Below are 230686 nucleotides of genomic sequence, written 5' to 3' on the forward strand. Positions count from 1 at the left end.
AAGGATCATTTGTAAAATCAATTCCCGGCACCACATGTCCCGGATGAAAAGCAACCTGCTCGGTTTCTGCAAAGAAATTATCCGGATTTTTGTTCAGCACCATTCTTCCTACGATTGTTACCGGAACAAGTTCTTCAGGAACTAATTTTGTTGGATCAAGCAAATCAAATTCATATTTATGTTCGTCTTCCTCAGGTATGATTTGTACGCCCAATTCCCATTCAGGGAAATTTCCCATTTCAATGGCTTCCCATAAATCCTGTCTGTGGAAATCCGGATTATTACCGGAAATTTTCAAGGCTTCATCCCAAACTACGGCATGTGTTCCTAATTTAGGTTTCCAATGGAATTTCACAAAAGTGGATTCATTTTCCTCATTAATTAATCTGAAAGTATGTACCCCAAAACCTTCCATCATTCTATAACTTCTTGGAATGGCACGATCAGACATTGCCCACATAATCATATGCATAGATTCTGGCATTAAGGAAATAAAATCCCAAAATGTATCATGTGCAGATGCAGCCTGAGGAATTTCATTGTGCGGTTCAGGTTTTACAGCGTGAATAAGATCCGGAAATTTGGAAGCATCCTGAATAAAGAACACCGGAATATTATTTGCAACCAAATCATAAATACCTTCCTGAGTGTAAAATTTAACGGCAAATCCTCTTACATCTCTTGCAAGATCTGTAGAACCTCTAAATCCTGCAACAGTCGAGAATCTGGCAAAAACAGGCGTTTTTAATCCTGCTTCTTTAAGGAAACCGGCTTTTGTTAATTCCGGGATTGGATTTGTGACTTCAAAAAATCCATGTGCTCCGGAACCACGTGCATGAACAATTCTTTCAGGAATTCTTTCGTGGTCAAAATGTGTGATTTTTTCTCTTAGGATAAAATCTTCCAATAAAGAAGGTCCTCGCTCTCCGGCTTTTAGGGAATTGTTGTCATCATTGATGCGAACACCCTGATCTGTAGTCAAAAACTTATTAGTCCCATCTGATTTGTTTTGCAGCAAATCACGCTGTTTTTCGTCTTGAAAATTTTTCATATACTATAATTTTGGAATTAAATTTTTGTTTAGACGATTTACTATCAAGACCTTATGTTTGATTAAATCTCCAATTTCAAATTTAATTTATGTGTTTGCTAAGATTTTATATGATTATTATTTAAGATTTCAGAATTACCATTGTATGTAAAGTCTTTCAAAGTCATTATTTATTTTGATTAATTGAAAAATTATAATTTTCAATTTAAATAATGTAAGCTATTGACTGTAAATGAATTGATATTTGTGTAAACAGATAATAGAGTATGATAACAAAAAATTGAAATATGCAGACAATTTCACCATGGACGGCAACCGTTCACGCAGATTTGGAAAACAGTACAGCAATTTGGGAAAGGAAATTTCAAACTTATATTTTTCAGGCTTTCAATACCGGCGATTCATTATGGATTGTTGCAACTTGGCCAGACCACGGAAAGATGGCTTTTCGTGCTGCCTTTGGTATGAACAGTTTTTTTGAAGTGTCTAATTTATTAGATGACGGCGAACTTCTTGTTATTAATTTAGAAACAAGACTTGGCAAGTATGAAGTTTGTGTAAACTTTCCTGATAGTGGTAAACCGTTATTACATTATAAAACATCATTTAAGGCAAATTTTCCGTTGCTTATCCCGTTCTGGCCAAGAGATATTATTCCTTTAACACAAAAGGGAAGTGTAGAAAACACGAATGGAAAGATACATGTAAACCAACTGGGTTCAAGGTCAGGAATATTATTTGCAAGTTTGACAAAACCAAAAACCGGTTCTGTTTTTTACTTTCAGAACCTGGGTTCTCTTAGTGAATATTGTGAAGCCACCAAAACTTCAGTAGATAATACCGTTGGCGGAAGCTGGCCTGAAATAGGTTTTGAGCTGCCTGTAACAAAGCAAGACCCTTTGCCTTCGGATAAAGCGTATGTGTTATCGGATGCTTATGTTTTATTTTCTACTGATACTATTGAAGATGAAATAGCGGAAACGCAGCAATTTCTAAACAATTTGGCCGACGTTTACTCCTCGTTGCCCCATCCTGAAATTGTTTATCATAATTGGCTGGAGATTACACAAAATTGTCTTGATGATTTGTATAAAAGTAAAGGCTGCTGGACACAAACGAAAGGAATTTCATATCTAAATGCGTACTTATGCGATTATGCTACGCCGGCAGAAGTTATGGTTCAGATTGCTGTATTGATGCCATTGAATGAGCTAAAAGACTGGTACGGAGAAAAACATCCTGTTTATGATGATTTGCTTTGCGGAATTGATTCTTTTTATGATCCTAAGATAAAAACGATTAACCGCTGGCTTCCGCAGCTTAGTGAGGAACTGGACAAATCAGAAGAGCAAAAAAAAGAAATGGTTATGGATTCGTGGTATCTGCATCATCCGCTTATGAATCTGGCCAGACTTGCTTTAAAAGGCGAAAAAAAAGCAGAAGATCTTGTTTTAAAATCTGTTGAATTTGCTATTAAAGTTGCACATCATTTTGATTATCAATGGCCTGTATTTTATAAAATGGATACACTTGAGGTTATAAAAAAGGAAACCGAACCCGGAAAAGGAGGCGAAAAAGATGTTCCCGGATCTTATGCACATTTAATGCTGCTGCTGTTTCGAATGACTAATGATACCCGTTATTTGAATGAAGCTGAAAAAGCGGTGAAAAAATTTGCTGGCTGTGGTTTTGATATTCTGTATCAGGCCAATAACACGGCTTTTTCTGCCGGAGCTCTTTTAGAATTGTATAAAATTACCAACAAACAACAATACCTGGATTTGAGTTATGCCTGTATTGCCTGTCTTTTTAAGAACATGCAAATATGGGATTGCCAATACGGATTTGGTAAAAACTACCCTAATTATTTTTCTGTTTTTCCGCTTAATGATGCGCCGTATACTGCTGCTTATGAGGAAATGGAAGTTTATGCAGGATTATCCGAATATTTAATACAGGCTAAATCCATAAATTTACTTCCTTCTGTAAAGATTTTAATTTCGGAATTTCTAAAATATGCTTTAAGCAGATTTCCTTATTATTATCCGACAAAACTTCCTGAAGACATGATCTCTGATGAGGTTAAAACAGGTGAAGTCGAAAAAGAACTATGGATTCCGCTTGAAGATCTTTATAACGGATGGGAAAAAAGCGGACAAGTCGGGCAGGAGGTTTATGGTGCCGGAGTAGGTTTTGGCGTTTTAACACGACAATATCATAAGGTTAAGGATGAAGACTTTATATTGTTTTCAGATTATCCGTTGACCGGAATTAGGAAATCAAAGCAAACGATTACTTTTTCTGTTTTGGGAAGCGCTTCTTTTGAATGTAATTTTAAAATTTTACTTCCAAAAAAAATAAAAATTAAAATTGAGGTCTCCATTCAAAAAAATAATATTCTGCCTGTTGCCAAAACTGTTGATTTGCTTGAATACAGAATTCCCGGTGATAGTTCGGTTAAAATAACATGGCAATAATAAATGCTTCCTATGAATTTTGAATACAAATAATAAAAGGATTATTTTGAAATAATTACTTTTTATTGGCAATGTCCTAAAATGTAGTTTTCAGCATAATACTACAGTTTATAAACAGAAGTAAAAGCGGTTGTAAAGGCAGCCGCTTTTTTTTGTTTAAAGAATTTTGAAAAACCTTACACATCTCAGAAATTCATTATTGTTTGTGGATTCTTACTTTTTTAAGAATTTTTTTAATAATGTTCTTTTTTTGCGATAAAATATGGGAAAAAATGCAGAAAGAAGACTTTCGTATACCCAAAAACGGATTTTATTACCCCTGTTTAGACCCATTATTAATCAATTTTGCAACACAAATCACTAATTCGATTTTTTAAACCTGCGTTGCAGTGATTATCAAAAACTAACTATTTAATAACCAAAATCACAAACCAAAAATGACAAATTTTATTAGGATTAAAAAAAGTCCTGATTGTGTATCCGGATTTAATCTGAAAAAGAAAATGATGATATTCTGTGTATTGTTTTCTTTAACTCAAGTTCACGGTTACGCTATTAGCTCTAATGGGACAACAGACCCAAAGAATGTAAACCAGCAAAAAAGCATTAATGGACAAGTCAATGATGAAAACGGTATGCCGCTGCCGGGAGTAACTATTTTGGAAAAAGGCACCAGAAATAGTGCTTTAACAGATTTTGACGGAAAATTTACTTTAAAAGTAGATAACGAAAATGCAGTATTAGTTTTTACTTATTTAGGGTATACCACTAAAGAAGTTACTTTAAAAGGTCAAACTATCGTTAATGTAAAACTGCAAAAGGCTACAACTTCACTAGATGAGGTAGTTGTAGTAGGTTATGGTAAAATGAAGAAAAAGGATTTAACGGGAGCAATTGTTCAGATAACGCCTGACAAGCTGGCCAACCAAAATCCGCAAACCGTTCAGGATATCTTAAGAGGTACTCCTGGTGTAAGTGTAGGTTATGATCCTTCGGCAAAAGGAGGAGGAAGATTGCAGATTCGTGGACAAAGTTCTGTTTATAATCCTAATAATGATGGTGTGCATAATTCACCGCTTATTATTTTAGACGGAATGCAGTTCTATGGCGAGCTTTCAGAAATTAATCCTGATGATATCGGCTCTATCGATATTTTAAAAGATGCATCGGCTGCATCTGTTTATGGGGCGAAAGCAGCTGCAGGGGTTATTATTATTTCTACCAAAAGAGGTAAGGCAGGTAAGCCTGTCATTAGTTTTACTACAAACACGACGGTTAGCAATAAAAGTGCTTATCGCGGTGTGTATTCTCCAGAAGGGTATTTAAAATACCGTGAAGACTGGGAGACTGCCCAAACTTATGGTGCTAATACCACAACTGGACAATACGAAGCATTTATAGCTGGTACAGTTGCCGCTGGTAAACCAGGTTATTTTTCAAGTCCGAATGATTTAGCCAAATGGGGTATTACAGAAGCGCAATGGTTAGCATATCAGCCAGCTGCGCAAACAGCAGGAAAAAGTACGAAAGAAGTATGGGGAACACGTTTAGGTTTGAATTTCGATCCTTCGCTTATGGCTAATTTCCTGGCAGATAAAACCCACGATTGGAGCGATAGTTCTTTTAGAACAGGGTTTAACCGTGACAATAATTTAAGTATTTCAGGAGCAGGGGACAAGATAAATTATTATATGTCTTTTGGTTATTTGACTTCACAAGGTGCTATTGTGGGTAATGATTATAAATCAGCTCGTTCTAACATGAAAATTGATGCTAAAATCACGGATTGGCTTGACTTTGGAGCAAACGTGAATTTTCAGGATCGATCAGATGGAGATATTACTCCTTCTTTAGGTACAAATTCCGGAGATAACAATATGATGAGAACCAGTCCGTTTGGAACCTTTATAGATGCAAATGGCAACTATGAGAGACAACCGATGGGTAAAAATGTTTCAGGACAAAATTATAACTATTACTACGAGCGTCAATTTATTGATAAGGAGACAGGATATACTACATTGAATACTGTTTTTAATACAAAGATAACTTTGCCTGCAGGTATCACGTATTCCTTCAATATTGCTCCTCGTTATCAGTTTTTCCACGATCGTTATTTCCAATCCACGCAAAATCCAAACTGGGCTGCTGCTACTCATGGAGCAACCAGAAATAATTCTTCAAGTTTTGATTATAACCTGAATAATACATTAGCGTGGGATTACACATTTACTGAAAAGCACCACATTATATTAACGTTAGTTCAGGAAGCTGAAGAACGCCGTTATTGGTCAGACGGAATGGATGCTTATAATATTCAGCCTTCGGATGCTTTAGGATTTCACAATGTTTCTACTGCAACAATGGCAAATAGTGCGATTAGATCAAACGACACACATCAAACAGCAGATGGTTTGATGGCAAGACTTTTCTATTCGTTTGATAATCGTTATATGCTAACAGCGACTGTTCGTCGTGATGGATATTCAGCATTTGGAGCTTCAAATCCTTATGCAACTTTCCCTTCTTTTGGGGTTGCATGGAACTTTAAAAATGAAAACTGGTTTAATTGGGATGCGATGTCTACAGGTAAATTACGTTTATCGTGGGGTGAAAATGGAAACAGATCGCTTAATGATCCGTACATTTCTTTGGCTAACTTAGTCAATACCGGAACAATGGGATATTTAGATGCTGGAGGAAAAGCGTTAGAGCTGAAATATTTAGCACTTGATCGTCTGGCAAATCCAAATTTGGAATGGGAAAAAACAAGATCGACAAATATTGGTCTTGACTTAGGTTTCTTACAAGATCGTTTTACTGCTACAGTTGATGTTTACAGAAAGACTACACATGATATGATTATGAGTCAGGCCCTACCTGGTTTCACGGGTTTCTCATCTATTGCAACTAATCTTGGAGCGGTTCAGAATCAAGGTGTTGAGCTTAGTCTTAACACGCTTAATATGAAAAGACCAAACTTTGAATGGCGTACTACATTTGGAATATCTTATAACGAAAATAAGATTTTGTCATTGTATGGTAACAGAGTAGATATTAAAGATGCTGACGGTAATGTTATTGGAAACAAAGAAGGTGATGATTCAGCTAACGGATGGTTTATAGGCAAACCAATCTCTCAAATTTGGGATTACAGAGTAACTGGAATCTGGCAAAAAGATGAGTGGAAAGAAGCTCAGAAATACGGACAGCGTCCCGGAGATCCAAAAGTTGCAAACAGCTATACGGGAGATGATGTAGATGCAGTAGGAGCAGACGGTGTTCCTTATAAAAAAGCAGTTTATAATGAAAAAGACAAGCAGTTTTTAGGAAATTCAGTTGCTCCTGTACAGTGGTCACTGCGCAATGATTTTAAGATTTATAAAAGTTGGGATTTGGCGATTAGCATGTATTCCTACATGGGGAACAAATCACTTAATTCAAGTTATATGAATACTTTCAACGACAGCAGTTTGTATAAATTCAACTTTAATCCGTATGAAAATCCATATTGGACACTTGACAACCCAACCAATGATTGGGCACGTCTTGATGCTAAAGGACCTGCAGGAACTCCGGTTGCACCAGGAAAATTGTATGATCGCAGTTTTATTCGTCTGGACAACATTTCGTTAGCTTATTCGATTCCTAAAGATCTTTTAGATCGCATACATGTTAAAAATCTAAAAATTTATACGTCGGTTCAAAATGTAGCAACATGGTCAGCTTCCAGAGAATGGAAATATTTTGGAGACCCGGAAACAGGAGGATTGGCTACAAGACAGTTTAATTTAGGTTTAAACATACAACTTTAAAAAATTACTCAACAATGAAAAGATATATAAAAAATAAAGTTTTAAGACTGGTGCCATTTATAGTATTGGCGACGCTGTCTACTTCTTGTTCAAAAGATTTTCTGGATTCAGATCCGCTTTCGTTTTACGAACCGGAAGCTACATTTTCTACCGAAGCCGGATTACAGGCAACTTTAGCACTGTGTGATAAACAGCTGCGTAATAATTATATTCACTATGGTTATTCTGGTGTAAATGTGCCAATTGGTACAGAGTATCTTTTTTCTGATATGGCACAATACGGGAAAACAGATACAGGCAGTAATATTGCTGATTATGCTGCGACTGTAGTTCCTACCGGTGACTTTAGAAGAGATCCGGGTGGAGAATCGCTTTATCTGGGATTTTTATGGACTGAAGCTTATACAGGTATTAAGAATGCCAATACCGTATTAACGTATATTGGTAATGTAACCACTTTAACTGAGGAAGTTAAAAATAAATATATCGGACAAGCTTATTTTCACAGAGCTTACCGTTATCTGAATCTGGTTTATGAATTTGGAGATATTCCATTGATTACCAGAATTTTGTCAGTTCCAAAGCAAAGTTATTATTCTACTAAAAAGGAAGCTATCATAGAAATGATTACAGCAGATATGGAGAAAGCTGTACAATATGTTCCGGAGCAGTCAAAAATAGGATACGTAGGTATGGTGAGCAAAGGAGCATGCCGTCAGTTATTGATAAAATGTTATTTGGCATCCGGAAGATTTGCTGATGCTGAAGCGCAGGCAAATATTTTGATTAGCCAATCAGGTTACTCTTTAGTTCAAAATACTTTAGGAATTTTTGATCCGGGAGGAAATCCAACAGCATGGCCTATTACAAGAAATGTGATCTGGGATTTACACAGACCTGAAAACAAAGTAATTTCTGCTAATACTGAAGCGATATTAGTTGCACCAAATGGAGGAGCACAATCATTTTTAGCATTTTCTTCAATGAGGATTTTTGGACCTAACTGGAACGATGCTAACTTAATTACTCCTGATGGAAAAACAGCAGCACCGCGTTTTCCATTGACTGATAAAACGAATTATAATGCAAAATATGATTATCAAAGAGCAATAGGACGTGGTATTGGTACTATTAGTGGTTCTTATTATTCACAACATCCTATGTGGGTTGTAAACCATATCGAGGATAAGCAGGATCTTAGACATAACAGCACAGTTGGAAACTGGGTGAATATGGAAGACCTTAAATATGCTCCCGGAGCAGGTGGTAGCGCCACATGGGCCGGACAAAACTTTAGAATGAGAGAAGCTGGCAAACTGTTGGCACAAGATTCTATTCGTGACTGGTTTGATTTCCCACATTATAAAATCTATTATCATGATGTTGTAGCCGAAGCTAACCCTGCAGCAAATGATTTTCAGGGCGCTACAGCCGGAGCGAGTGCACATATGTACATCTATCGTTTAGCTGAAACTTATTTATTACGTGCAGAAGCGCGTTTCTACCAAGGTAATGCTTCCGGAGCTGCTCAGGATGTAAATGTGGTAAGAGCAAGAGCAAAAGCTGCGCAAATGTATACTACTGTAACTATTGGTGATATTTGTGCAGAAAGAGGAAGAGAACTTTATCTTGAAGAATGGAGAAATGTGGAGTTAAAACGTATTTCGCACTGTCTTGCCATGAGTGGAAAACCAGATGAATGGGGACAAACGTACAGCAAAGATAATTGGGATAAACAATCCGGAACAGATGCAACCGGAGGAAGTTACTGGTACCAACGTATTGTACATTATACCCTTTACAACAAATATCCGGCTGGTATTTCTCTTAAACCAGGTGTAAAGTTTTATACTATGGACAAACGCAACAATTACTGGCCAATTCCGTACAGACTTGCTATCGAGCCTAATATCAAAGGTCAGTTAAGTCAAAACTATGGTTATGATGGATATAATCCGGCTGTTAAAGTTTGGGATAAATGGCAGGATGCTGTCGATGATGAAAGTAAAATTTAAATCTTTATTTGCCCTGAATTGAGATTCTAAAAACAAAAAGCCTCTGCTAAGCAGAGGCTTTTTTAGTATAATTTTAAATCGTTATTTTTTTAATACCGTAATTGATTTTTTCATTCCCGGATACGTAATAAAATAGATTCCGACTTTTAAATCATTTAAATCTAAAGTGTTTACATCTTTGGTAACAGAATGAATTTCTTTTACTAATAAACCATTTTGGCTGTAAATTGAAATACTCTCAGGTGCAAGATCATAAAAATTGATATGAAGCATTGCTGTAAAAGGATTTGGATATGCAATTACCTCCGATGCTGTAATTAGAGTTTCAGGTTCTTCTTCAACAAAAGCTTTTTTAGCTGTTGCTTGTGTATTAACAGCAATTGTTGAGGTTAAGAATTTACGGTGATTGGGTTCGACAACTTCTTTGTTTTCTAAACCATCATTATACGGAATATCAGAACCCAAATCTGAAACTAAATCTAATGTAAATGATCCGGAAATATCAGCAGGAACTTCAACAATACCTTCCGGTTTCAGGTTGGCAAGATTGGCATTAAGTAAAACTGGCGCCGTTGCAGCCTGACCATTCCACGAGTATAATTCAAAAGTTCCGGTAGCGGCATAACTTCCTGCTGCAATAATATAATTGTTTGAAGCATTTTTAGCCAAACTTCTAATTCCGTGATTGTTTAGATTCAATTCTATCGGAGAACCAAAAACCGGATTTGCAGACGGACTTCCGTTTCCAAACCAGGATTCAAAATTCTGCAAAGGACAAATTAATGCTTTATTAGTTCCGCTGCCAACATATGGAGCTCTGAAACCAATGTATAAAGTCGTTCCGTCAGGCCCCATTTCCAGTCCTTCAATATTAAAACCGTCAATACGTTTAGGCTCGATTCCTGTTGCTGCTTTAGACGTAAAATCATATCCGTTATTATTTCCCCAGGTAATCAGTTTGCTTCTTAAATTGCTATAATATCCAACAAAAACAAGCGTAGCATTCGCGCCTGTACCCACAATATCTGTAGCAAAAATTCTGTTTCTGTCCGGTCTTGCTTCCCCGGATTTAGAGTTGCTTAATGAACCTATCCAATAAATACGATTTGGTTTAGTAGTACTTCTAAAAGATCCTTCGATATCCACTTCGGTTCCGCTAAGATTTAAATATGAATTTACATCAAATTGATAAAGAGCAAGTCCCGAATTGTTTCGGCTGAATAATTTAATAACATTAGTTTCATCATCAGCTGCAAACATATAATTTTCATCAATTGGGATTGCAGTAGATCCATCTGCAACGCCAGCATGATAAATATCTTTAAGAGAAGCAGTTGCCAATGCCTGAGAAACAGCCACGTTTACGGTAATAGATTTGTTTCCGCCCTGAGCATCAGTAACTTTTAAAGTTAAAGTAGCATATCCTACACCAGTTGGGTTAATTTTGAATTTACGTGCGTTTCCAGTACCTGTAATCGTGAAATTAGCATTTGGTACAACACTTGTTTTAGAACTAGTCATAGAAAATGTTAGTCCGCTCAAGTTATCGTCAGTTACTGTAATATCAAGCCCTGATACAATAAAAGGATCCGTATTGTTATTCATGACACAACCCACTTTTGCAGAAGTAGCGGATAAGCTAACAAATTTTGAAGCCGTTGTGTTAAACAACAATGTTGGAGCCACATTTACAGCACTATTTACAGTAACTGTTTTTACAGAAGTAGTAGTTGAAGCACCGCCATTATCAGTTGCCTTTGCAGTAACTGAATATGAACCAGCCGCAACATTTGTCCAGGAATAGGTATAAGGTACAGCAGTTACAGAAGCTAATAAAGCCGAACCGTTGAAGAATTCTACTTTAGAAATTGTTCCGTCAGAATCTGTTGCAGTTGCAGACAAACTTACAGTTGCAGGAGCATTTCCGGAAACTGTTGGAGTTGCAAGAGTAACTGTTGGTGCAGCATTTGAAGAACCGCCATTACTAACAGTTACAGTTTGTACAGATGAGGTTGAAGCTGCTCCGCCATTATCGGTTGCTTTTGCAGTAACAGAATATGAACCAGCCGCAACATTTGTCCAGGAATAGGTATAAGGTGCAGCAGTTACAGAAGCCAATAAAGTCGAACCGTTAAAGAATTCTACTTTAGAAATTGTTCCGTCAGAATCTGTTGCAGTTGCAGACAAACTAACCGTTGCAGGGGCATTTCCTGAAACGGTTGGAGTTGCTAAAGTTATTGTTGGAGTATTATTTCCAGCCGGAGTTCCCGCTATTGTTATAGAAGTTGTATTATAACTTGCCGTACTGGTTGTTGACCAGCTGCGGGCAGTAGTAAACGCATTTGTAGCAGTATTATAAACACCAGCTGTCGCTTTTACTAATTGGTCGCTTCCAGGATCTGGTGCTAAATAAGATGAGGTTTGTAATTTTCCGCCATTGTATTTATCATTAACAGGCAATTGATATCCTGATCCTGAACTTTTATAGGCACTTCCTACAGCGTCACCAAAAAAGATAGCATCAACCGGAACAGTAGAAGAGGAGATAGCAGACGCTGCAACATTAAATACAGCTACACCATCGGCATTGTTACCGCCGTTTCCTAAAACACCATCCGTATTTTTTGAACCAAAAGAATCACCGGCGGTTGTTCCGGTATTTTTAGTTTTTAATACAATAGCGCCCTGAGATAATGGCAGCATAGACGAACCACCCACGTAAACAACCTGCCCGGCAGTAACAGAACCACTGTTAATTAAAAAGGCATACGTTATTGAACTTCCGGCTTTCCATCCGTTTGAGGTTGCTGTTCCATTGTCTGTAAAAACAACCGTATAAGGCGTTGAAGCAAAATTAATAGTTGTCGTAGCAACCAGTTCGACATATTCTAAAGGGGAGTCATCACCATTTGGATTGGTCAGGATTTCTGAAATAATTAATCCTTTTTGTGAAAAGGCATTCGTACATACTAAAGTAATTACGATAAGTAATTGTAGTTTTTTCTTCATAAAGTCTTTTTGATTAGTTAAGCTGCGAAGGTAAAATCGCAATATTATCTTAAAGACACGAAGTTGTTATTGTTGTGTAAGTATAATGTTAAATTATAAGATATTTTTTAATAAATTAAATAAAGTATTGGCTTTATTATGGTTTTTTGGTAAACCCTTTTCGGGTCATTTCGCCCCAGCCTTTGGTTCCCGTAATTTTTTCTTTATAGCCTATTAATGAAGCATATACTGTCATAGGATGAAAATAAATAGGTTCAATAAAAGCAGCCAGCAAAAGTTTAAAAAAATCGGCTTGTTTGGGATATTTGTGGTACGTACGCTCTTCACTGTAAAGTGCAATGACTGAAAACAATACAGCAAAAAAATACACAAACAACAAAAGTAAAAGAAAGAAATGCCAGTTTAAAAGACCAAATATCAGGAATATAACTGTTAAGACAAGACCAATAAATTCTATTGCAGGAGCGAGAAACTCAAACAATGTCCAATACGGCACGCTCACCATTCCGAGTAATTTGTATTTTGGGTTAAGAAACATTTTTTTGTGAAAACTAAGCGTTTCAATCGTTCCTCTCATCCACCGGCTGCGTTGTTTTTTGAATATTTTAAAATCTTCAGGGGCTTCAGTCCAGCAAAGCGGGTCCGGAATATAACGAACGGTATAAGGAATCTTGTTTTCAAGCATATAACGCCGCATTCTTACTACGAGTTCCATATCTTCGCCAACAGTTTTTGTACTGTAACCTCCGGCAAGTAAAGCTATTTCTTTGTCAAAAGCACCAAATGCACCGCTAATAAGCAATAGTCCGTCAAGTTTTCCCCAAGCCATTCTGCCTAAAAGAAACGCTCTTAAATATTCTAAAACCTGTATTCTTGGCAGTAAGGCGTCCGGAATGTTTACTTCTACCAAACGGCCGTTTTTAATCACACATTGGTTTGCAATTCTGACAACGCCACCTGTAGCAATAACACGTTTTCCGTATGATTCCAGAAAAGGTTTCGCCAGTTTTAGCAGTGAATCTTTATCCAGAATACAATCAACATCTATACAGACTACATACCGGTTTTGTGCAATATTAAGACCAACATTAAGCGCATCAGCTTTTCCGCCATTTTCTTTGTCAACCACTATTAATTTTTTGTAAGCGGCATTTCTGGAAGTATACAGCCCTTTAATATTTTTGGTTTCAATTTTTGAATGTACTTCAATATTCGTCAAAACAAGATCATATTTTTTGGTAAGGATTTCCATAGAATTATCCTTACTTCCATCGTTGACCACAATCACTTCATAATTACTATAATTTAAAGAAAGTAACGATTTTACATTTTCTTCAATGGTAAATCCTTCATTATAAGCAGGCGCAATTAGTGAAAGACTTGGCGCAAATTCACTTGTGAGTAATACGTCATAGTCGATAAAACTATTTTTTTTGAGGTATTTTTTAAGTTCTGTGGTAGAAAGATGCGCTAACATTAGATAGGATGACATAATCAGTATTGCATAGGCAAGTATCAGAAACAGATAGATATGAGCGAACAATGTCAGTTCATTATTTAAGTACGTCATCTTGATTTATTTTTAAAGCATTAATTCCTGTAATACGCTTTGTGCTTCATATTGTATCAGCGGATTAGAAGCATTATTTGTCAATTTTACCAGATAAGGAATTTTTTGTGAAAGTTTAAGTTCTTTAATAATCTTGAGTCCAAGTGTAACAACAGTTGCATTTTGTGATTCCAGTAAAAGTTCTACACCTTTTGTATCTCCGATATCATATTTTTTAAAAGCACTGATAATATTAATCTGGGTCCAGTCATCAATAGGATAGGGATGTTGTGTGAGATGCACTATTCCATCTGTACCTGAAAGTCTGATACAGGCATTGATTGCTGTGATTTTTAGCGTTTTATTTCGGGAATTAGAGATTTTTATTATTTTGTTAAGAGCGTTCTTAACGTTCATTTCGGCAAGTTCAGTAATTCCTTTGCATTTAATTTCCCATTTTCTGCTTTTCAGTTTTTTTAGGGAATCTTCTATTAATCGTGATTCAGAATAAAATTTTTCAAGGTTTTGAGCATGAATTCCCTGATAATTTTTATGGAGATTTATAATAGATTCCATTGTAACTTCTCTGAAAAAAGCGGTTTTAGAAAGCCTGACATAATCTGTTTCTTGAGTTATGGCTGCAAACGGAATATCCTGAAAAACGATCAAGAACATTATTTTTTCAATGACAATACCATATTCTAAACGGAGTTTTTCTTTTTTATATTCCTGTTCCGGCTTCGGATAATGAGGATGTACAGCATAAAAGACACCACTATAAACAAGCCAATGCACAGTATTAGAAAAGGTTTTACCCATAAGCCGCTTTTGTAAAATTCCAAAATTTCTGTCATATCAGAAGCGTTTAGTGATAATTAGCTGAGCATTAAATCTATTTCTATATTCATCAGGTAAATATTCTTCATACTCGTAAAGAAAAACAGGTCTTACAAAAAAAGAACTGCCCAAACGCTGTTGATATTGTATACCAATTCTATACGATTTTAAAGGATTAACAGCATTATTGTAAAGATACAGATACGGAACATTTCCGTATTGTAATTCTAATCTCAGTAGGTTTTCTTTTTCCTCATTTATAGTCTGTATGCTTAAAACGTGAGAAAATAATTCGTTTGTGGTATCGTAAAATGGTCTGTAGGCAAGAGTGTAAGTACCCATACGATACGCTAACTGACCTGTAAGCAAGGTTACATCTTCTGTTTCAAAATGCATATATTTTGCTCCAAGCGAAAAGTCAAATTTTTTGTATGGAGTAAAATAATATTCTGCGCCGGCTTTTGCAACAGGAAATATGGTTTGACCGGTTGAAACTCCTCCATTAACGTATAAATAATTTTTCTTTGAGAAGGTTTGATAATAATCTGCTTCAAAAAGCATTTGTGTTTCATTATTTGCATTCCCTACATTTGCGCGTCCTACAAGTGCCGATTTGCTGAATTTATGTGAATATTCAACATAGCCATAATGCTGTGGTGATTGTCCCGGATTAGAGGTAGAAATGTTTAAATACGAAACTGCGACTGCATTTTTAGTCTTACGGCCAATAAGAGTTCGCAGACCCGTAATGGCCTGAGTAGTATTTTCTGTCAGGGGCAATTCTTCTATAATTTCTAATGCTTCTTTGTCACGATTCAGTCTTTCAAGAGATTTTACCTTAATTAATTTTACATCACTCGAGTTAGGATCAAGAGCCAGATATCGGTCACAATAATAAATGCACTGATCAAATTGTTCCGACCAAAAGTATACGTTTATTATTGCCAATAATGCATCTGCAACAGGAGGAGTTTTGTCTGCCATGGGAGACAAAATCTTTATTGCAGTTTTATAATCTTTTTTCCAGCTGTATATTCGGCCTTTATAAATTTTTATTTCGTCATTCTCAGGAAATTTCACACTCAAAGGTTCAAGAATTGAAAGTGCTTTATCGTAATCGCCTTTTTCGACTTCACGCTTTGCATCAGACATTACGGCATCAACATTAATTTCCTGTCCAATAACACTATTAGAAAGCAGCAATAAAAAGATGGAATAGTATATAAACTTCATTACAGGCGTGTTTTTAGTAATTTATTAATTCGCACTAAAAGCACGGCAGGGCTGACCGGTTTGGCCATAAATTCATTTGCACCAATACTAAAAGAATCCAGTTCGGTTTGTTCCATACCAGATGAGGTAAATATAATTATGGGAACATCAGAACCAAGATCCTGGCGTACATATTCTGTAATTTCCATTCCGCTTGCGCCGGGCATATTTATATCTGTAAGGATCAGATCATAACTATTTGCTTTAATAGCATCAAGTGCATCTTTTCCATCAGAAAACTGATCAACTGTAAATCCTTTCGACTCTAAGAAAAAAGATAGTGATTTGCGTAGGATGTCATTATCTTCAGATAAGATTATTCTCATGGTTTAATATTTGTCTTGGAGTAAATTTATTTTTAAGACATTAAGAAAATGCCGCAAAAGTAAGGATCCTCCCGTTTATCATACTTCCTTTAAAATTTTAACGACTTCAGAAATTTCACAATTTAAAATATTTATTTTATCTACAGTTTCGGTAGTAAATTGTCCCACTTTTGCTTCTTCTTCAATAATAGATAAACAATTGTTTAGATCTTTTAGCATAAAAATGTCAACGCTGGATTTTATATTGTGCGAAAGATTTTTTACTGTTTCATGATCGTTTTTATGAAACGCATTTTCCATCTGAGTTATTTCACCCGGAATTTTTTCTATAAAAAGACGGATCATTTCTTTTTTGAAATTGGGGTCACCGCACGCCATTTCCTCTAAAAAAGAAAAATCAATTTCCCTTTTCTGAATAGACTTATTGTCTTTGTTCATTACGGTTTTGATGGCGTCTAAAAGGGCTTCTTGTTTAAAAGGTTTAGGAACATAAGCGTTCATTCCCATATTATAACAGCGTTCCTGCTCGCCAACCAAAGAGTGTGCCGTCATGGCAATAATCGGAATGGGTAATTTCAATTCGTTGCGAATATACTGTGTGGTCTGATAGCCATCTTTTACAGGCATTTCAAGATCCATAAGAATCAGATCATATTGGTTTTTGGATAAAAAATCGATTCCGGCTTCACCATTTTCGGCAATATCCAATTCAAAACCAAAGTTTGAAATCACGCTTTTTACCAGTTTCTGATTTAAGGCATTGTCCTCGCAAAGCAGTATTTTAAGTTTCCCCAGATTATTTCCTGATAAAGACTGACTTGGTTTTTCAATTTGATTTGCTTTTTTATAAGCAAGCGTAAAGAAAAATTCAGAACCGTGTCCCATCTTGCTTTTTACATGAATTTTGGCATTGTGCAATTCTACAAGCTGTTTTACAATGCTAAGACCAAGTCCCGTACCGCCAAATCTTCGGGTAGTACTTTCTTCTGCCTGTGTAAAACGCTCAAAAATATTTTGAACCTTATCTTCCTGAATGCCAATACCAGTATCTTTTACAGAGAATCTAAGGAAATAATGATCCTCAGTTTCATCTACTTTTTTTACCGAAACCGTTACTTCGCCTTCCTGAGTAAATTTAAGGGCATTACCGGCAAGATTCACTAATATTTGGTTTAATCTTCCCTGATCGCCAATTACGATTTCTGGCATTTTAGCATCCAGAAAAAGATTGAATTCAACAGATTCAGGCGTATTTACCTTTAATAAATCATAAACATGTGTAAGCGTATGTTTTAAATTAAAGGGCTGTGTTTCAATAGTCAGATTGCCTGATTCTATTTTGGAAAGGTCCAGAATGTCATTCACAATCAAAAGCAGGTTTTCTTCTGCAATTTGAACACTATCAATATAATCACGCTGAACAGAATTCAATTTCGTTTGAGCCAAAAGGTCCGTAAAACCAATTATCGCATTCAAAGGCGTTCTGATTTCATGGCTCATATTGGCCAAAAAACTATCTTTTGCCAATACGGCACGCTGTGCAATTTTTTTCTGAGCTGCCAGTTCGATATTTTTTGTACTTAATTCTAATTGGTTTATAACGTGTTTTGCAACAATCGAAAGTGCATTTCGCTGGTTGTCATTAAGTTCTTTAGCTACATGGTCTACAGCACAAAGCGTTCCTATGTTATAACCATCGGGCGTTGTAAGCGGAACTCCGGCGTAGAATCTCACGTTGAATCCGCCAACTACATTGGGATCATCTTTAAAGCGTTCGTTTAAATGAGTGTCACCTATTTCGACCATTTTCGATTCTAAAATAGTATATCTGCAAAAACTAATTTCGCGCGGCACCTCTGATACTCCAACTCCAATTTCAGATTTAAACCACTGCCTATTTTCATCAATAAATGAAATATGTGCAATAGGAACACCACATATATAAGAAACGAGCTGCGTTGCATCATCAAAAGCAGTATCAGGAAGCGTATCAAGAATATTGTAGCGTTTTAAGGCTGCAAGACGCTGCAATTCGTTATGCGGTATAGGATTTTCTGGATTATTCATGCTATCGGAGGATAATGGTATAAATAGGGTATTTTTAGAAATCATTAAAAATGCCGGCCAATAATTAAGACAAAATGTATGAGTTCAGTAAGAAAGTTACGTCAAAATAATCGATAAAACTAATTTTTATAACTTTAAGTATTGAAAAAGGCATAAAAAAAAGTGCTAATCACAAGGATTAACACTTTTAAAATTAATTTTTACTAGCTTTTTATTACGCTTTTTGAAGAAATTGTCTTAAAACATATTGCAATATTCCGTCATTTCTATAGTATTCAATTTCAATTTTGGAATCAAGTCTGGCGATGACATTAAAATTTAATATTTCGCCATTTTCTTTTACAGCTGTAACCAATAGCTCTTTTAAAGGTTTAATATCCTGAGCGATTCCGGAAATCGTAAAAATTTCTTTACCAGTCAGGCCAAGGCTTAAAGCATTTTCTCCGTCTTTATATTGTAAAGGCAATACACCCATACCGACTAAATTGCTTCTGTGAATTCGTTCATAACTTTCGGCAAGTACGGCTTTTACACCCAAAAGAAAAGTTCCTTTTGCAGCCCAGTCCCTCGATGAGCCGCTGCCATATTCTTTTCCGGCAAGAATAACCAAAGGCGTATTGGCTGCTTTATATTGTACAGAGGCATCATAAACACTCATTTCTTCTCCGGTTGGCAAAAATTTGGTATAACCGCCTTCTTTATCTGCTAAGGCATTTTTAATACGAACATTGGCAAAAGTTCCTCTTATCATCACTTCATCATGACCACGACGGGATCCGTACGAATTAAAATCAGCTTTTTCTACACCACGGCTTATTAGATATTTTCCGGCTGCAGAATTCTCATTAAAAGAACCGGCAGGCGAAATATGGTCTGTAGTAATACTGTCTCCCAGCATTAATAAAGTACGGGCATTTTCTATATCCTGCAAAGGTTTTGGATTTTCAGGAAGATCCTGAAAGAATGGTGCTTCTTTAATATAAGTCGAATTATCATCCCAGGCATATATTTTTTGTTCCGGTATTTTCAATTTTTGCCAGGTTTCATTTCCGTCAAAAATAGTTTCATAACTTTTAGCAAACTGTTTAGGAGATAATACATTGCTTAAAACTTCATTAATTTCATCATTTGTAGGCCAGATATCTTTTAAATAAACAGGCAATTGATTCGAATCATAACTAATAGGCTCATTTAGCAAATCTATATCGACACGCCCGGCAAGTGCAAAAACAACGACAAGCATAGGCGACATTAAAAAATTCATTTTAATCTGTGGATGAATTCTTGCCTCAAAATTTCTGTTGCCTGATAAAACAGATGCCAAAACAAGATCATGATCCTCAACAGCTTTGGCAATATGCGCAGGAAGCGGACCAGAATTTCCTATACAGGATGTACAGCCGTAACCTACAACATGAAATTTTAATGCTTCGAGATCGCCCAGCAAATCTGCTTTTGACAGATAATCAGTAACTACTTTTGAGCCTGGTGCAAGTGAAGTTTTAACCCAGGGTTTTACATTCAGTCCGCGTTCTCTCGCTTTTTTGGCAACAAGTCCGGCACCAATCATCACAAAAGGATTCGAGGTGTTCGTACATGATGTAATAGCGGCTATGGCAACGGCACCGTCTGAAAGCATAAATTGTTCATTGCCCAATGTTACGGCAACGGTTTTAATGCCATTTTCTATTTTTTCTTCAATTTTTGCATTGTCAGGAACTACGGCTTCACCTTGTATAGGCTGTGAGCCTCCTTCGCCTGCCCAGCGTACAATTTGTTTTGGAGGTAAATTTTTTCGGCCAAAACTTTTATCAAGCAAATCGATAAGTTTGGGTTGAAGATTTTTAAGAAGTATTTTATCCTGAGGTCTTTTTGGCCCTGCAATAGTAGGTTCTATAGTAGACAAATCAAGCTCAAGAATATCAGTATAGGTAATCGTTTCATCGCCTGTTCGCCACAATAAATTGGTTTTGCAATATTCTTCAACCAGATCAATCTGTTCTTCAGATCGGTTGCTGAGACGCATATATTCCAAGGTTTTTGCATCAATAGGGAAGTAGGTAACCGTGCAGCCAAATTCAGGTGACATATTGCCAATAGTGGCGCGGTCAGGAACGCTAAGACTGTCTAGTCCCGGACCAAATACTTCTACAAATTTGCCAACAACGCCATATTTTCGAAGCAATTCGGCAATAGTAAGCACCATATCTGTGGCAGTTGATCCAAGCGGAATTTCTCCGGATAATTTAAGTCCTATAACTTCTGGCATTATAAAATAAATAGGCTGTCCTAAAATGGCAGCTTCGGCCTCGATACCGCCTACACCCCATGCGATAACGCCAATTCCGTTCACCATTGGCGTATGACTGTCAGTTCCAACAAGCGTGTCAGGAAAAATCTCGCCATTTCTTTCAATTACACCTTTTGATAAATATTCTAAATTAACCTGATGGCAGATTCCCATTCCCGGAGGAACGACGCTGAAATTACTGAAAGACTGCTGGGCCCATTTTAAAAACTCGTAGCGTTCTGTATTTCGTTTATATTCTTCTTCCATATTACGCAAATAGGAATATTCTGTTCCAAAATAATCAACCTGAACGGAATGATCGATAACTAAATCTACAGGAATCAAGGGATTAATCATATCGGGATTTTTGCCTTTTTTTGCAGCTTGAGCTCGCAGAGATGCAATATCTACAACAGCGGGAACTCCGGTAAAATCCTGCATTAGTACGCGGGCAGGTTTAAACGGAATATCCTTGTCAGATGCTTCAGGTTTCCAGTTTAGGATGGTTTCAATGTTTTCTTTTGTAATAGCGAAATCATCATAGTTTCGCAATACATTTTCTAATAATATCCGAATTGAGAAGGGCATTTTTTTGATATTAAAACCCTGAATTTCCATCTCTGCCAGACTGTAATAGGAGAAAGTTCTGTTTTTTGTGGTTAATAACCTTTTAATTTGATAGATGTCGTTTTGCATAATTAAAAATATTTAATTCAGATGTCGTTTAACAATTTTAGAAGCAGTTCGGTTTTAAAAGTAATTTCATTTACAAAAAACCTGCCTTTTGTGTAAATTAATGATTATCAATAAATTATTGTATTTACTATATTATAATACTTTTGATATATCGTTAATTTATGACGAAGGCTGCTAAAAATTGTAAAAAACGAGAATCGCAGTTTGTATTTTTTGAAATTATTTTTTTAATTTAATAATATTCAGAAGGCAAATCTTTATTGATTATAACCCACTTATAGTAAAGTTACATAAAATATACCAGAATTTGTATGGTTTAGGTTATCGTATGTTTATTTAAAAAGCAAACAAATAAGGTATTATATTTGATGTAGAATAAATAAATTTATGAACTGATAAGAGCATAAACAGAAAATTATAAAAAAATATAAAATCATGGAAAACTTAAAAAAAGCATATATAGCCGGCGGTTGTTTTTGGGGTATGGAAGATTTATTTCGTGTTCGTCCCGGTGTAAAAGACACAGAAGTTGGTTACATTGGCGGTCAAAATGATAATCCAACCTATCAAAACCATCCCGGACATGCCGAAGGAATAGAAATTACGTACGATGCCAACGAAACATCTTATAAAGAATTATTAGATTATTTTTTTAGAATGCATGATCCTTCAACTGTAGACAGACAAGGAAATGACAGAGGTTCAAGTTACAGATCGGCGATATTTATACAAAATGAAGAGGAAAAACAAATTGCTGATGAAATCGTTAAAATTGTTGACGATTCCGGCAGATGGCCCGGTAAAGTGGTAACTACATTTGAGCCATTTACAAAGTTCTGGCCCGCCGAAGAAAGTCATCAGGATTACCTTATCAAACATCCAAATGGTTATACCTGCCATTTTGAGAGATTTGGCACTTTCTTATAAATTGTAATTTTCTGAATTTAATTCTTAACAGAATCAAATTCAGAAAATCCATTAAATTCATTTAATTCCGTACTCAAAAAGTGTAAAGATTCAAGAAACATCTTTACACTTTTTTTTACTTCCTTATTTTCTGCCGCATATAATATTCGTGTGCGGTCAGAATTAATTCTTGTTGAATTATCTGCAGAAAATATTTTGACAATATGTGCCGTGGGCAGTAAAGAAGCAATAGTTTGTGTAGCCGTTTTTTTTGTTGGCGATGTAAGCGTAGCTTCTGATGTAAAGAGATAATTATTAGTATGAAGTATTATTTTTTCGGTCATATCCGGCAGCGCTTCAAGCGTTATCTGAAGATTTTCCCAAGGAAGAAAAAGAATAATAATTTCGGCTTCTGCAGTTTTTTCTATACAGGCCATTTTTGCATTATTGCCCAAATTATTTATTACTTCTTTATAATGATCATTGCCACGAGGATTGTTTACTAAAACTTCGTATCCTGCTTGGGCTGCTCTTGCCCCGAAATCTAATGTTGTGGACCCAATTCCAATAATTCCTATTTTCATAATCCAGCTATTTTCTAAGAATATTATCCTTAAATAGTATTGCTCCCATTAAAAAGAATAAGTTTCTAATTGTGAGATGAATATATAAAAACCTGATAATATTGAGACACGTATAAATACCTGTTTTAAAGAACAAATTGTTTTATGGATAACTAAATATTGGTTATAAATTATTTTAGAAAAATTGCTTTTAAGATGTTTGTTTATTTTAAAAGTGAATAGATCAGAAAAGTAAATAAATAAAAGTTTGACTTAAAAACTTTATAATTTCAATTTAAAACTGCCTGTATTTCTTTACAGGCAGTTTTTTTTATGGTTTATTGAAGAGATTCATAAAAATCAAATAAAAAAAGACAGTTTTAAATTACATATCGATTGATTTCTTAGCTTTGTATACGCCACTAAAATATTTTTAATCATGCCAGTAATTGAACAATCAGAATATAATTTCCCTCCGATTATTCATCGCAACAGGCATGTTTCGACTATTTATGCCGCTTTGTTTAAAAAGTTCGAAGCTCCGGGCTACACAAGGGAAAAACATGAGTTGAATGATGGAGATTTTATCAACATCGATTTTATTCTAAATGATCCTAAAAAAGCAGTGATTTTATGTCATGGTTTAGAAGGAGATTCCCGCAGAACATATAACAATAGCTGCGCGGCCTATTTTCAGCAGAAAGATTTTTCAGTTTTCGCATGGAATAACCGCACTTGTGGAGGAGAAATGAACCGTTTGCCGAGGCTGTATCATCACGGTGCAGTTGATGATCTGGATGAGGTAGTTCAGTTTGTTTTGAAAAAAGGATTTGAAGAAGTGTACCTGATTGGATATTCGATGGGAGGCGTACAGCTTCTGAATTATTTTGGATGGACAAAAATTGATGAACGCATCAAGGCAGGAGTTACCATATCTGTGCCAACTCATATTGCAACAAGTGCTGAAGTACTCAAACAGGGATTTAACAGAGTGTATTTAAAGAATTTTACAATTGATATTAAAAGAAAACTGAAACACAAAGCGGCACAATTTCCTGATTTTATAAACCGTGACCAAATTGACGGCATTACTTCTTTTGATGAAGTAGATCATTATTTTACAGCACCGCTGCATGGATTTGCCAGCAGAGATGATTATTATCAGCGTGTTTCTCCGGAATTTTCCCTTCAAAATATAACCACTCCGGTCTTGATTATTAATTCTCTCGATGATCCATTTTTAGGCGAAAGATGTTACCCAAGAACGATAGCGAAAGACAGTGCATATGTTTATCTTGAAACGCCAAAATATGGCGGACACTGCGCTTTTCCACTTCGTAATTCAATCTATTCATATGCAGAAAAAAGAGCTTATGATTTTTTTGAATCCTATAAATAAGCAATTCCTGTATTATTTTTACTGTTGTAAAGACTGATAAAAGCTTTTAATGCAGGAGAAGGCGGAATGTCTTTTCTAAATACCAAAAGCGTTTTCATTAAACCAATTTCCTTTGGAAGCGGAAATGTTTTAATGTTTCTGTTGCCATAAAATGTACTTACAATTTCAGCAGGCAAAAAGCTAAATCCAATTCCTGATTCAATAAAATTAACAACGCCTTCAATAGAGTTCATTACCGTTTTGTGACATTGCGAAATACCTTTGGTAACCAGCCAGGCTTCTAATCTTGCTCTAAAAACGCATCCCTGGTCAAAAACAATAGCTTTTAGCGGAATTTTGTTTAAAACATCATCTAAACTTTCACAATTTGCGGGAGCAACAACAACTATTTTTTCATTTCCTATTTCGATATATTCCAATTCCGGAATATGTAGCGGTGCAGGAACAAAAGCTGCATCAAGCCTGAAATTTACAACGTCGCTGATAAGATTGTCGCGCATTGCAGATCTAAATTCTAAGTCAACAAAAGGAAATTTATGTGCCAGTTCCTCCACAAGTCCAGGTCCTTTCATCGTCATCATAGTTTCAAGAAAACCAATCCTGATTTGTCCTTTTACAATATCGGTTTTGCCAATACAACTTTTTGCTTCATTAATTAAATGATTAATTTGTTTGCTGTATTGTATTAAAATTTCTCCCGCGGGAGTTAACGCCACTTTTCGGGATGATCTGAAAAAAAGAGGCGCTCCAAATTCTTCTTCCAAATTTTTTATGCGCGCAGTTACATTAGATTGTACCGTAAACATGGCTTCGGCAGCCTTGGTAAAATTACCATGATGGGCAACTGCTTCAAATAAACTAAGATCATTCGTATTCATAAATCACTTTTTAAGATAGTTTAAATCGTTATAAATCGTTTTTAACGATCAAAAGTAATGCATACTTTTGACAAATAATAAGGAAAATGAAAAAAAATAAAAAAATGGAAAAAATTAAATCAGCCGTTATAATTCTAATGGCAAGTTTATTATCAAATTCAATCGTTATGGCACAGTCAGACACAACCTCAAAAAAGGCAGCTGATAATTCAGTTTCCCGTATTCATTACCGTCAGGTAAATGCAAATGGGCAAAATATTTTTTACAGGGAAGCCGGCCCCGCAGGAGCGCCAACTTTATTATTACTGCACGGTTATCCAACTTCATCGCACATGTTTCGAAATCTAATACCCATTTTAATGACTAAATATCATGTTATTGCGCCTGATCTTCCTGGTTTTGGATATTCGGATGCGCCAGATCGAACAAAGTTTGAATATACTTTTGATAATATGGCAAAAACAATGCAGTCCTTTATTGATCAATTAGACCTTAAAAGATTTGCAATTTATGTATTTGATTATGGTGCGCCAACAGGATTTCGTCTTGCAATGGCAAATCCTGAAAAAATTACAGGGATAATTTCGCAAAATGGGAATGCTTATAAAGAAGGTTTAAGTACAGCATGGAACCCAATACAAAAATATTGGGAAAATGATACTCCCGAAAACAGAAATGCATTAAAAGCATTTTTAACTTTAGACGGTACAAAATTTCAGTATTTAACAGGTGTTTCTGATGTTTCATTAGTCGCTCCCGAAGCGTATATCCTCGATCAGCACTTTCTGGACCGACCGGAATCTACGGAGATACAACTCGATCTTTTAAAAGATTATAAAAGCAATGTAGTATTATATCCAAAGTTTCAGGAATATTTCAGAACTCATAAACCAAAGTTTTTGGCAGTTTGGGGTAATAAAGATCCTTTCTTTCTTCCTGCCGGAGCAGAGGCATATAAAAAAGATATACCAGATGCAACAATCAAATTTTATAACACCGGACATTTTGCTTTAGAAACGAATGTAAATGAGATTGGCAATGACATTTTGAAATTTATGGCAACGTTGCCGAAATAAATCCTTCAAACAACTTTCTATTGCATATTAAAAAACTCCATTATTATAATGGAGTTTTTAGTTTTTTATGAATATAAGAAAAAAACTATTTTTTTTGAATCTTATATCTATTATGAATCATTTTTATATTAATTTTGTTTAGACTAATTCTAAATAGTAAAAATGAAAAATTTCCTTATAGCCGATTCTGAAAATCTTCACATAATTGGATTGAGGCATACATTAAAAAAGTTCATCAAAACACCGAATTTAAAAGTTGTAAATTCAAAGGATGAATTATTTAAAGGTTTAAAAAAGAATGATATCGAATGTCTGATTATTGATCCCAATAATATTTTTTTGTTTTATGATGATGACATGAAAAACTTAAAAATGAATTATCCCAGCTGTAAAATCATCATTTTATCCTATTTTAAAAATAACCAAAGCCTCAATAGTTTTCTAAATGACAACATAAACGGATTTATATCTAAAGATTGCGAAGAACAGACTATTTATGACGCCTTATATAAAATTCAAAACGGAGAACGCTATTTATGTCCAAAAACATTAAATATACTTTTGAACGAGTTAGTAGTTCCAAATGTAGAAAGTGAGGAGAAACTTACGTTGAGAGAATTCGAAATATTGAAACAAATCGCACAGGGAAATAATGGCAAAAACATCGCTTCACAACTTTTTATCAGCATTCATACCTTTCGTACCCACCGCAAAAATATAATGAAAAAGACAGGCAGACATACCACTTCAGAGTTAATTTTATATGCTTTAGAGAAAAAAATAACCTAATATTCGTATAACATAATTAAAATATATAATTTATTTCCTACTATATTTGAGGTATTTTTTCTACCACGTTTATAGAAACAATTTTCACTTTTTTATGGTATTGACTTAGTTTTTCCTGCCGTCTACATTTGTCAAAAAAATTCTTTAGAATCAATCTAAATAAATACCACAAATGGAAGCACAGGAAAAAATAAAACCCAGGCAGCAAGAAATTGTAAGCGACAATAAATATTACAAGCATATTTTTTCTAACAATTATAAATCAATTTCGATTTATAGAAAAAGTATGAAAAAAGCCATCAAAACCATTGGCAATCATTTAAAACAAAGAGATACACCTTTTACAGGAACGGGTATTGCAATAATTAAGAAAAAAATCGACACCATTTCTCTCGAAGAAAACAAGGAAGGAAAAAGCCTTGAATATGTTCTCGAAGAATTAAAGGACATTTATTTAAACGATTGCATTCATTTTCACGATCCCAAATACATTGCGCATCTTAACTGCCCAATTTTAACGCCAACACTTGTTGCCGAAGCTTTTATTTCTTCCCTCAATTCTTCAATGGATACGTACGATCAAAGTACCGGAGCTACTTTTATTGAATTAAAATTGGTCGAATGGACCATCGAAAAATTAGGTTATCCAAACCATGCCGACGGAATTTTTACCAGTGGAGGAACACAATCCAATATGATGGGATTACTTTTGGCAAGGGATCATTATATCAAAAAACATTACGGAATTGACCCAAAAATGGACGGATTACCTGCTGAAGCTTCAAAATTCAGGGTATTGTGTTCAGAAGTCAGCCATTTTAGTTTAAAGAAAAACCTGAGCTTATTAGGTTTAGGTCAAAATGCCGTGATTCCCGTAGCTGTTGACGCTGATTTTAAAATGAATACTCATGCCTTAAAAAAAGTAATTCAGCAGCAAAAAGATTTAGGAAACATTCCAATTGCAATTGTAGGAACTGCCGGAACAACTGATTTTGGCTCAATAGATCCGTTAACCAAAATTGCTGCGATTGCCAGCGAAAACGATCTGTGGTTTCACGTTGATGCCGCTTATGGCGGTGGATTATTAATTAGTACTGTTCATAAAGACAAACTCGAAGGCATCGAATTATCAGATTCCGTTACCATCGATTATCATAAAACATTTTACCAGCCCGTAAGTTCAAGTGGTTTTTTTATGAGAAACAAATCATTTGTAGATTATATAAAATACCACGCAGATTATCTCAATTCAAAAGAGCAGGAAGATGAGGGAATTCCAAACATGGTAAAAAAATCCATTCAGACCACACGCCGTTTTGATGCCTTAAAATTGTGGTTTACACTTCGTATGATAGGCACGCAGGGTTTGAGTACTTATATGGAAAAAGCGATGGATAATGCATTATTTACTGCCGATTTGCTTAGAAACAGGGACGATTTTGAAATCATTCACCAACCCGAAATCAGCACTATTGTTTTTCGTTATACACCATACAAAGAAGATGGAGTTTCGTATTGTGCCTTAAATAGTTACATCCGTAAAGCTATTTTTAATGAAGGAAAAGCAATTATCACCAGCACAAAAGTTTACAGCGAAGTATTCCTCAAATTCACCTTATTAAATCCGCTCACAACACCTCAGGATATTGAAGAAGTTATCGCATTAATTGTATATCACGGACAGGAATATTCATTAAAAAATTAAAAATACTAAAAATGCAAAATAAAATATACGATTTCATAGCCGTAGGAGTAGGTCCCTTTAATCTGGGTTTAGCGTGTCTTACAGCGCCAATTGAAAATCTCGACGGTTTGTTTTTTGATAAAAATGAATCTTTCAACTGGCATCCCGGAATGTTGCTGCAGGATACGACATTACAAATTCCGTTTCTGGCTGATTTAGTGACTTTGGCTGATCCTACAAGTCCTTTTAGTTTTTTAAAGTATATAAAAGAACAAGGTAAAATGTACTCGTTTTACATTCGTGAAAACTTTTTATTATTACGAAACGAATACAATCAATATTGCCAATGGGCGATTAAAAAGCTGCCGAATATCTTTTTTAATACCGAAGTAACTGCTATCGAATATGATGAAAATCAGGAAGTTTATATTGTAAAAACACTTTGTACAAAAACAAATACTGAGACAATTTACAAAACAAAAAAGATTGTTTTAGGAACCGGAACCACGCCTCATATTCCAAAATCATGTCAGTCCTTAAAAGGAAAAGCGGTTCATTCTTCAGCCTATCTTCAGAATAAAGCAGCATTACAAAAACAGAAATCAATCACCGTTTTAGGAAGCGGACAAAGTGCTGCCGAAGTTTTTAATGATTTATTGCAGGAAATTGATGTTTATGGATATCAGTTAAACTGGATTACAAGATCGTCCCGTTTCTTTCCGATGGATTACAGCAAATTAACGCTCGAAATGACGTCTCCGGAATATGTGGATTATTTTTACAGTCTTCCTTCAGAGAAAAGAGATTATTTACTTAAAGATCAAAAATTACTGTACAAAGGAATCAACAAAGATTTAATTGAAACCATTTTTGACACGATTTACAGCAAAAAAGTAAGTACCGAAATTGATGTCAATTTAAGAACAAATGCTGCTTGTACAAAAGCTTCTTTTGATGAAAATAAGCAGTCTTTTGAACTGGAATTACATCAGGCTGAACAAGATCGAAAATACCGTCATAAAACAGATGCACTGGTTCTTGCAACTGGTTATGGTTATAAATTACCACATTTTTTGGAGGGAATTACCAACCGGATTCAGTGGGATGAAAAAGGACGTTTTGCCACCAACAGAAACTATTCAATTGATATAAATTCAAACGAAGTTTTTGTTCAGAATGCCGAATTGCACACACACGGTTTTGTAACGCCTGATTTAGGAATGGCTTGTTACAGAAACTCTTATATTATTAAAGAAATCACCGGAATCGAATATTATACCGTAGAAACCAAAATTGCTTTTCAGGAATTTGGCGTACCTGCGGCAGAAAGGATTGAATCTCCGGTATTTGAAACAATTGCATAAGTATGGAAACAGTACAACCACAAAAAAAGAGAGTTTTGGCTATTGATATTGCCAGAGGAATAAGCGTCATTTTGATGATGATGATTCACACCATGTTAATTTACGGGACAATTGCCACGCAGACTAAAACTGTTTTAGGGGAAATTATTTTATGGCTGGGCCGAGGAACCACGATGTTTCTGGTCAGTATGGGAATTTCTTTTGTGTTATCCAGAAGACAAAGTTTTCTCGCCGTCTGCAAAAGGGCATTATACATTCTGGCAGTTGGTTACGGAATGAACTTTTTAAAATTTCTGGTTCCCGAATTTATTTTTGGCGGACTTCCGGAAGCTTTCGTTTCGGCTTATGGTTTAAAATCAGGAACGCTGCAAACTGGTTTATTCTTTTTGCTTTTAGGTGATATTTTGCAATTGGCCGGAATTACTTTACTCATTATGGGACTAATCAATCATTTTAGCAAAAGCAAATATGTACCGCTGATTGTCGCTTTATTCATTATTTCTGTTTCAAAAGAACTAAGCGGATATAGAATTGGAATTACCGGATTAGATTATATCTGTGATTTATTTTTCAGCAATCAGTTTAATGTTTATTTTCCTGTTTTTCCCTGGAGCGCTTTTATTTTAATCGGAATGTTTTTAGGAAGATGGTACAAAGAATTAAACGAAAATCAGGAAGAATTTTTTAAGAAAATGTTATTTGTTGGTCTGGCTTTTATTCTTGTTGGAGGGATTTTAAACTTCTCAAACCCGGAATATCATTTTGGGGATTATTACCATTTAGGTCCTGGCGGAAGCATTTTATTATTAGGAACCAATCTCGTTTTATACTGGCTGATCAATGTCCTTGTTCATTTGGTTAAAGAAGATAACGGTGTATTTAATGTACTGAAATTTTGCAGCAGACACGTCACCAGTTTATATGTCATTCAATGGGTTTTAATTAATTGGGGAATGTATGTAATTGGTTTCTGGAACCAAAATCAGTTAACGGTTTTAGGATTATTTCCAGTTGTAATTGCAACAAGTATCAGTATTCAGTTGGTTTATAATGAGATCAAAGCACAATTACGTTCCAAACGAAAGAATCGTAGCGAAGTGCTTGTAAATAGTTAGAACCATTTTATTAATATGTAAAAGGTTTTATAGTAGAGGCGCACAGCAATGCGTCTACGCAAAGTATTTCTACCACGAATTTCACCAATTACCACAAATCATTATGCTTAATTAATTAGTAAAATTAGAGTAATTCGTGGCAAACTTCATTTAAGGATGAAGTAAATATTAATTTAAATAGTTATAAAAATGAGTACATATAATCCTGTTTATTCCACCACAATTCCGGATTTTGGAGTAATAGATTTTCGTCCGCTGCAACTGGAAAACGATGCCAGAATAATCCATGATTGGGTCAATCGTGATTACGCCCAATACTGGGGCATGCAGGGGAAAAATTTGGAAGAAGTTCGTTTAGAATACGAAAAAATTACCAAAGAATCAGATGTTTTTATCGGACTTGTAAATGGCGAAGTTTCCTTTTTATTAGAACGTTACAATCCAAAACTGGATATAATTGGCAACTATTACACCGTTGCTGATTATGATTGCGGTATGCACATAATTGTAGCTCCGTCAATAAAACCGGTTCATCAGTTTACGTGGCATATTTTTTCGAGCATTATGAAATTTATTTTCAGAGATCTTACCATTCAACGCATTGTAGTTGAGCCGGATATCAGAAATAAAAAAATGTTTGACATCTGTCACCGCGTAGGTTTTGAAGATGCCGATGTCATTAATTTGCCGCATAAAACCGCCTTGATTGCCTTTTGTACAAGAGAACAATTCATTAAAAAAATAGATTCATTTAACCTCAATTATACCGAAATGAATAACGAAAATCAATTAGAATTTCCGGAAAAAGCGATTACACATATTCAACCCGAAGTCTGGGAAAAAGCCAATCGATTGTTGGTAAAAAAAGCCATTTGCGAGTTTTCTCACGAGCTTTTAATAAGCCCTGTTTTAGAAGCTGACACTCAAAAATATGTTTTATTTTCTGATGATAATACGATTAAATATTCCTTTAAAGGTCAGTTACTTGCAATGAATCACTTAAATATTGAAGTGAACACAATTTCAAAGTATAAAAACGACCAATTAATTGCTTTGGATGCCGTAGATTTTATTCAGGAATTCAAAAACAGTTTAGGAATTTCGGCACAATTATTACCGTCATATATCGAAGAAATTATCAGCACACTTTACGGAAGCTGTTATAAATTATTAAAAGAAAATTCGACTTCAAAATCACTCGCCAATTCTGATTTTCAAACGATCGAACAAGCCATGATGGAAGGTCATCCGGGATTTGTGGCCAACAACGGAAGAATTGGGTACAATAGTATGGATTACAAAGCATATGCACCGGAAGCCGGAAATCCGTTTAAGATTTTATGGCTCGCCGGACATCGTGACAGAACCGTTTACGCCGGAACCAAAAAACTGGATTACGATACTTTAATCCAACAGGAATTAGGCGAAGAAACAATTGCAAAATTCAATGCAGCAATCCAAAAAAAAGGACAAAATCCGGCTGATTATTTCTTTATTCCCGTACATCCATGGCAATGGTTTAATAAACTCGCCAATTTATTTTCGCCGGAAATTGCAAAAGGAAAATTAATTTGTGTGGGTTACGGACCGGATTTATATCAGGCGCAGCAATCCATCAGAACCTTATTTAATTTAAGCAATCCTAAAAAGTTTTATACCAAAACATCACTTTCAATTTTGAATATGGGTTTTATGCGTGGTTTGCCGGTTTTTTATTTAGGAACAGCGCCGGAAATGGCAGAATGGCTGGATCAGTTGTTAAGCGGTGACGAATATTTGCAAAAAGTGGGCTTCGGAATGTTGGGAGAAGTAGCTTCTGTAAGTTACATAAATCCATATTTTGAAAGCTTCGGAAAACACAATCCGTACAACAAAATGATCGCTTCTTTATGGAGAGAAAGTCCCGTGGCAAAACTCAAAAATGACGAACAATTAATGACAATGGCTGCGTTTTTACATCTCGATAAAGACGGAAAATCATTGTTGTCTGAAATTATTAAAGCATCACATTTGTCTATAGATGATTGGCTTACAGAATATTTCAAGGTTTATTTGAGCCCTTTATTGCATTGTTTTTATCAATACGACCTGGTTTTTATGCCACATGGCGAAAACCTGATTTTAGGATTAGAAAATCACATTCCGGTACGTTCTTTCATGAAAGATATTACCGAAGAAGCCGTTATTCTAAATCCTAATGTTGAGGTTCCGAAAAATATTGACCGAATTTATGCGGAAGTTCCGGAAGACGTAAAATTACTTTCGATTTTTATTGATGTTTTTGATGGATTTTTCCGTTTTATGTCTGCAATTTTAGTTTCCAGTGATGGTTTTTCACAAGAACGTTACTGGGAATTAGTGGCAGAATGCATCTCTGATTATCAGGAACAAAACCCGCACTTGGAAGCAAAATTTGAGAAATATGATTTGTTTGCCAATGAATTTCAATTGTCCTGCCTGAATCGTTTACAACTGAATAATAACAAAACCATGATCGATTTGGATGATCCGGTAGCATTATTGCAATTTCAGGGAAAATTACAAAACCCAATCGCGCCTTATAAAAAAATAATAGCCTAAACAGATGATGAATAGTATAATAATTCCTCCGGAAAATGATGTCACTTCTGATGTTGTTTTTGTAAAAACGATTCCTGGTTTAGGTGTTTTTGAACTGCGTCCCATTAATATGGAAACAGACATTAAACTCTTGCATAACTGGGTAAATCGAGAATATGCAGTGTATTGGGAAATGAACGGATTTTCGTTGGAAGAAGTAAAAGAAGCCTATTGTAAAATTCAGGAAAAAGCACAGGTATATATAGGACTTTTCAATCATAAAACTGCTTTTTTATTAGAATGTTACGATCCTGAAAATGATGTCGTAGGAAACTATTATCAAGCTGAAAAAGGCGATAAAGGCATGCATATTTTAGTCGCGCCTTTAGAGAAATCAATTCCAAATTTTACCTGGACAATTTTTACCGTCATACTTGATTTTATTTTTTCAGATTCAAAAAACCAGCGTATTGTGGTAGAACCCGATGCAAGAAATCATAAAATTCATTTGCTGAATAAAAAAGCCGGATTTGTTTTTCAGCGTGTACTCGATCTGCCGCATAAAAAAGCACATTTAGAATTTTGCACCCGAAACGATTATTACAAAGCATTACAGTCGGTTTAATTTTATAAAAATGAAAATACCAACCCAAAACATAAAGCACTTAACAAAAGAGAACTGGAACAAGGCCAATGTTATTTTGCTCAGGAAAACGTTAAGCGAATTTGCGCACGAATTATTGATCGAGCCCATTTCTAAAGGGAATAATTGCTATAGTATTTCTTCACCCGATAAAAAGGCAGAATATACTTTTCAGGCTTCAATATTGGCTCTAAACCATTGGTTAATTGCTGTAGATTCCATAAAAAAGACAATTGATGGCAAAGATTCGCCTTTACATTTATTAGAATTTATAATAGAATTCAAAGACATTTTAGGCATCAGCGAAAATTTATTGTCCACTTATCTTGAAGAGATTACCAGTACTTTATACAGTACAGCGTATAAAATAGCGAACGAAAAATATACGTCAAAAGATTTGCTTGCACTGGATTATCAAATTATCGAGCACGCCATGACCGAAGGACATCCTTGTTTTGTGGCGAATAGCGGAAAAAATGGTTTTAACATTGATGATTTTGCTAATTTTTCTCCGGAAGCCAACGCGCCAATACAATTATTGTGGATTGCCGGACACAGGAGCAAAGCCACTTTTACAGCGATTGAAGAATTAAGCTATGAAAAAGTATTGCAGCAGGAATTGGATGTCAAAACGATTTTAGCTTTCGAAAACGTCCTGAAAAATCAGGGATTAAATACTAAAGATTATTATTTTTTTCCCGTCCATCCGTGGCAATGGTTCAATAAATTAGCACTCATTTTTGCGCCTGATATTGCCGAAGGACATTTAATCTGTCTGGGATATGGCGAAGATTATTATTCTGCACAACAATCGATTCGGACTTTTTTTAATACTACTTCGCCGGATAAATTTTATGCTAAAACAGCACTTTCGGTTATCAATATGGGATTTATGCGCGGACTTTCTCCGTATTATATGGAAAGTACGCCGGCAATTACAAAATGGGTTGCTGACCTGGTAGAAAATGATGCTTATTTACAGCAAAAAGGTTTTACATTATTGGGAGAAGTTGCGACGATTGGCTACCGAAATTTCTTGTATGAACCTTTAGGAAGAAGTATTCCGCACAATAAAATGCTCGCTGTTTTATGGCGCGAAAGCCCAATCCCAAAATTATCCCAAAACCAAAATATTATGACGATGGCGGCTTTATTGCATGTCGATCAGTCTGGAAATGCATTTGTATCTGAGTTAATTAAAAAGTCGGGTATTTCGGCGAAAGCCTGGATTGGGCGTTATTTAGATGCCTATTTTTCGCCTTTATTGCATTGTTTTTATCAGCATGAAATGGTCTTCATGCCACACGGCGAAAACTTGATTCTGGTGCTCGAAAATCATATTCCCGTAAAAGCGATCATGAAAGATATTACCGAAGAAGTCATACTTTTTAATGCCGAAATTCCGCTTCCCGAAAAAGTAAAACGCATTCATATTGATATGAAAGAACCGTTAAAAATCCTATGTATTTTTAATGATGTATTCCAGTTTTATTTCCGTTTTCTTTCTGCCATATTATCAGAAAAACAAACATTTTCAGAAGAAGATTTTTGGTCCGAAGTTGCTAATTGTATTCAACAATATCAGGAAGAACATCCTCATTTACAGGAACAATTCAAAAAATACAATTTGTTTGTTCCCGAATTTGATTCTTGTTGCCTGAACCGTTTGCAATTACGAAATAATAAGCAAATGCTGGATTTAGCAGATCCAATTGAAAGTCTTCAGTTTGTTGGAAAATTAAAAAATCCTGTTGCAGTTTTTAGTAAAGAACTAAAAGCTATTTCTGTATAACAAGATGGTACGAAAAAAACTTTGCATCTCTGCGTCTTAGTGGCAAAAAAAACTATGTTTTCAAAATAAAGTAGATGTTTTGTTTGATTAGGAATTTAAAACTTCACTCAATAACATCAGAAAATCATTAAACAATACGATTATCAATTGCAAAAAGAACCACGCACAAATCATGCTCATGCCTGTTAATTCAAAAAAATAAAGCATGTTGATTGTCCAGGTTTTAGAATAAAAAATTGTACTGCCGGAATTGAATTGTATTCTGATAATTATGCAAAAGACTGCTAACAGAATAAGCAAATACATAAATATTTCAGTTTCTAAGTTCATAAATTTTTTTAATTTATTTGATTAAAAAACAATTCGTGTATTAGGCTTGTAACGATATTCAATTTCAATTTGCAGAATTCACAGAGATACAGATAATTTTTCAAAATGACCAAAAACAATAAATGTCAAATTTAAGCAAAACTTATAAATTTTCAATTTCATATCCGGAAGCATTCTCTAAGTCGGACTGATTATTTTCAACAGGTTCATCCCAGTGTCCCCAATCGCCTTTATATGAAGTTCGGTATACTATATCACAATTATTTTCGCCATATACCAAAACCTGATATGGACATTTTTCAAATTTTTCAGTGGTTTGATTATTTACATTTTTCATGATGCGGATATTTAATTTTTAATGATAAAAATATCTCAACCTGAATGTTTTACGTTACATTATAATACTGATTTGTTATGGAATTTTCATGTTTCTGAAACTCATAGAGTTCGATGTTTTAGTAACATTCATATTTCCGGAACAGGAACAAATATTAAAGAATGTTTTTTTATCGAAATAGAAAATCGTTATTAATGATTTCGTTTTTAATATCTAATATTAATTTATAGACTGAAAGTGAGGGACTTTCAGTCTATTTTATTTTGAAAATATAATCAATAAATTTTTGATTTTAGAAATCAAAAAAAAGCAGCTTTGTGGCTTTTCAGCTTATTTTAAATTTTTTAATACCGGAATGAGTAATTCTGTCTTTAGGCGGTGCTTGTAATCTGGAGAAACATATTCAAAAAGTATATTGCTTTCGCGATTTACAATAAATACGGATGGAACTGGTAAGAAATTAGTATTCACACCATTAGATTGTATGTAAATTACACTTTTTCGGTTTTCCGGAGCTTCAAAAGCAATTCCCATAGCTTTTATTAATTCTCCTTTTGAGTCAGAAACCAAGGTGTATTTTAATTTATCTTCGTCTTCTGTCGCTTTTAAATTTTCGGGAGAATCGGGACTTACCGCAATAATTTGATATCCCAAATCCAAAATTTGTTTTTCGGCTTCAGCCAATGCCTGTAAGTGGATATTACAATATGGGCACCAGCCCCCACGATAAAAAACAAGAACTGTCTTTTTCTTTTGCAGCAGGTCTGAAATGTTCACATCTGTATTATCTGATAATTTTAAACTAAGGTTTGGAATCTTTTTTCCTATTATCAAGGGCGCGATATCACTCGCAGATTTAGCAATTACGTTCTGCGCATTAGCAAACGAAGTTAAGGTTACTAAAAAAATAAAAACTAATTTTTTCATATTGTATGGTTTACATCTTTTTGATGATGTAAAATTATTGTACTATGAAAAAGTAAAATGTCAGCTAAGTTACACTTAGCTCAAAATAATTATAATTTGGCAATATTGTAATGATAATTTCTTTTCTGCCGCGATTTAAAGCTGATTATTGATGCGAGGATCAGTTTAATAATTTTCAAAGAATAGAAAATAAAATTAGATTTGGGAAGAAGTTGTGTTTATATGTTATAGTTATAAAACGTTAAATTTTTCAATTAGTTGAATTTCATATTTACTTCTTCAAAGTCAGTTTAATACACTTATTTACGTCTTTAAGCATTTTAGTTTCTATCGCTTTGGTGAAGTTTTTTCTTAAAATAATAAGAAATCTTTTTAAAAAAAATCTCATTATTTATTTTTATTCTTTTATGTTTTTTTAATAAAAATCAAATAAACCCATATTTTTTACTAAAATCAAGGTTGAATAAATTTGATAAAAAGTAAATATTTTAATAATTTATTTACACAGACTGTTTTTTATTATCCTTTTTTTTGCCTATTTCAGAAATTATATTCGAGCAACCGGTTGTGTGTTTCAAAATGTTTTTTATATTTGTAATAAATACACTTATTAACTATTTTGGATTTAATTAAATTTTTATAACCTGACATTTCAAAGAGATGTTATAATACAAGGAACAATTAAAATGAAGCAGCGACAACTATTTTTACTATTATCATTATTATTTCTTTTCTCTTTTAATGCAATAAAAGTTAAGGACACTTTTGTAAAAGTGCAGTCTGCAAAACCTCCTGTTTTTTCTAATGTTGTTTACACAGGCGATGATCTTATTTATAAAAATAATCCATTGAAACCAGATGAGTTTTATTCGCCGGTTTTGCAAGGATGTTATCCGGATCCGGCAATTACAAGAAAAGGAGATGATTATTATATGGTTTGTTCTTCATTTGCGATGTTTCCCGGAGTTCCGATTTTTCATTCTAAAGATTTAGTGAACTGGACAGATCTTGGAGGCGTATTAAATAAGGTTTCAGAATTTAATCCTCATGATACCGGAATTAGTCAGGGCGTTTACGCACCAGGAATCACGTATAATCCTCACAATGATACTTTTTATATGATTGTAACAGCGTTTACGGGCAATATGGGGAATATTATAGTTAAAACAAAAGATCCCATGAAAGGGTGGGGAAGTCCGATAAAACTGGATTTTAACGGAATCGACCCTTGTATTTTCTTTGATGATAATGGCAAAGGTTATATCGTTCATAATGATGCTCCGGATAAAGGAAAAGAACTGTACGAAGGTCATCGTGTCATTAAGGTTTGGGAATATGATGTTGCTAATGATAAAGTAATTCCGGGAACGGATAAAATTATAGTAGACGGAGGTGTAGATCTTTCTAAAAAACCAATTTGGATTGAAGCGCCGCATTTGTATAAAAAAGATAATCGTTATTATTTAATGTGTGCCGAAGGAGGTACGGGCGATAATCATAGCGAAGTTATTTTTGTTAGTGATAGTCCAAAAGGTCCTTTTAAACCTGCGTCAAATAACCCGATTCTTACACAAAGGTATTTTCCACAAGACAGACCTGAAAAAGTGGACTGGGCTGGACATGCAGATATCGTTTTAGGTCCTGATAATAAATATTATGGCGTATTTCTGGGTATTCGTCCAAACGATAAAAACTGTGTAAATACGGGACGAGAAACTTTTATGCTTCCAGTAGACTGGTCGGGCGTTTTTCCTGTTTTTGAAAATGGATTAGTACCACTGGAGCCAAAAATAAAAATGCCTAAAGGCGTTACTGAAAACAGAACTGGTAAAGATGGATTTTTTCCTAATGGAAATTTTACGTTTACTGAAAATTTTACTTCCGAAAGATTAGATTACAGATGGATTGGATTGAGAGGACCCCGTGAAAGTTTTATTTCCATTACCAAAAAAGGATTGGAAATTAAGCCTTTTGAAGTAAATATTAAAGAAGTAAAACCAACATCTACACTTTTTTACAGACAACAGCACAATACTTTTTCTTTTGCAACGACAATAGACTTTAAACCAGCATCTGAAAAAGACCTTGCCGGAATTGTTTGTCTTCAGAACGAGCGTTTTAATTATGTTTTTGGAATAACAAAAAAAGGAAAAGACACATATATCTTGTTGGAAAGAACCGAAAAAGGAGCGTCAAAAATTATTGCAAGTGCTAAAATCGAAATCAAAAAAAATATCCGTCTGCAGGTAAAAGCAACGGGAGACAGTTACGAATTTAGTTATGCCTTAAATGGTACTGATTTTGAAAATTTAGGCGGAAGCGTTTCAGGTGATATCCTTTCTACAAATATGGCGGGAGGTTTTACAGGAGCATTAGTAGGCTTATATGCTACGGCTTCAAATGATGCACAAGTAAAATAATAGTGATATTAAATATATACAATGAAATCAATAACTAGATTTTTCGCATTTGCTGTTCTTTTTTTAATAATACAAAAAGGATATTCTCAAGATCAGGATTTTCACGTTTATTTGAGTTTTGGACAATCAAATATGGAAGGATATGCCAAAATAGAACCTCAAGATCTTGTGGGTATTGATGATCGTTTTCAGGTTTTGCAAGTTGTAAATTGTCCTGATACCAAACGAATAAAGGGAAATTGGTATACCGCCATTCCGCCGTTATGCCGTTGTAACACCGGATTAACACCTGTCGATTATTTTGGAAGAAACATGGTTGCTAATTTGCCTAAAAATGTAAAAGTCGGCGTTATAAATGTAGCCGTTGGCGGATGTAAAATTGAACTTTTTGATAAAGATAAGGAAGCAGATTATGTTGCAACTGCACCTGACTGGATGAAAGGAATACTTAAGGAATACAATAACAGTCCGTATTCGCGACTTGTTGAAATGGCAAAAATAGCTCAGAAAAAAGGAGTTATAAAAGGTATTTTACTGCATCAGGGAGAATCGAATACCGGAGATACACTTTGGACAAAAAAGGTAAAAATCGTGTACGACAATTTGATGAAAGATTTAAATCTGGATCCAAAAAAAGTGCCGTTGCTTTCGGGAGAAACAGTAAATGAAGATCAGAATGGCAAATGTGGAAGCATGAACAAAATTATTGCGACACTGCCAAAGACACTGCCAAATTCGTATGTAATTTCATCTAAAGGATGCACCGCTGAGCCTGATTTTTTGCATTTTAATGCTGCGGGCTACAGAGATTTAGGGAGACGTTATGCGGATAAAATGCTTTACTTATTGGGCTATAAATTCTCAGAAGGCAAAACGCCTTTAAGAGTTCAGGCGCCAATTGGTTTTGATGAATTAAATTCTAATATTCCATCCGGAAAAATAGAAAGTATCAGTTATGAATCTAAAACAGTAGAATCGGTAAGAAAAGCTACGGTTTATACGCCTCCGGGATTCAATAAAAAGAAAAAATATCCTGTTTTATATCTTTTACACGGAATAGGCGGAGATGAAAAAGAATGGCTCAACGGAGGAAATCCGCAGGTTATATTAGACAATCTTTATGCTGAAGGAAAACTGGAACCCATGATTGTTGTAATGCCAAACGGCAGGGCAATGAAAGACGATAGTGCCACCGGAAATATAATGGCTCCGGATAAAGTGCAGGCATTTACAGTTTTTGAAAAAGATTTACTAAACGATTTAATTCCGTTTATCGAAAAAAAATATCCTGTTTACAAAGACAGCCAACACCGTGCGATTGCCGGTTTGTCTATGGGTGGCGGGCAATCACTAAATTTTGGATTAGGCAATCTGGATAAATTTGCCTGGATAGGTGCTTTCTCAGCGGCGCCAAATACTAAAAAGCCGGAAGAATTACTTCCGAATCCCGAAGAAGCAAAAAAGAAATTAAAATTGCTCTGGATTTCCTGTGGAGATAATGACTGGCTTATCGAAAATAGCAGACGAACCCATGATTATTTATATAAAAATAATGTGCCGCATATTTATTACATCGAGCCCGGAGTTCATGATTTTAAAGTTTGGAAAAATGGTTTGTATATGTTTTCGCAGTTTTTGTTTAAGCCTGTCGATCCGTCTGTTTTTCCATCTTATACTATTTTAGGAGAGCCGGCACAGACCAATATCCGAAATGCAAAATATCCACAAATATTATCGGACAATCGGGTAGTTTTTAAAGTTAATGCGCCCGAAGCTTCAAAAGTACAAATTGATTTGGGCAGAAAGTACGATATGGCAAGAGATTCTGAAGGATTATGGACTGTTACAACTGATGTAATCAATAAAGGATTTAATTATTATTCTTTGCTTATTGATGGTGTGGCTGTAGCCGATCCGTCAAGCGAAACGTTTTATGGAATGGGACGTATGGCCAGCGGTATTGAAATTCCGAATAAAGAAGGAGATTTTTATGCTCTAAAAGCGGTGCCTCATGGTGATATCCGAATTAAGAAATACTTTTCGAAAGCAACAAATTCATGGCGCGAAATGTATGTTTATACACCGCCTGGTTATGAAAATTCCACAGAAAAATATCCTGTTTTATATCTCTTGCACGGAGGAGGCGAAGACCAAACCGGATGGGCTACACAAGGCAAAGCCAATTTGATTTTAGACAATTTAATAGCCGAAAACAAAGCTAAACCAATGGTAATCGCCATGCTTGACGGCAATATGGGAAATACCGGAGGAGTTGCAGATTTTAATGAAAATGCCTTGAAAGCTTTTGAAAACGAATTAAAAACAGGTGCAATTCCTTTTGTAGAAAGTAATTTTAAAGTAGCAACAGATGCTAAAAACAGAGCTTTGGCCGGATTATCAATGGGCGGATTACAGACACTTTATGCGGGTGTTAAAAATTCAGATTTATTTTCGAGTATAGGTGTTTTTAGTTCGGGATGGTGGGCCAATAATACAACATTATCAGAACCACAATATGAGTTTATGAAAAATAATGCTGCAGCTATAAATTCAAATATTAAAAACTTTTGGATTTCAATGGGAGGCAAGGAAGATATTGCTTTTGAAAATTGCAAAATTATGATGAGCAAATTTGATCAAATGGGCATTAAATATCAATATAGTGAATATCCGGGCGGTCATACCTGGCCAGTATGGAGACATGATTTATTTATGTTTGCCCCGTTGTTATTTAATTAATTATTGCAAATACCTAGAATTCAAAAGACAAAAAATTATGAAAATGTATTTGATTGGCATAGTGCTGTTTTTTGGAATTTCATTGGCTGCACAACAGACAGATGATTTAAAGCTTTGGTATAAAAATCCTGCCGGTGCCGTTTGGGAGAATGCTTTGCCGTTAGGGAATGGTTTTCAGGGCGCTATGGTTTATGGCAATATGGAGAAAGAAATTTTTCAATTAAATGAAGCAACAGTATGGAGCGGAAGTCCAAACCGGAATGATAATCCCGATGCAAAACAAGCTTTGGGAGAAATACGAAAACTTATTTTTGAGGGAGAATATAAAAAAGCTGAAAAACTGATAAATGAAAATATAATTACCAAGAAATCCCACGGACAAATGTTTCAGCCTGTGGGAAATTTAGAATTGAGTTTTTCAGATCAGCAGAATTTTACTAATTATTACCGGGAACTTGATATTGAAAAAGCGGTTGCAAAAACAGTTTATAAAGTAAATGACGTGACTTACACCCGCGAAGCATTTATGTCTTTTCCGGATCGTGTTTTAGTAATTAAACTTTCTGCTGATAAACCCGGAAAATTGTCATTTACAGCAGCTTTTACCTCGGAACATAAAAAACAGGAAATATCCGTTAACGGCAATAATGAACTTTTGCTTTCCGGAACGACAAGCGATCATGAAGGAATAGAAGGAAAGGTAAAATTTAATGCACTTGCAAGATTTAAAGTGAAGGGCGGGAGTATAAAAACGACTGGCAGTTCAATTAAAATTGAAGGTTCAGATTCAGTTCTGATTTATGTTTCTATTGCGACTAATTTTATTAATTATAATGATATCAGCGGCAACGAAAAGGAAGTTGCAAAGTCTTTTTTGGATAAAGCATTTGATAAGAATTATGATAAAATGAAGCAAACTCACATTGCATATTATCAAAAATATTTTAAAAGGGTTAAACTTGATTTGGGCACAACATCAGCATCAAAATTACCAACAGATGAACGATTGGCGAATTTCAGAACTGTTTCAGATCCTTCTTTTGTTGCTTTGTATTATCAATACGGACGGTATTTATTGATTTCGTCTTCACAGCCCGGCGGTCAGCCGGCGAATCTTCAGGGGATCTGGAATAAAAGTATGACACCGCCGTGGGACAGCAAATACACGATCAATATTAATACAGAAATGAATTATTGGCCGGCAGAGAAAACAAACTTATCTGAAATGCATGAACCTCTGCTAAAAATGATTAAGGAATTAGCCCAAACCGGAAAAGAAACGGCAAACGTAATGTACGGTTCACGTGGCTGGATGGCGCATCATAATACAGACATCTGGAGAATTAACGGAGCAGTTGACGGTGCCACGTGGGGAGTCTGGAACGCAGGCGGAGGCTGGCTAAGTCAGCATTTATGGGAACATTATCTGTATACGGGCGATAAGGTTTATCTTGAATCTGTCTATGAAATGCTTAAGGGCGCAGCCGATTTTTATGCTGATTTTTTAGTAATAGATCCGGTAAACGGATGGCTGGTCGCAGTGCCTGGAAATTCACCAGAAAATGCTCCGGCAGCACATCAGGGTTCAGCAGTAACGGCGGGTTCAACGATGGACAATCAAATTGTATTTGATGTTTTTAGTTCGGTTATAAAAGCAGCAGAAGTATTAGGAAAAAACAAACAATATGCAGATAGTTTAAGGACATTAAGAAATAGGCTTCCTCCTATGCAAATTGGCAAATACAATCAATTGCAGGAGTGGCTGGATGATGTGGATGATCCCAAAGATAACCACCGTCATATTTCGCATTTATATGGTTTATATCCTTCTAATCAGATTTCTGCATACCGAACTCCGGAACTTTTTGCAGCGGCAAAAAACACTTTATTACAAAGAGGCGATATATCTACCGGATGGAGTATGGGCTGGAAAGTAAACTGGTGGGCAAAAATGCAGGACGGCAATCACGCCTACAGTTTAATTCAAAATCAATTAACGCCTCTTGGTGTAAATACAGGTGGCGGCGGGACTTATAATAATCTTTTTGATGCGCATCCGCCTTTTCAAATTGATGGAAATTTTGGCTGTACATCAGGAATTACCGAGATGTTAATGCAAAGTTCAGATGATGCCATTCATTTGCTTCCCGCACTGCCGGATGCCTTAAAAGAATACGGAGAAATAACCGGTCTAAAAGCACACGGAGGTTTTGAAATTAAGGATTTGAAGTGGAAAAACGGTACATTAATTTCTGTAAGCATTCAGTCAAATCTTGGTGGAAATCTTCGATTAAGAACTCCAAATGCCATTTTTTTAAAAGGAAATAAAAATTTTAAAACAGCTTCTGGAATTAATTCAAATGTTTTTTATCAGACAGATGAGGTTAAAAAACCTGTTATAGCTGCAGCATCGACTATAAAACCTCTGGATATTGTCCCAACTTTTCTCTATGATATTGAGACTGAAAAGGGGAGGATTTACAATTTTTCAATTAAATAAAACAACCAAATCATAAAACATATATTAATTTCAATACCAAAACCATGAAAATTAATTATCTATATTTTGTAAGTTTACTCTGCATTTTTAATGTAAATGCACAACAATATCGCTTTAGAGATCCATCTTTGAGTTCAAAAGAACGTGCAGAAGATTTAATTTCAAGATTAACCCTTGAAGAAAAAGCTGCGTTAATGTGTGACCAAAGTGATGCAATACCAAGACTTGGAATTAAAAAATTCAATTGGTGGAGTGAAGCCCTTCATGGTTACGCCAACAATGATAATGTTACAGTTTTTCCAGAGCCTATTGGCATGGCTGCGTCATTTGACGATCAGTTTGTGTACCGTGTTTTTAATGCAGTTTCTGATGAAGCGCGCGCGAAATACAATCAATGGATTAAAAATGGGAATGAAAACAAACGCTTTTTGAGTTTGTCAGTATGGACTCCGAATGTAAATATCTTTAGGGATCCGCGTTGGGGACGAGGTCAGGAAACGTATGGAGAAGATCCTTACCTGACTTCAAGAATGGGAATTTCAGTTGTTAAAGGGTTACAAGGTCCGGCTGATGCTAAATACCGTAAACTTTTGGCCTGTGCCAAACATTTTGCCGTTCATTCAGGACCGGAATGGAGCAGACATGAACTGAATTTAAATAATGTAAATCCCCGTGAATTATACGAAACTTATCTTCCTGCCTTTAAAGCATTAGTTCAGGAGGCTGATGTACGTCAGGTTATGTGTGCTTATCAGCGTTTGGATGACGAACCTTGCTGCAGTAATACGCGTTTGTTACAGCGTATTTTGCGTGATGATTGGGGGTATAAATATATGGTGGTTTCAGATTGTGGGGCGGTTACTGATTTTTATACCACACATAAAGTTTCGTCAGATGCCACACATGCAGCATCAAAAGCCGTTCTTGCAGGAACTGATGTAGAATGTGTCTGGGAAAAATATCCTTTTAAAAATTTACCGGAAGCGGTTGAAAAAGATTTGATAAAAGAAACGGATATTAATAAAAGCCTGCTTCGTGTTTTAACGGGGCGTTTTGATCTGGGCGAAATGGATGACGATGCAATTGTTCCCTGGGCCCAAATTCCGGCATCTGTGCTTAATAGCAAGGAACATCAGCAATTAGCGCTTGAAATGGCTCAAAAGACAATGACACTTTTGCAAAATAAAAACAATATTTTACCTTTAAATAAAACCATAAACAAAGTTGCAGTTATAGGTCCAAATGCGGATAATGAACCCATGTTATGGGGAAATTATAATGGAACGCCAGTGAAAACTATTACTATTAAAAGCGGAATAGAATCTAAAGTTAGCGCAAATAAAATGGTTTATGATAAAGCCTGCGATTTAGTAGAAGACAAAGTAAACGAAACTTATTTTGACCAAATTTCCTTTGAAGGAAAAAAAGGAATGAAAGCGACTTATTGGAATAATCCAAACAGAGAAGGAAATAGTGTTGTATCGCAGCAAATTATAAATCCGATAAAAATGACGACTGCCGGACAGCATGAATTTGCTTCGGGAGTTAAATTAGAAGGGTTTTCGGCAAAATATGAAACAGAATTTATAGCGAAAGAAAATGATAGCCTTGTTTTTAAAACCGGCGCAACCGGCGCTTTTGAAATATTGGTTAACGGAAAATCCCTTGCAAAATATAACAATTGGCGTACGGTTCCGGGAAAAATTACTTTTGCAGTCGAAGCGGGTAAAAAATACAAAATCGAAATTTTGTATGCACAATCAAACAATTGGCAGGCGAATCTTGAATTCGATTTCGGAAAAGAACATGATATAGATTTCGGGGCATTGATTCAAAAATTAAAAGGCATCGATACGGTAATTTTCGTTGGCGGACTTTCTACACTTCTTGAAGGAGAAGAAATGCCGGTTTCGCTTCCTGGTTTTAAAGGCGGTGACCGTACCAATATTGAACTTCCTGCCGTTCAGAGAAAATGCCTGCAGGAACTTAAAGCTGCCGGTAAAAAAGTGATTTTTGTAAACTGCTCCGGTTCTGCGATTGCCTTAACGCCGGAAACAGCAAGCTGTGACGCGATTTTGCAAGCGTGGTATCCTGGAGAATCCGGAGGTCAGGCTGTTGCCGATGTTCTTTTTGGAGATTATAATCCAGCCGGAAAATTGCCGGTTTCGTTTTATAAAAATTCGGACATTTTAGGAAACTTTGAAGATTATTCGATGAAAGGGCGTACCTATAGATATACAACTAATGTTTTATTTCCGTTTGGTTTTGGCTTAAGCTATTCTAAATTCGAGATTGGAAAAGGAAATCTGAGCAAGACTAGGATAAATACTAATGAAAATACACAACTTAATTTTTCAATAAAAAACAGCAGCAAACGAGAAGGAACAGAAATTGTTCAGGTTTATGTTCGAAAAATAAAGGATACAGATGGTCCTTTAAAAACATTAAAAGCTTTTAAACGAATTGACTTAAAAGCCGGCGAAAAGCAAAATGTTACTATTGATTTACCTGCTTCTTCATTTGAATTTTATGATGAAAGTAAAAGAGGAATCAATGTAACTTCGGGTGAATATGAAGTTTTTTATGGCACGAGTTCAGATGCAAAAGATTTACAAAAAATTAAAGTATCAATTCAATAAATTAGCTTTCTGTTTAAAAACCAAAAATAATTAATCTTAAGTGCGTTATGAGTTTTAAATATATGATATGTTTAGGTCTGTTTGTTTTTTTTAAGTTAAATGCACAATCAGTTATAAAAAGTCCTGACGGAAAACTTAAAGTTTCTGTTTCAATTTCGGGCGGAATGCCTTTTTACAGTATTTCATACAATGACAAAACGTTCTTAGAAAATTCTCCACTGGGTTTAAAAACTAGTGTTGGTGACTTTACAACAGGATTAATTTTAAAATCAGATCCAAATCAAAATAAAATCGATGAAACCTATAAACTTCCTAATATAAAACAGAGCAATGTACATTATGAAGCAAACGAAGCCGTATTTTCTTTCACTAAAGAAAACAAAGCTGCTGTTGATATAATATTTAAAATAAGCAATAATAATGTCGCTTTTAAATATAAAATATATCCGCAAAATAATGTCCTCGCATGTGTGGTGCAGGAAGAAGCTTCTGGGTTTATGCTGCCTGTAGGAACAACAACATTTCTTTGTCCGCAAAGTAAACCAATGACCGGCTATGCCAGAAGTGCGCCAAGTTATGAAACCTCTTATACCTTAGATGCTCCAATGGGAAAAAACGGTTTGGGTGAAGGTTATACATTTCCGTGTTTGTTTAAAGTAAAAAATAACGGCTGGATTTTAATATCAGAGACAGGCGTAGATGGCAATTATTGTGGCAGCAGGTTAATTGGGCACGATAAAGGATTGTACACGATTGGATTTCCGATGGAAGGAGAAAATAACGGAAACGGAACCACAGCACCGGGAATATCACTTATTGGCGAAACTCCCTGGCGAACCATTACTGTTGGCGAAACCCTTGCTCCAATTGTAGCAACTACGATTCCGTTTGATTTGGTTCAACCAAAATACGAAGCTTCAACAGAATATAAATATACCAAAGGTTCCTGGAGCTGGATCATGAAAATGGATGATAACACTACTTTTCCGGTCCAAAAACAATACATCGATTTTAGTGCTGCAATGGGATATGAAACCATCCTGATCGATGCACTCTGGGATACTCAGATAGGAAAAGATAAAATTGCAGAATTAGCAAAATATGGTGCCGGAAAAGGCGTTGGCTTGTATTTATGGTACAACTCGAATGGGTATTGGAATGATGCACCGCAAAGTCCAAGAGGAAAAATGGATAATGCAACAATTCGCCGTCAGGAAATGGCCTGGATGAAAAGTATTGGCGTAAAAGGAATTAAAGTCGATTTTTTTGGCGGTGACAAACAAGTCACCATGAAATTATACGAAGATATCCTGACAGCTGCCAATGATTTTGGATTAATGGTTATTTTCCACGGCTGTACATTGCCAAGAGGCTGGGAGCGCATGTACCCTAATTATGCGGCGAGTGAAGCTGTTTTGGCAAGCGAAAATCTGCATTTCGGACAAGCGAGTTGTGACAATGAAGCGACGAATGCCGCAACACATACTTTTATTCGAAACACGGTAGGAAGTATGGATTTTGGCGGAAGTGCCTTAAATAAATTTTACAACAGTGATAACATTCCCAATAAAGGTTCAAAACGAATGACTTCGGATGTGTTTGCTTTAGCGGCAGCAGTACTTTTTCAAAGCGGCGTTCAGCATTTTGCACTGGCACCAAATAATTTAACCGATGCTCCTGCGTGGGCAATCGATTTTATGAAAGAAGTGCCAACGACCTGGGATGAGGTTCGTTTTTTAGAAGGATATCCCGGTAAATACGCAATTTTTGCCCGTAGAAAAGGAACAAATTGGTATATAGCAGGAATTAATGCTCAAAAGGAAACACTAAAAATTAAAGTAAAATTGCCAATGATTGTTTCAGGAACAGCATTAAAATATTATGCTGATAATGAAAAATTAAATGGCAAAGTCGAAACAATAAAGCTTAAAAGTAATCAGGAAGTTGAAATTAAAATCCCTTGTAACGGCGGAATAGTTTTATTGAATTAATGGCAGCTTTTTACGATCAGAAAATAGAAACCTGAAGAAAATTTTTAGATTTTTTCTTTTTAATTGTGAGAGAATAAAAACAAAATTTTAAGCTTAAAAATAATCTTTATTGCATTTAATTGAAAAACAGATAATTGATTTTCGATTAAATAGTATATATTTAATTTAAATTACTAATCATTTTATAATGTCCAAAGAAACTTGTTTTAGAGTCATTGTCATTTTATTTTTTCTGGTAAATAACTTGTTTTCTCAAAATACATTCGAAAACTACCAATTTCGTTTGGTAAATAAAGAGTCTTCAAAAAGTGGTATTTATACGATTGCGCAAGATCAGTTTGGGATCATGTGGATTGGGACAAATGGTGCAGGTTTATATAAATTCGACGGAGTTAATTATGTTTCTTATGAGCAAAACTCCAACGTTACTAATTCTATCAATAGCAACCTGATTTATGCAACTTACGTAGATGTTCGCAACCGGTTGTGGGTTGGGACTGACGAAGGATTATGTCTTTATAATCGAGATTTAAATAGTTTTGAAAGTATCGATATCCAAAATAAACAAAATAAAGAAACGGTAATTTCTGTGAAAAGCATTATCGAAGACAATGATGGTAATCTTTTTTTAGGAACTTTTAATGGCGGTTTACTAAAACTAAATGTAAAGACAAGAAAAATTACGTCGGTTAAACTAGATGTTCCTAATCCAGAAAATTACCTTATTAACAGTTTGGTAAAAGATAAAAACGGAACGATTTATCTGGGTACTAATTTTGGTTTAAAAGTAGTAGATAAGTTAAAAAATGAGGTTAAAAAAGTAACTGCCACCAACGATAATCAAATTTTATCCGGAAATATAGTCTCTATGTTTATGGACAGCAGCCAAAACTTATGGATTGGAAACGGATATAAAGGACTGGTTAAACTAAATTTAAATGCTAAACGGGCTGTTTCATATCCTATTACTAAAAAAAGGATTATGTCAATATTGGCAACAAATCCTAAAACAATTCTTTGTGCAACAGAAAACGATGGGCTTATCATTGTAAACGATCAGGGTATTATTCAGGAAAAATATGTAAACAGCAAATTCAATGTCCGCAGTTTAAGCTCAAATTCCGTTTGGTCCTTATTTCTGGATAATGAACGTAGAATCTGGCTGGGTTACTATAACAAAGGCTTGGGCGTTTTTGACAAAATAAACAGCAAGGTAAATATTATCGAAAGTTTGCCCGGAAATTCGCAATCCTTACAGACCAATTGTGTTACCGGTATTGCAAAAGATCACGAAGGCCAGTTGTGGATTTCTATGGAAGGCGGTGGAGTTGATGTCTACAATCTTGCGACTAAAAAGTTTAAACATATTACCAAATCTGATGCCAGCTCATATTCCGGTTTGACAAATGATAATGTCACAAAAGTATTTATCGATAAAAAGCAGAATATCTGGTTATCCAGCTGGAACGAAGGAATTTTTCTTTTAAAGAAAGGAAGCAGGAACTTCATAAATTATAATACAAAAAATACGCCTAATCTGGCCTCGGATAATATTATGAGTATTACAGAAGATTCAAGAGGTGTAATTTGGATAGGAACTTTTGCAAAAGGTTTGCATTATTATACGCCGTCAGACGGGCAATTTCATCATTGTAATTCCAAACCCTTTTATAATGTAATGAATTTAGACATCAGAAACGTGATGGTAGATTCTGATGATGCGGTTTGGGTAGGTTCAACAACGGGTTTGTACAAGGTTACGACAAAGGATTTTGTAACTTTTTCAGTAGTTTCTTTTCGCGATAAAATGTCTGAAAAACTCAAAAATCATAAAAGCACACATACGATTAATACTTTATATGAGGCTAAAAACAAAGAAATCTGGATTGGTACAGATGGTGCAGGTTTATTCAGTTACAATAAAAAAACGGATAGTCTAAAATGGTATATCAATTTCAAAGGGCTTCACGAAAAGTCAATTTCATCTATAGTAGAATCTAATGATGGCGGTATTTGGCTCAGCGGTAAAAAAGGAATTACAAGACTGGATTTAAAAAACAAAACGACCTTTAATTATTCTATATATGACGGTTTGCTGGGAAATGATTTTAATAACAATTCGGTTCTCAAAGATGAAAACGGCGTACTGTATTTTGGAAGTTACGAAGGTCTGAATTATTTTAATCCTACCAATTTGGTTAAAAGTAAAAAACAGCTTCCGATTTACTTTACAGATTTAAAACTTTTTAATAAATCAGTTGGGCCGCTTGAAAAAAATTCACCTTTAATAAAAGTAATATCCCAAACAAAAAAAATAATACTAAGACACGATCAGTCTGTATTTACCATTGATTTTATTGCCGTTAATTATTCTTTTCCGGCCAGAAATGAATTTGCTTATTATTTAGAAGGTTTTGAAGATTCATGGAATTATGTTGGCAATAAACGCTCGGCAACGTATACGAACCTGGCACCTGGAAATTATATTTTTAAAGTTAAAGCAGCAGAAAAAAACGGAGTCTGGAGTCAAAAACCATTAGAATTAAGAATTGAAATTTTACCACCGTGGTGGAAAACATCTTTTGCCTATTTATTTTATACATTATTATTATTAGCAGCTATTTATTTTGCGAATCAATATTATCAGAATCGTTTTAAACAAAAACAAATGATAGAATTTGAAAAGACAAAAGCGGTTCAGATTGAAAAATTAAATAATAAAAAACTACAATTTTTCACCAATATTTCGCATGAGTTTAGAACACCGCTGACTTTAATTTTAAATCCATTAGGAGATATTATCAGAAATTACAGTTCTGATTTACCGGATACTGTTTTGAAAAAATTGCAGACCATTCAAAAAAGTTCTGACAGGCTTTCAAGATTAATCAATGAGTTGATGGATTTTAACCAACTGCAGTTTAATAAAATGACATTGCAGTTGCAACTGATTGAAGTAGTAGGTTTTACAAGAGAAATAGTCAGTTATTTTGACGAAGAAGCCTTAAGTCGTGGCATCAGGCTTGAATTTGAATCTAATAAAACAGCTTTAAAAGATTGGATAGATCCAAAAATGTTCGAAAAAATTATTTTCAATGTCATTTCAAATGCTTTTAAAGTTACGCCGGATAATGGCAGAATAACGGTAAAAATATTGGTTAACAGCGAATTGATTCATTTTCCTTTGATAGATTCTGATCTTTCTTATCCTTCATTTGAAGTTATTGTTGAAGATACTGGTTCAGGATTAGATAAAAAGGATATAAAGAAAATTTTTGACCGCTTTTATCAGGTAAATAATTTAAATAAAGCCTATTACGGAAGCACAGGAATAGGTTTGGAAGTGGTACGGGGATTTGTAGAATTGCATAAAGGAATTATCGAAGTAGAAAGTGAATTGGGAGTTGGTACGATTTTTAAATTATTATTTCCTGTTGGAAAAGAGTTCTTTAATGAAAGCGAAATATTGCTTGAGGAATATAAAAAGGAGAAAAAAATGAGTTTCACGCCAATCGTAGAAAAAGATGAAGCCCAATCAGATGAAAATGAAGAAAAACAAGATCGAATTTACACTATTCTGATTGTTGAAGATAATGTGGAACTGCGAAATTATTTGAAAAATGAACTCAAAAAAGAATATAAGGTTTTAGTAGCTGAGAATGGTCAGGTTGGTTTGGAATTAGCCATGCAGAAATTGCCTGATTTAATTTTGACAGATGTAATTATGCCTGTTATGAATGGATTAGAATTATGTAAAAGCATTAAAGCCGATTTAAAAACCAGTCATATTCCGTTAATGATGTTGTCTGCAAAAGCATTAATCAAAGATCGTTTAGAAGGAATTGATTCTGGTGCAGATATGTATTTAAGCAAACCTTTTGATATGGATATTTTAAGATCCAGTCTCGTACAATTGATTAACAGCAGGCAAATTATGTTTAATAAATTCTATAACGGAATTACGCCAAAAGCCAAAGAAAAAACAACCACTTTAGATAATGATTTTATCAAAAATGTATTGGGTTATATCAATGAAAACATTAGTGAAGTTGAATTAAGTGTTGAAGATCTGGCTTCAAAAGTATTTTTGAGCAGAAGCCAATTGTACCGAAAAATTAAAACATTGACAGGCGTATCTGTAAATGAGTTTATTCGGAACGTTCGTTTAGAAAAAGCCAAAGAATTGATAGAATTAGGGAATGACAATATAACAGAAATTAGTTATAAGGTTGGTTTTAGTTCTCCTTCTTATTTTACAAAATGTTATAAAGACAAATACGGTTTTCTGCCTACACACAATAAAAAATAGCATCTTTTTTAGCGTTTATATAAGACGGCTTTTATGCCGTTTTTTTTTGTTTCAGAAGCGATAAAACGGAAAATATTCAAGTGCTGTAAAATTATAAAAAGGCTGTTGAATCATAAAAAGCCAATTAGTCAGGAACTATTCTGTTTTTTGGTAATTATTAAATAAATATAAATAGTCTTTTAATTTCTTAATACCTGAATTATAATGCTTCATTATTATTAATATCGAAATTTTATTTTGTGTAGTAAATAAATCTAAAATGCTGATTTTACTCGTTTTTTTAACTCTTGTGCTACAAATTTGATAGTTTTTGCATCATATTTAGTATGTGAAATTTATGTTAACACTCTATTTTTGAATCAACTAATATCAAATAACCACGAAAACATTATTAACAATTTTAAACCAATTTAGAACATGAAATGAAACCAAAATTTGTGTATTAAACAGCACTTTTTTTTCGCAGTCAAAATTTAAAACCAATATTTTATGATTAGGGAAAATAGAAAATTAGAAGAATATCACATTCGTAATTTTCGAAAATTTGAAAATACAGATAATTAGTAAAAGCTACATTATCTCAATACATAAATAGCAAAAAACTTTACAACCAACAATTATTTAAACTAAACAAAAAACCAAAGTAATATGATGTTAAAATTAAAATTTGCAATAATCGCATTGCTAATGATAAGCTATCAGAATGTGATGGCACAATCAAAGACCATACAGGGTGTGGTTACCGATCCCTCAGGAATTCCTTTGCCAGGTGCCACTGTTATTGTACAAGGTTCAAAAAATAGTGCCTCGACAGATTTTGATGGTAAATATTCTTTAAAAGGAGTAAATTCTTCAGACAAAATAATATATTCTTATGTTGGCTTAACTTCACAAACAATTTCTGTTGGTGAACGTACTACAATCGATGTTAAGTTAGCAGAATCGGCACAAGCCTTAAATGAAGTTGTTGTCGCTTACGGTACTCAAAAGAGAACTAAAGTAACCGGTGCAATTTCTACAGTAAGTTCTAAGGACATTACGGCAGTGCCAATTACTAACGCAGAGTCAGCTTTACAAGGCAGAGCGGCAGGGGTTACTGTAGTAAACGGTGCGCCGGGTTCAAACCCTGTGGTTAGTATTCGTGGTTTGGCAACAATGAACAATAGTAATCCTTTATATGTCGTTGATGGAGTTTTGGTAGGAAACTTATCAGGACTAAACCCTAGTGATATTGAATCCATGTCGGTTTTAAAAGATGCATCGACAACGGCTTTATACGGTTCAAGAGCTTTTAACGGGGTAATTATGGTAACTACAAAAAAAGGGAGAAAAGGCCCGGGCCAATTAAGCTTTAGTACTTATGCAGGTTATCAAACAGTTACAAAAAGATTTGATGTTTTAAATACACAACAATATCTTCAGTATGCAAAAGACCTTGGAAGTGATTTAACATCAAGAGCTGCTCAATTTGGTAATATAAATACCAATTGGCAAGACCAGATTTTTCAGGATGGTTTAATGCAGGATTATAATTTGAGTTTCTCAAACGGTACAGAAAATTCTACAAGCCGTTATTCTGCAGGATATTTAAAACAAGAAGGCGCACTTATTAATACCGGTTTTGAGCGTTACTCTTTTAGAGCTAATAATACACAAACTATTGGTAAGTTAAGTGTAGGCAGTAATATTGGTGTATCTTTTAGTACTACTAATCCGGAGCGTGCTTCAGGAGGAAGAACATTATTAGAACATGCTATTAAAATGGCACCTTACTTACCGGTTTACAATGCAGATAATAATGGTGGATATCAGGGACCAACTGCTGGTTTAGACGGACAGGATGCTGAAAACCCTGTGCGTGTAGCAAGTTTGGGATATCAGAAAGTTAAAGGATTATCTTTGATAGGAAATATTTATGCCGAATTACAACTTTATAAAGGCTTAAAATTCAGATCACAGGTTTCCTTAGATTATTACACAACAAAAGATCATACATTTATTCCGAGTTATGCTGATGGTGGTGCTCACGTACAGCAATTTGCTTCAATTGCAGAAACGAATTCTGTGGGTCAAAGCATCGTTTTTGATAATAGTTTATCTTATAAAACAACTATTGCGGACAAACATAATATTGAAGTATTAGGCGTTATTACTAAAATTGAAAATAAATTTCAAAATATAATAGCAGGAAGCCGAAACAGCATTACAGACGAAGTAGATCAGTTAAGCAATAACCTTTCAAATTTGTCTTCTACTAGTTCAGAGACGAATAATTTAGGGTATATCGCCCGTATCAATTATGATTATGCCGATAAATATTTATTTGCTGTTTCAGGCCGTAGAGACGGAGGTTCTCGTTTTGGATCTAATTTCCGTTATGGTAATTACTACTCTGTTGCTTTAGGATGGAATATTGCAAAAGAAAGTTTTATGGCAGAATCTGTTTTTAGCACATTAAAACTTAGAGCAAGTATAGGAACAACGGGTAATGATGCATTAGACAATTACCAATACAGCCCAACTTTGTCATCAAATTATATATACCCAATTGACGGCGAACCAGAAATTGGTGTTACTCCAGGAGGTGCTGCTAATCCAAATTTAAAATGGGAATCTAAAAAAGACAGAAACATAGGTTTGGATTTTGGATTATTTGATGAAAAATTCACAGGTTCTATCGAATATTTTAACAACATAAGCAGCGATATCCTTTTTAGAGTGCCTCTTGCTGCTTCTGTAGGTGTACCGGGTGGAACTCAATTTCAAAACGTTGCCGATATGAAGGTAAGCGGATTTGAATTATCATTAGGCTACAATGACAGAAAAGGTGATTTTACCTGGTCTGCAACCGCTAATTTAGGTACAAGCAAAAACGAAGTAACAGGTTTAGCGCCGGGTCTTACAAGTGTATTAGGCGGACCTTCAGGAAGAGCCGGTTTAGAAAGCTTTTCAAGATTAGAAGTAGGTCAGCCATTATTCTACTTTTGGGGATATGAAACGAATGGAATTTATCAAAATCAGGCAGAAGTAGATGCTGTTCTGGCTCCGGGTCAGACAACATTTGGACCTGGTGATATTAGATTTGTTGACCGAAATGGAGATAAAGTAATCAACTCAGAAGATAAAACAAATATCGGAAATCCATATCCTGATTTTACATATGGTTTAAACCTTACGGCAGCATATAAAAAATTCGATTTTACCGCTTTTATAACAGGAGTTTCAGGAAATAAAGTTTTTAATGCAAATAAATTCGATTTAGAAGCTATGCCGCGTTTGTTTAATGCAAGTACAGCTGTTTTAGACCGATCAATTGTTGTAAATGGAGTTGTTACCAACCCTTCGGCAACATTGCCAAGAGCTCAGGGCGCGAGTCAAAACTATGGAAATGCCAGTCAGCGATATGTTGAAGACGGTTCTTATACCAGATTGAAAAATGTTACTATTGGTTATACTTTTTCAGAAGATTCATTTGCCAAATACTTTTCACGCTTACGATTCTATGTAAGTGGTCAAAATCTTGTCACGATTACCAAATATTCTGGTTTAGATCCTGAAATTGCACGTGTAGACACAAATGCAAATTCTGCTGGAATTGATATCGGAAGATATCCACAGCCAAAATCAATAATTTTTGGACTTGAAGTTACATTTTAATACATAAAAAATGATGAGAAAATTAAAATATATAGTTGTAGTATTGTTAGGGATTTTTGCAATAAATTCTTGTAACGATAGTGATTTAGAATTAACTAACCCAAATGAATTGTCGCCTGAGACTTATTTTAAAAATGAAGTTCAGGTACAATCAAGTGTAAATGCAGCTTATGCAAACTTGCAGACAAGAGGACTTTATGCAAGACATATTTTCTTTGCATTAGATAATATGGCTCAGGAAAATAAAGGAAACCCACAATTGGAAGGGAATAAAGTACCTTTTCTAAATTTTTCTTTTGATGCCAGCAGTGATATTATTCAGTTTTATTGGGAAGCCTGTTATTTAGGAATAGCAAAAGCTAATTTCGTAATAGATAATGCAGATAAAATCAATGCATTAACAAATTTAAGTCAGGAAAGAAAAAATAAATTTTTAGGAGAAGCTCATTTTTTAAGAGCCTACTATTATTTTCTTTTAGTGCCGCGTTTTGGTGATTTGCCAATTTACACTTCAATGACTACTACTGGTGCGCCAAGAAGTCCTAAAGAAGATGTTTATAAACTAATTGTAGAAGATTTTGATTTTGCTTCTAAAAATCTATTAAGCAAAAATGTAGAGCAAAAAGGAAGAGCTACCAAAGAAGCTGCTTATGCGTATTTAGGAAAAGCATTATTGTATCAAAAAAAATACGATGAAGCCTTAGTAGCCTTTAATAATGTTACCGGATTCAGTTTAGAATCTAATTTCTATAACAATTTCATGGACGAAACTGAACATGGTCCGGAATCAATTTTTGAAATAGAATACGATGAAAATTTAGGAGTAGCAGACAAATGGGGTAGTGATACTTCTGGAGAAGGTGTTGCCGAATCTACTCTTAGAGGACAGGAATATGGTAATTTGGGCTGGTATAATGTGTATCCGTCAGATGATATATTAGACGAATACGAGCCAGGCGACAAACGTTTTGGAGATACTTTTTATGTTCCGGGTTCAAAATACAATAACGGGGCAAATACAATGACAGCCGCTAATTTTTCGTCATCTGCAGGTCTTCGCAGAGCAGGCTGGAAAAAATATCAAAACTATTACAAACGTACTGATGAAAATCTGGATTCAAGTATCAATTTCAAAGTTATGCGTTATTCTGATGTATTGCTTATGAAAGCAGAATGCGAAAATCAAAGAACAGGCGGTTCACAAGCAGCGGCTATTGCCTACATCAAAGAAGTTAGGGACCGTGCAGGTTTAACAACTGCAATTGCTCCAACAAAAGATGCAGTTTTCGCAGCAATTGTTCACGAACGTAAAGTAGAATTAGCAGGAGAACAAGTTCGTTTTGATGATATTATAAGATGGGGTATTGCCGGTACTGAACTGGCAGGAACTGGTTTCACAGCTGGTAAAAGTGAGTTATGGCCAATACCGAATAGAGAAACATCTTCAAATCCTAATATAAAACCTAGTGATAACAATCCTGGATACTAGGCAAAAGTGATTGAAGTTTGTTAGTTTGAGTTAGTTAAGTTAGTATTTTGACAAACAGCGCATTTTAATATGCGCTGTTTATCAATACTATATGTTTTATGAAGTATGTTATAATATACTTCAATCTTTCTGTGAACACAAAGTCTTTACAAATCTTGTAAAACAAGATACTATTCTAAAGGCGTTAGATTTTCAATATTTAAATAATTTTTAAGGCAGGCTCAATTTTATTCAATATGAAAAGAATTGCTTCACTTTTTCTAATTGTAACAATGTTTTACAATGTTTTAGGATTTTATATCATGTTTGCTGAACAAAAAGAGCAAGTGTGGGTGAATGCTATGGAGAAAACTGACAATTCAGATTTTGAAGTAATTGAAGTTAAAATTACCCCTTATGCCTATGTTGTAGATTCTGGTTTTGAAGATGCCAACGAAGATTTTGCCATCAACAATAAAACCTATCACGTATTTAAGAAAAGAATCGTAAATAACGTTTTAAAATTATATTGCTTAAAAAATTCGAACAATCAGGTTTTAAGTAAAGAATTAAAAAAAATCGTCGATAATCAGTTATTTGATACAGGTTCAAATAAAGAAAATCCAAGCAAAAAATTAATGAAATCCTTTATTCAGGATTACATTTCAAATGATACAGCATATTTAGTAATCACAACTAAATTTGCTTTTCCAGTTACCTTATATACTTCATACGATCCCAAAAGAGATCTTCTTTCCGGATATTTCACCACAAATGATCCTCCTCCTGATATGGTTTAGTTTCCTGTCATGTTAAATATAAATAAGACTTGATTGCATAATCATAGTCAGATATAATCTTTAGTTTTTATTAAGGATTAAATTTTCCTATTTACAATTTAACAACATTCAATTATCTCAATTGAAAATAAACTATTCAAAAACCATATAAACCAACCAAAATGAAAATTTATAAACTTTTGTTTAAAGTAGTATTATTTACTGCTTTAAGCACAAATATGTTTGCACAGGTTAAAGAGAACAAAAATCAAACAGAACCAATCGGAAAAAATAATATTGCCTATAAATGGGGAGAAATGGCCGTTCAGGCAACAGCAAATGATACAGATCGTTTTAGGCCAAGACCCACTGTAACATCCCGTTTTTTAGGTTTAACTTTTGTAGCAGTTTTTGATGCGTGGAGCCGCTACGATGAAAAAGCAATTCCCGTATATCTAAAAGATATTAAAAGAAGACCACATAAAGAACAAAATTTAAAAAACAAAGAAATTGCCATAAGTTATGCGGCTTACGGAGCGCTTTGTGAGTATTATTATAGCGACAAAGCGTTATTTGCTTCTTTTATGAAAGAACTGGGATATGACCCCACAAATACGTCATTAGACCCAAAAACTCCTGAAGGAATTGGTAATTTGGCCGCCAAAGCCGTAATTGCCGCCAGAAGAGGAGACGGTTCAAACCAATACGCCGAAGAAGAAGGCTCTAACGGAAAAGCTTTTTTTGATTATACCAAATATGTACCCGTAAATACAGTAGATAAACTAAATGATATTAACCACTGGCAGCCTAAATATTTTTCTGATGGAAAAGGCGGAAAATTTGCGCCTGCCTGTTTAACTCCGTTTTGGAACAAAGTAAAACCAGTAGGATTAAAATCCGGCGATCAATTTCGATCTGGACCACCGCCATTATTTGGTTCAGAAAAACTCAAACAAGAAGTGGATGAGGTAATCGCATTACAAGCAAATTTAACAGATGAAAACAAAGCATTGGTTGAGTTTATGAGAGACGGACCAAAATCTGTTCAGCAAGCCGGTCACTGGTTAAAATTTGCTCAGGATATTTCCAGAAGAGACAATCATACCTTAGATCAGGATGTTAAAATGTATTTTTTAAATCAGATAACAGCAATGGACTGTTTTATTGCCTGCTGGGATACCAAAATGTTTTATGATTCATCCAGACCAAATGCCTTGGTACATTACTATTATGGCGATAAAACCATTACAGGCTGGGGCGGTCCGGGCAAAGGAATGATCACCATGCAGGGACAGGATTGGAGACCCTTTTCTCCAGATACATTTTTATGTCCGCCATTTCCAAGTTATGTTTCAGGTCACAGTACAATAAGCGGCGGTTGTGCCGAAGCTTTACGATTATGGACAGGCAGCGACGAGTTTGGTCAATCTGCAGAACTGGTATGCGGCGCTATGACCGAACCTGATAATTTAGGAAAAAAGGTAGTCCTGAAATTTGATACTTTGACCGAAACAGCAAATATGGCCGGAATCTCAAGGGTAATGGGAGGTTATCATATTCAGTCTGACAATGTTGAAGGTTTAAAATTGGGAAGAAACGTAGCCCATCAGGAATGGAAATTTTACAATCTTCATATCGGAAATAAAACTTCTGATACTGTAGCAGAAAATTGAATAAGTGCCATAATTTCAAAGCGACGAGCCTTAATCTAAAAATGCTTTAAGATGAAAATAAAACAGTTAATATTCCTATTTATAGTATTTATTTTAATGCAGTCCTGCGATTATTTTTCGAATCCAAATGACAAAATGATTGCCATTTTGGAAGCCAGAAATAAGATGTATAATGTAAAAGACAATGCATTTGCAACAAACGCAGAAATAGCCTATTACGACTCTATAATTAAAGGTTCTGATGAAGGTTTTTTTAAATTATTTAATGAAGTAAATAAAGGAAACGCATTTTTAAAACTCGGAAAAGAAGCAGAGTCTGTAGCTATTTTAGAAAGTGCCATCAACAGAAAGAAAAAAATAGATGGAAAAGATGATCCGCAAGCGCTTAAATCTTTGGCAATTGCTTATATGAGACTGGGCGAGAAACAAAATTGCGTCAATTATCACAACCCGGAATCGTGTATTATGCCCATACAAAAAAACGGGATTCACACGATCCGACAAGGTTCTCAAAAAGCAATTGAAATTTATAAGAAATTATTAGATATAAATCCTGTTGATTATGAATCGAGATGGCTGCTTAATATCGCCTATATGACGCTTGGTGAATATCCGCTAGAGGTTCCAAAACAATGGCTTATTCCTAATTTAAACAAAGATACTTCGGGATACAATATAAAACCTTTTTTGGATGTTGCGGCAAACGTAGGCATAATGGGCAGAAATATGTCCGGAGGCGTAATTGTGGATGATTTCAATAATGATAACTATCTGGATATTGTAACTTCTGACTGGAGTCTGGAAGGCGTGATGCACTATTATCAAAACGATAAAAAAGGAAAATATCTCGACTATTCTAAAGTTTCAGGACTTGGCTTTTTCAAAGGAGGATTAAATATGATTCAGGCTGATTATGACAATGATGGCGATATCGATATTTTTGTTTTAAGAGGTGCCTGGATGCGTAAATACGGCAGACAGCCCAACTCATTATTGCGTAACAATGGCGACGGCACTTTTACGGACGTAACCATTAAAAGCGGATTATATTCTGAATTTCCTACGCAGGCAGGAACGTGGAATGATTTTAATAATGACGGTTATCTGGATTTATTTATTGGTAACGAATCATCTGATAATGAATCGTATCCTTCAGAATTGTATCTGAACAATCAGGACGGGACATTTACAAATGTTGCTCATGCTGCAAAATGTGATGTTGTTGCTTATATAAAAGGCGTAACCGCAGCTGATTATGATAATGATGGCGACATCGATTTGTTTCTCTCCGGAATGAACAAAAGAAAAACATTATTAAAAAATACAGGGCTCAAAAATGGCATTCCGCAATTTACAGATGTTACAGACCAGTCAGGTTTGGCAGGCATTAATGTAATGACTTTCCCGACCTGGTTTTGGGATTATGATAACGATGGCTGGCAGGATATTTTTGTTTGTGGTTATCAATTTAATGGTTCTGTAGCGGGCGAAATTGCAATGGAAGCCATGAATATTCCAAATCAAAGCAGCAAAATGTATTTGTACCATAACAATCATGACGGAACTTTCTCAGATGTTTCGAAAGCCGCAGGATTAAATAAAACCGTATTTGCAATGGGTTCTAATTTTGGAGATATTGATAATGATGGTTTTTTGGATATGTACCTCGGAACTGGAAATCCCGATTATAAATCATTAGCACCTAATAAATTATTTAAAAATACAGGCAACGGAAAATTTGCTGATGTTACAGTTTCCGGCAGAGTAGGAAATTTGCAAAAAGGCCATGGTGTCGCTATTAACGATCTCGATAATGATGGAGACAACGATATTTTTATAGAAGTTGGCGGCGCTTATTTTGGAGATTCTTTTAGCAATTCTTTATACCTGAATCCGGGCCAAAACAACAATCACTGGATAAAACTGCAATTAGAAGGAACAGAAAGCAATCGCTCGGCTATTGGAACAAAAGTAAAAGTTTCCTTTAAAGAAAATGGCGTTTCAAGATCGGTGTACAGGATATTAAACTCAGGCGGCAGCTTTGGAGCGTCGGCTTTAAGAATGGAAATCGGAATTGGACAAGCAAAAATAATTGACCAAATCGAAATAATTTGGCCTAAAAGCCAAAAGAAACAGGTGTTTAAAAACATACAGCCCAATCAGTTCCTTAAAATAATTGAAGGAAAAAATGACTTTTCGAAAATAAATATTAAAAAAACATTTTTTTCAACCGCCGGAGCAAAATCTCCTATTTGTATTTGAAAAATTAAATTTATTTAGCATCATACATATGAAAAATATAAAAATAAAAGCAGTTTATTTTAGCCTTTTGAGCTCGTTATTGCTTGTTAGCTGTTCTACCAAAGAATCAGATGAGAAGATTTTTACGACTTTGGACCGCTCTGACACAGGAATTGATTTCAGCAATAATCTGAAAGAGAATGATTCTCTTAATTACTTCACCTATAATTATATTTATTTGGGTGGAGGAGTTGCAACAGGCGACATTAACAATGATGGACTTGTTGATATTTTCTTTACAGGAAATCAGGTTTCCAATAAATTATATTTAAATAAAGGAAATCTAAAATTTGAAGATATTACAAAAAAAGCCGGTGTTACAGGAGATTCCCGTTGGTACACCGGAGTTACAATGGCCGATGTAAACGGTGATGGTTTTTTGGATATATATTGCAGCGTAGGAGGAAAATTTGGACCTAAAAACAATGAATTATATATCAACAATCATAACGGAACTTTTACGGAAAAAGCTAAAGAATATGGCATTGATGATATAGGAAACAGCGTTCAGGGAACTTTTTTTGATTATGATAAAGATGGCGATTTAGATTTATTTGTAGCCAATTATCCGCCCACAAGATTCAATTCTGCAACGGGAGATTATGTCCAAATGATGCACCATGTCAAAGACAACGAATCCGGACATTTGTATCGAAATGATGGCAATCATTTTACGAATGTTACCGAACAAGCCGGTGTAAAAAACTACGGTTTATCGTTGAGTGCCACAATTGGGGATTTAAACAACGACACTTGGCCGGATATTTATGTTTCTAACGATTTCAATTCACCTGATTTTATGTACATCAACAATCAGGATGGTACTTTTAAAGAAGTCGTAAAAGAAGCAATGGCACATAATTCTTTTTACGGAATGGGTGTTGATATTTCTGATTTTAACAACGACGGAAATTTAGATGTTTTTCAGGTTGATATGGATGCCAAAGACAATCGCCGTAAAAAAGCAAACATGTCCAGTATGAATCCAAAATTATTTTGGGATGTAGTCGATGCCGGTTTCAATTATCAATACATGCACAATTGCATGCAGTTAAACACAGGAGTAAATGAAAACGGGATTCCGCATTTTGGCAATGTATCCCGAATTACCGGAACTTCATCTACAGATTGGAGTTGGGGACCTTTATTTGCTGATTTTGATAATGATGGAAACAAAGATTTGTTTATAACAAATGGAACCCGAAGAGAAATTAACAACAATGATTTCTTTCACAGTTTAGAAACGCTCAACCTTCAGCCAAAAGATTTGTTGAAGAAATCACAGGAAATTCCTTCGGAGAAAATTGACAATTTCATGTATCAGAACAAAGGAAATTTAGATTTTGAACAAGCCAATAAAAAATGGGGAATTGAATTTAAAGGGTTTTCAAATGGAGTAGCTTATGTCGATTTAGATAATGATGGCGATTTAGATTTAGTCGTAAATAATATCGACGATTATGCTTCTGTTTTTGAGAATTCAAGTTCTAAACTCAATAATTACATCAAAGTAAATTTTAAAGGAAATACAAAAAATACTTTTGGTTTAGGCAATCGTGTTTATATAAAAACAAAACAAGGAACCCAAATGCAAGAGCTTACTTTAACAAGAGGATTTCAGTCATCAGTGGCTCCTGAATTGCATTTTGGTGTGGGTAAAAACAAAACCATCGATGAGGTAAAAGTAGTCTGGACAAACGGAAAAGTGCAAAAATTATCGAATGTAAAAGTAAACCAGACTTTAAGCTTCAAAGAGCAGGATGCCAAAGAAGAAACTGCAGTAAAAACAACTCCTAAAACCCATTTGTTTGCTACTGAAAACGCGGTTTTTCCGGTTTATAAACACGAAGAAAATAAATACGATGACTTTAAAGATCAGGTTTTATTACCTCATAAAATGTCGACTTTTGGTCCTGCAATTGCGGTAGGAGATTTAAATAAAGATGGTTTGGATGATTATTTTATTGGAGGTTCTGCCACCTATTCCGGAAAAATATTTATGCAGACAAAAAATGGTTTTGCAGAAAAAAATATCCAGGCACTCGAAGATGATAAAGCCAGCGAAGATACAGGAGCATTAATTTTTGATGCTGATAATGACGGCGATAATGACTTGTATGTCGTAAGCGGAGGTTATGAATTTTTGGTAAATGACCCAAAATTACAAGACAGATTATACCTCAATAACGGAAAAGGTGAATTTACAAAAGCCCCAAAAGGAGTTTTACCAACGATGTTAACGAGTGGCTCAAAAGTATATCCTATTGATTTTGATAAAGACGGAAAACAAGATCTTCTGGTATTAGGAAGACAGGTTCCGGGACAATATCCATCGCCGGCAACAACTTATTTACTGCACAATATAAGTACAACAACGCAGCCAAAATTTGAAGTTTCTAAAAAATCCCCTAAAGAATTTACCAATTTAGGTATGGCAACAAGCGCAGTAATTACCGATATTAATAATGATAAATTAGCTGATATTATTGTCGTGGGCGAATGGATGCCAATCCGTATTTTTCAAAATACTACAGCTGGATTTAAAGAAGTTACCAAAAACATGGGACTTAATGATGATACAACCGGTTGGTGGTGGAGCATTCAGCAAGGTGATTTTGACCATGATGGCGACATGGATTATATTGTTGGAAACAATGGTTTGAATTACAAATACAAAGCTACTCCAAACGAAACCTTTGATATATATGTAAAAGATTTTGACAATAATAAACACAAAGATATTGTGCTAAGTTATTACAATGATGGCAAGCAATATCCGGTTCGTGGCCGTGGCTGTTCGTCTCAGCAAATTCCAAATATCAAGAAAAAATTCAAAGATTACGAAAGTTTTTCAGAAGCTACTTTGGTTGATGTTTACACAGAAAAATCACTTAAAGAAGCCTTGCATTATAAAGTAAAATCATTTGCCAGTATTTATTTAGAGAATAAAAATGGAAAATTCATCATTCATGAACTTCCTGTTGAAGCACAGCTTACCTGCATCAATCAAATCATGGTAGATGATTATGATAAAGACGGCAAACTTGATGTTTTAATAACCGGAAACATGTACAACTCCGAAGTAGAAACTCCCCGAAACGATGCCGGTCACGGATTATTTTTAAAAGGCGACGGCAAAGGAAAATTCAAATCAATTTCAGCAGTTGACAGCGGATTTTTTACTCCCGGCGATGTTAAAAACATGGAAAAAATTAATGTAAAAGGGAAAAATTATCTCTTGGTTACCAAGAACAATTCGTTTTTACAAAGTGTAAGGATTAATTAATTGAAGTTAATCTCTGGCAAAGAGTAAAATCGCAAAGATTTTGGCATTTCGACAGAGGAGAAATCGCACAAGTAATTCGACAAAGATTGTGGATTTTAAGTACCGGAGTTCGAGTGCGATTTCTCCTTGCGTCGAAATGACAATATTGGGGTTACTTTGGGTCTCAAGGGATTAAAATCCCTTGCTGCAAAATAGATCATTCCTACGGAATTTTATAAAGAGTTTTTGAGACGGACTATATTCTAGGGATTGATTTTAATCCATCATTTACATTTAGAGGCGGATTTGTCATTCTGAGCGGAGTCGAAGAAACGCAAGAAGCTTAACAAAAATTGAATTCACATTGCGGGGTTACTTATAGAGATTTCTCCTTGCGTCGAAATGAAAATATTGTGTTTAAACCTTGCGTCTGATAATTTGAATTAAATGGTCAAACCATTATTTCATTAAACAAAAATTATGAAAAAAATATCATCATATACTGTATTTATAGCATTCCTTTTTATTGCTTTTCATACACAAAAAAGCAGCGCTCAGGGTTGTGTCGCTGTTCGTCAAATGGGCGGACTTTATATGAATTCTGCCAGTTCTTATAATTTAGGCAAAGGCGAATTTCAGGTCGGTACAAACTACCGTTATTTTCATTCCTGGAGGCATTTTGTTGGAAAAGAAGAACAATTAGAACGTCAAACCACAGGAGGCGGACACGATGCCAATGGCGTAGATCAGGGTAATGCCGTAAATATTTATTCGCATGCACTGGATTTTAATTTTTCGTACGGAATCACCAACAGAATCCAGATTAATGCCACATTGCCTTATGTTCACAACGAACGTTCTCAGGTGTTAAGACAAACAACGCCAGTAAAAGATACGCTTAGATACAGCGTTTATGCACAAGGTTTTGCAGATGCCAGAGTCAGCGTGAATTATTGGTTTTTTGATCCAAAAACGGCTCATAAAGGCAATTTAATGCTGGGATTGGGATTGAAATTAAATACAGGAAGCCATTCTAAAATGGATGACGCACCTCAAGCTGACGGAACAACTAAAAGCGTAGTAATGGATCAGGCGATTCAGCCCGGCGATGGCGGAATTGGTATCGCTGCAGAATTACAAGTATTCAGACAATTGACCGGACGTCTTTACGGATTTGCAAACGGATATTATTTATTCAATCCAAAAGAATCAAACGGCACTTTTAAATCTCCCCCAAAAGAAGGTTTGGAAGGCTATGAAATTTATGCGTGTCCGGACCAGTATTTTGCAAGAGCGGGTTTGTCTGCAGCCGTAGATAAAAAAGAAAATTTCACCGTTTCGCTTGCCGGAAGAATTGAAGGAATTCCTGCTTACGATGCTTTTGGAGGACAAGTTGCTTATCGTCGTCCCGGATATGTGATTGCAATAGAATATGGTTTTGCGTACCATATTGGGAAACATAATTTCAGTTTATTCATTCCTTACAATATCGTAAAAAACCGTATTCAGAGCGCTGCTGATATTGCCAGTCAGAATCTGCAAAATTCTACTATTACAGATCCGTCCAAATATGTCCACGTGCAGGGCGATGCCGCTTTTGCCGATTATTCGATCAATTTAGGATATTCGTACCGATTTAGTTTAGGCAAAAAAATGAAACTGACAATGCCTTAATTTCAAAAACATAGAAGCATAGATTTTTTTTAAATTAAAAATTGAGAATTAAAAATTAAAAATCTTTGAAACGCTAATTTTCATAATAGCTGTGCTATTTATTTTAAGTGAAACACCTTTTTTAAGCGCACAGTTTCTATGTTTCTATATGTTTAAATTTTCAAGCAGATTTGGCAGATTGAGCAGATTTTTAATCTCTTATTTTATTTTCCTTATATAGAATATAGATTTTTATTTAAAAAGGATGTAAAAAAGAAAACATGTATTTTTTGTATAGCGTATTGAAATACTTGATGCAGAATTAAATCCTTAAAAATATTAAAAAAGAAAATCTGCTCAATCTGCCAAATCTGCGTGAAAATAAATACATCATTTGGAATTAACACAATCTATGTGAACATCCATTAAAGCCAGCCATGTTAAATATAATTGAAGTAATTTTCTATTGAACCTTAAGAATTCATGGTTTTTTATTCAGATCTGCTTCATTTATTATATAAAATGCTCCATTTGTAGGATTCCTGTATTTTGTATTCGGCTATTTTTGAAAGCTTGTTAATTAAGATATTTTTCTATTTAACATTCAAAATCTAATTATTTAATTTAACCAAAAAGGTTCTCTAAAACACATAAAATGAGATTACGATTTATAGCTGCGGCTTTGTTTTCCGTATTTTTTCAAAGTTCTTTTTCGCAGACAAATACTTCCACAGAAAAAAGAATTCAACAGTTAATTAAAAAAATGACTTTGAAGGAAAAAGTCGGTATGTTGCATGGGAATTCTAAATTTTATACTGAAGAAGTAAAGCATCTCGGAATTCCGGAATGGGCTTTGTCAGATGGTCCGCACGGAGTAAGGGCAGAAATGAATCGTCATAATTGGCAATATGCAGGACAAACAGATGATGCGTCTACCTGTTTTCCTCCGGGAACCGCTATGGCCGCAAGCTGGAATCTGGAACTGGCAAAACAACGCGGAATCGTTTTGGGCGAAGAAGCACGTTTTCGTAAAAAAGACGTTTTGCTCGGACCGGGAATTAACATTATTCGTTCTCCGCTTTGCGGGCGAAATTTTGAATATTTGAGCGAAGATCCGTTTCTTATTTCACAGCTTTCCTTCAATTATATAAAAGCTTTGCAAACTCAGGATGTGGCAGCTTGTGTAAAGCATTTCGTAGCCAATAATCAGGAACAAAATCGTTTTGTTGTTGATGTTACAATGAGCGAACGTGCTTTACGCGAAATTTATTTGCCGGGTTTCAAAGCTTCTGTCGTTGATGCCGGAGTTCTGGGCGTTATGGGCGCTTATAATAAATTCAGAGGTTCTTATTGTACCGAAAATAATTACTTGGGAAGAACACTTTTGCGGGATGAATTCAAATTTAAAGGCGTTTATATGTCGGATTGGGATGCTGTTCACAGTACCGAAAAAGCGGCTTTGGCTGGTTTAGATTTAGAAATGGGAACCGAAAAAGAAAATTACAACGACTGGTATTTTGCAGATCCTTTGATAAAGGCAGTACAAGAAGGGCGAATAAAAGAAAGTATAGTCGATGAAAAAGTGGCCAATATTTTAAGAGTCATGATTAAAACGAAAGTTTTAGATCCTAAAACGCGAATAACAGGTTCTATAAACACAAAAGAACATCAGCAGGCAGCGTATCGTTCTGCTGTAGAAGCCGTTGTTTTACTGAAAAACGAAAAGCAAATTTTGCCGTTGAATATGAATGCCATGAAATCTGTAGCAGTTATTGGTGATAATGCCACACGTACACATTGCGGCGGGGGATTTAGTTCAGAAATTAAAGCTTTGTATGAGATAACACCACTTCAGGCTTTGACCAATAAATATGGAAAATCGTTGCAGATAAACTTTGCACAAGGCTATGAAAAACAATCTCATGTTGTAGAAAGAAGCAGCGACGGTCAATTAAACACCGATAAAGTAGATTGGAAATTAATTGAAGAAGCAGTGGCTCAGGCCAAAAAATCAGATGTAGCGATTGTTTTTGCAGGTTTAAACCATGATTTCGATTCAGAATCATTTGACAGGCTGCACATGCGATTGCCTTACGGACAAGAGACTTTAATTCAGGAAGTGGCAAAGGCAAATCCTAAAACAATTGTGGTAATTATTGCAGGTTCTCCGCTTGAACTGGCGGGTATTGAATCTCGTGTCCCTGCTTTGGTTTGGGGTTGGTACGGCGGAATGGAAGCGGGTAATGCTGTTGTAGATGTTTTGAGCGGCAAAGAATTTCCTTCGGGAAAACTGCCTTTTACGATTCCCGTTACTTTAAGCCAGTCTCCGGCACATGCTTTAGGAGCTTATCCGGGGCACGATTTGAAAGTAAATTATGAAGAAGATATTTTGGTAGGATATCGCTGGTTTGACACCAAAGAAATTGAACCTCAATATCCTTTTGGCTACGGACTTTCTTATACTTCTTTTAAAATTTCTAATATTACTGCAGACAAAAAAGTCTATGGCGTAAACGATGAGATAACCGTAAAGTTCAACATCAAAAATACAGGAAAAACAAATGGGGCAGAAGTGGTCCAATTGTATACAGGACAAACAAAATCATCTGTTTTAAGACCTAAAAAAGAATTAAAAGCATTTGATAAAATATTCCTAAAACCAGGAGAAGAAAAAACAGTTGACTTAAAAGTAAAAGTAAAAGATCTGGCTTTTTATGATGAAAAAACGTCTGACTGGAAAGTTGAACCAGGAGAATTTGTACTTTATACGGCTACATCAGCCAAAAATATTGTAAATAGTCTGGCTATTACGGTACAATAATTTTAATAAAAGGTTAATTCCTAAAAAGCAGTAATGTAGTTCGTGATGAATTATAGTACTGCTTTTTTAGTTTTTAATTGTAATAAAATGATATTTTTCCGAGGTAATGCAATCAATTCTGAACACGAATTTCACGAATTTGCACAAATTTTAAACTCTAATTAATTAGAGGCAATTAGTGCAATTTGTGTTGTTTCTGCAAATTAATTTGCTCTTCTTTCCTTTAAGTCTTTTTCAATCCCAATTTCCATATTTCTGTCTATTACATAAAAGCACAACAGAACGGCGCTGATAATAAATATAAAGCCAGGATAAATACTTACGCACAATTTAATTCCTTCAACTGCTGCCGGAACCTGATTGACTTCTTCGGCTACATAGCCATATTTGGATAAAAAAGCTGCACCCAAAGCACCGCCAATACTTATTCCTATTTTTAATCCGAAAATCATGGCCGAAAAAACAGTAGCAGTCGCTCTTCGATTGTTTTTCCATTCACTATAATCGGCTACATCGGCAATCATTGCCCACAATAACGGAATTGTTACCCCGTAAATAAATCCATGCGCTAATTGAGTCAGAAAAACCATTGCAATAGCGGTTCTGCTGTAAAAATTAAAAAGCAGCAAACTTACAGCAGACATAAAAATGAAGATGATATAAATATTTCTTTTACCAAAAGAATCTGCAAGCGATTTTGAAAGCAAAATTCCAAAAATCATAAAAAGAATTCCACCCGCATTAAAAAGGCTGAATGCAGAAGTAGGAACATCTCCCGGCCATTGAAAATCTACTAATCCCATTGCAATCAATGAATTATTGAGATCATGAATAAATGCCGTAAAACCAATATTATTCAAGAATTCAGTTTGTGCAACAGGATCTAAATAATACTTAAAATAGAAAACATACATACCGCCTTTTAAAGATAAGGTTATAAATACCAGAATAGTAACCAGTAACATAACCAGCCAGGGACCATTTTTAGCCAGATCGCCAAAATCCTGCCTGATCGAAGATTTCTGGTTCTTTGCAGGTATAATTCGTTCTTTGGTAGTAAAAAAAGTAATCAGCAAACAAATTACCCCTATAATGGCAAACAAAATCATTGTATTTTTAAAGCCAACTGCTTTATCGCCATGCCCTAAAATTAAAACCAATGGCAATAAAAGGGACTGAATTATAAATTGAGCAATCATTACAGCAACAAAACGATAGGAGGAAAGACTGTTTCTTTCTTTCATATCACCCGTTAATACTCCGCTTAAAGCAACATACGGCAAATTGTTTGCAGAGTAAATTATAACCAGAAAAAAGTACGTGAGCAAAGTGTAAATTATCTTTCCGTTTTCTCCAAAATCTGGCGTCAAAAAAGAAAGGACAGCGCCAATTCCAAACGGAAGGGCAGTCCATAAAATCCAGGGCCTGAATTTCCCCCAGCGGGTTTGGGTACGATCAGCAATAACGCCCATAATGATATTAAAAAAAGCACCAATAAACCCTCCGATAAAAATAATAATACTTGCTGTTCCGGCAGGAATTTTATAAACATCGGTATAAAAGAAAGCCAAAAAGGTCAGTAAGGTCTGGAAAATTAAATTCGCCGCAAAATCCCCTAAGCCGTAACCTATTTTTTCCAGTACAGAAAGTTTTTGCGAAGTATCGCTCATCAATATACTGGTTGACTTTTTTCTGCTTATCTCCATCGTTTGATCGAAAATTATTTTAGAGCGATGTCTATCATTCAAATACGGCTTCGTTTTCATTTCATTTTTATAAAATTTTAAACGTAAAAATAGCTTGAAAGTTGAAATAAGTTTGTCAATTTTGAAGCCATTAATAGCATATTTGAAGCATTCTTTAGTTACCGCAAATCTATTAAATTTAAATTGCTATTTTAGCTTCTGATTTAAAAAACAACTGAAAATCAATACCATTACTCACACTTTCATTTTATCTATATGCGCATTCTTTATTTTTTATTAATTGTTTCATGTTTTTTTATTGGTTGTAACAAAAAACAGAATACTGCGGCGTATCACAAATATACCAATGATTTAATTAATGAAACTAGTCCGTATCTTTTGCAGCATGCGCACAATCCGGTAAACTGGAAAGCATGGAATCAGGAAACTTTAGACAAAGCAAAAGCAGAAAATAAACTTATTATTATTTCGGTAGGTTATTCTGCCTGTCATTGGTGCCATGTTATGGAACAGGAAAGTTTTGAAAATGAGGCTGTAGCCAAATTAATGAACGACAATTTTATCAGTATAAAAGTAGACAGGGAAGAGCGTCCGGATATTGACCAGATTTATATGAATGCCGTACAATTAATGACTGGAAAAGGCGGATGGCCTTTAAATTGTATTGCACTTCCTGACGGACGCCCTATTTTTGGAGGAACGTATTTTACCAGAGAAGAATGGACAGATGCCCTTACTGAACTTTCTGATTTGTATAAAAAAGACCCCAAAAAAGCCAGCGAATATGCAGACAAATTAGTCGCAGGAATTCAGAAATCACAATTAATTGCAGTTAATAATAGTCCGGCCAATTTTAAAAATTCAGAACTTTCTGAAGCTGTAAAATCAGGACAAAAACAATTAGATTATAAAGAAGGCGGTTTTGCTGGTGATATGAAATTTCCAATGCCAAATTCGTTGGGTTTTCTGCTTCGTTACAGCATTCAAAATAAGGACAAAACGATGCAGGCTTATGTGCAGACAACACTCGAAAAAATGGCAAATGGCGGAATTTACGATCCAATTGGCGGTGGTTTTTCGAGATATTCTGTAGATTCAAAATGGCATATTCCTCATTTTGAAAAAATGCTTTATGATAATGCCCAACTCGTAAGTTTATATGCTGATGCTTATTTGATTACAAAAAATGAATTGTATAAAAAGACGGTAACTGAAACGCTGAATTTTGTTGAAAAAGAACTCATGGCGTCAAACGGAGCTTTTTATTCGTCTTTAGATGCCGATAGCAAAAATAAATCAAATCAACTGGAAGAAGGTGCTTATTATGTATGGAAAAAAGAAGAATTACAAACACTTTTAAAATCTGAGTTTTCTCTTTTTCAAAAGTATTTCAACATTAATGAAAATGGTTTATGGGAAAATGGAAAGTATGTTTTATTTAAAACGGAATCAGATCAAGACTTTGCAATCCAAAATAAATTGACTTTAACAGAATTAGATTCTAAAATCAAAAACTGGAAACAAATACTTTTAACGGCCAGAAATAAAAGACAAAGACCTCATTTAGATGATAAAACCCTGACTTCATGGAACGCTTTAATGATAAAGGGTTATGTTAGTGCTTATCGGGCATTTAAAAATCAACATTATAAACAAATCGCTTTAAAAAATGCCAATTTTATTTTGAATAATCAGCTTCAGAAAGACGGAAGTTTATACCACAGTTTTAAGGAAGGAAAAAGCAGTATTGCTGGTTTTTCTGAAGATTATGCGAGCGTTGCAGATGCGTTTATTGCCTTGTACCAAATTACACTTGATGAAAAATGGCTTAATAAAGCAAGACAATTAACTGATTATGCAATGAATCATTTTTGGGATAAAAAATCCAATCTGTTTTATTTTACATCTGATACTTCTGCAAATTTAATAACCAGAAAAATGGAAATAGCAGATAATGTAATTCCGGGTTCAAATTCTGTTCTTGCTCATAATTTGTTTCTTTTAGGACATTATTATTCTAATGATACTTACGCCAAAACTGCTGAGCAGATGCTGAATAATGTAAAAGAAGATGCTTTGCAGGCGCCAACAGAATATTACAATTGGCTGGATTTAATGCTGAATTACACCGGTAATTATTTTGAAGTTGCTATTTCTGGAAAAGAAGCTTTGGAGAAAACAAATCAGCTTCAAAGTTATTACTTACCCAATATTCTTATTGCAGGATCGACTGCAGCGAGTAAACTTCCTGTTTTAGAAAATCGGTTTACAGACAATCAAACCTATATTTATGTATGTGTAAATAAAGCTTGCAAAATGCCGGAAAAAGAGGTGTCTGTTGCTGTGAGTAAAATAAAAATGACTTTATGAGATTATAAGATCCATAAATGCTTCCTGATAATACAAACAGTTTTTTAATTTTTTAAACTTTTACGGGTTATTCACAAAAATTGGAATAAGTCCTTTAAATTATCAAAAAAATATTTCAAATTATCTTCCTGATAAATTAAATTCATTTTTTTATCAATAAAAATAAATAGAATGTTTTTAATTATGCATTCTTTTGATAATTCACAATTAAATAATCAAGCAACCGGTTGTGTGATACTGGTTTTTGTTTATATTTGTGATAAATACACTTATTAAACTTATTAAAATACATACGATTACAATAAGGATTTGAAAATGTAATGACTTTGTGATATAATGATCTGGAGAGATGAAGATGGAAAAAACATTAAGAAAATAACAAACCACTAAAAGTGTCAGTAAAATCAAATAAGGATTATTCTTAATTAATTTTTTGTCTCATGAAAAAGTTCATTTTTATCTTTTTTATTTCGCTTATTCACAACGTCATTTCGGCGCAAGCCCAAAACCCATTAATTTTTGCTGATGTACCTGATATGTCCATAATCAGAGTCGGTGCAACTTATTATATGAGCAGTACCACGATGCACATGAGCCCGGGTTTGCCTATTATGAAATCTACGGATCTTGTCAATTGGAAACTCATTAATTACGCTTATGATACTTTGGCAGATATGCCGGAATTAAATTTAACAGAAGGAAAAAGTACCTACGGAAGAGGTTCGTGGGCGAGCAGTCTGCGTTTTCATAACGGAATGTATTACGTGACGACTTTTGCACAAACAACAGGTGAAACTTATATTTTTAAAACCAAAGATATAGAAAAAGGAAACTGGCAAAGAGTTTCTTTTAAACCGGATTACCACGACCATTCCTTATTTTTTGATGAGGATGGAAAAGTTTATTTAATCTACGGATCGGGCAAAATTAAATTGGTTGAACTGAATGATGACCTAACCGGAATTAAACAAGGCGTTCCTGAGAAAGTTATTATCGAAAATGCCAGTGCTGCGGCTGGAAATACGATTATGCTGGGCGCTGAAGGTTCTCAATTATTTAAAATAAAAGGAAAATATTACCTGTTTAATATTTGCTGGCCTGAGGGCGGAATGCGTACGGTAATTATTCATAGAGCAGATACTATTAATGGTCCGTGGGAAGGAAAAATAGGTTTGCAGGATCTGGGCGTTGCTCAGGGCGGACTCATCGACACGCCTGATGGACATTGGTTCTCTTATCTTTTTCGTGATTTTGGTGCTGTTGGCAGGATTCCGTATCTGGTTCCTGTAAAATGGGAAAACGGCTGGCCAATATTGGGCGAAAATGGCAAAGTTCCGGAAAAATTAAACCTGCCGGCGAGTAAAGGTTTGATTCCGAATTTGGCTGCTTCGGATGAATTTAATCGCAAGAAAGGACAAGAAACACTTCCATTAGTTTGGCAATGGAATCACAATCCGGATCATACACTTTGGTCTTTAAAAGAAAGAAAGGGATTCCTGAGACTTCAAACAGGAAGAATTGATACTGATTTTCTGTTAGCAAGAAATACACTTACACAACGCACAATTGGCCCAACAAGTTCAGCTTCTGTTGCTTTGGATATTTCTAAAATGAAAGAAGGGGATTTTGCCGGATTAGCTGCCTTACAAAAAGAATACGGATTGGCAGGCGTAAAAGTTGAAGAAGGGAAAAAATCAATTGTTATGGTAAATACCAATAATGATAAAGCTGTTGAAGTACAGCGAATTCCTTTACATCAAAACCAAATTTATTTCAAAATTGATTGTGATTTTACAAATAAAAAAGATGAAGCAAATTTCTTCTATAGTTTAGATGGAAAAGTGTGGAATGTTATAGGCGAAACTTTAAAAATGAAATATACACTTCCGCATTTTATGGGCTATCGTTTTGGCTTGTTCAATTATGCTACAAAAAATACGGGCGGATATGTAGATTTTGATTGGTTTAGAATTAAATACTAAAAAAATAAATTATGATAATAGATAAAAAATTTACAAATGAATTTCTGATCAGGATTCACGTTTTGATATTGGTATTCGGATTGATTTTACCCATTTTGGTTGTTGGTCAAATAAAAAAGAAAGCAGAAAAATCAGAATCCAGGCCTCAATACCGCAACCTTTTTGCAGCAGCAGGTTATAGTCAAACAGATATAGACAAAAAATTAGCAAAAGCCTATTACGATGTTTTTGAGGGACCAAATAAAGTGTATTTTGAAGAAGGTGATTCTTTAGGATATGTTTCGGATGTCAAAAATAAAGACGCCCGCACCGAAGGAATGTCATACGGAATGATGATCGCTGTTCAACTCAATAAAAAAGAGGTTTTTGACCGAATCTGGAGATGGTCTGTTAAATACATGCAGCATCAGGACGGACCAAGAGAAGGCTATTTTGCATGGAGTGTAAATCCTGAAACTAAAAAGCAAAATTCGGCTGGTTCAGCGTCAGATGGAGAATTGTATTATATTACCAGTTTGCTTTTTGCTTCTAACAAATGGGGCAATAATACCGGAATACATTATTATAATGAAGCCAGAAAAATATTGGATGCCATGTGGAAAAAAGACGGCACCGGTACTATTCATAACATTATAAATACCGACCACAAACAAATATCTTTCGTGCCGGAAGGAGGAGGATATAACTGGACAGATCCTTCTTATCATGTTCCGGCGTTTTATGAAATATGGGCTTTGTATGCAAAAGACGGTCATGAGCAATTTTATAAGGAATGTGCCGATGTTTCCCGCAATTTTCTGCATAAAGCCACTCATCCTGTAACAGGTTTAAATTCAGATTACACTGAATTTACCGGAGAACCACATCCTACGCCGTGGATGCCACCCGGATTTCGTTATGATTCCTGGCGTGTTCCTATGAATATCGCGATGGATTATACGTGGTATGGAAAAGACAAAAAATGGCAGGAAGAATACGCGGGGAAATTTCAAAATTTTCTTAGATCTAAAGGATTGAACACTTTCGAAGATCAATTTAATCTGGATGGTTCAACTCCTGACTTTATTCTGCAGGCCGGTCCCGTTAAAAAACTCAGACATTCGATAGGATTAGTAGCAACTTCGGCCACAGCCTCATTGGTTAATCCTGATAAGGCAAGTATGGATTTTGTTCATGCGGTTTGGAATGCCAAATTAGAGCCTTATGATGACGGTTATTTTGATCCGTATTATGATGGATTAATGTATCTCTTCAGTTTAATGCATCTTTCCGGAAACTATCAAATTATAATTCCAACAGTTAAATAATTTTTTAATCTAAAAAATAAAAATATGAAACAGTATGCAATTGTTATGCTATGGGCATTTATTTTATCAGGTTTTGCAGGTTTTTCACAAACAAGCCAAACTTCTATTGCCGAAGATTTTAAACCTTCAACCGTTAATCAGCCCGGACAGGAATATCCGCAAGTTAATTCTCAGGGTTATGCACGCTTTCAAATTTTAGCTCCCGAAGCCAAATCTGTTGTGATAAGTCTTGGATTGGGCGGAACAAAAGGCGGAACTCCTCTCACAAAAACTGAAGATGGTTACTGGCGAGGCATAACCGCAGGCGCTATGGATGAAGGGTTTCATTATTATCATGTAACTATCGATGGAGGAGTTTTTAATGATCCCGGCGCACTCAATTTTTATGGTTCTACACGTTGGGAAAGCGGAATCGAAATTCCGGCACACGATCAGGATTTTTATGCCTTAAAAAATGTTCCGCACGGAAATGTACAGCAAATTCTTTTCCCTTCAAAAAGTACTAATACTTCTCGCAGGGCTTTTGTTTATACGCCGCCGGGATATCATAAAGATAAAGCTAAACAATATCCGGTTTTGTATTTGCAGCATGGCTGGGGTGAAGATGAAACTGCATGGAGCAATCAGGGACACGTCAATTTGATTATGGATAATTTGATTGCTGAAGGCAAAATAAAACCATTTCTGATTGTAATGACGTACGGAATGACAAATGAAATTAAATATGGTGGTTTGGCAAGTTTTAAAATAGAACCCTTTCAGACAGTTTTAGCAGAAGAATTAATTCCGTATGTGGATTCAAATTTCCGTACGCTCGCCAATCCGGCAAATCGCGCCATGGGTGGATTGTCAATGGGAGGAATGGAAACAAAAATGATAACCCTTAATAAACCTGAAGTTTTCTCTCACTACGCACTTCTAAGCGGGGGAATTTATAAACCGGAAGACATTAAGGATAAATCAAAAGTCAAACTTATCTTTTTAAGTTGTGGAAGCAAAGAACGTCCTGATGGTATTAAAGATGCTGTATCAGCTCTTAAAAATGCTGGCTTTAATGCTGTTTCTTATATTTCTGAAAACACAGGACATGAATTTCAAACCTGGCGTCGAAGCTTCAAAGAATTAGCACCACTTTTATTTAAAAACTAATGATTTTCAATCCTCTGATAAAGTATCTGGTGATGAGTTGTATTTGCCCCACAACATGATATTTAAAAAATTCATCAGTCCGGATGCTTGTTGCTTTAATAATTAAATATAAAATTATGCGTAAACTTAATAATATGTTAGTGGTTGTTTTCGATAAAGACTTATTGAAAAAAGTAATGATATGTTTTTGTTTGTTTGGTCTTGCAAACAAGTCATTTTCTCAGAATTTAGTATTAAACGAAAAGGAATATTTTGAAACTCCGGGACTGAATGTCTGGGTTTTTAATAATGAATATAACGGAATGTTTTTTGACGAAAAAACGGCCGGAATAGAATTTATTCATCACGGTGTGAGAACGGTAACCGGTGGCGCAATCAGACTTCAGAATACGCCTGAACAATGGGATTTAATTCCGAAAATGACCAGTCGAAAAGTAGACAAGGCAAACAATTCGATTGAGGTTACGCTGAGATATGAGGAATTCAATTTTGATTCAAAAATCATTGTTACAGCAAAAGGAAAAGGTTTTGTTATTAATGTTGTATTGGATAAACCTGTACCAAAAGAGCTGGAAGGAAAAGCGGGATTTAATTTAGAATTTATACCAACTTCTTATTTTGAGAGTAATTATCTGGTTGATGGAAAAGCAGGAACTTTTCCGAGATATCCTGCAGGTAATACTGAAATCAAGCCTTTATCTCAAAAAATCCCACAATTTGCCGGACATAGTACATTTGATGATCGTGGGAGAAATGAATTTATAGCAACACTGCCTTTAGAATCCGGAAAGAATTTAATCCTTGCTCCTGAAAATCCGGAGCGTACAGTAAAAATTCAGTCCGAAGATCAGGATGTAATGCTTTTCGACGGAAGAAATTTAGGACAGAATGGCTGGTTTATAGCGCGAAGTATTCTTCCTTCCAACAAAAAAGGCAAAGTATTAACCTGGTATGTAGAACCCAATGCAATACCCAATTGGAAAAGGCAGCCCGTAATAGGATTTTCGCAAGTAGGTTATATGCCGGACCAAAAGAAAGTAGCGGTTGTTGAACTTGATAAAAGTGATAAAGTGTTATCTACTGCATCAATTTTTAAACTAGGTGAGAACGGAAAATTTACAGAAAAACTAAAAGCAGATGTGAAGGTTTGGGGAAATTATCTAAGATATAATTATGCCCAGATTGATTTTAGCGCCATTAAAGAAAAAGGACTTTATTATATTCAATATGGCGATCAAAAAACAAATACTTTTCAGATAGAGGATAATATTTATGCAAACATCTGGCAGCCAACTATGGATGTTTGGTTTCCTGTTCAAATGGATCATATGGAAGTGAATGAGGCTTATCGGGTTTGGCACGGAAAGCCATTTTTAGACGATTGTCTTCAGGCTCCAATTAATCACGAACATTTTGATGGCTATAAACAAGGCCCTACAACAGAGACTAAATACAAACCTTTAGAACGTATTCCGGGAATGTCTGTAGGAGGTTGGTTTGATGCCGGAGATTTTGACATACAAACTTTTTCGCATGTGAGCGTCATCAATAGTTTTGTAGAATCGTGGGAAGCATTCAAAGTAAACAGAGATGAAACTTATATTGATCAAAAAACACAGTTTGTAGATATTCACCGTCCGGATGGTCAGCCTGATTTATTGCAGCAGATCGAGCACGGCGTTTTGAACCTTGTCGCACAAGTTGAAAATATTGGTCATCCGGTAAGAGGAATTGTGGTTCCAAACCTGCATCAATACCACCATTTGGGCGATGCTTCTACGGAGACCGATAATCTTCCTTATAATCCATCTTTAAAACCTTATGAATCTAACGGAGTTTCAAGCGGAACACTTGATGACAGATGGGCATTTACAAACCGGACTTCATTTCTTGATTTTAGAACAGCGGGTTCTTTAGCGGCAGCAAGCAGAGCTTTAAAAGGATATAATGATGCACTTTCTGCAAAATGTTTATCTCTTGCTATAAAGCTGACTAACGAAGCAACTGAAATAGATAAAAAAGCAAAACCAGATAATAGTCCAATGTCAAGATGGGGAAAAGGAAGCGATATGATTGCAATTTTGCAGCTCTATTTAAGCACAAAAGACGAACAGTATAAAAAAAGTTTTGAAGATAAAATATGGAAATTGCTAGATGAAAATGTAGATTTTAATATTAGTTCAGCATTATTGGCCGTTTCTTCTATGGATGATAACTACAAACAAAAATTACGTGGCTATGTCATTAAATATAAAGAAAAAACAGACAAAGAAAATGCCGAAAATCCTTATGGTGTGCCAATAGCAAAAAGAGGCTGGGGAGGAAGTTCACAGGTTATTAACTGGGCGAGCACGAATTATTATATTCATAAAATTTATCCTGATATCATGGACAAAGAAAGTGTGTATCAGGGATTGAATTATATTTTGGGCTGTCATCCTTATTCTAATTTATCTTTTGTAAATGCCGTAGGAAACAGATCGAAAAAAGTAGCTTATGGAGGCAATCGAGCCGATTTTACTACAATTGCGGGTGGAGTAGTTCCGGGGCTTATTTTTCTAAAACCGGATTATTTAGAAAACAAAGATGACTGGCCATTTTTTTGGGGAGAAAACGAATGTATTATCGATGGCGGTGCGTGGTATGTTTTTCTTGCAAATGCTGTAAATGATTTGGCTAAGGAAAAACAGTAAATGGACTTAAAATTTAACCGCAATCCCGATAGCTATCGGAAGCAAAGAGTTACGCAAAGGTCGCAAAGTTTTTTTCACGCAGATTCTACAGATTCTAAAAATTATCTGCGCATATCTGCTTAAATCTTTTTAAAATCTGCGTGAAAAAAACTTTGCGGCTTTGCGCGATTAAATAAAAACTTTGCGGTAAAATTAACCACAACATAAACAAATATAAAATGAAACGATTTCTAAATATTACTATATTAATTTCCTGCTTGTGTTTGGAGACAGGCTGGAGTCAGGAAACACAAATAACGGAGGATTTTAAACCTTCAACTATTAATCAGGCGGAAAAACAATTCCCTCAGGTAAACTCGCAACGACGGGTACGTGCCAGTATTGCTGCTCCCAATGCAAATAAGGTTCAACTCGATATTGGCGGAGTGAAATACGATATGCGAAAAGATGCCAACGGAATATGGACAGGAGAATCGAATCCGCAGGACGAAGGATTTCATTATTATCAGTTAAATATTGATGGAGCTTCGGTTCCGGATCCGGGAAGTTTGTATTTCTACGGAGCAGGAAGATCAGGCAGCGGAATAGAAATTCCGGCGAGAGATCAGGAATTTTTTGCCTTGAAAGATGTACCTCACGGCTTAGTAAGTGAAAATGTTTACTTTTCAAAATTAACAAATTCTTTTAGACGCTGTTTTATTTATACGCCTCCAGGTTATAATGAAAACACAAAAACGCGTTATCCGGTTCTTTATTTACAACACGGAAGTTTTGAAGACGAATCAGGCTGGTCTTCTCAAGGCAGAGCAAATTTAATTTTAGATAATCTCATTGCTTCAAAACAGGCAAATCCCATGATTATTGTAATGGATAATGGCTACGCTTATAAACCGCAAAACAATGAATCTGCAGCTAAAAAAGAGCGTCCTGAATCTATTTTTGAAGACGTACTTATTACCGAAATTATTCCGATGATCGATGCTAAGTTTCGTACAATCAATAATCGTGAACATAGAGCTATCGCAGGTCTTTCTATGGGAGCCAATCAAACGATGCGAATTATGATGAACCATCTGGACACTTTTTCCTATTACGGAGGATTTAGCGGTACAGCTAATTATCCGGGTATTGATCCTATTGACGCTAATACTTTTTTAGAAGGAAAATATAAGGACGGAAATGCGCTTAATAAAAAAATCAAACTTTTCTGGCTGGGTTTAGGAACCAAAGAACCTGTTCCGTTTCCTAAATCAGTTGGTGCGTTTAAAAACATGTTGGATCAGCAGGGAATAAAATATGTCTCTTACGAATCGCCAGAAACGGCTCATGAATGGCTTACATGGCGCAGATGTTTGAATCAGTTTGCTTCTAAGTTATTCAAATAGGATTAGAATTATTGATGTAAAAATAAATTGTAGTTTACTACTAAGAGAATAAGAAATCAAAATATGAACAGACTTTTATTCATAGCAATACTTCTGGTTAATATAAAAGCTGCTTTTGGACAGACAGCAACTGACAGTATAAAAACGCATAAACTTTCTCCTGTAACCGTTGAAGGAAATCATATACCGCAAGATATTTTGCGGCTTGAACCTATTCAGGGAACTTATATTTTTTCCGGAAAAAAGACAGAAGTAATCGATATGTTACAAAAGAATGTTGCCCTGACTGAGAAATATGCCAGACAAATTTTTGCAAAAGTACCCGGCCTATTTGTTTATGATATGGACGGAACCGGTAATCAGGTGAATATTTCTACTCGCGGACTTGACCCGCACCGTGGTTGGGAATTTAATATTCGTAAAGACGGCATTATTACCAACTCTGATATGTATGGTTATCCTGCCAGTCATTACAATATTCCAATGGAAGCTGTTGAACGAATTGAATTAGTTCGGGGAACGGGCTCATTACAATATGGAGCACAGTTTGGCGGTATGCTCAACTACATTAGCAAACAGCCTGATACAACTAAGAAAATTACTTTTGAAACCATCAACACATTAGGTTCATACGGTTTGTTAAGTACTTTTAACAGTGTATCAGGCAAAATAGGTAAATTCAGATATTCTGCCTGGATAAACGGAAAATGGATAACAGGTTATCGGGAAAACAGCGATTCGAGTTTTGATGCTGAACAAGTCTCACTTTATTATGATGCTTCAAAAGATTTAACTTTCAAATTTGAGTGGACGCATTCTAATTATATTACACATATACCCGGACCTTTAACGGATAGTATGTTTCTTGCAGATCCTCAAATGTCAACACGTTCTAGAAATTATTATCAGCCAAATATCCACATTCCGTCTTTAACTGCGGATTGGAATGTTACTTCTTCAACAAAATTGCGCCTTACAACTTCGGCAGTTATTGGAGCAAGAAATAGTGTAATGTTTGACAGACCGGCTAATATTGCCGATACGATTGTTCCAGCGACGCTTCAGTATAACAATCGACAAGTAGATATTGACCATTTTAATAGTTATACTACAGAATTACGAATGCTTCAATCGTATAGACTTTTTAAACAGACAAGCGCACTTACAGCAGGTATTCAGTATATGAATAATGACTTGCACCGTCAGCAGCTAGGAAAAGGAACAACAGGAACTGATTTTGATTTATCGCTTGTAACTCCGGGTTGGGGAAGGGACCTTCATTATAAAACAAGCAACATCGCATTATTTGCCGAAAACCGATTTTTGTTGACTAGAAAATTTTCAATCAATCCCGGAATCAGAATGGAAATGGGTGAAACCAATATGGAGGGAACTACGATTTATTATTCTGATGCTGAATTGCCAAACAAAATCAAACATAATTTTCCATTATTTGGTGTAAGTACGCAATATGATGTAACAAACGACATTAATATTTATGGAGGCTGGTCGCAGGCATATCGTCCCGTTATTTTTAAAGATATTATTCCACAATCTATTTATGAAGCCAGCGACAAAAACCTCAAAGATGCTTATGGATATAATGCAGAAATTGGGTTTAGAGGAAAATGGAAATTTTTAAAATGGGATGCAACTGGTTTTTATCTGCAATATAATAACCGTTTAGGAACACTTGCAGAAACAGATGCGGCAAATAATCTGATAATTTTCAGAACTAATATTGGAGATTCCCGAACATCAGGGCTTGAATTTTTTTTGCAGGGAGATTTTTCATTGGGTAAAAAAACAAGCTTATCACTATTTACATCAACTTCTTACATGGATGCACGTTATCAGGATGCTGTCATAAGATCAGGCAACACGAACGTAGATGTTAGCGGAAATAAAGTAGAAAGCGTTCCGGCATGGATTTCACGAAACGGAATAACAATTCGATATTCAGTAGTAAGCTTTTCTGCGCTTTATAGTTATACTTCTGATAGTTTTGCTGATGCGCTAAATACCGTTACACCTTCTGCAAGTGGTGCGGTAGGTTTGGTTGATGCTTATTCGATTGTGGATTTAAACCTGGCAATCCGACTCACAGAAAACATAAGATTTCAGGTAAACCTAAACAATGCTTTTAACGAACATTATTTTACCAAACGACCACAATTTTATCCCGGGCCTGGTATTTGGCCGTCAGACGGAAGAACAGTTTCAGGTACATTGGCTATAAAAATTTGATAAAGTTATATCAGTAAAGCCTATCTGCAACTCTTTCTGAATTTCCATTAATAGATTTATATGAATCTAATTTGCCTGTTTGTTATCTGTGATTTATGTCATAAAGTACAGAGAAGGAAAAATTTAAAAAAAAAATTAACGGTAATTTCATTACTTGCCGCAAGACAAGTGCACAGTTTTTATTCGCTCTTTCTTTGTATAGTGGGCAATACCGGAAAATTATTTAGCGATGATTTGAGATCATTTATTTTAAGCTGTTCAGAAAACCCGAAATAACTTTATTAAAGTTATAAATTTTCAATTCCGTACACAGAAGTATCTTCTGATTCAGGTTGATTATTTTCAACAGGTTCATCCCAGTGCCCCCAATCTCCTTTATATGAAGTTCGGTATATTACATCACAATTATTTTCTCCGTATACTAAAACCTGATACGGACATTTTTCAAATTTTTCAGTAGCTTGATTATCTGCGTTTTTCATGATGGGAGCTTTTTAATTTGTGGAGGTAAAAGTACATCAATCGTAAAGGTTGTTTGTTATATCAGAATTCAGATTTGTTTCAAAATTCTCATGTTGCGTATCTAATAACGTTCATGTTATTAGATATTTAAATTTGGAATCGGAAAAGAAAAAATTGCCCTGGCCATTCCTAATTCTATTTCATAAAAATATCACCACTTCAACGTCCATTATATTAATAATAACATCGAAGTGGTGATTCTTATTTATTTTGACCAAATTATTTTAAAGCCATATAAAAACTATTGAGCATCCCAGGCTGCACTAGCATAATAAATAGAGCTTGTTACTGGAGCTTTCCAATATTCCTGACTACCGCCACGGAAGGTGTGAAGGCTTACTGCATTAACATTTCGCTTAGAGTCGTTAGTCACCCAACGAATTGTCTGATTTAATATCTCGGTACCATTTACATAATATTTCACGTACCCGTTAGTATTTGAGCCAGTATTTAACTTAACAGATATCTGACAGTTATAGGTTACACCTTCTTGAATATAGTATTTTTTGCCAAAATCATTACCAAATTGTCCCGGCTGATCTTTATAATACACATAAGGCTGTAGATAAGCTCCGCTGCCTTTTGCAGTGTCTGATCCATTTGGACAATACCACATAAATCTTGCACTACCTCCATTACCATCCCATCCCGGGTCGCCGCCAGTATTCTGGTCACCAATTAAGATACCATAGCCGCATTTACCGCCTCTGCCCCAATAAAATCCGGAATTAAATTTCATCTGGAACCAAACCGTGTAAATACCTGTTGACCAAACGCCATACGAGGTACACAACCCACCAGGGCATGATAGTGTATTTGTTTGCAATGTGATCGTTTTGGCTCCGGCACCGCCACCTGCAGCGGCAGCAGCAACGGCTGCATCTTTGTTAGTACTTTGCGACACGTTTTTGTTTGCGACTTGTGACGCATCTTTACTCGTGCTTTGTGTTACATTTAAATCTTGTTCCTTTTCACAGGAATTAAAGACTAATGCTGTAATAAACAGCAAACTTGCTAATTTTAATACTTTTTTCATTTTTTAAAGGTTTAAGGGTTAGTAAAATGATAAATCAATAGTTGGTAAAGAATAGATTAGTAATTACATCATTTAATACTGAAATAAAAGATTTTTCACAATCTTCAAAATCAATAGCAATGGTTACATAAATAAAAAACGGTTTGATTTTTTATGTTTTTATGTAATTGTCTTGAAATTAATATGCTACGTTTTACGCAATTAATAATTATGATGTAAAGTTGCTTAATAAGAATTTGAATAGGGAGTAATACTGTACGTTTTTAGGTACAAAAATATCCAGCGTCTATATTTTATGTGTATTTTTTGAATTTTAAAAGTAGGATTATTAAGAAAATACCAAGCAAAATATGGATTAAAGAAATTAAAATAAATTATTTAAAAAATAAAAAATCCTCTATATAAATAATATTTATATAGAGGATTTATAGAGATTTAGAATTTTCTAATTTTAGAGAGCGTAATTTCAAAAACAGATTATACCATCTAGTTCAGCGGTTCCGTACTTTTCATTCTCAAGCAATTTTCAGTTCCCAGATAAAGAGGATTTCCATGTTTTTCAGACCAAAAACCAGCTAACACATCTTTCGTTATGCATCGATAGACCGCAACACCTTTAAAAGTTTTATTGGCTTCTCCTTTATAGTTAAAATTGATGACCAAAATATTATCTTTAAAAAAGCCGTATCCTTTTTGTTCCTGTGTATTGTTAATAAGCCAGTGAGCGATAATTCGGTTGTTTTTATCCAGCGATAAACTCAAAACACCTTTATAATTTATTTCCTGATTCTCATCCTGATTACTTCCGGAAATTGAATAATTGCCAATTAAATCTTGTATTATCATTATTTTCCGATGCAAAAATTAACATCCAGTATTTACTGGTGTTTCCAAGCTTATATGGTACAAAAAAGGTACAAATTTGTACCATATATCACAAAATAAAACAAAGTATCCTTATTAAGATAACATAACTCATGGGAGTTGTTTCATGCAAAAATAGTAGATTTTTTTATGTTAATTATATTACTAACATAAAAAAAACTAAGTCATGTTAAGTCTTATATAAAAGTATGTATTACCATGACAATGGCTTAAATAAATTAGGTATAAATAGTCTGCTTTTGTGAAATCTTAAAGAGGTTTTAATTTGCAAGTATAAAAAGCCTTTCGATATGCAATAAAGAAGTGAAGTAGGATTTGTTTAAGCAGGTATAGTAAAGTCAAGTTTAAGAAAGTCTTTTATTGACCACACTGTTTTAGAGTTCATTCGCTCTTCACTGAGTATTCCGTAACAGTCAATTCCATTTTCTGTTGTAAAATCTTGAATCCTGTTCATGTGCAGGGTATATTTTTCAACGAATCTCTCATGTGCGGTGCCGTTTTGAAATAGGGGATTATATTGCTTTTTCAATCCTTCAAATCCGTATGAATTTAAGACCTCAAGTATATTTTCCTTCATTTGCTGGGCATCTTCATAAAGCCTTGAAAAATGCAAGATTTCGAATTTTAGAATCATGCAGGAAATCATGTTTTCCCTGTATTCCATCGTCTCGTATAATTGTGCCAGTTGATCAAGCGATCCGCATTGTTTCTTCAGCATGTAGACCATCTCTTCATTTATAGGCTGCAGCAAATCAAAATTTCTTCCCTTCCAGCATGCTAGGTAGTGGGTGTGAAATGCTTTTTCGTAATTCCATTTTATAGATGTCAGTGTCAGGTTTCCTACGCCTATATGATGACCACATTTACTGGCATATTCGACAATAGCATCAAGCCGTTCCAGAAATTTTTTTTCGAGTTCCAGCCATTCCAAATAAGCCCTGCTTTGGAATGGTTCTTCTACACGGCCAATAAAATAGGTAAAATTCATTACCAAGTCATGGTAGAGAATAATAGATTCGGCATCGACAATCTTATTATAGGCTACGGTACGTATTATTGCGCTTTTTTCATTTTCTATAATTCTCGTCATAGAGTCGTAAAACTTTATGATGGAGACATCAGGTCCGGTCCTGTTTGCTGATAGTTCTTCAAAGGCCCTTTCGATTTGGAAAAATGATCCCGATTCCTCTATACTATTTATTTTGGTCATTTCCAGATCATACTGCTCCTTGGTTATCATATCCAGTAGGTATCTAGCACTCAAGATGGTGTGCGCAATTATAGCCTGTCCCTGACTGTCAAATTCTTTTGAATACTTCTTTGCATCATTAAGCAATTCCAGGGCCTTGTAAAGATTTCCTCGTTGAAAATACGCAATTCCGCAGAAAAGATAAAAGCGCGGGGTAGCATTGTTGCGAGGCCAGCTTCTCTTTTCTATTTCTATGATGGTATTAAAATAATGCTTGTTTACAAGATCGGCACCAAATTGATCAATAAATTCAATGTTTTCCGATACGCTATGGACCATATTATCAGCATCAATGACTAGTCCATGGGAACTTTCTTTGGCATCAGAGAATTTAAGGTTGTGGTTGATGCGTTTAAGGATTTCACCCTTGGCATAGGTTTCATTATAGATTTCAATAACTGACTGATGGTCAAGTTTTTTGGAGAAATAAAGCTTGTGTTTTTCTTTTTTAGACCATTCTGGTTTTTTTTTCTCCAATTCTTTAACAAAATTATTTACATTTTCGTAGTAGAAAGATTGCGTCGGATGGTGATAAAAGACATAGTAAGCCGGCATCCCATTGTTAAGAAGATAATTAATATTTGAAGAGAAGATCTGAATGCCATAGCTTCCATCAGCTGTCACCTCGATTGTATTGGTTGCCTTCAACTGCACCGCAAATCTGTAATTGGTGTATCCCCATCCGCCGGAGACCAATTCTTTTTTTAACTCGATATGAAAATCAATTCCTTTATCTCTGTCTGTTTCGGCTCTAATTTCAAATTTTTCAACTGGAAATAACGACCTGAAAAGATTACCGGAAATTGTTTCAAGATTTTCATTGATATTTACCCTTGGCAGGTCTGAATCCTCAAAATTATTATACATCATCGCAACTGGATTTATATCGTAAAGTTAGATAAAATGCAAGATATTTTTGCAAACTATAAAATACTTGACGCCTAGGATTTCTTGATTCAGTTGTATTAATGAAAAGAACACGTACAATCTGAAGTTGATACTAGATTTCTGAACTTTTTTTAAATACCATTTTGGACTTCAGAATAAGTTTTTACTCGACCGGATTTAATCCATTTCATTAACTCATGTCTGTAAAAATAAATGCGCTTACCTTGTTTATTAAACGGAATTTCCCTCTTACATACTTTACTATAGATTGTTGAGACCGATAGACTTATAAGTTTTGATGTTTCTTGAATGTTTAGTAGTTCATCTTGATTTTCTCCGGTAGGGGAGATTCGTTCAATCATTTTTTCCAAATGCTCTAATTTATCATAAAGCTTTTTCATCATTATTGGTATCTGGTCAAAAGTAAATGGTTTCATGATAATTTGTTATTTAAATCTTATGTAAAAGTATGTATTGCCATGACAATTGTTTAAATAAATTAGGTATAAATACGTACTTGTATATGTCTTTTAATCGATATATTTGAAATTACTTGTTATATACTTAAAATACGGTTTTCCATAAATAAAAAATAAATTAAAAGGTAATATTTGTCTTAGTGGAAAAGCTTTTAAATACTGTTTTATTAACAAGTTAAACAAAGAACTTATTGCCTTTTTTAAGACATCAAGTTTAAATCAGCATATCTACTTTTGTTAAAATATACATTATTAATTTATTATCTTTAATTTTATAAATATAAACAACCATTTAATGACTTTTCGTTTTATTGATTCATTGCAATTACAAATAGATATTGATTTAAATGTTCTAAAAAGGCAAACCCAAAGATATTCTTCACTATTATATCAACATGAAGGCACATTGTATGCTGACCAAAACAGAATCGGTAATCAAGATAATGTCGACTCAAAATTAAATACATTCTTTAGTAAGGCAAAAGAATTGAATGTTGATTTAGCTATTACTCCTGAATATTCGTGCCCTTGGAATGTGATTAAGGGTATTGTGAGTAATCAAGATAATTGGCCTAGTGCTGGAAAGCTATGGGCAATATGTTGTGAATCAATACAGCCAGCAGATCTTATTAAGTTTAAGACTGATTTCGATAGCGAAAATGTAAACGTTTTTTATAGTAATCATTTTGAACATTCATCCAATTCTTTTATAGATCCGCTTATTTATGTTTTTAGAGCGATTAAAAATGGTATTGAGATTTTGCAACTTCTAATTCAATACAAAACTATGCATATGGGTGTTCACAGTGGTGGTGCTATTGAACGTGATAATATAATTCATGGAGATGAAATCTATATATTACGCAATAACAATCAACCCACAATATATTTGATGAGTGTAATTTGCTCTGAAGCAATGAATTTTCCTCAATATATCCAGGGTCCTGTTATGGTAGATATAGAATGGGAAGACAAACCCTACTTAATATTAAATCCACAATTAAATCCCGACGCCGCTCATCTTAATTTTAGAGCTTTCAGACAATTTGTACTACTACAAAATGATAAAGAAATCATATCTGTTAACTGGAATAATAACTCAAAAATATTTACTGCAAATATGATGAGGGAAAACTGTTCGCGAAGCGCTATCTATCTTAAAACTAATCATATTGATGATGAAAGTAGGATAATCCAAAATCATAAAAAAGGGATGTATTATTTTTTTGGTAAACAGGACAAACACTTTTTTCTATTAAGCAGCTCCCCACATTGTTTTTATATTAAAAATTTACCTGTTAAAATTTCCTCTGCTGTAGATGCCCAGATTCGTAGAGATGGTCCAGAAATAATAAAAACATATTTTTTCAATGAGGAATATAACAACCTTGAAGAGAATGATTTTATTGATGATGGACATATTCAATTTATAAAGGAAATAGAATGCAATAATACTTTTTTATTAGATGAAAATGCTTCGGTTTTAAATAAGGAAAGAATAGTTTGCCTTAGTACAGGAGAGGTCGATGCATCTAAAAAACAAAATTGGTATAAAGCAGAAAATTTGTTAACTGTAATAATGGATATTGGTGATGAAAAAAACAAAAGATTTACAGTTGGAAGAAGTCAAATTAATTTTAGTGAAAAAACTAAATTTATTGATGCTATTAATGCTTTACAGGAAATTTTAAATGATGAACAAAATTATCCAAACAGCATTACAGATTTAAAAAATATAGGAATCGCTGTTGGATTTTCAGCAAATTCACATCAAAATAATTTTAAACAAAACATAGTAACAAATGCAGGTGAACTAAAAAATGCAACTGTCGTCTATATTGGTTCCTCTAATGAGGCAAAAATTGAAAAAACATTCGTGGAAATAAGGAATCTTTTTGACTTAAATGACAATGATCGAAATCGTGTTGTAGTATATTATAAACGTGGAAATACATTTCATCCGAAATTTACTAACATGGGTACAAGCTTTACAGACAGTGATACATATAATGATGTTTCTTTTAAAAGATAAAAGTTTATGAATAAGGTTAATATATTAGCAACAGCCAATAACATTTTTAGTCAAATTGAGTCTATTGATGAGAATCTTTATAGAGCTGAATTAAAATTTGACAGCAAAAAACCCGCCGGTATTTTCTATTTGGATTTTAGTGATGGAATTAAGACTAATAACATTGATGAATACCAAAAATCAATATTGGCGAAGGATTATTTTGAAAATTCTGGAAGTCTACAATGGAACTATTATTTAATTCTTTTACAAGATGAGATTGACAAAAATCAAAGAGAACTTATAGAACAAAATGATCAGTATGCGAGAAAATTTGTTTTTAATGAAAATGAGTTTAATGATTATTTTAAATTGGAAGATTCTGAAGATTCTGTTAATGAAAATATTGTAGTTGACTGGAAAAAAAACCTAGATAATGCTGATCTCCATGAAGTATATTCAGAAAATCCTGTCTCTCAATCATTGAATCGTTTTTATGAAAACAATACAATAAAAAAGAAAGAAAAAATCTCAGTTATACATGAAGATGCATTAAAAATTCAAAGTATCAGTAGTATCCAACTTCATGAAAATTATCGGAAATTTCCATTGACAAGAGACTTTAATTTTGGGAGAGTTAATCTAATAACAGGAATTAACGGCTCTGGTAAAACTTCATTATTCGAGGCAATAGAATATATGGTTTGCGGTCGAGTTAAAACCAACCCTTCAGAGGAAATTGATAATAATTCTATAGAAATATTTTACAATAACAATATTGTTAAAGAAGTATACAAAAAAAATCAAAGCCCTTTATTTAGGAAACGTGATTTAGATTGGTATTCAAATAACTATTCGAGAGATAACACACTTTACGAGTCATTTAATAGATATAATTATTTTAATTCTGATGCAGCTTATAATTTTGCAAATAGCACAGACGATTTCGAAATTCGTGACGCTCTTTTTAATTTAGTCCTTGGATCAGAATACAATTTTATTGTTGATAGAGCAGAAAAATTCAATACAAATATTAAAACAGAATATAATAGGTTAGATAAAGATATAGAGACAAATAAGCGAATCATCGAAGAAGCTAATAGTATTATTGATTCTCCTGCATTTAACAAAAATGTCACCATAATTATTGAAAATATTACAAGTCATCTTAAGAGTTTACATGTAAAGCAAACTTTTGAAAATGTTGAAGGTGATTATATATTAATAGAAACTGTAAATAATCAAATTAAAAGTTTGCTTGAAAATTTCATACAATTTGGAGAAAGAAATTTGTCAAAGAATTATATATTAAGTAATATCGAAAAGATTGAGTTACAAGAAGCTTTGATTAATTTTTACAAAATTGAAGATGAAAAAATAAACAGTGAAATTTTAAGATTAGAAACAAAAATTGCACCGACCCTTCAGAAACAAATAGACGTATTACAAAATAGTAATAAATATTTTCTTAATGAACATTTATTTCAAATTGAAGGAATTAAAAGCAGGTTAGACCATATAACATTACAACTTAACAATATTGAAAAGATTAAAAACTTAAATACTATTATTTCTTTTTCTCCTAACGACTTGAAGTTTAAAGTGTCTGAATTCATTGAGATTAAAAACAAATCTTTAAATGAGATTGAAAAAGAAATATTAGAAAATGATAAAGCAATAAACACTGCTTTAGAAACATTAGATAAGTATACTAAAATAATTACTGAAATAAAGTTTCTAGGTCATGAATTTTTAGACATAGAAAATCATCCAGATAATTGCCCTTTATGTCAAACTCATTTCGAATCTAAGGAATTAGTAAACAGATTGAAGAAAATACCCGAGAATAAGCAAAATAATTCAGCAACTGCAGACGACTCCTTAACCTTAAAAAAAATTAGACTAACTGAGAATTTAAATCGTATAAAAAAAGATATTTCGGATATAATAGCATTTGAATTATTAAGTAAAAGCGTTTTAGAAGATACAATTTTTGAAACGCAAACTTTAGAAATGATAATTGCTAATTTAAAGCAAGAGTGTGAAAAAGAATTCAATTTGAAATCAAAAGCAAATGAATTAGAACAAACAATTTCAATCATGTTAGAAACTGAAACATCTGAATCGGAATTTACAAGGACCAAATATTTATTTACGGAATATTTTCCAGATTTAGAATTTGCTTTCAACAATAAAGTTAAATTTCAAGAATTAAAATTGAAACTTGAAACTGATTTTAATGAAATTCAAAATGATATTGAAAAGCTAAAATCCAAACATCAAACAACTTTCAATGAATTATTGCAAAAGCTTACATTTAAAGAAGACACTGCCCCTACATTACCTGTTCTTGAAAAAAGAACCAACGAATTAAAACTAAAATGGAATGCAGTGATTAATTTACTTGAGGAATTAGAAGATATTATTGAAATCAGTGAAGATCGCCCTTTAAGTTTTTTAGAGAAAATGACAACTATGTTAGGACATACTTTAGAGACTCTTAAACGTGAATTAAAGCAACAATTTGAGATTGATGCAGCAAAGGAAAGAAAAATTAAAGCTGAAACTTTCATTAATGAAAACTCACAAAAATTTAAGCGTTTAAAAACAGCTAAAATTACTCTGGCAAAGTTGACACCTGAAAATGCCGGTAAAGAGATTGAAGATTTCTTCTCAAAAAATATTCATGAAATTGTAGATATTTTTAAATCTATACATTCACCCCAAGAATTTAAAAATTTGAAATTTGAAAAAAAAGAATTGCTATTAATAGATTTAGATGATAAGGCTAGAAAAATTTGTGAAATAAGTACAGGACAAAGGTCCGCATTAGCTCTTTCAATCTTTTTAAGTCTTAATAGAAAATTGAAAAATGGACCTCAAATAGTTATGTTTGATGATCCAGTTGCATTTATTGATGATCTGAATGCTATATCTTTTTTAGACTTTTTAAGAAACTTTGTTTTAAAGGAAAATAGACAAATCTTTTTTGCCTCAGCTAATACTAAACTTTCTTCTTTGTTTAGGAAAAAATTTGAATTTTTAGATGAAGATTTTAAATCTTGGGAATTTAATAGAAATAGAATCCCATTATAAATTTGAGTTTCATAATGATCTTAAATACTATTACATTGCTAAGTTAATTCTTAGGTAGAATAGAATATCCGTGATTTACTTATTTAAAATTTTATATGTACGATTTACATTTGTTAGGTTGGTATGGGTTTCAGGAGTTATCTAACTCAATAATAAGAGAAATTTTAGGACAAACTGCAATGTCATACTTACCATCAAATGATGGAGGGCGTGATGGAAGCTATTATGGCAAATGGCGGAAAACAGAAACTGAATCTTTTGAGGGCAATTTTGTGATACAATGTAAGTTCACATCTAAACAGAATTCGAATCTGAAAATATCAGATCTAAAAGAAGAATTACCAAAAGTAGAATTACTCGTAAAAAAAGGTATTTGTGATATCTATATAATTATGACAAATGCTGGTATTTCGGGTAGAACTGGCGAGGAAATCCATAAGCTATTTAAATCAGTCGGCATAAAACATGTAATTATTTTTGGTTCGACTTGGATTTGCTCGCAAATTAAAGAAAATTCGAGATTGCGTAAGATGGTACCGAGAGTATATGGTTTAGGAGATTTGACACAAATTTTAGATGAACGAGTATATCGACAAGGCGCTGCACTGTTAGAATCACTAAAGAATGATTTATCAAAAGTGGTGATTACTGGTGCTTACAACAAAGCCGCAAATGCTTTGGAAGAACATGGATTCGTCTTATTGATTGGAGAACCTGCTGCAGGTAAAACAACAATTGCTTCACTACTCGCTATGGGGGCATTAGACCAATGGAAAGCAATGACCTTAAAACTTAGCACTGCAGACCAAGTGATAAAGCATTGGAATCCTGATGAACCAGGACAGTTTTTTTGGATTGATGATGCGTTTGGCGTTACACAGTATGAATCTCCATTAAGTAATCGTTGGAATCATGTAATGCCTCAAATAAAAGCCATACTCAATAAGGGTGCGAAAATTGTTATGACTTCACGGGATTATATTTATAATTCAGCAAGAAAAGATTTAAAAGGAGGAGCATTTCCGTTGCTTAACGAAAGTCAGGTTGTTATTGACATTCATGATCTTATGATTAATGAAAAAAGACAAATGCTTTACAATCACTTGAAATTAGGTAAACAACCGAAGTCATTCATTAGCAAAATTAAACCACATTTGGAATATATCGCGAATTTAGAAAGTTTCATCCCGGAAACAGCAAGACGTCTAGCTGATCCATTCTTTACAAATAATTTATATATCACTGAATATTCCTTGAAGGAATTTGTAGATAAACAGGAAAGTTTTTTAGTTGATGTTATAAAAGGATTGGATGCTGATAGCCAAGCGGCTTTAGGACTAATTTATATGAATAATGATAAATTAAAGTCGCCATTGAATCTAGAAAATATAGAGCATGAATCGATTAGTAAATTAGGTAGTTCAGTTAATGGATGCTTTTTGGCTTTGGAAGCAATGAATGGCAATATGGTTCAAAAAGCCAGTGTAGATGATGAATTAATATGGAAATTCAGGCACCCTACAATTGGTGATGCTTTCGCAAAATTTGTTGTGACTACTTCTGAGTTACTTACAATTTACATTCAAGGCAGTGAAGTGGATAAATTACTTGAACAGATTACTTGCGGTGATGTTAAATTAAATAAAGCAGTTATTATTCCAAAATCTTTATTTTCGCTCATTCTTGAACGATTAAAGGATTATAATTTGTCCAATAAATATAAAACAGAATACATTTCAACTTGGGTTGCTGAAAGAAATTTACTTGATTTCCTAAGTAGAAGATGTTCATTAAATTTTTTAAAATTATATATAAATGAGAATCCGTCAATTTTTGACAAAATTTCTGATCCAAATTTACTATCGTACAGATCAGCAGAACTTGATTTGGCACATGTCTTATTTGGGGCAAATCTTTTACCTGAAAATTATCGCTTAGATATTATCGCTAAAATTTCAAAATTTGCCTTGAATGGTGAAAATTTAAAAGTATTAGAATTAGAAGAAATACAAGATTTTTTTACCGAAGCTGAACTTGTCGATCTTAAAGACAAAATAAAAACTGAGTTAATTCCATTAATTCCAAGGTTAAAGGAAAGTTGGAAATCGAAATTTAGAGAAGATGAAGATCCAGAATATCATATGATGTCCTTGAAGGAAAATCTGCAAATTATTGAAACTGAATTTGAACAGGTAGATGATATTGTAAAATTAATTGAAAATGAAATTTCGGAAATTGACATTTGGGTTGAGGAAAATACTAAAGAAGAGAGAGCGATGCCGAAGCGAAAAAGTTTGAGTACAAGCAATAATGAACAAAACAAAGAAGTAAAAGAGAGAAGTATTTTTGATGATATTGATAAGTAGATAAAACGGAATTAATCTGATTTTAGAAATCCTTTGGTTTAATATAAAGTTTCTTTCCAATAAAACTATCAAAATACTCACTTCCAAAATCATCCTTTACGATTGCAATATCTAATATACCATCACGCTTAATAATACCTTTATCAAACATGGACATTTTATTATGATTCGAGATATTATAATGATACATAATTTCATTAATATGAAATATATAAGTGGTATTTCCATTATCTTTAAGTCTTCTTGGTTCAATAATTGATTTAGTAGGTCTAGTTCCATTAGTTTCAGCCTTTACTAAAATAACTTCAAATGAATCTTCTGGACCTGGATCATTCATTAAAATCATTTTTCGTAATCGCTCAGAATATTTTGATCCTAGATTAATCTCTCGAAAAAAAGGATGTTTAGAAATATGTGACTTCCAAAGAATGGATAAAAAAAATAATTTTATTTTTGAGTAATCTAAATTTTTGAAACGAATATAGGGTACGTGCAAAGGGTCTCCAACAAAGGTTTCCATTTCCACACTACTGTGATTTCCGTATATTGCATTACTGGCATATTGTTCAAGTTTTCCGATTACTTCGTTATCACACTTGGCACATAAAATATCTTTGTCTTTATATCCAGTTTGATGGAAAGTGGCATCGCTAAAGTCATTTAGATTTATGCTTACAATCTTGTGCTTTTCATCAAAAAGCCCCTTATATAGAAAGTTTGGTATGATGTGCGAGTTTTTAAGCAAAATCTTATCTTCATGACAAAGTTTACAAATCATAATATTATTATTTAAATGCTTAAACTAGAAAATCAAATTCAAAAAAACATCAATTAATTATTGAATCTCATTTTCTATCATTTCTATTTACAAATAGTTTTTAAGAAGGTCTTTTATTTCATCATAAGTTTCTGTAAAGCAAATAGTTTTTTCCGTTGCTATGTCAACACTTGACTTTGTTGAATTTTCAAAATAGCGTAAATTAATTGATATTGGATTATTAACAATAGAAATATCAAGCATTACATTGCATCGAATTGTAAATAAATCAAAAAGTAGATTAGGTAATTCACTCGTATGAGATTTTATTTGTGTTTCGCCATTCATATTATCAAATCCAAATTTATTTTCAAAAGTAAATTTATATTCAAGTAGTTTAATAGCTCCTTCATGATCCAGTTCTTTATTTAATTTTAGGTCTTTATTCAACCAAAAACCTCTTCTTAAAATGTTTACCGGTACGGATAAATCATCAATTTCAGTTGTCGTTATAAGTGTTATCGGAGGTATATCTGTTTGAATATTACTTAAAATTTCTTCTTTAGTTTCCTCATTTACCATTAAAACTTTTAGACCTAGCACTTCAAGCTTTTTCTCTATAAATTGGATTTTTGAAATATCGGTATCTGATGGAAATCCCCATAATAAATTTTTATCATTATGAGTAAGCGCAACCCAGTCATGATCGAGTATTTTTCTAATTCGCATCATTTCTGAATTAGTAATATTCTTAACAGCTCTAAATTCATATTGTCGCATAACGTCTAATTGATTTAGCTGTATTTGCTGATATTGATAAGTTTCAGCAGGATTTAATGACTGTTCGAACAGATGAATTATCTCAATTCCATTTTCATCAATCCAAATTGATTTTTCAGAATAATCATTTGCTTTTATCTTAAAATTAGAGCCCTCTAAACCACAATATATTAATTCGGGCAAAAGTTTTGAATTTGAATTTATAAAAGTTCTTACTGAATCAAGTTCAATCTGTCTCGGTTCACTTATGTCATGTAAAAATATAAACGCTTTTCCTTGGCTAATAGTAATATGCCACCACTCTTCATCACTATTAAGGCTTGGCATTTCGTTAAAAAAATGCTTAACAATATTTTCTTTAACTTCTGTTGGGATATATTGAGTAATATTTCCTGGAACTTCTACCTCAACTGAAAGCGAAAATAAAGGATGGTTCCAAAACTCTTCATTTTTTATCGGGATATTTAATTTTAAATGCCAATCTGAAGCAAATTGAAACCATTTCTTAATTTTTAGATTAATTCCATTTGATAAGTTTGCTAAATACTCATTTTCTTTTGCTGTTACAGTTATAAGATTTCTTTTTATCAAAGATTCAATTATTAAATCAAGTCCCTCACCTTTAGCGTCATTTTTAAAAGGCATTTGTATAAGAGAGATGTTAAATTTGAAATTTCTTAAACCATGTGCTTGACCCATTCCGCTAAACCATTTATTTAAAATATCTTGGTTATTTTTGATTTTTTCCCAAATTTTATAACCATTCCAATAATCAACATCTAATAAGTCATCCGGATTAGGCCACCCACGAAGGTATTCTTTGTCAGTTACATAATTTTTAGCTTGTGGACTAAGATCTCCATTGGTTACGAAAATAGCTTGTATGCAATTTTTCCTTAAACAGGCTGAAACAATTCTGTCAAGTTCATCACCACTATATTTACCGTCTATTCTCTCTTTATGCTTACATTGAGTCAAACATCTTTTACCTAATGGATTAATTGTTAAAATATCTTGTTTTTCATCACCAGGACCATCAGTCATATCGATTACTGTATGCCCTTCAACTTTTGTTAATATATCAATTACAAATTCTGGGAAGTCTGAAAATTTCACCTGAGAAAGGTATTGGTATATTGCCTCTTTTGTTGGGGAAATTGTAATTAAATCAAGATCTGAATTTATTTTATAATAATGTTGCTGAGTTGTCCCTCCAACTATTGATGTAGCCATATTGAATTATATTTATGATGATTTATCCAACCATTTTAGTATTTTCTAAAAGTTTAGGATGGGTTGAATTTATTAAAAAACAATGATATCTTTTCCGTCTTCCATAAAATTGAAACGTTGAACAAGTAGTTCTTTCATAGCAGTAGTATCTGGTGTAAATGAATGAAATTCCAAACCATAAGAAGGTAGTACCGTAGCGGTATTAATATCTTCAAGATATCGTTCCATTTTGTCTTTACTAAAAGCTTCAGTAGGAATTTCAATATACCAGTCTTTTTCTGGTTTAGAAGAGTAGTTAAAAAAAGTATTTCTGTAGTCCTCGGAAGCATCCATATTTGTTTCAATAATGCCTAGCTGTTCAAGTTTATATCGGATAATGAGGTTTCCAAATGCTAAGTAAATTTGCCAATCCAACCAATCAGTACGTAAATCATAAATAATTTGCATAAAACCAGGATTTTTTTTCATTATTTCCAATGTCATAGAAAATGGTTCTATGTAATTTACTCTTCTCTGTATGATTTCCAAGCTTTTTTCTTTAGAATATGTTGGTGAAAGTGAACGATTCCATGGAAGAAAATCATTGAATTTAAGCTTAAAGTTCGTTAGTAAAGATTCATTATTGTATTTATTCCTCGGAAATTTTATGAAATCATCTTCACTTATGTAATTATTGTATAATTTCTGATATGTTTGCCCAAAAGTAACAGATGTAAGTAGTCCATCAGATAATTTTTTAGCAAGCAATGGCTTCATTTCAATATCCGGAAGTAGGCTAATTCCTCGAAGTATACTTGCGATAATTGCTACATAGTTGATTTGATATCTATCTATTACTTTAATATCACTACCACTATAACTTGGCATTTGGATATTCCAAATGTTTTCTTTGTTTGAAGGTTGCTGTTTATAAACTGGTGATGAATCTTTCGCAATCGACAGATTAATTGTCACTATAGCTTTTGTCAAAAAAAGTTCTGAATCTGACAATTCTACTAAAAACACTTGTAGCATAGAAACAAATTGTTCAGCAACTGCATTTATTGCGTATGTATTTTCAAATTTGATGTTCCAATCTGAACCATAAATATTGAATTTTATAGTTCTAATTTGACCAATATCATTAAATGGTAATCCTAACAGTTCTTCACTTAAGCTTTGCTCAACTTTCTCGTTAGGAAAAAGATCTTTTTGAGCTTTAATCATTTCGTAAGCCTCATCAATCATCTTTAACATAATCCCAATTTCCTAGTTTTGTTTCTATTAAATTAGAAACCGATAATCCAAATTTTTGTGAAAAATATTTTATCAACGCTGGATAATATACTGCAGTCGATTTTGAAGTATCTTCATAAATATTAAAATCTTTTTCAATCATATGATAAGAGCTCAATGATAAGTGCATAAAATCCAAATAGTGAAGCCACGATCCTGAAATGTAGGCTGAATCGGCTGCTCTATTCATTGCTCTTGGAAATAAGTCCATTACATCGCTATTATCTCCATAAGCTATTGCCATATCAGCTGAAATAAGACTATAGTATTTACTAGCATATTCCATTTCCAGTTGTGAATAACAATCTGCAAGCAACATAGCTGTCAATATAACACCACGAGTTGTCTCATTTGTAAACCATTTGATTTTTAATTGGTGTAATAGACTAATGGCCATGATGACCTTATTAGCTTTCATGTAAATTAATGCTCTATCTCTAATACTTTCTCCTATTGAAAGCTCACTTTTTCTTTTCGCAAGATGGAAATCTAATTTTTTTATAAATTCTTCAATTTTTTGAGTTTCTCCTCCAAATTCGAGGAGAATTTCAAGATAATCCAAAGTTCTTTTTGCTAATCTTTCCAAAGGGTAAAAAGGAGCATTATTCAGCTTTGGAAGTATTTCTTCTAATTTAGTAACATATCCAGTTATATTAAAGGGGGACTTATTTTGTAGATCACCGTCATTATTGAGCAAGATATTAGCTTGAATTTCCATATAAGAACATCTCTTACTCCCGCTAATATTACCTTTAAGCTCAAGCTCTATTGCTAGTATAAGCTTTTCTTTAAAAGACTTAATTTCATCGTCAGACAATAATGACCCAATCACCAATTTTGAATTTTTCACAAACGTCCACAATATTTGAGCATCATCAAGTGCAGCCGGACTATTATATTCAGGGATATCACTAAAATAATCCCTGATAATATCTTCTAATCCTCCTATATCATTTTGCCCCATTAGTTTGGCTATAAATTTTTCATATATAGCCTTTCTTTTAAGATCACGAGGTACGACGACGTTACTTAAAAATGTCTCAAGTTTAGACAACCAAAAAGGCAGATCTACTTTAAGTATTTCATCTTTATATATATGCCTTATTGCTGATTTTATCTCGTTAAATTCTTCAAAAGTATTTTTGACATCCCTATTCTTATATTCAAGCAATGAAAGCTGATACCAATTTTCTTCGGTTTTTCTCGGGAAAAAATCGTTAGGAATATTAAGGTATTGGGTCGCGATCCAAAATAAATCAGGATCTGAAAGATGTTCAGAAATTGCCTGCGCATCTATTATCTCTAATTCAACTCCATATTTTGTTTTTATTTCTTCTTGCTTTTTGTGTCGACTCCCGACGCTTATATCTTCTCCACTAAAAAAATAAATCCGTTCTACTAAAGTTCCGGACCCCATAATAGTTATTATATCAGCATCTATTTTTCCGTTTTTACGCAATGGATTTTTTTCAAGTGAGCAGGGAAAGGCAATTGGATTAGGTGCATATCCAATAGAACATGTTTCGTTAATTTTGCTGCCTGAAAGATATGAATGAAAAGTTTCAAAATCTCTACCTTGATCGCCATACGATTGAACTGGACCTGTTGCAGGGATAACATTATGGGCAATTCTTGCCCTTGCAAAAAATCTACAAATATGCTCAAATGCTAATGTACTATTAGTTGCTTTTAATTGTTCTATACCGAACCTTATTTGTTGGATTAATTCTGCCTTTGTCATTTAACTCTTATGATAAGTGTTAAATGTACTAAAATTATTATTGCTTGCCAGCTTCCTTTAGTATTAAGTAGTTCTTACTAAAATAACAATTTGGCATTTAAAGAACATTCACTTTAGTTGATTAAATATGATTAATTTACGTTTACGTTATTACTTCATAAATGCCTCAATATCCTTTTTAGCAACATAAGTAAACTTTCCCAGCGAAAATTTACTTATATTATTGCGTTTTATAATATTGTATAAAGCCCCACTTGAAATATTAAATTTCTTTTGTATTTCAGTGATAGTGTAACAGTCTTTAATTTCAGCCTGTTTTCTTTGTTCTGTTGGTCGTAAAACTATTTCAAAGCCAATTTGTGGCTTTTCAAATAAAACATTGATATCACATCGTCTGATTAAGGTTTTCCTTTCTGAAAAGTTATGGGCATTTATTCTTTTGGTATTGATCAAACGATAGACAGTTTTAACTGAAAAACCTAAAAGCAAAGCAAGTTGTTTTACAGTTAAAAATTCTTTGTTTTTAAGGTCAATAAGCGGCTGATTTTTTATTTTGATCGTTTGGAGGTTTGAGTTTTCAATTTTCTGATTTCTTAACCTTCGCTTATAATCTTTGCTTGCACATTTTAAGGAACAATATTTTGTTGTGGTTTTCTTTGCAAGGAACTCAGAACCACAAAATTCACATATTCTATATACTGAAATATTCGAGCTCATTTCCAATTTTATTAGTTGGAATTATATTGTTGTACAGTAGTTAACTAAGAACGGAATGAAGTTAAGAATGCTTAAGTAACACGTTTTGATTGAGAGAGAAATTATTACAAGTATACTTTTTAATTATCCCGACTAAATATTTAATTACTCCAGTAAATATAAGGCTTTCAATTCCAATAATTATGTTTCTTGGTTTATTTAAGTAGTTTAAAAAATTGCTAATTTCTGTGAAAGAAATTAGCAAACCAGTATTTACAACAACTCATAGGTTTTAAATAAAGCGCGGTACTATTTTGAACCAAATAAAACAAAACAAAACAAAGTAAAATGGTCAGTTTACCTATAAATTTGATGATTTTAAGTAGATTTAAGAGGATTTAAGTGTCGTTATTTGCCCCAAGAAAGCACAAAATTCAATTTTTGTGTTCTGAGGTACAATTCCGGTACAAAAAGTGGGTTTTTAAGTAAAAAAGTAGAATTTTTAGCTTTAAATTTAACATAAAATTAAGTAAATATGTTAAAATTATGTTAATTATTTGCCGATACAGAAATTAGCAAAAATATTCCCCAACAATTCATCATTAGAAACCTGGCCCGTAATCAATCCAAATTGGTATAAAGCTTCGCGAATGTCAAGCGCAATCAGGTCACTTGAAAGATTAGTTTCAAGACCAAATTTTACTTTTGTAATTTCGTCCAAAGCTTTAAGTAATGAATCATAATGTCTTGTGTTTGTTACGATAGTTTCATTATTACGAAGAGCTCCGGTATTTACAAAAGAAAGTAATTCATTCTTTAATTCGTCAACACCAATTTTTTCTTTAGCAGAAACTTTTAAGAGTTTTAGGTTTAAAGTTTCAAGTTTTTGATTGATGTTTTCAATTTCATTTTGACTTAATAAATCAACTTTATTTACAACTACCAATATAGGTTTAAGCGGATATTTATTTTTAACTTTTTCAATTTCTACAATATAGTCAGAACCTGAAACCTGAAACCTAAAACCGTCAAACAAGAAGATAACCACTTGCGCCTGTTCTATTTTTTCGAAAGTTTTTTTAATTCCGATGCTTTCTACAACATCTTTAGTTTCGCGTATTCCGGCAGTATCAATAAATCTAAAACCAATTCCGCCAATTACCAATTCATCTTCAATAGTATCTCTTGTAGTTCCGGCAATGTCAGATACAATGGCGCGTTCTTCATTTAATAAAGCATTTAAAAGAGTAGATTTTCCCACATTTGGCTCACCGACAATCGCAACCGGAATTCCGTTCTTGATCACGTTTCCAACAGCAAAAGAGTCAATTAAACGTTTTAAAACAAACTCAATTCGGTTTAATAATTCATAAAACTGAGTTCTGTCGGCAAATTCTACATCTTCTTCGGCAAAATCCAATTCCAATTCAATTAAAGAAGCAAAATTCAAAAGTTCTTCACGTAATTTGGCAATTTCATTACTAAATCCGCCACGCATTTGCTGCATCGCAATTTGGTGCGAAGCTTCATTATCAGATGAAATCAAATCGGCAACAGCCTCTGCCTGAGATAAATCAAGTTTTCCGTTTAAGAAAGCTCTTAAAGTAAATTCACCGGCATCTGCCATTCTGCAGCCTTTTCTCAATAATAACTGAATAATCTGCTGCTGAATATAAGTTGATCCGTGACACGAAATTTCGATTGTATTTTCGCCTGTATAAGAATTTGGTCCTTTAAAAACAGAAACCAAAACTTCATCAAGCGTTTTTGTATCATCGACAATATGACCCAAATGCAGCGTATGCGTTTTTTGTTTGGTTAAGTCTTTGTTTTTGATGGATTTAAAAACCGAATTTCCGATAGCAATCGCTTCAGAACCCGAAATTCGAATTATAGCAATAGCTCCGGCTCCGGATGGAGTCGCCAATGCAACTATAGAATCTTGATGTATCATGCTGCAAAGGTATAAAAAAACGCATAAAGTTATGAAGCAGAAGTCAAGTTGAAAATGAGTTTTTTTGATGTTTGATAGTTCTTTATTAAGAAATTATTAAATGTTAAATTACTGATAATTATCAGGTAGTTTTGTTTTTAGAATGATTAAATTTGAGAGAATAACTTTATAATCTGACACAAAATGAAAAAAATATTATTTCCCACTGATTTTTCTGAAGCCGCCACAAATGCCTTTGTTCATGCTTTAGAATTTGCAAAGATTGTCAATGCCGAACTTATTTTGCTGCATACTTTTGAGCTTCCAGTTTATGATAGTCAGTTTTTTCCGGAAAATTACGCCTCAATTTATAGTTCGATTGAATTCGCAAAATTTGATATGTTTAAAGATGAAATTCCAAAACTAAGAACCATTGCAATGGAACGTAATTTAGAAGATATTGACATAAAACACCGTTTAATGGATGGTGATTTAATTTATAATTTAAAAAATGCCGTAGAAGAAGATCATATCGATTTTGTGATTATGGGAACAACAGGCACTTCTGACTGGACAAAATTCTTTTTGGGATCAAACACCAATTCAGTAATCTCAGAAGTAAAAGTTCCTGTTTTATGTATTCCGGTATCCGCCAAATTTAAAAAAATAAAAACCATCGGATTCACAACGCGTTACCGTGAAAAAGATAAAAATGAACTTAGAAAAGTATTGAATATTGCAAAAAAAACCAATGCAAAAGTAAAAAGTTTGTATGTTAAGGCTTCAGGTTCAGATGTTTCTGATGCAACCATCAAAGAATGGGAAAATGAATTTGCCAATGATAATGTAGAGTTTCTAGTATTGCCAAGTGATGAGGTTAAAGAAACCATTCTTGATTTTATACTTTATAAAGAAATTGATATTCTGACTACTATAACCCATAAAAAATCATTTTTTGAAAGTATTTTCGAATCCAGCTTTAGTCAAAAAATAACCAAAGAAGTTTCTGTACCGGTTTTGGTTATGCATGAAACTTAAAATCTCGCGATTTAGAATAGTAATTTTGGAAGTGTAAAACCTATATTTGTATTTCATTAAATTTAAAAAATGGAAGCATATCAAAATAAAGTTGAGCACTATACCGGAGTTTTTTATAAAATCAATAAAAGATATAACAGCATTAGTATTTTACGTCTTTTAACGGTTTTTCTTTGTTTATTTTTGTTGTTTTATTACATCAAAACCAATGAAATTCTGTACGTAGTTTTTGCTTTTTTATCTTTTGTTGGTTTTATTTTTTTAATGCGAATCCATTCTCGTTTATCTTTTCAAAAACAAATTACAACGGCACTTTTGCAACTCAATGAAAATGAAATCTCGTATTTAAAAAGAGAAAAACTGCCTTTTGAAAACGGAATTGAATTCAATGATTTTCATCATCCGTATGCGTACGATTTAGATATTTTTGGAGAACATTCCTTATTTCAGAATTTAAACAGAACAGCCACTTTTATCGGAAAAAAGACTTTGGCGAATCAATTATTAAATCTACTTCCAAACCAAACAATTTTACAAAATCAGGAAGCAATTAATGAATTAAAAACTAAAATAGACTGGCGACAGGATTTCCTGGCATTAGCAGCGATAAGTAATGATTCTAAAAGTTCCTATGATTCGTTACTGTATTGGAATTCATTTAAAAATAATACATTACCTAAAGTTTTAATTGCACTTTCAATTATTCTCCCAACTTTATTCTTTGGGTTTTTAATAGCCTATTTTATTACCGGGAAAATGGTTTTATTATCTTATCTGACTTATATTTTTATCACGAATATGATTGTTTTGGGAAGGTCTTTAAAACGAATTCAATCCGAAATTGCCAAAGCCGATAATATTGATAAAATCATCAAACAATATAGTTTATTGGTTGAGAAAATCGAAAAAGAAACTTTTCAATCTAAGAAATTAATCGATTTACAGCAGCAGTTAATTTTTAAGAATGCAACAGCAAGCGCGCATTTAAAACAATTATCCGAATTGTTTTCAAGAATGGACACCATCAGCAATTTTGTAACCGCAATTGTATTTAACGGAACATTCTTGTTTAATCTGCACGTTTTAAAAGCACTTTTAAAGTGGAAAGAGAATTATTCTGATGAACTCGAAAAATGGATTGAAATCATAGGCGAATTTGAAGCCTTAAATAGCTTAGCAAACTTATCGTATAATAATCCTGATTTTGCTTTTCCTGAAATCAATTCAGAATATAAAATTGGATTTTCAAATTTAAGTCATCCATTATTGAATCCCGCAACCAGAGTAGGGAATGATACTCATTTTTATCCCGAATCTTTCATGATTTTAACGGGCTCGAATATGTCCGGAAAAAGTACTTTTTTAAGAAGTTTAGGAATTAATATGGTTCTTGGCGGAATTGGTTCTGTTGTCTGTGCTTCAAAAGCTAACATTCATCCACTTCCAGTTTTGGTTTCAATGCGATTATCGGATTCTTTAGCAGACAGTGAATCGTATTTCTTCGCCGAAATCAAACGTTTAAAACAAATTATGGATGCTCTTGAAGAAAGACCTGCTTTTGTATTATTAGACGAAATTTTAAGAGGAACAAATTCTGACGATAAACGAAACGGAACTATTGAAGTAGTCAAAAAAATAATCGCTAAAAAAGCAATTGGAGCAATTGCAACTCACGATATCGAAGTTTGCCTGACAACAAACGAATATCCTGAAACTTTAACCAATCAATGTTTTGAAGTAGAAATTCAAAATAACGAACTCCATTTTGATTATAAACTCCGTTCAGGTATCTGTAAAAATAAAAGTGCTACTTTTTTAATGCAGAAAATGGGAGTGATATGATTTTAGATTTTAGAGTATAGATTTAAGAGTATAGATTTAAGAGTATAGATTTTAGAGTATAGATTTTAGATTCAAGAAGCAAGATTCAAGATAAAAGATTCAAGATTTTGACTCAGATTGTCACTCTGAGCGAAGTCGAAGAGCGCAAAGATTTTCCATACGGTTTGTCATTTCTAAGAGCAATAAATTTAGAAAAGTAACCACAAAGTAAAAATCTAACATCTTGCTTCTAACATCTTTCTTCTTATTCAAATCTAAAATTATTACTTCTGCACTTCTTTAATCGTATTTACAAATGCTTCAACAGGCTGCGCTCCGGAAACCGCATATTTCCTGTCGAAAACAAAAAATGGAACTCCTTGTACGCCAATTTCCTGCGCTTCGGTAATATCGTGCTGAACGTCGTTTAAAAATAAGTTTTCATCTTTTAGAACTTCCAAAACCTGATTTTGATCTAAACCAGCTTTTACAGCCAATTCTATTAAAGTTGGGCCATCATTTAAATCTCTACCTTCCGTAAAATAAGCTTTAAAGAAGATTTCTTCCATTTCATCGCCTACTTTTTTTGCTTTAGCCAATTGTATAATACGATGTGCTGTTAGCGAATTCGAGATAATAGCTTTATCAAAATGATAATCCAAACCAACGCTTTTTGCGCGTTCTACAACACCTTTATGCATTTCAATAGATTGTTCAACTGAAATACCTTTTCGTTCGGCTAAAAACGTATAAACGTCTTTTCCGGATTGTGGCGTAATAGTTGGATCAAGCTGAAAACTTTTCCACTCGATTTCAAATTCTCCATTTGGAAATTCAGCTAAAGCTGTTTCCAGTTGTCTTTTTCCGATATAACAAAACGGACACATAATGTCCGACCAAATTTCTATTTTCATAAGTACAAAGTTAAGGAAAAAAATGTTTCAGGTTTTTGTTTGTTTCAAGTTTCAGGCTTGCCTGTATTGTGTTTTTTTACCGCAAAGGAGCAAAGATTTTTGTATTTAGATTGTGTTTACAAACGCAAAGTTCACAAAGCTTTGTGTTTTTAAGCTTTGCGAACTTTACTAAAAACTTTTGCGCCTTTGCGGTAAAAATCTACACAAACCATAATCGCATTTCAACCTGAAACCTGAAACTTGAAACAAAAAAACACCCAAAATAAAAAACCGCAATTCTTTGTGAGAATTGCGGTTTCTAGGTATAAAAAATGGTTGGTTAATAGCGATATTTTTTTTTACAATGATATGTCTTTAATTCCAAACTAAAAAAGATCCCTGTAACAAAAAGAAGTTTTGATGTTAACTATTTAACATTACGGGCATTACCAACATTGTAACGGTTTCACCTTCTTCTAAACCATCAACTGGCGTTAGAATTCCGGCTCTGTTAGGCAATGACATTTCCAGCATAATCATATCTGATTGCAGGTTTGTCAGCATTTCAGTTAAAAAACGAGAGTTGAAACCAATTTGAAGATCATCTCCTTGATAATCACAAGTCAATCTTTCTTCTGCTTTGTTTGAGTAATCGATATCTTCTGCAGAAACGTTAAGTTCAGCTCCGGCGATTTTCAAACGAATTTGGTGTGTTGTTTTGTTTGAGAAAATCGCAACACGCTTAACAGAACTTAAAAATAAAGAACGGTCAATCATTAATTTGTTTGGATTTTCTTTTGGAATTACCGCTTCGTAATTCGGGTATTTTCCATCGATTAAACGACACATTAAGATATAATTGTCAAATGAGAAAGTCGCATTTGAATCGTTGTATTCAATTTTTACTTCAGCATCAGAACTTCCTAAAATACTTTTCAAAATATTCAAAGGTTTCTTTGGCATAATAAAATCTGCAACCTGAGATGCTTTTACATCTGTACGTGCATATTTTACTAATTTGTGAGCATCTGTTGCAACAAAAGTCAATCCTTCCGGCGAAAACTGGAAGAAAACTCCGGACATTACCGGACGCAAATCGTCATTTCCGGCAGCAAAAATAGTTTTGCTTACAGCAGTTGCCAAAACATCAGCAGGAACAAGCGTTACAGATGGATCTTCAAGATTTACAGCTTTCGGAAATTCTTCTCCGGCAGCATATGCCAATGCATATTTTCCTGAGTTTGAACTAATTTCAACCGTATTGTTTTCTTCAACTGTAAAAGTTAAAGGCTGTTCAGGAAACGTTTTTAAAATTTCAAGCAAAAGTTTAGCAGGCACAGCAACACTTCCTTTACTTTTAGAATCGATTGATAATGTAGCTGACATTGTAGTTTCAAGATCTGAAGCCGAAACTGTCAACGCATCATTGTCTAGTTCAAATAAAAAGTTATCTAAAATAGGCAACGTATTGTTACTGTTAATTACACTACCTAAAACTTGTAATTGTTTTAATAAGTACGAACTCGATACTATAAATTTCATCTCTTTTGTTTTATTTTTTGATGTTCTTTTAGCAATTTAAGGCTAAATATACGGATTACAAATATATCGCAAACAATCTTAGTTTCGCAATTTTTTTATTAACATCTATTTACTGTATTTTCTTTTTCTAATGTAGGTAAATGCAAGACCAAAAACCAATAAAATTAGAATTGGAAGTCCGATAGTTATGAATTGTGTTGCGGTATAGTTTTCATAAACTTTCTCTTTATCCAACAATGGCAAATCGACATCCTTGCTTCTAATGTTAATAAGTCCAGTATCGTCCAGTAAATAATTAATACAATTCATCATAAAATCCTTGTTGTCATATAAGTTTCCGGTGCGTTGATCGTAACCTAATTCTACAGGAAGCATGTTTTTATCTAATTGATTTCGGGCTATATCACCATCAGAAACTACAATCATTTTCGTAGGTTTTCCTTTTGACTGAAAGGAGTTTTCTTTGAAAGGCAAAACACGATTCTCAAAAGCCGAATGGAAACTTCCTTCTAATAAAACAGATAATGGCAAATTGCCTTTGTTTAAATAATCCTGAGGAGAAGTTTTCTCGGTAACAGAATTCAAATTAATTTCTGCCGGAGTTCCAATTACTTTAGAATATTGAGATGATTGTAATAAAACCGTCTTTTTAATTCCGTTTTTCAAAGTATCAATCGGGCTGGCAAAATCAAATTTAATTCCACCTAAATTTTTTACAATCGGATGTTTGCTTGTTGGATAAACCTGCGGCGCAAATTTCCATACAAAATCCTGATATTGCGTAGCGCTTCCTTGTTCTCCGGTTGCTAATTTTATTGGACTTCCTTGTTCATCTTTTACCAAATCAGGATTAATTCTAAATCCGTATTTAAAGAACATATCGTTTAAATTCAAATCTCTTGGATACGCCAGAGTTGCTCCGGATTGATTGTATAAACTGTCCATATCAGCCGCAACCTGATCAATTAACCACAATGTTTTTCCTCCATTCATGATAAATTGATCCAAAACCTGCTTTTCTTCATCAGTAAAAGTCTGAGTTGGTTTTGAAATAATCGCTAAGTCATATTTTTTTAAAGCGTTTAAAGTTCCGCTTGGATCTTTTGCAACAGAATCTAATGTAAAAGGGCCAATATAATAGCTTTCGCGAATTTGCATCAGCATTTTTGCAATATGAATTTCGTTTATTTCGCCATTTCCTTTTATAATGGCAACTTTCTTCTGTTTTGCTTTTGTGATTTTATTAATAGCATCAGCAATTGAATATTCTAAATGCTGAATTGATCCAATTACTTTTTGAGTTGTCGAAGCGCCCATTATGTTTTTCAACAAAGGAATATTAACCTCTTTATTGTTATAAACCGCAACTGCCCACGGAAAAACCATTGCCTGAGATTGTTTTCCTTTATCGTCAACAGTAATGTTTATTGGTGTTAATCCTTTTTGATAAAGCGATTTTACAACATCCATGTTTTCGTCTCCGTTTTCCATCGGATTCACTAATTCGAAAACAATATTGCTGTTATAAGCCTGAAATTCTTCTAATAATTGTCTGGTTTCTTGTTGTAAACGCTTAAAATCAGCAGGCAAATCGCCTTGCATATAAATCTTGATCGACAACGGATTTTTAACTTGTTTTACGATTTGCAAAGAAGTTTCAGATAAAGTATATCGTTTGTCTTTGGTTAAATCAAATCGGTGGAAAAACAAACTTCCTAATACATTTAAAACAATTAAAACGAAAACGGTAATACCTAATGTTTTGATATTTTGTTGAATAGATGCTTTCATTACGCTTTAAAAGATTTTAATTGATAAACGGTAAAAGACAGAAATAATACGGTGATGCTCAAAAAATAAATAACATCACGTGTATCGATAACGCCCCGACTCATACTTTTAAAATGATCCTGCATACCAAACGCCGAAACCATACTTGAAAATCCGGGAATCAGCGAAGCCAATCCTTCAAAACCAAAATAAAAGAAAAAGCATAAAAAAACTGCAATTATAAAAGCTACGATTTGATTTTCTGATAGGGTAGAAGTGAAAATTCCGATGGACGAATAAGCGGCAATCAGAAACAATAATCCAAAATAAGAACCAATCGTGCTTCCCATATCGATATTTCCTTCAGGCGAACCTAAACCCGAAATTACTTTTACATATATAAACGTTGGAATTATCGCCAAAATAATCAATAGGAGCGAACCTAAAAATTTTCCGTTTACGATTTCCCAAATCGATAAAGGTTTGGTTAAAAGCAGTTCAAGTGTTCCTTGTTTTTTTTCGTCAGAGAAACTTCTCATCGTAACAGCCGGAATCAGGAAAATCAAAATCCAGGGCGCTAATGTAAAAAATGGAGTCAAATCGGCATAACCGGTATTCAGTATATTGTAATCTCCTTCAAATACCCATAAAAATAGTCCGTTGCTAATTAAGAAAATAGCAATGACCAAATAGCCAATAGGAGAGCCAAAAAAGGATTTTATTTCTCGTAAAATGATTGATTTCATTTATTTTATTTTTTTTAATCGTTAAATCGGTAATTTATTTTTTTGATCGTTATCGGGTAATTTTAATCCCCTTTTTGGATAGTATAAAAAATACTCCCCCAATTAATATAAATGCTATTCCAGCATATATATCAAAATATTTCTTTTCCTCAGCTATCGTATCTTTTAGTGATAAGTAGTTATTTTTATCATCACTTAAAGACATAATTATTATCTGTTCATTTTTATAAAGTTTGTCTTTATCTTCTGAAGGAATTAATATTCTAATTGAATCTCCAATTTCTTTTGAATCTTCAAATTTACTTTTTTCAAAGTAGTTTAAATAATCAGCAATTATTTGAAATTTACAATTATATCCTTTTACCCAAATATAAAATTGTCTTGATATTGCTTTTCCTCCGGAAACATATTTAAACGAATAATCTTCTATTCTTCCTTCAACAACTTCTAAATCATTTTTACTTTCAATTTTTGGTCTTTGAGTTTGATGAAATAAAAAAAAGATTCCAATTGCCGGAAACAACATTATAACAAGCCATTTCTCAAATTGTTTAAAAGTAAATTTCATTATTAATTTTTACAATTTTAAACTAAAGACACCAATTTATCCACACTCCACGCTTCCGGTTTTGCATTGAATAATTGTTTTGTAAAACTCCAAACTGTATCAAAAAGTTCAGATTGTCTGTAATTTTCTAAGTCCGCTTCCGTTTCCCAATAACTGTATGTGAAAAATATGCATTTGTCATTTTTATCCTGATACAATTCTAAAAAACGATTTCCCTCAGCATTTCGTATTTTGTGCTTTATGATTTCAAAATTCTCCAGAAAATCCGGAATTTTTTCTTCGTGAAAACTCATTTTTACTATTCGAACAAACATATTTTAATTTTAGATTTTAGATTGCTGATTTTAGATTTGTTGAAGTCTAAAAAGCATTTCAGGTGCGCAAAAATACCAATTTTGATTGTTCTTTTTAAGAAAATTTAAAATATTCTGAAAAGCTTATTTCACAATGCTTTTCTGCAATATTGTCATTTCGACGAAGGAGAAATCTTCGCAAGTAACTCTACATAGAAAATCGCCAATCTTTGTAGACTTACTTGTGGAGATTCTTCGTTCCTCAGAATGACAAAAACAACAAGAAAATCTGTGTAAATCTGTTTGATCAGTTAAATCCGTGTGCCATTGAATCTAAAATTTTAAGTAAACTGAATCGTAATCACATCACGATAATTCAATCCCAGCAAACTGTTTGCAGAACCCACTTTTGAAGGATTACTTCTAAAAATGGCAATTTCAAGAAATCCGGCTTCATTAAAAATGGCCAGTTTTTCTCCTTCATATGTTTTTATGGGATATTTTTCAGAAGTTGCAATTGCAGAATAATTGGGCAGAATCGTTTTGATGCTTTTAGGTTTCATTACAATTTCATATGGACGGCCTTTTGCTATTTCTAAAAATTGTCTTTTTGATATATTGGTTACGATATTTCCAAAATGGTCAATATAAATTACATATCCTTTAATCGAATTTCCGTCGTTAGAAACCACAGGCTGTAATTCCGTAATTTGTTTGATTTCGGTGATTTCTTTACCTATCACATTCAGTAAACCGCCTTTTGCAATATGGCAGGCAACTTGTATAAAAATATCCAAATCAGAAGATTCACTCGGAAAACGGTCATGAATATTAATAGCCACAATCTTTTGCGGAACAATTTTCTGCGTAAGCATACTCAAAATACCATTATCGGCACAAATAAAGAAGTGATCATTCCATTGCATGGCAATATGCTGATTCTCTTTATTGCGTTCAATGTCAACACCAATAAGGTGTACGGTTCCTTTAGGAAAACTTAAATACGATGCTCCAATAACATAACTTGCTTCGGCTGTGTTAAATGGATCAATGTCATGAGAAATATCAATAATTTTTGCTTCTGAAAATTCAGATAAAATTTTACCCTTTAGCGAACCAACAAAGTGGTCTTTTAAGCCGTAATCGGTAGTAAGGGTAATTATTGACATCATTTTGTTTATAACTATTGGTAGTATTTAAATCTAATTTTCATTAAATTTGAGAAATGCAAATCTAAGAATAGTAAACTCAAAAATACAACAAACAAAAGACAAATTGTATTTTTTAGAAGAAGTAATAATATAGTAGTCTCAGTTATCAGTTTCAGTTTTTCAGTTTGCATGTGAGAATCAGATCAGGAAAAATTATTCAAAAAATTTAGCTGAATATCCTTGTGAAATTTTAATAAGAAATAAAATTCTCATACCTTTAAACTGCGTAACTGCCACTGAAAACTATAAATTAAAAACAACCCGACAACCACTAATTATAAAAAAACTGATTTATTTTTAATTTAAAACTATCTCATTTGAACGAAAGAATTATCGAGCTCATAGACATCGCTCCAAAAGACTTTTGGGGCGCTCAAGACACTCATCTTGAAATAATTAAAAAGTATTACCCAAAGCTTAAAATAGTAGCAAGAGGGACGACTTTGAAGGCATTTGGCGAAAAAGAAGTTTTAGATGAATTCGAAAAAAGATTCCAAAGGTTGATGCTCCATTTTACCCGATACAACAACATTGATGATAATGTAATTGAACGTGTAATTATGAGTGATGGTCAGGATGATCGAAAATCATACGATCACGACAAAATATTAGTTCACGGCGTTGGCGGTAAAATAATTAAAGCCATGACGCCTAACCAGCAACTATTGGTAGATACCATCAAGAAAAATGATATGGTATTTGCTGTTGGTCCGGCTGGAACGGGAAAAACGTACACGGGCGTTGCTATGGCTGTTAAAGCGCTTAAAGAGAAAGAAGTAAAAAGGATCATATTGACGCGACCAGCGGTTGAAGCAGGAGAAAATCTTGGTTTTTTACCCGGTGATATGAAAGAAAAACTAGATCCTTACATGCAGCCTCTTTATGATGCTTTGCGCGACATGCTGCCAAACGAAAAGCTCGAAGATTACATATTAAAAGGAATTATTCAAATTGCGCCATTAGCCTTTATGCGTGGCCGTACACTTGATAATGCCTTTGTAATTCTGGATGAAGCGCAAAACACAACCCACTCACAAATGAAAATGTTTTTGACCCGTATGGGAAAAAACGCCAAATTTATGATTACGGGCGATCCTGGACAGGTCGATTTACCACGCAGAACTATTTCGGGTCTTAAAGAAGCTATTTTGGTTCTGAAAGACGTTGACGGAATCGGGATTATTTATCTGGATGATAAAGATATCGTGCGTCACAGATTAGTGAAAAAGGTAATCGATGCTTATAAACAAATAGAAAATCACGATTAAGTTTGTGAAATAAATTTTAGCTACAGATAAAAGTAATTTGCACAGATTTTTTTCGCCACTAATTTCACGAATTAGCACAAATTAATTAGCGAAAATTTGTGAAATTCGTGGCGAAATAATACAGATTTTATAAATCGTTTTAATCTTTTAATCTGTGGCAGGAAAATTAAATAAGTAATATTCGTTTTATACATATCTTTTAAAGGAATGTGTAAAACGAATATTTTTTTTTTGAATTAGTTTTATTAACTTACAGCTTGTCAGGCTGAGCGAAGTCGAAGGCCCCACAAAGAGAATGCAAGTAAGTTTGACTGCAAGTTTTGTATTACTGTAATTGGACTTTGGTCCCGAAGCCTCGGGATAAAATATTGGAATAAATGTAATGAAACAACTAGATGATTTCTATTTCAAACAAGAAGAACCTATAAAAGGGATGTTTTTGGCCTTGAAAGAAATTATTCTGAAACAAGACACAGACATTACAAATGTTCTCAAATACGGAATGCCATTTTTTTGTTATAAAGGAAAAATGTTCTGCTATTTATGGACTCATAAAAAGCTCAAACAACCTTATATCGGAATTGTGGAAGGTAAACACTTTGATGAACCTTTTTTAATTCAGGAAGCTCGTTCGAGAATGAAGATTATGTTATTCGATTCGGAAGAAGATTTGCCTTTGGAACAAATTCAAACGATTATCGCGAAAGCAATAAATTTATATAAATCAGGAGTTATAAAAGTTTAAATTGTTTAAAAATCATTATTTAAGCAAATAGTTAAATATATAATAAACTTACGGTATTTTAAACTTTCAAAAGCTTCAATCTTTGCTCAACTGGTCATAAAGCCGTAAATTTGCACATCATAAAAACTTGATTTTTAATATGACAAAACTTAAAAATATAAAAGTTGTCGTTAGTGATTTAGACGGAACTTTACTCAATCCTCAGCATAAAATATCAGATTATACCAAATCAATTTTTCAGGAACTTCACAATCAAAATTATCTTATTGTTGTTGCCACAGGCCGTCATCACCTTGATGCAATGGCTATTATCGAAACGCTTGAAGTTCCGGTTTACCTCGTAAGTTCAAACGGAGCCAGAATACATTCACCTGAAAAGGAAGAACTTTTTTCATTCAATTTAGACAGTGAGGTTGTAAAAGCAGCTTTGAATGTAGAAATTGATCCTGAAATTACAGTTGTTTTGTTTAAAGAAAATGTTTGGCAAACAAACAGAATAAGCGAAAAATTAAATGCTTTTCAATCTGAATTAAAATATGTTCCGGAATTGGTTGATTATAAAACCCTGGAAGATTTTGGTGCAATTAAGATTTTCTTCTCCTGCGATAATCACGAAAAATTAGTAAAATTAAAAGATGCTATTTTAGCCAATTCTTCCGAGCATTTGCATCATGCTTTTAGTTTGCCAACTTGTCTTGAATTTATGGATAAATCTATAGATAAGGCAATTGCAATAGAAAGAGTGCTTGAAAAAGTTGGTTTTACATTAGAAGAAGCAGTTTCTTTTGGAGATGGTTTCAATGATGTTCAAATGTTATCTGCATCAGGAAAAGGTTTAATTATGGGAAATGCGCCTGCCTTATTAAAAGAAACATTACCCAATTTAGAAGTTATTAAAACAAATGCCGAAGATGGTGTTGCGAAATATATTTCATCTAAAATTTTAGATAAAGAAGTTGTAGCATAATTGCATATAAACTTTTGTTTATACATATAAATCAAATCCCGAAAGATTTTCTTTTGGGATTTTTGTTTGCAATAGAGAGTTGAAACTATAAAATATCACATTTCTTAATTTATCTCTTTCTTTTCATTATGAAACTCTGTGAAATAGTTTTAAATTTGCAATCATAAAAAACAACACAACTAAGAATAATGAGCAATACAATCACAACTACAAATTTTAATTTCCCGAATCAGAAATCAGTTTACCGCGGAAAAGTTAGAGAAGTTTACAACATCAATGATGAACTTTTAGTAATGGTAGCAACAGACAGACTTTCGGCTTTTGATGTAGTTTTACCAAAAGGAATTCCGTATAAAGGACAAATTTTGAATCAGATTGCAACAAAATTCATGGAATTGACAGAAGATATTGTTCCAAACTGGTTGATTGCAACTCCGGATCCAAACGTTGCTGTTGGTCATTTATGCGATCCTTTTAAAGTAGAAATGGTAATTCGTGGTTATGTTTCCGGTCACGCCGCACGTGAATATGCTGCTGGAAAAAGACAAATTTGTGGTGTAACAATGGCAGAAGGTTTAAAGGAAAATGATAAATTTCCGGAACCAATTATTACGCCAACTACAAAAGCAGATAACGGTTCTCATGACGAAGATATTTCTCGTGAAGACATTTTATCTAAAGGAATTGTTTCTGAAGAAGATTATATTGTTCTTGAAAAATATACACGTGATTTATTCCAGAGAGGAACTGAAATTGCTGCTTCCCGCGGATTAATTTTAGTAGATACAAAATACGAATTCGGAAAAACGAAAGACGGTGTTATTGTTTTAATTGACGAAATTCACACACCGGATTCTTCTCGTTATTTTTATGCTGACGGATATCAGGAAAGACAAGATAAAGGGGAGGAGCAAAAACAATTATCTAAAGAATTTGTACGTCGCTGGTTAATCGAAAACGGTTTTCAGGGTCAGGACGGACAACAAATTCCCGAAATGACTGATGCTTATATCGAGTCAGTTTCTGAAAGATATATCGAATTATACGAGAACATCTTAGGCGAAAAATTCGTAAAAGCTGATATTGACAATATTGACCAACGTATTGATAAAAACGTATTAGATTACCTTAGTTCTAAAGAGTAATTTTCGGGTTTAAACTAACTATTTAAACCATGAACATTAAAAATAAAAAAAATGCCTTGTTATTTCTATTTATGATAACAGGGCATTTTCTTTTTGCGCAAATTGATAAAAAGGCAACAAAAGAAACCAGAATCTTATATGAAAATCTTAAACTAATTTCAAGAAATCATATTCTTTTTGGACATCAGCATGCGCTGGAATACGGACACGGATGGGCAAATGAACCAAATAGGTCAGATGTAAAATCAGTTACAGGTTCGCATCCGGCAGTTGTTGGAATTGATTTTAGCGGTTTTTCAGGAAAACCAAAAAAAGAAATCGAAAAAACAAAAGAGATTTTAAGAAAAAATGTCATCGATACTTACAATCGTGGCGGAATTACAACTGTTTCCTGGCATTTTGTAAATCCTGTTTCCAATGATAGTTTTTATTGGAAAGATTCTACTTCTGTAGCGGCAATGTCTTTAATCAAAAAAGGCGGTTCTCATCATGAGGAATATAAAGAAATTTTGAAAACCATTGCTGATTTTGCCCATTCTGTAAAAGCAAAAGATGGTTCGCTTGCACCAATGATTTTCAGGCCGTATCATGAATTTGACGGAGATTGGTTTTGGTGGGGAAAAAAGTTTACTTCAAAAGAAGACTTTATTGCTGTTTGGCAATTTACAGTTTCTTATTTAAGAGATACTTTAGGTGTACATAATTTTATTTACGCCTTTTCGCCAGATGTTAGGTTTAATTCTGAGACAGAATATCTGGAACGCTATCCAGGTGATGATTATGTAGATATGTTTGGTTTTGATGATTATGGTGATTATGGTCGGGATGGAAAATACGATTTAGATAATGCGGTTAAAAAACTTAAAATTATTTCAGATTTGGGAATCAAAAAGAATAAACTTGCGGCTTTAACAGAAACGGGTTTAGAATCTATTCCGAATCCTGCCTGGTGGACCGAAACTTTATTAAAAACCTTAAAATCTGAAAAACTAGAATTAGCATATGTTTTAGTCTGGAGGAATGACAGCAAAAGTCCCACACATTTTTATGCGCCTTTTCCGGGACAAATTAGCGTTCCGGATTTTATAAAGTTTTATAATGATCCGTATACTTTGTTTGAGAATGATTTGAAGAATATTTATACTAAAAAATTTAGTTTAAAATAAAGACTTTTACAGCAATAAAAGGAGGTGCAATGCAGGTTTTAACTGTGTTGCACTTTTTTTTGTATTTTTTTTCATTTAAGTGCAACTTTTCGGATCATTTAGTCGTCTATTATAGTAAGGAGTAAATAATTTTAAAAATAGTATTATGCATTAATTAAGTTTTTTATATAAATCATCAATCAATTAAATCATCAATCATCATGAAAAAATCAATTATTATTTTAGGTATCGCGCTGGCTATAGCTACAAATGTATCAGAAGCTTCGAATCTCAGATTTTCGGTAAAATATCAGATTCATTCTGCTTCTTATATAACATCGCCATTGCATTATGCAGTATGTGATGGAGATATCGAAAGTGTTAAAAAATTCATCAAATACGGAGTCGATGTAAATAAGCTATCCAGTGATATGTCACCTTTGATGTTAGCAGCACTTTATAATAAATTTGAGATCATTAAAATTTTGCTTGCAAGCGGGGCTAATCCTGCGATGGAAAACGAAAAAGGTTTTAAAGCTTTACATTACGCTGAGTACACAAAAGCAAATGAATCAATTTTAATTTTGAAAAATCTAAAATAAAAGTGTAAAAAAAAAGCATCATTACAATTAATGATGCTTTTTTGATTATTAGATTTATGCATTAATTATCTTCTAATTTGGTTTTTAGGTTTTCCAGTCCCTTTTCTAAATCCTTTCCAATCATTTTATCCATATTCATCATTGGCATCATAATATTCATCGGATAAGGAAAAATACCATTGATTCCCCATTTTACTTTAGTCTGATTGGCAGAAATTACTTCTGTAGACATAAAACCTACTGCGGTATCTTCCATTGGTTTTTTAAAACGCAAGGCAAAATCCAGACGTTTTCCTTCGGTTATTTTTGTGATTTCCTGTTCACCAACGCCCACATCTTTTACATCACTTTCCCAGGCAGAAATTGCGCCAACAGTTCCGTCAGTTCCTTTATAAGTTGATTTCATTTTTGGGTCTATATTCGCCCAAACGCTAAATTGGTTTTGATTTTTTAGATACTTCACATAATTAAAAACGGTATCAGCAGGTTTGTTGATGGTAATTTCTCTTTCGATGTTGTACTCTTTTGGCATAAAATAAGCCGCAATTAATACAATTGCCAGAAGTAAAATAAGGACGACCAGAATTTTTTTAATGATTCCCATGATTTGTAATTTAAGGTTATTAATTATTTTTTGCTTGTCAGGTTTTGGTTGTTGGGCAATATAAAAACGCTATTTGCCTTGTTATTAGTATGGTAAAGTTAAAAAAGTAATGTTTCTGATTTGTCGTAATTTATTTTTTTGATGATTTTTTTTAATAATTTTTGATTTTGACTGTAACATTTTTGAATTAATAGCGTCTATTAGATAGCGCTTTGAAATTTAAAATAACATTAGGTTCTGTTTATAGTTCTTTCATTAATCAAACGTTAAGAATTAGTTAAAACACAGTACCTTGTAATACATAATACAAAAATAGAAGTACATTTACATAGAAATTAATAATCATCACAATCAATCATTTAACAACAATCAATCATGAAAAAATCAGTAATTTATTTAGGACTTGCCGTAGTAGCATTTGCAAATGTTTCAATGGCTTCAAATCACAAAATCGTAGTAAAAAATCAAGTTGAAGTTTCACCTTATTTTTTCTCACCATTAAATGTTGCAGTTAGTAAAGGCGATGTAGAAATCGTTAAAAAATTCATCGAATACGGAGCAGACGTAAATATGATCTCAGAAGATATGTCTCCGTTAATGGTAGCTGCACGTTATAACAAAGTTGAAATCATGAAGCTTTTATTAGCAAATGGAGCAAGACCAAATGAAAAAAACGAAAAAGGATATACTGCTTTAAAGTATGCCCAATTATCAAACGCAACAGAAGCAATTGCGATTTTGAAAGAATTAAGATAAGAGTTTTAAGCTAAAAGTTTAAAAGAGTTTTGAGTTAGTAATTGAAACGACCTTCCTGAGCAGAAGGTCGTTTTTATTTTTATATGTCATTGATAGCCTAGATGAGAGGTACGCGGATGACACAGATTCGCTATGCGAAAACGCTGATTTACACGGATTTTTTATTTATAGTTTTGTCAGACTGAGCGGAGTCGAAGTTCCGCAACGTGATTCAGCAAACGTGACTTCGACTCCGCTCAGTCTGACAAGATTGTGTTGAGTTGTGCTATTTATTAAATTAAATAATGATATCAAACTAAAATCTATCACAATCAAAAAAAGCACCATTAAAAAAATGATGCTTTTTCGTTATTAATTTATTTTATATCAAACACCCAATTGGAATTTGGAATCTAAAACTTGGAATTTAAAATTTTATTCCAAACGATCATTCTTTTTTCTATTAAAAACCCAAAAGAGAATCGGGAATACCAATAAGGTTAAAATTGTTGCGGTAACTAAACCTCCAATAATTACGATAGCCAATGGTTTTTGCGATTCTGAACCAATTCCTGTAGAGATTGCTGCCGGCATTAAACCTATTGAAGCCATTAATGCGGTCATAACAACAGCTCTTGTTCTGGCTTTTACTCCCATGAAAATGGATTCTTCGAGCGTAAATTTTGCCTTTATATTATTATGGAATTCAGATATCAGAATCACTCCGTTTTGAATACAAATTCCGAGTAAAGCAATAAAACCAACTCCTGCAGAAATTCCGAAATTCATTCCGGTAATATGCAAAGCAATAATTCCTCCAATAATGGCGAACGGAACATTCGCTAATACAAGCAATGAATCTTTTATATTTCCGAATAAAATAAACAACAATACAAATATCCCGATTAAACTAATGGGCACAACTTGCGCTAAACGTGCACTTGCACGAACCTGATTTTCAAATTCGCCTGTCCAGCCTGTTGTATAACCTGTAGGCATTTTTAATTCGGCTACTTTTCTCTGAGCTTCGGCAATTGTACTTCCTAAATCTCTATCACGAACTGAGAATTTTACACCAATAAAACGTTTCGTATTATCTCTGTAAATAAAAGCAGGTCCGGTAACGGTTTTGATATCGCAAATTTCTTTCAGTGGAATTTTTATACCACTTATGGTTGGAACTTTAAGTTCGGCAAGATCTTCTTCATCTTTACGATATTCTTTTAAGAAACGAACTCGGACATCAAATTTTTTCTCGTCTTCATATTTCTGAGTCGCTGTTTTTCCTCCAAAAGCAAGTTCTAAAACCGCTTGTGCATCACTTAATGTAACGCCATAAGCAGCCATTTTTTCTCTGTCTAAAACTACACTGATTTCTGGCTGACCCACATTTCTAAGAATCCCGACATCTTTTATTCCCGGAATATTTTTGATTTTTGCCAAAACTTCGTTTGATAATTCATCCAGTTTATCAAGATCATCTCCGTATATTTTCACCGCGTTTGATGCTTTGAAACCAGCAACAGATTCGGCAACGTTATCAATTACAGGCTGTGAATAATTATAGGTAATACCTTGATGCACTTTTAGTTTTTCATCCATTTCATTAACCAAATCATCCATATTGATTTTTCGTGTCCATTCAGATTTTGGTTTCAAATCTACCTGAAGCTGAATAAAACCAAAACCATTCGGGTCAGTTCCGTCATTACTTCTTCCGGTTTGCGACAGCACTTTTTTCACTTCCGGAAATGCTTCAAGATCTTTTCTGATCATTGCGGCAGTTTTCACACTTTCAGGCAATGAAGTACTCATTGGCAATTCAGCCGTTACCCATAATGCACCTTCGTTTAATTGTGGTAAAAATTCAGTTCCTAAAAATGTTGCCGAAAAGAAAACCACGACGATTAATGCCGTTGAAGCAATTAATGTTTTTACTTTATGTTTAAAAGTCCATGCAAATCCTTTACCAACATTTCGATCCCAGAAATTTACAAACGGATTATTTTTTTCTTTTACATTTTTATTTAAAAGAATATGGGATAATACCGGAACCAATGTCAAAGTAAAAAGTAACGCGCCCAATAATGCAAAACCTAAAGTAAAGGCAAGAGGCGAGAACATTTTCCCTTCTACTTTCTGGAATGAGAATATCGGTAATAAAGCCGTGATGATGATTAATTTAGAAAAGAAAATGGCTTTACCCATTTCTGTCCCTGTTTTTTTAATCAAACTTCCTTTGGCAATTTTATTGTATTTCTCCATTCCTAACTGATGCGCCCGATGATCTAATACCACAAATAATCCTTCGACCATTACCACGGCACCATCTATAATAATCCCGAAATCGACCGCACCCAAACTCAGTAAGTTGGCGCTCATTCCCATCATTTTCAGACATAAAAAGGCGAATAATAACGATAACGGAATTACAATCGAAACCGTAAATGTAGTTCTCCAGTCGGCCATGAAAAGAAATACAACACAAGTAACCAGGATAATACCTTCGAATAAATTGTGCATTACAGTTTCTGTCGTGAAATTCATTAAATTATCACGATCATAAAAAGTTTCAATTTTAATGTCTTTTGGGAGCACATGTTCATTCAAATCTTTGATTTTATCTTTAATTAAAGCCAATGTTTCCTGTGCATTTTCGCCTTTACGCATTACGACTATCCCTTCAACAGCATCGTCATTTTTGCCAATTCCGGTTTGTCCAACCCTTGGCATAGCACTTTCATAAACAGTGGCGACATTTTTTACCAAAATTGGGTTTCCGCCGGCATCATCTACAATAATGTTTTCAATATCCGAGATAGATTTTAAAAGCCCAACACCACGAACTACAAAAGCCTGTCCGTTTTTTTCGATAATATCTCCACCCACATTTAAGTTTCCTGCATTTACGGCATTATAAACCTGAAGCGGTGTAATGTTGTATTTTGCTAATTTTATAGGATCAACACCCACTTCATAAGTTTTGTCCTGACCTCCAAAAACATTCAAATCAGCGACACCGGGAACAGCACGTAATTGTTTGTCGATCACCCAGTTTTGATAGGTCAATAATTCTCTACTGTCTCTGCTGTCACTTTTTACAATGTATCTAAAAATCTCGCCGGTAGGCCCATAAGGCGGCTGAACATCCGGTTCAACATCCTCCGGAAGCGAAACATTTTTCAGTAAATTATTTACTTGCTGACGCGCAAAAGTATCATCGACACCATCATCAAAAATAATTTTGATTACAGATAAACCAAACATGGTAATACTGCGAACGCTGGTCTTTTTTTGTACCGAGTTCATCGAGATTTCGATAGGAGAAGTCACAAAACGTTCTACTTCTTCCGCACTTTTTCCGTTCCATTGTGTGATGATAATGATCTGAGTATTCGTTACATCCGGAAAAGCATCAATTGGCATATTTTTGAAAGAAATAAATCCTGCAACTGCTAACAATCCTACCCAAAAAAAGGTAAATGCTTTATTCTTTAGCGAAAAAGCAATAATATTTCTAATGAATTTGTTCATGTCTTATTCGTTTAAAGCACGGTAAATAAATAACTGGTTGTTGGTAATGACTTTCTCATTTTCCTTTAAACCACTTGATATATATGTGGTATCTCCAACTACTCTGTAAACTTCAACTTGTCTGGTTTCTATATTGTTACGATCTTTAAATATCATGACAAAGTTTTTACTTTTATCAAAAACTATAGCTTTACTAGGTACGGCTATCATAGATTCACTTTCGTTAAAAGACAGCTTTATATTCGCATTCATATCCGGCTTAAGCATATAACCAGGATTCTGTAGTTTTATACGTGCCTGCATAGCTTTTGTATCGGGATCAATTACGTTGAAGATTTTATCCACTTTACCTTTAAAAACTTTATCTGGATAACTTAAAGTCGTAACATCAGCATCAATTCCTAATTTTACTTTATTAATATCAATTTCATTAATATTAGCTAATGCCCAAACTTCGCTGATTTCAGCAATGTCAAAAATATTTTCAGATCGGTCATTTCTCAAAAGCATATCCTGATTGATGCTTTTCTGAATGATAAAACCACTAATAGGAGCCGTAACTTCATAAATAGAACCAGCTTTAATATTATAAATTTTATAGGTTTCCTGAATTTTCCCCAATTGCGACTGCGCTTTATTAACTTCAGATTTTGCTTCAAAAACATCACTTTCCGAATTTAATTTTCCGTCAAATAATTCCTGAGCAACCTTCAATTTGTTTTTTGCAACCAGTAAATCACTTTTTGCATCAATAGATTGTTTTTCAAAATCGGCAATATCAGTACTTTTTATAGTAGTCAGAACTTGACCTTTGCGTACGTAATCACCAAGTTCTACATTAACTTTGATAACATTTCCGCCAACAAGCGGATAAACGTCGATCATTTTATTATTATCTGCTGTAATTTTTCCGTAAAAACTCAACTCATTTTTCACAGGCTGAGTTTGTGCAGCCGCAGTAGTAGTCGTTTTCAGCATTGCATCACTTAAAACGAAGGTAGTATTGGTTTCAGGATTTTCAACTTCCTTTTTGCAGCTTGCGATTGATAAACTCACGAGAGCAATTCCTATAATTAGTTTATATTTCATCTTGTTTAATTTTAAAATAAGTCTTTGTTGATTGTACTATTTAATTCTTCGCCGGAAAGCACTACTTTTTTCTTCAATTCATTTATTTGGATAGAAGCCTGATTGTAACTTTCCATAAAATCAGTAAATTCTAATAAACTAATATTACGTTTCTGGAAATTGGTTAAGATTCCGTTGTAAACCGCTTCAAAGTCAGCATTAACAGTAGGTTTTATTACGACATAATTTTTGCGGGATTCATTCCATTTATTCCATGCCGAAGCAATTTCGGTTTGCAATTGCAATTCAAAATTTTGTTTTTCAACTTTAGATTGTTCTAAAATAGTTTTGGCATATTTAATATTTCCTTTGTTCGAATTCCAAAGCGGCAGCGGAATTCCAAGCGTTAAATTTGCTTCTTTATTAAAAGCGCCACTTCGCTGATCGTAGTTTGCCCCAACAGTAATATCGGGAACCGAAAGTGATTTTTGCCATTTTACATTCAATTCATTGGCATCAATTTCTTTTTGTTTGGCTAAATAATCCGGACGATTGGCAATAGCTTCATCTTCAAAGTTTTTAAGATCTAAAGGAATCGTTTTGGTGTATTTATTAAATTCATCATCAGAAACACTCGGAACAATATTATCTGCTGAGTTTAGCAATAATTTTAAATTAGCCTGTTCCTCAATATTATCGTTTACAACTTCCATGCGTTCATTTTTGAAATTGAGGTACAAGGATTGTAAACGAACGACATCTCTTAAAGGAATATTCCCTTTTTGAACCTGAACAGTGTATGAATTGATTAAGTCTTCTATGTGAGATAATTGATCATCAGTGGTTTCAAGGCTTTTTGTGTTGTAATAAACTGTGAAGAAACTTTTCCTCAATTGCAGTTTTAAAGTCCTTAAAAGATCATTAAATTGTAATTCGGCTAATTTTTCATTGGTTTGGGCCAATTTTACTTCATTGCGTTTTTTTCCGCCCAAATAAATCAATTGCTCAACACCAAAAGCTTTTTGTCCTTCTTTTCCAATATCAAAATATTGATTTCTCTCAGGATTGTAAGCATTTAATTCTGCAGAAATTGTGGGATTATCCCAAATTTTAGCCTGAATTGTTAGTGCCTTAGAAGCATCAATATTGTATTGAGATGCCAACAAAAAGAGATTGTTTTTAAGGAATTGGCTTTCACAGTCTTGAAGTGTAACTGTTTTCTGGGCCAAAACTACCTGATTGAATAGAACAAGTAGCAATAATGCACATAGTTTTCTCATTGTATCATTTTTAATTATACAAATATGCTATCACCAGACTTTAAGATGCCTTAAAATCTACCTTAAAAATACCTTAAAAAAGAATACTAATGGAAAAATAATTGAAATAAATTCGTGTTAATATTTGGAACACTGTAAGTTATAGAAGAATTGTGAAGATTTAAAATACGCTGAACAATACGTAAACCAAGTCCAAAACCTGAAGTTCCTTTAGCATTTTCACCACGCATAAAGGGCTGAAAAAGATTTTTTTGTTCATTTTCACTTAACGTATTTCCAGTATTCGAAATAGAAATAATGAGATTATTATTTTCAGCGCTTATTTTGACTTTTGCCTGTTTGTTATCAGAGTAAACGCATGCATTTTTTAGAACATTGCTTATAGCGATCTCTAATAAGTTTTTGTTTCCTTTTATTTCCAGAGCAGTATCCAGATTGTCATTTTCTTCCATTTCAAAAAGAATAACAAAGTCAGGATATATTTTGTTCAATTTTTCGATTGCCGAAAACAGAATTTCATCCATACGATGCACTTCATTGTTTTCATATTTCTTATTGTCTAATTTAGAAAGAATCAATAGCGAATTAATCAGTTCCGTTAATTGATTTACATCTGATAAAATGCTGTTTAAGAATGTTTTGCCTTTTGCAGAAGTTTGAACATCTGAAACTGTATTTTCAATCTTAGAGGTAATTCTGGATAGGGGAGTTCTCAGTTCATGCGAGGCGTGTGCCGTAAATTCTTTTTGTTTTTGATACGACATTTCAATTCTGTCCATCATAAAATTAAATTCATTGGCAATCAGATCAATTTCGTTTTTATTGCTTTTGGATTCAATACGAGTATCGAGATTATTTTCGTTTATATTTTTTATTTTTTGATGAAAAGTACTCAGCGGATTCATCGCTTTTTTGACCATAAACGAAGTCAAAACCCAACAGATACAAGTAAAAAAGATATAAGATACAATTAAGGTATATCGCAGAAAAAGAAGTTTTCGCTTTCCATAATCATCAGTTGCAGATATTAAAGCATAAAAATCTTTGTCTTTTGTATCATAAAAAACACCATAGACTTCATAATTTCCTTGTTGTTTAAAAAAAGTTTTATGTTTTTTAAGGTATTTTAAATCATCGATAGACCAATTTATTTTGGCGTCATCAATACTGCTGTAGATTAATTTATAATTAGAATCAAATACCAATGTTTTCTCATCATACAATTTATTGATTGAATTCTGATCAATCATTTTCAAAAGCTGGTCATCAACTTCTTTTACATTCACTAAAAGTTTAATGTTCGAAAGCGCTTTTATTTCAAGTCGGTCCCGAAATTCCTCTTTTCTGAAATTAGAATATAAAACAAATATCACGGTAGAAGCCAATCCAAAAAGGATTGTAAACAGTAAACTGACTAAAAGTGATATTCGGTTTTTTAAAGTCATTCCTGATCGCTTAAATAATATCCGTAACCAACTTTGGTCCGGATAAGTTTTATTTCATGGTCTTTATCAATTTTCTTTCTCAAAAAATTAATATAAACTTCAATCGTATTCTGATTGGTTTCAATATGATAATCCCAAAGTTTCTCGGCAATAAATTGTTTAGACAACACTTTTCCTTTGGCATGAGCCAAAATAGAAATCAATTTAAATTCCTTTGGAGTTAGTTTAATTTCTTCGCCGGAGCGAAAAACTTTCATATCCTCTTCCAGAATTTCTAAATCTTCAATAACAATTTTGGTATCAGTTTGCTGCGGAATGTCTTTTCGCCTTAACAGAGAAGAAATTCGGGCATATAATTCATCAAAATGAAAAGGTTTAACCAAATAATCATCTGCGCCATTATCAAACGAAGCCAGTTTGTCTTCAATTTCACTAAAAGCTGTCAGCATAATTATAGGTGTCTTTTTGTCAATTTCCCTGATGCCTTTGCAAACTTCAATTCCGTTAACTCCCGGAACATTAATATCCAGAACAATTAAATCATATTCGTACGGAGCATATTTTTTGAGTAATAATGAGCCGTCATAATACGGGAAACACTCGAATTCTTTTGAAGTAAAGAATGCAGAGATTTCTTTAGATAAAGTAAAATCGTCTTCGAGTAGTAATATTTTCATGCTTTTGTAATTAGTAAATTCGGTTATTGCAACAATAACCGAATTTACGTTTTTATATCCTTCTTATTTAAAATAAGAAAAAGTTTCATTATTTTCAATTTTCAATAATGATTCATAAATCAACTGAATCACATTTTCAACATCTTCTCTATGAACCATTTCTACAGTCGTATGCATATAACGCAACGGTAATGAAATCAATGCCGATGCTACACCGCCATTACTGTAAGCAAAAGCATCAGTATCAGTTCCGGTCGCGCGCGAAGATGCATGACGCTGAAACGGAATTTTATTTTCCTCAGCAGTATCAACAATCAAATCACGAAGTTTATTCTGAACAGCCGGAGCATAAGCAATCACGGGACCTTTTCCCATTTTAAGATCACCCTCTACTTTTTTGTCAATCATAGGCGTTGTCGTATCGTGGCAAACATCTGTCACAATAGCCACATTTGGTTTAATAGTCTGAGCAATCATTTCAGCACCACGAAGACCAATTTCTTCCTGAACCGAGTTTACGATATATAATCCAAACGGAAGTGTTTTTTTATTCTCGTGCAATAAACGCGCAACTTCAGCAATCATAAAACCGCCCATTCGATTGTCAATAGCACGGCAAACGAATTTATTACCGTTCAGAATCATAAATTCGTCAGGATAAGTAATCACACAACCTACGTGAACGCCCATTTCGAGAACCTGCTCTTTGGTTTCGCAGCCTAAATCAATAAAAATATTACTGATTTTTGGAGACTCCTCCTTATCGCGCAAACGCGTATGAATTGCAGGCCATCCAAAAACACCTTTTACAATACCTTTTTTGGTATGAATATGAACCCTTTTTGATGGCGCAATCTGGTGATCAGAACCTCCATTACGAATTACATACAATAAACCATCATCAGTAATATAATTTACATACCACGAAATTTCATCGGCATGACCTTCAATAACAACCTTAAAAGGTGCATCAGGATTAATCACTCCAACAGCCGTTCCGTAAGTATCGGTAATAAAAGTGTCAACATAAGGTTTCAAATAATTCATCCAAAGTTTTTGCCCTTCGCTTTCATAACCGGTAGGAGAGGCGTTGTTAAGGTAGCTTTCCAGGAAAGCAATTGAGGTATCTTTTAAGATAGATTCTGTGCTCATAAAAATATTTTTTGGCTAATTTATAAATTTGGTATTAGAGTTGTGTATAAATATATAATTTTACATTTAAATTATGACTCCATGAGATTTACCTGCAGTATTTTATTTTTTATATTGATTTCCTTCACAAGTCAAGCCCAAGTTACTCCTAAACCCAATCAGGAAATGGGCTACGTACTTACCGAACAAGATTCTATTTTAAACGACACCATAGAATTGCCAGAGATTATTATATCTAAAGAAAAACTAGATCCCGAAGCGCAAAAGCAATTCATGATTCTTCAAAATCGAGTTTATAAAGTTTATCCATATGCTAGATTAGCTGCCGATCGCTTGACAGCCTTAAATCAGGGAATGGCGCGTTTGAAAACCAATCGCGAAAAGAAAAAGTATTTTAAGATCGTAGAAGACTATCTGAATAATGAATTCGAAGACAGACTTAAAAAACTTTCCCGCAGACAAGGACAAATACTTGTAAAACTAGTTCACAGACAAACCGGAATCACAACTTACGAATTAATCCGAACCTTAAAAAGCGGTTTCAAAGCCTTTGTCTCCAATACCACCGCCAATTTATTCGACATAAGTTTAAAAGCCGAATACAAACCCTATGAAGTCAACGAAGATTATTTAATAGAAACCATTCTTCAACGTGCTTTCGAGTCTGGCCGCTTAACAAACCAAAAAGCTGCCAATCCGGTAAACTACGACGACCTAATGAATCACTGGGAAGCAAAAGCAAAAGAAGCCAGTAAAAAATAGTTCTTCCTTATATATAAGTATAGCTATACTATAATAAGAGTAAAATAATCTCACATACCCAACCCGACAGTTTTTAAAAACCCGTCGGGTTTATTTTTGCACCTATATATAATGAGAACTATTTTGTCCTGCTGAGCGAAGTCGAAGCAATTTAAAAAGTTTATGATTTGAATTAGGAGCTATTTCCCGCTATCCGTTCCAATCTTTTGCTTTTTAAAGAAAAAAGCAAAAGGATTTCCTCCCGAGGCTTCGGGACTATCGGGGCTAGGGCATAGGTTTCCAAAAGAAAATCCTGGGCAGAAGTATAAAATTTGGCGTCTTTGCGCCTTTGCGCGATTAAAAAAAAACAGGGCAAAGAAACTTTGAGCCTTGGTATTTCGTGGCAAAGCCCGAAAAAGCCACCCCAAACAGTCCAACCCAAAAAGGAAGAAAAAAAACTTTGCCCTGTAAAAAACATGATACCAGTGAGTTATAAAAAAGATGGAAAATATATAATAAAAACCCTTGTAAATGTAAATAAAGGTGGTACTTTTGCACCCGCAACAACGACAGACGTTCACTGAAATACTGACAGGCAAACGAATTTAGTATGAAAATTTTTTTTCAAAAAAGATTCAAAAAAGCTTGTGAGATTTAAAAACAGAAGTTACATTTGCACCCCGCAAAACAGGGAAAGTTCATTGAGAGATTGGCAAGGTTTAGGAGGAAAAAGGAAAGTAAAATTTTCTTAAAAAAAACTTCAAAAAACATTTGCCGGATTAAAATAAGTTTTCTACTTTTGCACCCGCTTTGAAACACAAGCGAAACAAGATTGAAAGACACGTTCGTAGACATATTGAATTGACAGCCGCTTTAACAGAGATGTTAGGGCAAAAGAATAAGAGTAAAGGAATCGCGAGATTCGAGAAGAACCGATAGAGAAGCATCGCATAATAATTAGTTCCGATTTATCGGAACAGACAATATACGATGAAGAGTTTGATCCTGGCTCAGGATGAACGCTAGCGGCAGGCTTAACACATGCAAGTCGAGGGGTATGTTTCTTCGGAAGCAGAGACCGGCGCACGGGTGCGTAACGCGTATGCAATCTACCTTTTACAGAGGGATAGCCCAGAGAAATTTGGATTAATACCTCATAGTATATAGACTCGGCATCGGGATTATATTAAAGTCACAACGGTAAAAGATGAGCATGCGTCCCATTAGCTAGTTGGTAAGGTAACGGCTTACCAAGGCTACGATGGGTAGGGGTCCTGAGAGGGAGATCCCCCACACTGGTACTGAGACACGGACCAGACTCCTACGGGAGGCAGCAGTGAGGAATATTGGACAATGGGCGCAAGCCTGATCCAGCCATGCCGCGTGCAGGATGACGGTCCTATGGATTGTAAACTGCTTTTATACGAGAAGAAACACTGCTTCGTGAAGCAGCTTGACGGTATCGTAAGAATAAGGATCGGCTAACTCCGTGCCAGCAGCCGCGGTAATACGGAGGATCCAAGCGTTATCCGGAATCATTGGGTTTAAAGGGTCCGTAGGCGGTTTAATAAGTCAGTGGTGAAAGCCCATCGCTCAACGGTGGAACGGCCATTGATACTGTTAAACTTGAATTATTAGGAAGTAACTAGAATATGTAGTGTAGCGGTGAAATGCTTAGAGATTACATGGAATACCAATTGCGAAGGCAGGTTACTACTAATGGATTGACGCTGATGGACGAAAGCGTGGGTAGCGAACAGGATTAGATACCCTGGTAGTCCACGCCGTAAACGATGGATACTAGCTGTTGGGTGCAAACTCAGTGGCTAAGCGAAAGTGATAAGTATCCCACCTGGGGAGTACGTTCGCAAGAATGAAACTCAAAGGAATTGACGGGGGCCCGCACAAGCGGTGGAGCATGTGGTTTAATTCGATGATACGCGAGGAACCTTACCAAGGCTTAAATGTAGATTGACCGTTTTGGAAACAGAACTTTCGCAAGACAATTTACAAGGTGCTGCATGGTTGTCGTCAGCTCGTGCCGTGAGGTGTCAGGTTAAGTCCTATAACGAGCGCAACCCCTGTTGTTAGTTGCCAGCGAGTCATGTCGGGAACTCTAACAAGACTGCCAGTGCAAACTGTGAGGAAGGTGGGGATGACGTCAAATCATCACGGCCCTTACGCCTTGGGCTACACACGTGCTACAATGGCCGGTACAGAGAGCAGCCACTGGGCGACCAGGAGCGAATCTATAAAACCGGTCACAGTTCGGATCGGAGTCTGCAACTCGACTCCGTGAAGCTGGAATCGCTAGTAATCGGATATCAGCCATGATCCGGTGAATACGTTCCCGGGCCTTGTACACACCGCCCGTCAAGCCATGGAAGCTGGGGGTGCCTGAAGTCGGTGACCGCAAGGAGCTGCCTAGGGTAAAACTGGTAACTAGGGCTAAGTCGTAACAAGGTAGCCGTACCGGAAGGTGCGGCTGGAACACCTCCTTTCTAGAGCCCCAATTGTTAGCAGTAATGCACGATGGGGAAAAAAGATGTTAATCTTGAAGGTTCTGAATCACAAAATTTCATTACTCTTGCTGTTAGTTCAAATACTAAATTTTAAGTAAAACAGAGTCTCGTAGCTCAGCTGGTTAGAGTACTACACTGATAATGTAGGGGTCGGCAGTTCGAGTCTGCCCGGGACTACTTTTTAAATTGTTGATTATAAATTATGAATTGTAAGTTATAAGAAAAAACAACAAACTAAAAAGACTGCAAACTTAAAAAAAAGGAAATTTTAGAAGTTGAAAGATTAAGAATCAAAAAGTTCATAATTTTTAATTCACGATTTTTAATTTTTAATTAAAAAGGGGGATTAGCTCAGCTGGCTAGAGCGCCTGCCTTGCACGCAGGAGGTCAACGGTTCGACTCCGTTATTCTCCACAAAAAGCTATAAGCCATAGGCTGTAAGCTTAAAGCCTAGTGCGTAAAGCGCGAAGCCCGTAAAGTTCATTGACATATTGAGATAAGAAAATAATAAAAAGTAGAAAGCGTTTTTTGTTATGAGTAGCGATACGAGTAATAAAAGACAAAAAAAAACGGTCATATTAATTTATGATTGGTACAATAAGCAAAATAAGGGCGTATGGGGGATGCCTTGGCTCTCAGAGGCGATGAAAGGCGTGATAAGCTGCGAAAAGCTACGGGGACGGGCACACACCGATTGATCCGTAGATACCTGAATGGGGCAACCCACTATGTTGAAGACATAGTACACCGATAGGTGGGCAAACCCGCTGAACTGAAACATCTAAGTAGGCGGAGGAGAAGAAAACAAAAGTGATTCCGTAAGTAGTGGCGAGCGAACGCGGATTAGCCCAAACCAGTGTTGTTACGGCAATTCTGGGGTTGTAGGACCACGATATTTTATGTACAAGGAACCGGAAGTTGCTGGAAAGCGACACCAAAGAGGGTGATAGTCCCGTATGGGTAACGAGTATAATAGATAGTGGTATCCTGAGTAGGGCGGGGCACGTGAAACCCTGTCTGAATTTGGCGGGACCATCCGCTAAGGCTAAATACTCCTGAGAGACCGATAGTGAACCAGTACCGTGAGGGAAAGGTGAAAAGAACCGTGAATAACGGAGTGAAATAGATCCTGAAACCATACGCTTACAAGCGGTCGGAGCCCTTTCGTGGGGTGACGGCGTGCCTTTTGCATAATGAGCCTACGAGTTAACGTTGCTGGCAAGGTTAAGTGGTTAAGCCACGGATCCGTAGCGAAAGCGAGTCTGAATAGGGCGCTTTAGTCAGTAGTGTTAGACGCGAAACCGTGTGATCTACCCATGGGCAGGATGAAGCGCTGGTAACACAGTGTGGAGGTCCGAACCGGTTGACGTTGAAAAGTCTTCGGATGACCTGTGGGTAGGGGTGAAAGGCCAATCAAACTCGGAAATAGCTCGTACTCCCCGAAATGCATTTAGGTGCAGCGTTATGCGTAAAGTTATATAGAGGTAGAGCTACTGATTGGATGCGGGGGCTTCACCGCCTACCAATTCCTGACAAACTCCGAATGCTATATAATGTTTCATAACAGTGAGGGCTTGGGTGCTAAGGTCCAAGTCCGAGAGGGAAAGAACCCAGACCATCAGCTAAGGTCCCCAAATATACGCTAAGTTGAAAGAACGAGGTTTGTCTGCCCAGACAGCTAGGATGTTGGCTTGGAAGCAGCCATTCATTTAAAGAGTGCGTAACAGCTCACTAGTCGAGCGGACGAGCATGGATAATAATCGGGCATAAGCGTATTACCGAAGCTATGGATTTAGAGTTTACTCTAAGTGGTAGGGGAGCATTCCAGCAGGGTTGAAGGTGTATCGTCAGGTATGCTGGACCGGCTGGAAAAGAAAATGTAGGCATAAGTAACGATAATGCGGGCGAGAAACCCGCACACCGAAAAACTAAGGTTTCCACAGCTATGCTAATCAGCTGTGGGTTAGTCTGGTCCTAAGGCGAACCCGAAAGGGACAGTCGATGGCCAACGGGTTAATATTCCCGTACTACTAATTACTGTGATGGGGTGACGGAGTGATGAAAGCGCCGCGAACTGACGGAATAGTTCGTTGAAGTACCTACCTATAAGATGCGCAGGCAAATCCACGCGTCTTGGGGAAATACGATAGTACTCGGCGTCTTCGGACAAAGAGATAGTGCGCCTAAGGGCTTCCAAGAAAAACCTCTAAACTTCAGGTAATTAGTACCAGTACCGTAAACCGACACAGGTAGTTGAGGAGAGAATCCTAAGGTGCTCGAGAGATTCATGGCTAAGGAATTAGGCAAAATAGACCCGTAACTTCGGGAGAAGGGTCGCCCTGTAGCAATACAGGGCCGCAGTGAAGAGGTCCAGGCGACTGTTTATCAAAAACACAGGGCTCTGCAAAATCGTAAGATGAAGTATAGGGCCTGACACCTGCCCGGTGCTGGAAGGTTAAGAGGAGATGTTATCTTCGGAGAAGCATTGAATTGAAGCCCCAGTAAACGGCGGCCGTAACTATAACGGTCCTAAGGTAGCGAAATTCCTTGTCGGGTAAGTTCCGACCTGCACGAATGGTGTAACGATCTGGACACTGTCTCAGCCATGAGCTCGGTGAAATTGTAGTAACGGTGAAGATGCCGTTTACCCGCAGTGGGACGAAAAGACCCTGTGCACCTTTACTATAGCTTAGTATTGACCTTGGATAAATGATGTGTAGGATAGGTTGGAGACTATGAAGCGGCGTCGCCAGGCGTTGTGGAGTCATTGTTGAAATACAACCCTTTGTTTATCTGAGGCCTAACCCCGTTTTGCGGGGGACATTGCTTGGTGGGTAGTTTGACTGGGGTGGTCGCCTCCAAAAGAGTAACGGAGGCTTCTAAAGGTTCCCTCAGTACGCTTGGTAACCGTGCGTAGAGTGCAATGGCATAAGGGAGCTTGACTGAGAGACATACAGGTCGATCAGGTACGAAAGTAGAGCATAGTGATCCGGTGGTTCCGCATGGAAGGGCCATCGCTCAAAGGATAAAAGGTACGCCGGGGATAACAGGCTGATCTCCCCCAAGAGCTCATATCGACGGGGGGGTTTGGCACCTCGATGTCGGCTCGTCACATCCTGGGGCTGGAGAAGGTCCCAAGGGTTGGGCTGTTCGCCCATTAAAGTGGCACGCGAGCTGGGTTCAGAACGTCGTGAGACAGTTCGGTCTCTATCTACTGTGGGCGTTAGAAATTTGAGTGGATCTGATTCTAGTACGAGAGGACCGAATTGGACAAACCTCTAGTGTATCTGTTGTCCCGCCAGGGGCACCGCAGAGTAGCTACGTTTGGAAGGGATAAGCGCTGAAAGCATATAAGCGCGAAACCCACCACAAGATGAGATTTCTTTTAAGGATCGTGGAAGATGACCACGTTGATAGGCTATAGATGTAAAGGCAGTAATGTCATAGTCGAGTAGTACTAATAATCCGTAAGCTTATGTACACCCTTTTCCTCCCGTCCAAAAGACGGGAGGAAGAAACTTTCTAAAAATAATAAATAAAAATACTTTTCTTTATCTCAGTATGTTAAGATATTTGCTCGACGCGAGCAGTCTTTAAGTCGAAAGATTAAAGTCATAAAGTCAAAAGACTTTTATACTTTAAGACTTGTGACTTTAGACTAACAACCTTAAGGTGGTTATTGCGGCGGGGCTCACCTCTTCCCATCCCGAACAGAGTAGTTAAGCCCGCCTGCGCAGATGGTACTGCAGTTATGTGGGAGAGTATGTCGTCGCCTTTATTTGAAAAACCCTATTCTAACGAATGGGGTTTTTTGTTTTATAAAATATTGCAATTATGCGGGAGCCCCGATAGCTATCGGGGGGGGGCGCCTTTCTTTGAAAAACCCTATTCTAACTAATGGTTTTTTATTTTATAAAACTTTTTGATTTTATTCGGTTTTTATTTTTCTTCTCTTTTGGAAAATAAACTTCTTTTACCCGGATTTTGTTTAGGGATGGAAGCCTGTTTGTGACAGCCTAAACTTCTTGTCCTGACCAAAAATTTGCTCACAAAAAATTTAGCGAACAGCCTGGCCCTATAGGTGAACACCATAGTTATTAGAATATTAAGAGGTATATAATGAGAAAACAAGTCTCTGAGAATCTATTATTTGAAAAATACTGTAGAATTATACTGATAAAGCGATTCTCAAGAGATAAGGTTTAATGCCAAATTAATATTAGTCTTTTCTGTTTAGAATTTATTATATTAGATTTGAATTTTAATCTATTCTATTATGAAGTTTTATATCATAATTTTATTATTCTTGGGTATTGCTGCAAATGCACAGAAACAAGAAGTTCAAAAAAGTATTGAGATCTTTTTTGATGGATTTCATCAAAAGGATACGATAAAAATACAATCGGTTTGTTCTTCTAAAATTATTCTGCAATCCATTAGTGAAAGTAAAACTAAAGCAAACAAATTATCTGATGATTCAGCAAATGAATTTTATAAATCGATTGTTTCAATTCCGTCAAATATGAAATTTCAGGAAAAAAATTTGAGTTATAACATTCAAATTGATGGTACAATGGCTCATGTTTGGGCACCTTATGAATTTTATTTAAATGATAAATTGAGTCATTCAGGAGTAAATACTTTTACTTTATTTAAAGAAAATGATGTCTGGAAGATTATTTATTTGATTGATACGAGAAGGAAATCGTAAATTTTATATTACTTGAGTTAAATAATAATGACAATAATCTGCAATTAAACATTCTTCACATTTGGGTTTTGGTCTGCAGGTTTCTCTTCCATGAAATGAAATTGCCATCCCAATTTCTGACCAGATAGATTTTGGCAACGCTTGCATTAATTCTTTTTCTACTTTATTCCCATCTTTACTTTCTTTAATTATTCCAATTCTTGGAGCAACCCGAATAACATGTAAATCGGCAATAATACCTTCAGCCGGCTGATTAGTTTCTCTCATTATCACATTAGCAGATTTTCTGCCAACACCTTTTAAGGCTGTTAATCCCTGCATTGTCAAAGGTATGTCTTTGTCATTTTGAATAGTTTTGGCGATTTCTAAAAGCCATCCTGCTTTTGTTGGATAATTTCTAACCTTGCTTATAAAAGGTGTAAAAGTTTCGGAATCTGCTTTGGATAAACTTTTTAGCGTTGGAAATTTAGCAAATAAAGCAGGAGCAATTTTATTGATGTTGGCATCAGAATCCTGTGCCGATAAAACTACCATTACCAATAACTGATATGTATTTTGATACTCTAAAGGATGACTTTTACCTTTGTATTTTTTTAAAAGGGGTTTTAGTGCAGTTTCCCAATTTGCTGTTTCTCCAAATAAATCCATTTTAGTTTTTTTAAAATTGAATAATAAAATTACAACTTTCTCAAAATTAAATATTTATAAAATCAATAACTTTTTTTATAACATTTTGATTTCCTAGAATTTTTCTATGTCCTAATCCTTCTGTTAAAAATAAACTTCCATTTTCAAGGTTATTATGAATGTGAATTCCAGCTTTTACGGAAACTTCAGGATCGTCCTTGTCATGAATCACTAAAACAGGAGTTTTTATTTTTTGTGCAGCTCTGTAAGCTGAAAAATCATCCATTTTTACATGATATTTATTCTCAAAAAGATCACGTAAATTTTCACTAATTTTTGGTTTCAATCCTAATTTTGAAATAAACTCGTCTAAAATATCCTGTACAATATCTCCACTGCCAATTATTACTGCTTTATTTACTTTTAGGCCATCCTTTATAGCATTTAATACAGACATTCCTCCCAATGAATGACCAATTGCAATTTCGAAAGGACCGTATTGTTTTTCTATTTCTAATACAGAAAGAATAAATTCAGACATTATGGTAGTTTTACCCAACGATTTTCCATGAGCAGGCGCATCAAAACTAATGGTTGAATATCCATTTTTTAATAATTCATCTGCTATTTTGAACAGTTGGGTTCCACGTCCGGACCATCCGTGAACTAATAAGATTTTATGATCACTTTTTCCGTATTCATACGTTACTATGTTTTTTTGAATTGCAGGAACGAAAAGTATTTTTTGAATGCTTTTATGATCCATTTCCAATTCTCTTTTGGGAACTTTGTGTTTTATTGGTGTAGTAAAAAGTCTTGCGGCATATTTAGTGACTAATTTAGTTGAGATTAAAGCGCATATTTTACTGGATAATATGATAAACTGTGGAATTTTTAAAGATTGAGTAGGATTATTAGTCTTTTTTGTCATATCACTAATTTTTTTTTGAAGCCTTAATTTTATTTATTTTTTCCTAAATTTAAAAAACATAAAAGTAGCATATTAATAGATGTTTACTAAAAAAATAATTCACGAATTGATTTAATAATACGTTTATAAATTTCTACAATGGAAATATTTCATATAAGTGCTGAATGTTATCCTATGGCAAAAGTTGGAGGTCTGGCTGATGTTGTGGGCGCATTGCCTAAATATCAGATGAATGCCGGACATAAAGTTAGGGTTGTAGTTCCTGCGTATGATACAAAGTTTAAAAATGAGAATGATTTTGAGTGCGTACATTGGGGAACAGTGAAATTAGGAAATTTTGATTTTCCGTTTAGTGTATTAAAAGAAACTACGGATAAGTTAGGTTACGAATTATATCTGATAGAAATAAATGAGTTGTTTGATCGTCCAAATGTTTATGGATATGAAGACGATATTGAACGATTTATATCTTTTCAAATAGCAACACTAGATTGGATTTTAGCACGCAAAACCGTTCCGGATATTGTTAATTGTCACGATCACCACACTGGGATAATTCCGTTTTTGATTAAATATGCCTATAAATATGAGGCATTGAGAACGGTAAAAACGGTAATTACAATTCATAATGGCTTGTATCAAGGTTGGTTTGGCTTTGACAAATTGCATTATCTGCCGGAATTTGATTTGATTCACGTTGGCTTTTTAGAATGGAATAATTCTCTAAATTCTTTGGCGGTAGGAATTAAATGTGCACACGCTGTGACAACTGTTTCACCAAGTTATTTGAATGAAATTAACATCTCAGCGAACGGTTTAGAATCATTGTTTAATTCGGTTCGAAGCAAGTCTAAGGGAATTTTAAATGGGATTGATATTGAAGTTTGGGATCCGGCGAAAGATAAAATGATTGTAGAAAATTATTCAATTGATAGTTTTGAAATCGGAAAACAAAAAAATAAAGAAAAGCTTTGTGAGCAATTTGAATTAGACCCTACAAAACCATTATTTAGTTTTATTGGACGTTTATTTGAAGAAAAAGGTGGTGATTTATTGCCACATGCTTCGGCATTAGCTTTATCTGAAAATTTTGAAGATATAAATATTCTGATTTTAGGTTCAGGAAATGCTGAAATTGAATCGCAATTAGTACAATTGCGTAATGATTATAAAGGAAATTATAATGTTTTTATAGGGTATAATGAAGAATTAGCGCATTTGATTTATTCCGGATCAGATTATATTTTAATGCCTTCAAGAGTTGAACCTTGTGGACTAAATCAAATGTATGCGTTGCGATACGGAACTGTTCCGATAGTAAGACGAACCGGAGGTTTACGTGATACAGTAATTGATTTTGGAGATAATGGAAACGGAATTTGTCATGATCAGGCTTCAGTTGGTGATATTTTATATTCTATAAATCGCGCCGTAAAGTTATATGATGATACAATTAATTTCAACAAAATTAGAAAAACAGGAATGGCAACAGATCATTCCTGGGAAAGAGTTTGCCAAGAATATATCGAGATATACAACCTAATAATTGAAAAAAATGAAATTTAAAAAGAAAAATGTAATTGCTATTATTTTAGGCGGAGGACAAGGATCACGTTTATATCCATTAACAGAAACGAGATCTAAACCTGCAGTTCCAATTGGAGGAAAATACCGATTGGTGGATATTCCTATTTCAAATTGTATCAATTCAGATATTTTTAAAATTTTTGTGTTGACACAATTTAATTCAGCATCATTAAACGCGCATATCAAAAACACGTTTAATTTTAGTATTTTCAGTCAGTCATTTGTCGATATTTTGGCAGCTGAACAAACTCCGGATAACCCAACATGGTTTCAGGGAACAGCTGATGCCGTTCGACAATGTATGTCGCATTTTCTTAAACACGAATTTGATCACGCTTTAATTTTATCCGGCGATCAGTTGTATCAAATGGATTTTAACGAAATGTTAGAAGCGCATATTGCAGCTGATGCTGAGATTTCTATTGCCACTTTGCCAGTAAATGCTAAAGATGCACCGGAATTTGGAATTCTAAAAACGGATCATGAAAATAATATTCATGCTTTTATTGAAAAACCAGATGCATCATTATTGCCTCAATGGGAATCTGAAGTAAGCGAACACATGCAGGAGAAAGGGAAGAAATATCTTGCCTCTATGGGAATTTATATTTTTAACAGACAGTTATTGGAAGATTTAATGGCTGATCCGGAAACGAAAGATTTTGGAAAAGAAATCATACCGGAAGCTGTTGGAAAACATAAAATTTTAAGTTATCAATATGAAGGTTATTGGACGGATATTGGAAATATTGAATCATTTTTTGAAGCAAATATTGGTTTAACAGCTGATATTCCCGAATTTAATTTATTTGACAATGACAATAAAATTTTCACCAGACCAAGATTATTGCCTCCATCAAAATTTAGAAATTCAAATATCAATCAATCGCTGATTTCTGAAGGCTGTATTATTAATGCAAAAGAAATTAAAAGTTCTGTAATTGGTATTCGCTCCAGAATTGGATCAGGAACTGTACTTGAAAATTGTTATGTAATGGGCAACGATTTTTATCAGGATTTAGACGAATTGAATCGTGAAGCAAGTATCAATAAAATTCATGTTGGAATTGGAGAGAATTGTTTCATACAAAATGCTTTAATTGACAAAAATGTACGAATTGGAAACAATGTACATATAAGCGGTGGAAAGCATTTAGATAATTTTGCCAATGAATTATACAGTATAAAAGACGGCATTGTTGTTATTAAAAAAGGAGCTGTTTTGTCTGATAATTTTAGAATTGAATAAATATAAATGAGATTCCAATAAAAAAACACCAAATTCCAATTATAAAAAACAAACATGGCGAAAGTAATCACGCACTCTTTATTTACTGATTTTGATATTGATTTATTCAAAGCAGGAAAACACTTCAAATTGTATGAAAAATTAGGAGCGCATTTAATTGAAGTTAATGGAGTAAAAGGCGTTTATTTTGCGGTTTGGGCTCCAACGGCTCAATCTGTTTCAGTTGTTGGCGATTTTAATTATTGGACACAAGGTGAATATTTCTTGCAAGTTCGTTGGGATTCTTCGGGAATTTGGGAAGGTTTTATTCCTGATATTGCCAAAGGTTCCTTGTATAAATATAAAATTGAGTCGAGTATTGACGGAATTGTTACTGAAAAAGCAGATCCTTTCTCATTATATTGCGAAAAACCGCCTCATACAGCTTCTGTTGTTTGGGACTTGGATTATAACTGGAAAGATGAAAACTGGATGCAATCCCGTCAGGAAAAAAATGGTCTGGATAAACCATATTCGGTTTATGAAGTCCATTTAGGGTCCTGGAAACGAGCCGATCATAATCGTTTTTTGACTTATTTAGAACTTGCTGATGATTTGGTGAACTACGTAAAAGAAACGGGTTTTACTCATGTAGAATTTATGCCAATTATGGAATATCCTTATGATCCTTCATGGGGATATCAGTTAACGGGATATTTTGCCCCAACTTCCCGATTTGGAAAACCACAGGATTTTATGGTTTTGGTTGACAAATTGCATCAGGCTGGCATTGGTGTAATTTTAGACTGGGTTCCGTCTCATTTTCCAGATGATGCACATGGATTGGGATTTTTTGATGGATCACATTTATACGAACATCCGGACCGCAGAAAAGGATATCATCCGGATTGGAAAAGTCTTGTTTTTAATTATGGACGTAATGAAGTTCGGGCTTTTTTAATAAGCAATGCGGTTTTTTGGCTGCAGCATTATCATGTTGACGGTTTACGTGTTGATGCCGTTGCTTCGATGTTATATCTTGATTATTCCAGAAAAGAAGGCGAGTGGGAACCTAATATTTTTGGCGGAAGAGAAAATCTGGACACCATTAGTTTTCTTAAAGAATTTAATGAAGTTATCTATGCTAATTTTGATGGAGTTCAAACAATTGCAGAAGAAAGTACTTCTTTTCCGATGGTTTCTCGTCCAACATTTACAGGTGGGTTAGGTTTTGGGATGAAATGGATGATGGGCTGGATGCATGATACTTTAAAATATTTTCAGAAGGAAACAGTTTATAGAAAATACCATCAGAATGATTTGACATTTTCGATGACTTATGCCTTTACGGAAAACTTTATGTTGCCGTTTTCTCATGATGAAGTCGTTTACGGAAAAAAATCTATTGCCAATAAAATGCCTGGTGATGAATGGCAGAAATTTGCCAATTTAAGGTTGTTGTACGGGTATATGTTTACGCATCCGGGAACCAAATTATTATTTATGGGTTCAGAATTTGGTCAGAGTGATGAATGGAATTTTGAGAAAAGTCTGGACTGGCATTTATTGCAATACGATTATCATTCCGGAATAAAAAAGTTAATTACGGATTTGAACCAATTATATAAAACCAGGCCTGCTTTGTATGAAAAACAATTTACAGGCGAAGGTTTTGAATGGATTAATTATACGGATCATCAAAATGCGGTTTTATCGTATATCCGAAAAGGTAATGATTCTAAAGAAAATGTAATCGTGGTTTGTAATTTCACGCAAGTGGTAAGAGAAAATTATAGAATCGGAATTCCACAAAAAGGAAAATTACAAGAGATTTTTAATAGTGATGCTGCTATTTATGGCGGCAGCGGAGTTGGAAATTCTAAGCCGTTAAAAATAGAATCGGTGCCTTATGATGGAAGGGATTATTCTGTAGAATTAATTTTGCCTCCATTGAGTGTTACCGTTTATTCTTTCGCATAAAAAGATCATCATTTTTTGAAATACAATTTTGTCATTTTTACGTTTTTAAATTATCGAATTGTCATTTTTTGAATCATAATTTAGTACTCATTCAGAAAAAACGTTTTCGTGAATAAACCTTATAATGATACACGTTTAAAAGCTTTTTTTGTATGTTTGAAAGAGCTATTTAGCATTTTATAATTAATTCATTTGCATTATGATTACAAATACATCATTAGAATATAAAGGTGATTTATATCCTTCAAAAATTGTTTCGTACGAACATGAAGGCGATACGATTTTTTTTAATACAGATAATAAAGTAATCTTAAAAGTCACCATTCTTCGAGACAGCTTAATTCGGTTTCGATTTACTACAAAAGGATATTTTAGTAATGATTTTTCATATGCAATTGATAAAACGCAGCTTCACGGCTATAATTTTTTAGAACTTACTGAAGAAGAAACTTATTTTCAGATTAGAACCAGTAAAGTAAAATGCAAGATTCAAAAAGCTGATCTTCGTTTGTCTATTTATGATTTAAATGATCTTCTGATTCTTGAAGATGAACTTGGTTTTCATTGGGAAGAAAGTTATGAATATGGCGGAAATATTGTAAAAATGAGTAAATCATCTAAAGATGGTGAATGTTTTTACGGTCTTGGTGACAAAGCCACTCAAATGAATTTAAAAGGCAAAAGACTAGAAAATTTTGCAACAGATCAATATGCTTATCAAAAAGAACAGGATCCTTTATATAAAGTAGTTCCTTTTTATATTGGGCTTCAAAACAAGCAATCATACGGAATTTTCTTCGACAATACTTTTAGGACTTTCTTTGATTTTTGTCAGGAAAGAAGAAACGTAACCAGTTTTTGGGCCGAAGGCGGTGAAATGAATTACTACTTTATTTACGGTCCGCAAATGCAGGATGTCGTTACAACATATACGGATTTGACAGGAAAACCGGAACTTCCGCCACTTTGGGTTTTAGGATATCACCAATGCAAATGGAGTTATTATCCAGAAAGTAAAGTAAAAGAAATTACTTCGAAATTTAGGGAACTTAAAATCCCCTGTGATGCCATTTATCTGGATATTGATTATATGGAAGGTTTCCGATGTTTTACCTGGAGCAAAGATTATTTTCCGGATCCAAAACGAATGGTTGCTGAATTAGCCGAAGATGGTTTTAAAACCGTTGTAATCATTGATCCAGGAATTAAAATCGATAAAGATTACTGGGTTTATAAAGAAGCTTTAGAAAAAGATTATTTCTGCAAAAGAGCCGATGGACCTTACATGAAAGGAAAAGTCTGGCCGGGAGAATGTAATTTTCCGGATTATACAAATCCCGTAGTTAGAGAATGGTGGGCAGGATTATTTAAAGAATTAATTTCAGATATCGGCGTAAAAGGGGTTTGGAACGATATGAATGAACCTGCGGTTATGGAGGTTCCGAATAAAACTTTCCCGATGGATGTTCGTCACTCTTATGATGGAAATCCCTGCAGTCACAGAAAAGCACATAATATTTATGGTACGCAAATGGCAAGAGCCACTTATCATGGCGTAAAAAGATTTGCTTATCCAAAACGTCCATTTGTAATTACAAGATCGGCGTATTCTGGCGCTCAGCGTTATACATCATCGTGGACAGGAGATAACGTTGCAACCTGGGAACATTTATGGATTGCAAACATTCAGGTGCAGAGAATGTGTATTTCAGGAATGGGGTTCACAGGATCAGATATTGGAGGTTTTGCAGAACAGCCAACAGGCGAATTATATGCGCGTTGGATTCAGTTAGGCGTATTTCATCCGTTTTGCAGAACGCATTCTTCAGGCGATCACGGTAATCAGGAACCGTGGGCTTTTGATGAAGAAGTAATCAATATTACCCGAAAATTTGTGAGCCTGCGTTATCAATTGCTGCCTTATTTATATACCATGTTCTGGCAATATATAGAGGAAGGAGTTCCTATGCTAAAACCGTTGGTTTATTATGATCAGGAAGATACACAAACACATTACAGAAATGATGAGTTTATCTTTGGAAATCAAATTTTGGTATGTCCAATTCTTGAACCTAATGCTTTAGGCAGACGTATGTATATTCCAAGAGGTGAATGGTATAACTATTGGACAAATGAGTTTGCAACCGGAGGAAGAGAAGTTTGGGTTGATACTAAATTTGATGAAATTCCGGTATTTGTAAAAGCAGGTGCGATTATTCCAAAATATCCGGTTCAGCAATATGTTGGAGAATTAGAATTTGATGAATTAACACTGGATTTATATTATAAAAACGGAAAAGAAAAATCAGTAGTTTATGAAGATGCCCAGGATGGATACGATTATAAAAAGGGACGTTACAGCTTTTTATCTTTCAGAACTATTGGTAAAGAAAAGGAACTGATTATTCAATTGCATAAAGAAGGAAAATTTGATACGCCATATACTAAATACAAAATTAATCTAATTGGATTACCTTTTACAGTTACGGAAATTGAAATAGATAATGAAAAGATAGAGTTTGATAAAGCTGCCTTTGATGAAAATCATTTCTTACTTGTTGACAAAGAATTTAGTGAACTGCATATTAGTGGCGAATAAGTAAATTCTATTATTTTTTTAAGAAATTATGTAAAACTAAACTTAATAATATTTGTATTTTTGTGTGTGTTTAAAATATCAATATCATGAAAAAACGTTTAATATTAGGGCTTTTTACAGCTGTTGTAGTCTATAGTTGTGCTACAAATCCAATTACAGGAAAACAAAATTTAAATTTTGTTTCGAACAGTGAATTATTTCCATCATCTTTTCAACAATATAGTCAATTCATATCTGAAAATAAGGTAATAACAGGAACTGCAGATGCAAAAAGGGTAGAAACTGTTGGTTCAAAAATTAAAGCTGCTGCTGAAAAATATTTGACTTATTTAGGGCAATCACAATATTTAAAAGATTATCGCTGGGAATATAAACTTGTAGACAATAAAGAGGTAAATGCCTGGTGTATGCCAGGAGGAAAGATTGTAGTTTATTCGGGAATTTTGCCAGTTACACAAAACGAATCTGGTTTAGCAACCGTTATGGGACATGAAGTTTCGCACGCATTGGCCAATCATGGTGCACAGAGAATGAGTGCAGCACAATTACAGCAAATTGGCGGAGCAGCTTTAGGAGCAGCAACAAGTGGAAAATCGGAATCGACTCAACAAATTTTTGCTCAGGCTTACGGAATTGGTTCTGAAGTAGGAGTAATGCTTCCGTTTAGCAGAAGCAATGAGAGTGAAGCTGATAAAATTGGGTTAACACTTATGGCAATTGCCGGTTATAATCCGGATGATGCCATTGCTTTCTGGACTAGAATGTCTGCAAGTTCAGGAGCTGCAGGAACACCGGAATTTATGAGCACACACCCTTCTGACGCGACAAGAATTGCCAATTTAAAATCTTTAATTCCTGAAGCAAAAGCTACAGCGCTTAAAGTAGGTACAATAAGATAAATAAATTTACAGACTTTAAAATTGAGTTTTAAAGTTTGAGATAAACAAAAACAAAAAAAGATGGATCTTTATAAGATCCATCTTTTTTTTATTTAAAATTTAGTCTGTGTTTATTTTGTAACCGTCATTTGTGTGTACAAACTATTTGTTGCAGGATTGATTATTCCCGTAGCAATATAACCATTTGCATCTTTTACAGTAATATTTTTAATGTTGCTTGTTTTTGCAACACTAAGAATATTAATTTTTCTGAAAGGAATACAAAGGTTAAATTTAAAACTGTTTGCAGTAACATCTTTAGCTGAAACTTTTACTGTTTTTGCTGTTTCTAATACCGTTCCTGTATCGGAATAAACATCATAAGTAACTTCTAAATCTCCGGAAAGTACTTTCCCGGTAATAGGATATTTATAATCTAAAGTAACATCAAAACCATAAGAATAAAGTCCGCTGCAAGGTAATGCAGAAGTTTTAACAGATCTGAAATTAGAAAGTGTCATGATTTTATTCAATTGTCCAACATTCCATAATTCCTTGTTTTCTTTGAATAAATCAGTTGTATACAAAGTAATTCCTAATGCTCCGAAAGAAAAAGTTCCGGTAGAATAAAAATTTCCTGTTGAAGCAAATGCCGACGATTGTGTCAGGCTTCCGTTTCCGGTTGTAAAACTCTTGATTCCAAATTCAATGTTTCCTTTTACATCAAAAATTGTATTTTCTAATAATGTAATTTTAGGTTTAATAGTTATTTTCATATCAGAGATAGCTTCTCCAACTAAATCACAATCATTAATTTTTGCATTTGTAATGTTATTTTCATAAATAAAATGACTTGTTTTTCCTGGAATACCATTATAATAAGCGAAACCTATTTTAAATGTTCCGTTAGAATTAATCGCAAAATGAGATGCTTTTGATATGTTTGCTTCCATTTGCATTGGAAAGGAAATTTCGTCGATACTAATTTTTGCCGGAATATCTCCTAAAAGATCTCCACCAGGAATCGTCACATCTATTTGTACTTTTTTAAGTAAATCTAAAATGTTTACAGGAACATTTTTGGCTAAATCATACGAATACTTTTTGTTCATCGCTCCGTTAAACGTAAAAAACGGATTAATAGAAGCATTTATCTGATAATAAACTTCGATTTCATTAGGAAGCATTTTAGATTTTCCAAACGCTAATTTCATACTAAGAGTAGAAGTTATAGATGTATTTGGATTTGCAGTAAAACCATCAGATTTGTACTCATTAATATGATTGAAAATATCATAAGTAAAACTGTTGTTATAATCTTTTGCAGTAAGCAATGAAGTATTTTTAGATTTTAAAGCTCTTTCATTTTCTTTTGTATCCATAGAAAGTTCTATAGAACCGCTTTGGAATAAATCTCCAATATAAGCATCTGTTGTCTGAATGCTGTACGTATTGCTATTTTGAGAAACAGCGGCGATTTTTCTAAAATATACTTTATCATCGTTTGATGTCAGATATAATAAATTTCCAGCGATAAGTTTTTCACTTACTTCAGAAGACGAAACTTCAATTTTGAATTTTCCATCTTGCATTTCAGTTTCAGAACTTGAAATTACAGCATTTTCAGATGAAATTTTCACCAAATCAGGATTAACGGTCAAATCGCGAAGGTTATAAGTAACCCCGTCTGCAGATCCGGACTTGTTTATTACTCTTGAATGATCTGTTGCAGAAGGAGAAAGATTCTGATTCAGGTCATTGCTGTCATTGGTACAAGAAGTAAAAAAAAGCAGGCCGGCACTTAATACACAAAAGATTTTTTTCATGGCTTATTTTTTAAAAATTAGCGACAATAGTAAGGTGATTTAAAAGTAAAAATTGCCATAACAAGATATTATTGTATGAATATAAGACAATAAAATAGCCTGTAATAAGCGTAAATTGCTCTAAAAAACCGGCTTTTAATATCGTTTTCAATTGATAGGAATGTTAAACTAAAAGCTTTAAAATGAATAAATTTTTGAATAAATTTTAAAAGAGGCACAATTTGTTAATATATCTTTTCTCAAAAAAATAATTGATTATAATAATAAATAGATAAATTCGTAGCTGATTAACCAAACCTATTTTATGAAGAATTTACAAAAAGGAGATAAGAAATTATTAAATGCATGGGCATTTTATGATTGGGCAAATTCAGTTTATACCTTAACTATTGCATCGGCAGTATTTCCAATATTTTATGAAGCTTTATTTTCAGAACGCGATCATTATATTGATGTTTTTGGCCTGCATCTTAAAAATTCAGCTTTAATAAGTTTTACTACGGCATTTGCCTTTTTAGTAGTTTCTTTTATTTCGCCACTATTGTCCGGAATTGCAGATTATGTTGGAAATAAAAAATCATTCATGAAATTTTTCTGCTATTTGGGTGCTTTATCCTGTGCAGGATTATATTGGTTTGATCTTGGTAATATCTATGTAGGATTAGCATTTTATTTCCTGGGATTAATAGGATATTGGGGAAGTCTGGTGTTTTATAATTCGTATTTACCGGATATTGCTTTTGTAGAACAGCAAGATAAAATTAGTGCCAAAGGATATTCTTTAGGCTATATTGGAAGTGTTATTTTGCTGATTATCAACCTGGCTATGATTATGAAGCCAAAGCTTTTTGGAATCACCGGAACAAATGGTGAAGCCGCAATGAAAGCCATGCGATATTCGTTTATAATGGTAGGAGTCTGGTGGGTATTATTCAGCCAATATACGTATTATTATCTTCCAAAAGGAAGCAAGGAAACTGGCGAAAAACTAACAAAATCGGTTGTATTTAACGGCTTCAAGGAATTGAAAAAAGTCTGGGCTTTATTACAGCAAAATATTCCATTGAAACGTTATTTAGGCGGTTTTTTTGTTTCGAGTATGGCCGTACAAACCGTGATGCTTGTAGCAACTTATTTTGGGGCTCAGGAAATTCAGTGGTCATCAAAAGAAGAAAGTACTATAGGATTGATTATCTGTATTTTGATTATTCAGTTAGTGGCTGTAATTGGTGCTGTTTTAACTTCGAGAGCGTCAGCAAAATTTGGCAATATTCCAACTTTAATAGTAATCAATATTATTTGGGCAGTTTTTTGTGCACTTGCTTTTTTCATTACATTACCGATACATTTTTATGTAATGGCAACCGTTGCCGGATTTGTAATGGGAGGAATTCAGGCTTTGTCACGTTCTACCTATTCAAAATTATTGCCTGAAACAGAAGATACTGCATCATTTTTTAGTTTTTATGATGTTGCAGAAAAAATCGGAATTGTAATTGGAATGTGCGTTTATGGAATCATCGATCAGATTACCGGAAGTCCGCGTGCAGCGATTGTAATTTTAGGCGTTTTCTTTGTTACCGCTATTTTTCTATTGAGAAGAGTTCACAAAAAAGAAATTTCAAATTAAATAAAAAAGAAAGAGAATTTCATGATCTTTAACTGACATGAAATTCTCTTTTATATAATAATTTATCCTTTTAGATTAAATTATAAACCCAATAATAGAAGAAGGATTATTTTGTTCCTTTTTTGATTGATGATTGTTTAAGGTTCTTTTATTGTTTGGCTTTCAGTAAATTATGCTTTTGAAATATTTCCTGAGCCTGAAACTTTTACATCACGTTTTTCAGGATTTCCGCTATATTTAATATCTCCTGAACCAGAAACTCTTGCCGTTAAACTTTCGTTACAATTAACACGGCTATTTCCGGATCCTGAAACATTTACATCTACATTTTTAGATTTTAAATCGGCAGCATCAATATCGCCAGACCCGGAAAGTTTTGTTGTAAAATTATCTGCAGTTCCTTTTAAACGTACATTTCCTGAACCACTTAAATTAAGTTCCAGCTTATTAGAATCTATTGCCAGATTAAAGTTTCCTGAACCAGTTAATCGGGCAACAAATGCGTCATTTTTGATAGGATCTTTTGACTGAATATCTCCTGAACCAGCCAGACTTAATTCGGAAATTTTCTCAAACGGAATGGTAAGTTCTACTTTTTTGCCCGTGCTCGGACGTATATTCGTGTTTTTCTTTACATAGATTTTCAAAGTATTATCTTCAACTTCTACAATAATAGCAGATACAATATTTTCTTCGCCTTTGATGATAATTTTACCTTCTTTTCCAGATACTAAATCCACATCAAAAAAGCCTGATACTTTGATTGCGTCGTAATCGGATGTTGTTCGGTTTTCAGTAACGATTTTTCCGTTACCTTTTATTTTTTCTGATTGTGCATTTGCCATAGAACCTATTAAAAACGCACCACATACTAATAATTGAATTGACTTTTTCATTGTTTTGATTTTTTTAAGATGATTATTTTTTGATTAACGTTACGTTTCCGTAATTAGATGATATAAGAACTTTATTTTGACCTTTTCTTTTATGAAAACCACTAATGTTTTTAGAATTACTTCTGCTTTCGCTGACAGAAATCTCCAAATCATCACCGGTTTTAATACCTGCATATTTGGTTGAAATATCAAAATCAAAAGCATAATTTGGGCTATATCCTAAAGAAACATCCGTATATCCGGTATTGATATTTATATTATTGGCTTTTTCGGTTATTGTACCAACGCTTACTTTGCTATAAGTAGCATCAACACTCAGATTATTCGAAATTTCAGCAATAGATATGGTCAAATAATTTCCAGAACCAACAAATGAGTTTACTTTTTGAAACTTTAAAGTTCCGTAATTACAATCGTATTTAATGTTTTGGCTATCACCAACGGTCAAATCACTATAACTTGCATCAAGATTAATATTTCCTGAATCATTGATTTTTAAACCCGAATAACGTGCTTCAATAGAGGCATTTTTGATGTAATCTACAGAGGAATTCTGGCAATATTCAATAAGCAGTTTATTGCTTGGCCCGTTTAATTTGGCAAGTGTTACCTTCCCGTATTTACAGCCAATATCAGTAGTTGATTCTAAATTTAGAGTAGTAATATTGCCATATCTGTTATTGAGTTTTACAGATCCGTTTTTTGGGATTTTTATCACGTAATTAATTTCAAAACTATTGCTGCTTCCTTTACTTTTAAAAGAAGAACTTCCGAGATTTGTCACCGCCGAAACCATAGATTTTAAAGCTGTAATCTCTACATCAATACTATTTAATTTTTCGTTTACCCAATTGTCATTTCCGCCGGTAACTTTTATCGTAATATCAAGATCAACTTTATCTTCGTCCCAAGTCGAAACCGTAATATTTCCGTATTTATTGTCAATATCGATTCCCGCGTTTGAGTTTACGATATATGTTTTTTTGATGTTTTTTTGTTTTGAAATAAAAGTATCATCGTTTGAAAATCCTAAAAAAGGAATTAAAATAAATAAAATGAGTATGTTATAATGTTTTTTCATCTGTTGTAGTGTTTTTAAAGTTTTCGTTTTCTTCAATTCTTTTTAATACGGTTTGTAAAAATGAAATACGTGTTTGCAAATTGCTGATCATCGCATAAATAATTTGTTTATTCTCGCCATTTTTTTGAAGTTCTTTGATGATTTTTGCATAATCTGCATCAAAAACCTTCATTTGTTTGAGCGCGTCATTAACAATCTGCTCATTTTCGGGTGAACTTTTTTCTTTAAGTTTAACTAATTCGTTATCGATTAAAATGCTGAAAATAGAATCGGTTCTTTTGGTTTCTGTCGATGCAAACCTGAATTCTTTAGGTTTTTCATTTTTATAAAAAACAGATATTCCCAACATCAATACAATAGACGCCGCAACAGCAGTTACAAACCAATATTTTTTTCCGGATTGCTTTTTATTTAATTTATTTAAAAAGTCAACCTGATGATCCGAATTCATTTCCTGTACATCCCATTGATTTTCAAACTTGTTAAATAATTGATCTAAATTGTCATTTTCCTTTTTCATATATCTAAATTTTATTTTCTCCAGATGATATAAGATATCGTCTTTTATTTTTTGATGTTTGTTTGCACAAACTTTTTTCTTGTGACGATTTCATATTTCCTCTAATTTTTTTCTTAAACTTTCCTTAGCCCTGCTTAAAGTTGTCCTGCAATTGGGATAACTGATATTCAAAATTTCGCAAATTTCTTCCTGATCATAACCTTCAATATAAAAGAGCGTCAAAACCATTCGGTAATTGTCTTTTAAATCAAGAATTGTATCTAAAACCTGTTTCACTTTAAGTGAATTGAGATCAATATTCTCCGAAAAAAAGCTGTCATTTTCTTCTACTTTATAAAGTGTTTTGCTCAGATCTTCAACCTGAAAAGAATTATTCTTTTTATAAAAATCAATACTGTAATTGATAATTATTTTTTTTAACCACGCTCCAAAAGCAACTTCCTGTTTATAGTCTTTAATTTTTGTAAAAGCTTTCAAAAAACCTTCCTGCATGACGTCTTGTGCAAAATGTTCGTCTTTTACAATTCTATAAGCCACGTTGTACATGGCTTTGCAGTAACGATTGTAAACTTCGAATTGGGCCTTCTGGTTATTCTCTTTACAAAGCGCGATTAATTCTTCGATATTCTGATTAGTTATGTTCAAGTAATGGTTGCTAGTTTTTTATAATGACTTAGCTTTTTTTGGTTTGTTACACTTTTGATAAAAATAATTTTATTTTTTTTTGAAATTTTCTTTTCTGTGTGTTCTTTAGCTAAAAAGAGAACTTTATTTTATTTACAAATTTTGTTTCAGCTTTTATAAAAGTAATAAAAGCTTGAAAAGTTTATCATATAAATATTTGATTTTTAAAGAGTTATAACTGGTGTTTAGTTTAGGAAATATTCTGTTAAAAAAATGTAAAAAATATACCTTATTCTATTACTTTTATGACACCAAAAAACAAATTTATACCATGAAAAAACTAAGTACTACAATTTTTATGACATTCTGTATGTCATTGTTTTTATTAACTTCTTGTCAAAGTGATACTGAAGATGAGAATAAAGCAGAAGCTTCGACAGGAGATTATTGGCCAACAGCCGTAGGTAACCAATGGGTTATGGATCAAAATGGAGAAAGCGTAACGATGAAAATTATTTCGGCAGAAAGTGTAAAAGGAGATACTTATTTTAAATTTAACCAACTTGCCGGAGCAACAGATGAAATTTCAGGAACGGCAAGTCCGTCGCTTAAAAAAGTACAAGGAGATTATTATCTTAAAATGGATGATATAGCATATGATTATGAGGGATTCTCTGCTAAAATAACAGGTTACGAATATATTTTCTTCAAAGATTATTTAGAAGCAAATAAAACATGGACAGGAAGTTTTACTCAGGAAACGACTATTAGTATGCCAGGAATTCCTGCTGTAAAAATGACTGTAAATTATACCGGAACTATTTTAGAAAGAGGTGCAACAGCTACAGTAAACGGAGTAACGTATAATGATGTTATTAAATTTAAACTGGTTCAGGAAGCGAAAGTTCAAGGCGAAGAATCAAGTTCTGTAGAATCTCAATATTGGGTTGCCAAAGATGTTGGAGTTATTAAAATGACTTCAGGAGCTACAGTTACAACTTTAAAAACATACGTGATTAAAAAATAATAAATCCATAAATGACAAAAACCCGAAAAATCGCTTTCGGGTTTTTTTTATGCTTTTTTATTCGGTATAAAAATTAATTCAAATAGAGATTAATACTATTTCAAAACTTTCTTTTTTGGTTTTGGCATAATGATTGTCTATTTTTACCGCCTATGCTGTAAATGAAAAGCTTAAGATAGTTTTATTAAAAACTAACAAATCTGAGGTTATATTTGCAGTCAGGCTTAAACTTTTAATGACAAAACGACTTATATATAATTATGTCAAACCATAAAATACTCACCATTGACAATCTGTCACTTCAAGAATTTGATTCAGAAGCAGAATTAATTCCATTATTAACTCCGGAAGACGAAGAGGAAATGAACAACGAAGAGCTTCCGCTTTCGTTGCCAATTTTGCCTTTGCGCAATACTGTTTTATTTCCGGGAGTTGTAATTCCAATTTCGGCAGGAAGAGATAAGTCGATCAAACTAATTAATGATGCCAATGCCGGCGGAAAAATCATTGGAGTAGTTTCTCAAATAAATGAAGAAGACGAAGATCCATCAAAAGAGGATATTCATAAAATAGGAACTGTAGCAAGAATTTTGCGCGTTTTAAAAATGCCTGACGGAAATGTTACGGTGATTTTACAAGGAAAAAAACGTTTTGAAATTGATGAAGTGGTTTCAGAAGAACCCTATATCAATGCAACTATCAAGGAAGTTTCAGAAGAACGCCCGGATGAAAATGATACCGAGTTTACAGCAATTTTAGATTCTGTAAAAGAATTGGCCATTCAAATTATAAAAGAAAGTCCAAACATTCCATCAGAAGCAACTTTTGCGATTAAGAACATTGAAAGCCAATCGTTTCTGATCAATTTTGTTTCTTCTAATATGAATTTATCCGTAAAAGAAAAACAAGGTCTTTTATCGATAAACGGATTAAAAGACAGAGCGCTTGAAACCTTGCGTTACATGAACGTAGAGCTGCAAAAATTAGAATTGAAAAATGACATTCAGTCAAAAGTTCGTTTCGATTTAGATCAGCAGCAGCGTGAATATTTCCTTCATCAGCAAATGAAAACCATTCAGGAAGAATTGGGAGGCGTTTCGCAGGAAGAGGAAATGGACGAAATGGGGCAGAAGGCGAAAACCAAAAAATGGGACGAAAAAACGCAGAAACATTTCGAAAAAGAATTGTCTAAAATGCGCAGAATGAATCCGCAATCGCCTGATTTTGGAATTCAGCGTAATTATTTAGAATTATTTTTAGAATTGCCTTGGGGCGAATATTCTAAAGATAAATTCGATTTGAAACATGCACAGAAAATATTAGATAAGGATCATTTTGGACTTGAAGAAGTTAAGAAAAGAATGATTGAACATTTGGCTGTATTGAAACTTCGTAACGATATGAAATCGCCAATTATTTGTTTAACAGGACCTCCGGGAGTTGGTAAAACATCAATTGGACGTTCAGTTGCCGAAGCTCTGGGACGTGAATATGTACGTATTTCGTTAGGGGGTTTGCGTGACGAAGCAGAAATTCGCGGACACAGAAAAACTTATATTGGTGCAATGCCAGGAAGAATTATTCAAAGTTTAAAGAAAGCCGGAACTTCAAATCCTGTTTTTATTTTGGATGAAATTGATAAACTTTCAAGCGGAAACAGCGGCGATCCGTCTTCTGCCTTATTAGAAGTTTTAGATCCGGAACAAAACAATGCTTTTTATGATAATTTCCTTGAAATGGGTTATGATTTATCTAAAGTAATGTTTATCGCAACATCAAATAATATGGCAACCATTCAGCCTGCATTACGTGACAGAATGGAAGTAATCAAGATGTCAGGTTATACAATTGAAGAAAAAACAGAAATTGCTAAAAGACACCTTTTTCCAAAACAATTAGAAGCACACGGATTGACTGCCAAAGATTTAACAATTGGTAAAAAACAATTAGAAAAAATCGTTGAAGGTTATACGCGTGAATCCGGTGTTCGTAACTTAGAAACTAAAATTGCTCAGGTTATTCGTAACGCAGCAAAATCAGTTGCTATGGAAGAGGAATACAACAAAAAAGTAACTGACGAAGATATCGTGAAGGTTTTGGGCGTACCAAGATTAGAACGTGATAAATACGAAAATAATGATGTTGCCGGAGTTGTTATAGGTTTAGCCTGGACAAGTGTTGGCGGTGATATTTTGTTTATCGAATCTTTAATTTCTGAAGGAAAAGGAGCGTTGACCATTACAGGAAACCTCGGAAATGTAATGAAAGAATCGGCAACAATTGCGTTGGAATATATCAAAGCAAATGCTAAAAAGTTAGGACTTAGCGTTGAGCTATTCCAAAAATACAATATTCATTTACACGTTCCGGAAGGGGCGACGCCAAAAGACGGACCAAGTGCCGGTATTGCGATGTTGACTTCTTTAGTTTCTTTATTAACTCAGAAAAAAGTTAAAAAGAGCCTTGCCATGACGGGAGAAATCACGCTTCGTGGAAAAGTTTTACCAGTTGGCGGAATCAAAGAGAAAATTCTGGCAGCAAAAAGAGCTAATATTAAAGAAATCATTTTATGTCATGAAAACAAAAGTGACATTGATGAAATCAAAGCAGAATATTTAGAAGGTCTGACTTTTCATTATGTAAAAGAAATGAGTGAAGTTTTAACTTTGGCTTTGACAGATCAAAATGCTAAGAATGCAAAAACTTTAAAATAAATTAAAGTTTAAATCTCAATATTTTAAAATTCCAAATTCCAATTTAATTACTGGAATTTGGAATTTTTTTTGCGCTTTTTTGGAATTTTAAATTTTAAAAACTGGTATAATTGTTGATTTTAAGATGATTATAAAAATTATTTTTTAAATTATATAATTTTATATTTGTATTTACGTTATTCCCATATAGGAATCGCCCCAAAAGCATGTTAAAACGATTTGTTTTACTTTTTTTTATTTTGATTTGTTCGATTTCCTTCGGGCAAATTGGAGGACGCTCTACCTATCAATTTCTAAATTTGACGACTTCGCCAAGGCAGGCAGCGTTAGGAGGAAATGTAATAACAATTTACGATGAAGATGTGAATCAGGTTATGTCTAACCCGGCAGCTTTAAATGAAGATATGGATAACCATTTAGCAATGAATTATGGTAGTTATTACGGAGAAGCTTCTTACGGAACTGCTTCTTATGCTTATACTTACGATAGACATGTGCAAACTTTCTTTGCCGGAGTGAGTTATGTAAACTACGGTTCGTTTGAAGGATATGACGAAAATGGTCAGGCCACATCAAGCTTTACAGGCAGCGAAGGCGCGCTATCATTGGGATACGCATATAATATTCCTTTTACAGATTTACATATTGGTGCTACCGGAAAGGTAATAACTTCAACTTTAGAAAGTTATAATTCGATTGGTGGTGCAATTGATGTGGGAATTATGTATCAAATTGAAAAAAATAATGTAAATTTGGCCCTAGTATTTCGTAATATTGGAACACAATTTACAACTTACTCAGGAATACAGGAGAATTTACCATTTGAAATCACTGCTGGCGTTTCACAAGAATTAGAGCATGTACCAATTCGTTGGCATCTTTCATTAGAAAATTTGCAACAATGGAACATCTCGTTTTCTAATCCCGTTCGTGGAGAAACTAACATTGATGGATCAACAACTAACGAGAAGGTTTCGTTTGTAAATAACGCTTTGCGACATGTTGTTTTTGGTATCGAACTTTTTCCGCAAAAAGCATTTAATTTTCGTTTAGGTTACAATTTTAGAAGAGGAGAAGAATTAAGAGTGGAAGAACAGCGTAATTTTTCAGGAGTTTCATTAGGTTTCGGTTTAAAAATGAATAAGTTAAAATTTAATTATTCATATTCTAGATATACATTGGCAGCGAACACAAGTCTTTTTGGTCTAATTTTAAATTTTCAATAGTTATATGAAGATATTTAGTTTATTTTTGTTTATGACTGTAGGGTTTTTTACGGGTACAAAACACTACTATAAAAAAGAAGTTATCTCTACTGTAGAAGTAGAAAGAATGAATACCAGAATAGGCGAGATAAGAAATATGATTAGTATTGATCCTAAATACAATACTAAAATTGCTTTTTTTGTTGATATGAGAATACCTTCCGGGAAAAATCGCTTTTTTGTTTACGACTTGGTAAACAATAAAATCTTAGATCAGGGTCTTGTTGCTCACGGTTCAGGTTCGGAAACAGGAATTAAAGGAGCGCTAAAATTTAGCAATACACCAAATTCAAATTGTACAGCTTTAGGACGTTATTCTATCGGAAAATGTTATAAAGGCGGATTTGGAAAAGCATATAAATTATTTGGTTTAGATGAAACTAATAACAATGCTTTATCAAGAGCCATCGTTTTACATTATTATTCAGCCGTTCCTTATGACGAACAAGATTATTATATCAGTAATAGTCATGGTTGCCCAATGGTAAACGAACAATTCTTTAAAAGAATCGAAAAAATAATTGATAATTCTAAGTCAAATATCATCCTGGATATTTACTATTAGAAAACTTCACCAAACAAAAAATGCGAGAATTTGAATTTGTGGTTTAATAAACCATGATTTCATTTCACGCATTTTTTTATTTCCTTATTTTAAAAACGGTATAAATCTTTTTTCATTTATTTTGAATCTTCATTATGAAGAAGTTATTACTGATTCTCTTTTTAATTATGGCAGTTTTTATTGGCTATAAGATTCTTTATGAAGATAAAATCGTTTATTTATCAGAAAATGAAAGAATTGATAGTCACGCAAATGAAGTCAGGAAAATAGTCAGCAGCAATTCAAAATACAATAAGAAAATTGCTTTTTTTATTGATATGAAAATCCCTTCCGGCAAAAAGCGTTTTTTTGTTTATGATTTAAAAAATAATAAAATTATAGACAAAGGTTTGGTTGCACACGGTTCAGGTTCAGAAACCGGAGTTAAAGGAAAACTTAAATTCAGCAATGTTCCTAATTCTTTAAGTACTTCATTAGGAAAATATTATATCGGAAATCATTATAACGGAAAGTTTGGGAAGGCTTACAAACTATACGGATTAGACAAAACCAATAGTAATGCATTTAATCGTGATATCGTTTTTCATTACTATTATGATGTTCCATATGAGGAGAAAGATGGTTATATTTGCAATAGTTTTGGATGTCCCATGGTCAATAAAAAGTATTTTGAAAGAATAGCCAAAATAATTGATCATTCTGAATCAAACATTCTTATGAGTATCTATTATTAGATAACAAATAAGACTTTATATCTTAAAAATTAAAACATAAAAAATTGAAAAAAATTACCGTTGCTATTGATGGATTTTCATCAACAGGAAAAAGCACTTTGGCCAAACAATTAGCAAAAGAATTAGAATATGTTTATGTAGATACCGGTGCGATGTATCGTGCAGTGGCCTATTTTGCTATGCAGAATAAGTTTATTGGAGCTGATTTTTTTGATAAAAAAGCTTTGATTGAAGTTTTACCTAAAATTCAGTTAGAGTTTAAATTTAATGCTGATTTAGGTTTTGCCGAAATGTATCTGAACGGAGAAAATATCGAAAAACAAATCAGAACGATTGAGGTTTCTAATTTTGTTAGTAAAGTAGCTGAAGTTTCTGAAGTGCGTTCTAAATTAGTAGAACAACAACAGGAAATGGGAAAAAACAAAGCCATTGTTATGGATGGAAGAGATATAGGAACTGTTGTTTTTCCTGATGCTGAACTTAAAATTTTTATGACTGCAAGTGCCGAAACCCGTGCACAAAGACGTTTTGATGAATTACAGCAAAAAGGTGATAATGTATCTTATGAAGATGTTTTAAAAAATGTTGTAGAAAGAGATTACATCGACACGCACCGTGAAGATTCACCATTGGTAATTGCAGACGATGCAATTGAAATAGATAATTCTTACTTAAATAAAGAAGAACAATTTGCCGCTGTTTTAGAATTGGTAAATGATGTTGTTAAAACGGTTTAATTTTTTGTAGATATTATTTTTAATGTTAGTTTTACCACTTCATTTTTACTAAAAAGACAATTTCATCATATGGGAATTAAAAACAGGTTGATTATAATGAGCTTTCTTCAATTTTTTGTTTGGGGAGCCTGGCTTATAACAATTGGAAATTATTGGTTTGGAACAAAAAACTGGGAAGGAACACAGTTTGGTCTGGTTTTCGGAACCATGGGAATTGCTTCTTTATTCATGCCTACTTTAACCGGAATTATTGCCGACAGATGGGTAAATGCTGAAAAATTATATGGGTTTTTGCATATTGCATATGCCTTAGTTTTATTTGGTATTGCACAAGTTACCACGCCGGATAACTTTATATATGTAATGCTTGCTGCAATGTGCTGCTATATGCCAACAATTGCTTTAAGTAACTCGATATCTTATACTTCGCTGAAATTAAACAATAAAAACATCGTAAAAGATTTTCCGCCAATTCGTGTTTGGGGAACTATTGGTTTTATTGCAGCAATGTGGATTACCAACCTAAGTGGGAGTAAAGCAACTGAATATCAGTTTTATATTGCCGGAATTGGTGCTTTAATTCTTGGAGTTTATGCTTTTACATTACCTAAATGTGAACCGCAGCGTTTAACTAAAGAAAATGCTTCATTGACAGAAACTTTAGGTTTGGAAGCTTTCAAATTATTCGGGAATTATAAAATGGCTTTGTTTTTTGTTTTCTCTATGTTTTTAGGAGGCGCTTTACAATTGACAAATGCTTACGGAGATGTGTTTCTGGATGAATTCAAACATTTTCCTAAATATGCAGATTCTTTCGTAATTAAATATTCAACGATTATTATGTCAATTTCTCAGGTTTCTGAGACGTTGTTTATTTTAGCGATTCCGTTTTTCTTAAGACGTTTCGGAATCAAACAAGTAATGTTAATCAGTATGCTGGCTTGGGTTTTACGTTTCGGATTATTTGCTTTTGGAGATCCTGTAACTGGTCTATGGATGATTATTTTGTCTTGTATCGTTTACGGAATGGCATTTGATTTCTTTAATATCTCGGGCTCTTTATTCGTAGAAAGTAATACTGATTCTAAAATTCGTTCATCGGCTCAGGGATTATTTATGATGATGACAAATGGAGTAGGAGCTGTTCTGGGAAGTTTAACTTCTGGTTGGGCAATTGATCGTTTCTTTACAAAATCGTTTCATAATACAACTGAATTAGCCGGATTTTTACAAACGGATACAAACAATTCTAAAATGCTGGAATTTGTAGAAAGTCAAGGGACTGTTTCTGCAGATGGAATTTTTTCAAATCCAATCTTAATGAAAGACTGGCATACAATCTGGTTATCTTTTGCAGCTTATGCTTTAGTAATTGCAATTGCTTTTGCTATTTTATTCAAACATAAACATGATCCGAAAGAAATTGAGAGCCTGAGTCATTAATGATATAAATCTTTCAAAGTTTTAAAGTTTGAAGGTAATCGCGCATAACAAACCCGACAGGTTTTAAAACCTGTCGGGTTTGTTGTTTTAATATCTTGGATTATCTTTATCTGATATTTAATATTTTTGATATTTTAAAATTTTAAGTCATGATAAAGCAAATTTTAGGAGTTATTGTGGGTTACGCCATTTTTGTAATTAGTTCTGTACTTCTGTTTAGATTTTCAGAAGTTAATCCGCATGAAGAGGCTTCAAGGTTATTTATGGTTTTGACATTTGTTTATGGAACTGTTTTTTCATTCATCAGCGGACTCGTTGCGCAATTAATTACAAAAAAGAGAAACTTAAAGGTCAATTATGCACTTTTTATAATTATGGCTGGTTTTGCTGCTTTTTCGCTTTTTAAATCGAGTGGCAGTTCCTGGACGCAATTGCTTGCAATTTTTATTTTTGCTCCCGTTTCTGTTTTGGGCGGTTTGTTTTGGATTAAGCGAAGTAAGATATAATCTTTGCAAAAGTTTTAAACTTGATAAAGATAGTTGCGTATAGTAAACCTAACAGGTTTTTAAAACCTGTTAGGTTTGTTCGTTTCAGAATATAAAGTTCTTGAAAACCATAAATATTCTAATCTAGCCCCGATAGAGCCGGTATCCTTTTTGTGGCTTTTTAGACAGAAAAAGATAAAGGCGAAAGCGGGACTGAAGCTCTTGAAAAATCTTACAAGATCTGCTCCTGAATAATTGAATGATAATCACTTTGATTTATTTTGCTATTACAAAAAAATGTATTAATTTTGCAAACCTTTTGGTAGAGAAGAGTTTCCTTTAGGTATCAACTATTTATGTAAAACAACTTCTGTTTTTTCTATCCGCATTATGAAACTCGAGAAAAACAGAATACAAATTTTTTATCAGAGCATGTCTGAACAATTAAAATCACAAGAAGAGTTTTTAGCAAATTTTAACTGGCATAACTTCCAAGAAGGAATTGATGCAGTAGATGAGAAAAACTTACAAGAATTCGAAGAACTAGTTTCAAAAACTTTCATCGCTACAGACCAAGAAGAAGTAGTTGAAGGTGTAGTTGTTAGAATTACAGATAGAGACGTTATCGTTGATATCAACGCAAAATCGGAAGGTGTTATTTCTTTAAACGAATTCCGTTACAACCCAAACTTAAAAGTTGGTGACAAAGTAGAAGTATTAATCGACATCCGTGAGGATAAAACAGGTCAATTAGTATTATCTCACAGAAAAGCACGTACTATTAAATCATGGGATAGAGTTATTTCTGCAAATGAAACAGGAGAAATCGTTAATGGTTTTGTAAAATGCAGAACTAAAGGTGGTATGATCGTTGACGTTTTCGGAATTGAAGCTTTCTTACCTGGTTCTCAAATTGACGTTAAGCCAATTAGAGACTACGATGTATATGTAAACAAAATGATGGAATTCAAAGTGGTAAAAATTAACCACGAATTCAAAAACGTTGTTGTATCTCATAAAGCGCTTATCGAAGCTGATATCGAAGTACAGAAAAAAGAAATCATCGGTCAATTACAAAAAGGACAAGTATTAGAAGGTGTTGTTAAAAACATTACTTCTTATGGTGTGTTTATTGACTTAGGTGGTGTTGACGGATTAATTCACATTACTGACCTTTCTTGGAGCAGAATCAACCACCCAAGTGAAGTTCTTGAATTAGACCAAAAATTAAACGTTGTAATCCTTGATTTCGATGATGAGAAAACAAGAATTCAATTAGGATTGAAACAATTAAACGCTCACCCATGGGATGCTTTAGATGCTAATTTAACTATTGGTGATAAAGTAAAAGGTAAAGTAGTTGTAATCGCTGATTACGGTGCATTTATCGAAGTTGCTGAAGGTGTTGAAGGTTTAATCCACGTTTCTGAAATGTCATGGTCAACTCATTTACGTTCTGCTCAGGATTTCGTAAAAGTTGGAGATGTTGTTGAGGCTGTTATCTTAACTTTAGATAGAGATGACCGTAAAATGTCATTAGGTATCAAACAATTGACTCAAGATCCATGGACTGACATCACTTCTAAATACCCAGTAGGTTCTAAACATACAGGTATCGTTAGAAACTTTACAAACTTTGGTATTTTCGTAGAATTAGAAGAAGGAATTGATGGATTAATCTACATCTCTGACTTATCTTGGACTAAGAAAATCAAACACCCATCTGAATTTGTAAATGTTGGTGAGAAACTTGATGTAGTTGTATTAGAATTAGATGTTGAAGGACGTAAATTATCTTTAGGTCACAAACAAACTACTGCTAATCCTTGGGATCAATACGAAGATTCTTTCGCTGTAGGAACTATCCACAATGGTGAGATTTCTGAAATCGTTGACAAAGGGGCTACTGTAGAATTCGGAGATGATATCGTTGCTTTCATTCCTACTCGTCACCTTGAAAAAGAAGACGGAAAGAAATTGAAAAAAGGTGATACTGCTGATTTCAAAGTAATCGAATTCAACAAAGAATTCAAAAGAGTAGTTGCTTCTCACACTGCTATCTTCCGTGAAGAAGAAGAGAAAAACGTGAAAGCTGCAACTGAAAATACTTCATCTGCATCATCTACAAATGCACCAGCTGCAACTTTAGGAGATAACAATGATGTATTAGCTGCATTAAAAGCTAAAATGGAAAAAACTGAGAAAAAATAATTCTTAGTTTCCTCTAAATAGAAAGTCCCACAGAAATGTGGGACTTTTTTTTATGCTTGTCTTTTGTGCTTCAGGTTGTCACGCTGAGCGAAGTCGAAGCGCGTTTCTATTGGAAATTAATTATTAGTTATTTCATAGCTAATAATTTTTCTTCTTCAGGAGTAAAATAATCTACAATTAAGTAAGACTGGATGTTGGTTATTTTCATTTCATCAAGAATCTCTACCAAATTACCATAATTAGAGTTTTTACCAGGTTTAATAACAACCGTAATTCCTCTTCCTGGTTTGCCTCTGCCAGCAGAATATTCGTAAACTTTTCTGTTTCTTTCTAACAATTGCTGACGAATTCCGTTTTTGCCATATTTAATTTCTTTTGGGGTATCGATTGGAGATGCTAATAAACCGCAATATGTTATCATTTTATTATTACCATCAAGTAGTATGGTCATTGATAGATTTTCATCAGGCATATTACAGCCATAAGTTTCATAGCAATCATCACAGCCAGGCCAAGTTCCATATTCCATAGCTTTTGGTTTCGCTAATTCAATTGTAACCATAAAAAATATAATCAACAAAAACGAAACACTCACCATTGCAGTTAGATCAACTTTCGTAGACAATTTTTTACTTCTTACTTTTTTAGGTAGATTTTCCATTTTTAAATATTTTTAATTTGAGGCTAACAATTTTGATTCTTCGGGAGTAAATTCAGGAACAATAGTATAAGTTTGAATATTTACGATTCTCATTTCATCTAAAATATCAATCAAATTTTTATAATTGGACTTTTTACTGGGCTTTATAATTACAGTAATTCCTCTGCCGGGTTTTCCTATTTGAGCAGAATATTCGAGCATGCTTTTGTTTAGTTTATATAGTTCTTTTCTAATTCCCTCTTTACCGTATTTGATTTCTTTTGGAGGAGAAATCGGAGTAGCTAAAATCCCAGTATAAGATATTAATTTATTATTTTCACCTAATAAAACGGTTGTAACCCGGACACCACCTAAACCACAAATTATGACTCCATCTGTTGGTGGCTCCTTATCCGGTAAGCTTAGGTCAATAACGGTTGGTTTCGCCAACTCGTTGACAACCATAAAAAATATAATCAACAAAAAGGAGACACTCACCATTGCAGTTAAATCAACTCTTGTGCTTAACTTTTTACTTCTTACTTTTCGATTTAAATTTGACATCATATGTAAATATGAATTAAGAATAGGAATGAATTATTTATTGTAAAAATGTTAAATAAATATAATAAATAAAACGAAACAACAATTAAAAAGTTAATTTGTTTTCCATTCCTGAAAGTCAGGTTCAATATAAAGCCATTTTACTTCTGGACGTTTTGTGCGCAGTTCATTTTCAAAAGTATTAATCAATAGACTAATATCCTGCGTATTAAGATCAGCAACAATTTTTATTTTAATGCAAACCAACACTTCGCCCGGACCTTGTTGCACAGTTCGACAGTTTAATACCTCAGTGATATTATTTTCTGCTTTTGCAATTTCTTGTATTGTTTCTAAAATTTCTGGATCTGCACTTTCTCCAATCAATAATGATTTTACTTCACTTGCCAGAAAGATTGCAACCAAAATCAACACAATCCCGATAGCAAGCGAACCCATTGCATCATAACGACTATCGCCTGTATAATGCGATGCCAATAGTGCAATTAAAGCCAAAAATAAGCCTATAACAGCGGCTGAGTTTTCTCCAAAAATGATAATCAGATCGCTGTCTTTTGTAACATGCAAATAGCGAAAAAAGGAGATTGTTTTTTTACGTTTACGGAGTTCTATAATATTAGAAATCATTGCATAACCTTCTAAAGCAATCGAAAAAATAATGATTCCAATTGCCCAGGCAATATTGTGTACGGGTTCCGGATTGTTGTATTTATGAATGCCTTCGTAAATCGAAAACATTCCGCCAATAGAAAAAAGCAGCATTGCCACCATAAAGGACCAGAAATATACTGATTTTCCATATCCGAATGGATGTTCAGCATCGGCTTCTTTTTTGGCTTGTTTTACGCCCAATAAAAGCAAAAGCTGATTCGCACAATCGGCTGTAGAGTGAATGGTTTCGGCTAACATTGCGCCAGATCCGGTCATAAATGCCGCAAATCCTTTTGATACTGCTATGGCAACATTTACCAATAAACTTTGAATAATATGACTGGTTCCGTGTTCGGATTGGTTTTGATTTTCCATTAAATATAATTTTATACTTAAATTTAGTCATAAAAAAATAAGTAAAGCTATTCTGATTTTAAAATAATCAAAAATAAATTATGTCTTCAAAGCCTTGTTTTACAGTCTATTTTGAGAATATTTCAATATAATTAGTTCTTTTTTGAATTTATTCTAAAACCAAAACGAATATTACAGCGTAAATGAGCTTATAACTTAAAACATTCATTATGAAAACTAGAAAATTTTTAGCAGTAGCAATTTTAGCATTAGGATTTGGATTTACATCATTTGCACAAAAAACTGTTATGGTTGGTGGAGCTGCAATGTACCCTAACAAAAATATTATTGAAAACGCCGTAAACTCAAAAGATCATACTACATTGGTAGCTGCTGTAAAAGCTGCGGGATTAGTAGAAACATTACAAGGAAAAGGACCATTCACAGTTTTTGCTCCAACAAATGCTGCATTTGATAAATTACCTGCAGGAACTGTCGAAACATTATTGAAACCTGAAAACATCAAAATGTTACAAACGATATTAACTTACCACGTTGTTGCAGGAAAATGGAATGCATCTGATATTGCAAAAGCAATTAAAGCAGGTAAAGGAAAAGCAAGTATTAAAACTGTAAGCGGTGGAACTATTACTGCATGGATGGACGGAAAAGATTTATACATCAGTGACGAAAGCGGAAATAAAGCTAAAGTTACAATTGCAGATGTTAATCAATCAAACGGTGTAATTCATGTAATTGATACTGTATTGTTGCCAAAAATGTAATACCATTTTATAAATTCCAATAAATTAAAAATTCCAGATTCCAACTTTAAAATTGGAACTTGGAATTTTTAATTTATTGGAATTTTCCAACTTTATTTTTTAGCTGTTAAAGTTGATCCTGCAGATGCCACAACAACACAAACCACAGCAAGAATTTCATAAAAACTTAAATTCTCCTGCAAAAAGATAAAAGCACAAATAGAAGCTGCCGCAGGTTCTAAACTCATTAAAATACTAAAAGTGCGTGGAGGAAGCTGACCTAAAGCTTTCATTTCTAGTGTAAACGGAATTGCACTGGATAAAAGAGCAAGAGCAACACCCATTCCGAAAAGTTTTGGGGTAAGATTTGCCAGTCCGTTTTCGTAAAAACCAAATGGTAAAATTAATATCGCTGCGAATAACATTCCGGTTGAAACAGCCTGACCATCATTCATGATTCGGGATATTTTTCCGCCTAAAACAATATAAGCTGCCCAAAGTCCTCCGGCGATAAGAGCGAACAAAACACCTAGTGGATCGATTCGTTCATTTGACCACGGAGCAATTAAAATGATTCCGGCTGCAGCCAATAATATCCAACAATAATCAATTAAACGTTTTGACCCAATTATGGCCACTAATAAAGGTCCGATGAACTCTAAAGTAACGGCTAATCCAATTGGAATTCTTTCTATTGCAAAATAAAAAATCAAATTCATAGCGCCCAAAGACAAACCATACGGGGCAACAATTTTCCATTGTTGTGGTGTAATTGCTCTTAGGTTTGGTCTATAAGCAATCAGTAAAATTATTGCCGAAACTCCAATTCTTATTGACGCAGTTCCTGCAGCTCCAATAGCAGGAAACAAACTTTTAGCAATCGCTGCTCCGCATTGTACACTTATAATAGCTAATAATACGGCGTAAACAGGAGGGATATTAAATTCTTTATTTTTCATAGGAAGATTTGTAGTAAACTAAACTACATATTTAATAGGTCAATGAAGTTTCTTTTTACTGAATTTTGATAAAAATGTAAACAAATAATAATTATCCGTGTTTACTTTTGTGGAAATTTATTGATAATGTATTCTTTAAGTTCTTGGTTAAATCTTGGATCAACTCCAAAAGTATTATTTATTGGAAGCCCAAATTTAATTTTAAAATCTTTTTGAGGATAGGTGTAAACCCGATCACATCCAAATGATGAAAATACATTCCAAAACCAAAAGCCATAAATTATTTTTTTATTTAAAACCATAACTACCGGCATTCCGGGAAGTTGAATATTTAACTTAGAAATTTTACTTTTTCCTTTTTCAGATAGTATAATTTGCTGATTTTGCCAGTCAAAATAATTTATATCACTTTCATCAAGAATTGGTTTTTTAGATAGTGTTATGCTTTTTTCATTAAAACAATAATGACAATTTTCTATATCGTTTTTATAATCTTTTTGGATGCCGTAAATTTCAATTCCTGATTTTGTTGTATAATTTGAAAAACCAAAACAAATAAATACAAAAAAAAAACATTTTGAATGCATTGAATTTATAAACGTTTATTTTCATCTTTAAAAAAAATTTATTCTAAAGCGCGTTTAGTGACATAAGCACGATAACCAATAATAGCCATTTGCCATTTTTTTGCTTTCGAAATATCAAGACCTTGTTTGGTAAAACTCGGTAAAAGAATTTTATTGATTTTGGCTAAAATTTTATACATGGTATGTTAATTTTTATCAAAGATATAAAAAAAGACTTTGCGTTTGGGCAAAGTCTTTTTTATGGTTTTATCTGTTTTAATTGATTTTTGAAACTAACAAATCAAAAGTATGATTTTAGAGTTTAAGATTTTTTACTATCTGCCTCAAATTTTCTCATGTTCTTTTCATGTTCCTTCATGTTCTTCTCAAAAACTTTCATGTCTTTTTCAAATTGCTTCATCTTGATTTCATAATCTCCTCCAAATTGCTGGTCGATATAAGCACCATATTTGTCCATCTCTTCTCCAAATTTATCCATTTGAATTTGATATTTCTCCATTTCCTTATCGTAAACAACTTCACGTTTTGACATGATTTTGTCTACTTGTTCTTGATAAGCATCCATTTGTGGTTGAAAAGCTTCCATTTTTTTATCAAATTCCTCCATCTTTTTTTCAAAATCTTTCATGGCAACTTTATCCTTAGGATTTTTTGGCGCTACCGGCGGTTTTGGCATTTTCGACATATTTGGCGCAGGCGGAAGCTCTAAGCTTGGAGGCAATACCGGCATTACAGGAGCAATTGGCGCAGGTGGTATATTTGGTGTAGCCGGAGGCGTAGGAGGAGTTGGCGGTACAGGCATATCTGAACCATTGTATCTTCCAACTTGAACTATGCGATCCTGAATAACCATGGGCTGGTCAATTGCACCATTAGTAACTAAATCAATTTTTTTAGAACCGTTATCATTCGAAACGACAATTCCACAGCTTTTAATTGCCTTATCGCCATCAATTTGGATAGTTTGAACTTCTTCGTTTTCTTTATTAATGTTAACTTTAATAGCTGTTAATTCGTTTTTTGAGTTTCTTTTTACATCAGAAATAACAACATCAACATTGTGTTTTTGTTTTAATTTTTCAGCGATTTCTTTTAATTCCTGATCTGTTGTGTTTTTTTCGATTTTAAAAACATCTACAGAATCTGCTTTTTCAGTAATTTCCTGAGCCTCTTTTCTCTCTTGTGCAATAGTTTTTATCTGAAATAAAAGCACAAAGCCTACAAGTGCAGGAAGTATTGTATAATACTTCCAATAACTTATTTTTTTTGATTGATTTTTGTTTAACATGACAATTCGTTTTTTGATTAATGATTGATAAAAATGATTGGTGATTGCAACACATGATTCGTGTGTTGTTATTTTTAAAAGCGTGTACTGATACGCTTTTTTATCGGATATTTTTTTTGCAGCTTCATAGTCAGCAATAAATTCCAGGTTTTGCAGAATAGCTTTTTTATACAGCCATATAATTGGGTTAAACCAAAATAAAACGCAAAACACTCTTGAAATCAAAACATCCATAGTATGATTTTGGTCGCTATGTACTTTTTCATGCTCAATAATACTCTCTAATTCTAATGCTGTGTACATTGATGAGTTGTACACGATATAATCAAAATAAGAAAACGGAGCAATATTTTCGCTAATATCAATAAATTTAAAATCAGCTTGCTGATGTACTTTTTTGCCTTTTAAAACCAAATTTAAGCTATAAAAATCGATGGCAAATTTTACTAAAAGAGCCATAAAACCAAGGACATAAATAGCAAGCACAACATAATTCCAGTTGATTTCAAAAGATTCCGGCTGCTCCATTATAGGAGGTATATAGCCATAAGGATAATTGTCGACAGGAATTTGAACCGGAGTAGGATCAACCCATATAATTTTGGTGTAAACCAAAAAAGGTAATACTACAGAAGTTACTAAACCGGCCAATAAAAACCATCTGTTGCTATTAAAGAATGTTTCTTTGCGCAATAAAAAATAATAAGCACAATAGAACAAAACTAATAATCCGCTTGATTTTGCGATAAAAATGAAAAGTGCTTCCATAACGATTATTTTACTTCTTTTGGAGTTTCGATCATAGCAAGGATTTCGCGTAATTCTGCTGCCGAAATTTTTTCTTCTTTGGCAAAAAATGAAACCATGCTTTTATAGGAACTATTGAAATAATTATCAATTGCCGTGCTCATAAATTCTTTTCTGTATTCTTCAATACTCACAATAGGATAATATTGATGTGTGTTTCCAAAAGCATTATGACTCACATAACCTTTCTCTTCCAGATTACGCACAATTGTCGAAAGCGTGTTGTAATGTGGTTGATCTTCAGTAATCTCTGCCTGAACTTCTTTTACAAAAGCCTTTTTTAGCTTCCATAAAATGTGCATGATTTCCTCTTCTTTATTGGTTAATTTTTGCATGATTCTAATTTTTTAATGCAATTGAAATTACTTTTTAGTTTTAATTTCAACTACGCCATTTTCACCGTCTTCACCATATTTTACTGCAGCATTCGGACCTTTAATAACATTTATTGATTCGATTCTAATAGAATTAAGAGATTTCGCATCCTCTGTACTTAGATTGCCAATTGCTACTCCGTCAACAATATACAACGGATTTCCGTTTATTTTTACAGTAGTAGCAGTAGTAGTTTTATCATTAGCGTTTGCATTAACAGTAACATTTGTACTTGTATTACCATTTGTATTTGTGCTTACAATAGTGTGAGTAACGGCGTTAACATTGCTATCAGTTTTTGCGCTAGTATTAGAATTAATGTCAACATTAGTATTGGTTTTAGAGTTTTTTACTTTTATGATTTGAACTTTGCTGTTTTTATCCTTTAATTTAGATTCATCGATTTGATTATCTGTAATTAGACTGATTTTTTTAGTACCATCTTCATCGGTTACGATTACAACGCCGCAATCTTTGATACCTTTATTGCTTGCAACCGAAAAAACCTGATTTTCTTCTGCACCTCTTTTAACGTCTACTTTTATAGAAGTTAATTCATTAGCAGCGTTTCTTTCGATGTCAGATACAGTAAAATCAACATTATGATTTAGCTTTAGTTTTTCTGCAATTTCTTTCAATTCCTGATCTGTTGTGTTCTTTTTGATTTTGTAAACATCAACAGATTTGATTCCTTCTTTTGTGGTTGCAGCTTCTTTTTTGGTTTCCGGTTTTTCTTTTGCTATTACTTCAATTTGAAATAAAAATACAAAGGCTGCAAGAGCTGGAAATACAACATAATACTTAAATAAATTTCTCTTTTTTGATTGATTTTTGTTTAACATAATGATTCGTTTTTTGATTAATGATTGATAAAAATGATTGGTAATGGCGAGGCAATTTTCATGCGTCGTTATTTTTAAAAGCGTGTATTGATAGGCTTTTTTGTCGGATATTTTTTGAGCAGCTTCTTTGTCTGCAATAAATTCAAGATTTTGGGCAATAGCTTTTTTATAAAGCCAAATTATTGGGTTAAACCAAAAAAGGATACAAAATATTCTGGAAATCAAAACATCTATGGTATGATTTTGATCGCTATGAACTTTTTCATGTTCTAAAATACTTTCTAATTCTGAAGCCGTGTACAATGATGAGTTATAAACGATGTAATCAAAATAGGAGAAAGGGGCGATGTTTTCATTTACATCAACAAATTTAAAATCAGCTTGTTGCTTTACTTTTTTTCCTTTTAAAACCGAATTCAAACTATAGAAATCAATAGCAAATTTTATTAAAAAAGCACAGAAACCAATACTATATATAACAAGAGAAACTAAATCCCAATTTATTTCAAAAGCATTATTTACGATATTTTGCGTATGAATCTCAGTATAATTCAGATTGGAAGCCGGAGTTGGATCAACCCAAATTATTCTGCTGTAGACCAAAAGAGGCAATAAAACAGACGTTATTAATCCTGCTAATAAAAACCATCTGTTACTATTAAAGAAGGTTTCTTTGCGTAATAAAAAATAATAAGAGCAATAGAAAAGCAGAATTAATCCACTTGATTTTGCGATAAAAATAAAAAGTGCTTCCATAATGGTTATTTATTTTCTTTTGGATTTTCGATCATTGCCAGGATTTCTCTTAATTCTGCTGCCGAAATCTTTTCTTCTTTGGCAAAAAATGAAACCATATTTTTATAAGAACTATTAAAGTAATTGTCAATCGCAGTATTCATATACTTTTTGCTGTAAGCTTCTAAAGTAATGATTGGATAATATTGATGTGTGTTGCCAAAAGCATTATGTGCCACAAAACCTTTTTCTTCAAGATTACGAACAATAGTCGAAAGTGTATTATAATGCGGTTGATCTTCAGTTATTTCTGCCTGAACTTCTTTTACGAATGCTTTTTTAAGCCTCCATAAAATGTGCATGATTTCTTCTTCTTTATTGGTTAACTTTTGCATGTCTTCTAATTTTAATTCAAACCTACAACTATTTTTCTAGTTACGCAACTATAAAAATAGTTATTTAACTAAAAAATACGTTTGATTGTTTTTAGATATAAAAAAATGTATTTTAAGTTGTTGTTTTTTAGTATTTTAAACGGTAATAAGGGTTTTAGCGTAAAGTGCACAAAGATTTTATGCAAAGTTTTATTTTGTATGGATTTTATAAAATAAAAAAGTTCGCAAAGCTTTTTATCGATACAGCTTTGCGAACTTTATATTTAAGTCCAGTATATAAAAAAGGCTTTGCGGACTTTGCGGTAAAATTTTTTAAACAAAGCTTTGTATTGATATAGCACTTTTAGCTAATCTTCTCCTCAAGCAATGCTTTTTTTATCCAAAAACAGCAAAGCGTAGCAAAAACGCCAATGCAAGCCATAAAAAGCCAGTTGATCTGATATCCTAATCTGGAAATAATTTCGAAACCAACTTTAGAACTAATGATATGTGCCAAACTAAAACTCATGGTATAAAGTGCCATATAACGCCCTTCCTGACCTTTTGGTGCGCGGCTTAAAGCAAAAGCATTCGAAAACGGAAAGGTTAAAATTTCACCTATCGAAATACAAATCATGCTGATAACCAAAATTCCGGCCCAGACATTAATCAATAATAAAAAGAAACTTGAGGCCATTATGAAAGATCCTAGAATAATGATTCTTATTTTAGGAAATCCTTTTCTTTCCATAAAACCAACCGTTGGCATTTCTAAAGCAAAAATTAAAAGTCCGTTTAGCGTCATTAATAATCCGGTTTGAAATTCAGACAAACCAAATTTCTCATTATGATATAAAGGTAAAGTCGTAAAAAGCTGAAAGAAAATCATTGCCGTAACGAAACTCACAAATAAGAAAACCCAAAAGATTTTATCATGAAAAACAGATTTTATATCCGCAGCGTTTTCTGTTTTATCGTCGTGCGCTACTTTTTTCTTTTCTTTTACCAATAAAGCAAAAATTGAAATCGAAATAATACAAGATCCGCCATCAACCCAAAATAATCCTGAATATCCAATTCCCATAATAATCAAACCTCCCAAAGCAGGTCCTGCTGCAAATCCTAAATTCACGGCCAATCGCACCAAAGTTAAGGCACGGGTTCTGTTTTCAGGCTTTGCATAAGCGCCTAACGAAACAAACATCGCCGGACGAAACATATCTGCAATCGTCATTAAAATAAACATCGCAACACAAAGCGCCCAAAAAGTGGTGATATATTGTACGAAAAAAAGGGAAACGCCACTGGTAAATAAACTAAAAATCATGATTTTGTAAAACCCGATTTTATCTGATAATTTTCCCCCAAGCCAGGAACCTAACATGGATCCTAAACCAAAAGCCACCATAATCCAACCAACCTGATTATAAGTAAAATGCAAGTCTTCTTTTAAATATTTTGATAAAAAAGGAAGTACCATTGTTCCTGCACGATTGATAAAAGTGACAATTGTAAGTATCCAAATTTCTCTTGAAAATCCTTTAAAATTATTGATGTAGTGGCTAAAAGCAGTTTTGAGCATTATAAATATGTTATTTGCAACAAAGTTAGGAAACTTTGTACGGATCTTCGGTTGCTGCTTTGTTACTTTTAAACTATTTTTGCAGAAAATTTCTAAGATGAAAAAAATTCTTGCCCTTCTTTTATTGCTGGCTTTTAATTTCGGCTTTAGCCAAAAGAAATTTGACCAAAAGGAGACTAAAAAATTTCAGTATAAAATTAATTCCGAATATGCTGACGCTAAGACAAGTCCGTTGATGGAAGAGGATTTGAAGACTTTTAAAACATTAGATTTTTATCCAATTAACGGCAAGTATTTTGTAAATGCAAAATTTGAAAAAGCACAAAATCAAAAAGCTTTTGAAATGAAAACTTCTACAAACAGAAAACCAAAATATATTAAATACGGAACTGTTTTTTTTAAAATTGATAATGTAAAATATCAATTAAACGTATATCAGGATATAGATCTTTCAAAAAATCCAGAATATAAAGACTATTTATTCCTGCCTTTTTCAGATTTAACTTGCGGAAAAGAGAGTTACATTGGCGGAAGATATATTGATTTAAAAACCCCAAAAGGAAATACAATTGCAATTGATTTTAATCAGGCTTACAATCCGTATTGTGCTTATAATCATAAATATTCTTGTCCGCTTGTTCCTTTAGAAAATGATTTGAAAATGGAAATTAAAGCTGGAGTAAAAACGTTTCATTAATGGAATTCTTTAATTTTCATACCCATCAATTTACAAATCAGTCCCATATTTTGGAATTGGTGAATCAATATCCGCAAGAATTTGATGCCTCGATTCCGTTTTATTCAACCGGAATTCATCCTTGGTATATTAAGGAAGATAGAATAGATGCCGATTTGAAAATTATTGAAGAAAAATTGCAAACCGAAAATTGTCTGGCAATTGGCGAATGTGGTTTAGACAAACGAATTGAAATTCCGTTAGAACTGCAAATTATAGTTTTTGAAAAGCAATTGGCTTTGGCCGAAAAATATAAAAAACCGGTTGTAATTCATTGCGTTGCCGCTTTTCAGGAAGTGATAGCGATTAAAAAGAAAATGAAGATTTCGGTTCCGATGATTATTCATGGTTTTTCAAAAAATAGTCAAGTCGCCAATCAACTTATTGCAGCAGGATTTTATATTTCTTTCGGAAAATATTTATTGAGAAATCCTGAATTAAAATCGGTTTTTCAAGGAATTCCCAACGATCGATTCTTTCTGGAAACAGATACAATAGAAGAAAATATTCAGCAGGTTTATGATTTAGGAGCAGAATATAAAAATATAACAATCAAAGAATTACAAGAGATTATCTCAAGTAATTTCAATATTGTTTTCGGAAATAAAACTTTGTCAAAGTTCTAAACTTTGACAAAGTTAGTAGCAATTAGGAACTTGAAACATAAAACAAATTAAACAAAAATAACAAATAAGAATATATGGCAGAGTGGACAGAAAGAGCCGAACTTTTATTTACAAAAGAAGGATTAGAAAACTTAAAAAACTCGAATGTTTTAGTAGTTGGTTTAGGCGGAGTAGGATCGTTTGCAGCTGAATTTTTGGCCAGGGCAGGAGTAGGAAGCATGACAATTGTTGACGGAGATGTGGTTGATATTACCAATATTAACAGACAATTACCAGCTTTGCATTCGACAGTTGGTCAGCCAAAAATTACTATTGTTGGAGATCGTTTAATGGATATTAATCCGGAATTGAAACTAACCCGTGTTCAGGAATTTTTATCTCCGGAACGTGCTTTTGAAATCGTTTCTCCTGAGTTTGATTATGTTTTGGATTGTATTGACAGTATTACGCCAAAACTAAATTTAATCATTGCAGCAAAACGCAAAAGAGTTAAAATCATAAGCAGTATGGGCGCTGGTGGAAAAATGCTGGCTTCAAAAGTAAAAGTGACTGATATCTCTAAAACTATAAATTGCTATTTTTCTAAAGCAATTAGAAAACGTCTGAAAGCAGAAAAAATCAATAAACTAAAAGTAGTTTTCTCCTCTGAAATTCAGGATGAAAAAAGCTTAAAATTAACAGACGGAAAAAACTTTAAAAAGTCTTTCTACGGAACCAACAGTTATATGCCGGGATTGTTTGGACTTTACGTTGCCGAAACCGTAATTAGACATTTGCTTAAGAAAGAGTAGAAGTTTGTTTCAGGTTTTCTTCGTTTCAGGTTTTAAGTTTTGGATACGTACGAACTTTGTCAAAGTTTTAAACTTTGACAAAGTTACCGCAAACAGCGAACTTGAAACCTGAAACAAAAAAAAACAAACCAAAAATCTTAGAGCCTTAGCAACTCAGAACCTTAGTAACTTTATAAAAATGATAAAAACAGTAATTTTCGACATGGATGGTGTAATTGTAGACACTGAACCAGTTCACCGTTATGCTTATTACAAACAATTCTCAGAATTAAATATTACCGTAACCGAGGAAATGTATACTTCGTTTACCGGATTTTCCACCCGAAATACGTTTCAGACTTTGAAGGGATTTTTTCCAATAATCGAACACGAGGTTGAAGATTTGATTCAGAGAAAAAGAAGCATTTTTAACGATGCTTTTGATACTAAAGAAGATTTGTATTTGTTAGAAGGTGTTGAAGATTTGATTAAAGATTTATATGCGAGCGGAATACAATTGATTCTGGCTTCGTCAGCCTCTAAAGTGACTATTGATCGTGTGTTTACAAGATTTAATTTGCACCAATATTTTACAGATATTGTAAGTGGGGAAGATTTTCCACAATCGAAACCCAATCCGGCCATTTTTATTCATGCTGCTTCATTATCAATTGCCCCAAAAGAGAATTGTATTATTATCGAAGACAGTACAAATGGTGTACAAGCAGCAAAAGCTGCCGGAATTTATTGTGTGGGCTATAATAGTCATCATTCTAAACTTCAGGATTTATCAGATGCTGATTTGATTATCAATCATTTTAATGAATTGAATGCAGAAAAAATATCACAATTTCGGTCTTGAATTATGTAAAATTTAACATTTGTTCCCTAATTGAATTTGTAAATTTGAATGAAACAAAAAAATCATATAATGAAGAAACTACTTATTGCATTAGCTATTATTATAGCGCCTTTTGCTACAGAAGCACAAATAAAAACACCACAAGCGAGTCCAAAAGGGTATATTAAACAAACAGTTGGTTTGACTGATGTTGAAGTTACATACTCAAGACCAGGCGCGAGAGGAAGAGCTGTTTTTGGAAATTTAGTTCCGTTTGGTAAATTATGGAGAACCGGAGCTAATGAAAACACAATTATTAATTTTAGTGATGATGTTGTTATTGATGGTAAAACATTGAAAAAAGGGAAATATGCAATTTATACAATTCCTAAAATTGAAAGCTGGGAAGTAATTTTTTACCTTTCTACAGACAATTGGGGATTGCCAGAAAACTGGAGCGATGCTTATGTAGCTTTAAGAACTACTGTAAAAGAAGATGCGTTACCAACTCCGGTTGAGACCTTTACAATTGGAATCAATGGTTTAGATCCTAATTTTGGGTATTTAGAAATGGCTTGGGAAAACTCTCATGTAGCTTTGAAATTTGAAGTTCCAACTGCAAAAAATGCAACTGCAAGTATTGAGAAAGTTTTGGCAGGACCAACTTCAAATGATTATTATTCTGCAGCACAATATTTGTTTCAGGCAAACGGAAATATTGAAACTGCAAGAACTTACGTTGATAAATCATTGGATATGGTAACTGAAAAACCATATTTTATATTAAGATTAAAATCTCAGATTCAGGCAAAACAAGGGGATAAAAAAGGAGCTGTTGAAACTGCAAAAGCTTCTCTTGCCGCTGCTGAAGCTGCAAACAACCAGGATTACGTAAAACTAAATAAAGATAGTATTGCTGAATGGAGCAGATAATAATTCTTTGAATTATTAAATTCCAAATTTTAGAAAATCCAAATTCCAATTCATATTGGGTTTTGGATTTTTTTTATAGACGTAGCCACAAAGTATGTCATCCCGACGCACGATGGATCTCCGCAAGTAGCTCGATAATTTGGAAAATAATACTTTGTTAGTTTCTTACCAAGATCCCTCGTGCCACGGGATGTCAAAATTTTTGTCAAAGTTTTAAACTTTGACAAAGATAGGGCGAGTGAAAATTTTAGCTTTAATAATAAATAGACAGACTTGTCTGTTTTTGAAAATAATTATTATATTTGTATATCTTAAAATGATAATTAAATGCTACCTAAAGAACGAATCTTAGCAAAAACGTTTACTTTATTCCACAAGCAAGGTTATAATGCGACGGGAATCAATCAAATTATTGAAGAGGCAAAAGTGGCGAAAGCAAGTTTTTACCAGCATTTTAAATCTAAAGAAGATTTGTGCGTTGCTTTTTTGAATCAGCGTCATTTGTTTTGGTTTGATGAATTGCAAAAATTTACTTTGAATAAGGAAAATTCTAAATCAAAGGTTTTGGCTTCATTTGACTTTTTAATCTTTATGAATAAAAATGAAAATTTCAGAGGCTGCAGTTTTCTTAATATCCTTTCGGAAATCCCATCGGATAATGTAAAAATTCTTAGTGTTATTCAAAGTCATAAAAATGATTTGCGGAATTATTTTCGTGAATTTATACAAGATAATCTTTTGGCAGATCATATTTACTTGCTTTTTGAGAGCAGTATTATTGAAAGCCAACTGTTTAAATCAAATGAACTTATCGAACAATCCAAAAAAATTATTCAAACTTTAATTTTATAATTATGGAACAGAAATTACCATTGCCGCCGTTTACTTATGAAACAGCAATAGAAAAAATTCAGTTAGCAGAAGATGCCTGGAATAGTCAGGATCCGGAACGTGTTTCAAAAGCTTATACTGTTGACAGCGAATGGCGAAACAGGGATAAGTTTGTAAACGGAAGAGAAGAAATCGTCTTATTTTTAACCCAAAAATGGGAAAAAGAGAAAAATTACAAACTAAAAAAAGAATATTGGGCGCATACGGACAACAGAATTGCCGTACGATTTGAATATGAATATCAAAATCCTGAAGGAAACTGGTTTAGAGCGTACGGAAATGAAAATTGGGAATTTGACGCAAATGGCTTAATGCAAAAAAGATATGCCAGTATAAATGATCTTCAAATTAGCGAACAAGAAAGAAAATTTAAATAAAATTTTAGTTTAGACTTGGGGATTCGGGAATTTTAATACTTCTCTTGGGTTTCTTTACAATCAATAAATAAAAAGTAATTCCGCCCAAAATAATCAGCAAAGCAATTTGAAGTTGGCCAAGACTATTGTTTCCGTTATACATGGCATTAGCGTTGGCTAATTTCGCTTTGCCTTCTGTGATCTGAATTTGTGATAATAAATCCAGTGTTTTCAAAGCCTGATCGGTAGTTACAACTATTTGTTCCCAGTTTTTAGTTTGCGTTTCCTGATTAATTATGATGCAGGATGATAAAAAGTTCTCGAAATATATTTTTTCTTTGGGAGTTAAAACTGTTTTGGCATATAAATCATCAATGGTATGGATGTTTTTTAAAGTATTTAGAATCTCATTTTTTTTAATATCATCAGCGAGGTTCCTTTTTTCGGCTTTAGCTTTTATAAAATGAAGTTCTTCTGAATATTGAAAAATATAATGGGCGACAACCAAACGGTCTTTATAAATTGCGTTGATATTCTCGTTTACCTTTTTTGAGTTTTGCAATGTATTGAAATTACTCAGAATAATAATCAGCATGACGATAAGCAAAATGAAAGCAGCTTTGGTTTTATTGCTATATTTTTTAAGATCTTTCATAATGATGCGTTTTAGTGACTATGTAACAAAAGTTAGTTACTCAAAGATAAGCTTTTACTGGAGCATCTTATTTTTAGTTAGTTCCATGCTTTTTATTGTTGCAATAGGTACTATTGTGATAGTTTTACTTCCTTTCTCTATATAAAAATAATACAGGCTATTGGTATTAATTAAATGGATTTGTTGCGATTCTCCGCTGTTATAATTCAATTTGTAATTATACTCTAATTTGTTTTTCTTGATTTTTTGGGATGTAAAGTATCCGCCGGCAAGTCCATATCCCAGAAAAAAAGAAGACAATACAATCGCAAGGGCTTTTATTGAAATGTCAATATAATAACTTTTCGTTTCTTCTGTCGTAAATCCGTCTGTTGTTTTTAATTCAAATGCTTTTTGAACGAATTTAAGATGGTTGTATTTTAATAATATTTCAGGTAAGTAATAATGAAAAGCAAATAAAGAAAGTATGGCTATTAAAATTACCGGGTTTGAAGTAAATTCAGCAATTGGACTAATTAAAATATCCATTATTGTAGAATATTTTAAGATATTTATTCCAAGTTGATAATAGAAGAAACACTCTTTTAATATTCCCATTATGACAAGGAAAAGATAACCCAGAGGAAGTAATTTTTGAATGTCGTCAGAAAATTTCATTTAGTAAATATTGTTTTGGATAATACTAAAATAAGGTTTTTTCTATTACAAACGCTAAATAAGTAAATCGTCAAAGAATGTTGATTAATTATAATTTTTACTTTTGTTAATCAACAGCATTGTTTGTTTGTTTGTTTACAATTTCTTGCACTTTTGATTCAAATAGTGACTTAGTACAAGTAGCGATACTAATATAAACGATATGATTATCATCTTCTAAATTTTTATTTTTTTCATCAGCATCTAAATAACTATCCATTCCGGAAATTATATATATTGGATTTCCTTGTCGAAATAATTGAGTTGCAATTCCTATTAATCTTTCTTAGGCTACAAAATCGAGATCTTTTTCTTTATAACAAAATAGTGCCATACAATACGGAATAGAACAGAATTTTACATTGTTAAATATTGGATACTTTTCTAATATGTCGTTGCCTTGATTTAGATTCTCAAAACATTTTGAATAAAGTTGATGTGGAATATCTTGTACTTCGTCATTTTCAGAAGAACTTTGGCTTTTAACCTGAATACAAAAAAGCAACAAGGCAATTAGAATGAATTTTTGAAACATAATTCTATAATTAATTATTTAGTCATTATAGATTTTTTTGCCAGCAATAAGAATATCACGAAAGCTATATTAAGTATCGGAACAAAATTAAAAATAACAAAGGTCGGATTTGCATTCAAATCTCTTAATCTTCTTGTGGTAACAGCTTGCATAGGAACAAAAGTCATTAATAGAATAAAACAAGAATAAAATATATTAAGAATCTTTTCATTATCTAAATTTACATTCTGGTATAAATCAAGAGCCAGATAACACATTAAAATATGAGCTAAAAAATATATTCCATATTCGATTCTTCCTGATTTGCCAGTTAGAGAAGAATAAAGAAATATTATGTTTTTTAGATTAGTCATAATTTTAAAATTGCTCCAAAATCACATCATCAGAATCTGTCTTCTTTCTAAAAAAAACAAATTGCATAAACAGCGATAAAACGATTGTCAAAATTGCCCCGATGAAATTCAGCCATAAATAACCTAATTTTTCCTGACGGTAAATCATGAAATAATAAATGATAAAAATCGTGATTTGGCTAATGATAGCGCTGTAAAACATAGGTTTTGCTGTTACACGTCTTAGGTAAAATCCAACTAAAAAGATTCCTAAAACAGTTCCGTAGAAAATTGAACCAATAATATTTACTAACTGAATTAAATTCTCAAATAAAGTTCCAACACAGGCAAAAAGTATGGCTACAATTCCCCAGAAAAGCGTGAAGAATTTGGTTGCATTCAGATAATGTTTCTCTGATTTTTCGGTTTTCAGATTTCGTTTATAAATGTCGATTGCCGTTGTAGAAGCCAAAGCATTTAATCCCGAAGCCGTCGATGACATTGCTGCCGAAAGAATTACAGCCAATAATAATCCGATAAGGCCTTTTGGTAAATAATGCAGAATGAAGTGGAAAAAGACATAATCTTTATCGTTAGTTTCACTATTACTGTCTGCTTTTGTAATTATTTCTTTGGCGCGATCGCGTAAATCCTTTTCTTTATTGGACAAAGTAACTAATTCTTTACGCAAAATCGGATTGTCAAAATCCTGATTTAACTGATCGATATACAATAAATTAATGACCTTTTTATCTTCTGAAAGTGTATTTAATTTTTTCTCTAAAGCATGATATTCTTCTTTATAAGCCGATTTTTCAATGACAATTTTATTATTCGGATTAAAATTTAAAGGAACCGGATTAAATTGAAAAAACACAAAAACCATAACTCCGGTTAACAGAATAAAGAATTGCATCGGAACTTTTAAAAGTCCGTTCATGATTAATCCCATTTGGCTTTCACGAATCGATTTTCCGGATAAATAACGGCCAACCTGAGATTGATCTGTTCCAAAATAGGCGAGTGCCAGGAAAAAACCACCCGTAATTCCGCTCCAGAACGTATATTTTTCTTCAGGATTAAAAGAGAAATCGACAATATTCATTTTATCATTTGCGCCCGCAATATGCAGTGCACTTGTAAAAGTCATATCGTTTGGCAAATAATGCAAAATCAGGAAAAATGTAATAAACATTCCGGACATGATTACAAACATTTGCTGTTTCTGGGTTACATTTACGGCTTTTGTTCCTCCAGAAAAGGTATAAATGATCACAAGAACACCAATCATAATGTTCATTGCCGTTAAATTCCAGCCTAAAAGTGCTGATAAAATAATGGCAGGAGCATAAATGGTAAGTCCTGTTCCTAAACCTCTTTGTACCAGGAATAATATAGCCGCGAGAGAACGTGTTTTAAGGTCAAAACGTTTCTCAAGAAATTCATAAGCTGTAAAAACTTTATTTTTATGATATAATGGAATGAATGTCAAGCAAATAACAACCATTGCAATTGGTAATCCAAAATAGAATTGCACAAAACCCATTCCGTCATGATAGGCTTGTCCCGGAGTTGACAAAAATGTAATGGCGCTGGCTTGTGTTGCCATAACCGAAAGTCCGACTGTGTACCAAGGAGTTTCGTTGTTTCCCAGAATAAAATCTTCAACGGTTTTACTTCCTCTGGTTTTCCAAGAGCCATATCCTACAATAAATAATAGTGTGACAATCAGTACGATCCAATCAAATAGTTGCATAGGTTATGAGTATAATTGCATGATTAAGAAAAAAATCAGAATGTAAATCGCATTCGCCACCAAAACATAAGTGTAGCTTTTTTTCCATTTTTTTTGTTTTTTAGCTTCCATATTTTGAATGTTTTATTTCTTTAATTCTTGTTTAGGAGCTTCTATAGGCTGCTTTAGCGAAATAATATTTGATAATAATCTGTATGCGCCTGCAACGCCTTCCGGTAATTCTCTAAAAAAGCTCAAACCGGTGTAAATATAGTATCCTTTTCCGTAAGGAGCGACTAATAAAGCACCATTTTTAGGAGATTCGCCTTTATCATGCGACGATATAATAGGGGTGAAGGCCGCATCATATTGATCCGGATAATATAAACCTTGTTCTTGTGTCCAGCCTTCAAAATCTTTTGTACTGATTTTATTTGGCGTATTTAAAACAGGATGATTTGGCGCAAGGAAAGTAATTTGGGCATTTTCCTCAGTAACACGATCATTTGATAATTTTAGCGGATATGGCGCAATTTTATCTGAAACTAACCCATTTGGCGTATTGTATTGTACAATCATATTTTTACCGCTTTTTACAAAATCAAAAAGTATTTTTTGTTTGTTTGCCAAAGCGCCAACGGTATTGTAAGCGCGAATTCCTGTAATGACGGCATTGAAAGAATCTAGTTTTTCAGGCGTAATTTCTTCAGGTTTTATAATCGTGACTTTATAGCCCATTTGGGTTAAACTTTCCGGAACTTCGTCACCGGCACCCATAATATAGGCAATGGCGTCGCCAGAAGTTTTTAAATCAATTCGAATACATTTTGATTCAGCCGGTTTTAAAACCATTTGTTTGGTAATATGCGGATAATCAATAATGGTTTCGTCTTTATCAAAACGTTTATTGTCTACAACTGCGATGCTTTTTGCAACGGCTTCTTCCGGATTTACAGGCGGTGTGACTTCAAAATAAAACGTTTGCTCGTTTCCTTTTTTATCTAAAACAAACGGAATTTGTTTTGGGGAAACATTCCAGCTTTTAGGCAATTCTAATTGTAAAGTTCCTTTAATATCATCTTTTCCTGCTCGAACTTTTACCGGAATCATTTTGCTTTTTGTACTTCCAAAAAGTAAAACTTTCTCTAAAATTGAAGTGGTAACTTCAGGAACAATATCAAGAAAATTATACATTTCGCCTTTTACGCCATCATTGTATTTGTAAACAACGGTACGTTCAAACGGAATTTCAACATTATTTATTTTTACATTAAAAACAACTTTTACTTCTCTGATAATATCGGGAATCCCAATATTTTCCTGATTCGAAACCGTGTACATTCCAACACTTGCTTTTTCTTTTAACCAATAAGGCTGTGTATATTCAATGTTGTCCGGAATCTGAATCTGCAGGTTTATTTTTTGATCGTTATTGTTTTTTAAGATGCTGTTTTGAGCCGTAGTTTTATTATCCGGCAATGAAGTTACACTGGTCAATTGCATTTCGACAGAAGATCTGTTAATTGCTTCAAGACTTAATTTGATAGTACTTCCCGGTGTTGCTTCTTGTTCGCTTGCAACGGCTTCAAGATATAATCCTGAACACGATGCAATAATGTTTTTTATGGCAGTAGCTTTTAAAGTTTTCCAATGATCATCGTCTAAAGCTTCAATCATTTGATACGCTTTTGCCAAATCCGGAATACTTGCCGATGGATTGCTGAAATCATATTTCGCGATAATTTTTGCGATTAATTCTCCCACAGGTTTTCCGTTTTTAACACGGTTCCAGGTTGTGTCGATTCCGTCAAATAAATTATCACGTTCTTTAGGATTATCTCCATTAATAAGTTCTAAATATTCTGTTTCCTGACCACGGGCTCCGGTACTTCCAAAACCTTGTGATTGGTGACGGCTTCGGCTTAAAGCCGCAATTTCCTGATTCGATTTTCCAATTCCGGTATAATAAACACCCGTTTCAAGTTTGGTGAATTTTGATTTATTGGCGGCATCAAATTTTTCCTGACTTCCGTAAAACCACCACGACGGATTAAAAAACTGGCGTTTTACCTGCCAGGGTTTTACATATTTTAATTGTTCAGGATATATTTTTGAATCATTGGTTAAATTAAAACTTTCTACACTCAACATTGCTGACGATGTATGATGCCCGTGTGTTGTTCCCGGCGAACGGTGATCAAATCTATTGATAATTACGTCTGGCTGAAATTTTCTGATTGTCCAAACCACATCTGCAAGTACTTTGTCTTTATCCCAGATTTTTAAAGTTTCATCGGGATTTTTTGAAAACCCAAAATCATTGGCACGTGAAAAAAATTGTTCCCCGCCATCAATTTTTCTGGCTTCAATTAATTCCTGAGTTCTTATTACGCCTAACAATTCACGCAATTGCGGACCTATTAAGTTTTGACCGCCATCGCCGCGGGTTAGCGATAAATAGCCTGTTCTGGCATTCATTTCGTTTGCCATATAGGTGATTAAACGCGTGTTTTCGTCATCAGGATGTGCAGCGATATATAAAACTGAACCTAAAAAGTTCAATTTTTTTATTTGATTGTAAATTTCTACTGAACTTGGTTTTTGAGGTTGTTGCGCAAAAGAAATGGAAAAGCTTGTTAAAAAAATAAGAAGAATTTGTATCTGAAATTTTCGCATAGCGTAATTAAATGGTTTGAAAGTGCCTCAAAAATACTAATTAAATCTTTGAAGAGTATTTAAATGAAATGTTAATGTTTGGTTATTGATTTTCTTTTTTAAGAAAATTGATTGCAATAAAAAAGCTGCCAGAAGTCTGGCAGCTTTTTATGGAAAATGATTTACAACGTAAATCTTGTGGTATTTCCTAGGATTACAGAATTTATTTCAATTTGTTTTCTGTGTCTTTATAATTTCCAGTAATGGTAACATTACTGTTTTTTGTAACTTTTCCGTAGATTGTGATAGAAGAATCATTTCCGATAAAATTGATTTTTGCTCCGCTATTTAACCTTAAATCTCCCCAAATTACAACTGAACCTTCAATTTGCAATGTTGCATTGCTGTTGATAATAAGTTCTGTTGGATTTGATTGTTGGTATTTTCCTTGTGCAAGAGTTCCTCTCATATTAAAAGTTCCTCCGCTGTTTAATATTAAACTGTTTTGAACTGTGATAGAACCACAATGTGTTAATATTCCTCCGGAATTCACGATAACCGAATTTATTGCTGTTGAACCTGCGAATGATTTTACTTCATTAGAATTTAAAATCAAATCTTGTCCCTGATTGTATTTACCGTATTGCTCGCAGCTTGCAAAAGTGGTATTTGGTTTTTCCATTTTGATGATTTTCAAACCACCTTTTCCGCTTGCAACATATATAAAGTTCCCGCTTGATTTTACATAGTTTGAAGATCCTACAATACCAACAGTTCCTAATAAACTAAGCTGAGTGCCTGTTTTGTAAACATTTAAACCTGCACCGCCATTTGCTACAAATGCATAACCATCATTTACAGAAACTGCATTGGTTACATTATCTTCACCGGCAGTTGCAATTGCAATACTTTGTAATTTTGAACCGCTATTGCTATCATAAACGCCTAAACCATTATATCCTTCAGATACTAATAATTTTGTACCATCAAAATCCATTGTTCTTTTTGCACCGCTCACATCTGTAGATGTTGTAAAACTTTTTTGCAAGGCAAGAGTAGATTCATTGTAGATATTTACTCCTTTTTTTCCGCTTAAAGTCACAATTTTATCTCCGCTGATTGCTACAGAACGAAGATCTTCAAGAGATGCCTTTGCCGAAACTGTTTTTGTTGAAGCATTGATTTTAAATAAACTCCCGGTATCTCCCGTTACTGCAAAATAAGAACCTGAATTTGCCGCAACATCAGTAGTAACTCTGCTGTCAAGGTTGGTTACTGTATATTTATCAGTCAATAAACCTGAACTTAATTGCATATTAATTACAATTGAAGGACTTGTTAGCGATTGATTTTTATCAATATCAGTTGCTCCGGCAATAATTAGGTTTCCGTTTGAATAAGTAAGCGAGGTAATATCTGTATTTGCTATTAAAGCAGATGTAATCAATTTTGGTTTGTAAGGATCCGTAACATCAATAACGTCGATGGCTCCTGAATAAGCTTCTCCGCTCATTGTATACGCTACATACGCATAATTTCCGTTTACGGCTACATGATTAGCCTGCAAGGTTCTTCCGTTGCTGTCTTTTGGAGGATTTACTTCGGCAATTTGTACTAATGGTAAATCATTTGTTGCCTGAGCGCTTAATGATTTTGAAGTCGAAACATTTGTAATCGAAAGTACGCCTGAATTTGTGTAATCTAATCTTTTGTTTAAAGATGTTAAATCATTATTGATTTCTACATTATTGTCTTTAGCCTGATTGTTAGTAGTGTCATCATTGTTATCACAAAACGTAAAAAGTGACATGGCTAAAAATGAAAATAAATAAACGCTCTTTCTTATCATTATATTGGTGGTCTAATTTTTTTTTGCAAATATAAGTCATAATTATATTAAAATACGGTAAGGATTAAGAATAGTTTAACTTAAAACGTTGTTTTATAAGTATTTATGATAAATGTTCAACGTATTAACTAATACTCAATCAATTTTTAGTTAATTTTGGGTTAATTTGTAGGAAAAAAAAGAGAGCATCATTGTTGTTGATGCTCTCTTTTTGTTAAAAATAAGGTATTTACACCTTATTATCTTCTTCCGTGATTGTAAGGACCGTCGTGTTTGTGATGATCATCGTGTCTATCATCATGTCTGTCGTGTCTATCATCGTGTCGGTCATGTCTATCGTCGTGTCTGTAATCTCTATGCTCAGGACGATTGTATCCATAAACTTCTCTTGGTCTGTAAGGTCTTTGTGGCGCTCCGTGGTATCCTTTATAATATCTCACTCTGTGACGATCGAAGTATGTATAAGGAGTTCTACCGTGATAATCGTTCAAAACTACTTTATAACCTCCGTACAAATCATAATTTCTATATTGTCTTGGCAAGTAAGTTGTTCTAACCCATCTTCCTCCTCCAAAATAAATAAATTGCGAAGCTCTAACATCATAATATGCTTCAATATCCGGCAAATAATAGTATTCTGTTTCAGCGTATCCTGCAGGTCCCCAAGCTGGAGGAGTTCCTATATTTACGTTAATTGATACCTGGGCTTGTGTGGCATTTGCAACCAATAGAAATAATCCTGCGATTGCTATTTTTATTGTTTTCATTTTTTTTAGTTTTAATGTTAATCTTGTTTAGTGATATTCATATACTGTGCCAAAAATGAAAACGGGATGTATTTCGTCGGATAAAAATAGCGTTTTAACGAGTTGTTTTGCCTTAGTTTATTGGTAATGTTTTGATTTTTAAATTGTTTCGAAAACTTTAAAAATAGAAAAAAAATTAAGAATATTTTTTCTATTTGTATTCAACAACTCTGGGTTTTGCAAGCTCAAAACTTTGCAAACCAAAATCTGTAGTTTCAAAAGTATTGGTTTTAAATACATTATCTCCCTGATACGGAATCGTTGGATAATATGACAGTGAAAGCTGAAAGGAACTGAATACTAAATAGTCATTGCTGATTAATACGCCAATTGTAAATTTATTGTAAGCTTTATTTCTCATCATAGCATTATCCGGACTTCCTAATACTGCAATTGTATAGTTAAAAAACGGATTCATACGAAATCCTAAAACCGAATGTGGCGCATAGGTTTGGGTTTGCAGCGACAGCATCATTTTGTTCGTTCCGTAAAGAGCACTTTCAAAACCGGCCAGACCGTTTTGTTCATTTATATTAAGTTCGTCACCAATAATAGGTTCGCGATTTATCCCTAAAACTACTTTTGGATTAACGAATTGTCTCAGTTTCCAGTTTCCCAGTTTAAATAATTTTGTAAAATAATTAGATTCGAATAAAAAAGCGGTTTGATACGTTTTTGAATCATGAATAAAAGTTCCCAGTTCAAAATTAGTTCCGAAAAATCCCCATCTATAAAAATTCCCAAAAGAAAATTGCGCCCCAACATACGGTCGCCAAAGCTGATTTTTGTATTGATAACCAAGCGTTATGCCGTAAATCCTGCCTATCGGAACATCTTCTGTTTGTCCGTTTCGAAAGATATAGCTGTCCTTGATAAATTTTCGGGTATTAATCCCAATTCCAGTTAGGATTAGTTTTTCATCCGAATAAAAATGAGTAGGATCATAGAGGTCAGATGGAGATTCACCATAATTGACATTCAAAAAACGTTCGGAAACTATCAGATTTGTAATTCCGTTAATACGATCTTCAAATAATTTAAAAGATTTTCCTGCCCACAAATCCTGAAAATTTTCCTTAAAAGGCTGAAAGGCATAAGTCATATCCGGTGCCTGCAAAGTATCGCGTCTATAAGACTGACCTACCAAAACACCGCCTGCCCATTTGGTTAACGGAGAATAGAAACCACGTTCAACATCAATGCTTTTGTAATAATTATTATCTAAATCGATTTGATATTTTAAAACCGTACTAATATAGGTATTCTTGATATTTGGTATGGTATAAGTCGCATCATTACCATTTCGGCCATCATCAAACCTATTGGTAAAACGATATTCGAGTTGCTGTCCTGAACCAAAAAAGTCTTTTTCCTTAAATCCAATAGAAACCTGATTACTGGATATTGAAAACTTAGGAATTGTACTCCAGGAATCCAGAACTCGAATCGTAACATCGACAGAATCTGATGCAGCACCCACTAATTTACTTGTAAACCTTACGGCTGTAACATATTTTTGAGCCCTGATCAAACGTTCAGATTCCTGAACTTTATAAGAGTTGTAAGGAACGTTTCTTTTGAATAACAGTAAATTATAAATTGCTATTTTTTTGGTTTTCAGATGCAGTTTATTTCCCGTTCTTTCTCCCCAATTTCTTGGAGTTTGTGTAGTATCACTTAAAGAATGACCAAAAGGATCGAGCGTAATAATGTTTATGTTACGAATAATTTTTCCGTTATATCTTGCTGTATCGGTCTGAACAATAACTTCTTCTTTTTTTCTGGGTTTTCCCGATTTAAAAAAAAGTTTATGCAATGCCTGCGTGAATTTACGCTTTTTTGAATAGTTTCTAATTTTTGTATATACTGCTGCGCTGTCTTTTTTCTCTTTTACTTCTTTGGCCTCTTTTGTCTCTTTTTTTGTTTTATCCGATTGCGAATAAGTGCTTTGTAAGCAAAAGCATAATAAAATAAAAACTATTATTTTTCTGTTTAAAAGCATTAGATAATTTTTGTGGCTTAAAAGTGTTTCTGATATGAATATACTGAATTTATACCGTTATTTAAGACTTGGTTGTCTTTTAGTTGTCAATTTTGACTCTTCGAACCCTCCATGTAAATTTTTTGGGCATATGGTTTCCCATTAAATATCCCCAGGGTTCCAGCGATTCAATTCTCTCAAATATAATTTTTAAGATCGCTAAAAGCGGAATTGCCAAAAACATACCCGAAATTCCCGCCGCAGATCCTCCAATAATAATTCCTATAATGGAGACAAAAGCATTAATTTCGACTTTAGAATTAATGATAAGCGGAACAAGGATATTATTATCAATTAACTGAACAATAAGGTTTACAATTAAAATTGAAATAATAACAGAAGTTTCAGGAGTTCCGGTCAAAGATGCTAAAATGGTTATAGCACCGGCAATGCAAATACCGATATACGGAATCATGTTTAAAAGTCCTGTTATCAATCCAAGCAAAACAAAATATTTTACTCCAATAATCCAAAGACCCAAACTTGTTAAGATTGAAACTACGATCATTTCTAAAATTAAACTAAGAATATAATTGTTGATCGAAACTTTTATTTGTGAAAGAATATCTTTTAAAGCACCATGATCTTCTTTATTGACCAATTTAGCCAGAAATAAAATAAAATGGTCTTTATATAAAAGAAACAGAAAGGTATAAATAGGAATAATAGTGCAATCTAACAGAAGATCTGAAATAGATAATATGGCTGAACCAATAGTAGCTTTTCCGTTTTGAACAGAATCTTTTGTAACATTATCCAGGTATTTTTTTTGTTCGCCAATGCTTACATGAAAATAATCTTTTATGAACTTATGAATGTCTGTTATAAACGAGTTTGCATTCTTTTTTATCGTATCAAAATCATTGGCAATGTCACTTACCTGATAAGAGATAAAAGCTAATATTCCGATAATAAAAGCAGCAAAAACCAAAATACAGCATGCTGCCGCAAGATGTCTTGGAAATTTTAACCGTGTATGCAAAAAGGTAAAAATAGGAACTAATAACACCGCAAATAAAAAGGCCATTAATACGGGAGTAATAATATCTTTTCCGATGCAAAAGATAAAAGCAAAACTAATAAAGCTAACTAATATGAAGGCAAGTTTAGCATAAAACGGTAATTTTATGGTGTGAATCATTTTTATTGGGTGATTTTAGTAACTTAGAAATTGGTAAAACAAATATTATATTTTATTTAAAATATTACGTTTTAGCTTTTTCATATTCGGTTACAAAATTCCCATTCTAAGTTTAATCAAAAAACTCTTTGTGTTCGTATTGTGAAGGCATAATCGAAATTCCTTTTTGCAGTAATAAATTATTTGGGAAGATGATTTTTTCGCCGTCTTTCGTTTTCAAATTGACGTGAAAGGCACTTATGTCTTCGATTTCAGCCTCAATAGGAAAATCTTTATCATGAATTTTGATTGTATCTCCAATTCGGAAAGGAAAAGAAAAAAACAAAATCATTCCTGAAGTTATATTGCTCAAAATAGACCATTGCGCAAACATAGCCACGCCAATTACAGTTGCAATTGATGAAACGGTTATAAAAATATCCTTGGTATCTACGCCCCAAATCACGATTAAACTAATCGCAACCAAAATATTCATTAAAACATGAATGTACTTGATTACCAGATTAGTCCTGTGTTCTAATAATTGACTTGAATGTGCAAAACGGCGAATTAATTTTGCAATAATAACGCGCAATGCTACTAAAATCAAAAGAAGAATTAGGGTAGATACTATTTCCTGACTATATTCTTTAAAAGAAAACATAAATGAAATTTTACACTAAAGTACTCAAATATTCGTAAACTTTAGCTGTCGGAAGTCCCATAACATTCGTGTAAGAGCCTTCGACTTTTGCAACTGCCATAAAACCAAACCATTCCTGAATGCCATAAGCGCCGGCTTTATCATAAGGTTTGTAATTTTCGATGTAATATAAAATAGCTTCATCAGACAAATCTGTGAAAGTTACTTTTGTGACATCATTAATCAGGGTAGAAGCAGTGTTTGTTTTAAAACAAACCGATGTAAATACTTCGTGTGTCGTATTTGACATTGATTTTATCATTTGAAAAGCGTCTTCAGCATTTTTAGGTTTTCCCAAAGCTTTATTCTGATGCCACACAATTGTGTCACTTGTCACTAAGATTTCATTTTCTTTTAATTCGCCTTCAAATGCGCTTGCTTTTAATTCGGCCAAAAAATCCGTGATTTCAACCGCTTTTAATTCTGGCGGATAAATCTCTTCGATCTCTTTTAATCTAATTTCGAAATCAAGATCCAGATCTTTAAAAAATTGTTGTCTTCTGGGTGATCCCGAAGCCAAAATCAATGTATATTTTTTGAGTTTATCTTTAAGCATTGTATTTGATATTTAGTGAAATAACCAGAATTGATAAAATTCCGAAAAGTAAAATCAATTTTAAAACATTACTTAAATGATGAAAATCCTTTTGAGATTTAGCGGTAAATACTTTAGCTATAAAATATAAAAGCGGCGCCAAAACAAAAGCAAATGCATATAAAGTAACAATGATAAGATTGTTCTGAAAAAAATATTTATTAATATAAAGCAAGGATAAAATAAACGGAATAATAGCCAATCCGATAACAATTTTTGAAGTTCGGCTAATACCAATTGCAATTGGCAACGTATTCATTCCTTGATTATAATCGCCATTTACATCTTCAATATCTTTAACGATTTCCCTAATAAAATTTATCATGAATGCAAACAAAGCATAATCTATAAATATCGAAAACAAACTTGCCATTTGCGCCTGATTCTCGGCATTTGTTGCCGGAAAAAGATCAAAAACGCCAATAATAATAACGCTTAAAGCTAATACTAACGCTACAACAAGATTCCCTACAATCATAATTTGCTTTAAAGTTGTAGAATAAAAATAAAGCAATGAAGCGATCAAAATAAAAAGGGTTGCAAAACCTGGTCTTAAAATAACATTCGCTAAATAAAAACCAATTGCGACGCCAGTAAAATTTAATCCGATATAAATATTGTATGCCGCAGTTTCAGAAATTCCTTTTCCAATTACAACATCGTTTGGTTTGTTGATAGTATCTGTGGCAACATCAAAAATATTATTGATTACATAACCGGCCGCAGCCAATAAAACAGTACTTAAAACCAATAATCCATATTGCCAGTCAGCCAATGCTAACGGAATATTTTGCTGTTTTAAAAATGCATAACGAAATAAAACCTGCATAAAAGCAAGCATTAATAGGTTTTGGTAACGAATGAGTTTGAGGAATTTCATTTTTTTTTTAAAGGTTCTAAGTGGCTAAGTTACTAAGGTTCTAAGTTTTTTTAACATCAGTTGCAACTTTGTCAAAGTTTAAAACTTTGACAAAGTTAATCGCAAAGTAGTAAAAAGTCTATATCAAAAGTTTACATCAAAAGTCTATAAAGGCAAAGTTTTAAAGTTTTTTACATCAGTTACAACTTTGTCAAAGTTTTAAACTTTGACAAAGTTAGTCGTAACAATAAGAATTAATAATTCATAATTAACAACTAACAATTATCTAATCGTGCTTCCCGCTAAAATGTTCCATCCATTTTCCCTGCACCTTCATAACTTGTTCGATAACATCTCTTGCAGCACCTTTTCCGCCTTTTACATGCGAAATATAACGGCAAATATTTTTAATTTCAGGACTTGCATCTTGCGGGCAAGTTGGTAATCCTACTAATTTCATGACATGAAAATCAGGAATATCATCGCCCATATACAAAACTTGCTCTGGTTTAATATTATAAGAATCAGTGTATTCCTTAAAAGTTTTAACTTTGTCCGGAGTTCCTAAATGAATATCTGTAATGCCCAAATTGCGTAGTCTGACACGAACGCCTTCGTTGCTTCCGCCAGAAATAATGCAAACATTATAGCCACTTTCTACAGCTGCTTTCATAGCATAACCATCACGAATATTCATCGTACGAAGGATTTCTCCTTCGCTGGTTACAAAAACCGAACTGTCTGTAAGTACGCCATCAACATCAAAAACAAATGTTGTGATATCGTTCATTATTTCTTTATAACTTTTTGCCATTATTTTGTATAGATTGTGTTAGTATTTTATAGATATTCTTTTGATTTTCATTAGTTAAATATTCCAAATGTGCTTCGATTGTAATAGCATCATTGCGTTTTGCAGGCCCCGTTTGTGCATCAATTGGGTCTAAAGTATTTATTTTATTGGCAGTTTCCTGAATAAGAGGTTTCAGGATTTCGAAAGGAACCTGATGTTCTTCACAAATTTCCTGTCCGATTTGATATAAGTGATTCGTGAAATTATTGACAAATACAGCAGAAACATGCAAAGCTTTTCGTTGATCTGAATTAATGGGAAAAACAGCATTCGAAATGCTTTTGGCAACAGTTTCTAACTCTTTAAAATCAAACGTATTTTCAGCTTCCAGACACATCGGAACTATTGAAAAATCAATGTCCTTATTTTTAGAAAATGTCTGAAGCGGATAAAAAACGCCTTTTCTGTTTTTTGGATCTAGAACATCAAGAGAAGCCGCTCCCGAAGTATGAACAACAATTCGGTTTTGAAAAGGCAATTGCTTCGAAACATCTGCAATAGCTTTATCTGATACAGCGATAATATATAAATCGGCTTCCTGTAAATCTTCAAAATTATTTACAATTTTATCAAATTCAATCAGAGAAGCCAGCGTTTCTTTTTTTGCGAAAATACCTGTACAATTTCAACAACTTCACTTTTAGTGAAAGCTTTTATCAAATGTTGGGCAACATTTCCGGAACCAATTAGCGTTATTCGAATCATAACGCAAAATTAGCATTATTTTTTAAATGAAAAGACGCACAATTGCGCGTCTTTTTGTCTTTTTTATATGTTAAGGTAATAATGGTATTAAAACTTCACAACTCCTTTCGGTACAGTTTCACCAATAGTAGTTTTTGTAGCATAATCTAAATCCTTAGAAGAAGATAATTCAATATTAGCACTTGCTTCACCATCAACAGTAATGGCTTTGGATGAAGTAGAGTTAAATGCTACATTTTTGAAAGAAATATTTTTGCCATTATATATTTCAAAAACAGTTGGTTTTTCAATATCTAGTTTAGCATTTGTAATCTTTATTCCGTTTGCGTCAATGATTGAAAAGCCATTTTCAGCTTTTGCAATTAAATTAGAAATTTCAATATTTTGAAGATTCATTTCAGGTAAACCTTGAAGGAAAACGGCTTGATAAGCATCTTTTATAGTAATATTTTTTATTGAAATATTCTTGAATTGAGGCGTTTCTTCATTTACAGGAACCATTTTAGTATTGATTTTATTTCCGCCTTCGGCCAAAGTTTCGGCAATGGATTTTCCTCCATAATAAAGATCAAAAGAAATTGCCTGCGATGGAATATCAGTCATAAAAATATCTGAGATATAAATATTCTCAACAATTCCGCCACGTCCGCGTGTACTTTTGAAACGCAAACCAACATCAGTTCCCATAAAAGTACAATTAGAAACGTGAAGATTTTTTACGCCACCAGACATTTCACTTCCCACAGTTACACCGCCATGTCCGTGATAAACGATATTATTTCGAACAATAATATTTTCGCAGGCAACACCGCGATCACGCCCATCTTTATCTTTTCCTGATTTAATACAAATTGCATCATCACCCACATCAAAGCTGGAATTTTCGACGATTACATTTTTGCAGGATTCTACGTCAAGTCCATCGCCGTTTTGAGAAAACCACGGATTACGAACCGTTATATTACGAACAATCAAATCTTCAATCATCAAAGGATGAATGTTCCATGCTGGGGAATTCTGAAATACCGGACCATCAAATAAAACTCTTTTACTATTCTGAATACTGACCATTACCGGACGCAAAAAATCATGAATGGCTTCAAAATCTTCTTTGGTTTTTAAATCAAGACGCACGTTTTGATCCGCACCTTTAGAACCTTTTAAATATTGTTCAGATGGATACCAATTGTCTTTTTTATCGTTTAAAACTCCTCCGGAAGCCACAAACTTCTTCCATTGATCTTCTGTTAGTTTACTTTTTTTAACTTGTCTCCAGGCTTCACCGGAACCATCCCAAACGCCATTTCCTGTAAAGGCAATATTTTCTAGATTTTTCCCGTAAATAGGAGAGATGCAGCGCCAGGTATTTAATCCTTCAAAACTGGTTTCTATTATAGGGTATAAAGTTTTATCTGTTGAAAATTTGATTAAGGCTCCGGTTTCAGCATGTAATTCAAGATTACTTTTTAATATAATGGGTCCTGTAAGCCAGATTCCGGGTGGAATAATTACTTTTCCGCCGCCTTTTTTTGAAACGGCTTCAATAGCATCGGCGAAAGCCTTGGTATTCAGGACATAACCGCCATTTACAGCGCCAAAATCTTTTAGGTTTACTGTATTTTTAGGAATTACAGGTTCTTTGACTTTGTCCATTTTGAATTCTACTCCTTTATAAGTTTCTTTTGAATTTTGGGCACGTAAACTGTTTGAGCAGTTGATGATTAGAACTGTCAGAACTATATATAATAGGTTTGTTGAATTCGTCTTTATGCTCATTATTTTAAGAAATTATGGTTTGTTAACAGTGTCTTTTACGAAATTAGGGCTTTGATTTTTATTAACACTTCAATACAGTGTTATAAAATCAATAAATCTATATTGTAATCGATTACACAAACATATAAAAAATTATTGAAAAACAAATACAATGTTTGATTGTAATTTATTTGTAAATATATTCTTGTAATTTCTTAAAAATAATATAAAAAGTAATTCTCTTTTTAGTTTTTATTAACAAATGGCGAATAAAGTAACTCAACATTTTTAAGTACTTTTGTGGCACTTTTATACAATGTAATTCCCTAAAAATGGATAAAAAAATATTCTCTTTTTTGTTTTCTACACGTTTAATGTCTGTTCTCTTTTTAACATTTGCAATTGCAATGGGTGTTGGAACTTTTATCGAAAGTAAGTACAATACGGATACGGCAAGAATTTTAATTTATAATACTTGGTGGTTTGAGGCGATAATGGTCTTTTTTATGATTAATTTCTTCGGAAATATTAAACGTTATCAATTATTGAAAAAAGAAAAATGGGCAACTTTATTACTTCATATTGCCTTTATTTTTATTCTTTTAGGAGCTTTTATTACACGTTATATTAGTTACGAAGGTATGATGCCAATCCGTGAAGGTGCTGCAGAAAACCAGATTTATTCAGACAAAACATTCTTAACTGTTTTTGCAGATGGAGAATATAAAGGTGAAATGAAACGCAGGGTTTTTGAAAAAAACTTGTTGCTTTCGCCTGTAACCAATAATGATTTTACCCTTTCAGGAAAATTTGATGAAACTCCTTTTGATGTTACTTATGTGAACTATATTATGGGAGCAAAAGAAACTATAAAACCAACTGCAAACGGAACTTTATACCTTAAATTGGTCGAAGCCGGTGCTGGCGGACGTGAAGAACATTTTCTGAAAGAAGGAGAAGTTCAAAATATTCACAACGTATTATTTGCTTTAAATAAGCAAACTGACGGAGCAATTAATATTAATACAACTGGAGAAAAATACACCATTCAAACGCCTTTTGAAGGAAGTTTTATGCGAATGGCAGATAAATTTCAAGGAAATGTAACCAAAGATAATGTACAGCCGTTAATGATGCGTTCATTATATAGTATTGGTGATATCAGAATTGTATTTCCGGATCCTGCAGTTAAAGGAATCGTTGATTATGAATCTAATAATGATTATAAAGCAAAATCGCATCGTGACGCTTTAATCGTAAAAGTAAAAGCTGACGGACAGGAAAAAGAAGTTAGGCTTTTAGGTTCTAAAGGTAGTGTAGGAGAGCCTCAAACTGTAAAAATTGGAAAAATTGAGTACAGTTTATTCTACGGAAGTAAAGCGTATATCTTACCGTTTAAAGTAAAATTAAATGATTTTATTGCTACAAAATATCCGGGAACAGAGAAAAGTTATTCGGCTTTTGAAAGTAAAGTTACCGTTCAGGATTCTTCAGAAACCTTTGATGCCAGAATTTATATGAACCACGTTTTAGATCATAAAGGATACCGTTTTTTCCAATCATCATTTGATCCGGACGAAAAAGGAACAGTATTGTCTGTAAACCACGATTTCTGGGGAACTTCGATCACATATTTAGGATATTTTATGTTATTCTTCGGATTAATGGCCATTATGTTCACTAAAGATTCACGTTTTGCTGATTTGAAACGCAAATTAGAAGTTGTAAAAAAGAAAAAGAAAAATTAATTACCATTTTGGTATTAATGATTGGTTTGAGCGGTTTTGCGCAAGCACCACACGTTCATACGCCTGGTCACGATCACAATCATTCAGCAGATCCTAACGATCACGCCAATCATGTTACCGCTCCGCCAAGTGTTCGTCAGTTAGATTCATTATTATCAATTTATAAAGCTCCGGAAGCGCATGCAGCCAAATTTGGCCGTTTGATTATTCAGGATGCTGGTGGTAGAATGAAGCCTATCAACACTTTTTCTTCTGAATTGTTGAGAAAAGTAAGCCATGACGATAAATATAACGGAATGAATTCTGATCAGGTATTTTTGTCTATGACACAATACGCTCAGGTTTGGATTCAGGTTCCAATTATTTATATCAAGCCTGAAAATGATAGTATCCGCAGAATTATCGGAATTGAAAAAGAAGCAAAATTTGCTCCGTTCGTAAAATTCTTTGACGAAAACGGAAATTATAAACTTTCTCCTTATTTAGATGCAGCTTACAAAGCAGCAAATCCAAACAATTTTGAGAAAGATTTTATCGAAACAGATAAAAAAGTAAACTTAATGGAATCGGCGTTAAGCGGAAGCATCCTGAAAATATTTCCAATTCCGAATGATCCAAACAACAAATGGATTTCTTATTTGGAAATTGAACACGCAGGTTTAAAAGGAATGGATGCGACTTATGTAAAGCAAATTCTTCCGTTATATTTTAGTGCTTTAAATAATGGGTCGATTTCTAAAGATTTTAAAACTGCAGATCAATTGGTAGAAAGCATCAATGGTTTTCAGAAGAAATTTGGAAGCAAAGTACGTCCAAGCGAACAAAAAATTGATCTTGAAATAGCGTATAATACCTATAATATTTTACCAAAAATGTTTTATTGGTATTCTCTTTCAGGAATCTTTATGTTGATTTTTACACTTTTCAGCATCTTTTTCGATAAAAAATGGTTGCGAATTACTGTAAATGGTTTTCATATATTGATAGGTTTAATATTTGCACTTCATACAGTAACATTAATTGCACGTTGGTACATTTCTGGTCATGCACCTTGGAGTAATGCTTACGAAGCAATTGTATATGTAGCGTGGTCAACCATGTTCTTTGGTTTGGCTTTTGACAGAAAATCAAAACTTACAGTAGCATCTGCAGCATTTGTGACGGCGATGATTTTCATGGCAGCAAACGCCAACTGGATCGATCCTGAAATTGCTAATTTACAGCCAGTTCTTAATTCATATTGGTTAATGATTCACGTTGCTGTTATTGTGGCAAGTTACGGACCTACCGCACTTGGAATGATTTTAGGTTTTGTAGCTCTGGTATTGATTTTCTTTACCAATGAGAAAAACAAAGCCAAAATGGAACTAAACATTAAAGAAATCACTTATATCAACGAAATGTCAATTACAATTGGTTTGATTATGTTGACTATTGGAAACTTCCTTGGAGGACAATGGGCTAATGAAAGCTGGGGTCGTTACTGGGGATGGGATCCAAAAGAAACCTGGGCTTTAATCTCGATTATGGTTTATGCGTTTGTAATTCACGCTCGTTTTGTTCCGTCTTTAAGAGGAAAATGGTTCTTTAACTTAATGACAATGTATGCGTTTGTATCTATTTTGTTTACGTATTATGGAGTAAACTTCCACTTAGTTGGCCTGCATTCTTACGCAAGCGGAGAAGCACATTCATTAAGCTGGATTTGGTATTCATTAGGAACAATAACTTTAATAGGAATTGTAACGTATCCAAAATATCATAAATATTATAAAACCAAAAAGGTAAAGGCTAAAAAATAATTATTGTACAGAAGTAATTATTAATTCATACAAAAAAGGTTCAACATAAGTTGAACCTTTTTTTATTGGTATTTATGATACTCAAAAAATTATTGAGGTATTTTTCCTAATGATAAAAAAACTATTATTATGATTATAAAAAAGCAGATTAAAAATAGGATATGACTTAACAGGGTTAAAAAGAATGCTTTTGTTTTAGACATTTTATTAAAGAATTGAATATTAGTCCAAAAAGTCAATACAACACCACATATATAAGTAAGGGTTGAAAATTTTTCAAGGTGAGATATATGATTTAAATATAATAATGCCGGGAATGTCAAAATTTGCACAAAAAGTCTTTGTGCAGCCTTAAAAGTATTGAGAACAAAAAATTCAAAAAAATTATAGCCTTGTTTTCTAAATACAATATAAGTTGCAATGGTATAAATTGGTATAGTTGCAATAGTTGTCCATGCAAAATGTGTTGTCATCCATTCTCCCAATTCCTCCAGATCTATACCTGAATCTTTAGAATTTGCAAATAAGTCAATGTGGAAATAATGAAATAAAAAACCATAAAATGCTCCCAAAACCGCCACTAAAGATAAAGGCTTAAAATGTTTGACACGTTTTCCTTCGATAAACTCTCTTATAGAATGACCTGGTCTGGTAAATAATTGTTTTAAAGAATAAGGAATTCCTCCATCAAAATGAAATAAACCGTGTTGAATATCATGCCATAAAAAATGGATGTTTATTTTATGTGTATCAGCAGTTTGCCCGCAGTTATTACAATATTTTCCATGAAAAACATGATGACAGTTTTTGCAGATTATTTCCATTTTGTGGTATTTTGAGTCTTACTGCAATAGTAAGTAATTTTATTTTATTATTTTTTTATATAAGGATTTTTAGATTTTTTTTTTCTGAAATCCGTCAGGATACATAATTGCCAATAAAACTACAATTAATAAAAAGTTATATTCCATACCATTTCTTCCGCCGCCAACAACAAACCAGCCATCTTGATAATGTACCAGAACAATTCCCATTATTAAAACAAAAATGGTCACAAATCCGGCCAGTTTAATGTATTTATTCAAAATCAAAAGTATGGCCGCAGCAACATGGGATAATTTTATTGACCAGGCCAGAAATACGCCAAAAGGAGCAAACCCAATTTTGTTAAGATATAAATTTCCGAAATCATTTATTCCATTATCAAACATTCCAAAAACAGAATGGGTGAGAAGTATAACAGCAATTGCAATTCTTAAAAGTAAAGTTCCATTCATGGTTTTGATTTTGTTTTGGGTTAATATTTCAATTAAAAATAATAAAAAACGCATATTAAAATAATTAATATGCGTTTTTAAATTTGCAAGACCTTTAGTTTTTAAACTTTTCCTAAAGTATATAATTGTGTCATTGTAGGCGTTAAACTTCCTCCTGCAGGCTCTAAAGTAATTCCAAAAGCTTCTGCTTCGTTTGTACGGTCAACAGCAAAGATTTTTTGGTTATTTCCTTCAAAATCGCTCAATAAACCAATACTTGTTGGCGTAAGAACCGGACTCAATTTTAAAGCCCAAACCTGATAAACCATTCCTTTTGGAGGCGCTGGTAAACCGGCAGCATCAATATAAGTAGTTTTGGTGTCCTTGTTCCAATATACTTTTGCAAAAGATGTAGGCGAAACAGCCTGACCACCAAGCGTTACGCCAGTGTTTTTAACATCTCTAACAATATTTAAATTTTTCTCGGTTTGCTTATTTTGTTGGTCTAAGTAAGCAAATTCTCTTTGAATTTTATTTTTTTCAACACCAACAGTTGCTATCGCATCTTTAGTTTTTGTCAATTCAAGAGTTTGATATCCAAGTCCCAGAAGTAATAAAACTGCTGCAGCCCAGCCCACATATTGAGACCAGTTTGATGCCGGTTTCATGTCGACTACTTTGCCATGTTTCAATTCCAGACGCGCTTTTATCTTCTCGAAATTGGCTACAGAGTGGAAAGGTGAAAAACTTGACGATAAAGCCACAATAGCTTTTTCGATATCAATAATTTCCTTGTCCATTTCCGGATGTTTCTTCGCCATTTCGGCTATTTCCAGATTCTCAGTTTCGGTTAATAAACCGTAAACATATAGTTCTAGAATTCCTGAGTCTATATATTCTTGTGCTTCCATTAGATTTTTAAATAATTACGTAAATCGTTAATACAGTTTCTGTTTTGTGTTTTGATAGTCCCCAATGGCATTGCCAATTCTTCTGAAGCTTCTTGTTGGGTATATCCTTTAAAAAATAATAAATCAATAATCTCAATACATTTAGGTTTTAGTTTTTTTACAAATTCCTGAATTCCAATTGTATCAATTTTGTTTGTGAGTTTATTACTGTCATCTAACAGATTTACGAAATTATCTGAAGAAAGGTTTTTTTGACCGTTATTAAAATCTTTTGATCTCAGTTTATCAATAGAAGTATTTCTTGCAATATTAAGAATCCACGTATAAAATCGACCTTTACTCTCGTTATACGAATCAATGTTTTTCCAGATTTTTACAAAAACATCCTGTAAAACATCTTCGGCTTCTTCGCGATTTTTGACCAGTACGTTAATGACCGAAAATAAACTTTTTGAATACATATCATACAAGTGTGTAAAGGCTCTCTCGTCTTTCTTGTAGATTAAAACTAACAATTCTTCTTGGCTCATAAATTTTAGGTTTTTAAATTTTAACAAAATTTTATTGATCTTTTTTAATCCTCGATATAAAGATAATTTATTTTTTTATGAAAATGATATTTTTTTTAGTAGCGAAAACCCTAGTAAAATAAGGCGATGGCAGAAATATCGCTTTTTTATTACTTTTTTTTTATTTTTTTAAAACCAAAAACAATCCTATTACGTAAATGCTATTATAACATAAAATTAATATTTGTAAAAATAGCAAGACAGAAAAAAATCACATTCAGGGGCAATTATTTGAAACCGAAAGTAAAATGTAAATTCAATAAGATTTAACATTTTAAAGAAAGAAAAAGGTAAAGTAAATCTCAATAAATAAAATTTGACGTTATGAAAAACATAAATAAACTGAAAATTTTGATAGTAGGTTTAACCAGTGTTCTGGCACTTATAAATTTTAATGAGAGTGATTTTAGAAAAAGTATTATAACAAATCATTTTAAGAATTTAAAAATCTAAAATGATCGTGTTACAAATCGATAAAAACATTTAAAGACATATATAAGTAAATTTTAAAATATAAAATAGTTGATGTCCTCGGACTTCCAAACGAAATCATTATTTAGAAATACCAAATGCTCAAAGTTTAAGCCATTTACAACAAACAGAAAAAAATAAAAGCCAGTATAAACGCCAATAGATAAGTATAAAATTTGAGGGTATTTAAAACACTAAAAAACAATTTCATCATAACTGAGGCATCAACTATACTTTTGAGAAACAACAAGATTTAAATAAATATGAAAAATACATTTTATAAATAGTTTGGAATTAGTAATCAGTTATTTATAAAGAAAGAAACAATTAATTCATGGTTTGATTTGTTTGTATGGGGGGAAGCCTAACGTCTGATTAACGTTAGGCTTCATTTTTTTATTTAACTTATGTTTAATAAAAATAAAGCATGCAAAATCTTCCATTAAAACAGATTTTACCTAAATTTATAAAAAATTAAACAATGAAAAAAATAGTATTTATAGCGTGCAGTTTTGTCCTTTTATTAGGTACACAACTTCAGGCTCAAACAAGTAAAAATAAATTATCTAATACAGATAAAACTATGGCAAAAGAAACCATTTATCAGTTCAAAGTACAGGATTTATCCGGAGACACTTTTGATTTTGCTTCCTTAAAAGGAAAAAAAGTCATGATTGTCAATACAGCTTCAAAATGCGGATTAACGCCACAATACAAAGATCTTGAAGCAGTTTACAAAGAATATAAAGATAAAGGTTTTGTAATTGTAGGCTTTCCGGCAAATAATTTTGCGTCTCAGGAACCAGGTACAGCAAAAGAAATTGAAACATTCTGCCAACAAAATTACGGAGTAACTTTCCCAATGATGGACAAAGTTTCTGTAAAAGGCGATGATATGTGCGAAGTATATAAATTTCTGACACAAAAATCTAAAAATGGTTTACAGGATTCTGAAGTAGAATGGAACTTTCAAAAATACCTAATCAACGAAAAAGGCGAATTGGTAAAAGTGATAAAACCTAAAACTTTAGTAACAGAACCAGAAGTTATCAATTGGATAAAAAGCTAACCAAAACTATTTAAACCAGAAATCCACAAATTTGATTATCAAGTTTGTGGATTTTTTTTTGGAGCTATTTCCTGCTGTCCTTCCAATCTTTTGCTTTTGAAAAAAAAGCAAAAGGATTTTCCCTCCCATCAGGGCTAGGCACCAGTTTTCATAAGAATATATTAAGTATTTTTATAAAAGGAATTTATTGTCAGACTGAGCGAAGTCGAAGTCATACTAAGCGGAGTCGAATCTTTTTGTCATACTAAGCGGAGTCCAACTTTTTTGTCAGACTGAGCGGAGTCGAACTTTTTTGTCAGACTGAGCGGAGTCGAAGTCCCGCAAACAACCACAAAAAAAGAAAATCCGTGTTCAATCCGTGTTTTCGAGTTAGCGAATCCGCGTCATCCGCGTGCCATCTCTCAAAATTACTTCAATATTAGCTGCATAAAAACCAAATCAAGCCAGTGATCAAACTTATAACCAACTTCGCGAATTGTTCCAGTCGCCACAAAACCAAATTTTTCATGAAAAGCAATACTTCCCGCATTATCAGCATCAATAGCGCCAATCATAACATGAAAACCTTGTACTTTTGCAAGCCTGATTAATTCAAGTAATAATTTAGATCCAACACCTTTTCCAATCACATTATCAACCACATAAACCGAATGTTCAACCGTAAATTGATACCCAATTTTTTCGCGAAATTGTCCATAACTTCCAAAACCTACAACTTCTCCATCTAAATCAGCAACAACAATAGGTAAGTTTTTAGCTGTTTTATCTTCAAACCATTTTGTCTGAACTTCAAGAGTCTGAATATCATAACTATAATTTGCAGTAGTATGCAAAATAGAATGATTTACAATCTGCAAAATTTTTTCTAAATCGTTTGTAGTTGCTGGTCTGAGTATAAGGTTCATGGTTTATAATGTTATTTTTTCGCCACGAACGAATTAGTTTTTTATAATTAATTCGTGAATTCGTTGCTATTTATATTCTTATTTATTATTGAGTTCTGCCAATAAAGTATCCACTTCCTTAGTGCTCCAGGTCATTTCGGTACAAATAACCTTTGCATCTTTGGCATATTGCAAAGCTAATTTTTTATCTTTTATTTTATTGTAAAGTCGGGCTAAAAGTAAATTTCCGTCATAAGAATCATTTAATTCCAAAGAACGTTTAACCCATGAAATTGATTTTTTCAGACTTTCGACATCGGTAATATGTTTCAAATACATTTGTCCAATATCTTTAAGGAAACTCGCATCATTCCAAACAAACTTCTGCGTATCTTCAAGTGTAACTTTTTTATAATATTGCCATTTTTCCGTTCTTTCGGCTAAAGTCAAATCAAATTTAAAAACAAGAGAATCCGTTTTTTGCAATCGGATAGATTTTGCAACTTCTCGTTGTTTATAATAGTTTATTGTGTCTAAATTATCAACATACGGACGCAATAATTCGTTTACAATGCTTTCAATTTTGCGGTCAACACGATCTTGCGAAGCCACGGCAGCAAAGTCCTTTTGATGTTTTAAAACATATTGAAATTCTCTCGAATTAATATCAGTAACGCCATTTGCAATAACACGCCAATTGGTTTCGCTCACCAATTGAGCATCCGTTTGCGTTTCAAGATAGATATGAGTTGGAATTGATAAATCGGTTCTGTCTTTTCCTTTTTTCAAAGTATTTAAATATGCAAAAAACGTAGTCGAATTGCTCGGATCAGCCAGGAATTCTTTCTCTAAATAAGGCAATTGCAATTTAGGATTCAGAGCATAATTAGCTTCAGCCATAAAATCAGGCTTTTTCATTTCGCCTTTCAAAGCATATAAAAGCGTTTCATTGTTGGGATCAATAAACAAAAAAGTCGGCAAAGATTTCGTGTTGAATTTATTTTTAAGTGCGATTCCTTCTTCTTTTTCAATATTTTTCCAAACGCAGACATAATTTTTCTTCAAAAAAGCCATCACATTCGGATCGCTGAAAACTTCTTTCTTCATTAAATTGCAATGCGGACACCAATCTGCGTAAAGCATTACAAAAAGAGGTTTGTTTTCGATTTTTGCCGTTTCCAGAGCATTTTTGTAAGGAGTGTCATCCGGAACAAACTGATTTTGAGATTGTACAGTTTGTATCGCAATGCAAAACAAGAACATATAAATGAAACGCATAGTAAGTTTATTTTAATCAAAAATTCGTAATAGCAAAGATATTCTCTTTTTCTAAAAACGGACTTAATATCTTCCTAATTTATAAGTAAATCAGGTACGAAGTTTGTAACTTTGTATAATCAAAAAAGAAATCTCAAAGCATTAGATTTTCTTAAAAAAAGTAATACGCCATACGCATGATTTACCCCAAAATACCGCTTGCACAAAGCATTATCGAAATTTGTTTAGCAAAAGGAATCACCAATATCATAATTTCTCCCGGATCAAGAAACGCACCTTTAACAATAGGTTTTGCCCAAAATTCTAATTTTAAATGTTATAGTATTGCAGACGAGCGCTGTGCCGCATTTTTTGCATTAGGAATTGCCCAGCAAACTAAAAATCCAACAGCAATTATTTGTACATCAGGTTCAGCGTTATTAAATTATTATCCGGCTGTAGCCGAAGCATTTTACAGTCAGATTCCATTAATTGTCATTTCTGCAGATCGTCCTCAAAGTAAGATAGATATAGGTGACGGACAAACAATTCGTCAGGAAAATGTTTTTCAGAATCATGCTGTTTTTAATGCCAATTTAACTGAAGATGCTTCTGTTGAAAATGATCTAAAAATCAATAAAGCAATCGAAACCGCTATTCTTCAAAAAGGTCCGGTTCATATAAATGCTCCTTTCGAAGAACCTTTATACGAAACCGTAGAAACACTTTCGGTTCAGCCAAAAATCACGTATTCTGATGAAATTATTGAAACAAAAATCATCGAAAATGCGGAGGAATTTGCTTCAATTTGGAACACTTCAAAACGTAAACTAGTTTTAGTTGGAGTAAATGAAGCCAATTCTATAGATCAGGAAATTGTTGAAAATTTTGCCAATGATCCGTCGATTGTAGTGCTTACCGAAACCACTTCAAACTTGCATCATCCAAGATTTATCAATAGTATTGATACTTTAATTACGCCATTTGAAGATGTTGATTTTAAAGATTTTCAACCGGAAATTTTAGTAACTTTTGGTGGCATGATTGTATCAAAACGCATTAAAGCATTCTTGCGAAAATACAAACCAAAACACCATTGGCATATTGATACTTTACGTGCTTATGACACTTTTAGTGCGTTAACGCAGCATTTTGTAATGGAACCAAATGCATTTTTCAAGGATTTATTTTCTAAAACTACTTTTACAGAAAGTGACTATTTTGCTAAAATTGCTAAAATCTACGATTTAAGAAAAATCAGAAGACAGGAATATTTAGATAAAACTAAATTCTCAGATTTTAAAGTTTTCGAAAAAGTAATAGAATCGCTGCCTCAAAATTCTCAATTGCAAATCAGTAATAGTTCGGCTATTCGATATGCACAATTAATTCATATCGATCCTTCAATCGAAGTATTTTGCAATAGGGGAACGAGCGGAATTGACGGCAGTACATCAACTGCAATCGGAGCTTCGGTTGGAAGCGGAAAACAAAACGTTTTTATTACCGGCGATATCAGTTTTTTATACGATAGCAATGCTTTGTGGAATTCTTATATTCCTAAAAACTTCAAAATTATATTGATCAATAATGGAGGAGGAGGTATTTTTAGAATTTTACCCGGACATGAGGAAAAACCCGTTTTTAATACTTATTTCGAAACTTCTCATCATTTAACAGCAGAACATTTAGCTAAAATGTATCAGTTTAATTATTTAGTTTCTAATGACTTAGATTCTCTGGAAAGAAATTTAAAATCTTTTTACGATAATAATGATACTCCGGTTATTTTAGAAGTTTTTACGCCAACATTTGAAAACGATGTAATCCTGAAACAATACTTTAAAGAGTTGATATAATTTGTAGCTAAAATAGTGTTAATTTTTACGTTTTGCAAAATATTTGTTTTAGATTTGATCCATAAAGATTAATCTAATTAACATATAGTATGAGCGCAAGAGCAGAATTAATTAAAAAGTATGCAGAAGATTTAAAAGAGAAATGTGGCGTAACTCCAGACATGGATTTGCTGACAAAAGTAACCATTGGGTGCGGACCGTCAATATATAATGCAGATGCATCGACAGTTGCAGGAACGCAACATTCTGAAATAGATACGGTTAAGAAAAATTTTCTGATCAAGAAATTAGGTTTACCGGACGGTCCGGATTTAGAACCGGCAATTTCTGCTGTTCTTGAAAAATACGGACATTCGAACAAACATAAATACAGAGCTGTAGTATATTATTTACTAGCTGTACACTTTAAAAAAGAAAGTGTTTACAATAAATAATATTCAGTAAAGATTTTCCATAAAGGATAACAAGGCACCAGTAATTTGGTGCTTTTTTATTTTAATTCTATAAGAAATCTGAAATAATTTCAATAAATATAGAATTTGCTGTCTTTTATCTAAAATATTATTCGTTGAACCATTTTCAAACTTCGTACATTTGCAACTTAGAAACTCAGCTACTTTACAGCTTAGAAACTTATAATATGATTGAAATAGGAAAATACAATACACTTACCATACTCCGTGATACAAAAGTTGGATTATTTTTAGGAAATCCTGAAAAAGATCCTGAAGGAATTCACGATATATTATTACCCAATAAATACGTACCGAACGAATTTGAAATAGGCGAAGAATTAATCGTTTTTGTTTATTTAGACCATGAACAAAGACCAATTGCCACAACGCTTGAACCTTATATTTTATTAAATGAATTTGCACTTTTAAGAGTAAATTACATCAATCAGGTTGGTGCTTTTATGGATTGGGGAATGGAAAAAGATATTCTTGTTCCGTTTAAAGAGCAAGCGCGTCCAATGGAAAAAGGAAAACGTTATTTGGTTTACCTTTATATGGATGAAAAAACCAATCGTTTGGTAGCTTCAAGTAAACTGAACCAATTTTTAAGTAACGATCAGCTTACAGTTGAAAAAGGGGAAGAAGTAGATTTAATCGTTTCACATATTACAGAATTAGGTATTAATGTAATCATCAATGAACAGCATAAAGGTTTGTTGTATAAAGATGAAGTTTATGATGACGCTATAAGAACCGGAGACAGAATGACGGGATATATTAAAAATATTCGTCCTGATAATAAAATAGATGTTGCTTTGCAAGTACAAGGTTATCAAAGTATTGAGCCAAATGTAGAGAAGATTTTAGATGAATTGAGAGCCAATCGCGGTTTTTTACGTTTAAATGATAATTCGCATCCCGAGGATATCAAAACGGTATTAAAAATGAGTAAAAAGACTTTCAAAAAAGCAATTGGAGCTTTGTACAAAGACAAACTTATCGAAATCAAAGAAGACGGAATTTACCTTGTGAAAGAATAAAAAATTTAAATTCCAATAAAAAAATTCCAAATTCCAATGCTCTGCAAAGTGTTAGAATTTGGAATTTTTCTTTGTATTTATCTTAATCATATTACGATTATATTTCAAATAACCCAAGGTTTCAACCTTGTGAACACGCATAATTAAATTCTATATTTGCGTTTCATATTTGGAATTTGGATTTTTTATTGGAATTTAAGATTAAAGTATTGGAATTTGGAATTATCCCGAGGCTACGGTATTGGAATTTAAATCTATTATAACAGAAAAGGCTGCTCATTACAAGCAGCCTTTCCCTTTTTATTCAGTTTTAAAAAAAATTGTAATTAAAAAAAAACAGAAATAAAATAATTCGAATCCATTCAAAAAATAATAGCTTTAAAAATTTTAGAAATTACTTCCTGAACCGGTATGTCTTTAAACAATCTATACATTCATATTAAAAGCAAAAGTTCAAGTTCACGGCTAATCCATTGGTTTGATAAAATAACTTATAGAAAGTTTTAGTTAGCATTTTTCCTCTTTTCGTAATCAATTTTATACTAATTACTAAACAATTCTAGCATTTAACCTTAGGTGTTACTGTCTCTTTTTTGAAGTTTCAACAAATGAATAAATCATTTGCCCATTAATCACAGGTTTATGAATTAAAACCATAAAAAAATGAGCGACAAATTTTTTAAATTTTCTCAAAAAAATCATTTTTTAGGTTAATAAATCAGTGAAAGAAAATCAATCTGAAATCATTGAAATAAAATGTATCTCGTTGATTTCTAGGGTGTAAAATTACTCATTATTTTTTAAAACTAATGTTAAAAAATGTTATTTTTTGTAAGTGAATCCTAATTGTTAACATTGAATTATATTTTCACAAAGACTTAAAGCAAATTGAGTAGGTAAAAATGTAAAAATGCTTTATTTTTACGCTATAATTATTAAAACAAAACAAATAGCAATGGATTGGATTACTGCCAGAGAATTTGAAGATATCACCTATAAAAAATGTAACGGAGTTGCAAGAATCGCTTTCAACAGACCAAATGTTAGAAACGCTTTTCGCCCTAAAACAACTTCAGAATTATACCAGGCTTTTTACGACGCACAAGAAGATACTTCAATTGGAGTAGTTTTACTGTCTGCCGAAGGGCCATCTACAAAAGATGGCGTATATTCTTTTTGCAGCGGTGGAGACCAAAATGCCCGCGGACATCAGGGTTATGTAGGAGAAGATGGTCAGCATCGCTTAAATATTCTTGAAGTTCAGCGTTTAATCCGTTTCATGCCAAAAGTGGTTATTGCAGTTGTTCCGGGTTGGGCAGTTGGCGGCGGACATAGTCTGCACGTAGTTTGCGATATGACTTTGGCGAGTAAAGAACATGCTATTTTCAAACAAACAGATGCTGACGTTACCAGTTTTGATGGCGGTTACGGATCTGCTTATCTGGCCAAAATGGTAGGTCAGAAAAAAGCACGTGAGATTTTCTTTTTAGGAAGAAATTATTCGGCTCAGGAAGCAATGGATATGGGAATGGTAAATGCCGTAATTCCGCATGATGAGTTAGAAGATACTGCTTACGAATGGGCGCAGGAAATCCTTCAAAAATCACCAACATCTATAAAAATGCTAAAATTCGCTATGAATTTAACAGATGACGGAATGGTGGGGCAACAAGTTTTTGCCGGGGAAGCAACTCGTCTTGCCTACATGACCGAAGAAGCTAAAGAAGGAAGAAATGCTTTTTTAGAAAAAAGAAAACCAAACTTTGGCGAAAACAAATGGCTGCCATAAATTGAAGAAATAGTTTCAAGTTTCAGGTTTCAAGTTCCGAACCTGAAACTTTAAACCTGAAACAAAAATTTAACTAAACAAAACATAATGAAACATTGGATTGAAGCCGCAAGACTGCGCACATTACCTTTATCAGTTTCTGGAATTATAGTAGGAAGTATTTATGCTTTATCAAACCCAACCGAAACTATCAATACGCCAACCGAAGTATTTAGCTGGAAAATTTTTGGTTTTGCACTTTTAACAACGCTTGGTTTACAGGTTTTATCCAATTTTGCAAATGATTACGGAGACGGTGTAAAAGGAACCGATAACGAAGACAGAATAGGACCAAAACGTGCTATTCAGAGTGGCGTTATTACGCCTCAAGCCATGAAAAAAGCCATCATAATAACAGCATCATTAACGTTATTATCAGCAATTATTCTAATATATTTTGCTTTTGGCGCTACAAATTTCGTTTATTCTATCTTTTTTTTATTACTAGGAGTTGCAGCAATTGTTTCAGCAATTCGGTATACAGTTGGTAATTCAGCTTACGGATACAAAGGATTTGGAGATGTATTTGTTTTCATTTTCTTCGGACTTGTAAGTACTTTAGGTGTTAACTTTTTGTATTCAAAAGAAGTTGATCCGCTTTTAATTTTACCGGCAATTTCGATAGGATTATTAAGCGTTGGCGTTTTAAACCTGAACAATATGCGTGACGAAGAATCAGATAAAAAATCAGGAAAAAATACAATCGTAGTTCAAATTGGCGGAGCAAAAGCAAAAATTTATCATTTTTCACTGATTATTACAGCAATGCTTTTAGTAGTTATTTTTGCCATTTTAAGCGATTATCGTCTCGATCAATATCTGTTTTTATTGGCTTATATTCCTTTGACCAAACATTTAATTACCGTTTATAAAAACCAAGATCCTAAGCTGTTAGATCCGGAATTAAAAAAACTGGCACTTAGCACATTCTTGCTTTCTTTACTATTAACATTATGTATGATTTCATTAATTTCAGACATTATCGTTAACCTTTTCCTTGGCGGAAGATAAAAATTAGTTCAACTTTAAAATTTTATAAAAATGAAAATCACATTTTACGGACACGCTTCTTTAGGCATTGAAGTTGGAGGAAAACATATAATTGTTGACCCATTTATTACAGGAAATCCACAAGCTTCGGCAATTGATATAAACACATTAAAAGCCGATTATATTTTATTAACGCATGCACATGGCGATCACGTTCTTGACGCTGAAGCTATTGCAAAACGTACAAACGCAACTATAGTTTCAAATGCCGAAATTACAAGTTATTATGCACAAAGAGAATTAAAAGCGCACCCAATGAACCATGGCGGAAGCTGGCAATTCGATTTCGGAAAAGTAAGATATGTAAATGCAATTCATTCAAGTTCTTTTCCTGATGGAAGTTACGGCGGAAATCCGGGTGGTTTTGTAATTGAAAGCGAACACAAAAACATCTATATTGCCGGAGATACAGCGCTTACATTCGACATGAAATTAATTCCGTTGCGCACAAAACTTGATTTAGCAATTTTGCCAATCGGAAACAATTTCACAATGGATGTTGAAGATGCCATTATTGCTTCAGATTTTGTAGAATGCGATAAAATCCTGGGCTATCATTTTGATACTTTTGGTTATATCGAAATCAATCACGAAGAATCAATAAAAAAATTCTTTGATAAAGGAAAAGATTTGATGCTTTTAAAAATCGGAGAATCAATTGAATTGTAATAATTAATTTAAACGATGTCGAATTGTCATCCTGAGCGAAGTCGAAGGATAAGGAGCTAATCCCGCTTTCGGCTATATCTTTTTTTAGCAATGAAAAATTGCTCAAAAAAGGATAACGCCTCTATCGGGGCTAGGGAACCTGGTTTCAAAAGAAATATTTGGCATAATTTATGTCATTTATAAAAAGTAAATTTCTAAAATTATTAGATTTAAGGGTTTGCCAGACTAAGCGAAGTCGAAGTCCCGCAAAGTAATTTACCCTTAAAAATCCCTTATTCCTCGGGATAAAAAAGAGGATAGAAAAATAAAATCATTTAATCTGTACAATCTGTGGCTAAAAAGCAAAATTATTACCGCATGAATTTCAAAAGAATTATTTTATCTATTTTAATTATTTCTTCTTGCAGCACATTCGCTCAAAAAGATGGCTACTGGGACAAAGAACGTGCCACTACAAAAGAAATTATCGCTTATGCCCGTGATAGAATTACCTTAAAAACAGATGATTTGCCCGTTGGTACAACCGAAATTGTATACAGAATTACACTTTTAGATGAAAACCAGCAAATGACCAACAGTTTAGTTTCGGTTTTAAAAGCAATTCCGGATCCTACAGGAATTAGTCAGGGATCTGCAGGCGCTGTTTTTTTAATGTCAAAAATTTCCGGTGATGATACTTGTACGTATGCACTTTTTACTTCAAACGAAGATGTAAAAAAGTATATTGATGACGGAAAAACGGATAAAGCTTGTTATGCGCAAGAAGAACCTATAAGCAAAGATGCCAAACGATTATCACTTGATAAATCATCATGTTTAGGACAAAACATCAGTACCATTTATTTTGGATTTCATAGCAAAAACTGGGTTTTAAGCCAGAAAATAGTTTTAGAAGTAGTGCCGTGGGTTGATACAAAATTAAACCGTGGTTGGAATCAGGATAACAAAAACGAAATTATTAGCTTGTGCAAAACATCAACAATGGCGCAAAAAATGGCTAATTCTGATGATTTTTGCGTTTGTATTCTTGAAAAAATAATGAAACAATACCGTTATTCAGAGTTCCAAAAATTATTGCCAATCGAAAAAAACAAAGTTTACAAAGACTTCGGGAATGCTTGTTACAAAGATGCCGATATCTCTAAAAATGTTTATGACGATTTAAGAACTCAGGCTTCAACTTTAATAAAATTACAAAAATACAATGAAGCGATTCCAAAATTAAATACCATAATTAATGACGGAAAAGCTACAGCATTAGATTACAGCTCAATAGGTTATTGTTATATTTTAACCAAACAATATGCAAAAGCTATAAAATCCCTGAAAGAAGGCGAAAAATTAGACGACACTGAATTATTAGTGAAATTAAATTTAGCCCACGTTTATTTAGTAAATGATGAATATAGTGAAGCAAAAGCAATCTATAAAAAATACCAGACTCAAAACGTTACAGACAGTTTAAGCTGGAAAGATAAAACAAAACAAGATTTTACCGTTTTTCAAAAAGCGGGTTTACCATCAAAAGACTTCGAAAAAGTTTTAGATCTTTATAATTAAAATTTTTCCACCATATAAGTTATGTAAGTTCATTTAATTACTTTGTACATACGCACAAACTTAAATTACTTATATAACTTATATGGTTTAAGAATTTACCACGTTATATAAATTTTAATGTACTTATATAACTTATATGGTTAAAAAAAATGAAAGCTACTTACCATAAATACATGCTCGAATTCAAACGCCCTTCCGGAACATCCAGAGGTGTGATGACTGAGAAAGAAACCTGGTTTATTGTTCTGGAAGAAAACGGTAAGAAAGGAATAGGCGAGTGCGGAATCCTTCGAGGTTTGAGCGCTGATGATCGCGATGATTATGAGGAAAAGCTAAATTGGTCTTGCCAGAATATTCACTTAGGAGAAACAGCACTTTGGGAAGCTTTATTAGAATTTCCATCCATACAATTCGGAATAGAAATGGCTTTTTTATCACTTAAAAGCGAAAATCCTTATTTGTTATTTCCTTCTCAATTTACAGATAATTCTAAATCAATTGTAATTAATGGTTTAGTCTGGATGGGCGAAGCTTCTTATATGAAACAACAAATTGAAGATAAATTAGCTGATGGTTTTACCTGTATTAAACTTAAAATTGGCGCAATTGATTTTCAAAAAGAATTAGAATTACTTGAATTTATCCGAAGTCATTTTTCATCCCAACAAATAGAAATCAGGGTCGATGCCAACGAAGCTTTTGCCTTAAATGAAGCTTTAGATAAATTAATCCAACTTAATAAATTTCAATTGCATAGTATTGAACAGCCTATTAAAAAAGGAAATATTCAAGAAATGGCAGATTTATGCAAGGCAGCTCCTTTTCCTATTGCGTTAGATGAAGAATTAATAGGTGTATTTACATTCGAAGAAAAAGAAAAATTGCTACAGGAAATCAAGCCACAATATATTATTCTGAAACCTAGTTTTATTGGTGGTTTTAGAGGAACAAAAGAATGGATTGATTTAGCAGATAAATATAAAATAGGTTGGTGGATTACATCTGCATTAGAAAGCAATATTGGGCTTAATGCCATTTCACAATGGACATTTCTACAGAACTCAAATATGCCGCAGGGTTTAGGAACCGGCGCACTTTACACAAACAATTTTGATTGTCCGCTTGAAGTTTCACAAGGGCAATTGTGGTACAATAAATCGAAAAACTGGGATTCTGTTTTTTTAAATCAATAAAAACTAAAAAGTAAAGGTACAGCATACAAAGTGTTTAAAGCTTGTAACGCTGTACCTTGAACTTGTTATTTACTATTTTTTATTCTTTTCCTCCATCTAATGAATCTTGCCAATCTTTTAGTTCCTGCCATTTTCCCTGATAAGCCAATAAAGATTGTTTTGGCCAGGTTCCAGGATTGTGAATAGCATAATTTTCGCCTCCTGCATCCAGAATAGCTTGCAATTTTTCAATCGATGATTCTGATAATTCGCGCCATGTAGTAATACCGGCTGCATTGAATAAAGCTTCGATTTTTAGTCCGATACCTTCAACGATTTTCAAATCGTTTTCTTTTATTTTTTTCCCATAAACTGTTCCTGCCAAAGAACTGTCAAATAATAATGCCGGAACAGTACCCACAAAAGATTGTGTTTTAGCACTAGTCGCCTTAGCCGCCAAATCAGCTTCTAATGAAGTAATTTTTGTGTTTAAATTTCTAGTGTTTGCTTTACAGGCATCTAAATCAGCCTGTAGCGAAAGAGCAAGTGAATCATCTCCTTTTGAATTCATTTTCCCTAGTAAGTAACCTAAAATTCCACAGATTAAACCCACTAAAGCAGGTATTAAGATACAAGGTATATTCATAATAGTATATTTTTGATTAATTATTTTATTGTAATTACAGTTCTTCTGTTATTTGCTTTTCCTTCAGGTGTTGTATTTTCACCAACTGGTTCATCAGGACCTTTAGATTCAGTAGTAATACGAGCGGCATCGATGCCATTTTTAGACAAATAATTTTTAGTAAATTCTGCACGCCTTTGTCCAAGAACAACATTAGCTTCACGATTCCCAACATTATCAGAATGCCCGACAACTAATACCACAGCATCTTTAACCTGCTTGGTATAATTAGCAATATCAGTAACTTTTTGTTTTTCTAAATTGGTTAATTTATCGCTGGCTTTATTGGTATTAAAATGAAGGATTAAAGGATCAGCATTAATCTTTTCTTTCAGCGCACTCCATTCATCAGTTGCAGCTGCAGTAGTGTCTAAAGCTTCAAATTTGTATTCTACAGGACCTAAAAGAGTGTCAGCATTTGTTTTCCATTTATCCGTAATTTCCCCTTTAGTATCAAATTGAGCAGTGTTAAATCCATTAGAAACAAAATAGTTTTTAACATCATTTGCCCTTGCTAAACCAAGATTTTCAAAAGTTGTTGTATTGGTTTCATCAGAAGCAGCATAACCCGTTATTGTGATTTTCTGTTTAGGATTTGCAGTTAAAAATGATTTAAGTTTTTCAATTCCAATAGATACCGAATCACTAACAGGTATAATTAATGCAGAGCTGTTTTTCAGGAACTTGAGATTATCATTTGTTTGATACTCAATTCCGGAACCACTAAGGACAAATGGGACAAAATTTTTGTCCGGAGCTATTACTGTCGATACTTTTTCAGTATCAGCCGTAGGTGTTTTCACACAGCAATTGCAACAAAATTTCATGTACAGAAAAGTACCCAGAATAATAGTTATTGCAATGCCTAATAGATAAAGTGCTTTTTTAGACATAAAATATAAGATTAAAGTTACACAAATTTAGTTAAAAAATACTTATATCGCTGTTTCTCAATACGTTATTTTTATGTTACAATACGGTGAACCAAACCAAATAAATCAGGAAAATGATATTAACTATGTGATTTTCAAAGGCAAAATTATTTTCCCGAAATTGAGTAACTTGCATTAAAATTAATTTAGATTGAAAAATGGTTGAAATAGAAAGAAAGTTTCTTGTAAAATCAGATGATTTTAAAGAACAAGCCTTTACTCAAAACAAAATTGCTCAGGGATATTTGAGTTCAATTCCTGAAAGAACAGTTCGTGTTCGTATTAAAGGTGAAAGAGGATTTCTTACTATAAAAGGAATTGGCCATCATGGCGGAATGACCCGATTTGAATGGGAAAATGAAATCCCGATTGATGAAGCAGTTGAATTACTTAAATTATGCGAAAAAGGAAAAATTGAAAAAACACGTTTTGAAATACAATCAGGCAAACATGTTTTTGAAGTTGATGAATTTTATGGTGAAAATGAAGGCTTAATAATGGCCGAAATCGAACTGGAATCAGAAACGGAAACTTTTGAAAAACCCGATTGGCTGGGCGATGAAGTAACAAATGATTCCCGTTATTATAATGCATATTTGAGTAAAAACCCTTTTAAAGATTGGGAAAAAGAATAAATTATGACAGAACAATATGATTTGATAATTGTTGGAGGCGGTCCAATTGGGCTGGCTTGTGCAATTGAAGCTCAAAAGAAAAACTTGCGTTATTTAATTATAGAAAAAGGGGCGATAGTCAATAGTATTTTCAACTATCCTTTATATATGACTTTTTTTTCTACAGCAGAACGACTTGAAATTGGTGATATTCCGTTTAATTGTCTCGCGCCAAAACCAGGACGTCAGGAAGCTTTAGAATACTACAGAAACATTCATCGTTATTTTAATTTTTCGATTCATTTGTTTGAAAAAGTAACTCAGGTTCAAAAATTAGAAGATTCTTCTTTTAAAATCATTACAGATAAGGCTTTGTATAGCGCAAAAAATGTTATTGTAGCAACTGGTTTTTATGATATTCCGATTGAGATGCATATAAAAGGAGAAGAATTGCCTAAAGTTCGTCATTATTATAAGGAAGCGCATGAATATGCTTTCAGGAATATTCTGGTCGTTGGAGCCAATAATTCATCTGTTGATGCAGCTTTAGAATGCTGGCGAAAAGGCGCAAATGTAACGATGGTTATTCGTAAAAATGAAATTAATAATAGAGTGAAATATTGGGTTAAACCCGATATTGAAAACCGAATTGCCGAAGGAAGCATTAAAGCTTATTTTGAATCGAATATTACTGAAATTCGAAAAAATGAAGTAGAAATCGAAACGCCAGAAGGAAAAGTTACGATAGAAAATGATTTTGTTTTGGCATTAACCGGATATAAACCAGATTTGACTTTTCTCGAAAAAATGGGAATTAAACTTTCGAATGATGAACTAAAAGTGCCAACTTATAATGCTGAAACTATGGAAACAAATGTTGATGGATTATTTTTGGCCGGAGTAGTTTGCGGCGGCATGCAGACGCATAAATGGTTTATCGAAAATTCACGTATTCATGCCAATATGATTGTGGATTATATTACTTCTAAGTAGAAAAATTAGCCACGAATTCACGAATTTTTATCGGAAACAATTGTCACATTGAGCGAAGTCGAAATGCACGTAAGGTGTTCTCGACTTCGCTCGAACTGACAAAAAATAATTAGTGAAAATTCGTGAAATTCGTGGCAAAAAATTAAGAACTACAAGAAAGCATAGAACAACCAACTTTTGAACGTGCCCAATCTGGTCGTTTGACAAACCATTTTTCGTATTCCGATTGTTCATCGTATGGTTTTTGCAAAAGGATATATAATTCATTGATCAAGGAATAATTCCCTTGGTCTGCTGCATCGATTGCCAATTGTGACATGTAATTTCTCAACACATATTTTGGATTCATCTTGTTCATTTTTTCTGCACGGTTTTCATCAGATAATGTTTCTGTGTTTAATCTTTCAATATAAACTGAAAACCATTTTTTCCAGGATTCTAAAATATCTCCTGAAATTTCTTGCGTTGCATAAAACGAATCCTGAATTTTTTCGATTGCGTTTTCGATAGAATCTGTTTTTTTAATTTGACTTAAATTTCTAAAAAAGATCGTCATATCAGTTTCGGACAATTGTAAAACAGTTTCTAAAGCAGCAATTAATTTATCATCAGTTTCTGTTGAAGTAAATATCCCTAATTTACTTAAAGACATAGTTTTATAATCTGAATCAAAATCAATTATGAACGATTCTAATATATCTTCTAAAGGTTTTGCTTCATTAATTAACGGATAAAGTGCATTTGCCAATTGATATAAATTCCATTGTGCAATTTGAGGCTGATTTCCAAAACGGTATCTTCTGTTTTGGCTGTCTGTTGTATTAGGAGTCCAGTTTGGATCATAGTTTTCCAGCCATCCATAAGGACCATAATCAATAGTAATTCCGTGAACAGACATATTATCCGTATTCATTACACCATGCACAAAACCAACACGTTGCCAATGCAAAATCATTTCGCGGGTTTTATCGGCAACGGTTTTAAAGAATTGCAAATATTGATCTTTTGGTTCGCCTTTAATTTCCGGAAAATAATGTTTGATATTATACTCGACAAATTCCTTTAAGTTTTTAAGTTCGTTTCGGGCAGTCAGCATTTCGAAACTTCCAAAACGAATAAACGATGGTGCAACACGACAAACAATCGCACCTTTTTCATAAGCGGGATTTCCGTTGTACAAAATATCACGCAAAACTTCGTCTCCGGATAATATTAGCGAAAGGGATCGGGTAGTGGGAACGCCCAAATAATACATAGCTTCGGCACATAAATACTCTCTAACCGAAGAACGCAAAACCGCTAAACCATCTGCAGTTCTGGAATATGGCGTTTTTCCAGCGCCTTTTAATTGAAGCGTAAAAAAAGCATTATTATGTTCAACTTCGGTTAAATTAATAGCGCGTCCATCGCCTAATTGTCCTGCCCAATTTCCGAATTGATGTCCGGCGTAACACATCGCATATGGACGAGTTTCAGGAAGAATTTCTTTTCCTGAAAAAGCATTCAAAAACGATTCTGACTGAATTTCATCAGTAGAAATCCCAACTAATCCGGCAACTTCTTCAGAAGCATGAATAAGTTTTGGATTGGAGGGTTTTGTTGGATTTACATATGAGAAAAGCGCATTTTTAACCTGACGAATTTCATTTGTTTCATTAGGATCTGCAGGTAATTCAGATGTAAATCTGTTGTTTATTTTTAAATTTTTCATTAGAATTTTTGTTTTTTTTTGCTACAGATTTCACAGATTAAAAAGGATTCTATCTTAAAATAGCCACGAATTCACGAATCATCACGCATAAATTCAAATAAATTCGTGAATTCGCGGCGAAAAATCTATAATAATTATTTAGTCTGCTAATTGTTTAGCATACATTTTTTTTAATTTTTGAACTTTAGGATCAATTACAATTTGGCAATAACGCGCGTCCTGATTGTTATTGTAATAGTTTTGATGATCTTCTTCGGCATTGTAAAATACTTCAAAAGGCACTAATTCCGTTACAATTGGATCGTCATAAAAACCTTTTACTTCCTCAAAAACCTGTTCTGCAATTTCTTTTTGTTCTTCATTATGATATAAAATAATCGAACGATATTGTGTTCCAACATCTGCTCCCTGACGATTTAATGTTGTTGGATCATGGCTCGTCATAAATATAAAAATTAAATCGTGATATGAAATTATGTCAGGATTAAAGGCAACTTGTATGACTTCGGCGTGACCAGTTCTTCCGGTACAAACTTCACGATAGGGAGGATTCTTTATAAAACCTCCGGAAAACCCCGATTTTAATGATTCTACTCCCTTTAAACGCTGAATTACAGCTTCTATACACCAAAAACATCCACCACCAAAAGTGGCGACTGATAAATTTCCCATAAATGTAATAGTCTAAGTTTTATATGCCCTATTAATCCGATAGAATATTATGCTAATTTACTTAAAAAAAGACGATTTAAGTAAAGAAATCAAAAGGTTATTTAATGTTTGAACTTTATAATTGATAAATTCACAATTCTATAAAAAAGCAATATATTTGCAATCAAACTCAGGCATACTAATGAATAGCAAAAATAGTACCATCACGTTAGAAACCTATTTCCAGGATTTTAGAAAGAATATTGTTGGAATCAATCAGGAATTTACTTCTCCATACGGTAAAAAAAAGATCATTTATACGGATTGGACTGCCAGCGGGAGGTTATATCGCCCTATTGAAGAGAAACTTCTGAATGATTTTGGGCCTTTTGTAGCCAATACACATACTGAAACTACTGTGTCAGGTACTGCCATGACAAAAGCGTATCATCATGCCAGGAATATTATTAAGCGTCACACGAATGCAAATAATGATGATGTTTTGATTACGGACGGAACCGGAATGACGGGCGTTGTAAACAAATTTCAACGTATTTTAGGTCTTAAAATCCCTGAAAATCTAAAGGATTTCACCAATATTCCTTTAGAAAAAAGACCTATTGTTTTTATTTCACATATGGAGCATCATTCTAATCAAACGTCCTGGTTAGAGACAATTGCCGATGTTGAAATTATTCCATCTTGCGAAAAAGGGCTTTTTTGTCTGGATAATTTAGCGCTATTATTAGAAAAATATGCTGATAGAACTATAAAAATTGCCTCTATAACTTCATGCTCAAATGTTACGGGTTTAAAAACTCCATTTCATGAAGCGGCAAAATTGATGCACCAACATCATGGTGTTTGTTTTGTAGACTTCGCCTGTTCAGGACCTTATGTAGAAATCGACATGCATCCTGAAGATCCGGAATCTTATCTTGATGCTATTTTCTTTTCTCCGCATAAATTTTTAGGCGGCCCGGGAACTTCCGGTGTTTTGATTTTTAATAAAAAATTATACAATAATATGATTCCTGATTGTCCAGGCGGAGGAACTGTAAGCTGGACAAATCCGTGGGGCGAACATAAATATATTGACAATATCGAGGATCGCGAAGATGGAGGAACTCCTGGTTTCCTGCAGGTTATAAAAACTGCTTTGGCAATCGAGCTAAAAGAAGAAATGGGAATTGAAAACATTTTGCAACGTGAACACGAAATTGTTGATTTTGTTTTTAACAAATTAGATCCTATTTCTAATATTAAAATTCTGGCGGGACAACATACAAACCGTTTGGGTGTTGTTTCTTTTTTTATTGAAAACCTCCATTTTAATTTAGGCGTAAAATTACTGAATGATAAATTCGGGATTCAAACAAGAGGCGGATGCAGCTGCGCCGGAACTTACGGACATTTTTTATTGCACGTAGATCAGGAAACTTCTAATAAACTGGTTAATGAAATTACGATTGGTGATTTGATTAAAAAACCGGGATGGATTAGAATGTCAATTCATCCAACTACTACTGATGAAGAAATTGCTTTTGTTTGCGAAAGCATTAAAGATCTGGCTAAAAACCACGAAACCTGGGCTTTGGATTATTCTTATAATAAAAATACAAACGAGTTTATTCATAAAAATGCGAATTCATTTGAGGATGAATTAGTTGCTGGTTGGTTTAAATCTTAATGTTAAATCGCAAAATTTATGTAAAACTTATCTTTGTCAAAGTTTTAAACTTTGACAAAGATTGACAATCTAAATCCTTATTATATATCCTACAAAGTAAACCCGACAGGTTTTAAAACCTGTCGGGTTTGTTATTTCTAAAAAATTACTGTATTTCTTGTTTAGCCCCGATAGAGCCGGTATCCTTTGAGAGGAACGAACAAAGATAAAGGTGAAAGCGGGACAGGTGGTCTTGAAAACATGAATTTTCTGCTCCTGAAAATTCTTTACATTATCAAACGAACTCCGCCAAGATCAGAAACGCGATAAGAGAATTTATTTCCCGGCGAGGCTATAAACATAAAGTTTTTTGGAATTTTCCATTTTTCAGATAATTCGTCGATAATTTCCGGTCCAAAAACGCCTTGAATTTCCAGATATTCGATGTCGATATCATCATAAGCACGATCTAAAACTTCCAGATCTTTTATTAAAGCTTCGTTATTTGATGCGTCATTTTTGACATGAACAATTTTTAGTTTTTTTGTAGTTTCGTTATTTTCAACATATTGCAATACTTTGTTTAGAATTGCAATGTCGTCGCCTTTGGTAAAAAACACAAATTCCTGTGAATTAATTTCTACACTCATTTTTTGTAAATAACGATTGCTGACAATAACCAAT

At 33.6% G+C, this 230686-nt stretch carries 166 protein-coding genes, 2 tRNA genes, 3 rRNA genes and 2 pseudogenes (2 of these 173 only partly in view); 89 read left to right on the forward strand and 84 right to left on the reverse strand.

The genetic code is table 11. The features are described from left to right. Positions 1-1051: the start of a catalase gene (locus ACZ0AH_RS10865; protein WP_463475824.1), read on the reverse strand. 1091 nt of this gene lie to the left of the window's left edge; only the first 1051 of its 2142 coding nucleotides appear in the window; its start codon is at positions 1049-1051; its stop codon lies beyond the left edge, outside the window. Between the two features lie 287 nt (positions 1052-1338). Between ACZ0AH_RS10865 and ACZ0AH_RS10870 the strand changes: the two genes are divergently transcribed. The 3 genes from ACZ0AH_RS10870 (at position 1339) to ACZ0AH_RS10880 (ending at position 9358) form a co-directional block, all read left to right on the forward strand. Then, positions 1339-3528, forward strand: coding sequence for a hypothetical protein (locus tag ACZ0AH_RS10870; RefSeq protein ID WP_463475825.1), 2190 nt, complete (start codon positions 1339-1341; stop codon positions 3526-3528). A 437-nt stretch (positions 3529-3965) separates the two neighbouring features. Further along, positions 3966-7343, forward strand: coding sequence for a SusC/RagA family TonB-linked outer membrane protein (locus ACZ0AH_RS10875; protein WP_463475826.1), 3378 nt, complete (start codon positions 3966-3968; stop codon positions 7341-7343). 14 nt (positions 7344-7357) lie between these two features. Continuing rightward, positions 7358-9358 carry a RagB/SusD family nutrient uptake outer membrane protein gene (locus tag ACZ0AH_RS10880; RefSeq protein WP_463475827.1) on the forward strand — a complete coding sequence of 667 codons (2001 nt, stop codon included), beginning with the start codon at positions 7358-7360 and terminating at the stop codon, positions 9356-9358. Positions 9359-9439: 81 nt separating this feature from the next. On the opposite strand, the gene ACZ0AH_RS10885 is transcribed toward ACZ0AH_RS10880, so the two are convergent. The 7 genes from ACZ0AH_RS10885 to acnA form a co-directional block, all read right to left on the reverse strand. Then, on the reverse strand, positions 9440-12367 hold the full coding sequence (locus ACZ0AH_RS10885) for an Ig-like domain-containing protein (RefSeq protein ID WP_463475828.1): 2928 nt from the start codon (positions 12365-12367) through the stop codon (positions 9440-9442). 136 nt (positions 12368-12503) lie between these two features. Next, positions 12504-13937: a glycosyltransferase family 2 protein gene (locus ACZ0AH_RS10890; protein ID WP_463475829.1), complete on the reverse strand. Its 1434-nt coding sequence runs from the start codon at positions 13935-13937 to the stop codon at positions 12504-12506. Between the two features lie 12 nt (positions 13938-13949). Next, positions 13950-14735 (reverse strand): hypothetical protein, encoded by a 786-nt coding sequence (locus tag ACZ0AH_RS10895; protein WP_463475830.1) that lies wholly within the window; start codon positions 14733-14735, stop codon positions 13950-13952. Between the two features lie 36 nt (positions 14736-14771). Beyond that, positions 14772-15986, reverse strand: coding sequence for a YaiO family outer membrane beta-barrel protein (locus ACZ0AH_RS10900; RefSeq protein WP_463475831.1), 1215 nt, complete (start codon positions 15984-15986; stop codon positions 14772-14774). Beyond that, entirely contained in the window at positions 15986-16351 is a 366-nt protein-coding gene (locus tag ACZ0AH_RS10905) for a response regulator transcription factor (RefSeq protein ID WP_463475832.1), read from the reverse strand. Before ACZ0AH_RS10905 ends, ACZ0AH_RS10900 begins: the two co-directional genes overlap by 1 nt. 78 nt (positions 16352-16429) lie before the next feature. Then, positions 16430-18418 (reverse strand): GAF domain-containing hybrid sensor histidine kinase/response regulator, encoded by a 1989-nt coding sequence (locus tag ACZ0AH_RS10910; RefSeq protein ID WP_463475833.1) that lies wholly within the window; start codon positions 18416-18418, stop codon positions 16430-16432. A gap of 214 nt (positions 18419-18632) precedes the next feature. Continuing rightward, positions 18633-21404, reverse strand: a complete 2772-nt coding sequence (gene acnA, locus ACZ0AH_RS10915; protein ID WP_463475834.1) for an aconitate hydratase AcnA — start codon at positions 21402-21404, stop codon at positions 18633-18635. A 435-nt stretch (positions 21405-21839) separates the two neighbouring features. Between acnA and msrA (ACZ0AH_RS10920) the strand changes: the two genes are divergently transcribed. Continuing rightward, the gene (msrA, locus tag ACZ0AH_RS10920) at positions 21840-22331 is read left to right on the forward strand and encodes a peptide-methionine (S)-S-oxide reductase MsrA (RefSeq protein ID WP_463475835.1); all 492 of its coding nucleotides are present in this window, start codon (positions 21840-21842) and stop codon (positions 22329-22331) included. 17 nt (positions 22332-22348) lie between these two features. Here msrA (ACZ0AH_RS10920) and ACZ0AH_RS10925 read toward each other — a convergent pair whose 3' ends face one another. Continuing rightward, positions 22349-22894 carry an NAD(P)-binding domain-containing protein gene (locus ACZ0AH_RS10925; RefSeq protein WP_463475836.1) on the reverse strand — a complete coding sequence of 182 codons (546 nt, stop codon included), beginning with the start codon at positions 22892-22894 and terminating at the stop codon, positions 22349-22351. Between the two features lie 418 nt (positions 22895-23312). Between ACZ0AH_RS10925 and ACZ0AH_RS10930 the strand changes: the two genes are divergently transcribed. Then, the gene (locus tag ACZ0AH_RS10930; RefSeq protein ID WP_463475837.1) at positions 23313-24272 is read left to right on the forward strand and encodes a YheT family hydrolase; all 960 of its coding nucleotides are present in this window, start codon (positions 23313-23315) and stop codon (positions 24270-24272) included. Here the strand turns inward: ACZ0AH_RS10930 and ACZ0AH_RS10935 are convergent. Further along, a complete protein-coding gene (locus ACZ0AH_RS10935; RefSeq protein ID WP_463475838.1) occupies positions 24263-25150 on the reverse strand; it encodes a LysR family transcriptional regulator in 888 nt (295 codons plus the stop codon). The genes ACZ0AH_RS10930 and ACZ0AH_RS10935 overlap by 10 nt on opposite strands. A gap of 104 nt (positions 25151-25254) precedes the next feature. Between ACZ0AH_RS10935 and ACZ0AH_RS10940 the strand changes: the two genes are divergently transcribed. The 8 genes from ACZ0AH_RS10940 (at position 25255) to ACZ0AH_RS10975 (ending at position 36172) form a co-directional block, all read left to right on the forward strand. Next, entirely contained in the window at positions 25255-26226 is a 972-nt protein-coding gene (locus tag ACZ0AH_RS10940; RefSeq protein ID WP_463475839.1) for an alpha/beta fold hydrolase, read from the forward strand. A gap of 162 nt (positions 26227-26388) precedes the next feature. After that, a complete protein-coding gene (locus ACZ0AH_RS10945) occupies positions 26389-27015 on the forward strand; it encodes a LuxR C-terminal-related transcriptional regulator (RefSeq protein ID WP_463475840.1) in 627 nt (208 codons plus the stop codon). A 172-nt stretch (positions 27016-27187) separates the two neighbouring features. Continuing rightward, positions 27188-28720: a pyridoxal phosphate-dependent decarboxylase family protein gene (locus ACZ0AH_RS10950; RefSeq protein WP_463475841.1), complete on the forward strand. Its 1533-nt coding sequence runs from the start codon at positions 27188-27190 to the stop codon at positions 28718-28720. Between the two features lie 11 nt (positions 28721-28731). After that, the gene (locus ACZ0AH_RS10955; RefSeq protein WP_463475842.1) at positions 28732-30063 is read left to right on the forward strand and encodes a lysine N(6)-hydroxylase/L-ornithine N(5)-oxygenase family protein; all 1332 of its coding nucleotides are present in this window, start codon (positions 28732-28734) and stop codon (positions 30061-30063) included. A gap of 2 nt (positions 30064-30065) precedes the next feature. Continuing rightward, positions 30066-31178 (forward strand): heparan-alpha-glucosaminide N-acetyltransferase domain-containing protein, encoded by a 1113-nt coding sequence (locus ACZ0AH_RS10960; RefSeq protein WP_463475843.1) that lies wholly within the window; start codon positions 30066-30068, stop codon positions 31176-31178. A gap of 189 nt (positions 31179-31367) precedes the next feature. After that, positions 31368-33758: a GNAT family N-acetyltransferase gene (locus ACZ0AH_RS10965; protein WP_463475844.1), complete on the forward strand. Its 2391-nt coding sequence runs from the start codon at positions 31368-31370 to the stop codon at positions 33756-33758. 4 nt (positions 33759-33762) lie between these two features. Next, positions 33763-34362, forward strand: a complete 600-nt coding sequence (locus ACZ0AH_RS10970; protein ID WP_463475845.1) for a GNAT family N-acetyltransferase — start codon at positions 33763-33765, stop codon at positions 34360-34362. 10 nt (positions 34363-34372) lie between these two features. Continuing rightward, a complete protein-coding gene (locus ACZ0AH_RS10975) occupies positions 34373-36172 on the forward strand; it encodes an IucA/IucC family protein (protein ID WP_463475846.1) in 1800 nt (599 codons plus the stop codon). A gap of 472 nt (positions 36173-36644) precedes the next feature. Here the strand turns inward: ACZ0AH_RS10975 and ACZ0AH_RS10980 are convergent, their stop codons facing one another. Further along, positions 36645-36839 (reverse strand): hypothetical protein, encoded by a 195-nt coding sequence (locus ACZ0AH_RS10980; RefSeq protein ID WP_463475847.1) that lies wholly within the window; start codon positions 36837-36839, stop codon positions 36645-36647. A 330-nt stretch (positions 36840-37169) separates the two neighbouring features. Next, positions 37170-37766: a peroxiredoxin-like family protein gene (locus ACZ0AH_RS10985; protein WP_463475848.1), complete on the reverse strand. Its 597-nt coding sequence runs from the start codon at positions 37764-37766 to the stop codon at positions 37170-37172. Between the two features lie 686 nt (positions 37767-38452). Between ACZ0AH_RS10985 and ACZ0AH_RS10990 the strand changes: the two genes are divergently transcribed. The 14 genes from ACZ0AH_RS10990 to ACZ0AH_RS11055 all read left to right on the forward strand — a co-directional run bounded on the left by ACZ0AH_RS10990 (position 38453) and on the right by ACZ0AH_RS11055 (position 71981). After that, positions 38453-40186 (forward strand): glycoside hydrolase family 43 protein, encoded by a 1734-nt coding sequence (locus ACZ0AH_RS10990; protein ID WP_463475849.1) that lies wholly within the window; start codon positions 38453-38455, stop codon positions 40184-40186. Positions 40187-40207: 21 nt separating this feature from the next. Then, positions 40208-42925 carry an alpha/beta hydrolase-fold protein gene (locus ACZ0AH_RS10995; protein ID WP_463475850.1) on the forward strand — a complete coding sequence of 906 codons (2718 nt, stop codon included), beginning with the start codon at positions 40208-40210 and terminating at the stop codon, positions 42923-42925. Positions 42926-42962: 37 nt separating this feature from the next. Next, positions 42963-45425, forward strand: a complete 2463-nt coding sequence (locus tag ACZ0AH_RS11000; RefSeq protein ID WP_463475851.1) for a glycoside hydrolase family 95 protein — start codon at positions 42963-42965, stop codon at positions 45423-45425. Between the two features lie 44 nt (positions 45426-45469). Next, positions 45470-48064 (forward strand): xylan 1,4-beta-xylosidase, encoded by a 2595-nt coding sequence (gene xyl3A, locus ACZ0AH_RS11005; RefSeq protein WP_463475852.1) that lies wholly within the window; start codon positions 45470-45472, stop codon positions 48062-48064. Positions 48065-48111: 47 nt separating this feature from the next. Further along, entirely contained in the window at positions 48112-50055 is a 1944-nt protein-coding gene (locus ACZ0AH_RS11010; protein ID WP_463475853.1) for a glycoside hydrolase family 97 protein, read from the forward strand. A 187-nt stretch (positions 50056-50242) separates the two neighbouring features. Further along, complete coding sequence (locus ACZ0AH_RS11015) at positions 50243-54364, forward strand: hybrid sensor histidine kinase/response regulator (RefSeq protein ID WP_463475854.1); 4122 nt, start codon at positions 50243-50245, stop codon at positions 54362-54364. Positions 54365-55012: 648 nt separating this feature from the next. After that, positions 55013-58021, forward strand: coding sequence for a SusC/RagA family TonB-linked outer membrane protein (locus ACZ0AH_RS11020; RefSeq protein ID WP_463475855.1), 3009 nt, complete (start codon positions 55013-55015; stop codon positions 58019-58021). 10 nt (positions 58022-58031) lie between these two features. Continuing rightward, a complete protein-coding gene (locus ACZ0AH_RS11025) occupies positions 58032-59510 on the forward strand; it encodes a RagB/SusD family nutrient uptake outer membrane protein (RefSeq protein ID WP_463475856.1) in 1479 nt (492 codons plus the stop codon). Between the two features lie 236 nt (positions 59511-59746). Further along, on the forward strand, positions 59747-60289 hold the full coding sequence (locus tag ACZ0AH_RS11030; RefSeq protein WP_463475857.1) for a hypothetical protein: 543 nt from the start codon (positions 59747-59749) through the stop codon (positions 60287-60289). A gap of 161 nt (positions 60290-60450) precedes the next feature. Further along, on the forward strand, positions 60451-61941 hold the full coding sequence (locus ACZ0AH_RS11035; RefSeq protein ID WP_463475858.1) for a vanadium-dependent haloperoxidase: 1491 nt from the start codon (positions 60451-60453) through the stop codon (positions 61939-61941). 51 nt (positions 61942-61992) lie between these two features. After that, entirely contained in the window at positions 61993-64203 is a 2211-nt protein-coding gene (locus ACZ0AH_RS11040) for a CRTAC1 family protein (RefSeq protein ID WP_463475859.1), read from the forward strand. Positions 64204-64231: 28 nt separating this feature from the next. Then, positions 64232-67528: a VCBS repeat-containing protein gene (locus tag ACZ0AH_RS11045; RefSeq protein ID WP_463475860.1), complete on the forward strand. Its 3297-nt coding sequence runs from the start codon at positions 64232-64234 to the stop codon at positions 67526-67528. Positions 67529-67987: 459 nt separating this feature from the next. Beyond that, a complete protein-coding gene (locus ACZ0AH_RS11050) occupies positions 67988-69181 on the forward strand; it encodes a hypothetical protein (protein ID WP_463475861.1) in 1194 nt (397 codons plus the stop codon). A gap of 742 nt (positions 69182-69923) precedes the next feature. Next, positions 69924-71981, forward strand: coding sequence for a beta-glucosidase (locus ACZ0AH_RS11055; RefSeq protein WP_463478103.1), 2058 nt, complete (start codon positions 69924-69926; stop codon positions 71979-71981). Positions 71982-72184: 203 nt separating this feature from the next. Here ACZ0AH_RS11055 and ACZ0AH_RS11060 read toward each other — a convergent pair whose 3' ends face one another. Next, a complete protein-coding gene (locus ACZ0AH_RS11060) occupies positions 72185-73651 on the reverse strand; it encodes an MFS transporter (protein ID WP_463478104.1) in 1467 nt (488 codons plus the stop codon). 291 nt (positions 73652-73942) lie between these two features. Between ACZ0AH_RS11060 and ACZ0AH_RS11065 the strand changes: the two genes are divergently transcribed. The 7 genes from ACZ0AH_RS11065 (at position 73943) to ACZ0AH_RS11095 (ending at position 86820) form a co-directional block, all read left to right on the forward strand. Further along, positions 73943-76057 (forward strand): thioredoxin domain-containing protein, encoded by a 2115-nt coding sequence (locus ACZ0AH_RS11065; RefSeq protein ID WP_463475862.1) that lies wholly within the window; start codon positions 73943-73945, stop codon positions 76055-76057. A gap of 440 nt (positions 76058-76497) precedes the next feature. After that, entirely contained in the window at positions 76498-78039 is a 1542-nt protein-coding gene (locus ACZ0AH_RS11070) for a glycoside hydrolase family 43 protein (protein WP_463475863.1), read from the forward strand. An 11-nt stretch (positions 78040-78050) separates the two neighbouring features. Then, entirely contained in the window at positions 78051-79346 is a 1296-nt protein-coding gene (locus tag ACZ0AH_RS11075) for a glycosyl hydrolase family 8 (protein WP_463475864.1), read from the forward strand. A gap of 24 nt (positions 79347-79370) precedes the next feature. Beyond that, positions 79371-80495: an alpha/beta hydrolase-fold protein gene (locus tag ACZ0AH_RS11080; RefSeq protein ID WP_463475865.1), complete on the forward strand. Its 1125-nt coding sequence runs from the start codon at positions 79371-79373 to the stop codon at positions 80493-80495. 116 nt (positions 80496-80611) lie between these two features. Further along, positions 80612-83188: a glycoside hydrolase family 9 protein gene (locus ACZ0AH_RS11085; protein ID WP_463475866.1), complete on the forward strand. Its 2577-nt coding sequence runs from the start codon at positions 80612-80614 to the stop codon at positions 83186-83188. A 218-nt stretch (positions 83189-83406) separates the two neighbouring features. Beyond that, entirely contained in the window at positions 83407-84573 is a 1167-nt protein-coding gene (locus tag ACZ0AH_RS11090) for an alpha/beta hydrolase-fold protein (protein ID WP_463475867.1), read from the forward strand. Between the two features lie 63 nt (positions 84574-84636). Next, on the forward strand, positions 84637-86820 hold the full coding sequence (locus ACZ0AH_RS11095) for a TonB-dependent receptor family protein (RefSeq protein WP_463475868.1): 2184 nt from the start codon (positions 84637-84639) through the stop codon (positions 86818-86820). Between the two features lie 287 nt (positions 86821-87107). Here the strand turns inward: ACZ0AH_RS11095 and ACZ0AH_RS11100 are convergent, their stop codons facing one another. The 5 genes from ACZ0AH_RS11100 to ACZ0AH_RS11120 all read right to left on the reverse strand — a co-directional run bounded on the left by ACZ0AH_RS11100 (position 87108) and on the right by ACZ0AH_RS11120 (position 91837). Continuing rightward, on the reverse strand, positions 87108-87302 hold the full coding sequence (locus ACZ0AH_RS11100) for a hypothetical protein (RefSeq protein WP_463475869.1): 195 nt from the start codon (positions 87300-87302) through the stop codon (positions 87108-87110). Positions 87303-87583: 281 nt separating this feature from the next. Beyond that, complete coding sequence (locus ACZ0AH_RS11105) at positions 87584-88378, reverse strand: polysaccharide lyase (RefSeq protein ID WP_463475870.1); 795 nt, start codon at positions 88376-88378, stop codon at positions 87584-87586. A gap of 486 nt (positions 88379-88864) precedes the next feature. Beyond that, entirely contained in the window at positions 88865-89224 is a 360-nt protein-coding gene (locus ACZ0AH_RS11110) for a hypothetical protein (RefSeq protein ID WP_463475871.1), read from the reverse strand. 358 nt (positions 89225-89582) lie between these two features. Continuing rightward, the gene (locus ACZ0AH_RS11115) at positions 89583-91382 is read right to left on the reverse strand and encodes a DUF4365 domain-containing protein (protein ID WP_463475872.1); all 1800 of its coding nucleotides are present in this window, start codon (positions 91380-91382) and stop codon (positions 89583-89585) included. A gap of 149 nt (positions 91383-91531) precedes the next feature. Continuing rightward, a complete protein-coding gene (locus ACZ0AH_RS11120; protein ID WP_463475873.1) occupies positions 91532-91837 on the reverse strand; it encodes a helix-turn-helix domain-containing protein in 306 nt (101 codons plus the stop codon). 337 nt (positions 91838-92174) lie between these two features. Between ACZ0AH_RS11120 and ACZ0AH_RS11125 the strand changes: the two genes are divergently transcribed. From ACZ0AH_RS11125 to ACZ0AH_RS11135, 3 genes are all read left to right on the forward strand, one after another. Continuing rightward, entirely contained in the window at positions 92175-93911 is a 1737-nt protein-coding gene (locus ACZ0AH_RS11125; RefSeq protein WP_463475874.1) for a hypothetical protein, read from the forward strand. Between the two features lie 6 nt (positions 93912-93917). Beyond that, the gene (locus ACZ0AH_RS11130) at positions 93918-96986 is read left to right on the forward strand and encodes a hypothetical protein (protein ID WP_463475875.1); all 3069 of its coding nucleotides are present in this window, start codon (positions 93918-93920) and stop codon (positions 96984-96986) included. A 95-nt stretch (positions 96987-97081) separates the two neighbouring features. After that, positions 97082-99352, forward strand: coding sequence for an nSTAND3 domain-containing NTPase (locus tag ACZ0AH_RS11135; protein WP_463475876.1), 2271 nt, complete (start codon positions 97082-97084; stop codon positions 99350-99352). Between the two features lie 22 nt (positions 99353-99374). Here ACZ0AH_RS11135 and ACZ0AH_RS11140 read toward each other — a convergent pair whose 3' ends face one another. The 6 genes from ACZ0AH_RS11140 to mnmE all read right to left on the reverse strand — a co-directional run bounded on the left by ACZ0AH_RS11140 (position 99375) and on the right by mnmE (position 107788). Continuing rightward, a complete protein-coding gene (locus ACZ0AH_RS11140) occupies positions 99375-100130 on the reverse strand; it encodes a hypothetical protein (RefSeq protein ID WP_463475877.1) in 756 nt (251 codons plus the stop codon). Positions 100131-100217: 87 nt separating this feature from the next. After that, a complete protein-coding gene (locus tag ACZ0AH_RS11145; protein ID WP_463475878.1) occupies positions 100218-102122 on the reverse strand; it encodes a restriction endonuclease in 1905 nt (634 codons plus the stop codon). A 72-nt stretch (positions 102123-102194) separates the two neighbouring features. Next, the gene (locus ACZ0AH_RS11150) at positions 102195-103358 is read right to left on the reverse strand and encodes a hypothetical protein (protein WP_463475879.1); all 1164 of its coding nucleotides are present in this window, start codon (positions 103356-103358) and stop codon (positions 102195-102197) included. Beyond that, positions 103342-105138, reverse strand: a complete 1797-nt coding sequence (locus ACZ0AH_RS11155; protein ID WP_463475880.1) for a hypothetical protein — start codon at positions 105136-105138, stop codon at positions 103342-103344. Before ACZ0AH_RS11155 ends, ACZ0AH_RS11150 begins: the two co-directional genes overlap by 17 nt. Before the next feature lie 150 nt (positions 105139-105288). After that, the gene (locus ACZ0AH_RS11160) at positions 105289-105855 is read right to left on the reverse strand and encodes a helix-turn-helix domain-containing protein (protein WP_463475881.1); all 567 of its coding nucleotides are present in this window, start codon (positions 105853-105855) and stop codon (positions 105289-105291) included. Between the two features lie 532 nt (positions 105856-106387). Next, positions 106388-107788, reverse strand: coding sequence for a tRNA uridine-5-carboxymethylaminomethyl(34) synthesis GTPase MnmE (gene mnmE, locus ACZ0AH_RS11165; protein WP_463475882.1), 1401 nt, complete (start codon positions 107786-107788; stop codon positions 106388-106390). A gap of 183 nt (positions 107789-107971) precedes the next feature. On the opposite strand from mnmE, the gene ACZ0AH_RS11170 reads away from it, so the two are divergent. Together ACZ0AH_RS11170 and ACZ0AH_RS11175 are read left to right on the forward strand one after the other, a co-directional pair. Then, entirely contained in the window at positions 107972-108805 is an 834-nt protein-coding gene (locus tag ACZ0AH_RS11170; protein WP_463475883.1) for a universal stress protein, read from the forward strand. A 69-nt stretch (positions 108806-108874) separates the two neighbouring features. Further along, positions 108875-110647 carry a MutS-related protein gene (locus ACZ0AH_RS11175; protein WP_463475884.1) on the forward strand — a complete coding sequence of 591 codons (1773 nt, stop codon included), beginning with the start codon at positions 108875-108877 and terminating at the stop codon, positions 110645-110647. Between the two features lie 263 nt (positions 110648-110910). Here ACZ0AH_RS11175 and ACZ0AH_RS11180 read toward each other — a convergent pair whose 3' ends face one another. From ACZ0AH_RS11180 to ACZ0AH_RS11210, 7 genes are all read right to left on the reverse strand, one after another. After that, positions 110911-111540, reverse strand: a complete 630-nt coding sequence (locus ACZ0AH_RS11180) for a DsbA family oxidoreductase (protein ID WP_463475885.1) — start codon at positions 111538-111540, stop codon at positions 110911-110913. Positions 111541-111942: 402 nt separating this feature from the next. Further along, the gene (gene dnaN / locus ACZ0AH_RS11185) at positions 111943-113061 is read right to left on the reverse strand and encodes a DNA polymerase III subunit beta (protein ID WP_463475886.1); all 1119 of its coding nucleotides are present in this window, start codon (positions 113059-113061) and stop codon (positions 111943-111945) included. Positions 113062-113166: 105 nt separating this feature from the next. Continuing rightward, a complete protein-coding gene (gene gldG / locus ACZ0AH_RS11190) occupies positions 113167-114852 on the reverse strand; it encodes a gliding motility-associated ABC transporter substrate-binding protein GldG (RefSeq protein WP_463475887.1) in 1686 nt (561 codons plus the stop codon). Continuing rightward, positions 114852-115577, reverse strand: coding sequence for a gliding motility-associated ABC transporter permease subunit GldF (gene gldF / locus ACZ0AH_RS11195; RefSeq protein ID WP_463475888.1), 726 nt, complete (start codon positions 115575-115577; stop codon positions 114852-114854). The genes gldG and gldF overlap by 1 nt, the downstream gene beginning before the upstream one ends. A gap of 49 nt (positions 115578-115626) precedes the next feature. Next, complete coding sequence (locus tag ACZ0AH_RS11200; protein WP_463475889.1) at positions 115627-116145, reverse strand: hypothetical protein; 519 nt, start codon at positions 116143-116145, stop codon at positions 115627-115629. A gap of 17 nt (positions 116146-116162) precedes the next feature. Next, on the reverse strand, positions 116163-116459 hold the full coding sequence (locus ACZ0AH_RS11205; RefSeq protein ID WP_463475890.1) for a putative quinol monooxygenase: 297 nt from the start codon (positions 116457-116459) through the stop codon (positions 116163-116165). A gap of 320 nt (positions 116460-116779) precedes the next feature. Beyond that, positions 116780-117607, reverse strand: a complete 828-nt coding sequence (locus ACZ0AH_RS11210) for an SAM hydrolase/SAM-dependent halogenase family protein (protein ID WP_463478105.1) — start codon at positions 117605-117607, stop codon at positions 116780-116782. Positions 117608-117966: 359 nt separating this feature from the next. Between ACZ0AH_RS11210 and ACZ0AH_RS11215 the strand changes: the two genes are divergently transcribed. The 6 genes from ACZ0AH_RS11215 to ACZ0AH_RS11240 all read left to right on the forward strand — a co-directional run bounded on the left by ACZ0AH_RS11215 (position 117967) and on the right by ACZ0AH_RS11240 (position 123521). After that, entirely contained in the window at positions 117967-118917 is a 951-nt protein-coding gene (locus ACZ0AH_RS11215) for a PhoH family protein (RefSeq protein ID WP_463475891.1), read from the forward strand. Between the two features lie 382 nt (positions 118918-119299). Continuing rightward, entirely contained in the window at positions 119300-119662 is a 363-nt protein-coding gene (locus ACZ0AH_RS11220; protein WP_463475892.1) for a DUF1801 domain-containing protein, read from the forward strand. 139 nt (positions 119663-119801) lie between these two features. After that, positions 119802-120629 carry a Cof-type HAD-IIB family hydrolase gene (locus tag ACZ0AH_RS11225; RefSeq protein ID WP_463475893.1) on the forward strand — a complete coding sequence of 276 codons (828 nt, stop codon included), beginning with the start codon at positions 119802-119804 and terminating at the stop codon, positions 120627-120629. Between the two features lie 188 nt (positions 120630-120817). After that, on the forward strand, positions 120818-121774 hold the full coding sequence (locus ACZ0AH_RS11230; RefSeq protein ID WP_463475894.1) for a phosphoribosylaminoimidazolesuccinocarboxamide synthase: 957 nt from the start codon (positions 120818-120820) through the stop codon (positions 121772-121774). Positions 121775-121803: 29 nt separating this feature from the next. Beyond that, positions 121804-122940, forward strand: coding sequence for a glycoside hydrolase family 26 protein (locus tag ACZ0AH_RS11235; RefSeq protein WP_463475895.1), 1137 nt, complete (start codon positions 121804-121806; stop codon positions 122938-122940). A gap of 200 nt (positions 122941-123140) precedes the next feature. Continuing rightward, complete coding sequence (locus tag ACZ0AH_RS11240; protein WP_463475896.1) at positions 123141-123521, forward strand: ankyrin repeat domain-containing protein; 381 nt, start codon at positions 123141-123143, stop codon at positions 123519-123521. 61 nt (positions 123522-123582) lie between these two features. Here ACZ0AH_RS11240 and ACZ0AH_RS11245 read toward each other — a convergent pair whose 3' ends face one another. Further along, positions 123583-124125, reverse strand: a complete 543-nt coding sequence (locus tag ACZ0AH_RS11245) for an SRPBCC family protein (protein WP_463475897.1) — start codon at positions 124123-124125, stop codon at positions 123583-123585. Between the two features lie 375 nt (positions 124126-124500). On the opposite strand from ACZ0AH_RS11245, the gene ACZ0AH_RS11250 reads away from it, so the two are divergent. Then, the gene (locus ACZ0AH_RS11250) at positions 124501-124881 is read left to right on the forward strand and encodes an ankyrin repeat domain-containing protein (RefSeq protein WP_463475898.1); all 381 of its coding nucleotides are present in this window, start codon (positions 124501-124503) and stop codon (positions 124879-124881) included. Between the two features lie 414 nt (positions 124882-125295). Here the strand turns inward: ACZ0AH_RS11250 and ACZ0AH_RS11255 are convergent, their stop codons facing one another. From ACZ0AH_RS11255 to ACZ0AH_RS11280, 6 genes are all read right to left on the reverse strand, one after another. After that, the gene (locus ACZ0AH_RS11255) at positions 125296-128394 is read right to left on the reverse strand and encodes an efflux RND transporter permease subunit (protein ID WP_463475899.1); all 3099 of its coding nucleotides are present in this window, start codon (positions 128392-128394) and stop codon (positions 125296-125298) included. Between the two features lie 3 nt (positions 128395-128397). Further along, complete coding sequence (locus tag ACZ0AH_RS11260) at positions 128398-129483, reverse strand: efflux RND transporter periplasmic adaptor subunit (protein WP_463475900.1); 1086 nt, start codon at positions 129481-129483, stop codon at positions 128398-128400. An 11-nt stretch (positions 129484-129494) separates the two neighbouring features. Then, the gene (locus tag ACZ0AH_RS11265) at positions 129495-130742 is read right to left on the reverse strand and encodes a TolC family protein (protein WP_463475901.1); all 1248 of its coding nucleotides are present in this window, start codon (positions 130740-130742) and stop codon (positions 129495-129497) included. Between the two features lie 86 nt (positions 130743-130828). Further along, complete coding sequence (locus tag ACZ0AH_RS11270) at positions 130829-132187, reverse strand: sensor histidine kinase (protein ID WP_463475902.1); 1359 nt, start codon at positions 132185-132187, stop codon at positions 130829-130831. Further along, on the reverse strand, positions 132184-132864 hold the full coding sequence (locus ACZ0AH_RS11275) for a response regulator transcription factor (RefSeq protein ID WP_463475903.1): 681 nt from the start codon (positions 132862-132864) through the stop codon (positions 132184-132186). The genes ACZ0AH_RS11270 and ACZ0AH_RS11275 overlap by 4 nt, the downstream gene beginning before the upstream one ends. Before the next feature lie 63 nt (positions 132865-132927). Beyond that, complete coding sequence (locus ACZ0AH_RS11280; RefSeq protein WP_463475904.1) at positions 132928-134016, reverse strand: M42 family metallopeptidase; 1089 nt, start codon at positions 134014-134016, stop codon at positions 132928-132930. An 81-nt stretch (positions 134017-134097) separates the two neighbouring features. Between ACZ0AH_RS11280 and ACZ0AH_RS11285 the strand changes: the two genes are divergently transcribed. The 7 genes from ACZ0AH_RS11285 to ACZ0AH_RS11315 all read left to right on the forward strand — a co-directional run bounded on the left by ACZ0AH_RS11285 (position 134098) and on the right by ACZ0AH_RS11315 (position 141990). Beyond that, positions 134098-134778 carry a DUF4294 domain-containing protein gene (locus tag ACZ0AH_RS11285; protein WP_463475905.1) on the forward strand — a complete coding sequence of 227 codons (681 nt, stop codon included), beginning with the start codon at positions 134098-134100 and terminating at the stop codon, positions 134776-134778. Between the two features lie 966 nt (positions 134779-135744). Further along, positions 135745-137258 (forward strand): 16S ribosomal RNA (locus ACZ0AH_RS11290). Between the two features lie 124 nt (positions 137259-137382). Continuing rightward, positions 137383-137456, forward strand: a tRNA-Ile gene (locus ACZ0AH_RS11295). A 163-nt stretch (positions 137457-137619) separates the two neighbouring features. Further along, positions 137620-137693 (forward strand) — tRNA-Ala (locus ACZ0AH_RS11300). A 181-nt stretch (positions 137694-137874) separates the two neighbouring features. Further along, a 23S ribosomal RNA gene (locus ACZ0AH_RS11305) occupies positions 137875-140760 on the forward strand. Positions 140761-140947: 187 nt separating this feature from the next. After that, positions 140948-141057 (forward strand): 5S ribosomal RNA (rrf, locus tag ACZ0AH_RS11310). Together the 16S, 23S and 5S rRNA genes with 2 tRNA genes alongside form the textbook arrangement of a ribosomal RNA operon. A gap of 498 nt (positions 141058-141555) precedes the next feature. Then, on the forward strand, positions 141556-141990 hold the full coding sequence (locus ACZ0AH_RS11315) for a nuclear transport factor 2 family protein (protein WP_463475906.1): 435 nt from the start codon (positions 141556-141558) through the stop codon (positions 141988-141990). Between the two features lie 3 nt (positions 141991-141993). Here the strand turns inward: ACZ0AH_RS11315 and ACZ0AH_RS11320 are convergent, their stop codons facing one another. Together ACZ0AH_RS11320 and ACZ0AH_RS11325 are read right to left on the reverse strand one after the other, a co-directional pair. Continuing rightward, positions 141994-142638: an endonuclease III domain-containing protein gene (locus ACZ0AH_RS11320; protein WP_463475907.1), complete on the reverse strand. Its 645-nt coding sequence runs from the start codon at positions 142636-142638 to the stop codon at positions 141994-141996. 46 nt (positions 142639-142684) lie between these two features. Then, complete coding sequence (locus tag ACZ0AH_RS11325) at positions 142685-143548, reverse strand: alpha/beta hydrolase (protein WP_463475908.1); 864 nt, start codon at positions 143546-143548, stop codon at positions 142685-142687. A 138-nt stretch (positions 143549-143686) separates the two neighbouring features. Here ACZ0AH_RS11325 and ACZ0AH_RS11330 point away from each other — a divergent pair, with 138 nt between their 5' ends. The 5 genes from ACZ0AH_RS11330 to ACZ0AH_RS11350 all read left to right on the forward strand — a co-directional run bounded on the left by ACZ0AH_RS11330 (position 143687) and on the right by ACZ0AH_RS11350 (position 151841). Beyond that, on the forward strand, positions 143687-145114 hold the full coding sequence (locus tag ACZ0AH_RS11330; protein WP_463475909.1) for a glycogen synthase: 1428 nt from the start codon (positions 143687-143689) through the stop codon (positions 145112-145114). Then, on the forward strand, positions 145104-146384 hold the full coding sequence (locus ACZ0AH_RS11335) for a glucose-1-phosphate adenylyltransferase (protein ID WP_463475910.1): 1281 nt from the start codon (positions 145104-145106) through the stop codon (positions 146382-146384). Before ACZ0AH_RS11330 ends, ACZ0AH_RS11335 begins: the two co-directional genes overlap by 11 nt. A gap of 54 nt (positions 146385-146438) precedes the next feature. Next, the gene (glgB, locus tag ACZ0AH_RS11340) at positions 146439-148343 is read left to right on the forward strand and encodes a 1,4-alpha-glucan branching protein GlgB (protein ID WP_463475911.1); all 1905 of its coding nucleotides are present in this window, start codon (positions 146439-146441) and stop codon (positions 148341-148343) included. Positions 148344-148542: 199 nt separating this feature from the next. After that, entirely contained in the window at positions 148543-150942 is a 2400-nt protein-coding gene (locus tag ACZ0AH_RS11345; RefSeq protein WP_463475912.1) for a glycoside hydrolase family 31 protein, read from the forward strand. An 86-nt stretch (positions 150943-151028) separates the two neighbouring features. After that, a complete protein-coding gene (locus ACZ0AH_RS11350) occupies positions 151029-151841 on the forward strand; it encodes a M48 family metallopeptidase (protein ID WP_463475913.1) in 813 nt (270 codons plus the stop codon). 110 nt (positions 151842-151951) lie between these two features. Here the strand turns inward: ACZ0AH_RS11350 and ACZ0AH_RS11355 are convergent, their stop codons facing one another. Beyond that, entirely contained in the window at positions 151952-153646 is a 1695-nt protein-coding gene (locus tag ACZ0AH_RS11355; RefSeq protein WP_463475914.1) for a hypothetical protein, read from the reverse strand. A gap of 304 nt (positions 153647-153950) precedes the next feature. Here ACZ0AH_RS11355 and ACZ0AH_RS11360 point away from each other — a divergent pair, with 304 nt between their 5' ends. After that, positions 153951-155276 (forward strand): MFS transporter, encoded by a 1326-nt coding sequence (locus ACZ0AH_RS11360; RefSeq protein ID WP_463475915.1) that lies wholly within the window; start codon positions 153951-153953, stop codon positions 155274-155276. 170 nt (positions 155277-155446) lie between these two features. Here the strand turns inward: ACZ0AH_RS11360 and ACZ0AH_RS11365 are convergent, their stop codons facing one another. The 4 genes from ACZ0AH_RS11365 to ACZ0AH_RS11380 form a co-directional block, all read right to left on the reverse strand. Further along, a complete protein-coding gene (locus ACZ0AH_RS11365) occupies positions 155447-156172 on the reverse strand; it encodes a head GIN domain-containing protein (protein ID WP_463475916.1) in 726 nt (241 codons plus the stop codon). Between the two features lie 22 nt (positions 156173-156194). After that, complete coding sequence (locus ACZ0AH_RS11370) at positions 156195-157253, reverse strand: DUF4097 family beta strand repeat-containing protein (RefSeq protein ID WP_463475917.1); 1059 nt, start codon at positions 157251-157253, stop codon at positions 156195-156197. Next, positions 157237-157773 carry an anti-sigma factor gene (locus ACZ0AH_RS11375; protein ID WP_463475918.1) on the reverse strand — a complete coding sequence of 179 codons (537 nt, stop codon included), beginning with the start codon at positions 157771-157773 and terminating at the stop codon, positions 157237-157239. The genes ACZ0AH_RS11370 and ACZ0AH_RS11375 overlap by 17 nt, the downstream gene beginning before the upstream one ends. Positions 157774-157863: 90 nt before the next feature. Continuing rightward, positions 157864-158418, reverse strand: a complete 555-nt coding sequence (locus tag ACZ0AH_RS11380) for an RNA polymerase sigma factor (protein WP_463475919.1) — start codon at positions 158416-158418, stop codon at positions 157864-157866. A 310-nt stretch (positions 158419-158728) separates the two neighbouring features. Here ACZ0AH_RS11380 and ACZ0AH_RS11385 point away from each other — a divergent pair, with 310 nt between their 5' ends. The 9 genes from ACZ0AH_RS11385 (at position 158729) to rpsA (ending at position 169578) form a co-directional block, all read left to right on the forward strand. Further along, positions 158729-159424: a hypothetical protein gene (locus ACZ0AH_RS11385; protein ID WP_463475920.1), complete on the forward strand. Its 696-nt coding sequence runs from the start codon at positions 158729-158731 to the stop codon at positions 159422-159424. Between the two features lie 260 nt (positions 159425-159684). Continuing rightward, the gene (gene lon, locus ACZ0AH_RS11390; RefSeq protein WP_463475921.1) at positions 159685-162138 is read left to right on the forward strand and encodes an endopeptidase La; all 2454 of its coding nucleotides are present in this window, start codon (positions 159685-159687) and stop codon (positions 162136-162138) included. Positions 162139-162344: 206 nt separating this feature from the next. Then, positions 162345-163364, forward strand: a complete 1020-nt coding sequence (gene porQ / locus ACZ0AH_RS11395; RefSeq protein WP_463475922.1) for a type IX secretion system protein PorQ — start codon at positions 162345-162347, stop codon at positions 163362-163364. A 4-nt stretch (positions 163365-163368) separates the two neighbouring features. Further along, entirely contained in the window at positions 163369-163968 is a 600-nt protein-coding gene (locus ACZ0AH_RS11400; protein WP_463475923.1) for a murein L,D-transpeptidase catalytic domain-containing protein, read from the forward strand. Between the two features lie 134 nt (positions 163969-164102). Next, complete coding sequence (locus ACZ0AH_RS11405; RefSeq protein ID WP_463475924.1) at positions 164103-164702, forward strand: murein L,D-transpeptidase catalytic domain-containing protein; 600 nt, start codon at positions 164103-164105, stop codon at positions 164700-164702. A gap of 44 nt (positions 164703-164746) precedes the next feature. Continuing rightward, complete coding sequence (gene cmk / locus ACZ0AH_RS11410) at positions 164747-165439, forward strand: (d)CMP kinase (RefSeq protein ID WP_463475925.1); 693 nt, start codon at positions 164747-164749, stop codon at positions 165437-165439. Positions 165440-165508: 69 nt separating this feature from the next. Next, entirely contained in the window at positions 165509-166882 is a 1374-nt protein-coding gene (locus ACZ0AH_RS11415) for a nucleoside permease (RefSeq protein WP_463475926.1), read from the forward strand. A 149-nt stretch (positions 166883-167031) separates the two neighbouring features. Continuing rightward, entirely contained in the window at positions 167032-167388 is a 357-nt protein-coding gene (locus ACZ0AH_RS11420) for a hypothetical protein (RefSeq protein ID WP_463475927.1), read from the forward strand. Positions 167389-167799: 411 nt separating this feature from the next. Next, a complete protein-coding gene (gene rpsA / locus ACZ0AH_RS11425) occupies positions 167800-169578 on the forward strand; it encodes a 30S ribosomal protein S1 (RefSeq protein WP_089354646.1) in 1779 nt (592 codons plus the stop codon). A gap of 127 nt (positions 169579-169705) precedes the next feature. On the opposite strand, the gene ACZ0AH_RS11430 is transcribed toward rpsA, so the two are convergent. The 3 genes from ACZ0AH_RS11430 to ACZ0AH_RS11440 all read right to left on the reverse strand — a co-directional run bounded on the left by ACZ0AH_RS11430 (position 169706) and on the right by ACZ0AH_RS11440 (position 171808). Next, positions 169706-170239: an ExbD/TolR family protein gene (locus tag ACZ0AH_RS11430; protein WP_463475928.1), complete on the reverse strand. Its 534-nt coding sequence runs from the start codon at positions 170237-170239 to the stop codon at positions 169706-169708. 12 nt (positions 170240-170251) lie between these two features. After that, positions 170252-170782: an ExbD/TolR family protein gene (locus ACZ0AH_RS11435; protein WP_463478106.1), complete on the reverse strand. Its 531-nt coding sequence runs from the start codon at positions 170780-170782 to the stop codon at positions 170252-170254. Between the two features lie 93 nt (positions 170783-170875). Further along, positions 170876-171808 (reverse strand): cation diffusion facilitator family transporter, encoded by a 933-nt coding sequence (locus tag ACZ0AH_RS11440; RefSeq protein WP_463475929.1) that lies wholly within the window; start codon positions 171806-171808, stop codon positions 170876-170878. A 209-nt stretch (positions 171809-172017) separates the two neighbouring features. On the opposite strand from ACZ0AH_RS11440, the gene ACZ0AH_RS11445 reads away from it, so the two are divergent. Beyond that, entirely contained in the window at positions 172018-172572 is a 555-nt protein-coding gene (locus tag ACZ0AH_RS11445) for a fasciclin domain-containing protein (protein WP_463475930.1), read from the forward strand. A gap of 92 nt (positions 172573-172664) precedes the next feature. Here the strand turns inward: ACZ0AH_RS11445 and ACZ0AH_RS11450 are convergent, their stop codons facing one another. The 8 genes from ACZ0AH_RS11450 to ACZ0AH_RS11485 form a co-directional block, all read right to left on the reverse strand. Beyond that, complete coding sequence (locus ACZ0AH_RS11450) at positions 172665-173510, reverse strand: EamA family transporter (protein WP_463475931.1); 846 nt, start codon at positions 173508-173510, stop codon at positions 172665-172667. Between the two features lie 101 nt (positions 173511-173611). Continuing rightward, positions 173612-174097, reverse strand: coding sequence for a hypothetical protein (locus ACZ0AH_RS11455; protein WP_463475932.1), 486 nt, complete (start codon positions 174095-174097; stop codon positions 173612-173614). Between the two features lie 38 nt (positions 174098-174135). After that, a complete protein-coding gene (locus ACZ0AH_RS11460; RefSeq protein ID WP_264537765.1) occupies positions 174136-174276 on the reverse strand; it encodes an SsrA-binding protein in 141 nt (46 codons plus the stop codon). Between the two features lie 122 nt (positions 174277-174398). Further along, positions 174399-176153, reverse strand: a complete 1755-nt coding sequence (locus ACZ0AH_RS11465) for a M56 family metallopeptidase (protein ID WP_463475933.1) — start codon at positions 176151-176153, stop codon at positions 174399-174401. Positions 176154-176158: 5 nt separating this feature from the next. After that, positions 176159-176527, reverse strand: a complete 369-nt coding sequence (locus ACZ0AH_RS11470) for a BlaI/MecI/CopY family transcriptional regulator (protein WP_463475934.1) — start codon at positions 176525-176527, stop codon at positions 176159-176161. A 27-nt stretch (positions 176528-176554) separates the two neighbouring features. Next, positions 176555-178165: a M56 family metallopeptidase gene (locus ACZ0AH_RS11475; protein WP_463475935.1), complete on the reverse strand. Its 1611-nt coding sequence runs from the start codon at positions 178163-178165 to the stop codon at positions 176555-176557. Positions 178166-178170: 5 nt separating this feature from the next. Further along, positions 178171-178539 (reverse strand): BlaI/MecI/CopY family transcriptional regulator, encoded by a 369-nt coding sequence (locus ACZ0AH_RS11480; protein WP_463475936.1) that lies wholly within the window; start codon positions 178537-178539, stop codon positions 178171-178173. 343 nt (positions 178540-178882) lie between these two features. Continuing rightward, positions 178883-180100 carry an MDR family MFS transporter gene (locus ACZ0AH_RS11485; protein ID WP_463475937.1) on the reverse strand — a complete coding sequence of 406 codons (1218 nt, stop codon included), beginning with the start codon at positions 180098-180100 and terminating at the stop codon, positions 178883-178885. A gap of 97 nt (positions 180101-180197) precedes the next feature. Between ACZ0AH_RS11485 and ACZ0AH_RS11490 the strand changes: the two genes are divergently transcribed. The 7 genes from ACZ0AH_RS11490 (at position 180198) to ACZ0AH_RS11520 (ending at position 185274) form a co-directional block, all read left to right on the forward strand. Continuing rightward, complete coding sequence (locus tag ACZ0AH_RS11490; RefSeq protein WP_463475938.1) at positions 180198-180797, forward strand: DUF1684 domain-containing protein; 600 nt, start codon at positions 180198-180200, stop codon at positions 180795-180797. Continuing rightward, entirely contained in the window at positions 180797-181462 is a 666-nt protein-coding gene (locus ACZ0AH_RS11495) for a TatD family hydrolase (RefSeq protein WP_463475939.1), read from the forward strand. Before ACZ0AH_RS11490 ends, ACZ0AH_RS11495 begins: the two co-directional genes overlap by 1 nt. Positions 181463-181536: 74 nt before the next feature. Beyond that, positions 181537-182253, forward strand: coding sequence for a tRNA threonylcarbamoyladenosine dehydratase (locus tag ACZ0AH_RS11500; RefSeq protein ID WP_463475940.1), 717 nt, complete (start codon positions 181537-181539; stop codon positions 182251-182253). A gap of 178 nt (positions 182254-182431) precedes the next feature. After that, the gene (locus tag ACZ0AH_RS11505) at positions 182432-183094 is read left to right on the forward strand and encodes an HAD family hydrolase (protein WP_463475941.1); all 663 of its coding nucleotides are present in this window, start codon (positions 182432-182434) and stop codon (positions 183092-183094) included. A 69-nt stretch (positions 183095-183163) separates the two neighbouring features. Then, on the forward strand, positions 183164-184006 hold the full coding sequence (locus ACZ0AH_RS11510; protein ID WP_463475942.1) for a DUF2911 domain-containing protein: 843 nt from the start codon (positions 183164-183166) through the stop codon (positions 184004-184006). Positions 184007-184333: 327 nt separating this feature from the next. After that, a complete protein-coding gene (locus ACZ0AH_RS11515; protein WP_463475943.1) occupies positions 184334-184858 on the forward strand; it encodes a TetR/AcrR family transcriptional regulator in 525 nt (174 codons plus the stop codon). Positions 184859-184860: 2 nt separating this feature from the next. After that, a complete protein-coding gene (locus tag ACZ0AH_RS11520; protein ID WP_463475944.1) occupies positions 184861-185274 on the forward strand; it encodes a nuclear transport factor 2 family protein in 414 nt (137 codons plus the stop codon). Between the two features lie 4 nt (positions 185275-185278). On the opposite strand, the gene ACZ0AH_RS11525 is transcribed toward ACZ0AH_RS11520, so the two are convergent. The 17 genes and pseudogenes from ACZ0AH_RS11525 to ACZ0AH_RS11605 all read right to left on the reverse strand — a co-directional run bounded on the left by ACZ0AH_RS11525 (position 185279) and on the right by ACZ0AH_RS11605 (position 203162). Next, positions 185279-185908, reverse strand: a complete 630-nt coding sequence (locus ACZ0AH_RS11525; protein ID WP_463475945.1) for an MCP four helix bundle domain-containing protein — start codon at positions 185906-185908, stop codon at positions 185279-185281. Between the two features lie 54 nt (positions 185909-185962). After that, on the reverse strand, positions 185963-186565 hold the full coding sequence (locus ACZ0AH_RS11530; RefSeq protein ID WP_463475946.1) for a hypothetical protein: 603 nt from the start codon (positions 186563-186565) through the stop codon (positions 185963-185965). A gap of 106 nt (positions 186566-186671) precedes the next feature. Then, positions 186672-186824: a hypothetical protein gene (locus ACZ0AH_RS11535; RefSeq protein ID WP_463475947.1), complete on the reverse strand. Its 153-nt coding sequence runs from the start codon at positions 186822-186824 to the stop codon at positions 186672-186674. A gap of 66 nt (positions 186825-186890) precedes the next feature. Continuing rightward, on the reverse strand, positions 186891-187139 hold the full coding sequence (locus ACZ0AH_RS11540) for a hypothetical protein (protein WP_463475948.1): 249 nt from the start codon (positions 187137-187139) through the stop codon (positions 186891-186893). A 14-nt stretch (positions 187140-187153) separates the two neighbouring features. Further along, entirely contained in the window at positions 187154-187492 is a 339-nt protein-coding gene (locus ACZ0AH_RS11545; RefSeq protein WP_463475949.1) for a DUF805 domain-containing protein, read from the reverse strand. A gap of 4 nt (positions 187493-187496) precedes the next feature. After that, entirely contained in the window at positions 187497-189227 is a 1731-nt protein-coding gene (locus ACZ0AH_RS11550; protein ID WP_463475950.1) for a sodium:solute symporter family protein, read from the reverse strand. A 123-nt stretch (positions 189228-189350) separates the two neighbouring features. Beyond that, positions 189351-191882: a PIG-L family deacetylase gene (locus ACZ0AH_RS11555; RefSeq protein WP_463475951.1), complete on the reverse strand. Its 2532-nt coding sequence runs from the start codon at positions 191880-191882 to the stop codon at positions 189351-189353. A gap of 202 nt (positions 191883-192084) precedes the next feature. Next, positions 192085-193710 (reverse strand): LVIVD repeat-containing protein, encoded by a 1626-nt coding sequence (locus ACZ0AH_RS11560; RefSeq protein WP_463475952.1) that lies wholly within the window; start codon positions 193708-193710, stop codon positions 192085-192087. Between the two features lie 239 nt (positions 193711-193949). Further along, positions 193950-194477 (reverse strand): hypothetical protein, encoded by a 528-nt coding sequence (locus tag ACZ0AH_RS11565; RefSeq protein ID WP_463475953.1) that lies wholly within the window; start codon positions 194475-194477, stop codon positions 193950-193952. A gap of 190 nt (positions 194478-194667) precedes the next feature. Continuing rightward, entirely contained in the window at positions 194668-196518 is a 1851-nt protein-coding gene (locus tag ACZ0AH_RS11570) for a hypothetical protein (protein WP_463475954.1), read from the reverse strand. Positions 196519-196597: 79 nt separating this feature from the next. Continuing rightward, positions 196598-197698, reverse strand: coding sequence for an AI-2E family transporter (locus ACZ0AH_RS11575; RefSeq protein WP_463475955.1), 1101 nt, complete (start codon positions 197696-197698; stop codon positions 196598-196600). Between the two features lie 112 nt (positions 197699-197810). Further along, complete coding sequence (locus ACZ0AH_RS11580) at positions 197811-198341, reverse strand: mechanosensitive ion channel domain-containing protein (protein WP_463475956.1); 531 nt, start codon at positions 198339-198341, stop codon at positions 197811-197813. Between the two features lie 10 nt (positions 198342-198351). Then, positions 198352-198936 carry a Maf-like protein gene (locus ACZ0AH_RS11585; RefSeq protein ID WP_463475957.1) on the reverse strand — a complete coding sequence of 195 codons (585 nt, stop codon included), beginning with the start codon at positions 198934-198936 and terminating at the stop codon, positions 198352-198354. Then, a complete protein-coding gene (locus tag ACZ0AH_RS11590; RefSeq protein WP_463475958.1) occupies positions 198929-199855 on the reverse strand; it encodes a geranylgeranylglycerol-phosphate geranylgeranyltransferase in 927 nt (308 codons plus the stop codon). Before ACZ0AH_RS11590 ends, ACZ0AH_RS11585 begins: the two co-directional genes overlap by 8 nt. 265 nt (positions 199856-200120) lie before the next feature. Then, a complete protein-coding gene (locus ACZ0AH_RS11595) occupies positions 200121-200648 on the reverse strand; it encodes a KdsC family phosphatase (RefSeq protein WP_463475959.1) in 528 nt (175 codons plus the stop codon). Continuing rightward, positions 200632-201392: pseudogene (locus tag ACZ0AH_RS11600) on the reverse strand (Rossmann-like and DUF2520 domain-containing protein). Before ACZ0AH_RS11600 ends, ACZ0AH_RS11595 begins: the two are co-directional and overlap by 17 nt. An 87-nt stretch (positions 201393-201479) precedes the next feature. After that, positions 201480-203162: a glycoside hydrolase family 28 protein gene (locus tag ACZ0AH_RS11605; protein WP_463478107.1), complete on the reverse strand. Its 1683-nt coding sequence runs from the start codon at positions 203160-203162 to the stop codon at positions 201480-201482. 317 nt (positions 203163-203479) lie between these two features. On the opposite strand from ACZ0AH_RS11605, the pseudogene ACZ0AH_RS11610 reads away from it, so the two are divergent. After that, positions 203480-206697 (forward strand): annotated as a pseudogene (locus tag ACZ0AH_RS11610) (cytochrome c biogenesis protein). Between the two features lie 89 nt (positions 206698-206786). Here the strand turns inward: ACZ0AH_RS11610 and ACZ0AH_RS11615 are convergent. The 4 genes from ACZ0AH_RS11615 to ACZ0AH_RS11630 form a co-directional block, all read right to left on the reverse strand. After that, positions 206787-207521: a DUF3667 domain-containing protein gene (locus ACZ0AH_RS11615; protein WP_463475960.1), complete on the reverse strand. Its 735-nt coding sequence runs from the start codon at positions 207519-207521 to the stop codon at positions 206787-206789. A 69-nt stretch (positions 207522-207590) separates the two neighbouring features. Continuing rightward, positions 207591-207974: a DoxX family protein gene (locus tag ACZ0AH_RS11620; RefSeq protein WP_463475961.1), complete on the reverse strand. Its 384-nt coding sequence runs from the start codon at positions 207972-207974 to the stop codon at positions 207591-207593. Positions 207975-208075: 101 nt separating this feature from the next. Then, positions 208076-208864, reverse strand: a complete 789-nt coding sequence (locus ACZ0AH_RS11625) for an anti-sigma factor (RefSeq protein WP_463475962.1) — start codon at positions 208862-208864, stop codon at positions 208076-208078. Further along, the gene (locus ACZ0AH_RS11630; RefSeq protein ID WP_463475963.1) at positions 208864-209394 is read right to left on the reverse strand and encodes an RNA polymerase sigma factor; all 531 of its coding nucleotides are present in this window, start codon (positions 209392-209394) and stop codon (positions 208864-208866) included. Before ACZ0AH_RS11630 ends, ACZ0AH_RS11625 begins: the two co-directional genes overlap by 1 nt. Before the next feature lie 991 nt (positions 209395-210385). Between ACZ0AH_RS11630 and ACZ0AH_RS11635 the strand changes: the two genes are divergently transcribed. Beyond that, entirely contained in the window at positions 210386-210973 is a 588-nt protein-coding gene (locus tag ACZ0AH_RS11635) for a glutathione peroxidase (RefSeq protein ID WP_463475964.1), read from the forward strand. A 407-nt stretch (positions 210974-211380) separates the two neighbouring features. Here the strand turns inward: ACZ0AH_RS11635 and ACZ0AH_RS11640 are convergent, their stop codons facing one another. Together ACZ0AH_RS11640 and ACZ0AH_RS11645 are read right to left on the reverse strand one after the other, a co-directional pair. Then, positions 211381-211878, reverse strand: coding sequence for a GNAT family N-acetyltransferase (locus tag ACZ0AH_RS11640; RefSeq protein ID WP_463475965.1), 498 nt, complete (start codon positions 211876-211878; stop codon positions 211381-211383). A gap of 78 nt (positions 211879-211956) precedes the next feature. Next, positions 211957-213135, reverse strand: a complete 1179-nt coding sequence (locus ACZ0AH_RS11645) for a thioredoxin family protein (RefSeq protein ID WP_463475966.1) — start codon at positions 213133-213135, stop codon at positions 211957-211959. A 176-nt stretch (positions 213136-213311) separates the two neighbouring features. Here ACZ0AH_RS11645 and menD point away from each other — a divergent pair, with 176 nt between their 5' ends. The 8 genes from menD to ACZ0AH_RS11685 all read left to right on the forward strand — a co-directional run bounded on the left by menD (position 213312) and on the right by ACZ0AH_RS11685 (position 222768). After that, positions 213312-214973, forward strand: coding sequence for a 2-succinyl-5-enolpyruvyl-6-hydroxy-3-cyclohexene-1-carboxylic-acid synthase (gene menD, locus ACZ0AH_RS11650; protein ID WP_463475967.1), 1662 nt, complete (start codon positions 213312-213314; stop codon positions 214971-214973). An 89-nt stretch (positions 214974-215062) separates the two neighbouring features. Further along, a complete protein-coding gene (locus ACZ0AH_RS11655; RefSeq protein ID WP_463475968.1) occupies positions 215063-215407 on the forward strand; it encodes a DUF2853 family protein in 345 nt (114 codons plus the stop codon). 206 nt (positions 215408-215613) lie between these two features. Then, positions 215614-216468 carry a CvfB family protein gene (locus ACZ0AH_RS11660; protein WP_463475969.1) on the forward strand — a complete coding sequence of 285 codons (855 nt, stop codon included), beginning with the start codon at positions 215614-215616 and terminating at the stop codon, positions 216466-216468. Positions 216469-217423: 955 nt separating this feature from the next. Beyond that, positions 217424-218257, forward strand: coding sequence for a 1,4-dihydroxy-2-naphthoyl-CoA synthase (locus ACZ0AH_RS11665; protein WP_035681238.1), 834 nt, complete (start codon positions 217424-217426; stop codon positions 218255-218257). An 87-nt stretch (positions 218258-218344) separates the two neighbouring features. Next, positions 218345-219307 carry a 1,4-dihydroxy-2-naphthoate octaprenyltransferase gene (gene menA, locus ACZ0AH_RS11670; protein ID WP_463475970.1) on the forward strand — a complete coding sequence of 321 codons (963 nt, stop codon included), beginning with the start codon at positions 218345-218347 and terminating at the stop codon, positions 219305-219307. 30 nt (positions 219308-219337) lie between these two features. After that, complete coding sequence (locus ACZ0AH_RS11675; RefSeq protein WP_463475971.1) at positions 219338-220015, forward strand: metal-dependent hydrolase; 678 nt, start codon at positions 219338-219340, stop codon at positions 220013-220015. 357 nt (positions 220016-220372) lie between these two features. Continuing rightward, the gene (locus ACZ0AH_RS11680) at positions 220373-221575 is read left to right on the forward strand and encodes a tetratricopeptide repeat protein (protein WP_463475972.1); all 1203 of its coding nucleotides are present in this window, start codon (positions 220373-220375) and stop codon (positions 221573-221575) included. Positions 221576-221724: 149 nt separating this feature from the next. Continuing rightward, entirely contained in the window at positions 221725-222768 is a 1044-nt protein-coding gene (locus ACZ0AH_RS11685) for an o-succinylbenzoate synthase (protein WP_463475973.1), read from the forward strand. A 79-nt stretch (positions 222769-222847) separates the two neighbouring features. Here ACZ0AH_RS11685 and ACZ0AH_RS11690 read toward each other — a convergent pair whose 3' ends face one another. Beyond that, entirely contained in the window at positions 222848-223393 is a 546-nt protein-coding gene (locus tag ACZ0AH_RS11690) for a hypothetical protein (protein ID WP_463475974.1), read from the reverse strand. A gap of 20 nt (positions 223394-223413) precedes the next feature. Next, positions 223414-224325, reverse strand: coding sequence for an OmpA family protein (locus tag ACZ0AH_RS11695; RefSeq protein WP_463475975.1), 912 nt, complete (start codon positions 224323-224325; stop codon positions 223414-223416). A 197-nt stretch (positions 224326-224522) separates the two neighbouring features. On the opposite strand from ACZ0AH_RS11695, the gene ACZ0AH_RS11700 reads away from it, so the two are divergent. Together ACZ0AH_RS11700 and ACZ0AH_RS11705 are read left to right on the forward strand one after the other, a co-directional pair. Next, positions 224523-224999 carry a CYTH domain-containing protein gene (locus ACZ0AH_RS11700; protein WP_463475976.1) on the forward strand — a complete coding sequence of 159 codons (477 nt, stop codon included), beginning with the start codon at positions 224523-224525 and terminating at the stop codon, positions 224997-224999. Positions 225000-225002: 3 nt separating this feature from the next. Next, positions 225003-225971, forward strand: coding sequence for a YpdA family putative bacillithiol disulfide reductase (locus ACZ0AH_RS11705; RefSeq protein WP_463475977.1), 969 nt, complete (start codon positions 225003-225005; stop codon positions 225969-225971). Positions 225972-226113: 142 nt separating this feature from the next. Here the strand turns inward: ACZ0AH_RS11705 and ACZ0AH_RS11710 are convergent, their stop codons facing one another. Next, entirely contained in the window at positions 226114-227682 is a 1569-nt protein-coding gene (locus ACZ0AH_RS11710; protein ID WP_463475978.1) for a protein adenylyltransferase SelO, read from the reverse strand. 138 nt (positions 227683-227820) lie between these two features. Continuing rightward, complete coding sequence (gene msrA / locus ACZ0AH_RS11715; RefSeq protein WP_463475979.1) at positions 227821-228354, reverse strand: peptide-methionine (S)-S-oxide reductase MsrA; 534 nt, start codon at positions 228352-228354, stop codon at positions 227821-227823. 181 nt (positions 228355-228535) lie between these two features. On the opposite strand from msrA (ACZ0AH_RS11715), the gene ACZ0AH_RS11720 reads away from it, so the two are divergent. Then, positions 228536-230023 carry an aminotransferase class V-fold PLP-dependent enzyme gene (locus ACZ0AH_RS11720; RefSeq protein ID WP_463475980.1) on the forward strand — a complete coding sequence of 496 codons (1488 nt, stop codon included), beginning with the start codon at positions 228536-228538 and terminating at the stop codon, positions 230021-230023. 266 nt (positions 230024-230289) lie between these two features. Here the strand turns inward: ACZ0AH_RS11720 and ACZ0AH_RS11725 are convergent, their stop codons facing one another. Beyond that, positions 230290-230686 carry the 3' portion of an APC family permease gene (locus ACZ0AH_RS11725; protein ID WP_463475981.1) on the reverse strand. 1346 nt of this gene lie beyond the right edge of the window, so only the last 397 of its 1743 coding nucleotides appear in the window; its start codon lies beyond the right edge, outside the window; the stop codon is at positions 230290-230292.

Source organism: Flavobacterium sp. AC105 (assembly GCF_979258495.1).

What these genes read in the sequence shown, in the direction of transcription:
- ACZ0AH_RS10870 (WP_463475825.1), top strand. Translation starts at nt 1,339, where the DNA reads ATGCAGACAATTTCACCATGGACGGCAACCGTTCACGCAGATTTGGAA.
- ACZ0AH_RS10875 (WP_463475826.1), top strand. Translation starts at nt 3,966, where the DNA reads ATGACAAATTTTATTAGGATTAAAAAAAGTCCTGATTGTGTATCCGGA.
- ACZ0AH_RS10880 (WP_463475827.1), top strand. Translation starts at nt 7,358, where the DNA reads ATGAAAAGATATATAAAAAATAAAGTTTTAAGACTGGTGCCATTTATA.
- ACZ0AH_RS10885 (WP_463475828.1), bottom strand. Translation starts at nt 12,367, where the DNA reads ATGAAGAAAAAACTACAATTACTTATCGTAATTACTTTAGTATGTACG.
- ACZ0AH_RS10890 (WP_463475829.1), bottom strand. Translation starts at nt 13,937, where the DNA reads ATGACGTACTTAAATAATGAACTGACATTGTTCGCTCATATCTATCTG.
- ACZ0AH_RS10895 (WP_463475830.1), bottom strand. Translation starts at nt 14,735, where the DNA reads ATGGGTAAAACCTTTTCTAATACTGTGCATTGGCTTGTTTATAGTGGT.
- ACZ0AH_RS10900 (WP_463475831.1), bottom strand. Translation starts at nt 15,986, where the DNA reads ATGAAGTTTATATACTATTCCATCTTTTTATTGCTGCTTTCTAATAGT.
- ACZ0AH_RS10905 (WP_463475832.1), bottom strand. Translation starts at nt 16,351, where the DNA reads ATGAGAATAATCTTATCTGAAGATAATGACATCCTACGCAAATCACTA.
- ACZ0AH_RS10910 (WP_463475833.1), bottom strand. Translation starts at nt 18,418, where the DNA reads ATGAATAATCCAGAAAATCCTATACCGCATAACGAATTGCAGCGTCTT.
- acnA (WP_463475834.1), bottom strand. Translation starts at nt 21,404, where the DNA reads ATGCAAAACGACATCTATCAAATTAAAAGGTTATTAACCACAAAAAAC.
- msrA (WP_463475835.1), top strand. Translation starts at nt 21,840, where the DNA reads ATGGAAAACTTAAAAAAAGCATATATAGCCGGCGGTTGTTTTTGGGGT.
- ACZ0AH_RS10925 (WP_463475836.1), bottom strand. Translation starts at nt 22,894, where the DNA reads ATGAAAATAGGAATTATTGGAATTGGGTCCACAACATTAGATTTCGGG.
- ACZ0AH_RS10930 (WP_463475837.1), top strand. Translation starts at nt 23,313, where the DNA reads ATGCCAGTAATTGAACAATCAGAATATAATTTCCCTCCGATTATTCAT.
- ACZ0AH_RS10935 (WP_463475838.1), bottom strand. Translation starts at nt 25,150, where the DNA reads ATGAATACGAATGATCTTAGTTTATTTGAAGCAGTTGCCCATCATGGT.
- ACZ0AH_RS10940 (WP_463475839.1), top strand. Translation starts at nt 25,255, where the DNA reads ATGGAAAAAATTAAATCAGCCGTTATAATTCTAATGGCAAGTTTATTA.
- ACZ0AH_RS10945 (WP_463475840.1), top strand. Translation starts at nt 26,389, where the DNA reads ATGAAAAATTTCCTTATAGCCGATTCTGAAAATCTTCACATAATTGGA.
- ACZ0AH_RS10950 (WP_463475841.1), top strand. Translation starts at nt 27,188, where the DNA reads ATGGAAGCACAGGAAAAAATAAAACCCAGGCAGCAAGAAATTGTAAGC.
- ACZ0AH_RS10955 (WP_463475842.1), top strand. Translation starts at nt 28,732, where the DNA reads ATGCAAAATAAAATATACGATTTCATAGCCGTAGGAGTAGGTCCCTTT.
- ACZ0AH_RS10960 (WP_463475843.1), top strand. Translation starts at nt 30,066, where the DNA reads ATGGAAACAGTACAACCACAAAAAAAGAGAGTTTTGGCTATTGATATT.
- ACZ0AH_RS10965 (WP_463475844.1), top strand. Translation starts at nt 31,368, where the DNA reads ATGAGTACATATAATCCTGTTTATTCCACCACAATTCCGGATTTTGGA.
- ACZ0AH_RS10970 (WP_463475845.1), top strand. Translation starts at nt 33,763, where the DNA reads ATGATGAATAGTATAATAATTCCTCCGGAAAATGATGTCACTTCTGAT.
- ACZ0AH_RS10975 (WP_463475846.1), top strand. Translation starts at nt 34,373, where the DNA reads ATGAAAATACCAACCCAAAACATAAAGCACTTAACAAAAGAGAACTGG.
- ACZ0AH_RS10980 (WP_463475847.1), bottom strand. Translation starts at nt 36,839, where the DNA reads ATGAAAAATGTAAATAATCAAACCACTGAAAAATTTGAAAAATGTCCA.
- ACZ0AH_RS10985 (WP_463475848.1), bottom strand. Translation starts at nt 37,766, where the DNA reads ATGAAAAAATTAGTTTTTATTTTTTTAGTAACCTTAACTTCGTTTGCT.
- ACZ0AH_RS10990 (WP_463475849.1), top strand. Translation starts at nt 38,453, where the DNA reads ATGAAGCAGCGACAACTATTTTTACTATTATCATTATTATTTCTTTTC.
- ACZ0AH_RS10995 (WP_463475850.1), top strand. Translation starts at nt 40,208, where the DNA reads ATGAAATCAATAACTAGATTTTTCGCATTTGCTGTTCTTTTTTTAATA.
- ACZ0AH_RS11000 (WP_463475851.1), top strand. Translation starts at nt 42,963, where the DNA reads ATGAAAATGTATTTGATTGGCATAGTGCTGTTTTTTGGAATTTCATTG.
- xyl3A (WP_463475852.1), top strand. Translation starts at nt 45,470, where the DNA reads ATGAAAATTAATTATCTATATTTTGTAAGTTTACTCTGCATTTTTAAT.
- ACZ0AH_RS11010 (WP_463475853.1), top strand. Translation starts at nt 48,112, where the DNA reads ATGAGTTTTAAATATATGATATGTTTAGGTCTGTTTGTTTTTTTTAAG.
- ACZ0AH_RS11015 (WP_463475854.1), top strand. Translation starts at nt 50,243, where the DNA reads ATGTCCAAAGAAACTTGTTTTAGAGTCATTGTCATTTTATTTTTTCTG.
- ACZ0AH_RS11020 (WP_463475855.1), top strand. Translation starts at nt 55,013, where the DNA reads ATGATGTTAAAATTAAAATTTGCAATAATCGCATTGCTAATGATAAGC.
- ACZ0AH_RS11025 (WP_463475856.1), top strand. Translation starts at nt 58,032, where the DNA reads ATGATGAGAAAATTAAAATATATAGTTGTAGTATTGTTAGGGATTTTT.
- ACZ0AH_RS11030 (WP_463475857.1), top strand. Translation starts at nt 59,747, where the DNA reads ATGAAAAGAATTGCTTCACTTTTTCTAATTGTAACAATGTTTTACAAT.
- ACZ0AH_RS11035 (WP_463475858.1), top strand. Translation starts at nt 60,451, where the DNA reads ATGAAAATTTATAAACTTTTGTTTAAAGTAGTATTATTTACTGCTTTA.
- ACZ0AH_RS11040 (WP_463475859.1), top strand. Translation starts at nt 61,993, where the DNA reads ATGAAAATAAAACAGTTAATATTCCTATTTATAGTATTTATTTTAATG.
- ACZ0AH_RS11045 (WP_463475860.1), top strand. Translation starts at nt 64,232, where the DNA reads ATGAAAAATATAAAAATAAAAGCAGTTTATTTTAGCCTTTTGAGCTCG.
- ACZ0AH_RS11050 (WP_463475861.1), top strand. Translation starts at nt 67,988, where the DNA reads ATGAAAAAAATATCATCATATACTGTATTTATAGCATTCCTTTTTATT.
- ACZ0AH_RS11055 (WP_463478103.1), top strand. Translation starts at nt 69,924, where the DNA reads ATGACTTTGAAGGAAAAAGTCGGTATGTTGCATGGGAATTCTAAATTT.
- ACZ0AH_RS11060 (WP_463478104.1), bottom strand. Translation starts at nt 73,651, where the DNA reads ATGAGCGATACTTCGCAAAAACTTTCTGTACTGGAAAAAATAGGTTAC.
- ACZ0AH_RS11065 (WP_463475862.1), top strand. Translation starts at nt 73,943, where the DNA reads ATGCGCATTCTTTATTTTTTATTAATTGTTTCATGTTTTTTTATTGGT.
- ACZ0AH_RS11070 (WP_463475863.1), top strand. Translation starts at nt 76,498, where the DNA reads ATGAAAAAGTTCATTTTTATCTTTTTTATTTCGCTTATTCACAACGTC.
- ACZ0AH_RS11075 (WP_463475864.1), top strand. Translation starts at nt 78,051, where the DNA reads ATGATAATAGATAAAAAATTTACAAATGAATTTCTGATCAGGATTCAC.
- ACZ0AH_RS11080 (WP_463475865.1), top strand. Translation starts at nt 79,371, where the DNA reads ATGAAACAGTATGCAATTGTTATGCTATGGGCATTTATTTTATCAGGT.
- ACZ0AH_RS11085 (WP_463475866.1), top strand. Translation starts at nt 80,612, where the DNA reads ATGCGTAAACTTAATAATATGTTAGTGGTTGTTTTCGATAAAGACTTA.
- ACZ0AH_RS11090 (WP_463475867.1), top strand. Translation starts at nt 83,407, where the DNA reads ATGAAACGATTTCTAAATATTACTATATTAATTTCCTGCTTGTGTTTG.
- ACZ0AH_RS11095 (WP_463475868.1), top strand. Translation starts at nt 84,637, where the DNA reads ATGAACAGACTTTTATTCATAGCAATACTTCTGGTTAATATAAAAGCT.
- ACZ0AH_RS11100 (WP_463475869.1), bottom strand. Translation starts at nt 87,302, where the DNA reads ATGAAAAACGCAGATAATCAAGCTACTGAAAAATTTGAAAAATGTCCG.
- ACZ0AH_RS11105 (WP_463475870.1), bottom strand. Translation starts at nt 88,378, where the DNA reads ATGAAAAAAGTATTAAAATTAGCAAGTTTGCTGTTTATTACAGCATTA.
- ACZ0AH_RS11110 (WP_463475871.1), bottom strand. Translation starts at nt 89,224, where the DNA reads ATGATAATACAAGATTTAATTGGCAATTATTCAATTTCCGGAAGTAAT.
- ACZ0AH_RS11115 (WP_463475872.1), bottom strand. Translation starts at nt 91,382, where the DNA reads ATGATGTATAATAATTTTGAGGATTCAGACCTGCCAAGGGTAAATATC.
- ACZ0AH_RS11120 (WP_463475873.1), bottom strand. Translation starts at nt 91,837, where the DNA reads ATGAAACCATTTACTTTTGACCAGATACCAATAATGATGAAAAAGCTT.
- ACZ0AH_RS11125 (WP_463475874.1), top strand. Translation starts at nt 92,175, where the DNA reads ATGACTTTTCGTTTTATTGATTCATTGCAATTACAAATAGATATTGAT.
- ACZ0AH_RS11130 (WP_463475875.1), top strand. Translation starts at nt 93,918, where the DNA reads ATGAATAAGGTTAATATATTAGCAACAGCCAATAACATTTTTAGTCAA.
- ACZ0AH_RS11135 (WP_463475876.1), top strand. Translation starts at nt 97,082, where the DNA reads ATGTACGATTTACATTTGTTAGGTTGGTATGGGTTTCAGGAGTTATCT.
- ACZ0AH_RS11140 (WP_463475877.1), bottom strand. Translation starts at nt 100,130, where the DNA reads ATGATTTGTAAACTTTGTCATGAAGATAAGATTTTGCTTAAAAACTCG.
- ACZ0AH_RS11145 (WP_463475878.1), bottom strand. Translation starts at nt 102,122, where the DNA reads ATGGCTACATCAATAGTTGGAGGGACAACTCAGCAACATTATTATAAA.
- ACZ0AH_RS11150 (WP_463475879.1), bottom strand. Translation starts at nt 103,358, where the DNA reads ATGTTAAAGATGATTGATGAGGCTTACGAAATGATTAAAGCTCAAAAA.
- ACZ0AH_RS11155 (WP_463475880.1), bottom strand. Translation starts at nt 105,138, where the DNA reads ATGACAAAGGCAGAATTAATCCAACAAATAAGGTTCGGTATAGAACAA.
- ACZ0AH_RS11160 (WP_463475881.1), bottom strand. Translation starts at nt 105,855, where the DNA reads ATGAGCTCGAATATTTCAGTATATAGAATATGTGAATTTTGTGGTTCT.
- mnmE (WP_463475882.1), bottom strand. Translation starts at nt 107,788, where the DNA reads ATGATACATCAAGATTCTATAGTTGCATTGGCGACTCCATCCGGAGCC.
- ACZ0AH_RS11170 (WP_463475883.1), top strand. Translation starts at nt 107,972, where the DNA reads ATGAAAAAAATATTATTTCCCACTGATTTTTCTGAAGCCGCCACAAAT.
- ACZ0AH_RS11175 (WP_463475884.1), top strand. Translation starts at nt 108,875, where the DNA reads ATGGAAGCATATCAAAATAAAGTTGAGCACTATACCGGAGTTTTTTAT.
- ACZ0AH_RS11180 (WP_463475885.1), bottom strand. Translation starts at nt 111,540, where the DNA reads ATGAAAATAGAAATTTGGTCGGACATTATGTGTCCGTTTTGTTATATC.
- dnaN (WP_463475886.1), bottom strand. Translation starts at nt 113,061, where the DNA reads ATGAAATTTATAGTATCGAGTTCGTACTTATTAAAACAATTACAAGTT.
- gldG (WP_463475887.1), bottom strand. Translation starts at nt 114,852, where the DNA reads ATGAAAGCATCTATTCAACAAAATATCAAAACATTAGGTATTACCGTT.
- gldF (WP_463475888.1), bottom strand. Translation starts at nt 115,577, where the DNA reads ATGAAATCAATCATTTTACGAGAAATAAAATCCTTTTTTGGCTCTCCT.
- ACZ0AH_RS11200 (WP_463475889.1), bottom strand. Translation starts at nt 116,145, where the DNA reads ATGAAATTTACTTTTAAACAATTTGAGAAATGGCTTGTTATAATGTTG.
- ACZ0AH_RS11205 (WP_463475890.1), bottom strand. Translation starts at nt 116,459, where the DNA reads ATGTTTGTTCGAATAGTAAAAATGAGTTTTCACGAAGAAAAAATTCCG.
- ACZ0AH_RS11210 (WP_463478105.1), bottom strand. Translation starts at nt 117,607, where the DNA reads ATGTCAATAATTACCCTTACTACCGATTACGGCTTAAAAGACCACTTT.
- ACZ0AH_RS11220 (WP_463475892.1), top strand. Translation starts at nt 119,300, where the DNA reads ATGAAACAACTAGATGATTTCTATTTCAAACAAGAAGAACCTATAAAA.
- ACZ0AH_RS11225 (WP_463475893.1), top strand. Translation starts at nt 119,802, where the DNA reads ATGACAAAACTTAAAAATATAAAAGTTGTCGTTAGTGATTTAGACGGA.
- ACZ0AH_RS11230 (WP_463475894.1), top strand. Translation starts at nt 120,818, where the DNA reads ATGAGCAATACAATCACAACTACAAATTTTAATTTCCCGAATCAGAAA.
- ACZ0AH_RS11235 (WP_463475895.1), top strand. Translation starts at nt 121,804, where the DNA reads ATGAACATTAAAAATAAAAAAAATGCCTTGTTATTTCTATTTATGATA.
- ACZ0AH_RS11240 (WP_463475896.1), top strand. Translation starts at nt 123,141, where the DNA reads ATGAAAAAATCAATTATTATTTTAGGTATCGCGCTGGCTATAGCTACA.
- ACZ0AH_RS11245 (WP_463475897.1), bottom strand. Translation starts at nt 124,125, where the DNA reads ATGGGAATCATTAAAAAAATTCTGGTCGTCCTTATTTTACTTCTGGCA.
- ACZ0AH_RS11250 (WP_463475898.1), top strand. Translation starts at nt 124,501, where the DNA reads ATGAAAAAATCAGTAATTTATTTAGGACTTGCCGTAGTAGCATTTGCA.
- ACZ0AH_RS11255 (WP_463475899.1), bottom strand. Translation starts at nt 128,394, where the DNA reads ATGAACAAATTCATTAGAAATATTATTGCTTTTTCGCTAAAGAATAAA.
- ACZ0AH_RS11260 (WP_463475900.1), bottom strand. Translation starts at nt 129,483, where the DNA reads ATGAAATATAAACTAATTATAGGAATTGCTCTCGTGAGTTTATCAATC.
- ACZ0AH_RS11265 (WP_463475901.1), bottom strand. Translation starts at nt 130,742, where the DNA reads ATGAGAAAACTATGTGCATTATTGCTACTTGTTCTATTCAATCAGGTA.
- ACZ0AH_RS11270 (WP_463475902.1), bottom strand. Translation starts at nt 132,187, where the DNA reads ATGACTTTAAAAAACCGAATATCACTTTTAGTCAGTTTACTGTTTACA.
- ACZ0AH_RS11275 (WP_463475903.1), bottom strand. Translation starts at nt 132,864, where the DNA reads ATGAAAATATTACTACTCGAAGACGATTTTACTTTATCTAAAGAAATC.
- ACZ0AH_RS11280 (WP_463475904.1), bottom strand. Translation starts at nt 134,016, where the DNA reads ATGAGCACAGAATCTATCTTAAAAGATACCTCAATTGCTTTCCTGGAA.
- ACZ0AH_RS11285 (WP_463475905.1), top strand. Translation starts at nt 134,098, where the DNA reads ATGAGATTTACCTGCAGTATTTTATTTTTTATATTGATTTCCTTCACA.
- ACZ0AH_RS11315 (WP_463475906.1), top strand. Translation starts at nt 141,556, where the DNA reads ATGAAGTTTTATATCATAATTTTATTATTCTTGGGTATTGCTGCAAAT.
- ACZ0AH_RS11320 (WP_463475907.1), bottom strand. Translation starts at nt 142,638, where the DNA reads ATGGATTTATTTGGAGAAACAGCAAATTGGGAAACTGCACTAAAACCC.
- ACZ0AH_RS11325 (WP_463475908.1), bottom strand. Translation starts at nt 143,548, where the DNA reads ATGACAAAAAAGACTAATAATCCTACTCAATCTTTAAAAATTCCACAG.
- ACZ0AH_RS11330 (WP_463475909.1), top strand. Translation starts at nt 143,687, where the DNA reads ATGGAAATATTTCATATAAGTGCTGAATGTTATCCTATGGCAAAAGTT.
- ACZ0AH_RS11335 (WP_463475910.1), top strand. Translation starts at nt 145,104, where the DNA reads ATGAAATTTAAAAAGAAAAATGTAATTGCTATTATTTTAGGCGGAGGA.
- glgB (WP_463475911.1), top strand. Translation starts at nt 146,439, where the DNA reads ATGGCGAAAGTAATCACGCACTCTTTATTTACTGATTTTGATATTGAT.
- ACZ0AH_RS11345 (WP_463475912.1), top strand. Translation starts at nt 148,543, where the DNA reads ATGATTACAAATACATCATTAGAATATAAAGGTGATTTATATCCTTCA.
- ACZ0AH_RS11350 (WP_463475913.1), top strand. Translation starts at nt 151,029, where the DNA reads ATGAAAAAACGTTTAATATTAGGGCTTTTTACAGCTGTTGTAGTCTAT.
- ACZ0AH_RS11355 (WP_463475914.1), bottom strand. Translation starts at nt 153,646, where the DNA reads ATGAAAAAAATCTTTTGTGTATTAAGTGCCGGCCTGCTTTTTTTTACT.
- ACZ0AH_RS11360 (WP_463475915.1), top strand. Translation starts at nt 153,951, where the DNA reads ATGAAGAATTTACAAAAAGGAGATAAGAAATTATTAAATGCATGGGCA.
- ACZ0AH_RS11365 (WP_463475916.1), bottom strand. Translation starts at nt 156,172, where the DNA reads ATGAAAAAGTCAATTCAATTATTAGTATGTGGTGCGTTTTTAATAGGT.
- ACZ0AH_RS11370 (WP_463475917.1), bottom strand. Translation starts at nt 157,253, where the DNA reads ATGAAAAAACATTATAACATACTCATTTTATTTATTTTAATTCCTTTT.
- ACZ0AH_RS11375 (WP_463475918.1), bottom strand. Translation starts at nt 157,773, where the DNA reads ATGAAAAAGGAAAATGACAATTTAGATCAATTATTTAACAAGTTTGAA.
- ACZ0AH_RS11385 (WP_463475920.1), top strand. Translation starts at nt 158,729, where the DNA reads ATGAAAAAACTAAGTACTACAATTTTTATGACATTCTGTATGTCATTG.
- lon (WP_463475921.1), top strand. Translation starts at nt 159,685, where the DNA reads ATGTCAAACCATAAAATACTCACCATTGACAATCTGTCACTTCAAGAA.
- porQ (WP_463475922.1), top strand. Translation starts at nt 162,345, where the DNA reads ATGTTAAAACGATTTGTTTTACTTTTTTTTATTTTGATTTGTTCGATT.
- ACZ0AH_RS11400 (WP_463475923.1), top strand. Translation starts at nt 163,369, where the DNA reads ATGAAGATATTTAGTTTATTTTTGTTTATGACTGTAGGGTTTTTTACG.
- ACZ0AH_RS11405 (WP_463475924.1), top strand. Translation starts at nt 164,103, where the DNA reads ATGAAGAAGTTATTACTGATTCTCTTTTTAATTATGGCAGTTTTTATT.
- ACZ0AH_RS11415 (WP_463475926.1), top strand. Translation starts at nt 165,509, where the DNA reads ATGGGAATTAAAAACAGGTTGATTATAATGAGCTTTCTTCAATTTTTT.
- ACZ0AH_RS11420 (WP_463475927.1), top strand. Translation starts at nt 167,032, where the DNA reads ATGATAAAGCAAATTTTAGGAGTTATTGTGGGTTACGCCATTTTTGTA.
- rpsA (WP_089354646.1), top strand. Translation starts at nt 167,800, where the DNA reads ATGTCTGAACAATTAAAATCACAAGAAGAGTTTTTAGCAAATTTTAAC.
- ACZ0AH_RS11430 (WP_463475928.1), bottom strand. Translation starts at nt 170,239, where the DNA reads ATGGAAAATCTACCTAAAAAAGTAAGAAGTAAAAAATTGTCTACGAAA.
- ACZ0AH_RS11435 (WP_463478106.1), bottom strand. Translation starts at nt 170,782, where the DNA reads ATGTCAAATTTAAATCGAAAAGTAAGAAGTAAAAAGTTAAGCACAAGA.
- ACZ0AH_RS11440 (WP_463475929.1), bottom strand. Translation starts at nt 171,808, where the DNA reads ATGGAAAATCAAAACCAATCCGAACACGGAACCAGTCATATTATTCAA.
- ACZ0AH_RS11445 (WP_463475930.1), top strand. Translation starts at nt 172,018, where the DNA reads ATGAAAACTAGAAAATTTTTAGCAGTAGCAATTTTAGCATTAGGATTT.
- ACZ0AH_RS11450 (WP_463475931.1), bottom strand. Translation starts at nt 173,510, where the DNA reads ATGAAAAATAAAGAATTTAATATCCCTCCTGTTTACGCCGTATTATTA.
- ACZ0AH_RS11455 (WP_463475932.1), bottom strand. Translation starts at nt 174,097, where the DNA reads ATGCATTCAAAATGTTTTTTTTTTGTATTTATTTGTTTTGGTTTTTCA.
- ACZ0AH_RS11460 (WP_264537765.1), bottom strand. Translation starts at nt 174,276, where the DNA reads ATGTATAAAATTTTAGCCAAAATCAATAAAATTCTTTTACCGAGTTTT.
- ACZ0AH_RS11465 (WP_463475933.1), bottom strand. Translation starts at nt 176,153, where the DNA reads ATGGAAGCACTTTTCATTTTTATCGCAAAATCAAGCGGATTATTAGTT.
- ACZ0AH_RS11470 (WP_463475934.1), bottom strand. Translation starts at nt 176,527, where the DNA reads ATGCAAAAATTAACCAATAAAGAAGAGGAAATCATGCACATTTTATGG.
- ACZ0AH_RS11475 (WP_463475935.1), bottom strand. Translation starts at nt 178,165, where the DNA reads ATGGAAGCACTTTTTATTTTTATCGCAAAATCAAGTGGATTAATTCTG.
- ACZ0AH_RS11480 (WP_463475936.1), bottom strand. Translation starts at nt 178,539, where the DNA reads ATGCAAAAGTTAACCAATAAAGAAGAAGAAATCATGCACATTTTATGG.
- ACZ0AH_RS11485 (WP_463475937.1), bottom strand. Translation starts at nt 180,100, where the DNA reads ATGCTCAAAACTGCTTTTAGCCACTACATCAATAATTTTAAAGGATTT.
- ACZ0AH_RS11490 (WP_463475938.1), top strand. Translation starts at nt 180,198, where the DNA reads ATGAAAAAAATTCTTGCCCTTCTTTTATTGCTGGCTTTTAATTTCGGC.
- ACZ0AH_RS11495 (WP_463475939.1), top strand. Translation starts at nt 180,797, where the DNA reads ATGGAATTCTTTAATTTTCATACCCATCAATTTACAAATCAGTCCCAT.
- ACZ0AH_RS11500 (WP_463475940.1), top strand. Translation starts at nt 181,537, where the DNA reads ATGGCAGAGTGGACAGAAAGAGCCGAACTTTTATTTACAAAAGAAGGA.
- ACZ0AH_RS11505 (WP_463475941.1), top strand. Translation starts at nt 182,432, where the DNA reads ATGATAAAAACAGTAATTTTCGACATGGATGGTGTAATTGTAGACACT.
- ACZ0AH_RS11510 (WP_463475942.1), top strand. Translation starts at nt 183,164, where the DNA reads ATGAAGAAACTACTTATTGCATTAGCTATTATTATAGCGCCTTTTGCT.
- ACZ0AH_RS11515 (WP_463475943.1), top strand. Translation starts at nt 184,334, where the DNA reads ATGCTACCTAAAGAACGAATCTTAGCAAAAACGTTTACTTTATTCCAC.
- ACZ0AH_RS11520 (WP_463475944.1), top strand. Translation starts at nt 184,861, where the DNA reads ATGGAACAGAAATTACCATTGCCGCCGTTTACTTATGAAACAGCAATA.
- ACZ0AH_RS11525 (WP_463475945.1), bottom strand. Translation starts at nt 185,908, where the DNA reads ATGAAAGATCTTAAAAAATATAGCAATAAAACCAAAGCTGCTTTCATT.
- ACZ0AH_RS11530 (WP_463475946.1), bottom strand. Translation starts at nt 186,565, where the DNA reads ATGAAATTTTCTGACGACATTCAAAAATTACTTCCTCTGGGTTATCTT.
- ACZ0AH_RS11535 (WP_463475947.1), bottom strand. Translation starts at nt 186,824, where the DNA reads ATGGATAGTTATTTAGATGCTGATGAAAAAAATAAAAATTTAGAAGAT.
- ACZ0AH_RS11540 (WP_463475948.1), bottom strand. Translation starts at nt 187,139, where the DNA reads ATGTTTCAAAAATTCATTCTAATTGCCTTGTTGCTTTTTTGTATTCAG.
- ACZ0AH_RS11545 (WP_463475949.1), bottom strand. Translation starts at nt 187,492, where the DNA reads ATGACTAATCTAAAAAACATAATATTTCTTTATTCTTCTCTAACTGGC.
- ACZ0AH_RS11550 (WP_463475950.1), bottom strand. Translation starts at nt 189,227, where the DNA reads ATGCAACTATTTGATTGGATCGTACTGATTGTCACACTATTATTTATT.
- ACZ0AH_RS11555 (WP_463475951.1), bottom strand. Translation starts at nt 191,882, where the DNA reads ATGCGAAAATTTCAGATACAAATTCTTCTTATTTTTTTAACAAGCTTT.
- ACZ0AH_RS11560 (WP_463475952.1), bottom strand. Translation starts at nt 193,710, where the DNA reads ATGATAAGAAAGAGCGTTTATTTATTTTCATTTTTAGCCATGTCACTT.
- ACZ0AH_RS11565 (WP_463475953.1), bottom strand. Translation starts at nt 194,477, where the DNA reads ATGAAAACAATAAAAATAGCAATCGCAGGATTATTTCTATTGGTTGCA.
- ACZ0AH_RS11570 (WP_463475954.1), bottom strand. Translation starts at nt 196,518, where the DNA reads ATGCTTTTAAACAGAAAAATAATAGTTTTTATTTTATTATGCTTTTGC.
- ACZ0AH_RS11575 (WP_463475955.1), bottom strand. Translation starts at nt 197,698, where the DNA reads ATGATTCACACCATAAAATTACCGTTTTATGCTAAACTTGCCTTCATA.
- ACZ0AH_RS11580 (WP_463475956.1), bottom strand. Translation starts at nt 198,341, where the DNA reads ATGTTTTCTTTTAAAGAATATAGTCAGGAAATAGTATCTACCCTAATT.
- ACZ0AH_RS11585 (WP_463475957.1), bottom strand. Translation starts at nt 198,936, where the DNA reads ATGCTTAAAGATAAACTCAAAAAATATACATTGATTTTGGCTTCGGGA.
- ACZ0AH_RS11590 (WP_463475958.1), bottom strand. Translation starts at nt 199,855, where the DNA reads ATGAAATTCCTCAAACTCATTCGTTACCAAAACCTATTAATGCTTGCT.
- ACZ0AH_RS11595 (WP_463475959.1), bottom strand. Translation starts at nt 200,648, where the DNA reads ATGGCAAAAAGTTATAAAGAAATAATGAACGATATCACAACATTTGTT.
- ACZ0AH_RS11615 (WP_463475960.1), bottom strand. Translation starts at nt 207,521, where the DNA reads ATGGAAATAATCTGCAAAAACTGTCATCATGTTTTTCATGGAAAATAT.
- ACZ0AH_RS11620 (WP_463475961.1), bottom strand. Translation starts at nt 207,974, where the DNA reads ATGAATGGAACTTTACTTTTAAGAATTGCAATTGCTGTTATACTTCTC.
- ACZ0AH_RS11625 (WP_463475962.1), bottom strand. Translation starts at nt 208,864, where the DNA reads ATGGAAGCACAAGAATATATAGACTCAGGAATTCTAGAACTATATGTT.
- ACZ0AH_RS11630 (WP_463475963.1), bottom strand. Translation starts at nt 209,394, where the DNA reads ATGAGCCAAGAAGAATTGTTAGTTTTAATCTACAAGAAAGACGAGAGA.
- ACZ0AH_RS11635 (WP_463475964.1), top strand. Translation starts at nt 210,386, where the DNA reads ATGAAAAAAATAGTATTTATAGCGTGCAGTTTTGTCCTTTTATTAGGT.
- ACZ0AH_RS11640 (WP_463475965.1), bottom strand. Translation starts at nt 211,878, where the DNA reads ATGAACCTTATACTCAGACCAGCAACTACAAACGATTTAGAAAAAATT.
- ACZ0AH_RS11645 (WP_463475966.1), bottom strand. Translation starts at nt 213,135, where the DNA reads ATGCGTTTCATTTATATGTTCTTGTTTTGCATTGCGATACAAACTGTA.
- menD (WP_463475967.1), top strand. Translation starts at nt 213,312, where the DNA reads ATGATTTACCCCAAAATACCGCTTGCACAAAGCATTATCGAAATTTGT.
- ACZ0AH_RS11655 (WP_463475968.1), top strand. Translation starts at nt 215,063, where the DNA reads ATGAGCGCAAGAGCAGAATTAATTAAAAAGTATGCAGAAGATTTAAAA.
- ACZ0AH_RS11660 (WP_463475969.1), top strand. Translation starts at nt 215,614, where the DNA reads ATGATTGAAATAGGAAAATACAATACACTTACCATACTCCGTGATACA.
- ACZ0AH_RS11665 (WP_035681238.1), top strand. Translation starts at nt 217,424, where the DNA reads ATGGATTGGATTACTGCCAGAGAATTTGAAGATATCACCTATAAAAAA.
- menA (WP_463475970.1), top strand. Translation starts at nt 218,345, where the DNA reads ATGAAACATTGGATTGAAGCCGCAAGACTGCGCACATTACCTTTATCA.
- ACZ0AH_RS11675 (WP_463475971.1), top strand. Translation starts at nt 219,338, where the DNA reads ATGAAAATCACATTTTACGGACACGCTTCTTTAGGCATTGAAGTTGGA.
- ACZ0AH_RS11680 (WP_463475972.1), top strand. Translation starts at nt 220,373, where the DNA reads ATGAATTTCAAAAGAATTATTTTATCTATTTTAATTATTTCTTCTTGC.
- ACZ0AH_RS11685 (WP_463475973.1), top strand. Translation starts at nt 221,725, where the DNA reads ATGAAAGCTACTTACCATAAATACATGCTCGAATTCAAACGCCCTTCC.
- ACZ0AH_RS11690 (WP_463475974.1), bottom strand. Translation starts at nt 223,393, where the DNA reads ATGAATATACCTTGTATCTTAATACCTGCTTTAGTGGGTTTAATCTGT.
- ACZ0AH_RS11695 (WP_463475975.1), bottom strand. Translation starts at nt 224,325, where the DNA reads ATGTCTAAAAAAGCACTTTATCTATTAGGCATTGCAATAACTATTATT.
- ACZ0AH_RS11700 (WP_463475976.1), top strand. Translation starts at nt 224,523, where the DNA reads ATGGTTGAAATAGAAAGAAAGTTTCTTGTAAAATCAGATGATTTTAAA.
- ACZ0AH_RS11705 (WP_463475977.1), top strand. Translation starts at nt 225,003, where the DNA reads ATGACAGAACAATATGATTTGATAATTGTTGGAGGCGGTCCAATTGGG.
- ACZ0AH_RS11710 (WP_463475978.1), bottom strand. Translation starts at nt 227,682, where the DNA reads ATGAAAAATTTAAAAATAAACAACAGATTTACATCTGAATTACCTGCA.
- msrA (WP_463475979.1), bottom strand. Translation starts at nt 228,354, where the DNA reads ATGGGAAATTTATCAGTCGCCACTTTTGGTGGTGGATGTTTTTGGTGT.
- ACZ0AH_RS11720 (WP_463475980.1), top strand. Translation starts at nt 228,536, where the DNA reads ATGAATAGCAAAAATAGTACCATCACGTTAGAAACCTATTTCCAGGAT.